This window comes from Candidatus Thiodiazotropha sp. LNASS1 (assembly GCF_964212655.1).
Lineage (GTDB): Bacteria > Pseudomonadota > Gammaproteobacteria > Chromatiales > Chromatiaceae > Thiodiazotropha.
Map to the genome: position 1 here is coordinate 691,693 of NZ_OZ156465.1, position 230,686 is coordinate 922,378.

206 protein-coding genes and 1 pseudogene (2 of these 207 running past the window's edge) are annotated in these 230,686 nt (G+C 51.2%); 108 read left to right on the plus strand and 99 right to left on the minus strand.

The window, feature by feature from the left end:
- From AB8516_RS02975 to AB8516_RS02985, 3 genes are all read left to right on the plus strand, one after another.
- Window positions 1-291, plus strand: the 3' end of a protein-coding gene (locus AB8516_RS02975) for a DUF2189 domain-containing protein (protein WP_369157928.1). The gene continues 465 nt to the left of window position 1, outside the view; the window shows 291 of its 756 coding nt (coding positions 466-756); the start codon falls outside the window, past its left edge; the stop codon is at window positions 289-291.
- A gap of 131 nt (window positions 292-422) precedes the next feature.
- The gene (locus AB8516_RS02980) at window positions 423-875 is read left to right on the plus strand and encodes a cytochrome c (RefSeq protein WP_369157874.1); all 453 of its coding nucleotides are present in this window, start codon (window positions 423-425) and stop codon (window positions 873-875) included.
- A gap of 38 nt (window positions 876-913) precedes the next feature.
- Complete coding sequence (locus AB8516_RS02985; protein WP_069128267.1) at window positions 914-2,353, plus strand: cbb3-type cytochrome c oxidase subunit I; 1,440 nt, start codon at window positions 914-916, stop codon at window positions 2,351-2,353.
- A gap of 370 nt (window positions 2,354-2,723) precedes the next feature.
- On the opposite strand, the gene AB8516_RS02990 is transcribed toward AB8516_RS02985, so the two are convergent.
- Window positions 2,724-2,858 carry a hypothetical protein gene (locus tag AB8516_RS02990; RefSeq protein WP_268805724.1) on the minus strand — a complete coding sequence of 45 codons (135 nt, stop codon included), beginning with the start codon at window positions 2,856-2,858 and terminating at the stop codon, window positions 2,724-2,726.
- 320 nt (window positions 2,859-3,178) lie between these two features.
- Between AB8516_RS02990 and AB8516_RS02995 the strand changes: the two genes are divergently transcribed.
- The 6 genes from AB8516_RS02995 (at window position 3,179) to AB8516_RS03020 (ending at window position 9,543) form a co-directional block, all read left to right on the plus strand.
- Window positions 3,179-5,161 carry a cytochrome C gene (locus tag AB8516_RS02995; protein ID WP_369157931.1) on the plus strand — a complete coding sequence of 661 codons (1,983 nt, stop codon included), beginning with the start codon at window positions 3,179-3,181 and terminating at the stop codon, window positions 5,159-5,161.
- A 32-nt stretch (window positions 5,162-5,193) separates the two neighbouring features.
- Window positions 5,194-5,772, plus strand: a complete 579-nt coding sequence (locus tag AB8516_RS03000) for a cytochrome c (protein ID WP_369157933.1) — start codon at window positions 5,194-5,196, stop codon at window positions 5,770-5,772.
- 22 nt (window positions 5,773-5,794) lie between these two features.
- On the plus strand, window positions 5,795-7,090 hold the full coding sequence (locus tag AB8516_RS03005; RefSeq protein ID WP_369157935.1) for an FCSD flavin-binding domain-containing protein: 1,296 nt from the start codon (window positions 5,795-5,797) through the stop codon (window positions 7,088-7,090).
- Between the two features lie 571 nt (window positions 7,091-7,661).
- The gene (locus tag AB8516_RS03010) at window positions 7,662-7,994 is read left to right on the plus strand and encodes a hypothetical protein (protein WP_369157937.1); all 333 of its coding nucleotides are present in this window, start codon (window positions 7,662-7,664) and stop codon (window positions 7,992-7,994) included.
- Between the two features lie 121 nt (window positions 7,995-8,115).
- Window positions 8,116-8,769 (plus strand): tetratricopeptide repeat protein, encoded by a 654-nt coding sequence (locus AB8516_RS03015; RefSeq protein ID WP_369157939.1) that lies wholly within the window; start codon window positions 8,116-8,118, stop codon window positions 8,767-8,769.
- 405 nt (window positions 8,770-9,174) lie between these two features.
- Entirely contained in the window at window positions 9,175-9,543 is a 369-nt protein-coding gene (locus AB8516_RS03020; protein ID WP_369157941.1) for a hypothetical protein, read from the plus strand.
- Between the two features lie 115 nt (window positions 9,544-9,658).
- On the opposite strand, the gene AB8516_RS03025 is transcribed toward AB8516_RS03020, so the two are convergent.
- The gene (locus tag AB8516_RS03025; RefSeq protein WP_369157944.1) at window positions 9,659-9,946 is read right to left on the minus strand and encodes a cytochrome C oxidase subunit IV family protein; all 288 of its coding nucleotides are present in this window, start codon (window positions 9,944-9,946) and stop codon (window positions 9,659-9,661) included.
- Between the two features lie 12 nt (window positions 9,947-9,958).
- Window positions 9,959-10,558 (minus strand): cytochrome c oxidase subunit 3 family protein, encoded by a 600-nt coding sequence (locus tag AB8516_RS03030; protein ID WP_369157946.1) that lies wholly within the window; start codon window positions 10,556-10,558, stop codon window positions 9,959-9,961.
- Between the two features lie 230 nt (window positions 10,559-10,788).
- Between AB8516_RS03030 and AB8516_RS03035 the strand changes: the two genes are divergently transcribed.
- The 21 genes from AB8516_RS03035 to AB8516_RS03135 all read left to right on the plus strand — a co-directional run bounded on the left by AB8516_RS03035 (window position 10,789) and on the right by AB8516_RS03135 (window position 30,739).
- Window positions 10,789-11,370 (plus strand): cytochrome c oxidase subunit 3, encoded by a 582-nt coding sequence (locus AB8516_RS03035; protein WP_369157948.1) that lies wholly within the window; start codon window positions 10,789-10,791, stop codon window positions 11,368-11,370.
- Between the two features lie 6 nt (window positions 11,371-11,376).
- A complete protein-coding gene (locus tag AB8516_RS03040; protein ID WP_369157950.1) occupies window positions 11,377-11,652 on the plus strand; it encodes a cytochrome C oxidase subunit IV family protein in 276 nt (91 codons plus the stop codon).
- Between the two features lie 10 nt (window positions 11,653-11,662).
- Entirely contained in the window at window positions 11,663-12,481 is an 819-nt protein-coding gene (locus AB8516_RS03045; RefSeq protein WP_369157952.1) for a CbbQ/NirQ/NorQ/GpvN family protein, read from the plus strand.
- Window positions 12,462-12,890, plus strand: a complete 429-nt coding sequence (locus AB8516_RS03050) for a hypothetical protein (RefSeq protein ID WP_369157954.1) — start codon at window positions 12,462-12,464, stop codon at window positions 12,888-12,890. The genes AB8516_RS03045 and AB8516_RS03050 overlap by 20 nt, the downstream gene beginning before the upstream one ends.
- Window positions 12,891-12,924: 34 nt before the next feature.
- Window positions 12,925-14,754 (plus strand): nitric oxide reductase activation protein NorD, encoded by a 1,830-nt coding sequence (locus tag AB8516_RS03055; protein WP_369157956.1) that lies wholly within the window; start codon window positions 12,925-12,927, stop codon window positions 14,752-14,754.
- A 121-nt stretch (window positions 14,755-14,875) separates the two neighbouring features.
- Entirely contained in the window at window positions 14,876-15,313 is a 438-nt protein-coding gene (locus tag AB8516_RS03060) for a hemerythrin domain-containing protein (protein ID WP_369157958.1), read from the plus strand.
- The gene (locus AB8516_RS03065; RefSeq protein ID WP_369157960.1) at window positions 15,313-15,561 is read left to right on the plus strand and encodes a DUF2249 domain-containing protein; all 249 of its coding nucleotides are present in this window, start codon (window positions 15,313-15,315) and stop codon (window positions 15,559-15,561) included. Before AB8516_RS03060 ends, AB8516_RS03065 begins: the two co-directional genes overlap by 1 nt.
- Window positions 15,558-16,829, plus strand: coding sequence for a hypothetical protein (locus tag AB8516_RS03070; RefSeq protein WP_369157962.1), 1,272 nt, complete (start codon window positions 15,558-15,560; stop codon window positions 16,827-16,829). Before AB8516_RS03065 ends, AB8516_RS03070 begins: the two co-directional genes overlap by 4 nt.
- A gap of 34 nt (window positions 16,830-16,863) precedes the next feature.
- Entirely contained in the window at window positions 16,864-17,604 is a 741-nt protein-coding gene (locus tag AB8516_RS03075; RefSeq protein WP_369157964.1) for a pentapeptide repeat-containing protein, read from the plus strand.
- Window positions 17,605-17,808: 204 nt separating this feature from the next.
- The gene (locus tag AB8516_RS03080) at window positions 17,809-18,168 is read left to right on the plus strand and encodes a hypothetical protein (RefSeq protein WP_369157966.1); all 360 of its coding nucleotides are present in this window, start codon (window positions 17,809-17,811) and stop codon (window positions 18,166-18,168) included.
- Window positions 18,169-18,263: 95 nt separating this feature from the next.
- Window positions 18,264-19,610, plus strand: a complete 1,347-nt coding sequence (locus tag AB8516_RS03085) for a metal ABC transporter solute-binding protein, Zn/Mn family (RefSeq protein ID WP_369157968.1) — start codon at window positions 18,264-18,266, stop codon at window positions 19,608-19,610.
- Between the two features lie 255 nt (window positions 19,611-19,865).
- Window positions 19,866-22,163, plus strand: coding sequence for a Sec-dependent nitrous-oxide reductase (nosZ, locus tag AB8516_RS03090; protein WP_369157970.1), 2,298 nt, complete (start codon window positions 19,866-19,868; stop codon window positions 22,161-22,163).
- A gap of 191 nt (window positions 22,164-22,354) precedes the next feature.
- Window positions 22,355-22,678, plus strand: coding sequence for a cytochrome c (locus tag AB8516_RS03095; protein WP_108294942.1), 324 nt, complete (start codon window positions 22,355-22,357; stop codon window positions 22,676-22,678).
- A gap of 210 nt (window positions 22,679-22,888) precedes the next feature.
- Window positions 22,889-23,641 carry a cytochrome c gene (locus AB8516_RS03100; protein WP_369157973.1) on the plus strand — a complete coding sequence of 251 codons (753 nt, stop codon included), beginning with the start codon at window positions 22,889-22,891 and terminating at the stop codon, window positions 23,639-23,641.
- Window positions 23,642-23,868: 227 nt separating this feature from the next.
- Window positions 23,869-25,047: a hypothetical protein gene (locus tag AB8516_RS03105; RefSeq protein WP_369157975.1), complete on the plus strand. Its 1,179-nt coding sequence runs from the start codon at window positions 23,869-23,871 to the stop codon at window positions 25,045-25,047.
- Between the two features lie 125 nt (window positions 25,048-25,172).
- Window positions 25,173-26,519: a nitrous oxide reductase family maturation protein NosD gene (locus tag AB8516_RS03110; protein ID WP_369157977.1), complete on the plus strand. Its 1,347-nt coding sequence runs from the start codon at window positions 25,173-25,175 to the stop codon at window positions 26,517-26,519.
- Between the two features lie 15 nt (window positions 26,520-26,534).
- Window positions 26,535-27,425: a 4Fe-4S binding protein gene (locus AB8516_RS03115; RefSeq protein ID WP_369157979.1), complete on the plus strand. Its 891-nt coding sequence runs from the start codon at window positions 26,535-26,537 to the stop codon at window positions 27,423-27,425.
- A gap of 1 nt (window position 27,426) precedes the next feature.
- Window positions 27,427-28,404: a NapH/MauN family ferredoxin-type protein gene (locus AB8516_RS03120; protein WP_369157981.1), complete on the plus strand. Its 978-nt coding sequence runs from the start codon at window positions 27,427-27,429 to the stop codon at window positions 28,402-28,404.
- A gap of 25 nt (window positions 28,405-28,429) precedes the next feature.
- A complete protein-coding gene (locus AB8516_RS03125; RefSeq protein ID WP_369157983.1) occupies window positions 28,430-29,329 on the plus strand; it encodes an ABC transporter ATP-binding protein in 900 nt (299 codons plus the stop codon).
- Window positions 29,319-29,864: a nitrous oxide reductase accessory protein NosL gene (locus AB8516_RS03130; RefSeq protein WP_369157985.1), complete on the plus strand. Its 546-nt coding sequence runs from the start codon at window positions 29,319-29,321 to the stop codon at window positions 29,862-29,864. The genes AB8516_RS03125 and AB8516_RS03130 overlap by 11 nt, the downstream gene beginning before the upstream one ends.
- A gap of 47 nt (window positions 29,865-29,911) precedes the next feature.
- The gene (locus AB8516_RS03135) at window positions 29,912-30,739 is read left to right on the plus strand and encodes an ABC transporter permease (protein ID WP_108294972.1); all 828 of its coding nucleotides are present in this window, start codon (window positions 29,912-29,914) and stop codon (window positions 30,737-30,739) included.
- A gap of 93 nt (window positions 30,740-30,832) precedes the next feature.
- Here the strand turns inward: AB8516_RS03135 and AB8516_RS03140 are convergent, their stop codons facing one another.
- Together AB8516_RS03140 and AB8516_RS03145 are read right to left on the minus strand one after the other, a co-directional pair.
- Entirely contained in the window at window positions 30,833-31,495 is a 663-nt protein-coding gene (locus AB8516_RS03140; protein ID WP_108294928.1) for a c-type cytochrome, read from the minus strand.
- Between the two features lie 228 nt (window positions 31,496-31,723).
- Window positions 31,724-32,206, minus strand: coding sequence for a Cd(II)/Pb(II)-responsive transcriptional regulator (locus AB8516_RS03145; RefSeq protein WP_369157988.1), 483 nt, complete (start codon window positions 32,204-32,206; stop codon window positions 31,724-31,726).
- A 113-nt stretch (window positions 32,207-32,319) separates the two neighbouring features.
- Here AB8516_RS03145 and AB8516_RS03150 point away from each other — a divergent pair, with 113 nt between their 5' ends.
- The gene (locus AB8516_RS03150) at window positions 32,320-33,003 is read left to right on the plus strand and encodes a cation transporter (protein ID WP_369157990.1); all 684 of its coding nucleotides are present in this window, start codon (window positions 32,320-32,322) and stop codon (window positions 33,001-33,003) included.
- A gap of 196 nt (window positions 33,004-33,199) precedes the next feature.
- On the opposite strand, the gene AB8516_RS03155 is transcribed toward AB8516_RS03150, so the two are convergent.
- The 5 genes from AB8516_RS03155 to AB8516_RS03175 form a co-directional block, all read right to left on the minus strand.
- On the minus strand, window positions 33,200-33,994 hold the full coding sequence (locus AB8516_RS03155; protein ID WP_369157992.1) for a hypothetical protein: 795 nt from the start codon (window positions 33,992-33,994) through the stop codon (window positions 33,200-33,202).
- A gap of 341 nt (window positions 33,995-34,335) precedes the next feature.
- A complete protein-coding gene (locus tag AB8516_RS03160; RefSeq protein ID WP_369157994.1) occupies window positions 34,336-35,439 on the minus strand; it encodes a hypothetical protein in 1,104 nt (367 codons plus the stop codon).
- 41 nt (window positions 35,440-35,480) lie between these two features.
- Window positions 35,481-37,715 (minus strand): S8 family serine peptidase, encoded by a 2,235-nt coding sequence (locus AB8516_RS03165; RefSeq protein WP_369157996.1) that lies wholly within the window; start codon window positions 37,713-37,715, stop codon window positions 35,481-35,483.
- A gap of 409 nt (window positions 37,716-38,124) precedes the next feature.
- The gene (locus AB8516_RS03170) at window positions 38,125-39,060 is read right to left on the minus strand and encodes a hypothetical protein (RefSeq protein ID WP_369157998.1); all 936 of its coding nucleotides are present in this window, start codon (window positions 39,058-39,060) and stop codon (window positions 38,125-38,127) included.
- A gap of 271 nt (window positions 39,061-39,331) precedes the next feature.
- Complete coding sequence (locus AB8516_RS03175; protein ID WP_369158000.1) at window positions 39,332-39,592, minus strand: hypothetical protein; 261 nt, start codon at window positions 39,590-39,592, stop codon at window positions 39,332-39,334.
- 327 nt (window positions 39,593-39,919) lie between these two features.
- Between AB8516_RS03175 and AB8516_RS03180 the strand changes: the two genes are divergently transcribed.
- The 7 genes from AB8516_RS03180 (at window position 39,920) to AB8516_RS03210 (ending at window position 45,510) form a co-directional block, all read left to right on the plus strand.
- On the plus strand, window positions 39,920-40,282 hold the full coding sequence (locus AB8516_RS03180) for an RT0821/Lpp0805 family surface protein (RefSeq protein WP_369158002.1): 363 nt from the start codon (window positions 39,920-39,922) through the stop codon (window positions 40,280-40,282).
- 145 nt (window positions 40,283-40,427) lie between these two features.
- The gene (locus AB8516_RS03185) at window positions 40,428-40,772 is read left to right on the plus strand and encodes an antibiotic biosynthesis monooxygenase (protein ID WP_369158004.1); all 345 of its coding nucleotides are present in this window, start codon (window positions 40,428-40,430) and stop codon (window positions 40,770-40,772) included.
- A gap of 61 nt (window positions 40,773-40,833) precedes the next feature.
- Window positions 40,834-41,520, plus strand: a complete 687-nt coding sequence (locus tag AB8516_RS03190) for a haloacid dehalogenase type II (protein ID WP_369158007.1) — start codon at window positions 40,834-40,836, stop codon at window positions 41,518-41,520.
- 273 nt (window positions 41,521-41,793) lie between these two features.
- Complete coding sequence (locus AB8516_RS03195; protein WP_369158009.1) at window positions 41,794-42,309, plus strand: hypothetical protein; 516 nt, start codon at window positions 41,794-41,796, stop codon at window positions 42,307-42,309.
- 13 nt (window positions 42,310-42,322) lie between these two features.
- Window positions 42,323-43,006, plus strand: coding sequence for a PspA/IM30 family protein (locus AB8516_RS03200; RefSeq protein WP_369158011.1), 684 nt, complete (start codon window positions 42,323-42,325; stop codon window positions 43,004-43,006).
- A gap of 11 nt (window positions 43,007-43,017) precedes the next feature.
- Window positions 43,018-43,719 carry a YqiJ family protein gene (locus AB8516_RS03205; protein ID WP_369158013.1) on the plus strand — a complete coding sequence of 234 codons (702 nt, stop codon included), beginning with the start codon at window positions 43,018-43,020 and terminating at the stop codon, window positions 43,717-43,719.
- Between the two features lie 3 nt (window positions 43,720-43,722).
- Window positions 43,723-45,510, plus strand: a complete 1,788-nt coding sequence (locus AB8516_RS03210; protein WP_369158015.1) for a flotillin family protein — start codon at window positions 43,723-43,725, stop codon at window positions 45,508-45,510.
- A 304-nt stretch (window positions 45,511-45,814) separates the two neighbouring features.
- Here the strand turns inward: AB8516_RS03210 and AB8516_RS03215 are convergent, their stop codons facing one another.
- The 5 genes from AB8516_RS03215 to AB8516_RS03235 form a co-directional block, all read right to left on the minus strand.
- A complete protein-coding gene (locus AB8516_RS03215) occupies window positions 45,815-46,717 on the minus strand; it encodes an amidohydrolase family protein (protein WP_369158017.1) in 903 nt (300 codons plus the stop codon).
- Between the two features lie 739 nt (window positions 46,718-47,456).
- Window positions 47,457-47,981 carry a DUF3299 domain-containing protein gene (locus tag AB8516_RS03220; RefSeq protein WP_369158019.1) on the minus strand — a complete coding sequence of 175 codons (525 nt, stop codon included), beginning with the start codon at window positions 47,979-47,981 and terminating at the stop codon, window positions 47,457-47,459.
- A 10-nt stretch (window positions 47,982-47,991) separates the two neighbouring features.
- Window positions 47,992-49,251, minus strand: a complete 1,260-nt coding sequence (locus AB8516_RS03225; protein ID WP_369158021.1) for an ABC transporter permease — start codon at window positions 49,249-49,251, stop codon at window positions 47,992-47,994.
- Window positions 49,251-49,964: an ABC transporter ATP-binding protein gene (locus tag AB8516_RS03230; RefSeq protein ID WP_369158023.1), complete on the minus strand. Its 714-nt coding sequence runs from the start codon at window positions 49,962-49,964 to the stop codon at window positions 49,251-49,253. The genes AB8516_RS03225 and AB8516_RS03230 overlap by 1 nt, the downstream gene beginning before the upstream one ends.
- A gap of 39 nt (window positions 49,965-50,003) precedes the next feature.
- Window positions 50,004-50,576, minus strand: coding sequence for a DUF2796 domain-containing protein (locus AB8516_RS03235; RefSeq protein WP_369158025.1), 573 nt, complete (start codon window positions 50,574-50,576; stop codon window positions 50,004-50,006).
- Window positions 50,577-50,844: 268 nt separating this feature from the next.
- Between AB8516_RS03235 and AB8516_RS03240 the strand changes: the two are divergent.
- A pseudogene (locus AB8516_RS03240) lies at window positions 50,845-51,240 on the plus strand (transposase); the annotation flags it as partial.
- A 538-nt stretch (window positions 51,241-51,778) separates the two neighbouring features.
- On the opposite strand, the gene AB8516_RS03245 reads toward AB8516_RS03240, so the two are convergent.
- Complete coding sequence (locus AB8516_RS03245; protein ID WP_369158028.1) at window positions 51,779-52,153, minus strand: hypothetical protein; 375 nt, start codon at window positions 52,151-52,153, stop codon at window positions 51,779-51,781.
- A 169-nt stretch (window positions 52,154-52,322) separates the two neighbouring features.
- On the opposite strand from AB8516_RS03245, the gene AB8516_RS03250 reads away from it, so the two are divergent.
- The 5 genes from AB8516_RS03250 (at window position 52,323) to AB8516_RS03270 (ending at window position 55,612) form a co-directional block, all read left to right on the plus strand.
- A complete protein-coding gene (locus AB8516_RS03250) occupies window positions 52,323-52,559 on the plus strand; it encodes a CorA family divalent cation transporter (protein ID WP_369163221.1) in 237 nt (78 codons plus the stop codon).
- 163 nt (window positions 52,560-52,722) lie between these two features.
- Window positions 52,723-53,541, plus strand: coding sequence for an NYN domain-containing protein (locus tag AB8516_RS03255; RefSeq protein WP_369158030.1), 819 nt, complete (start codon window positions 52,723-52,725; stop codon window positions 53,539-53,541).
- A 338-nt stretch (window positions 53,542-53,879) separates the two neighbouring features.
- A complete protein-coding gene (locus tag AB8516_RS03260) occupies window positions 53,880-54,425 on the plus strand; it encodes a hypothetical protein (RefSeq protein ID WP_369158032.1) in 546 nt (181 codons plus the stop codon).
- A complete protein-coding gene (locus AB8516_RS03265) occupies window positions 54,346-55,506 on the plus strand; it encodes a hypothetical protein (protein WP_369158034.1) in 1,161 nt (386 codons plus the stop codon). Before AB8516_RS03260 ends, AB8516_RS03265 begins: the two co-directional genes overlap by 80 nt.
- Window positions 55,490-55,612 carry a hypothetical protein gene (locus AB8516_RS03270; RefSeq protein WP_369158036.1) on the plus strand — a complete coding sequence of 41 codons (123 nt, stop codon included), beginning with the start codon at window positions 55,490-55,492 and terminating at the stop codon, window positions 55,610-55,612. The genes AB8516_RS03265 and AB8516_RS03270 overlap by 17 nt, the downstream gene beginning before the upstream one ends.
- Window positions 55,613-55,678: 66 nt before the next feature.
- Here the strand turns inward: AB8516_RS03270 and AB8516_RS03275 are convergent, their stop codons facing one another.
- Window positions 55,679-55,987: a hypothetical protein gene (locus AB8516_RS03275; protein ID WP_369158038.1), complete on the minus strand. Its 309-nt coding sequence runs from the start codon at window positions 55,985-55,987 to the stop codon at window positions 55,679-55,681.
- A gap of 1,364 nt (window positions 55,988-57,351) precedes the next feature.
- On the opposite strand from AB8516_RS03275, the gene AB8516_RS03280 reads away from it, so the two are divergent.
- From AB8516_RS03280 to AB8516_RS03290, 3 genes are all read left to right on the plus strand, one after another.
- Complete coding sequence (locus tag AB8516_RS03280) at window positions 57,352-57,687, plus strand: TusE/DsrC/DsvC family sulfur relay protein (RefSeq protein ID WP_369158040.1); 336 nt, start codon at window positions 57,352-57,354, stop codon at window positions 57,685-57,687.
- A 540-nt stretch (window positions 57,688-58,227) separates the two neighbouring features.
- Entirely contained in the window at window positions 58,228-58,356 is a 129-nt protein-coding gene (locus AB8516_RS03285; protein WP_369158042.1) for a hypothetical protein, read from the plus strand.
- A gap of 65 nt (window positions 58,357-58,421) precedes the next feature.
- A complete protein-coding gene (locus AB8516_RS03290) occupies window positions 58,422-58,727 on the plus strand; it encodes a DUF1488 domain-containing protein (RefSeq protein WP_369158044.1) in 306 nt (101 codons plus the stop codon).
- A 204-nt stretch (window positions 58,728-58,931) separates the two neighbouring features.
- Here AB8516_RS03290 and AB8516_RS03295 read toward each other — a convergent pair.
- A protein-coding gene (locus AB8516_RS03295; protein WP_369157530.1) for an IS3 family transposase occupies window positions 58,932-60,019 on the minus strand; the annotation gives its coding sequence in 2 pieces (ribosomal slippage) (window positions 58,932-59,758 and window positions 59,758-60,019; 1,089 coding nt in all).
- Window positions 60,020-60,126: 107 nt separating this feature from the next.
- Between AB8516_RS03295 and AB8516_RS03300 the strand changes: the two genes are divergently transcribed.
- The 4 genes from AB8516_RS03300 (at window position 60,127) to AB8516_RS03315 (ending at window position 67,756) form a co-directional block, all read left to right on the plus strand.
- The gene (locus AB8516_RS03300; protein WP_369163223.1) at window positions 60,127-60,321 is read left to right on the plus strand and encodes a DUF4399 domain-containing protein; all 195 of its coding nucleotides are present in this window, start codon (window positions 60,127-60,129) and stop codon (window positions 60,319-60,321) included.
- A 1,476-nt stretch (window positions 60,322-61,797) separates the two neighbouring features.
- Window positions 61,798-62,658, plus strand: a complete 861-nt coding sequence (locus AB8516_RS03305) for an HDOD domain-containing protein (RefSeq protein ID WP_369158046.1) — start codon at window positions 61,798-61,800, stop codon at window positions 62,656-62,658.
- A gap of 510 nt (window positions 62,659-63,168) precedes the next feature.
- Entirely contained in the window at window positions 63,169-64,749 is a 1,581-nt protein-coding gene (locus AB8516_RS03310; protein ID WP_369158048.1) for a diguanylate cyclase, read from the plus strand.
- 475 nt (window positions 64,750-65,224) lie between these two features.
- On the plus strand, window positions 65,225-67,756 hold the full coding sequence (locus tag AB8516_RS03315) for an EAL domain-containing protein (protein ID WP_369158050.1): 2,532 nt from the start codon (window positions 65,225-65,227) through the stop codon (window positions 67,754-67,756).
- Window positions 67,757-67,791: 35 nt separating this feature from the next.
- Here AB8516_RS03315 and AB8516_RS03320 read toward each other — a convergent pair whose 3' ends face one another.
- Both AB8516_RS03320 and AB8516_RS03325 read right to left on the minus strand, forming a co-directional pair.
- Entirely contained in the window at window positions 67,792-68,877 is a 1,086-nt protein-coding gene (locus AB8516_RS03320; RefSeq protein WP_369158052.1) for a DUF2235 domain-containing protein, read from the minus strand.
- A 261-nt stretch (window positions 68,878-69,138) separates the two neighbouring features.
- A complete protein-coding gene (locus AB8516_RS03325) occupies window positions 69,139-69,474 on the minus strand; it encodes a sulfur globule family protein (protein ID WP_369158054.1) in 336 nt (111 codons plus the stop codon).
- Window positions 69,475-69,916: 442 nt separating this feature from the next.
- Here AB8516_RS03325 and AB8516_RS03330 point away from each other — a divergent pair, with 442 nt between their 5' ends.
- From AB8516_RS03330 to AB8516_RS03350, 5 genes are read left to right on the plus strand one after another with little or no spacing between them, the layout of a single operon-like run.
- Window positions 69,917-70,693, plus strand: coding sequence for a tetratricopeptide repeat protein (locus AB8516_RS03330; RefSeq protein WP_369158056.1), 777 nt, complete (start codon window positions 69,917-69,919; stop codon window positions 70,691-70,693).
- On the plus strand, window positions 70,656-71,357 hold the full coding sequence (locus AB8516_RS03335; protein WP_369158058.1) for a hypothetical protein: 702 nt from the start codon (window positions 70,656-70,658) through the stop codon (window positions 71,355-71,357). Before AB8516_RS03330 ends, AB8516_RS03335 begins: the two co-directional genes overlap by 38 nt.
- A gap of 47 nt (window positions 71,358-71,404) precedes the next feature.
- Window positions 71,405-72,865: a pentapeptide repeat-containing protein gene (locus AB8516_RS03340; protein ID WP_108340398.1), complete on the plus strand. Its 1,461-nt coding sequence runs from the start codon at window positions 71,405-71,407 to the stop codon at window positions 72,863-72,865.
- Window positions 72,862-73,902 carry an Ldh family oxidoreductase gene (locus AB8516_RS03345; RefSeq protein ID WP_369158061.1) on the plus strand — a complete coding sequence of 347 codons (1,041 nt, stop codon included), beginning with the start codon at window positions 72,862-72,864 and terminating at the stop codon, window positions 73,900-73,902. Before AB8516_RS03340 ends, AB8516_RS03345 begins: the two co-directional genes overlap by 4 nt.
- Before the next feature lie 3 nt (window positions 73,903-73,905).
- Window positions 73,906-75,024 (plus strand): class I SAM-dependent methyltransferase, encoded by a 1,119-nt coding sequence (locus tag AB8516_RS03350; RefSeq protein ID WP_369158063.1) that lies wholly within the window; start codon window positions 73,906-73,908, stop codon window positions 75,022-75,024.
- 263 nt (window positions 75,025-75,287) lie between these two features.
- On the opposite strand, the gene AB8516_RS03355 is transcribed toward AB8516_RS03350, so the two are convergent.
- Together AB8516_RS03355 and AB8516_RS03360 are read right to left on the minus strand one after the other, a co-directional pair.
- A complete protein-coding gene (locus AB8516_RS03355; protein ID WP_369158065.1) occupies window positions 75,288-75,968 on the minus strand; it encodes a NeuD/PglB/VioB family sugar acetyltransferase in 681 nt (226 codons plus the stop codon).
- Window positions 75,965-77,299, minus strand: a complete 1,335-nt coding sequence (locus tag AB8516_RS03360) for a phenylacetate--CoA ligase family protein (protein WP_369158067.1) — start codon at window positions 77,297-77,299, stop codon at window positions 75,965-75,967. Before AB8516_RS03360 ends, AB8516_RS03355 begins: the two co-directional genes overlap by 4 nt.
- Before the next feature lie 43 nt (window positions 77,300-77,342).
- On the opposite strand from AB8516_RS03360, the gene AB8516_RS03365 reads away from it, so the two are divergent.
- Both AB8516_RS03365 and AB8516_RS03370 read left to right on the plus strand, forming a co-directional pair.
- Window positions 77,343-78,128 carry a class I SAM-dependent methyltransferase gene (locus AB8516_RS03365; protein ID WP_369158069.1) on the plus strand — a complete coding sequence of 262 codons (786 nt, stop codon included), beginning with the start codon at window positions 77,343-77,345 and terminating at the stop codon, window positions 78,126-78,128.
- Window positions 78,129-78,157: 29 nt separating this feature from the next.
- Complete coding sequence (locus tag AB8516_RS03370; protein ID WP_369158071.1) at window positions 78,158-79,168, plus strand: sulfotransferase; 1,011 nt, start codon at window positions 78,158-78,160, stop codon at window positions 79,166-79,168.
- Between the two features lie 324 nt (window positions 79,169-79,492).
- Here AB8516_RS03370 and AB8516_RS03375 read toward each other — a convergent pair whose 3' ends face one another.
- The 12 genes from AB8516_RS03375 to AB8516_RS03430 all read right to left on the minus strand — a co-directional run bounded on the left by AB8516_RS03375 (window position 79,493) and on the right by AB8516_RS03430 (window position 90,943).
- On the minus strand, window positions 79,493-80,662 hold the full coding sequence (locus tag AB8516_RS03375; RefSeq protein WP_369158073.1) for an aminotransferase class I/II-fold pyridoxal phosphate-dependent enzyme: 1,170 nt from the start codon (window positions 80,660-80,662) through the stop codon (window positions 79,493-79,495).
- Window positions 80,663-80,742: 80 nt separating this feature from the next.
- Window positions 80,743-81,297 carry a DUF3280 domain-containing protein gene (locus AB8516_RS03380; protein WP_369158075.1) on the minus strand — a complete coding sequence of 185 codons (555 nt, stop codon included), beginning with the start codon at window positions 81,295-81,297 and terminating at the stop codon, window positions 80,743-80,745.
- The gene (locus AB8516_RS03385; RefSeq protein ID WP_369158077.1) at window positions 81,263-82,234 is read right to left on the minus strand and encodes a hypothetical protein; all 972 of its coding nucleotides are present in this window, start codon (window positions 82,232-82,234) and stop codon (window positions 81,263-81,265) included. The genes AB8516_RS03380 and AB8516_RS03385 overlap by 35 nt, the downstream gene beginning before the upstream one ends.
- The gene (locus AB8516_RS03390; protein ID WP_369158079.1) at window positions 82,210-82,947 is read right to left on the minus strand and encodes a (5-formylfuran-3-yl)methyl phosphate synthase; all 738 of its coding nucleotides are present in this window, start codon (window positions 82,945-82,947) and stop codon (window positions 82,210-82,212) included. The genes AB8516_RS03385 and AB8516_RS03390 overlap by 25 nt, the downstream gene beginning before the upstream one ends.
- On the minus strand, window positions 82,944-83,513 hold the full coding sequence (locus tag AB8516_RS03395; RefSeq protein WP_369158081.1) for a DUF447 domain-containing protein: 570 nt from the start codon (window positions 83,511-83,513) through the stop codon (window positions 82,944-82,946). The genes AB8516_RS03390 and AB8516_RS03395 overlap by 4 nt, the downstream gene beginning before the upstream one ends.
- Window positions 83,510-84,916: a DUF6513 domain-containing protein gene (locus AB8516_RS03400; protein WP_369158083.1), complete on the minus strand. Its 1,407-nt coding sequence runs from the start codon at window positions 84,914-84,916 to the stop codon at window positions 83,510-83,512. The genes AB8516_RS03395 and AB8516_RS03400 overlap by 4 nt, the downstream gene beginning before the upstream one ends.
- Before the next feature lie 26 nt (window positions 84,917-84,942).
- A complete protein-coding gene (locus AB8516_RS03405; RefSeq protein ID WP_369158085.1) occupies window positions 84,943-85,455 on the minus strand; it encodes a 6-pyruvoyl tetrahydropterin synthase family protein in 513 nt (170 codons plus the stop codon).
- Between the two features lie 583 nt (window positions 85,456-86,038).
- Complete coding sequence (locus tag AB8516_RS03410; RefSeq protein ID WP_369158087.1) at window positions 86,039-86,461, minus strand: hypothetical protein; 423 nt, start codon at window positions 86,459-86,461, stop codon at window positions 86,039-86,041.
- Window positions 86,462-86,903: 442 nt separating this feature from the next.
- Window positions 86,904-87,518: an amino acid kinase gene (locus tag AB8516_RS03415; RefSeq protein ID WP_369158089.1), complete on the minus strand. Its 615-nt coding sequence runs from the start codon at window positions 87,516-87,518 to the stop codon at window positions 86,904-86,906.
- Entirely contained in the window at window positions 87,509-88,903 is a 1,395-nt protein-coding gene (gene pabB, locus AB8516_RS03420) for an aminodeoxychorismate synthase component I (RefSeq protein ID WP_369158091.1), read from the minus strand. The genes AB8516_RS03415 and pabB overlap by 10 nt, the downstream gene beginning before the upstream one ends.
- Entirely contained in the window at window positions 88,900-89,949 is a 1,050-nt protein-coding gene (locus AB8516_RS03425; protein ID WP_369158093.1) for a hydantoinase/oxoprolinase family protein, read from the minus strand. Before AB8516_RS03425 ends, pabB begins: the two co-directional genes overlap by 4 nt.
- A complete protein-coding gene (locus AB8516_RS03430; protein ID WP_369158095.1) occupies window positions 89,939-90,943 on the minus strand; it encodes an ATP-grasp domain-containing protein in 1,005 nt (334 codons plus the stop codon). Before AB8516_RS03430 ends, AB8516_RS03425 begins: the two co-directional genes overlap by 11 nt.
- An 18-nt stretch (window positions 90,944-90,961) precedes the next feature.
- On the opposite strand from AB8516_RS03430, the gene AB8516_RS03435 reads away from it, so the two are divergent.
- The gene (locus tag AB8516_RS03435; protein WP_369158097.1) at window positions 90,962-91,651 is read left to right on the plus strand and encodes a HisA/HisF-related TIM barrel protein; all 690 of its coding nucleotides are present in this window, start codon (window positions 90,962-90,964) and stop codon (window positions 91,649-91,651) included.
- Between the two features lie 22 nt (window positions 91,652-91,673).
- Here AB8516_RS03435 and AB8516_RS03440 read toward each other — a convergent pair whose 3' ends face one another.
- The 8 genes from AB8516_RS03440 to AB8516_RS03475 all read right to left on the minus strand — a co-directional run bounded on the left by AB8516_RS03440 (window position 91,674) and on the right by AB8516_RS03475 (window position 99,562).
- On the minus strand, window positions 91,674-92,909 hold the full coding sequence (locus AB8516_RS03440; protein ID WP_369158099.1) for a 6-pyruvoyl tetrahydropterin synthase family protein: 1,236 nt from the start codon (window positions 92,907-92,909) through the stop codon (window positions 91,674-91,676).
- A gap of 197 nt (window positions 92,910-93,106) precedes the next feature.
- Window positions 93,107-93,619 (minus strand): formaldehyde-activating enzyme, encoded by a 513-nt coding sequence (gene fae, locus AB8516_RS03445; protein WP_108289476.1) that lies wholly within the window; start codon window positions 93,617-93,619, stop codon window positions 93,107-93,109.
- A 29-nt stretch (window positions 93,620-93,648) separates the two neighbouring features.
- Entirely contained in the window at window positions 93,649-94,590 is a 942-nt protein-coding gene (locus AB8516_RS03450) for a triphosphoribosyl-dephospho-CoA synthase (RefSeq protein WP_369158101.1), read from the minus strand.
- Complete coding sequence (locus tag AB8516_RS03455) at window positions 94,590-95,498, minus strand: RimK family alpha-L-glutamate ligase (RefSeq protein ID WP_369158103.1); 909 nt, start codon at window positions 95,496-95,498, stop codon at window positions 94,590-94,592. Before AB8516_RS03455 ends, AB8516_RS03450 begins: the two co-directional genes overlap by 1 nt.
- Window positions 95,495-96,469 (minus strand): methenyltetrahydromethanopterin cyclohydrolase, encoded by a 975-nt coding sequence (gene mch, locus AB8516_RS03460; protein WP_369158105.1) that lies wholly within the window; start codon window positions 96,467-96,469, stop codon window positions 95,495-95,497. The genes AB8516_RS03455 and mch overlap by 4 nt, the downstream gene beginning before the upstream one ends.
- Entirely contained in the window at window positions 96,466-97,626 is a 1,161-nt protein-coding gene (locus tag AB8516_RS03465; RefSeq protein WP_369158108.1) for an ATP-grasp domain-containing protein, read from the minus strand. Before AB8516_RS03465 ends, mch begins: the two co-directional genes overlap by 4 nt.
- Complete coding sequence (locus AB8516_RS03470) at window positions 97,616-98,518, minus strand: NAD(P)-dependent methylenetetrahydromethanopterin dehydrogenase (RefSeq protein WP_369158110.1); 903 nt, start codon at window positions 98,516-98,518, stop codon at window positions 97,616-97,618. The genes AB8516_RS03465 and AB8516_RS03470 overlap by 11 nt, the downstream gene beginning before the upstream one ends.
- A 3-nt stretch (window positions 98,519-98,521) precedes the next feature.
- Window positions 98,522-99,562: a beta-ribofuranosylaminobenzene 5'-phosphate synthase family protein gene (locus AB8516_RS03475; RefSeq protein ID WP_369158112.1), complete on the minus strand. Its 1,041-nt coding sequence runs from the start codon at window positions 99,560-99,562 to the stop codon at window positions 98,522-98,524.
- Window positions 99,563-100,119: 557 nt separating this feature from the next.
- Between AB8516_RS03475 and AB8516_RS03480 the strand changes: the two genes are divergently transcribed.
- From AB8516_RS03480 to pqqE, 9 genes are all read left to right on the plus strand, one after another.
- On the plus strand, window positions 100,120-101,436 hold the full coding sequence (locus AB8516_RS03480; RefSeq protein WP_369158114.1) for a formylmethanofuran dehydrogenase subunit B: 1,317 nt from the start codon (window positions 100,120-100,122) through the stop codon (window positions 101,434-101,436).
- A complete protein-coding gene (locus tag AB8516_RS03485; protein WP_369158116.1) occupies window positions 101,430-103,097 on the plus strand; it encodes a formylmethanofuran dehydrogenase subunit A in 1,668 nt (555 codons plus the stop codon). The genes AB8516_RS03480 and AB8516_RS03485 overlap by 7 nt, the downstream gene beginning before the upstream one ends.
- Complete coding sequence (fhcD, locus tag AB8516_RS03490) at window positions 103,094-103,990, plus strand: formylmethanofuran--tetrahydromethanopterin N-formyltransferase (protein ID WP_369158118.1); 897 nt, start codon at window positions 103,094-103,096, stop codon at window positions 103,988-103,990. Before AB8516_RS03485 ends, fhcD begins: the two co-directional genes overlap by 4 nt.
- Window positions 103,987-104,799 carry a formylmethanofuran dehydrogenase subunit C gene (locus tag AB8516_RS03495; RefSeq protein WP_369158120.1) on the plus strand — a complete coding sequence of 271 codons (813 nt, stop codon included), beginning with the start codon at window positions 103,987-103,989 and terminating at the stop codon, window positions 104,797-104,799. The genes fhcD and AB8516_RS03495 overlap by 4 nt, the downstream gene beginning before the upstream one ends.
- Before the next feature lie 845 nt (window positions 104,800-105,644).
- Window positions 105,645-105,719 carry a pyrroloquinoline quinone precursor peptide PqqA gene (gene pqqA, locus AB8516_RS03500; RefSeq protein ID WP_108293397.1) on the plus strand — a complete coding sequence of 25 codons (75 nt, stop codon included), beginning with the start codon at window positions 105,645-105,647 and terminating at the stop codon, window positions 105,717-105,719.
- Window positions 105,720-105,779: 60 nt separating this feature from the next.
- The gene (gene pqqB, locus AB8516_RS03505) at window positions 105,780-106,694 is read left to right on the plus strand and encodes a pyrroloquinoline quinone biosynthesis protein PqqB (protein WP_369158122.1); all 915 of its coding nucleotides are present in this window, start codon (window positions 105,780-105,782) and stop codon (window positions 106,692-106,694) included.
- Window positions 106,695-106,706: 12 nt separating this feature from the next.
- Window positions 106,707-107,438, plus strand: a complete 732-nt coding sequence (gene pqqC, locus AB8516_RS03510; RefSeq protein ID WP_369158124.1) for a pyrroloquinoline-quinone synthase PqqC — start codon at window positions 106,707-106,709, stop codon at window positions 107,436-107,438.
- A gap of 3 nt (window positions 107,439-107,441) precedes the next feature.
- Entirely contained in the window at window positions 107,442-107,726 is a 285-nt protein-coding gene (pqqD, locus tag AB8516_RS03515; protein WP_108293237.1) for a pyrroloquinoline quinone biosynthesis peptide chaperone PqqD, read from the plus strand.
- Entirely contained in the window at window positions 107,692-108,849 is a 1,158-nt protein-coding gene (gene pqqE, locus AB8516_RS03520; RefSeq protein WP_369158126.1) for a pyrroloquinoline quinone biosynthesis protein PqqE, read from the plus strand. Before pqqD ends, pqqE begins: the two co-directional genes overlap by 35 nt.
- Window positions 108,850-109,182: 333 nt before the next feature.
- Here pqqE and pip read toward each other — a convergent pair whose 3' ends face one another.
- Window positions 109,183-110,148 carry a prolyl aminopeptidase gene (pip, locus tag AB8516_RS03525; RefSeq protein WP_369158129.1) on the minus strand — a complete coding sequence of 322 codons (966 nt, stop codon included), beginning with the start codon at window positions 110,146-110,148 and terminating at the stop codon, window positions 109,183-109,185.
- A 953-nt stretch (window positions 110,149-111,101) separates the two neighbouring features.
- Here pip and xoxF5 point away from each other — a divergent pair.
- From xoxF5 to AB8516_RS03545, 4 genes are all read left to right on the plus strand, one after another.
- A complete protein-coding gene (xoxF5, locus tag AB8516_RS03530) occupies window positions 111,102-112,853 on the plus strand; it encodes a lanthanide-dependent methanol dehydrogenase XoxF5 (RefSeq protein WP_369163225.1) in 1,752 nt (583 codons plus the stop codon).
- A gap of 106 nt (window positions 112,854-112,959) precedes the next feature.
- Entirely contained in the window at window positions 112,960-113,430 is a 471-nt protein-coding gene (locus AB8516_RS03535) for a c-type cytochrome (RefSeq protein ID WP_369158131.1), read from the plus strand.
- Window positions 113,431-113,564: 134 nt separating this feature from the next.
- Complete coding sequence (locus tag AB8516_RS03540; protein ID WP_369158133.1) at window positions 113,565-114,419, plus strand: substrate-binding domain-containing protein; 855 nt, start codon at window positions 113,565-113,567, stop codon at window positions 114,417-114,419.
- Entirely contained in the window at window positions 114,416-115,021 is a 606-nt protein-coding gene (locus AB8516_RS03545; RefSeq protein ID WP_369158135.1) for a PQQ-dependent catabolism-associated CXXCW motif protein, read from the plus strand. Before AB8516_RS03540 ends, AB8516_RS03545 begins: the two co-directional genes overlap by 4 nt.
- 4 nt (window positions 115,022-115,025) lie before the next feature.
- Here AB8516_RS03545 and AB8516_RS03550 read toward each other — a convergent pair whose 3' ends face one another.
- The 5 genes from AB8516_RS03550 to AB8516_RS03570 form a co-directional block, all read right to left on the minus strand.
- Window positions 115,026-115,640 carry a hypothetical protein gene (locus AB8516_RS03550; RefSeq protein ID WP_369158137.1) on the minus strand — a complete coding sequence of 205 codons (615 nt, stop codon included), beginning with the start codon at window positions 115,638-115,640 and terminating at the stop codon, window positions 115,026-115,028.
- A 46-nt stretch (window positions 115,641-115,686) separates the two neighbouring features.
- Window positions 115,687-116,493, minus strand: a complete 807-nt coding sequence (locus AB8516_RS03555) for an ABC transporter permease (RefSeq protein WP_369158139.1) — start codon at window positions 116,491-116,493, stop codon at window positions 115,687-115,689.
- Complete coding sequence (locus tag AB8516_RS03560) at window positions 116,490-117,227, minus strand: ABC transporter ATP-binding protein (RefSeq protein ID WP_369158141.1); 738 nt, start codon at window positions 117,225-117,227, stop codon at window positions 116,490-116,492. The genes AB8516_RS03555 and AB8516_RS03560 overlap by 4 nt, the downstream gene beginning before the upstream one ends.
- Window positions 117,224-118,225 (minus strand): YVTN family beta-propeller repeat protein, encoded by a 1,002-nt coding sequence (locus AB8516_RS03565; RefSeq protein WP_369158143.1) that lies wholly within the window; start codon window positions 118,223-118,225, stop codon window positions 117,224-117,226. The genes AB8516_RS03560 and AB8516_RS03565 overlap by 4 nt, the downstream gene beginning before the upstream one ends.
- 63 nt (window positions 118,226-118,288) lie before the next feature.
- Window positions 118,289-119,515: an ABC transporter substrate-binding protein gene (locus AB8516_RS03570; RefSeq protein ID WP_369158146.1), complete on the minus strand. Its 1,227-nt coding sequence runs from the start codon at window positions 119,513-119,515 to the stop codon at window positions 118,289-118,291.
- Window positions 119,516-120,017: 502 nt separating this feature from the next.
- On the opposite strand from AB8516_RS03570, the gene AB8516_RS03575 reads away from it, so the two are divergent.
- The 3 genes from AB8516_RS03575 (at window position 120,018) to AB8516_RS03585 (ending at window position 121,546) form a co-directional block, all read left to right on the plus strand.
- On the plus strand, window positions 120,018-120,302 hold the full coding sequence (locus AB8516_RS03575) for a hypothetical protein (protein ID WP_369158148.1): 285 nt from the start codon (window positions 120,018-120,020) through the stop codon (window positions 120,300-120,302).
- Between the two features lie 106 nt (window positions 120,303-120,408).
- Window positions 120,409-121,098: a hypothetical protein gene (locus tag AB8516_RS03580; RefSeq protein ID WP_369158150.1), complete on the plus strand. Its 690-nt coding sequence runs from the start codon at window positions 120,409-120,411 to the stop codon at window positions 121,096-121,098.
- 133 nt (window positions 121,099-121,231) lie between these two features.
- A complete protein-coding gene (locus tag AB8516_RS03585) occupies window positions 121,232-121,546 on the plus strand; it encodes a hypothetical protein (RefSeq protein WP_369158152.1) in 315 nt (104 codons plus the stop codon).
- Between the two features lie 3 nt (window positions 121,547-121,549).
- On the opposite strand, the gene AB8516_RS03590 is transcribed toward AB8516_RS03585, so the two are convergent.
- Window positions 121,550-122,398 carry a quinoprotein dehydrogenase-associated SoxYZ-like carrier gene (locus tag AB8516_RS03590; RefSeq protein ID WP_369158155.1) on the minus strand — a complete coding sequence of 283 codons (849 nt, stop codon included), beginning with the start codon at window positions 122,396-122,398 and terminating at the stop codon, window positions 121,550-121,552.
- Between the two features lie 276 nt (window positions 122,399-122,674).
- A complete protein-coding gene (locus AB8516_RS03595; protein ID WP_369158157.1) occupies window positions 122,675-123,742 on the minus strand; it encodes an MBL fold metallo-hydrolase in 1,068 nt (355 codons plus the stop codon).
- A 262-nt stretch (window positions 123,743-124,004) separates the two neighbouring features.
- Here AB8516_RS03595 and AB8516_RS03600 point away from each other — a divergent pair, with 262 nt between their 5' ends.
- Both AB8516_RS03600 and fdhF read left to right on the plus strand, forming a co-directional pair.
- Window positions 124,005-125,714, plus strand: coding sequence for an NAD(P)H-dependent oxidoreductase subunit E (locus AB8516_RS03600; protein WP_369158159.1), 1,710 nt, complete (start codon window positions 124,005-124,007; stop codon window positions 125,712-125,714).
- Window positions 125,704-128,457 (plus strand): formate dehydrogenase subunit alpha, encoded by a 2,754-nt coding sequence (gene fdhF, locus AB8516_RS03605; protein ID WP_369158161.1) that lies wholly within the window; start codon window positions 125,704-125,706, stop codon window positions 128,455-128,457. Before AB8516_RS03600 ends, fdhF begins: the two co-directional genes overlap by 11 nt.
- 820 nt (window positions 128,458-129,277) lie before the next feature.
- Here the strand turns inward: fdhF and folP are convergent.
- Window positions 129,278-130,108, minus strand: a complete 831-nt coding sequence (folP, locus tag AB8516_RS03610) for a dihydropteroate synthase (RefSeq protein ID WP_369158163.1) — start codon at window positions 130,106-130,108, stop codon at window positions 129,278-129,280.
- A 188-nt stretch (window positions 130,109-130,296) separates the two neighbouring features.
- On the opposite strand from folP, the gene AB8516_RS03615 reads away from it, so the two are divergent.
- Window positions 130,297-132,249 carry a sigma-54-dependent Fis family transcriptional regulator gene (locus tag AB8516_RS03615; RefSeq protein WP_369158165.1) on the plus strand — a complete coding sequence of 651 codons (1,953 nt, stop codon included), beginning with the start codon at window positions 130,297-130,299 and terminating at the stop codon, window positions 132,247-132,249.
- Between the two features lie 301 nt (window positions 132,250-132,550).
- Window positions 132,551-133,084 carry a flavoprotein gene (locus AB8516_RS03620; RefSeq protein WP_369158167.1) on the plus strand — a complete coding sequence of 178 codons (534 nt, stop codon included), beginning with the start codon at window positions 132,551-132,553 and terminating at the stop codon, window positions 133,082-133,084.
- Between the two features lie 390 nt (window positions 133,085-133,474).
- On the opposite strand, the gene AB8516_RS03625 is transcribed toward AB8516_RS03620, so the two are convergent.
- Both AB8516_RS03625 and AB8516_RS03630 read right to left on the minus strand, forming a co-directional pair.
- Window positions 133,475-134,227, minus strand: coding sequence for a slipin family protein (locus AB8516_RS03625; RefSeq protein ID WP_083220896.1), 753 nt, complete (start codon window positions 134,225-134,227; stop codon window positions 133,475-133,477).
- Between the two features lie 2 nt (window positions 134,228-134,229).
- Window positions 134,230-135,594 (minus strand): nodulation protein NfeD, encoded by a 1,365-nt coding sequence (locus tag AB8516_RS03630; protein ID WP_369158170.1) that lies wholly within the window; start codon window positions 135,592-135,594, stop codon window positions 134,230-134,232.
- A gap of 409 nt (window positions 135,595-136,003) precedes the next feature.
- On the opposite strand from AB8516_RS03630, the gene AB8516_RS03635 reads away from it, so the two are divergent.
- The 6 genes from AB8516_RS03635 (at window position 136,004) to AB8516_RS03660 (ending at window position 141,628) form a co-directional block, all read left to right on the plus strand.
- Entirely contained in the window at window positions 136,004-136,879 is an 876-nt protein-coding gene (locus AB8516_RS03635) for a phosphate ABC transporter substrate-binding protein (RefSeq protein ID WP_369158172.1), read from the plus strand.
- 212 nt (window positions 136,880-137,091) lie between these two features.
- Window positions 137,092-138,168 (plus strand): phosphate signaling complex protein PhoU, encoded by a 1,077-nt coding sequence (gene phoU / locus AB8516_RS03640; RefSeq protein ID WP_369158174.1) that lies wholly within the window; start codon window positions 137,092-137,094, stop codon window positions 138,166-138,168.
- Window position 138,169: 1 nt separating this feature from the next.
- Window positions 138,170-139,102, plus strand: coding sequence for a phosphate ABC transporter permease subunit PstC (gene pstC, locus AB8516_RS03645; RefSeq protein ID WP_083220895.1), 933 nt, complete (start codon window positions 138,170-138,172; stop codon window positions 139,100-139,102).
- Between the two features lie 6 nt (window positions 139,103-139,108).
- Window positions 139,109-139,978 carry a phosphate ABC transporter permease PstA gene (gene pstA / locus AB8516_RS03650; RefSeq protein WP_369158176.1) on the plus strand — a complete coding sequence of 290 codons (870 nt, stop codon included), beginning with the start codon at window positions 139,109-139,111 and terminating at the stop codon, window positions 139,976-139,978.
- Between the two features lie 2 nt (window positions 139,979-139,980).
- A complete protein-coding gene (locus AB8516_RS03655) occupies window positions 139,981-140,787 on the plus strand; it encodes a phosphate ABC transporter ATP-binding protein (RefSeq protein ID WP_369158178.1) in 807 nt (268 codons plus the stop codon).
- A 31-nt stretch (window positions 140,788-140,818) separates the two neighbouring features.
- The gene (locus AB8516_RS03660) at window positions 140,819-141,628 is read left to right on the plus strand and encodes a phosphate ABC transporter ATP-binding protein (protein WP_369158180.1); all 810 of its coding nucleotides are present in this window, start codon (window positions 140,819-140,821) and stop codon (window positions 141,626-141,628) included.
- A 136-nt stretch (window positions 141,629-141,764) separates the two neighbouring features.
- On the opposite strand, the gene AB8516_RS03665 is transcribed toward AB8516_RS03660, so the two are convergent.
- Entirely contained in the window at window positions 141,765-142,691 is a 927-nt protein-coding gene (locus tag AB8516_RS03665) for a M28 family peptidase (protein WP_369158182.1), read from the minus strand.
- Between the two features lie 200 nt (window positions 142,692-142,891).
- On the opposite strand from AB8516_RS03665, the gene AB8516_RS03670 reads away from it, so the two are divergent.
- Both AB8516_RS03670 and AB8516_RS03675 read left to right on the plus strand, forming a co-directional pair.
- On the plus strand, window positions 142,892-143,122 hold the full coding sequence (locus tag AB8516_RS03670; RefSeq protein ID WP_369158184.1) for a hypothetical protein: 231 nt from the start codon (window positions 142,892-142,894) through the stop codon (window positions 143,120-143,122).
- A gap of 190 nt (window positions 143,123-143,312) precedes the next feature.
- Window positions 143,313-144,065: a DUF2189 domain-containing protein gene (locus AB8516_RS03675; protein WP_369158187.1), complete on the plus strand. Its 753-nt coding sequence runs from the start codon at window positions 143,313-143,315 to the stop codon at window positions 144,063-144,065.
- A gap of 256 nt (window positions 144,066-144,321) precedes the next feature.
- Here AB8516_RS03675 and AB8516_RS03680 read toward each other — a convergent pair whose 3' ends face one another.
- From AB8516_RS03680 to AB8516_RS03715, 8 genes are all read right to left on the minus strand, one after another.
- The gene (locus AB8516_RS03680) at window positions 144,322-145,542 is read right to left on the minus strand and encodes a hypothetical protein (protein ID WP_369158189.1); all 1,221 of its coding nucleotides are present in this window, start codon (window positions 145,540-145,542) and stop codon (window positions 144,322-144,324) included.
- A gap of 186 nt (window positions 145,543-145,728) precedes the next feature.
- Window positions 145,729-146,169: a universal stress protein gene (locus AB8516_RS03685; RefSeq protein ID WP_369158191.1), complete on the minus strand. Its 441-nt coding sequence runs from the start codon at window positions 146,167-146,169 to the stop codon at window positions 145,729-145,731.
- A gap of 357 nt (window positions 146,170-146,526) precedes the next feature.
- Window positions 146,527-147,009 carry a tyrosine-type recombinase/integrase gene (locus AB8516_RS03690; protein ID WP_369158193.1) on the minus strand — a complete coding sequence of 161 codons (483 nt, stop codon included), beginning with the start codon at window positions 147,007-147,009 and terminating at the stop codon, window positions 146,527-146,529.
- A 384-nt stretch (window positions 147,010-147,393) separates the two neighbouring features.
- The gene (locus AB8516_RS03695; RefSeq protein ID WP_369158195.1) at window positions 147,394-148,743 is read right to left on the minus strand and encodes an AAA family ATPase; all 1,350 of its coding nucleotides are present in this window, start codon (window positions 148,741-148,743) and stop codon (window positions 147,394-147,396) included.
- Window positions 148,730-149,689 (minus strand): reverse transcriptase domain-containing protein, encoded by a 960-nt coding sequence (locus tag AB8516_RS03700; RefSeq protein ID WP_369158197.1) that lies wholly within the window; start codon window positions 149,687-149,689, stop codon window positions 148,730-148,732. Before AB8516_RS03700 ends, AB8516_RS03695 begins: the two co-directional genes overlap by 14 nt.
- A 921-nt stretch (window positions 149,690-150,610) precedes the next feature.
- Window positions 150,611-152,476 (minus strand): methyl-accepting chemotaxis protein, encoded by a 1,866-nt coding sequence (locus AB8516_RS03705; RefSeq protein ID WP_369158199.1) that lies wholly within the window; start codon window positions 152,474-152,476, stop codon window positions 150,611-150,613.
- A gap of 307 nt (window positions 152,477-152,783) precedes the next feature.
- A complete protein-coding gene (locus AB8516_RS03710) occupies window positions 152,784-154,847 on the minus strand; it encodes a diguanylate cyclase (RefSeq protein WP_369158201.1) in 2,064 nt (687 codons plus the stop codon).
- Window positions 154,848-155,425: 578 nt separating this feature from the next.
- Window positions 155,426-157,675 carry an EAL domain-containing protein gene (locus tag AB8516_RS03715; protein ID WP_369158203.1) on the minus strand — a complete coding sequence of 750 codons (2,250 nt, stop codon included), beginning with the start codon at window positions 157,673-157,675 and terminating at the stop codon, window positions 155,426-155,428.
- A 331-nt stretch (window positions 157,676-158,006) separates the two neighbouring features.
- Between AB8516_RS03715 and AB8516_RS03720 the strand changes: the two genes are divergently transcribed.
- Window positions 158,007-159,170 (plus strand): hypothetical protein, encoded by a 1,164-nt coding sequence (locus AB8516_RS03720; RefSeq protein WP_369158205.1) that lies wholly within the window; start codon window positions 158,007-158,009, stop codon window positions 159,168-159,170.
- A gap of 597 nt (window positions 159,171-159,767) precedes the next feature.
- Here the strand turns inward: AB8516_RS03720 and AB8516_RS03725 are convergent.
- From AB8516_RS03725 to AB8516_RS03760, 8 genes are all read right to left on the minus strand, one after another.
- On the minus strand, window positions 159,768-161,207 hold the full coding sequence (locus AB8516_RS03725) for a DegQ family serine endoprotease (RefSeq protein WP_369158207.1): 1,440 nt from the start codon (window positions 161,205-161,207) through the stop codon (window positions 159,768-159,770).
- 269 nt (window positions 161,208-161,476) lie between these two features.
- Complete coding sequence (locus AB8516_RS03730) at window positions 161,477-161,872, minus strand: Hsp20/alpha crystallin family protein (RefSeq protein ID WP_369158209.1); 396 nt, start codon at window positions 161,870-161,872, stop codon at window positions 161,477-161,479.
- Between the two features lie 19 nt (window positions 161,873-161,891).
- Window positions 161,892-162,335, minus strand: a complete 444-nt coding sequence (locus tag AB8516_RS03735; RefSeq protein WP_369158211.1) for an Hsp20/alpha crystallin family protein — start codon at window positions 162,333-162,335, stop codon at window positions 161,892-161,894.
- 109 nt (window positions 162,336-162,444) lie between these two features.
- Window positions 162,445-162,876 carry a DUF4399 domain-containing protein gene (locus tag AB8516_RS03740; RefSeq protein ID WP_369158213.1) on the minus strand — a complete coding sequence of 144 codons (432 nt, stop codon included), beginning with the start codon at window positions 162,874-162,876 and terminating at the stop codon, window positions 162,445-162,447.
- A gap of 23 nt (window positions 162,877-162,899) precedes the next feature.
- A complete protein-coding gene (locus tag AB8516_RS03745; protein WP_369158215.1) occupies window positions 162,900-163,388 on the minus strand; it encodes a DUF411 domain-containing protein in 489 nt (162 codons plus the stop codon).
- 31 nt (window positions 163,389-163,419) lie between these two features.
- The gene (locus AB8516_RS03750; protein WP_369158217.1) at window positions 163,420-163,923 is read right to left on the minus strand and encodes a cytochrome c; all 504 of its coding nucleotides are present in this window, start codon (window positions 163,921-163,923) and stop codon (window positions 163,420-163,422) included.
- 12 nt (window positions 163,924-163,935) lie between these two features.
- Window positions 163,936-164,637, minus strand: a complete 702-nt coding sequence (locus AB8516_RS03755; RefSeq protein WP_369158220.1) for a copper resistance protein B — start codon at window positions 164,635-164,637, stop codon at window positions 163,936-163,938.
- 14 nt (window positions 164,638-164,651) lie between these two features.
- Window positions 164,652-166,493, minus strand: coding sequence for a copper resistance system multicopper oxidase (locus AB8516_RS03760; RefSeq protein ID WP_369158222.1), 1,842 nt, complete (start codon window positions 166,491-166,493; stop codon window positions 164,652-164,654).
- A gap of 247 nt (window positions 166,494-166,740) precedes the next feature.
- On the opposite strand from AB8516_RS03760, the gene AB8516_RS03765 reads away from it, so the two are divergent.
- The 4 genes from AB8516_RS03765 to AB8516_RS03780 all read left to right on the plus strand — a co-directional run bounded on the left by AB8516_RS03765 (window position 166,741) and on the right by AB8516_RS03780 (window position 168,763).
- Window positions 166,741-166,938: a hypothetical protein gene (locus tag AB8516_RS03765; protein WP_369158224.1), complete on the plus strand. Its 198-nt coding sequence runs from the start codon at window positions 166,741-166,743 to the stop codon at window positions 166,936-166,938.
- A gap of 283 nt (window positions 166,939-167,221) precedes the next feature.
- Window positions 167,222-167,830 (plus strand): TetR/AcrR family transcriptional regulator, encoded by a 609-nt coding sequence (locus AB8516_RS03770; RefSeq protein ID WP_369158226.1) that lies wholly within the window; start codon window positions 167,222-167,224, stop codon window positions 167,828-167,830.
- Between the two features lie 75 nt (window positions 167,831-167,905).
- Window positions 167,906-168,136 (plus strand): sulfurtransferase TusA family protein, encoded by a 231-nt coding sequence (locus AB8516_RS03775; protein WP_369158228.1) that lies wholly within the window; start codon window positions 167,906-167,908, stop codon window positions 168,134-168,136.
- 99 nt (window positions 168,137-168,235) lie between these two features.
- Window positions 168,236-168,763 carry a sulfur carrier protein DsrE2 gene (locus AB8516_RS03780; protein ID WP_369163226.1) on the plus strand — a complete coding sequence of 176 codons (528 nt, stop codon included), beginning with the start codon at window positions 168,236-168,238 and terminating at the stop codon, window positions 168,761-168,763.
- Between the two features lie 200 nt (window positions 168,764-168,963).
- Here the strand turns inward: AB8516_RS03780 and AB8516_RS03785 are convergent, their stop codons facing one another.
- Together AB8516_RS03785 and AB8516_RS03790 are read right to left on the minus strand one after the other, a co-directional pair.
- A complete protein-coding gene (locus tag AB8516_RS03785) occupies window positions 168,964-172,863 on the minus strand; it encodes a retention module-containing protein (RefSeq protein WP_369158231.1) in 3,900 nt (1,299 codons plus the stop codon).
- A gap of 339 nt (window positions 172,864-173,202) precedes the next feature.
- On the minus strand, window positions 173,203-173,892 hold the full coding sequence (locus AB8516_RS03790; protein WP_369158233.1) for a hypothetical protein: 690 nt from the start codon (window positions 173,890-173,892) through the stop codon (window positions 173,203-173,205).
- Window positions 173,893-174,071: 179 nt separating this feature from the next.
- On the opposite strand from AB8516_RS03790, the gene AB8516_RS03795 reads away from it, so the two are divergent.
- Window positions 174,072-176,993, plus strand: a complete 2,922-nt coding sequence (locus tag AB8516_RS03795) for a M28 family peptidase (protein ID WP_369158236.1) — start codon at window positions 174,072-174,074, stop codon at window positions 176,991-176,993.
- A 69-nt stretch (window positions 176,994-177,062) separates the two neighbouring features.
- Here AB8516_RS03795 and AB8516_RS03800 read toward each other — a convergent pair whose 3' ends face one another.
- On the minus strand, window positions 177,063-178,031 hold the full coding sequence (locus AB8516_RS03800) for an IS30 family transposase (RefSeq protein ID WP_369158239.1): 969 nt from the start codon (window positions 178,029-178,031) through the stop codon (window positions 177,063-177,065).
- Between the two features lie 393 nt (window positions 178,032-178,424).
- Between AB8516_RS03800 and AB8516_RS03805 the strand changes: the two genes are divergently transcribed.
- The 8 genes from AB8516_RS03805 (at window position 178,425) to AB8516_RS03840 (ending at window position 189,522) form a co-directional block, all read left to right on the plus strand.
- Window positions 178,425-179,015 carry an ANTAR domain-containing response regulator gene (locus AB8516_RS03805; RefSeq protein WP_369158242.1) on the plus strand — a complete coding sequence of 197 codons (591 nt, stop codon included), beginning with the start codon at window positions 178,425-178,427 and terminating at the stop codon, window positions 179,013-179,015.
- 329 nt (window positions 179,016-179,344) lie between these two features.
- The gene (locus AB8516_RS03810) at window positions 179,345-180,763 is read left to right on the plus strand and encodes a CmpA/NrtA family ABC transporter substrate-binding protein (RefSeq protein WP_369158245.1); all 1,419 of its coding nucleotides are present in this window, start codon (window positions 179,345-179,347) and stop codon (window positions 180,761-180,763) included.
- Window positions 180,764-180,813: 50 nt separating this feature from the next.
- Window positions 180,814-181,845: an ABC transporter permease gene (locus AB8516_RS03815; protein ID WP_369158248.1), complete on the plus strand. Its 1,032-nt coding sequence runs from the start codon at window positions 180,814-180,816 to the stop codon at window positions 181,843-181,845.
- A gap of 27 nt (window positions 181,846-181,872) precedes the next feature.
- Complete coding sequence (locus AB8516_RS03820; RefSeq protein WP_369158251.1) at window positions 181,873-182,730, plus strand: ABC transporter ATP-binding protein; 858 nt, start codon at window positions 181,873-181,875, stop codon at window positions 182,728-182,730.
- Window positions 182,727-184,079 (plus strand): CmpA/NrtA family ABC transporter substrate-binding protein, encoded by a 1,353-nt coding sequence (locus AB8516_RS03825; protein WP_369158254.1) that lies wholly within the window; start codon window positions 182,727-182,729, stop codon window positions 184,077-184,079. The genes AB8516_RS03820 and AB8516_RS03825 overlap by 4 nt, the downstream gene beginning before the upstream one ends.
- On the plus strand, window positions 184,076-186,547 hold the full coding sequence (gene nirB / locus AB8516_RS03830; protein ID WP_369158257.1) for a nitrite reductase large subunit NirB: 2,472 nt from the start codon (window positions 184,076-184,078) through the stop codon (window positions 186,545-186,547). Before AB8516_RS03825 ends, nirB begins: the two co-directional genes overlap by 4 nt.
- Window positions 186,544-186,858 (plus strand): nitrite reductase small subunit NirD, encoded by a 315-nt coding sequence (gene nirD / locus AB8516_RS03835; protein ID WP_369158260.1) that lies wholly within the window; start codon window positions 186,544-186,546, stop codon window positions 186,856-186,858. The genes nirB and nirD overlap by 4 nt, the downstream gene beginning before the upstream one ends.
- Window positions 186,859-186,867: 9 nt before the next feature.
- Window positions 186,868-189,522, plus strand: coding sequence for a molybdopterin-dependent oxidoreductase (locus tag AB8516_RS03840; RefSeq protein ID WP_369158263.1), 2,655 nt, complete (start codon window positions 186,868-186,870; stop codon window positions 189,520-189,522).
- Between the two features lie 159 nt (window positions 189,523-189,681).
- On the opposite strand, the gene AB8516_RS03845 is transcribed toward AB8516_RS03840, so the two are convergent.
- The 4 genes from AB8516_RS03845 to AB8516_RS03860 all read right to left on the minus strand — a co-directional run bounded on the left by AB8516_RS03845 (window position 189,682) and on the right by AB8516_RS03860 (window position 193,888).
- Complete coding sequence (locus AB8516_RS03845; protein WP_369158266.1) at window positions 189,682-189,843, minus strand: hypothetical protein; 162 nt, start codon at window positions 189,841-189,843, stop codon at window positions 189,682-189,684.
- A 471-nt stretch (window positions 189,844-190,314) separates the two neighbouring features.
- Window positions 190,315-190,917, minus strand: coding sequence for a cytochrome b/b6 domain-containing protein (locus AB8516_RS03850; RefSeq protein WP_369158268.1), 603 nt, complete (start codon window positions 190,915-190,917; stop codon window positions 190,315-190,317).
- Window positions 190,918-190,921: 4 nt separating this feature from the next.
- Window positions 190,922-192,526 carry a tetrathionate reductase family octaheme c-type cytochrome gene (locus tag AB8516_RS03855; protein ID WP_369158270.1) on the minus strand — a complete coding sequence of 535 codons (1,605 nt, stop codon included), beginning with the start codon at window positions 192,524-192,526 and terminating at the stop codon, window positions 190,922-190,924.
- 66 nt (window positions 192,527-192,592) lie between these two features.
- The gene (locus tag AB8516_RS03860; RefSeq protein WP_369158272.1) at window positions 192,593-193,888 is read right to left on the minus strand and encodes a cytochrome c family protein; all 1,296 of its coding nucleotides are present in this window, start codon (window positions 193,886-193,888) and stop codon (window positions 192,593-192,595) included.
- Window positions 193,889-194,308: 420 nt separating this feature from the next.
- Between AB8516_RS03860 and AB8516_RS03865 the strand changes: the two genes are divergently transcribed.
- Both AB8516_RS03865 and AB8516_RS03870 read left to right on the plus strand, forming a co-directional pair.
- Window positions 194,309-195,757 (plus strand): multiheme c-type cytochrome, encoded by a 1,449-nt coding sequence (locus tag AB8516_RS03865; protein ID WP_369158274.1) that lies wholly within the window; start codon window positions 194,309-194,311, stop codon window positions 195,755-195,757.
- Window positions 195,750-196,388: a cytochrome c3 family protein gene (locus AB8516_RS03870; protein ID WP_369158276.1), complete on the plus strand. Its 639-nt coding sequence runs from the start codon at window positions 195,750-195,752 to the stop codon at window positions 196,386-196,388. The genes AB8516_RS03865 and AB8516_RS03870 overlap by 8 nt, the downstream gene beginning before the upstream one ends.
- 35 nt (window positions 196,389-196,423) lie before the next feature.
- Here the strand turns inward: AB8516_RS03870 and AB8516_RS03875 are convergent, their stop codons facing one another.
- A complete protein-coding gene (locus AB8516_RS03875; protein ID WP_369158278.1) occupies window positions 196,424-196,654 on the minus strand; it encodes a hypothetical protein in 231 nt (76 codons plus the stop codon).
- A 428-nt stretch (window positions 196,655-197,082) separates the two neighbouring features.
- On the minus strand, window positions 197,083-197,463 hold the full coding sequence (locus AB8516_RS03880) for a cupin domain-containing protein (RefSeq protein WP_369158280.1): 381 nt from the start codon (window positions 197,461-197,463) through the stop codon (window positions 197,083-197,085).
- Between the two features lie 51 nt (window positions 197,464-197,514).
- On the opposite strand from AB8516_RS03880, the gene AB8516_RS03885 reads away from it, so the two are divergent.
- From AB8516_RS03885 to hypE, 3 genes are all read left to right on the plus strand, one after another.
- On the plus strand, window positions 197,515-198,630 hold the full coding sequence (locus AB8516_RS03885; RefSeq protein ID WP_369158282.1) for an aminotransferase class V-fold PLP-dependent enzyme: 1,116 nt from the start codon (window positions 197,515-197,517) through the stop codon (window positions 198,628-198,630).
- A gap of 201 nt (window positions 198,631-198,831) precedes the next feature.
- The gene (locus tag AB8516_RS03890; RefSeq protein WP_369158284.1) at window positions 198,832-199,158 is read left to right on the plus strand and encodes a hypothetical protein; all 327 of its coding nucleotides are present in this window, start codon (window positions 198,832-198,834) and stop codon (window positions 199,156-199,158) included.
- 51 nt (window positions 199,159-199,209) lie between these two features.
- The gene (gene hypE, locus AB8516_RS03895) at window positions 199,210-200,223 is read left to right on the plus strand and encodes a hydrogenase expression/formation protein HypE (protein WP_369158286.1); all 1,014 of its coding nucleotides are present in this window, start codon (window positions 199,210-199,212) and stop codon (window positions 200,221-200,223) included.
- A 28-nt stretch (window positions 200,224-200,251) separates the two neighbouring features.
- Here hypE and AB8516_RS03900 read toward each other — a convergent pair whose 3' ends face one another.
- The 3 genes from AB8516_RS03900 to rluC form a co-directional block, all read right to left on the minus strand.
- On the minus strand, window positions 200,252-201,241 hold the full coding sequence (locus AB8516_RS03900) for a S49 family peptidase (RefSeq protein WP_369158288.1): 990 nt from the start codon (window positions 201,239-201,241) through the stop codon (window positions 200,252-200,254).
- 94 nt (window positions 201,242-201,335) lie between these two features.
- Complete coding sequence (locus AB8516_RS03905; RefSeq protein ID WP_369158290.1) at window positions 201,336-202,040, minus strand: HAD-IA family hydrolase; 705 nt, start codon at window positions 202,038-202,040, stop codon at window positions 201,336-201,338.
- Window positions 201,976-202,941: a 23S rRNA pseudouridine(955/2504/2580) synthase RluC gene (gene rluC / locus AB8516_RS03910; RefSeq protein ID WP_369158292.1), complete on the minus strand. Its 966-nt coding sequence runs from the start codon at window positions 202,939-202,941 to the stop codon at window positions 201,976-201,978. Before rluC ends, AB8516_RS03905 begins: the two co-directional genes overlap by 65 nt.
- 548 nt (window positions 202,942-203,489) lie before the next feature.
- Between rluC and rne the strand changes: the two genes are divergently transcribed.
- Entirely contained in the window at window positions 203,490-206,231 is a 2,742-nt protein-coding gene (gene rne / locus AB8516_RS03915) for a ribonuclease E (protein WP_369158294.1), read from the plus strand.
- A gap of 117 nt (window positions 206,232-206,348) precedes the next feature.
- On the opposite strand, the gene AB8516_RS03920 is transcribed toward rne, so the two are convergent.
- The 11 genes from AB8516_RS03920 to gspD all read right to left on the minus strand — a co-directional run bounded on the left by AB8516_RS03920 (window position 206,349) and on the right by gspD (window position 217,052).
- On the minus strand, window positions 206,349-206,840 hold the full coding sequence (locus AB8516_RS03920; RefSeq protein WP_108293373.1) for a low molecular weight protein-tyrosine-phosphatase: 492 nt from the start codon (window positions 206,838-206,840) through the stop codon (window positions 206,349-206,351).
- 173 nt (window positions 206,841-207,013) lie between these two features.
- The gene (locus AB8516_RS03925) at window positions 207,014-207,580 is read right to left on the minus strand and encodes a hypothetical protein (protein ID WP_369158297.1); all 567 of its coding nucleotides are present in this window, start codon (window positions 207,578-207,580) and stop codon (window positions 207,014-207,016) included.
- Window positions 207,577-208,173: a type II secretion system protein GspM gene (gspM, locus tag AB8516_RS03930; protein ID WP_369158299.1), complete on the minus strand. Its 597-nt coding sequence runs from the start codon at window positions 208,171-208,173 to the stop codon at window positions 207,577-207,579. The genes AB8516_RS03925 and gspM overlap by 4 nt, the downstream gene beginning before the upstream one ends.
- The gene (locus tag AB8516_RS03935) at window positions 208,174-209,250 is read right to left on the minus strand and encodes a PilN domain-containing protein (protein ID WP_369158301.1); all 1,077 of its coding nucleotides are present in this window, start codon (window positions 209,248-209,250) and stop codon (window positions 208,174-208,176) included.
- Window positions 209,251-209,276: 26 nt separating this feature from the next.
- Entirely contained in the window at window positions 209,277-210,158 is an 882-nt protein-coding gene (locus AB8516_RS03940; RefSeq protein ID WP_369158303.1) for a general secretion pathway protein GspK, read from the minus strand.
- The gene (locus AB8516_RS03945) at window positions 210,155-210,874 is read right to left on the minus strand and encodes a prepilin-type N-terminal cleavage/methylation domain-containing protein (RefSeq protein WP_369158305.1); all 720 of its coding nucleotides are present in this window, start codon (window positions 210,872-210,874) and stop codon (window positions 210,155-210,157) included. The genes AB8516_RS03940 and AB8516_RS03945 overlap by 4 nt, the downstream gene beginning before the upstream one ends.
- Window positions 210,861-211,259, minus strand: a complete 399-nt coding sequence (locus tag AB8516_RS03950; protein WP_369158308.1) for a prepilin-type N-terminal cleavage/methylation domain-containing protein — start codon at window positions 211,257-211,259, stop codon at window positions 210,861-210,863. The genes AB8516_RS03945 and AB8516_RS03950 overlap by 14 nt, the downstream gene beginning before the upstream one ends.
- Window positions 211,240-211,746, minus strand: coding sequence for a Tfp pilus assembly protein FimT/FimU (locus tag AB8516_RS03955; protein ID WP_369158310.1), 507 nt, complete (start codon window positions 211,744-211,746; stop codon window positions 211,240-211,242). The genes AB8516_RS03950 and AB8516_RS03955 overlap by 20 nt, the downstream gene beginning before the upstream one ends.
- Before the next feature lie 7 nt (window positions 211,747-211,753).
- The gene (locus AB8516_RS03960; RefSeq protein ID WP_369158312.1) at window positions 211,754-212,974 is read right to left on the minus strand and encodes a type II secretion system F family protein; all 1,221 of its coding nucleotides are present in this window, start codon (window positions 212,972-212,974) and stop codon (window positions 211,754-211,756) included.
- Between the two features lie 2 nt (window positions 212,975-212,976).
- Window positions 212,977-214,722 (minus strand): type II secretion system ATPase GspE, encoded by a 1,746-nt coding sequence (gene gspE, locus AB8516_RS03965; protein WP_369158314.1) that lies wholly within the window; start codon window positions 214,720-214,722, stop codon window positions 212,977-212,979.
- 104 nt (window positions 214,723-214,826) lie between these two features.
- Window positions 214,827-217,052 carry a type II secretion system secretin GspD gene (gene gspD / locus AB8516_RS03970; protein WP_369158316.1) on the minus strand — a complete coding sequence of 742 codons (2,226 nt, stop codon included), beginning with the start codon at window positions 217,050-217,052 and terminating at the stop codon, window positions 214,827-214,829.
- 506 nt (window positions 217,053-217,558) lie between these two features.
- Here gspD and AB8516_RS03975 point away from each other — a divergent pair.
- On the plus strand, window positions 217,559-220,474 hold the full coding sequence (locus tag AB8516_RS03975) for a Calx-beta domain-containing protein (RefSeq protein WP_369158318.1): 2,916 nt from the start codon (window positions 217,559-217,561) through the stop codon (window positions 220,472-220,474).
- A 40-nt stretch (window positions 220,475-220,514) separates the two neighbouring features.
- Here AB8516_RS03975 and AB8516_RS03980 read toward each other — a convergent pair whose 3' ends face one another.
- The 6 genes from AB8516_RS03980 to AB8516_RS04005 form a co-directional block, all read right to left on the minus strand.
- Complete coding sequence (locus tag AB8516_RS03980) at window positions 220,515-221,912, minus strand: histidine kinase (RefSeq protein ID WP_369158320.1); 1,398 nt, start codon at window positions 221,910-221,912, stop codon at window positions 220,515-220,517.
- Between the two features lie 42 nt (window positions 221,913-221,954).
- Window positions 221,955-223,589 carry an ABC transporter substrate-binding protein gene (locus AB8516_RS03985; protein ID WP_369158322.1) on the minus strand — a complete coding sequence of 545 codons (1,635 nt, stop codon included), beginning with the start codon at window positions 223,587-223,589 and terminating at the stop codon, window positions 221,955-221,957.
- Window positions 223,589-224,380: an SCO family protein gene (locus AB8516_RS03990; protein ID WP_369158324.1), complete on the minus strand. Its 792-nt coding sequence runs from the start codon at window positions 224,378-224,380 to the stop codon at window positions 223,589-223,591. Before AB8516_RS03990 ends, AB8516_RS03985 begins: the two co-directional genes overlap by 1 nt.
- A 37-nt stretch (window positions 224,381-224,417) precedes the next feature.
- Window positions 224,418-227,600 carry a Calx-beta domain-containing protein gene (locus tag AB8516_RS03995; protein ID WP_369158326.1) on the minus strand — a complete coding sequence of 1,061 codons (3,183 nt, stop codon included), beginning with the start codon at window positions 227,598-227,600 and terminating at the stop codon, window positions 224,418-224,420.
- Between the two features lie 20 nt (window positions 227,601-227,620).
- Window positions 227,621-228,217: a hypothetical protein gene (locus AB8516_RS04000; protein ID WP_369158329.1), complete on the minus strand. Its 597-nt coding sequence runs from the start codon at window positions 228,215-228,217 to the stop codon at window positions 227,621-227,623.
- Window positions 228,218-228,291: 74 nt separating this feature from the next.
- Window positions 228,292-230,686: the 3' portion of an Ig-like domain-containing protein gene (locus AB8516_RS04005; RefSeq protein WP_369158331.1), read on the minus strand. 926 nt of this gene lie beyond the right edge of the window; 2,395 of the gene's 3,321 nt are visible here — the last part of the coding sequence; its start codon lies beyond the right edge, outside the window — the gene reads right to left on this strand; it ends in the stop codon at window positions 228,292-228,294.

The window sequence follows — 230,686 nt, forward strand, 5'->3', positions numbered from 1 at the left end:
TTCTGGTTCTGGGGTGCATTGATGGGGTCTGTACTCGCATTCATCATCTTCTGTATCTCTGCATTCTCCGTTCCCTTGCTTTTCGAAGGCAGGGTGGGGTTGGTGCAGGCGGTTCACGCCAGTGTGCGCGCCGTCTTCAGAAACTTCGTCACCACTATGCTGTGGGCGGTATTACTCAGTCTCTCGATCCTGATTGCCATCATGCTGCTGCCCTTGTTGCTGTTGGTTCTGCCGGTTATGGCGTACGCCAGCTTCGCCCTCTATCGTCTTGTTTTTCCTCAAACAAGTTGAGTTAACGATCAACCCATTATTTACTGCATGCGGCTTTGTTCAGGCGCCCCATTTGACACATGTCAAGGTAGGGAAGGGTGTCTGTTTTCTAATAGCGGGGACTCAATCAAGACAGGCCTGGGAGGAGAGTGATGGCACAAGCGTTCACGAAGGAGATGTCACGGAACATCTTTTACGGGGGTACGGCGTTTTTCTTTCTGTTGTTTTTGGCGTTGACCTTTGACACCCATCTGGCGCTGCCGGACCGGGACAATCGCGAGGCATTGGACCCGACCACGGAGCGGGGGCAGATGATTGCCCTGGGGAAGAAGGTATGGGAGGAGAACGACTGCATCGGCTGTCACACGCTGCTGGGCGAGGGGGCCTATTTTGCGCCGGAGCTGGGCAATGTTTACCAGCGTTACGGTAACAGCAAGGAGGCGATCATGGCGTTCATCAAGGGACGTCCGGTGGAGGGGATACCGGGTCGTCGCAGCATGCCGCAGTTCAACCTGAGCGATGAGGAACTGAAGGCGGTGGCGGAGTTTCTGCAGTACAGCTCTGAGATCGACACGGCGGACTGGCCGCCGAACATTCAGGGTTAGTGGTGCTGACAGAGTAGAGACAAGCTGAGGAGAAGACGATGACGTTCAAATATCAATCCCAGGCGGTGGCGATGCCATATTTTATCGCGGCCATTGGCCTGTTTGTGGCGCAGATCCTGTTTGGTCTGATTATCGGGCTGCAGTATGTATGGGGTGATTTTCTGTTTCCGGAGATTCCGTTCAACGTGGCGCGGATGGTGCACACCAATGCCTTGATCGTGTGGTTGCTGATGGGCTTCATGGGGGCGGCCTATTATCTGATTCCGGAGGAGTCGGAGACGGAGCTGCACATGCCGTGGTTGGCGACGCTGACCTTCTGGGTGTTTCTGGTGGCGGCGGCGCTGACGGTGGCGGGTTATCTGCTGGTGCCCTATGCGACGCTGGCGGAGATCACCGGTAACGATCTGTTGCCGACCATGGGGCGTGAGTTTCTGGAGCAGCCGACGATCACCAAGCTGGGGATCGTGGTGGTGGCGCTGGCGTTTCTGTTCAACATCGGCATGACGGTTCTGAAGGGCCGCAAGACGGTGGTGAGTCTGGTGCTGCTGATGGGCCTGGTGGGTCTGGCGGTATTCTTTCTGTTCTCGTTTTTCAACCCGGTCAACCTGGTGCATGACAAGTTCTGGTGGTGGTGGACGGTACACCTGTGGGTGGAAGGCGTGTGGGAGCTGATTCTCGGTGCGATTCTGGCCTTTGTGCTGATCAAGGTGACCGGTGTGGACCGTGAGATCATCGAGAAGTGGCTCTACATCATCATTGCGATGACCCTGATCACCGGTATTGTGGGGACGGGGCATCACTACTACTGGATCGGCACGCCGGAGTACTGGCAGTGGTGGGGCTCGGTCTTTTCCGCGCTGGAGCCGATCCCGTTCTTCATGATGACGGTGTTTGCCTTCAACATGGTGAACCGGCGGCGGCGCAACCATCCCAACAAGGCGGCGACCCTGTGGGCGCTGGGCACGGCGGTGATGGCGTTTCTGGGCGCGGGCGTGTGGGGCTTTCTGCACACCCTGGCGCCGGTGAACTACTACACCCACGGCACCCAGATCACGGCGGCGCACGGTCACATGGCGTTCTACGGGGCGTATGTGATGATCAACCTGGCGATCATCAGCTACGCGGTGCCGATTCTGCGGGGCCGCGAGGCCAACAGCGAGCAGGCGCAGGTGGTGGAGATGTGGGCGTTCTGGCTGATGACGGTGTCGATCGTCTTCATCACGCTGTTTCTGACCGGTGCGGGGATCCTGCAGGTCTATCTGCAGCGTTTCAGCGACACGCCGCTGTCGTTCCTGGTGGTGCAGGACAAGATCGCGCTGTTCTACTGGCTGCGTTTCTTTGCCGGTGTGGTGTTCCTGGGCGGTCTGGTGGTCTACATCTGGAGCTTCTTCATTCCAGGTGAGAAGACGGCGGCGGAGATGCCGGCGATGGAGCCCCAGGGTGAGGCGCGCGGCGCCGCGGAGGCTGCGGCCGGCTAGATAAACACGACTAACCGATAGCAACCCCCTGGCCGGACGGTGAGATGGCATCAACCCGTTCGGCTTTTTTTATGGGCAGGCTTTGAAGAAAAGAGAAGAAAAGGAAAGGCCGCTAATGGACGCCAGTCACCGCGAATGCACGCAAATAGTTTCATTGCGATCACTTGCTCATGGAAATAATGTTTGCGTTTATTAGCGGTGATTCGATTCCATTGGCGGCCCTATCTTCTAGCGGCAATAGGAACAGCTAATCATCCCACGATCCGAGATCGTGGCGCGAGAAGGAACCAGACTGAGGGCAGACCAGAGTTTATGCAAGACAACCGTGGTTTGTCCCTCTTTATTTCCCGGATGGGAAAATTTGCGGGTTTCAGGCTTGGGTTTTCTTTTGAAAGAAAAGTCGTGCCTGACCTATGGCCACACCGAGGATGGTGGCGATGCTCAAAGCCGTGACAGCAAAAATAAATACCGCTGATGCCATGATCAAGATGGGTGCTACATTCATGATGATCTCCAACTAGCAATCTGAAATTGAAAACATCTACAATCTCAAGGTGAATATTAGCATCTTATGGAATAATTGAAAACCGTATTAGTAATTAATTGTTAATTGATCAAGATCAACACAAGCCTGCCTTAATTCTCTTGACTTGGTGAATGTCGCAGAATCGATGTTGACCTGTATGAATACTGGACGAGATACTCCAAGGTGCTCGGATAGTAGGTCCGTTTGGCACTGTAGTCCCGCTTTTTGGCTCCGTTTGATCTTTTCAACCTATAAGCCTCGTTCTAGCGGTTGTGCTCTTGACGCACGAGGAAATAATAATGTTGAACATGGCATTCCGATCGCCAGTCTGGATTTTCGTTTTTCTTTTAACCCTCTGTTTCTTCACTCCCGTTCAGAGTGCCGAGGGTAATCTGACCATCTTGGGTGAAACGCCACCACCGGGTTTCGACCCAGTCTCGGGGAAGCGCATCATCCCCAACGAACGCTGCCTGAAGTGTCATGGCGACGCGCATGAGAAGACCGATATCCGGGAAGACGGCACCATCGTCGATATCTACGCGGACCCGCAAAAGATCGAGAATAGCGTGCACGGTGAACAGTCCTGTACCAACTGTCACGCCACCATCGAGCGAGTACCGCATCGCGAGTCACCGGAGGTGGTCGTCGGCTGTGTGGAGTGCCACCGGGAGACCTGGAACAAGCATAGGAACGATCCCGACGAGAAGTACGAGCGCCTCGGCGTAGTGGTAGAAACCATCGATGCCTTCTACGACTCGGTACATGCCCTGCCCAACAAGCACGACCAGTCGGAGACCAACGCCACCTGCTACGACTGCCACGATGCCCATAACATCGGAACCCTGGGCAGCCACCAGCGCGCCGAGCACCGCCTGAAGAACCCGGAGGTGTGTGGTGAGTGTCACAAAAAGGAACTCAACGACTACCGGGAGTCCGACCACGGCAAGGCGGTGCTGGAAGAGGGCGACAGCGAATCCGCCGTCTGCTCAGACTGCCACACTACCCATACCATCAGCTCACCCGACACCGATCAGGCCAAGCTGGCGATCACCAAGAATTGCGGAGACTGCCACAAGGAGGCGCAGCGTACCTACTTCGACTCTTATCACGGCCAGGTGCATCGACTTGGTTATACCAATACCGCCAAGTGTCACGACTGTCACGGCAGCCACAAGATCAAGGGCGAAAATGATCCGACATCGGAGATCCACGCCAACAATCGTCTGGAAAACTGCAGGGTCTGCCACGAAGATGCCAATGAAAACTTCCTGACCTTCTGGCCGCACGGTGATGCGGACGACAGAGAGAGATATCCGGGTCTGTGGTTCTTCAAGATCTTCATGCAGACGCTGATCTTCTCGGTCATGGCCTTTTTCTGGGTCCATGTGGTGCTGTGGCTCTACCGCGAGGTGATGGACCGTATCCAGGGTAAGGGTTTCAACGAGGATCTGGATAATCCCGATGTGATCTATTTCCGCCGTTTCCCGACCGTTTGGCTCTGGATCCACGCGCTGTTCGCCATCTCCACCATGACCCTGATTCTGACCGGAACCACCCTGCTGTTTTCACATACCGGTTGGGCCAAGGCGGTGGTGGTTTTCCTCGGCGGAACGGAGATGGAGGGCATTATCCATCGTACCGCGGCCGTAATCTGGCTGGGTATTTTCCTGGCCCACCTGACCATAGCCGTCAGCAACATCTGGAGCAAGCGCGATAGCTTCAAGTGGTTCGGCAGCACCTCTATGCTGCCCAACTGGAAGGATTGGGATGACCTGAAAGGCATGTTCAAGTGGTTCATCGGCCAGGGTCCGCGTCCCGAGTTCACTCACTGGACCTATTGGCAGAAGTTCGACTACTGGGCACCTTTCTGGGGTGCGGCGATAATCGGTTCATCCGGTATCATGCTGTTCGCGCCGGAGACGACCGCCATCATCCTGCCGGGCTGGATGTTCAATATCGCCACCCTGGTACATGCCGAGGAAGCGCTGCTGGCGGCCATCTTCCTCAACTCCGTGCACTTCTTCAACGTGCACTTCAGGCCTGAGCGTTTCCCGATGAGCACGACCATCTTCACCGGTAAGATCCCCATCGAGGAGTTCAAGCACGATCACCGTCTCGAATACGAGCGGTTGCTTGAGAGCGGGGAACTGGACAGGCATCTGGTCAGACGTCCCTCGCGCCGTTCAGATCTGGCGGCCTCCTTCATCACCACTGTGCTGATCATGACCGGTCTGGCCCTGCTGACCCTGGTGCTGATCGGCCTGATGACCAAACCAAGCTGATGGGGGCGGATAACATGTTGAGAAACGATACGATGAGCAAGAAAGTTCGCAATCTACTCCTGGTTTTACTGGTGTTGCTTCCGACGGTTGCCCTGTCGGGGCCATCGGGCCAGGCGCTGGCCTTCACCTGCGCCGGCTGCCATGGTACCGATGGATCCAGCGTCGGCCCCTCCAGTCCCTCCATCGCAGCGATGGATCCGGATGTTTTCATCGATGCCATGCAGGCCTACAAGCGTGACCAGCGCAATTCCACCATCATGAACCGGATTGCCAAGGGCTACAGCGACGAGCAGATCAAGGCCATGGCCTGGTTCTTCGCCAAGCAGGAACTGCGTCTTTACACCCAGAAGACAGATCAGCAACTGGTAAGTCTCGGTGAAAAGCTGCACACCAGCCATTGCGAGAAGTGCCATGAAGAGGGTGGTCGTCCGGGCGACTCCGGTACCCTTGCCGGTCAGTGGATGCCCTATCTCGACTACAGCATGCAGGATTTCATCGACGGCAGGCGCCCCTACCCGAGAAAGATGAAACGAAAGGTGGATGCCGCTATTGAGGAGCAGGGCGAACAGGCCATGCCCGCACTGATCCACTACTACGGCAGTCAGCACTGATCGCGGAGAAGGAACAATAACCATGAATAAAATCAATCGCAGAGATTTCATCCGCTTGGGTGGAGGCCTGACCCTGGCGGGTACCTCGCTTATGCTTCCAACCCTTGCCCTGGGAGCCGCTCCCAGGGTGGTGGTAGTGGGTGGTGGCGTAGGGGGCTGCACTGCCGCCAAGTACCTGCGCAAGCTGAATCCAAACCTGAAGGTCACCCTGATCGAAGCCAAAAAGCAGTACACATCCTGTTTCATGAGCAACGAGGTATTGAGCGGCGACCGCACCCTGGATTCCATCACCTTCGACTACGAAGGACTCAAACGGCATGGTGTGGAGATCGTCATCGACAGGGTCACGGCCATCGAACCGGCAAATAAGCAGGTCGCCACCGTCGACAGCGGTACATTCGAATATGATGCATGCGTGGTCTCCCCCGGCGTGGATTTCAAGTGGGACGCCATCGAGGGCTACGATGCAGCGGTCTCCGAGACCATTCCCCACGCCTGGTATGCCGGTCCTCAGACACTCACCCTGAGGCGGCAGATCGAGTCTATGCCGGAAGGGGGCAGGGTGATCATCGTTGCGCCGCCGAATCCCTACAAGTGCCCGCCCGGGCCCTATGAGCGGGCCGCGCAGATAGCCATGTACTGCAAGCACCATAAACCGAGGGCGAAGATTCTCATCCTCGATCCCAAAGACGCCTTCTCCAAGCAGGGGCTGTTCAGGCAGGGCTGGTCGAAGCTCTATGGCTTCGGTACCGATAACGCCATGATCGAATGGGTCGGCGCAGCGGGCGGCGGCACAGTGGAGGAGCTCGATCCTTCAACCCGCACCCTGCAGGCTGAGGTCGAGGAGTTCACCGCCGACGTGATCAACATCATTCCACCCCAGAAGGCAGGTAAGGTGGCCTACGCCTCAGACCTGGTGGAAGGTGACTGGTGCCCGGTCAACAAGCGGACCTTCGAATCGAAGCGTCACCCCGATGTCTATGTGCTGGGCGACGCGTCGAGTGCCGCCAAGATGCCGAAATCGGCCTATGCCGCCAACTCCCAGGCCAAAGTCGCCGCCGCCGCCATCGTCACCAAGTTCAATGGCGCGGATCCCGGCGATCCGACCTTCGTCAACACCTGCTACAGCATTCTGGGTGAGGAGCACGGAATATCGGTGGCCGCGGTCTACACCCTCGACGAAGCATCCAACACCATTCTGCCTATCAAAGGCTCGGGCGGTCTTTCACCCATGGATGCATCGACCGAGCAACGAAAACGAGAGGTCAAGTACGCTCACAGCTGGTTCAAGAACGTCATCAACGACATGATGGAATAGGTCACGGCACACGTGCTGCCAGGGATGGCATCGGGTCACTGGAATCAGAGATATTAACTGTTTCTGCAGGTGATGAATCTTGAAGCAATCCTGATCGGGCCTGTCACCGTCATCGTCTATATCGATACAGAAAGGCCTCTTGATATTGCACATTGAATTCCACTACGTGATTGACAAGGTCTTCTGCAGCCGAATCGTGATACATATGATCTCCTCATAAAGACAGGGAAGTCTGCTTTTTCCAGTTAGACATCTAAATGGGGTCGTGGCAGCTACCGAAGTTTGACCCCTGAATAAGCGCTGATGTATTCTTTGACGTGTTTACGATTCTATCGCCTTGCATTGACAGGGACGGAGTTTTCTCAAGGATAGACAAATGGTTACGCTAAAACCGCTCAACCTCTCGCTGATATCCATCAGCACTATTTCCAGTCATGGTCAGTCCTCTGTGGGCTATCTCAATGCTACGAACATCCGTACCCATAACATTATAAATATCCACCGAGATAGGACAGACTCTTCCTATCTTCATTAACAAAGTGTCTGTCTACTTAGCTATTAACTGTAAAAAATGAAGAAGTACGTTTTTAGAGTAGGTGTTCAAGTCGAGCCAATGGAGGGAACCCAGTTGCCGGAAGACTGTGCTGGTGCCTATGTGAATGTTTATTTGGGTGCGGATGAAATAAGGGAAGCGATCGAACGAGTCGAGATAGAACTGCTCAATGATTGTTATATGCCTGTACTTACTTACGAAGCATATCAGCTGGATCTAGAAGAAAGAGATTATGATACAGATGAAGAAGGATATCCTGGAAATGCAGATCTAATTCACCTTCAGGAGAATGGTGGTATTTGGTATGGCCCTTTTAATCTATATCCGCCAGAAGATATTCAGCTCCAGTGAGTATTTCTGTTAAAAGTTTATAAGGAGACGTGGGGGTCTCGTTATAAAACTGTTAGAAGCAATAATGAAGATTGCAGGATTTCAATGGAAGAAAAATTCAGTCAATAGGAGTGACTAAAATATGAGGATTTTATTTACGTTTTTATTGTTTATTTCTTATCAGGTAAATGCAGGGAAAGACCAAGCTATTGCTCTTATGAATGCAGGCAAATACAAAGAAGCAGTCATAGAGTTAGAATCACTCGCCTCGGGTGGAGATGATGTCGCAATGGTAACGATAGGCAATTTGTACTATGAAGGCAAGACTGGAAGAGTAAAATACAAAGAAGCTTACGAATGGTGGTTTAAAGCATATCAAGCCGGCAATGTTGATGCGTTATCAAATATTGGAGTTCTCTATCGTGACGGTAAAGGTGTAAAAGAAAATCTGGAGATTGCATACGACATATTTGTTATTATTCATATGAAAGGTCTGGGCAATCAGAGTACGCAAATTCGCAATGGTGGCAACCTGGATAAAACCATTGCTAAATTGAGTCAAGATAGAATTAAAGACGCACTATGCTATTCAGAAGAATATGTTTCACGTTATATTGAAACAAAAGGTAGTCAAACTAAGCCAACAAAACAAGAAGAAGTAAAATTGAAAGATAAGAACTGGTGGCTTCCTGGAGAACTCCCCATATATGAGTGCACATCAGGAAGTTCCTATAATAAAATCAAGCCGAAAACCAACCTGCACCAGCTGTCGACTATGCGTGCTGTTTACCGCTGATAGATCACTAGATGGCAAAAGGAGTCAAAAGGAGAAATGAAAGGGATTGGAATGGGTGCATTCGGTGCGTTTAGGCGCCGGCAGAAACCCACAAAAAAATGTAACCGATGTGGATTGCGATACACCATAGACAATGAAGAGTGTCCACACTGCAGTGGCTTATCGGATGGTGAAGTTAAAAATCTGAAACAGCGTTTTATATTAGAGCAAATAGCTAACAGTCGTCTTGGTACAAAAATGCTTTTGGCTGCGATTGTGTTACTCATGTTCCTTATCTTATTTATGGCAATATAAAAAACGGGTTCACGAACATAGTTGGACATAACAGCCAAAGGTTCATAACCATTTTTAAGGACAATAAAACAATAATCGGGTACCCTGAAATCATACTAGCAGTGTTTAATAATGAAAAAGGCGATTGTAAAAAGGAAACAAGCTTACCAAATCGAGATGAAGTGGCTCGAATTGTTCGCGTCGACAGTTAAGAAAAGCACGGGAAAGTATACCGTTGGCCACTTCAAGTGGGAAAACTTTTTGACCGGTTTACAAACAGCCGTGATCGGAAATAAGGCCTACGAGTATTATCATGCGCAAGATAGAGAAGATTATTACTTATTCAATGAATCAGTTTCAGAGATATGGGATTGTACTGACGAAACATTCCCGGATACTGCACCTGATTCAGGGGATTGGTATATATTTCCAAAAAGCGGCCGCTGGACTATGGTTTTCTCGCACGAAGATGTGGTGTTGTTTGCAAGGAATGAAGCATAACCTAATCACAAATTCGTCAGTCTCGATTTCGTTTTTTATTGAGTAATCTAATGTCCTTTTGCGTACATTAGCGGTGATTCGCGTCAATTTGCGGCCTTTCTTCACAAAAAACCCTCTATTGCAACATAGTAAGCCGAGCAATGAGATCCGGAAAGAGATAGACAAGCACGATCATGGCGGGGATGACGTAGAAATAGATACGCATGCTGTTGCGCAGCAGCCGGTTGGCGTCTTTGAGCTCCATGAAGTGATCGACGATCATACGGCCCTTGTAGGCAACGGTTAGGGTGATCACCAGGATCATGATCAAACCCTGATCGGGCGATTCGGCAATGGCTGCGCTGAGCAGGGTCAAACCCATCAGGATCAGCCAAATCATATCAACGGATTTTGTCTTGAACACCTGTTACTCCTATCAACGCAAAACATATAACAAGGGAAATATGACGATCCACGCCAGATCGATCATATGCCAGTAGACGGCGACCGCCTCCAGACCGCTGTGGTTATGCTGGGTTATTCCGCCCATCCTGATTCCCATAATAGCCCATAATATGGCACCGCTTCCCCAACCGACGTGCAGCAGGTGGTTGAAAGTGGTGTAGTAATAGACGGTAAAGAAGATATCCGTGTCGGTTGCCAGCCCGTGTTCACTGTTCCAGTGATACTCATAGAATTTGATGATCAGGTAGAGCGCACCCATTGCGACCGCCGACCAAAGCCAGCGTTGACACTGGTCGATCCGGCCGATCCTGATCGATTTAATCGCTTTGATGACGAAATAGCTGCTGGAGAGCAGGACCAGGGTATTCAATACGCCGGCGGTGGTATTCAGACGCAGCGGTCCGTCGGCGAAAAACTCCGGATTATGTACCTTGGCGATGAAATAGACGATGAACATCAGGGCGAACTCGGTCATTTCCGAGAGAATCCCGACCCAGATGGCCATGTTGCCGGGCACATGGTTCTTGACGGGTACTACTGCCTGTACTGGTGGGGCTATGGAATTAGACATGTAATGATTAAGGTCGGAGGCGGAATGCGCGCAGGCCTATCGATGTTGGGAGATGCCATTGTCTGTACACCTGCTGATAGTGCTTTGACAAGGATCAATTTATCGCAATTGCGCTGTAGGTAAATCCATGATTTTATTCAGGGTATTCAGCTTGATATTCATCAAGGTGAAGAATGGGGTCTGCTTTAGCATTGGGTTTGTGAATTTTCCTACAGGAGCAGTAATCCCCCGTGCAGGCCGAAGCAACGATTGAATCCAACCGCTTTCCCCCGGGTGATTTGGCGATATGGGTCTTCATACTGGCGGAGCTTGCTGCATTTGCCGCGTTTTTCGGCGCCTATGCCTTTACCCGCATGAAAAATGTGGATCTGTTCAACCACTATCAGAGCACCCTTGACAGCGATGCGGCGCTGATCAACACGTTTGCCCTGATCACCAGCAGCTATTTCGTGGTCAGGGCTGTGGCATCGATTCGCGAAGATGACAGTCGTGGCTGCGTGCATTGGTTGTTGGCGGCGCTGGCGATGGGGCTACTCTTCCTGATTGTGAAGGGACATGAGTATGTCCACCATATCGAAGCTGGCATCAGGCTGAGCACGAACACATTCTATATGTTCTATCTGTCGCTGACCTTTTTTCATTTCATGCATGTCATCATGGGTATGGTGATTCTTGCGGCAGTCGCGGTGAAGGCCAAAAGGGGTGGCTACAGTAACCGGGAGCATACGGGGGTTGAAACGGGTGCATCCTACTGGCATATGGTCGATCTGGTCTGGCTGATTCTGTTTCCCCTTGTCTATATCATGAGATGATCCACAATGACTAGACGAACCGCTTTTGGCATCCGTGCCTGTACCTGGGTCTGGCTGTTCATGATGGGATTGACGCTGACAACCTATCTGATCGGTCAATTCAGCCTGGGCGGCCTGGGAGTTTCGCTGACAGTTTTGGCTTTTGCCCTGATCAAAGGGCAGATGGTGGGTGACTACTTTATGGGTTTGAAACGGATCCAGGGTTTCTGGCGCTGGCCGGTCAGCCTCTGGCTGTTTCTTCCCGGTGGCTTGATCGGTGTTGCCTTTACCCTGGTCGGATGAGGAGATAGCGATGGAAAAACCTGTAATATTAAATACGCGTGAAAGCGACGAATCGCTTCCCTTCTATAAATCCCAGGCACGGGAAATCGAACTCTTCGAATATGGCTACAGACATCAGCTCCCCTTGCTGATCAAGGGTCCCACCGGATGCGGCAAAACCCGCTTTATCAACTACATGGCGGCCAAGCTCGACAGGCCTGTCTACACGGTTGCCTGTCATGACGACCTGAGCGCCGCCGACCTGGTGGGGCGGCACCTGATCGGCGAGAGTGGCACCTATTGGTCGGACGGGCCATTGACCCGTGCGGTCAGGGAGGGCGCCATCTGCTATCTGGATGAAGTGGTGGAGGCGAGAAAGGATACCACCGTGGTGCTCCATCCCCTGACCGATGACAGGCGCATTCTTCCCCTCGAACGCACCGGAGAGATTCTCAAGGCACCCCCGGAGTTCATGTTGGTTGTGTCATACAATCCCGGCTATCAAAATCTTCTAAAAGGCATGAAACCGAGTACCCGGCAGCGTTTCGTCGCACTCCGATTCGAGTTTCCCGCCCCGGAGCTGGAGCATGAGATTCTGATTGGAGAGACCGGCATCGATGGCGATATGGCCCGCCAACTGGTGCGTCTGGCCAATGCCATGCGGGCACTCAAGGATCACGATCTGGAGGAGGCGGCCTCTACACGACTGCTGGTCTATGCGGCCACCTTGATTCTGGGCGGCTATGAGCCGGTCGAGGCCTGCCGTTCCGCACTGGTCGAGCCACTCACAGACGATATGGAAACAGCGGCAGCCTTGATGGAGGTCGTCTATGCCACAATCGGGCGGTGACAATTATCCACAGGGAGACCCGCCGGGGTCGGCCATGGCTGTCACCGCAGAGTCTCTCTATTTGGCGAATCTGCTGTTGATACCCGGTATTGCATTTGCCATTCTGTTGGTGATCTATTTTAAGCAGGGCAAATCCTTACCGCCGCTTGCGCGATCCCATCTTGAACAGACCTTCTCGGCCTCTCTCTGGGCAGGCGTACTGCTGGTGATTGTCAACATCGTTATCCTTTTGCTTGGAGGTTATGACGGCGCCTATACCTGGATGGTGGTCATCATCTACTTTACGGTGTGCCACTCCACCTTGATTCTCATCGGTATGCTGGGTCTCGCCAAGGCGATGGCGGGAAAATGTTACCGCTATCCCCTTATCGGCAGGGCATTGCCCGAAGCGTGCCTGAGGATGTCCTGATGGGCGCCAAACCGCTTGGGCCAAGGGGAGACTGATGGAAGAGAAGATCGGTGAACTCTGGCACCGGCTGATCACCCGCCTGGCACAGGACCGCTATCCCGAGGCCGCGGTGCACCTGACCGATCTGAACCACACCCTGGGCATTCTGTTTCGCGCCTTCGGCGGCGATGGCGGACTGCGGGTCGAAACCGCCGGTGCAACTGAACACAATGCCAGGCGAGGCATGCTGCAGCGCATAGCCGGCAGTGCCACCAAGATTGAACTGGCCTGGCGCGATGAACATGCATTGCGCCTGCCCGAAGTCATCGATCTGTTTCCCCAGGGATCGCTTAACCGCGATCTCTATTTCTGGCTCGCGGCGCTGGCCGCATGTGATCGGGGCGAAAGCGAGCCATGGCTGGTAAAGAATCAGCAGCTGAGCAAACTGGCGCTGGAGAGATATCCGGGCATGCAAGCCCGTTACCGGCGTTTGCGGAATGCGCACCTGGCACAACGACCCGATCCGGAAACCCTGAAACAGGATGAGGCGCAACAGGAGCAGGCCATCAGACGTGCCCTTATCGATCCGGGTACTGTTGCACGATTACCGGTTGCCGGCCATGCGCCTTGGCCGGTACCGCTCTGGCTCCACCCGTCTCCTCCAGGGCTGGTTCATGGGAGTAATACCCAAGATCAGGAGAATGAATCCGGGGGTGAGTCGAAGGCTGTAAATGATGGCCGCAGCCGCCGGGGAGAGCGTACTGAGATGGCCGATGGCGATGGGGGATTGATCACCATCCGCATGGAGAACATTCTGAGCTGGGGTGAGTTCGCCAAGGTCGACCGGGGTGCCGAGGAGAATGAGGATCTGGATCAGGCCATGGAGGCGGCGGAACAGATGGAGCAGTTCAGCGTGACCCGTGACGGCAAATCCGTCGCATCGAAATTGAAGTTCGATCTTGACCTGCCGTCCGAGGCGTGTGACGACGAGATCGTGCAGGAGGGCATGTTGTTGCCGGAGTGGGACTGGAAGTACCAGGTTATGCAGGAGGCCCATTGCCGCATCATGACGCTGCAGACGGGGGATGCCCCGGCAATCGAACTGCCCGTTCATCTTACAAAGACTGCCAAGCAGCTGCGCGCCCAGTTTCAACAATTGATGCCGGCGCGCGTTTGGCTGCATGGCCAGGCGGACGGCAGTGAGATCGACATGGAGGCCTACCTGCGTTTCTCGGCAGAACGGAAAAGCGGTCATCTCGCCACTGCCGATAACCTCTACCGGGATCTGCGAACAGGCGCCAGGGATCTGAGCTGTCTGCTGATGGCCGACCTGTCACTCTCCACCGACAGCTGGATAGACAACCACCACCGTGTAATCGATGTGATTCGCGACAGCCTCTACCTGTTTGCCGAATCGCTTTCGGCAACAGGCGACAGGTTTGGATTGTACGGGTTTTCATCGAGAAAAAGGGATCCTGTCCGTGTGCATCAAATCAAGGCCTTTGACGAATCCTACTCAGCCAAATCACGTGGAAAAATTCAAGCGATCAAACCCGGTTATTACACCCGCATGGGTGCGGCAATCCGTTATGCACACCAATTGCTTAACAAGCAGCCGGCACAACGGCGATTGCTGCTGCTGTTGAGCGACGGAAAACCCAACGATCTGGATAAGTATGAAGGGCGTTATGGTGTGGAGGATACCCGGCAGGCCGTCAGAGAAGCCCGCAACTCGGGTATCCAGCCCTTTTGCGTCACCATCGATGAAAAAGGTAACGACTATCTGCCCTATCTCTTTGGCAGCGGTGGTTATGTAGTGATTCACAAGCCGCAGGAGTTGCCCCGCAAGCTGCCATTACTCTACGCCCGTCTGACACGGGAGTGATCCGTTGCGGTCATAATCAGTGTTAACAGCCCCTAATATTCTTATTTTGCTGTATTGATGAATGTCAAGGAGGGTGGCTGTTACACGCAGAGAATAGTGACGGTAGCGAGGTAACGACACTATGAAAACGATCAACGATTCGATGACACAGGATCACCGTCGCTGTGATGAAATCTTCGTGGAGATGGAACAGGCCATTATGCAACGCAAGTGGCCGGAGGCGGATCGTCTCTGTCAGGCGTTTATCAATTCGATGGAGCACCATTTCAAAATAGAAGAGGAACTGCTTTTCCCGGCACTCATAAAAGCAACAACCCAGGCAAATGGTCCCGTCAACGTGATGTTGATGGAGCATGAGCAAATGCGACATCTGATGTCGCAGTTGGTGTCGTCGTTGGACAATATGACCAGATCACTCTCTGCAGGTTATGTAGAGACATTACTCGTCACCATGCAGCAACATAATATGAAAGAGGAGAGTATTCTCTATCCGATGGCGGACAATGCGGTTCCAGACGTCAGCGACGTAATTGATAAGGCGTATTCGGAGTCTGCCTAGTGGAGCTGCGGCTTGATGTACGGGAGTTGGAGCCGCCTGTTCCGCTGGAGCGCATACTGGAAACCCTGGAGGAGTTGCCATCGGATGACTGGCTTAAGGTGCGACACAGCCGTGAACCCTACCCACTCTACAGTCTTTTGCGCGAAATGGGTTTTGACTGGAGTACCAAGTGGCAGAATAGTGAGTGCATTATCCTGATCTGGCATACGGGGAGTCCACCGCCCGATGATAGTGGAAGGAGGTTGTGAAAACCACCGGGCTCTCTCTCGATCAGGCCCCACCGATTATCATACCTTTCAAGTTCTTTCTCACAGCTTCACTGTTCAGCGTCATCGTGGGAATCGTCTTGATGATAGATGCCGAGGCGGTCTTCCTGTCCCGTTGGAGTCCTCTGGCGTTGGGCATCACCCATTTAATGACCGTTGGATTTCTCGCTCAGGTGATGACGGGCGCCATGATCCAACTATTACCTGTGTTGGCTGGTTCTCCCATTCCGGCAGTCACCACAGTAAGCAGAATCATCCATCTGTCACTTTTCGCCGGCGCCTTGCTGATGGGGTTGGGTTTTATCCGCTCCCATCAATCTGTTCTCGTTACAGGCGCCGGTCTCGTATTGTTTGCGATTACCCTGTTTCTACTTGCCATGGCAGTTTCCCTGATCAGCTCCAAAAGTCGGCATGACAACGCAATTCCAATCGGCCTCGGTTGGATGGCTGTCATTCCCACGGTGGCTATCGGCGTCTACATGGTCCTGGGACTATCCGGTATGTTGACGATAAACGATATGCCTGAGCTCATCGCTGTTCATCTCTCATGGGGGCTTTTAGGATGGGTCGGTATTGTACTATTTGCGACAATTTTCCAAATATTACCGATCTTCTATGTAACCAGGGAGATGCCGGTCAATTTCAGGGATATCTCCTTCATTATCGTTTTCGCATTGCTGGCGTTGTTCAGCTTGTCGCAATATATCAACAGCGAACTGCTTGCCAATAGTCTGCCGATGGTTGTTGCGCTGTTTCTTCTGTTGAGTCTCGCACTGTTTCAAATGATATGGGAACGCAGGCGAAAGATAGTCGACATGACATTGGTTTTCCTCTGGACCGGCCTGATCTGTTTGGCGCTTGCAGCTATTGTCTGGATGCTTGGTGACAATGAGCTTCTGGTCGGGGTGCTTTTGCTTGGCGGTGTCTGTATAACCATCCCGATCGGGATTATCTACAAAGTCATCCCGTTTCTATGCTGGTTTCACCTGCAGAGTCTATTAGTGAAGCAGGGGAAGCTGTCGTCCAGGCTGCCATCGATGAAACACTACATCAATGAAGTGGATGCAAAGCGCCACTATCTGCTGCATCTGGCGGCAATTGCACTGATCGCTGCCGCTACCCTGATGCCGGCAACGCTTGCGAGAACTTCTGGCATTGCTTTAAGCCTGTCCTCACTCTATTTTTTAAAGAACCTGCTGTCTGCGTTGTTGAGATTCAACAAGCAACAACGGGCACTCTTGGATAGATGATGATATATCGCTTACGAAGCAACCGGATGGTGGAATGTACACTCAACTGTTGATGCTCATCGCTCTCTTTCCTGTCCTGGTCTATGGCCAGGACAGGAAACCATTATCGAAGGGCGACTGCTTGCAACCGGAACCCTTCCGTGATTATCGCCATTGTGATTTCAATGGCAGGGATCTTTCCACAGTCAATCTTGAAGGCAGTCTGTTGAGCGGCGTCAATTTACAGAATGCCAGGATGCCGGATTGTAATCTGGAGGGAGCGACGCTTAACGATGCCGACCTTAAATGGGCTATGCTGTCCGGCTGCAGGGCATCCTCGGCGGATTTCACCAATGCCGACCTGTTTCACACCAATCTGGACGACAGCAGCATCGACAATGCCAATTTCACCAAGGCCAATCTGTTCGGCGCCAGTCTGAATGGGGTAGCTGCCGACAGGGCCGATTTCTCCCATGCAAACCTTAAGGACATATCCATGGAGGAGAGCCGGCTGACGAACTGCAATTTTGATCAGGCGTTCATGATGCGGGCTGTGCTTATCGAAAGCGACTTGAGCGGCTCAAGTTTCCATCAAGTGGTATTGACAGGCGCCGCTTTGGAGTTTGCGGACTTTACCCGAGCCGATCTAACCGGCGCGCTGCTGAACGGGACAACATTGACAGAGACACGGTTCCGGGGCGCCAGACTCACAGGGAGCCGATTTGTCAATGCGCGTATGCAGTCGCCCGATTTCACCGATGTCATCGATCCGCCTAAGGATCTTGTAAAAGACTGAATGCATGTAAGATTGACGATCGCCGACATCCACCGGGCATGGCTTGATCTTCATCAATCTGCGATAGCTCGAGATAGGCTTTAATACTCACACATTAGCAGTCATCCAAAAGATGTCGGTCTATGGCTGACAATCTCTGTTTGCCGGGCTATGATCCATCTCTATTCATTCATATAGATAGAGTTAGGAAAGTTGCCTAATTATATGTTATTTAGATTAAATAAATTAACTTTAATATTTGCTGCAAGCCTTGCCCTGACGACTGTTCAGCCAAGAGAGGCGTCAGCGCAGAGCAGCGAGCAGCTTGCGGCCATCACTGCGCTCGGTTCACTCAACGGCATCGCACTGCACTGTAAGGCTCTAAGTGAAACACAACGAATCAAAAGGACATTGGTGGCGACACTCCCGAAGCGGCGTCAGCTGGGTGAACTGTTCGATTATGAAACCAATCGGTCATTCATGGCGTTTATCGAGAAAAATAACACCTGCCCAACTCCTCAATCATTGGAACAACGGATCGATGAGGCCCTCGATAGGCTGAAATCACTCTATCCCGCAAAATGAGTTGTCATAAATCAAGGCTACCGCTAGTTTTCCCCCTTTTGATACTTGGGCTGTTCATTGCCCCTGTATCCGAGGGCGCAGACTCCCTGCGCGTCATGGCCAGCATAAAACCGATTCACTCGATCATTGCCGGACTGATGGAGGACGCGGAAACACCTGAATTGCTGATCGATGATCAGATTCCTTATGCCTATAGCCCCACCGAGGAGCAGCTGGCGTCGATGCGCAGTGCGGACATACTGTTTTGGGTAGGCGCCGAACTTGAGCCGCGACTCGCTGAGATCATCGAAACCCTGCCCCCGCAGGTGAAAGTGATTGAACTGCTATCACACCAGGGCATGAAGATACTTCCCGCGAGGACGGATCCTGATCAACGCGATCCCTTTTTCTGGCTGGACAATCGAAACCTGCTCATCATCATCGACGACATTGCCCGGCTTCTACGGGATGCCGATCCTCTGCGCACCCATCTCTATGAACGAAACAGACGCAATATTCTTTCACGCCTGTCGCGAATAGACAGAGAGTATGAATATGGCTACCGTGGCATGAAGGCCGGCTTAGGCATTCAGTACTTCGATACACTGCAATATTTCGAACAGGCATATGCGTTAAAGATCATCGACCATGTGGCCAGTACACCAGGCAAGGGAATAGATACAGCTGAATTGCTCAAGGTCCGGGAGAAAATTGTTAACGGAGAAGTGACTTGCCTGTTGTCGGAAAGCGGCTTTCCAGCCAGGCACAGCGAACTTCTGATGAATAAGGGCAGCAGTGTCAATCATGGAGAATTGAACAGCCTGGGTTTCGGTATTACGGCTGGGCCCCATCTCTATTTCGAGATCATGGAGCACAACACCAATGTGATCAAACGCTGTCTGAAAGCCGAGTCACAGACCGCCGAAACTGCAACAAAAACGATCATACCGGAGCACGCCGTGTCGATTGAAGGCATCGGCGGTGGTCAGTATATCCTGACAGATCATATGGGGAGGCTGGTCACCAAGGAGAGCATGAAGGGAAAATATCAGATAGTCTATTTCGGCTATACTTTCTGCCCCGACATCTGTCCCACCTCACTGCAGATTCTATTCCAGGCACTGGATATTCTCGGCGAGGGGTCTGAGCTGTTTCAGCCCTATTTCATTACGATCGACCCAGGCCGGGATACCATCGCAGTGATGAGAAACTATGTGCAGTATTACGATGAGCGCCTGATTGGTGTCACCGGTTCCGTTGAGATGATTGAAAGAGTGGCCAGTCAGTTCAAGGCGAGATACGAAAAGGTCGTAGAAGAGGATACAACTGATCCATCGATGTATCTGATGGACCATACCGCCAGTCTCTATCTCCTCGACCCGGAGGGAAGATTCCTCACGAAATTTGCCCATGGCATTGCACCTGAAGACCTTGCACAGCAGCTTCGTATGCTGCTGCCATGAGAATACTTATGTGGTGCAAAAATATAGACAAACAAAATCCTCTAATTTCAATGTAATTGATCTGACTTTTATCCTTGTTTCTCTAATAGGCTAGCTATAAAACGGTAGAATTTTGCAGTCTGTTTAAACTCGTTTCCACTACCTAACTATGGCATTTGACCTACATCAATGTGTCATATGACGCACTTTTGCGACCATTCCTGAATGATGCCATCTGGTATCTCGCATCTCTTCCAACCATGGGGACGGGAAATAATGAACAAGAGCTTGAAAAGCATATCTGCACTGGTAATGGGTTTGGGGATCGGTATGGGCGCCGCTTCCAATGCCTCAGCCCAGTCATCCTTAGAAGAGGTCATGAAGGAGCGTGGCCTGACGCAAAAGGACCTCTTGGCAGCCGCCAAAACCTATACACCGACCGGCGGGCGGGATGAGTATCTGGCCTTCAGTTCGGGGGGGCAGAGCGGCCAGGTTATCGTATACGGCGTGCCATCCATGAGGATCCTGAAGTACATTGCGGTGTTTACTCCGGAGCCTTGGCAGGGTTATGGCTTCGATGATGAATCCAAGGCCGTATTGGCACAGGGCAGAATCAACGGTGAAGATATCACCTATGGTGATACCCATCACCCCGCATTTTCTGAAACCGAGGGTGAATACAACGGCCGCTATCTGTTCATCAACGATAAGGCCAACCCGCGCATGGCAGTCATCGATCTGCACGATTTCGAGACCAAGCAGATCGTCGTCAACCCTTTCATGAAATCGGAGCATGGTGGCGCCTTCGTCACGCCTAACACCGAATACGTCATGGAAGCGTCTCAATATGCAGCGCCTTTCAGCGACGACTTCGTACCGCTCGAAGAGTTCAATGAGAAGTACCGGGGTGCGGTGACCTACTGGAAGTTCGATGACAAGAAGGGTCGGCTCGATCCCGAGCAGTCATTCACCTTCGAACTGCCTCCCTACAGCCAGGACCTCTCCGACGCCGGTAAAGGACCTTCCATGGGTTGGGGTTTCACCAACTCCTTCTGTTCCGAGCGTTATGTGGGCGGTATCGAACGTGGACGTCCTCCCTTCGAGGCCGGCTGTTCTCAGAAAGATACCGACTTCCTGCATGTCACCAACTGGAAGAAGGCCGCCGAGCTGGTTGCCGCCGGCAAGGTCAAGAAGTCCAAGGGCGCCTACATGATCCCCATGGATCAGGCGGTCAAAGAGGGTCTGCTCTATCTGATCCCCGAACCCAAGAGCCCGCATGGCGTCGATGTAAGCCCGGACGGCACCCACATCATCGTTTCCGGTAAGCTGGACAGCCACGCCTGGGTATACAGCTGGGAGAAGATCCAAAAAGCCATCAAGGACAAGAATTTCGAAGGCAAAGACCCCTATGGTATCCCGATCATCGCCATGAAGGATGCCCTGCATACACAAGTACAGGTGGGCCTGGGTCCATTGCATACTCAGTATGATGCCAAGAAGTGCGTGGTCTATACCTCGATCTACGTCGACTCGATGGTTACCAAGTGGGACTACTGCGAAGGCAAGGTGCTGGATCAACTGCATATCCACTACAATATCGGCCATCTGGTAGCGATGGAGGGCGACTCCGTTTCACCTGACGGCAAATATCTGGTCTCCCTGAACAAGCTGGCCATCGACCGCTTCAATCCTGTCGGTCCTCTGCATCCGCAGAACCATCAGCTGATCGATATCAGCGGCGATAAGATGCAGCTGCTCTACGATATGCCGCTGCCGCTGGGCGAACCCCACTATGTGGTGGCGATCAAGGCCGACAAGCTGAAACCGGCAGTACGCTACAAATCGGGCTGGAACAGCCGTACCGATTCCAAGTCTCCCTACAAGACCCGTGCGGGACGTGAGAAGGTCGTGAAGGATGAGAATGGTGTGGTTCATGTCTACGGTACGGTTATCCGTTCCCACATCACGCCTGAGATCATCGAGGTGGAAGAGGGCGACACTGTCTCCATCCATCTGACCAACCTGGAGCGAGCTGAGGATGAGACCCACGGTTTCGCGCTCTATAACGAGAACGTGAATCTCTCCATCGAACCGGGCAAAACCGTATCGGCCACCTTCAAAGCCGACAAGGCTGGCGTCTTTCCCTACTATTGCACCGAGTTCTGTTCGGCGCTCCATCTCGAGATGCAGGGCTATCTGCTGGTCAAACCGAAAGGTTATGTGGCCAAGACCACTCAGATGGTAGAGGGAACGAAGTACACCGAGGCTGACTACAAGAAACAGGTCAAGACCAATCTGGACACCCAGGCGGTCATCGACTCTGTGGTCGGCTTCATTACCAGCCACAACTACAAAGACTTCCCGGAAGTTGTAGCACTTGTGGAAGATGCCACCGATCAGCTCGGTTTCGCGGAAGAGGCGAAGAAGAAGTCCGAGACGTTCGCGGCCAAGGGTGACTTTCAGAACGCCACTCTATGGGCGGGCCAATGGTGGCAGTATCAGGTCAAGACGGCTGATCTGGGACTGCGCGCCAAGACCTTTCTCGAGGAGCATGGCGCTAAGAAAGTCAAATAGTCCTTTAGGTCTTTGACTGAGAGTGGAAAGGGGCCGTTTGGCCCCTTTCTACGTTGAGGACAAAATTCACATAAAACTTCAGAGGTTTTTAGGAATCTGATTTAACATAGCTCAATTCGTCTTACTACAGATTGCAATAGAGTTATGCCATCGGTAAAGACTATTGCCCTATTTTGCTAGAGGAAATCGATATGATGAAAATTGTTAAAATCGCATTGTCATCTGCTGCACTGCTGTTTGCTGTTGGGATTACCGCTCAGGCGCAGGCTGCCGACGGAGCCGAACTCTACATGACCAAGACCTGCTGGTCCTGTCACGGTAAAGATGCCAATACACCGATAATGCCTATCTATCCAAAGCTTGCCGGGCAGAATGCCGACTATGCCTTCAATCAGATGAAGGACATCAAATCCGGTGCCCGCAGTAATGGCCAGACCGCAGCCATGAAGGGTGTCATGGGGCTTGTTTCCGAAGAGGAGATGCGTGCGATAGCTGACTGGTTAAGCACGCTATAAGCTCAGTGTGAATCTGCTGCTGATAGCATCAGAAGATGCCGAATTAGGGCAGTTGATGTATATCAAAGTGCTCTAATATAGCTTATGACACACTGCAGCATCTCTTTTCAGGGGCAGAATTGGCTTCACATGAGAACCTGATTTATAGCACCTGAAAAGGTGGCAAATCCGAACTATCCCCAGTGACAGATCATGGGGCTGGAGAATCGAATGATGAATGTAAAACCGATGTTGAAGAGCCTGACCGCCGCTTTGGGTACGATCTTATGCAGCAGTGCCCTGGCCGGTTGGAACGAAGCCGGCGGCGAGAAGGATGAAGCGATGCTGCTGACCCCCGACCGTGAGCGTGGTATTGCAGTTTATGAAGTCTGCTCGGCCTGCCATCTTTTGGAGGGTTGGGGTCTGTCGGACGGTACGTTCCCACAATTGGCGGGACAGCATCGTAACGTACTGATCAAGCAGTTGGCTGATATTCGTGCCCAGAACCGCGACAATCCGACAATGTATCCGTTTGCCTTGGACGAGCAGATCATGGCCGCTTCCGGCTATCATAAGGGTGACATCAAACCCGCGCAGCTGGTTGCCGATGTCACCGCCTATATCGCTAAGCTGCCGATGAACCCGGAAAACGGTAAAGGCCCCTGGAATAAACTGTTCCCGGAATTCGAACAAGGCAAAAAGCTGTACGATGACAACTGCATACAGTGTCACGGTGAGATCGGTGAGGGGGATGACGAAAAGTTCTATCCCAAGATTCACGGACAGCATTATGCCTACATGCTGCGTCAGTTCGAGTGGATTCGTGACGGTAAACGCCGCAATGCCAACCCCGATATGGTGGAGCAGATCAAAAACTTCTCCGACAAGGATATGCAGATGGTCATCAACTACGTATCCAGACTGCCGGTGCCAAAGGATATGGTTGCTCCCTCCAAGGATTGGCAAAATCCGGACTACGATTGATCCAGCCTGACAGACATGGCCTGTTGAACCGGCAACCCGTCATCATGACGGGTGCCTCTCTCTGCAGGGCTTGTCTGACTCAGGTTCAGGTCAGGCTGAGGTGTGATGCCCAACAGGCGGTTCAAACACCTGACGTACATTGGACTTTACTTCTCAGCCCAATCTGAAAGTCACTATCTCAATCATTCCAACCACTGGAAATTGAATCCCTTTCATAGAGATACGCCATGCAGTCTAAGCAAACCCTTCAAGTTGCAGTACTCACCCTGATCGGATTGGGACTGCTTGCTGTGATTTTTTATACGCCTATCTGGTGGGTGTCGTTGACGGCGCCCAATTACCCCGAGGAATCCTTCCCGGACGGAGTACGCATCCATTTCCATATGAATGGGGTATTCAACGGCTGTGAAAAACAGGAAAAGGCAGAGATAGTCGAAGACGAGGCACTGGATTGTGTACATGAGATGGATACCATCAACCACTATGTGGGCATGTATCCCATCGCGGCCGGCGGCCCTGTGGAGCGTGGATTCGGTCAGTTTTTGATGACCTTCCTTGGCGTAATGCTGATCGGCTTTATCTTCACCAGGCCGAAGCAGCGCATGATCGTGTTGACTGTCGGATTTACCGGCATTGCCGCCTGGATGACAATGACGCTCTATGGCGAGAACGGTTTCAACCTGCAGAACAAGGGTTATGTCAGCGCTATGGTGACATCGCTGGACCAGGAGGCCTCGGGGGAAACCGGTGAACCTGAAATTGTGATTGGTGGTGTCACCGGTGTTCTGAAGGATTCCCTGGAAGCATCCGGAGTCGAGGTCATCCTGCCTTCAGAGTTGGAAGCGGCCAGCAAGGCCGGTACGAAATCGGCAGGTGCGGAAAAGGCACACCTGATTGAGCAGCTAAAGCTGACCTATGATATCGATCAGGTGAAATCAGACAGTTTATCGCCCTGGGACGGCAGCTCCTTTCAGGTGATGACGTGGCACTATGCCAAGAGTCTGGGACGCTATTTCAACAATCCGCAAGAGATCTTGCCGATGGTGAAGAATCTGGAGCTGGCGATTCACCTGGTCTTTTACGCTCTTCTGGGCGCCATGGCCCTGGTGGTTTTCGGTTCCCGCAGGAACGGTGGCATTCTCTACTGGTTGTTGATACTGGTGCCCATCGCCCTGCCGGTCTTTTTCATTATCGATTACTCCGCATGGTTATGGTGGTACGGACATACCTTGAACGATATGGGCGCCTTTTCCGTCAAGCCCTTCATGCCGACGGTCTTCGGTGATGGCAAGGTGGCACAGTTTACCACCCACTCCTATCCCTATATCGGGTTTGGCCTGATGCTGCTCACATCGTTGATTTTGGCTGTTGCCGCGCTGCTCAGGTTCAAGCAACTGAAACAGTAAATTTTGAATATTGAATTATGAATGTTGAATTGTTGTGTTCACTGCGTTCACATCTTTTTAATGGATTGTGCGCGCATGCACACCCGTCAATTCATAATTCAAAATTCATCATCCATAATTTTATTGTGTTGTTGCTATCACTGCAGAGTTTTCAGGCATTTGCGGAATCGACAGCCTATCCATCCTTCCAGACCTTAGTCGATCAGACGGAGGCCGGCGGCACCCTTGTCCCATCACCGGGGACCTATGCGGGACCGGTCACGATCAGCAAGCCTTTGACGATAGACGGACAGGGGAAAGTCACCATCGATGCGGGGGGTAAGGGATCGGTTATCGTCCTGGAAACGGATGGCGCGACCCTGAAGAATCTCCATTTGACAAACTCCGGTGAGTCTCACAACACTATCGATTCCGGGGTACAGGTGCGTGGCGATTTCAATGTCATCAAAGACAATGTCATCGATAACACCCTCTTTGGTATCGACCTGCAACAGTCAAAAAACAATATCGTGCGCGGCAATCGCATCTCCTCAAAGCCGCTTGAACTCGGAGTGCGCGGGGATGCCATCCGACTCTGGTACAGCTTTGACAATAAGATTACGGACAATATTATCCGCAACTCGAGGGATACCGTGGTCTGGTACTCCCGGGACAACCTGATCGCACGCAACGACGCGCGTGGCGGTCGTTACTCACTCCACTTTATGTATTCCCAGTACAACGAGGTTGCAGACAACCATTACGAAAACAATTCTGTCGGTATATTTGTCATGTACAGCGACGGCGTGCATTTGAAAAACAACTACATCGCCCATGCCACCGGCGCCACAGGGATGGGTATAGGTTTCAAGGAGACCTCCGATGTGGTGGTCACCGGCAACCAGGTGCTCTATTGCGCCACCGGTCTCTATCTCGATGTTTCGCCGTTTCAGCCGGACTCCATCAACCGTATTGAAAACAACTTGATTGCCTACAGCGGTATCGGGGTGCTGTTTCTCAACGACTGGACCGGCAATCATCTGATCGGCAACAGTTTCAAAGGCAATATCACTCAAGTAGCGGTGTCGGGCGGCGGTAAGACGGCCAATCGCAATCTGTGGCAGGCCAACTACTGGGATGACTACGAGGGTTTCGATATCGACCGTGACCAGGTGGGTGACAAACCTTACGAGCTGTTCAGCTATGCCGACCGGATTTGGATGGATGTGCCCTCGGCACGTTTCTTCAAGGGATCCCCTGTGCTCGAAGTGATGGATTTTCTGGAACGCCTCGCGCCCTTCACGCAACCCAACATGCTGGTGCGGGACAAGCAACCCCGGATGAGCACAGCGGCTGCCACACTGACAACGGAGTCGTTCATCCCCGGGTCGGCGGGCGATGCCGATACGACTGGGCAATCCGAATCACCGTCGGAACAGACTGAGCAAGCCTTCGACGCCTACAAGGCATTGCGCGAGTCACTGGGACGTTGAGAGGTCATCATTGAGATGAGCGAGAGAAAAACGGCGAAAAAGAGAAACAAACGGCCTCTGACGCCCAAGCGTAGGGAACAGAGCCGTCGTGAGTTTTTGCGCGCCACCGTCTTGACCGCCGGCGTGGTCGGTATCTCGTTGTTGGGATTCGTGCCGGTCATCCAGGGAAAGGCGATGCGGCTGCGTCCGCCCGGCGCCTTGAAGACCCCGCAAGACGAGCAGGAGTTCTTCGCCTCATGTATCAAATGTGGCCAATGTGTTCAGGTCTGTCCGGTGGAGGCGATCAAACTGGCGGACCTGCCCGACGGATTCGGAATCGGACTCCCCTATATCGATGCCAGGGCACAGGCCTGCGACTTCTCCTGTGACGGCCTGCAGTGCGTTCTGGCCTGTCCCACCGGCGCCTTGACCCATGACCTGGACTATCCGGCTGATACCCGCATGGGCTTTGCCAGGCTCTCTCGTCCCAAGGCCTGTCTCGCCATGCAGGGAAAAGGCTTTAAAGGGCTGGCGAGGGGACCGGACTATCCGGGACTGCTGCGCTATGAGGAGGTCGATCGCTGGAATCCCATACCGGTTGCCGACTATCCCTATGATCTGGAGATCTGCGACCTCTGTGTGCGCCAGTGTCCCATCGAGATCCGTATTACCCAGTGCGAAGAGAATGCATCAGACAGTGATCAACAGCAGCTCGCCCGGGTGGCGCAGCAGGTGGGAAATGAATGCCCCCCTAAACACGCCATCACACTTGAGCCTGTCGACTTGGGGGATGGTGTTAAAAGAATGAAACCGGTGGTTCAGGAAGGCTGTGTGGGTTGTGGTGTTTGTGAGATGATCTGCCCGGTCGAGAGCGCCGCCATCGTTATCGATCTGGACAAAAACGCCGATACGGTGATAGAGGGCTGAGATGCGGTATATCAAAGACTCTCTATTACAGGTTTTCGGCTACAAGATCCCCAGGCCCAGCAAGGACCAGCAGAGCCCTGAGGTCAGGGCGATCTATGAAGGGAAGATGGGCAAGCTCTCCAAAGCGGATCTGGAAGCGCTTCACATCGAGCACAAAGGCAGCACCTTCCTCAAAACGTGGCAGAAACGCCGTTGGGCGACCCTGATTATCGTGAACCTGCTTTTTGTGGCTTCATTCTATTTCGATGTTCAACTGGTGGAGGGTTCGCTCACCGGTGCGCGTGTCGTTGGTTTTCATTTCGCCGATCTCAATGCGGCCTTGCAGGTCGCACTGGCCTACAAGCATATTGTGCTCAATCTGGTGATCGGCATGGTGACGGTCTTTATTATGTGGATGCTGCTGGGAGGACGGACCTTCTGCTCCTGGGTCTGCCCCTACCATCTGTTGTCGGAATGGGCTGAGTATCTGCATCTATGGCTGGTCAAAAAGAAGATCATCAAGAACCAAACCTTCAGCCGCAAGGTGCGCAGTGTCTTCTATGTCATTTTTGCACTGTTAGCGCTGGTCACCGGCTATACCGTTTTCGAAACCATCTCGCCCACCGGTATACTCAGCCGGGCGCTGATATACGGACCGGGCATCGCGCTGGTCTGGGTCGTGTTTCTGCTGTTGTTCGAGGTTTTCTACTCGCGACGGGCCTGGTGCCGATATGTCTGTCCTATCGGTGTGACCTATGGCATGGTAGGCGTGTTCTCACCGGTGCGGGTCAAGTACAATGCCGAAGCCTGTCACCACGAAGGTGATTGTCGAAAGGTCTGTCTTGTACCGCATGTGCTGGACCTGACCATCCGAAACGGCGCGGCGGAAGTGAACCAGGATGTGACATCCGATTGCACCCGCTGCGGCATGTGCGTGGATATCTGTCCCACCAGCTCTCTGACCTTCGAGGTCAAAGGGCTGAGTAAGATGCTCAAATAGTGCTGACAGGAACCGGATACACGCTATGATCCAATTTGAAAACATCGTCAAGCGATTCCGCCGGCATCGGGTACTCAAGGGCATCGATCTCACCATCGAACGGGGTCACCGGGTTGCCCTGGTCGGTTCCAACGGGGCGGGGAAAACCACCCTGATCCGCTGCCTGCTCGGTGAATACATCTGCGAGGGCAGGGTGTTGGTGGATGGAATGGATCCACGCCAGAATCGCCGTGAGGTGTTGTCAAAGGTGGGTTTTGTGCCCCAACTTCCGCCACCCCTGCACATGCCGGTGGGACAACTGATCCGTTTCTCCGCCACCCTGTGCGACAGCGATCCGGCACGCATGATTGGCGTGGCGGAGCAACTCGGCTTCGATGCCGGGCGTTTTCACAATCACGCCTTTGTAAAACTCTCCGGCGGCCAGAAGCAGAAACTGTTGATCGCCATCGCACTGGGCAGAGAGAGTGAGTTGCTGGTGATGGATGAGCCAGCCGCCAATCTGGATCCGGAAGCAAGGCATATCTTCTTCAAACTCCTGGCGGAGAAGAAGGAGCGGGCGGCAATGCTGATATCAAGCCATCGACTGGATGAGGTGGCCACCCTGGTGAATCGGGTGATCGAGATGGACCAGGGAGAGATCGTCCTGGATGACCGTGTGGCCGATCTGGTGGAACTCTCATCACAACTCAACTGCACTATCCGGCTGCTGCAACCCGAGGCCGCGTTTGCCAAGGCCATCGCCGAGTGGGGATTCAGAGATGTGGAAGCGGGGCTGGTGTGGCGAGGCACCATTGCCGGACCGGATCGCCTGCGTTTTCTCAGTCTGCTCTCCCGCTATGCCGCACTGCTTTCGAACTTAGAGATCTCCGAGACCGAAGGGCAGGGGATGTTGCTGAACCAGGGGAGCAGCATCAATGTGGTTTAGATCTCTGCTTCTCGCGGTGATGTTGGCAGTGGTGTTCCTGCTGATCGGCTGTTCGGGGGACAGTGGTAGTGGTCCCCTGGCGATTAAATGGGACAGGGATGCTTGCGAACGCTGTCGCATGGTATTGAGTGATCGCCATCACTCGGCCCAGATCCGCTATTTTCCACCGCACAAACAGAGATCGGCAGTAGCCCGCTTCGATGATATCGGCTGCGCTGTCTTGTGGTTATCTGAAAAACCCTGGCAACAGGACCCCAGAACCGAGATTTGGGTCACCGATCATCGAAGTGGGGAATGGATCGATGCCACCCGGGCAATCTATGTGAAAGGCCATCACACACCCATGGAGTATGGCTTGGGCGCACAAACGGAGGCGGCACCCGACGGACTCAGCTTCGCCCAGGCGAAGGAGCATATCCGCAGTGTGGAGCAGCAGAACCAGATACATACGGCCCATCTGCTGGAACGCCTCAAGGAACAGGAAGCGCGCAGAGCGCGTGACAAAGCAGAGGATACGGATAGAGGCGGGGAGTGAATGATGGCGATAATAACTTTCTCTCATCGAACGGGAGTCGAAAATCCATGAAATATCTCTGGCTCGCGGCCTACACCGATATCATTGAGTCCCTGCGGGCGCGCTGGTTCATGGTCTACGCCACGGTATTCGGTGGATTGGTGGTCATCCTGTTCGCCTTCGGTCTGGCCGAGTCGCGCATCATGGGTTTTACCGGCCTTTCACGGCTGTTGATCACCTACATCCAACTCTCCATGGCGATGCTGCCGATCTTTGTCCTGATCACTACCGTGAGGTCGGTGGCCGGTGACCGGGAGGCGGGTGTCTTCGAATATCTGCTGTCACTGCCGATCACACTCAGCGCCTGGTTCTGGGGACGTGTTTTCGGCCGTTTCTTCGTCGTTTTCCTGCCGGTCTTTCTCGCCATGCTCGGCGCCACAGCCTGGGGAACGGTCAAAGGAGTCGAGGTGCCCTGGCATCTGCTGCTCTATTACAGCGGTCTGCTGATGGCCCTGGCCTGGTGCTTTCTGGGGATCGGCATGTTGATCTCCACCCTGACACGCAGTACCGATGTGGCCCAGGGCGCCGCCTTTGTGGTCTGGTTGACCCTGTTACTGTTTCTCGACCTGATCCTGTTGGGGATTTTGATCCAGGAACATCTGCCGCCGGAGACGGCGGTGGCGATCGCACTCACCAATCCGATGCAGGTATTCCGCACCGCTACCATGATGCTGTTCGATCCCCAACTGGTGCTGTTGGGACCCACCGCCTATGTGATATTGGATAACTTCGGCCAGAGTGGCTACATCACCTACGCAATGCTCTATCCCATCGCATTGGGTACGGCCTGTGCCGGTCTGGGGTTTGTTATGTTCAAGCGAAGTGATTTGCCCTAGGGCCACAGTTCATGCAGTCTGCGCAAAATCCAACGGTACGGCAGGGCGCACCGCTGCTGGGTGCAGGCGCTTAACCGAATACACGATTCCCGCTCAGTCGTCGAGGATGGAGAGATAGGCGAATATATCGGTCAGTTCGTCATCACTGAAATCCGACAACAGCTCGTCGTCCGGTGCATCCTCGTCGTGAATACGGATCTTCTCCCGGTACTTTTTCACCTGCCGCCAAAGATAGTTTGTATATTGGCCGGCGAGCATTGGCACTGCCTCTTCCTTGTCTCCCATCCCATCGCGGCCATGACATGAGGCGCACTCCTTCCGGTAGATTTTCTGGCCCTTATCCAGATCACCGGGGGCGCGTGGAATCTGCATCAGGCGTTTGGATTCCAACAGACGCTGATAGGCGTTGAAACCCGGCGCGGTCTCATCCACCGGCGGCAGTTTTGTCTTCAATTTTATCTGCTCGAGAAATTTCGAAATGTCTTCAATATCCTGATCGGGCATCTGTCGATCATCCACATACTCCACCATCGCCAGATTGGGACGAATACGCTCACGAAAGAGGTGGAGCTGCTTGGCCAGGAAGGCGCTCGGCATCCCCGCCAGCCGGGGATACTCTCCCTCCTTGCCGCCCTGACCGTATTCACCATGACAACCGGCGCATACTTCGTTGATCTCTTCACCGTTTTCAAAATCGAAAGCGGGACTCAACGTCGGCAGAATGGAGAGGCAGATTAAGATAATAGGCCTTGGCATCGGATTGGAATCAGGTCGTCATACAGGTGAGTCTGCTGAAATCTATGTGTAATCACGGCGATTTGACCACAGTTAGAAATGAACCGTTTGACGTTAATCAAAATAGTTGATTCAGTAAATGTACTAAAAATGGGGATATTAAAGGGCAGGGATGTTGTAAGGAATGATCGCTTATCTTGTTTGTAATAGATATTCAGCAGAGGCGGGTTGATCGCCGGGACAGACAATTTAATCATGGCCATCTTTGGGGATTGAAGCGTAATCATCGGTCTCGGTCTCGCCGATCGATGCGGGGTGGCAAACACAGCCCTCGTCATGTGCAGCGGCAACCAGTTCCTGCAATATACCGCACTCACCGGCGGTTTTCTGATCATGGCATTGATCACGCAGTACCAGTAACTGACTCTCCAGGGTGCGCAGGCTTGCGATACGTGCCTGTACCTGAATGAGCTGGCCATCGATAAGCCGATCTATAGCATCGCATTTCACATCGGGGTGGGTGACGAACTCCAACAGGCGGGAAATATCCGCCAGCGACATATCCAAGGCCCTGCAATGACGGATGAAGGCGAGACGCTCGAGATGGAGTGTGCCGTAGTCCCGGTATCCGTTATTACGTCGCGGTGGTGGCGGTAACAAGCCGGCCTTTTCGTAGTAACGCACCGTATCGGTCTTCATTTCGGCACGCTTCGCCAGCTCTCCAATACGCATAGCCGATCCCCTTGGTTCTCACTTACAGGAAATTTCAGACAGATTACACTATTGACCTTGGAGTGGCTCCATGGTTTCAAATAATCTTATAGAATCAGTCGGAGGGAAATGCCATGCCTGCGTGCTGTTCTTCAGATCATTGCTCATCTGACCACGCATCTGTCGATCCTCGATTCCGCAAGGCGTTGTGGGTGGCCCTGATCGTCAACACCATCATGTTCGCGGTGGAGATCGCGGGTGGTTTGCATGCCGGATCGGTGTCCCTGCTGGCGGATGCGGTCGACTTCGCCGGTGATGCTGCGAACTATGCATTGTCTTTGACCGTGCTGTCATTGGGATTGATGTGGCGGGCCCGGGCGGCTCTGGTAAAGGGTTTAACGATGGGGGGGTACGGCCTGTTCGTGCTGGGCAAAAGCGCTTGGGCGGCCCTGTATGGTGTCGCACCCGAACCCTATACCATGGGCATCATCGGTTTGCTGGCGTTGAGCGCCAACCTGAGTGTTGCATTGATGCTTTACACCTTCCGTGATGGGGATGCAAACATGCGCTCTGTATGGCTGTGCAGCCGTAATGACGCGATCGTCAATTTGACCATCATCATTGCCGCTTTGGGGGTCTTGGGCTCCGGGACGCGCTGGCCGGATCTGATTGTCGCTGTAATGATATCCAGTCTTGCGTTGACCTCCGCGTTTACAGTGGTTCGCCAAGCACGCAAGGAGATCGCCATGGCGATGACGTTACCAGTCGCAATGAGTGCGCCGGAGTACGGCAACAAGCAATCACAGGCGGACATCTGAAACTGGAGCGTGTCGATTCAATGTATGCGCACATAGGCGGTGACTCTGTACACGCAATCAATGAAGCGTTGACCATCAGAACTCGCATTCCAAGAGGAAATGCTGAGATTTATTGGATCTTAGGGCCGGGATCTCTGCTGTCCAGTCACAACTGAGATGCGTGAAAACATGGTTAATAACGAGTGAAAGACCGACGTTATTCTTTGAAATCTACTGTTTTCAAATGTGTTGTCAGAGACTCGAGTAAGCCATAGAGGAAGCCGATATATTTTTTGTCATCAGTGACGTCAAAGAGATCAGCACTTAGTTGTTTGATTTTTTGATTGGCGATCATCGGACTGCTGGTACAGATCTCATCGATCAATTTAGCTGCATTCGTCAACACCTGTTTGTGTCCTTTTTGATGCTCAACAAAATCAGGATAAAAGTGTTGTGACATGTACTGCTCTTCAAATGCAAAGTGGTCCTCAATTTCTGCAAGGATAGTTCCGAGTCTATTTTTGAAGTTAATGGTATCCCCTTGATTCAGCATATTAGTGATATTCTTTATCTGCGTACCGAGCTGAATGTGCTGCCGGTTAATCTCTTTGATATGGGCATCCAATCGTTTCCTGATGCAATTAAAAACCTCTTGAATAAATCTGCGAGGATCATAAGGCTTCAATATGGCGGCACAGACATTTTTCTTTGTGGTTTGCTGGAAAATGCTGGAGCTACTATCTGAGGTGAGTACAAGTTTGGGTATTTTTCGCCAGCCGGACCGTCTCGACATGAGCTCCATCAGCTGACTTGCGCCGATGCGGACATTTCCATTCAGGGGAAGATCCGTATCGACAATCACCAGGTCCGGAGGATCGCTCTCGATGATCAGATTCCAGGCCTTCGGACCGCATTCAGCTTTATTGACCAGAAATTTTTCTGGTGCAAGCATCAGATTGATCAGTTGGGAATCAATGCCAGGTGGCTCAATCAGCAGAGTAGTGAAATGCATGGTCGAAGTCAGTCGTTTTACTTAATAATTTCATTATGATAGCGACATCATAAAATCGAATGTCCACATTATCTAAAAAAATGTGGACATTTGTTATGAGTACTTCTCAATATAACGGCAGTATTTTTTGAACATTAAATCATTCTGACAGCTACCAACTGAAACAGAGACATCACTGTAATGGCGTTAAACAGGGACAACTCCCTGATTGATTAAACCATAATTTTGGTATGGATATTCTGAGTTGAAAAAACCTATCAAGGATCAGATTGGATTCGAAGCAGTGCCAGGGAAGTAACTGCAGTTTTTCATAGAGAGTCAAATTGCTGCGAAACGGATCCTCACGCAAGCACCAGTCTCTTGTAGCTGTGATGGGAGGGCATTACCTCCAGCTGATAACCATAATCACCTGGTGGATATTCCTCTTCCAATTTATCCAGCGAACCCGTTCGATTGGTCGCTACAATCTTGATTTGGCGCGACTGTTCCCGCGCCGCTTCCACAATCCAGATCAGCGTCGAAAGATCCGGATTATCCGGATGACCGTTGGCAGAGATCACATAGGTATCCGCTGTCACCTTGCGATGAAATGTTCGCGTTGCATTTCGGTTGCTTCCATGGTGGGCCACCTTCAACACGTCAACGTGCAGTCTTTCGTTCGAGTCCAGAAGATTTGCTGCGTGAAGGCCGTCCATCAGATGGTCACTTCGCCCATCGCCGGTAAACAGAATAGTCTTGCCTTCCGCCTCCGCCAGAAACACTACGCTGCTCAGGTTCGGAATGCTCCGGTCCGCATTGGCCATGATTTGCGGATCACCACCGGCGACCCCTGTTTCATTGGCGTCAAGCCATTCCACCCACTCATCCTTCAATGCATCCAGGTTCGCTCTCGTAGGCCCGACTATAGTCAGTGTCAAGTTTTCAAATACGATGTTGTCCGGTGCGTCGTCAGTGCATATCAAGCGGTTTGGGAAAACATCGTTGATGCTGATGCCCAGCTGCGTCGCAAATATACGCAGGCGCCGTCCTTCAGCTACTCCATTGATAGCCATACCGGCCTGTTGCATGATATTCGCACCTGCTGCGGAAAGTGAGGCGGCGAGCCGGGTTTGAATCGTCCCATCCGGGTCGATGGAGTCAGAAAAAGCGTTGTGCCAAAGACCGCCTACCGTGACCAACTCGGGATCACCGTTGGTCCGCTGGTTGAGTAGATTGGCGAACAGGTCCAAAATCCCCACAATGTGATCCTTGTCAACATGGCTTACCACCACCAGATCGAGTATACCGCCGTTGGCGGATACATATTCAATCTCGGACCTGAGGTCATCGGTGTAAACATTCACCGGACCGCCGTCAATCAGCATATGGCGTTTGTCGGCGTCACTACCGTATTCAAGGATAAAACAGTCACCGTAGTTTGCCTGCACAATACGCAGATTCAGCATAGTATTTCTCCTTGCAGCGGACCGGTCAAAAGCTGTCGTGTTCAATAAGGATTGATCGAGCTGGTGAGTTCTCCCGTTACCACCAAGGCGAAATCCTGACCTGATGTACTCAACAGATTTGACGCGGAAATCTGGATCAGAAAATCTCCGGCTGTAGGCGTATCTATACGAACAATCTCAACATTATTGTCAGGGTCCGGCATGTTGAAACCCATCGGCAGATCGGTGTTGCCGACCCATTTCTGATTGGTTGTCAGCGATTGGACCTGGAGATTCAGATTATTCTGTAATGCCCGGGCAGGCAGATCCGTCCAGCTGAGGCAGATACGCAGCGCCAAACCGGAATTCGCGGATACGATAAATCGGTACCGCTGGCCTGTGTAGGTAAACAGGTTATTCCCGGTTGCCCAATCATCCAGAAATTCGAGGTGCAGGTCAGGTTGGCCGGCGTTGGGAATAGTGTGCGCCATATCAATGGCGCCGAATCCTTGATTAAAATTCGGCAGACTCGCGAAATCCGCCTGCGCGTCCTGGCCAGTGAGCCAGCGGCACCCGTTGATCAGTGTCGCCTTGAGAAGCGCGGCTGACGGCTGATGCCCGCTGTCAACGAAATACTGCCGTATTAAGGCCGCACAACCAGTAACGACCGGTGCCGACATACTGGTCCCGCCGTTGTAGGCATATTTCCCCTGGTGCCCGGGAACAGGCCCCCAAAAATTGCGCAACGGTGCGATGGATGATTTTGATGAGGCGATATTCGTACCCGGCGCCACGAGGTCAGGTTTAATGCGGCGGTCATCACATGGACCGCGGCTGCTGAAAGCGGCAAGTGACTCCTCATCACCCGAAATCAGCTCGTCCGCGATCGGCGGGTCGGGAAACTCGTTCGGCCACGCTTGTGACCAGGTCATCGCGGCGTATCCGCCGGTGGTGCGGTCACTGCGACTAGCCCCAATCGTGAGCGCATTTTTCGCTGAGGCCGGTGAGCCAATGGACAGCCAGTCGACAAATCCCTGCTGCGCATGGCCAGGACTGCTCGGTGTGCCGGACCCCACTCCTTCGTTACCCGCCGAAATTACGATCAGCATATCACGATGATTGGCTACGAATTCATCGACCTCGATCGAGTTGAAGGTATAACGGGAGTTAGTGTCTGCTCCCCAACTGTTGTTGTGTATCCGCGCACCCTGCTGATATGCCTCTTCGAACAGGTCGTTCAGATCGAGTGGGAGCCCGCCCAGTTTACCCCAGGCATCCATAATTGACTGAAAGTAGAGCTGCGCTTCCGGTGCCAGGCCTTTATATTGGCCACCTGATGCTGCACCGTCGCCTAAGACAGTACCGGCAACGTGGGTGCCGTGACCGTTGGGGTCACTTGAATCACCTGGACGTCCGAGCGCGGAGAGACCGACTATGCGACCCTGAAAATCGGGATGTAAATCGTCCAGTCCCGTATCTGCGACAGCAACAATCTGGCTCAGGCCGGTCTGGGTTAGACCCGCACCGGGATTGGCCGTTTCGACACCGGTCAACACGCGGGCTCGGTCATTCGTCAGCGAGGGTGGTACGAACTCGTCAACACTCTGCACCTCGGGCAGTGCCCCCAGTGCAGTGATGTTCGCCGAATCCTCAAGCATATACAGACGAATCTTGCGCCGACTGTATCCGGCGATGTCGACTCCGTTACTGTTCAACCAGCTTAGAACAGTGTCCATGTCAGCCTCGCGGTGTAGCCGGACATCGAGCGTAAGCATGCGCCGCTGACCGGTGCCGGAAGGCGGAGCTGCTCGAGCCCGCTCATCAACTACCGGTCGTGCATCTTGTGCCTCCGGGATTCTTACGCTACGGACGAATGGTTGATCTCGAAGGGTTGCTGCCTGTTGGGCGTCAAGGTGTACCAAATAGGTGTTCGGCGCTGTTGCTTCGTGGACCTCCACACCTAAAGCAAGCAATCTGTTACGCCAACTCTCCAGAAGCGGTCCTCGTAGCTGTACAATGTAATAGTTTGGCACCAAACTGTCGAAGCCCGGCTCAGGAGCTGGCGCCGCAGATAAAAATCTGCCTGTCTTGGCTTCGATCAACTGTCCGATGCGGGGTGATTCCGGTAAATCCAGCTCCTGTACGACCAAGCCCTGCTGACGGAGTTCATCAATTTGACTCTCCTCGATGGACCCTACCAGGAACGAGTCGGTCGTTTCCGCATCCTGCAGCATATCAATCGCGGCCGCCAGCTCAGACTCATGCATAAAATATGCAATTACTTGTTTAGTAGCCATAATGATCTCCTATGATCATCCTTTACATCCAATGATTTACATAAATTTTATCCAGGTTTCGTGCGCTGACTCTTTGTGTTGCGGATATGTGGATTTCCCATACAATCGTAATGTTTCGACAACACCTGAATCGGCGTCGTCAATAGATATCGAACTCAATAATTAAATACTTAATTTCATGCTGCAAAGACACTTGTGCAGCAGGCTGGCTGAAGCGGCAAACAGGGTAGTATAATTGAAAGGAGACATAGGCATCCCTTCCTCTGTTGTCTTTTGGTCAAAGAATAGAAAACAATATTCAATTCTTCAAATAGCATTTATATGTAATGTCAGTTCTGGCTACGAATTTATTGTAATGTTACGAAGCGTGGACACCATGAGCTATCGTGAATGGTTTATCGCGAGTTAACTATTGTTTAAGCTCCCAAGGTGAATTTACGTTCTTTCGACATGCATCGAAGACTCTCTCTATAATCATTTCCTCACCTGACCAGACTTGATGCTGCATCGTAACGCACTCAAGGTTATTTTCCCGGTAATTCGAAAGTAAGGTGAATTTTCCGCGTTTACCGCTGTTCGGATTTTTCCATGATTTAGTTGAGCCTTTTATTGATTTGGTTAAAACAACAGCTGTGTCAGTAGCAATTTTCAAATCCTCGCCTTCAAGATATATTCCATCTCCTCCGGCAGCACCTTTAGCAGCTTCCCCGAGACTGATCAGTGCACGGAAAGGCGCTGTGATTACGCCGGTAAATACACCGGTAATTGCACCTTCAGAGGCCTTCTGACCGGTAGTCGACGCTTGTGCCAGTAGGTTATCCACGCGGTCCAACGTCGTGGGAATCGACTTGCGGGTGGCTCCGATTTCCTTACGAACCGCCTTGACCTCCTTGAGTACTTCTGGAAAAAGCAGTCGTGTCTTGGCTATCTCTTTATTAGTTTGTTTGACTGTTGACGAAACTGAGTTCAGGGTCTTTAAAATGTCCGGAACTGTCTCTATGGTGTTTGAAACCTCTGCAAGTATGGGCGGGACGAGTTTCCGTGTTTCTTCCACCTCATTGAGAATGAGGGGAATATTCTGACGAATCGCCTCGATTTCAGTGAGTATGGGAGGAATTTGTGACCGGGTCGCGTCGACTTCATGCAGAATTGGCGGTATGAGTTTTCTTATTTCCTTTATTTCACTGAGTATCGGATCAACTTTCTCGCTCGTATTCTCGACCTGAGCGAGAATGGCGGGAAGGTCCTGGCGTATATTCGACAACTCAATGGTGAAATAAACTATCGCCCCCGCAATCGCGAATAATCCTGCAGATAATGTGTAGGTGGCAATAGTGCTTTTCATAATAATTTTTCCCCTGAATTGCCTGGGTTGATAGCTGCATCGCTCTGAAAGAAATCACCATTAAGCAGGAGTTTCCCAGTGCATCTCCACTGTACCATGCACTGATATGGCCACTTAATGCAGACCGTATGGAGGGCCGATCACAAACAAATCATGCCCGATTTTGACGTTGCCCCTTTGCCTATCGTTATCCTGCAAGTTATTTTGCTCATTCCGCAGAGCCTTGTCCGTTATTTCATGGTGAAGATGGATGGCGTGAACGACTAGTTGCTTAACCAGGTATATTCAGGCTCGCGTGCCTAATAATCCCATCGGGTAGCTTGTCGGGTAACGGAGAAAACTCGAAGCGTTTTACAGCATTCAGGGGAATGACATGCAAGCTGCTGTCTGCTTCGATAACCAGGCGATCAGTCGTCATTGCATCATGCAACTTACTCATCTGATCGTATTGATCCTTGGCCTGCTTGGGAAAGGTGAACGTCTCACTGGAACCGTCCAGATAATGGACAGTCAAAAACCTACTGGCCTCCATGATGATACCTCTTGTGTGGTGTAAACCTGGATAATCAACAGCCGGGAGCATCCTTGTTGATCTATTTATGTAATTATTCAGGATGTGATTAAGTTATTTATAATATTTTTATAATTTCAAAAGATTTCTGTTGTATGATTGATGATTATAGGCATACAACTATCGAAAAAAACGCCTCTAATAATATGAGTATATTCATAATAGGTTAGTTTGTATGATCTGCATTAAGAATACCTGAGGGACATATTCAACCATAGTCAATTCATGGAATAATTTACTCACTTGTCCATATAGATTCAGAATTCATACTAGAAAGCGGAGTAAAATGTGAAAATAATTATCCTCCTCGGTTGTGCAGTCGCACTGATTACTGCAGTGTTATCAGCACATGGATTCGACCTGCATTTTCTGAAAAATTCACCGGCAAGATATTTTACGAAACAGGATTGGGACATTGCCAAAACGGCCGCCAGAGACATACTGAAAAACCGTGAATTGGGAGATAGTGTTATGTGGGACAATCCTGACTCCGGGAATTCAGGCAAATTAACGATTCTGAAAGCAGGCAAAAGCAGCGGGAAGCTTTGCAAAAAGCTAAAAATCACCAATCGCGCGAAAGGGCAGGAGCACACATCAAACTCTATATTTTGCAAGCAACCTGATGGAAAATGGAAAGCTGTAATAAAATAATAGAATGTCTGCAAATCTATGTGGAAGTCGCTGGATTCTTTCTTTATTAAAAAAACACAAACGCATTTAGACACAAATAATCTATTGTTGTAGATCATCTTTAATCCGCCTGATAGTAATCGACTACCGCTATGTGAGGTTAATAATGTTGGCTGTAATTTTTGAGGTTTACCCCACTGATACAGGTAAGGATGAATATCTGAGCATTGCCGCTGATCTCCGGAAATTTCTCGAGGACAGAGACGGATTCATCTCAATCGAGCGATTTAAAAGCCTGGTGGATGAGAAAAAGATTCTGAGTCTTTCCTTTTGGCGTGATGAGACCGCGGTTGAAACATGGCGCAATCTCATGGAACACAGAGCGGCTCAGCGCAAAGGCAAAGAGCGCCTTTTCAATTCCTATCGGATACGTGTCGCGGAAGTAGTCCGGGACTACAGTGATACGGATCGAGAACAAGCCCCGTCTGACTCAATAAACAAGTTAGATTAACTTTATATTATAATCTGAGCTGAAAACTACCGCTGACCATAAATATGGAGGCAGGGAATCCATGGCAATCACTCTGGCTTTCGATGTTTACGGTACTTTGATCGATACCCATGGAGTCGTGTCAGAGCTGGACAGCCTGGTTCAGGACAAAGCTGAAGCCTTCTCACATAAATGGCGGGAAAAACAGTTGGAATACTCGTTTCGCCGCGGGCTCATGCAAAACTACGTAACCTTCGATGTGTGTACCAAGCATGCGCTCGATTACGTGTGTGAGTTCTTTAATACACCGCTGACCGCCGGTCAAAAGCAACACATGCTTGATTCCTACAAAACCTTGCCGGCATTCATGGACGCTAAGGAGAGTCTCTCTGCATTCAGCCAAAGAGGTTACAGGTTATTTGCATTCTCAAACGGTACATCACGTGCAGTTGAAGGTTTGCTGGAATCAGCCGGCATCAAAGCGTATTTCACCGATATCATCAGTGTAGACGACATAAAATCATTCAAACCCAATCCTGCTGTATACAGTCACTTTTTGAGAAAATCCAAAGCTCATGGCGGTCAGACCTGGCTTGTTTCCAGTAATCCGTTCGATGTCATCGGCGCCATTTCATCAGGAATGAATGCAGCATGGGTAAAGCGTTCAGGTAGGATCATATTTGATCCTTGGGGGGTCGAGCCAAATCTTACTGTCAAGGATCTGAGAGATTTAACAGAGCAGTTACCTAAACACGTCATCACAAGATAGCTCAACAACAATAATATGGATTCACATGATTCAACCTGACTGCCAGTAATATGGGTTGATAGTCGCCCCAAGATTCCTGTCCGTTTGTATCCAAAGAAGGTCTAAAATCCTCTGATAAATATTGCTCTGTAAATACGATAATCCGCTGATGAAAAACACAGAATCAACACTGAAAGCACGCCACTTCAGTCCAACACTTGATTTACGGGAGATGCGTGTTAATATATGATAACGTTTGTTAACAATACCTTTAGTACTTTGTGGATTTGCCAAATGGCGATTAAAATGGTTCAAATTGGAGTCCGCATTCCGCAAGAGGATGCAACCTTTATCTCGCAACTAAAAGTCGAGGGAGCAAATACACCTAGCGACAAGCTTCGTACCATAATCGCTCAGGCTCGTAAGCGGGAACAGGGTTCGCGTGATTACAAGGAGTGTCTTTCCACGATTGATGAATTACTTATGCCTATTCGAAACCAGGTGCGTGAATTAGAATTGCACCAAGAAATACATTCTGAATTTGTGATGCGAACGCTGGACTGGCTGAGCGAGGTGTTAGCGTTTTGCATGGCAAGTCGTGATGACCTGGAATCATCACAAAACAAAGAATCACTCGAATATTTTGAAAAACAGCTATCTTCACGGATTTTTAGGATCATGGAATCGGTTCTGCAAATGGGGGTTACGCCTCGTGGCCCCTGTTATCAACCCAATCTGATTTCCGCGAACGTGCAACATGTCCTAGATATTGCGAATGTTATAACCCAAAACCGATCCACGAATGTTTAGAGAGGAAGATGTTATGAAGGAATCGATAACCAATCGAGTAGGGCGCATTATCAGCGGAAGCGTGAATGCACTCCTTGATGCTGTTGAAAACGCAGCGCCAGACCTTGTAATGGAAGAAGCTATCCGTGAAGTCGATGAGGCTATCGATGAGGTACGCGCTGAATTGGGTCGTGTAATAGCTGGTAAACATCTGGCAAATCAGCGCCTCATGGATGAAAGCCGCAAGCATGAGGAGCTCGCTGAAAAAATAGAATTGGCGGTGAAAGAGGGACGAGATGATCTTGCTGAAGCCGCTATTGCCAGGCAACTCGACATTGAAGCTCAGGTTCCAGTGCTGGAAAGCACCATCGCCGAGGCGAGTAACCAGGAAAATGAGCTGGAGGGTTATGTGATTGCTCTTCAGGCAAAAAGACGTGAGATGAGGGAAGAGCTTGCTCAGTTTCGTAAAGCTCAAGAAGAGAGCAAAGTGGTAGCTGTTGCAGCAGGTTCAGGACAGACTAATGCCGATAGTAGCGTTGAGGCTTCCGTTCGAAAAGCCGAGACCGCATTTGATCGCGTAATGGAACGGGCGACAGGTGTAGGCAGTCATTCAATGCCAGATCGCGGAGATGCCAGCAAACTTGCGGAGTTGGATGAGCTGTCCCGTAATAACCGTATACAAGAGCGCTTGGCCGCCATAAAAAACCGTTCTAACTAAACGGGACTGCCATGTTTTCCTTTATGCTGGCACCCGAAAACCTGCCATTCGCGGTGGCGTTGGCAGTTATGTTGGGCATCGCGCTCCTGGAGGGAATAAGCACTTTATTAGGTGTGGCATTGTCCGGCTTAATCGATGCGTTGCTTCCTGAAATGCCTGACTTGCAAGGTCCTGAAATTGACTTGGATATGGATCTTCCGGATGCCGATGCTCCATATGCTCTTTCACGCTTTTTCAGCTGGCTGCGCATCGGACAGGTACCTGTGTTGATGCTGATCGTGATCTTTCTTACAGTGTTTGGTCTTATTGGGCTTGGCATACAATCATTAGCGTCCAGTACCTTCAATCAACTTATTCCTGCTTCATTGGCTAGTATTCCGGCCGTCCTGCTGAGTCTTCCAATGGTCAGATTGTTTGGAGGCGTGCTCATGCGCATTATGCCAAGTGACGAAACGGAAGCAGTCACCGAGTCCAGTCTTGTAGGACGCATTGCCACAATAACGATAGGGACGGCATCATCCGACAGGCCAGCAGAAGCGCGTGTACGAGATAAATATGGCACGACACACCTTTTGATGGTTGAACCAGACCGGCAACGGGATATTTTTAATGCTGGAGACGAGGTCTTGCTGGTAAAAAAAGAGAGCACTGTCTTCAAAGCTATCTCAAATCCGAACTCCATACTCACCGACAAAGAATCCAAGGAGCAATAAGGCATGGATATGAACAATCTTATCGATATTCTGGTAATCGCTGGCGTTATCCTGATCGCCTTTATCGTTCTTGGAATGATATTTGCCCGACTCTATAAACGAGCTTCTAAAGAGGTTTCTTTTGTGCGAACCGGTTTTGGTGGCCAAAAGGTGGTAATGAACGGAGGTGCATTGGTATTTCCGATACTCCACGAGGTCATTCCGGTCAATATGAATACTCTTCGTTTGTCTGTACGTCGCGCCAATGAGCAAGCACTGATCACACGGGATCGAATGCGGGTTGACGCTGAGGCAGAATTCTTCGTTCGTGCAAAACCGTCCGAAGATTCTATTGCCGCAGCAGCCCAAACTCTCGGCATGCGCACCATGAATCCCGAGCAGCTGAAGGAGCTGATCGAAGGTAAGTTCGTAGACTCACTTCGTGCTGTAGCGGCAGAAATGAAGATGGAAGATATGCACGAGCAGCGTTCACAATTCGTGCAAAGTGTCCAGACAACCGTTGCTGAGGATCTGCTGAAAAACGGCCTGGAATTGGAGAGTGTGTCCCTTACTGGTCTGGATCAGACCAGCAGGGAGTACTTTAATCCTAATAATGCCTTTGATGCGGAAGGTCTGACCAGGCTGACCGAAGAGATCGAAGCACGTAGAAAACTGCGCAACGACATCGAGCAGGACACTGAAATAGAGATCAAGAACAAGAACCTGGAAGCTGAGAGAAAGAGACTCGAAATTGAGCGTGACGAAGAGTATGCAAGGCTTCAGCAACAACGTGAGGTTGAGATCAGGCGTGCATCACAGGTAGCAGAAATCGCTCAAGAGCAAGCATTGAAGGAACGCGAAGCCGAGGAAGCCAAAATTATTGAGAAGCAGAAAACCGACACCGCACGTATCATTGCAGAGCGTGCGGTGGAGGAAGAACAAATCCGCAAGGAACAGACAATAACAGAGGCAGATATTTCTCGGACGAAAGCAATCGAAATCGCAGAAATTGAACAACGCAAAGCGTCAGAATTGACAGGTCAGGATAAGCAGATCGCAATAGCAGAAAAGAGCAGGGAGCAGTCAGAAGCACAGGCAGCTGCAGATATTGCGCGCCAGAAGGCTGTTAAGGAATCGGAACTGGTCCAAACCGTTCGAGAAACAGCGATTGCTGAACGAAGCAAGGAAGTTGAAATCGTCAAGGCAAAAGAGTCTGCCGAAAAGCAGGCAATCAGTGTCACCGTCGCTGCTGAGGCGGAAAAACAAGCTGCAGAAGACAAGGCCGAATCGGTACGGATCATGGCAACTGCCGAAGCGCAAAAGCTGGAGATAGCAGCTAAAGGTGATGCGGAAGCCATAAAGCTCCGTGCTGATGCGGATGAGCGCCGCTATGTGGTTGAATCAGAGGGTAAAAAGTCCATCAATGAGGCAGCAAATGTGCTCAGTGCTGAACAGATTGCGATGCAGGTAAAAATGGAACTGATGCGCAAGTTACCGGATATTATTCGGGAATCCGTAAAACCGATGGAGCAGATAGACGGCATCAAGATATTCCAATTAGAAGGGCTCAACGGTGGCGTTTCAAACGGTGCTGCACATGGAGACGGTGCATCGGGTAACGGAAATGGTAATTTGGCTGACCAGGTAATCAACAGCGCTTTGCGCTACCGTAGCCAAGCACCACTCATCGACTCGCTACTCGATGAAGTTGGCCTTAATGGTGGAGATATCAACAAACTGACAGCAGGATTGCATGCAGTCAGTGATATCAAAACCGAACAGAACAAATCTGATGATGAAAGTACTGCCTAGCTATTGTAGATAATGCTGCGGGCAAAATGGGGCTTACAGAGAATTCTGTAAGCCTTTTTTTGACTATATCTCTGATGGTCATCCTTTCCTGCTAAGACCAGTTTATTGGTGGAGCTTGAGCTACTGATTTTGACTGAGGCGACTCGTGAAATCGATTCCATGGACGATTATGGCACTGAATAGGCTATGAAGCTTCGTGAGCCGTATCCATTGTTTTGACTATCTTCGATATCAAGCAATTGATAATAGAATAAGCCTGAGTTAGGAATTGCATAAGAAAACAATCCGAGCGAGATTAATGTTGCTACTTGAAATATTCAACTGCATTTTTGTAAAGCACCTTTTGCGCAACTTCGGTTGGTAGCTGCTTTAACCACTCACGATGAAAGCCGAGAAAACGTGACAACTGCTGCCAGCCTGTATCAGGCTCGTCCCAGGGATTGAGCTGCTCTACCGGCCAAACCGGATCGGAGCCGATCATGAACCGGTTCGCGTAAGTGATCACGAGATCTCTCCATTCGGCTTTTAAAACTCCCATCCCATCGATAATAGGCCTGCCCACATGCCGCCAAGGATCACGGGCTGACAGCTCTACACTGAGATTTGCGCAGTCTCTCAATGCACGCGCAACCTCATCTGGCGGTAGAACCGAACCGGCATGCGCCCACAGAAAGCGGGTTTTCGGATGCGCGCTGCAGAAGCCAATCAGGTAATCTGACCTGGAAAATTCGGTATGAACAAGTACGGGCACATCAAACACCGCTGCAAGTTCAAAAAGACCGGAGATATTCGGGTTCTTCCAGTCACTGATAAAGCCGCTGATCATGTGAAGCTCACCAATGCCCCTGTAGTTACCCGATTCCAATGCCCGTCGCACACGCCCAACTAATTCTTTATCGTGATACCAGTTAGACCAGTCGATACGATCCTGATAGATTCCATAAATAGGAATCACGATATCGGGTGCCAACTGTTGTAGCTCAAGCGCCAGTTCAGGGGGAGTACCGGTCACAACCGCTAGCCTGACATTGTTTTCACGCAAGATGTTGACGGCCTGTTGCGGTTTCGTAACCTCTTTCTGATTCCACTTCCAGTGCAGATGAACATCCGCCAGCTTTGCCGGCAGTTCGTCACTGACGCAGGGTAAAGACGCTGTGAACAGTGGCAGCAGGGCAGTAAACGTTGCAGTTACGATGAATCTGTTCATGAATACACTGACGCCCTATATCGATGGCGCCTCATCTGAATGTAGCGAACGAGGGCCCAATGCTATACCTGAATGTACATAATACTTAAGTGGACATCCAAGTATTTATGTAAATGTAAGCATACCAAAGCTAGAACTTCCAATGCGGATGTCGTAGGGATGGCGCAAAGATTGAAGCCAAGGTTCACGGCAGTCGAACGATCTTTGATAGCAGGCCAGCAATCTTTGGCATGCTGCTGGATGTGACTGAGAACAGGCGAATGCAGGAGGAAATACTTGAGCACAAGCGGGAACCGGAGACACAGGTAACAGAGCGTTCTAAGGAGCTCGACTGCACATCGAAGGAGCTAAAGGTCTCGGAAGAGCGCTATCGTATCTTGTTGAGTGATTCGAAAGTGCCCATACTATTTACCAGTTTAAATGAGGTATATAGTCGTAACCTTTCATGGCAATAATTCTGGTCGACTCCTGGATGAGGAGAAGTCAGTTGAGTCGCTGCGGTATGAGTCACTGATTTGATCTTGAGTACAATGGCATCGACCTCTGTCGTTAAAACGTCGCTGATTGAGCTGCAAGCATTCCGAGCGGTTTCCGACAGCGGGGATTACTAGGGGCTGTTTGGTGAACTTCATGTAGTCATCCGGTGCATGGAGGTGGCATGAGAGCTCCTTCGCCTGAGTCAGGCTGCAAACAAACAGACTGAAGAAGATTGCACCTGAAAACAGGTGACGGTTGGGCCTCATTCGTAGGGGGTTACCGCTTCAGCCTCTATCTGATATCCGGCATTGGCGAGATCGCTGTTGAAAGGCTTGGCACTCAGGGTGCCGGTTACCCAGACGGTATCGAAGGCCTCACGTATCTTTGCATCCGCCTCGGGAACCTTTACATAGACAGTCTGGTTGGCCGGAGGGGGAGGAACATGGATGCAGGCACCATAGTAGGGTACCAGGAGAAACTCGCTCAGCTTCTCTCCGTCGCCTTCAATGGGCACTACAAAACCGGGTAGCTTGACCCTTTTGCCATCCAGACTCTCTACGACTGGCGCCACCCTCCAGGCCGCCTCGAGTTGTTCCAAAATTATCTGCGCCTTGGGATCATTGTCGTCAAGCGCATTGATATCGCCAAACTGGTTTAAAATTTTATCTGGACGATAGTCTTCTGGAACCATGGCGTCCCACTCCAGCTCTTTTACCGGTTCAGCATGTACGCCACCCAGGAAGAGCAGAGATGTCAATAAAAGAACTACAGCGAAGCTAATTTTCATGTGTGGATTCCTAGATACGTATACTCATCCCATCAGAAAGAGAGTAGCGATAGGCGCGGTAACCGGGTATTAGGCCGATGATCAGGCTGGAAGTTCCGACCAGACCCAGGATTAACCACTCCCGAAGAGAGGGAAGGCCGATCGGCAGATGGAGCCCATAGCGGCTCTCGATATAGGGTTGGCCGAGAATCAGGCTTGTGTAGAGCAGCAACAGGCCGAGTGCGATTCCCAGCAGGCTAAGCAGTAGACTCTCTCCGGTGACCAGCAGCAGTATGTGTCCTGGGCGGGCGCCCACCGAACGCAGTATCGCCATTTCCCGCCGACGTTCATTGAGACCGGCAAGCATAACAGTGAGCATACCGATCAGGCCCACGGCTACCACCAGGGCGGTGACAACCAACAGGGCATTCTCGGCGATACCCATCATGTCCCAGAGCTGTTGCAGCGCCACCCCGGGGAGGATGGCGAGCAGGGGTTCCTTGCGGTAGTCATTGATCTCCCGTTGAACCCGGAAGGTGGCGATTTTACTCTTCAGGCCTAGCATAAAGGCGGTGATCGCTTTCGGTGACAGGTTCTTTTCGAGGGCCTCTTCGGCGCTGATCTTTAATCCCGCCACCTGTCTGCCGCCTATCCAATCTTTGTGGATCGCCTCAATGCCTTCCAGGGGGACGTGGACAGTACGATCGACTGGTGTGCCAGTGGACTTAAGTATGCCCACCACCTCGAACGGTTTATCATCGTGCAGCGTAAAGCTTGTCTTGCCGGCCCCATGGGCGATGATGATTTTCTCGCCGATCTGATAGCCGAGTTTGCGTGCTACCTCATCGCCCAATACCGCTTGATAGACCTGTTCGAAAGACTGGCCCTGATTAAACGAGAGTGCTCGTTTGTTGGCATACTTGTAGTGACGGAAGTAGTCCTGGTTGGTTCCCAATACACGATAACCCTTGTGCGAGTCTCCTAGCGAGAGAGGGATAGTCCATTCTACCAGGGAGTGTTCGGCAAACTTTGTGTAGCTCTTCCAGGAGATATTGTTGGTCGCATCACCGATCCGGAATACTGAATAGAGCAGCAGGTTGATGGCGCCGCTGCGGGCGCCCACCACGAGGTCTGTGCCAGAGATGGTGTTGGCAAAACTGTTGCGTGATTCCACACGCAAGCGCTCGACGCCGAGCAGGAGCGAAACACTCAGTGCGATACTGATGAGAATCAGGCTTGCCGTAAAACGGCGGTTGAAGAGGCTCTTAAAGGCGAGAGAGAGGATGGCCATTACTGCTCACCCTGCCGTGCATGGTTTATATCATCCAGGGTGATGTGTCGTTCGAATAGCGATTCAAGTTGACGGTCGTGGCTGACAAAGAGCAGTGTCGTACCGGTCTCTTCACACTCTTGAAACAACAGCCTGAGAAAGGCCTGTCGCATGTCGCTGTCGAGAGCAGAGGTGGGCTCATCTGCGATGATGATCTCGGGGGCGCCGATCAATGCCCTGGCGGTTGCCACCCGCTGCTGCTGTCCGACGCTCAACTCTGTGACCGGACGATGGATGAGATGCTCATGGGCCATATCCAGATGCCCAAGCAGTCGCATGGCTTCGTCATCAAGATGTTTGCCCGACCCGGTCGCTTTCTGTTTCCGCAAATGCGAAAAGCGGCAGGGTAGGGCGACATTCTCCAGCACAGAGAGATAGGGGATCAAATTAAACAGCTGAAAGACAAAACCGATGTGATCGGATCGGAAATGGTCCCGCCTGGCACCGCTTAGACGGTTGATCGACTCACCAAGTATCGACACCTCACCGCTTGTCGGCAGGTTTACACCGGCGAGCAGTGACAATAGCGTGCTCTTACCGCTGCCACTGGCACCACGAATAAAAATGCGTTCACCGCTGAATATCTCGAGCTCAGGAATGTGCAAAACCTCCGGAAGGTCTTTACGCCATCCAAATCGAAGATCTGTTATCTGTATTGCAGCGGTTTGTGGCATGAACCAGTGGGGCCTGTAGCCTGGCTTCTGGACCGTGTCCTAGAGCTCAAGGGTGGTGTGTCCTGGGGTCAAGTCTATCTTCTGCTGGCCCTTAGGTGAAATGCTCTGGACTTCGAGGTGCTCGGTACCGGGAAATCGTTTCATGAGTTCGATTTCGATGCTCTCCAGCTGTGTGATCTCGTCACATCGATAATGGTAGTGTGCGGTGAAGTCACTATGGGTCTCATCTGCATCTGAGCGCTCATGGTCGCGCTCGTGTTCATGTTCATCGTCATGAGCGTGATCGTAGAGGGGGGATTCCACCTCAGTTGTCATGGAATGGCACTTGGCAGCCGAAGGAAGACGGAAGAGCAGGTCAGGTTGTTTCAAAGCGTCAATTGCTGCCTCGATGGCTTCACGTTGACTCGTGGTTTTCGGTTGATGTTCAAAACCGACGATGTTCATCGCGGGAGAGTGAAATTCAATCTCAAGGATGTCGCCCTCCTGAACAATCAACAACTGGGCTTCTCCATGGACATGGGCCTCATGCTGTTCGTGCTCATGCTCAGCAGCAAAGAGTTGTGCGTGAACAGCGAGCAGCGAAAAAATGATTCCTTGCTTGATTAAATACATCGTTTGCTCTCCTGATTGAAGTAATCATAATGATATAACATAACATTTAGAGGTCGGTTGAGTCTTGTGATGTATTCAAGTCACTTTATGTAACTGACATCGATAGGCTTCAGAAAAGTTTCAGTGTGAATATTAAAGAATACTTTTTTTACTAATAATAACAATACGTTAGAAACTTGTGCCGCAGGATTATCAATATAATATAGTTGGACGTCCACAAACTGAATCTCGAAAGGGTGTTTTTTGTCCACAACTCGTGGTTAGTGTCATTCTTCGTATTGTTGTCCAAATTGCACCATTAGCGTGTATTCCGGTCGCTGAGCTGTGCCGCAAGCACGGTATGAGTGATGCCACTTTTTACAATTGGCGCGCCAAGTATGGTGGCATGGACGTATCGATGATGAATCGGATGAAGGAACTGGAGGCGGAGAACCAGCGCCTGAAGAAGATGTATGCAGAAGAACGGCTCAAGGCCGAGATCCGCAAGGAGGCCCTTGAGGGCAAGCACGCCTTGTCGAAGCACGGGCTGAGTATCCGCCTGACCTGCGAGATTTTTAGTATCAGCGAGACCTGCTACCGTTACCAGCCGAAGCTATCGGGTGACAATGCCCATATCGCGGACTGGCTACTTCGCCTCACAACAGCCAATCGCACCTGGGGCTTTTTACAACTTTATTTACAAAGATATTTGGACGTCCAAGTAAGAATGTAAATGAAGCAAGTCATAACTTATTGATTTAAAGATATATGCTCCAAGTATCTTTGTAAAAAAAAGCACATTCTAAACTAACGAAAGCGTGGTCGTGGTTTTCCAATCATTTTTGTCAACAATATAACCAGTGATTGGATGAGCATTTCTCACAGAATTTAATGTGAATCGATATGGGATATACAGCATGGTTACGGACAAAAGCAGACTTTATCGATTCAGTTTGAGAAGAGGGCTGGGATAAGTGGCGGCTCAAATTCGCAAACTGTTGTTGATGAACTCTGTAGCTCTCCTCTGATTCGTAGTCCGTTAAAGCGGAGTCGTGAAACACCTCTAAAATATCATCAGGATACACAAGCATATCCGCGATAAAGAAATCTATATTCAATGAAAGAAGTTCTAGCTAAATAAGAATTTGGTGTCGTAATACTTGATTTATTCGAGAAAGCAATCGCAGTTTTTTATGAACCAATATTTTGGTTGCAGTTTGCTATTATTGTATTGGTTTTTGTTGTTGCTCGCTGGGCGATTTATCCCCTCCTAAAAATAATTCTCGAAAAATTAAACTTATTCGCCTAGCTTCTATGTCGGTTTCGAACTCTGTGTTTTCGAGGCTAATTGCAATTAATGCATGGACAATTACTGCACTCAATATTATTGGACTACTGGGGCCGGCAATAAAGGTGTTAGACAGCTGGGTAGTTTCTATTGGCCAAGTGCGTGTATCACTGCTGACTTTAATAAAGGTGGGACTTTCGCTATGGCTAGCCCTTTGGCTTGCTAATGGTCTTGCCACGTTAGTTGAAAAGAAGCTTGAAAAAATAGATTTTTCAGGTCCGGCGACACGTGTTCTTGGTGCAAAACTCATAAGATTACTTCTCATTACATTCGCTAAAAAATAATGAGGCGTATCATCAACTATCATATGAAAGCATATTATTCACTCAAGCAACACATGGAAAGTGATCCTCAATGACAGGATGAATTTGACGATATATATAGTCTGATAGAGAGGTTCCAGAGATCTTTCAGACCTCATCCAGAATATGATGAGCGACTTGATAGATGGATACATTAGCCTGAACGGCCATCATCTGAATAGGATAATGAAGGTACTGACAATTGTTACTGTGATATTTGTGCCTCTTGGCTTGTTGGTCGGGATATATGGAATGAATTTCGAAAACATTCCGGAACTGGAATCTTCCTATGGCTACTACATCTTATTGATGTGTAATGGAGATGATTGCTGGAATTTCACTGTGTTTATTTAAACGTATGCAATGGCTATAATAGTTTTATCTGCATGATCAAAATGAATACTTCTTCTCCATTTTACAAGAAACACCTTACAAATCCCTATATACTAGAGGCTTCTACTATCGTAGTATCTCAGCGTTTCTACGTACGAATCACCAAATATTAGGAAAATCATCAATGCCCGAATTGACCCCGACTCAAAATATGGCAATATTTTGCGATTTCGAAAATGTTGCATTGGGTGTTCGTGATGCTAATTATGCAGCCTTTAATATTCAGAAGGTGCTGGAGCGTCTGCTGCTCAAGGGCAATATCGTGGTGAAGAAGGCCTACTGTAATTGGGATCGGTATAAAGAGTTCAAGGGCACCATGCATGAAGCAGCATTCGAATTGATAGAGATTCCCCATGTGCGTCAATCAGGCAAAAACTCGGCAGATATCCGCATGGTGGTTGATGCCCTGGATCTTTGTTACACCAAGCTTCATCTGGATACTTTCGTCATTATCAGCGGAGATTCTGACTTCTCTCCACTCGTCAGCAAATTGCGTGAGAACAATAAGCTCGTCATTGGTGTCGGCGTTAAGAACTCCACATCAGACCTCCTAACCGCCAATTGTGATGAGTTCATCTTCTATGATGACCTGGTGAGAGAAAGTAATAAGTCCACCCAAAAAAGACGTAAAAGCTCGGGCAAAAAGGTCCCCAAAAAGAAGGCCTCAAAGAAACTGCAAAGTGAAGACGAGAAGAGAAAACAGGAGGCGTTGGATCTTGTCGCAGCCACGGCAGAAGACCTGATACAGGAGCGGGGCGTTACGGAAAAAATATGGGGCTCTATGGTCAAGCAGACCCTGAAACGTCGGAAACCGGGGTTCAGTGAGCGCTATCACGGATTCAGAACTTTCAACATGCTACTTGAAGAGGCACAGGAACGAAACTTACTGATCCTGGAAGCGGATGAGAAGTCGGGTGGCTACATGATCAAGAGCGTCACCTGATCAATACATTGAGCAATCAGAATCTGGCCCGCTGAAGTAGAGCGTTGCTACGGATATATAGCTGAAATGTCTGCTTTGGCCGCAAAAAACTGAGCGCAACCGGCCGCTGGTGGAAATCAGTTATGCGAAATAATGACAAACTACAGTAGCTTACAATCTACTGATACCAAATAATGATCCTTCATCTCTGAAAATTGGCTGGGCATAGTTGGTCAATCCGAACGCTTCCTTCTCTTTTTTGACGATAGTCTCTGAAACACATAGGATGAATCTAATGGGTTTCACCAAAATAATATGAGGGTATAGCCAATACCCACAGACAAAATGAAGGGGACTGAATGTTAGGACGATCCTTGCCCAATGGGGTTATGTTCAATGCCTACCCCGACAGCATTGGTACCAAGTTAAGCGATAGCATCGCGCTGATGCAGCGGCCTGAATTGCACGATGTCTTCTCTCTGTTCTATATTCTGCCCACCTTCTTCCAAAGCGATCTGGATCGTGGTTTTTCCATAAACCGCTATGAGCTCAATGAGGATTTGGTATCAGAGGCGGATCTGCAAGCCCTAAAGGAGCTGAATATCGTTCTCAAGTTCGATCTGGTACTGAATCACCTCTCGGTACGCTCCCCTCAATTTCTGGATATGCTGACAAAAGGCGATCACTCCCGCTATCGAGACTTTTTTATCGATTGGAACAAGTTTTGGGAAGGTGAAGGTGAGTTGAATGATGAGGGCTATATCATTCCAAATGAGGCCCATCTCAAGCAACTCTTCATGCGCAAGCCGGGACTTCCCATTCTGCTTGTCCGCTTCCCCCGATGGTTCAGAGCGGCCCTACTGGAATACATTCTATCAACAGATTCACTACCGTGGGCTGGATAGCGATGACCTCAAACACCTTCGCATCCTACCATCCGAGGCTGCGCAGGATATCCTCTATCTAGTCAATGCCAAGATCGACGCCGGCGAGGATTTTCACGACATCGACCTAGGCCTTTATCAGGATTACTTGGAGCAAGTGGTCGATATTGTCGAATCCAAGCGACGCTACCTTGGCCAGATGGACCTCAATGCCGAATCAGAAGTGGTGTGGGAGTTCTATGCAGAGACCCTCAAAAGGTTAGCCGGTTTTGGCGCCAAGTTGATTCGCCTTGATGCTTTCGCCTACCTGCACAAAAAGCCGGGGCTGAGCAACTTCTTCAATACCCCCGGTACCTGGGACTATCTCGATCGTCTGAAGACCATTGCCGAAGAAAACCAGCTGACCCTGTTACCCGAGATTCATACCCAATACGGCAAACACCTGCATTCCGACGTCGCGAAAGCCGGTTATCCCATTTACGATTTTTTCCTTCCCGGCCTAGTGCTGGATGCGCTGGATATAGGTCGCAACACCTACCTGCTACGCTGGATCGAGGAGATCCAGACCCAGGGCATTCAGACGGTCAATATGCTGGGCTGCCATGACGGCATCCCCGTGCTTGATCTGGACGGTTTTGCCAGCGAGGATGGTTATCAACATGGGCTCATGGCGACGGCTGAGATAGAGGCCATTATCAAACGCGTTCTCAAGCGCGGTGGCCGGGTGAAAAATCTATTTGGCGCGAACGGTAAAAAGATCGCATATTATCAGGTCAATGCGACCTACTTCAGTGCATTGGGCGAGGATGAACAGAAGCTGCGTCTGGCCCGAGCCATCCAGCTCTTCATGCTCGGAATTCCCCAGGTCTGGTATCTGGATCTTTTCGCCGGCAGTAACGACTATACTGCGGCCGACCAGGGCGGTACAGCCAGCCACAAAGAGATCAATCGCACCACGTTAACGAATGAAATGGTAGATGCGGGACTGCAAAGCGCTGTGGTGCTAGATCAATTGGAGATGATGCGACTTCGAAATAGTGCAGCAGCCATCAATGGTACCCTTCAGATCGCCGAAACCCCTGGACATGACTTGGTCAGATGAAGAGAGCACCATTACCTTAAAAGCCAATCTCGAAAGCATGGATTTCTCCATTAGCCACAGCCCCGCAGAGGGAGAGACACAGGTCTACACCTACCCTAAACCCTGATGTGCGGAGCGCCTGATATGAGGTTGAATAGCTGACTATGCTGGATAATCAAGGAATAAAAACAAGTCAGGTTAGATAGGGATCAGATTCTTTTGGGATGCCGTAGTATTGTTTTACACCAACGCGCTTCCCTTTGAGGTACGCACCGTTTAATTTCCGAATGATCCTCAACGCTGCGTCATCAGGTAATACATTAATCAAACCATGACGTTGAATCACACCCACATTATTGGTGATAGATATAATTTTGCAGCTGACAATTCTTGGTTGTGAAGAGAAAGGGAGGCGAATCCACTTTTCGAGAACTCTGTTGGCAAAATCCCTCATATCCTTTCGTTTTGTCTTGTCAGTGATTCTTGGTATAAGTAATTTCATCTGCTTATGTTCTGGGAAAAGTTATATTTCATTTTATAGATAACCACCACGCTGTATAGAATCTGTTATTGCTGATATTAGATCGAATCAGGGCAGCACACATTTATCCTGTTTCACTTGGTAAGGACGATTACATACCCAATTCGTGCCGGTATAATCAAGATGAGCTTCTGTAGGCATTTCTACAGCAAAACACTGATCTTTCTTCTCTATGTACCCTCGATCGCACTTCCAACCAGGCCCATACAAAGAGTCTGTCAAGTATCCGTTGGCTGGCACTTTGATCGCTACACAATCCTTACCGACCGCTCTATACCCACGTTCGCACTTCCAACTAGGCCCATACGAAGAGTCTGTCAAGTATCCGTTGGCTGGCACTTTGATCGCTACACAATCCTTACCGACCGCTCTATACCCACGTTCGCACTTCCAACTGGGTCCACTTGAGGAGTCAGTCAAATATCCGTGCTGGGGTACATTGATCGTAACACAGGCCTGTTTAGCTTGTTTGTATCCACGGTTGCATAACCAGCCAGGTCCGTGTGTTGAGTCAGTCAGATATCCGTTTACGGGTACCTTGATGGCAACACAGGATTTATCTAGTTCTCGATATCCCCATTTACATTCCCAGCCTTGTCCGTAGGACTTGTGTGTCAGGTATGCGTTAGCGGGTATCTTGATGGCAATACAGCGCTTATTCACTTCTCGATAGCCTTGATCACATTTCCATCCATTACCATATTTTAATGCACTTGCATTTGCTGGTAACTCGAGAGAACTTTCCAAGGCAAGTGCTCGGTAGGGAACTAATGCGACAAACAAGATGACCATCAGATAATGAATTCTAATGGAATTTGGGCATCTATTAATATTCATGAGCCATTCTCAGTTCAGTCAGTGTGTATTGATGCCAAATCCCATTGATATGGAATCAATAAAAGCCGGGATTAGAAGTGATTACCAACGACTGGTGGAGAGGGATCTCAGGAAGGAGGTCGCGGTCGGGGTAAGATTATCTAACTAATGAAGAGTATATATGAAAACAAAGTAAAGATCCCTTTCTATTTAGTGATAAAGATCCATCTGGAAACAATGGTTTGTATTCAGCAAAGATGAGTAAAATCCTTATATATCGTTTGATCGAGCGAGTAGGGGAGAGCCCGCTTCATTAACTCAGTTAATTTGCTTGATAGCCACAATGAGAGGATAGTAGAGCGAATACCATTGTCTGTAACCACTCTGACTATTTCTCATCATACTGATTTCTCGCAGACTCTGATCGATCAACCAATGTGTTGCAATAGCCTGCTTTTAGTAAGAAAAGTACGTCATGCTGCTTGCTGAGTTAAACTCAGGAGAACCCAGTGAATCAATTCACAAAAAATACTCAAAACAACGAAACATCCCATCGTGAAACTGCGATACGTTTCGTAGAACTGGCCGACCAGAGCTGGGACCGGAATAAATCTGTTGACTTGGCGCAAACTGAAGGGATTCAACTAACCGACGAACACTGGGCTGTGATCGTATATCTACGCAGATACTATCTTAACCATGGCAGTCCAATAAAATCCCTAACTTTGGAAAATGCCCTCAATGAGCAATTCTCCGCCCTTGGCGGCAGCGAATATCTGTACCGGCTTTTCCCAGGTGGTCCAGTTTCACAGGGCAACCGTATTGCAAACCTGGTTAATAAGTAGACACTACCAAGATTACATCTGAATAATAGAAAAGTTAACCGGCATAACTTCAACTATACTGAGAAATACTCCTCTCCCTGTAATTGCAAAGGATCTTGCCCTAGCACAACATAAGGAAACAGTAATGTATCGTCTAATGAAGTCAGAAAAGTTGATCCTAAACCACATACTTTCCGGATCCTTATCTTTATATCGCCAAATCCAAATCAAACAGTTCCCTCAATTCAGTAAAGCAGTGGATGCTTGCAAAAATGCCAACAGGAGCGGCGAATCCCGCTTCTACATTCTCAATGATTCAGGCAAGGAGCTATACGGGGATTCGTGGATAGACTGACCAGGTTGTGAAAATACTGAGCGGGCGTTCTGACTCAAATAGCATAACTGCTTATCACCACTCACAAACAAAACAGCACCACATACAAATCTTCTAAGAGCAGGAAATTGATTGCAGCATGCGCCAAAGGTCGCTTACCTTGAAACGTGGTTTACCGTCTCGGTACAGAGAGAGCTGGACCACATTGAGTATAATGAGGTGTATCCATGAGCAAGAATCGTCTAAGCAATAAAGAGGCGAAAAAGAAACCAAGCATGACGCTGCGTGAGAAGCGAGCTGCGAAAAAGACTAAAAAAGAGACCAAATCACTCTTTGATGATATACGCGCACGTTGACTCTTATTAATCTATCAAACTATAGTCACAGAGACTTCGAATTACACCAATGAAAAGGGTTTGATATGAAATTCAGCAATCACCGCCGAACAATCAGCTCAGGAGACACCGGAATTTCCTTTCCTCAGCTTGAGTGTTGGAATAGTGTGACAAAAGTAGCCACCGTTGCCGCGCAATATAACAAACAGCGTGTGCTTTGCCGAATCTCGCAGAAGACCTTACAAGACACGTTCGGCGTTTTAGAAGATGACCCAATGAAATCTGTGGCAAAGCACCGATTTTCTATACAACAAGCAGCCAAATCGCTCATAGAAAGCGAGATCTATGAAGAGGATGGTTCTATTCTAATCCTTGAATGTCATCTTGTGTAGGAAATGTATATTCAATCTCGTGAGTTGACCCAGATTGAAGATAACTCATTTCCATTCACAATCTGTGAATACCACTACTTGAGTATCAAGTTAATCAGCAACCTCTGATCTATTCATCATTCTGGAGAATAGCTTGTGCCGGACTTCTGCCCAGGCAGCATGGGTAATCCCCCCATTAATAATGGGACTCAAAAGTAGTCACTGTTAAGCGGTCTGAGCCAGCTTCTGTACCGGGGTGATTCCACCTAGTGCCATGTTTGGTCGATCATTATTGTAGCGCCATAACCACCGGGTGGCAGTATCCTGTGCATGGGTAATCGATTCAAATAAATGTTGATCCAGCCACTCATGTCGAACTGTCCGATTGAATCGTTCCACATAAGCGTTCTGCTGTGGCTTACCCGGCTGAATATACTGCAACTGAATCCGATGCCTGTTGGCCCATTCAACGAGCTGGCTACTCAAGTATTCCGGTCCATTATCACAGCGAATAACCTTGGGTTTGCCGCGCCACTCAATGATGCGACCCAGGGTACGGATGACTCTGAGTGCCGGCAATGAAAGATCAACTTCAATCCCCAAGCCTTCCCGGTTGTAATCATCGATCACGTTAAAGGTCCGAAAGCTTCGACCATCTATCAGCCGATCATGCATAAAATCCATCGACCAGACTTCGTTGATCTGCCGGGGCACTGATAACTCATCAGGCTTGTCTCGCTTCAATCGTCGCTTCGGCTTGATCCTCAGATTCAACTCCAGCTCACGGTAGATGCGATAAACGCGCTTGTGATTGTAGCCGTAGCCCTTCACATTGCGCAGATACAGAAAACACAGGCCAAAGCCCCAGGTGCGATTGGCTGTTGTGAGGCGAAGTAGCCAGTCCGTGATATGGGCATTGTCACCCGATAGCTTCGGCTGGTAACGGTAGCAGGTCTCGCTGATACCAAAAATCTCGCAGGTCAGGCGGATACTCAGCCTGTGCTTCGACAAAGCGTGCTTGGCCATCTCTCGTCGTTGAGATGGCCTTAGTACTTTCCCTCAAGGGCCTCCTTGCGGATCTCGGCCTTGAGCCGTTCTTCTGCATACATCTTCTTCAGGCGCCGGTTCTCCGCCTCCAGTTCCTTCATCCGCTTCATCATCGATACGTCCATGCCGCCATACTTGGCGCGCCAATTGTAAAAAGTGGCATCACTCATACCGTGCTTGCGGCACAGCTCAGCGACCGGAATACCGGCCTCGGCCTCTTTCAGGATCGATATGATCTGGGATTCGCTGTAGCGAGACTTCTTCATTGTAGATTCTCCTTTTCGTAATCATAATTGGAAAATTCTACTTTTGAACCCCGTTATTTTTCGGGGGGATTACCCATGCACCTGCCTGCCATTGGAAAGCGGGATGTATCGATCACGCAAATCATGACAGTCCTATTCCTCGGGATGAACACCATATCCATTTCGACAATGGAGAGACGGAAGCGGTAGTGGATCTACTGCCGGGTACCCACACGTTACAACTACTTCTAGGAGACAAAGATCATGAACCGAAAGATCCGGTGCTAATGTCGGAGAAGATTAGTGTGAGGGTGAAAGAGTAGTGCGCTGGCTGGTTACAACTTTATTTACAAAGATACTTGGACGTCCACATCCATAATAATGTTAATCTAACGGATTTATATAATTTAACATAATATACATTATGCATCTTTTCTCATAAGGCCGCCAAGTAAGAGGCGCTTCCACTATATTATTAATGTTATATCTCTATTATTATTCTATCTCCTTGTTATTTTGAATTATTTTATTGATACATGTAGCGGACTATATGACTCAGATACTCTCCCCAGAATATGCACTAATATACCTATTCCTGTTCCGTATTTGATTTATCTTTATTTGCCAGATTTACATCTATTGTCTCTTAGATTTTTTATGTCACTTATTTTCCTGCTGATTACGCAGTCCTCTTCCTGTACATAAAATTCGGCTACTTTATAATTCAACTAATTCATTCAGTTCACACTCACACCGCTCAATGTGCTGGTAGACGAATTTCTCTACACCCTCTAATACCTCTTGATTGTCAATAACAAAAAACCTTTTGATTTTCGACTCAGCTTCATTCCAGGAGAACACCAGGAATATGACAGCTGCACTACTGTTTAGAGTTATTCTAATTATTAATCTAAAACACTTAGTAGTTATTGCTAAGTTAAACATCAGTATGATGCTCTTGCAGAGATTATTATTTAACTCAAATTTTCATAAAGTGGATTATCTCAATCAATCGTATCCGTCGATGTTTGTTAATTCGTCATAATTATTTACGCATTGAGAATTAGAAAAATTCTAAATTATGTATAAAACCTTTGTCGTGAAAGTACGACGCTTGACATAGGAGATAAAATCGCAGACCCTCCACTCCTCTGTTGCATATAGTGGCCAAACAAAACTCACCTTGTACATGTCAGTTTCAAAAGATACGATCAGATCATATTGCAAGGAAAACTATATAAATCCTGCCCGCTCTCGCGGTGATTCTCACATCACAATCAGAATAGCAGAGGTCGCGAGAGCGTTTGGTCTTGAGCCGGATAGCCATGTCATTTGCGATGCCGTGTGGTCGACCGAGTTCGAAATGGAGAATAACCTTTTTAGAGTATCCAACAGCTGCCTGAGAAACAGTAAAGTATCTAATATGGTTTTCAGAGTGTTACCTGAATAGATAAGGGATGTACCGTAAGGTGAGTACTAATAATTCTTAATTTATCGATGATTATGCAAGTAACACCTGAAAGTGTGACGAGCATCATAGTATTCCTGAATTAAGAGAATAAAAGTTGTCGTAAAGAGATAATAGTGTGAACCAGTTCTAATTTATTTCACAAGACATCAAATTGGCGATGATTTCTTAGTGTGAATAATTGTTAAATTGCATCCCTAAATAGGAGTACAAAATAACTCATCCTAAGGATAAGGAATCACAACTGAAGTGATTATTAATAAACGACCTGGATTATTTTAATACCGTTGGCTATCTAAGCCCCGGTCAATGATTAGGATGTGTTGTTGCTGTGACCCCAAATGAACTTGTTGAAGATATCGATCAACTGGTATCGCTTCCTGATGTATTTATTCAGGTGAACCAGTTAATGGAGCAGCCTCACTGCTCTTCTACCAAACTTGCTGAAATCATCTCTACCGACGTTGATATATCCGCCAGGCTGCTAAGGCTGGTCAACAGCCCGTTTTATGGTCTGAGATCCAAAGTCGACACCATCTCCAGAGCAGTCACCATCGCCGGCACCAATGAACTGCGTAACCTTGTATTGGCCACAACCGCAATCAGAGCTTTTACCGGTATCCCGGAGAAGCTGGTCAACATGGATGATTTTTGGCGCCATGCAGTCACAACCGGTGTCCTCTCGCAGATCTTGGCCCAGCTGAGCAATGCGCTACACAGTGAGCGGCTTTTTGTTGCCGGTATGCTTCATGATGTGGGACGGCTGGTGATCTATCTGACCCTCCCCGATAAAGCGATGGATATTCTGGAGATTACAGGTGGCGATGATTGGATTCTTGCCGAGATCGAAGACCAGGTTCTTGGATTCAATCATATGGATGTGGGCGCCGCACTGATGCAATCCTGGCATCTGCCTGAAAACCTGATCTCCGTCGCTAAAAACCACCATCGCCCTTCACATGCAACTGAGCCGGAAATGGATGTGGCCATAGTCCATATTGCCCTGGCTATCGCTCGTGGCGAAATGTCAGGGCATTCAGTGGAGGAGATGTTCTGGGCCATCGAACCAAACGTTTGGGACGCCACCGGACTAACCCCAGAACAAATATCACCGCTTATCGATGACATGCTGAGCAAGTCACTCGAAGTCATGGGGGTAATCTTGGCGCCAACAAAACAAAAGCGAGCTTAGGTCATTCAAAGCAGCTTGATTGTCAATCCGGCAGATTGAGAGTTTCATATAGCGTTATTCGAATTCGCCGGTTCCCATCAACCTTTCAGACAACACTATTAAGGTGTTATTTACCAATCGTGATTGAAACTTAACCTGAAACATGCGGATGTATAAAAACACGGAGGTGTTAACCATCGATATATAAATTGACCGTTATTGAGAGAAGAAATATGCGCCACTCATCGCGCTTCATTCAAATACTGATGAAAATGACCGCCGCCACCGGCAAAGGCGAAAGCACCGCCCTCCCCTATGGTGAAAACCTTTACACAGAAAACAGCACCGTCAGAAATGAGAGGGTGATGCGGTCAGGATCTACCCGCTCATCCAGGGTCTGCACTGCAACCTATATCTCCAGAATAGAATCAATACGATCCTCATTGGCCTGGAAAGACCGCAGATAAAACATAGGAACCAGGTATGGATCAAGATAGTGATTCCAAGTCAGAGTGGAGTAATGAGGTTTCTATGAAAAGAGCCCTCCTCGTCTACTTTTTGCAGGTTTTCATACCAGCCTCTGTGTTGTTTTGCGGTATTTTCTATATTTTCTCCAACCAGACGCAAAAATATGAGCTGCAGACGATCAAGATCCGCGAAGAATCTGCCTTGAAGAGTGCAAGTGCGCTGACATCCACGTTGTTTAAACAAAAGTTATCAGACCTGTTGGTATTGGCCGAAGGCGAGATAATGAGAAAATATCTTCATAACGACAATATACAGACCTGGACACAGGTGACCCGGGAGTTTTCACTCTTAGCCAGGCGCAAACCAAAGTATGTACAAATACGCCTGATGGATATCGATGGCAAGGAAGTCGTTAGGGTAAACAACAAAAATGAAGAACCGAATATCGTGCCAAAGTCCCAACTTCAGGACAAGAGTGACCGCTACTATTTCAAAGAGGCGATTACATTCAGTCAGGGTGAAATATATATTTCGCCATTGGACCTGAATATGGAACAGGGTGTCATCGAAGAACCGATTGTACCAACCATCCGTTTCGCCACGCCAGTCTACGATGGCTACGGAACAAACCGCGGGATTCTGATTATCAATTACACGCCTGCTGAACTGCTGGAAAAGATTGAAGATATATTCAATACCCTTGCAGGTGAAACGATCATGCTCAACAATGATGGATATTGGCTGATGGGTGTAGATGATGAAAACCTTTGGGGTTTCATGTACGGCAGTGAAGAGACCTTCTCCTCTGAGCAACCAGAAGTCTGGAAAGCCATAGAAAACAACAAAAGCGGCTCAGTCACCACAGATAGCGGATTATACATCTTCCAGAGAGCCTACCCATTGAATCGTGCCGGTCTTGGATCAGTTGAGAATATTCAGTTACGTCCTGATGCAGATCAACCAAAAAGGCAGGATCTTTACTGGATCTATGTCTCCTATATTTCAAAGGATCGCCTGAACGACCTCTCATCAATACCGATACACATCTCGACGATCATCTACCTACTGCAATTCATTACTATCGGACTTATCAGTGGTGTATTCGCAAAAAAGGCCGTAAAGAAGAAATTTGCTTCCATCAAATTGCAGCAACACGCCACTACGGACGAGTTGACAGGACTCTCCAACCGCCGCGAGTTGCAAAAGACCGCAGAAATGGAGTTTAAACGCGCATACAGATTCAACCGCGATTACTCGATCCTCATGATCGATCTGGACAATTTCAAGGAAATCAATGACTCGTACGGTCACAGCATTGGTGACGAAGTGCTGAAGCATAACGCAAGTATCTGTCTCAATTCGACCAGAACCGAAGACCTGCTGGCTCGATATGGTGGTGAAGAGTTTGTCATGCTGCTGCCGGAGACCAATATAGAGGGGGCCCGTCAGTTGGCTGAACGGATTTGCCAGGATGTCAGGGAACAACCGTTCGATTCCGGTCGTGGTCCAATCGCCATAACCGTAAGTATAGGCGTCAGCGAAATAGATCCTGACGACATTAGCTATTCCAATATCCTGGAACGAGCCGACAGTGCACTCTATCAGGCTAAGCGAGAAGGCAGAAACAGGGTCGTCACCGTGTAGGCCAATATGACGCATAATGTCAGCATTCCGCTTACAGCATTTACCCTATTCTCAATAAAAATAAATATCTCCTCTAAAAAAACAATTGGTCATATGTTTCTTTGGTAGTTCAATCCTTAAATATACGGTTATTCCATACTTATTAATAAACATTAATTTTGATGTATATCATGTTGTTATTAAACAATAATTATATAGTATTTGGTTTTTTAAATTCCTGCAAATTGATAAGACTTTAAAGCTTTCGTTTTCCTGCTCAACACCACCACACCAGAACAGCCTTTGGACCAACTCATGTTTGGTGTAACGACTTACATTCCAGGAAAGAATCATCTTGGATTCGGCGATGAGTCAAACACTATCTTTCCACACTAAAAACCAAACAAAAAACTAAACTTTTTCTAACCAGTGCCGTTATTTTGAGCATCAAAAATGTCAGAAGGAGTGACATTCGTATATCCCCGGAGGATCCACGGTGACCCCAGCCACAACAGAGTCCAAAGCCGACCTTCAGAGCGGGTTTACCTCAGCGCTAGAGTCCTTACGCAAATACACCCTGATCGCCATCGTTGCCTGGACACTGATGATTGCCGGCATTTTCACATGGACAATATACGATCAGAGAAACCGGGAGTTTGCCACTGCGCTCGGGGTCGCCAGGGCCTACTTCCAAAAGGATCAGTCAGTACGCCAGTGGGGCGCCACTCAGGGTGGTGTCTACGTGAAGATTTCCGAACACACACAACCCAATCCCTACCTGAAAAACCTGCCGCATCGGGATGTAACCACTGATGCCGGCCAGAAACTCACACTGATGAACCCGGCCTATATGATCCGGCAGATCAATGAGCGCTTCAGCCGGATGCACAACGACTATATCCACATTACCAGTCTGGACCCGTTACATGATGAGAATGAGCCAGACGATTGGGAACGATCAATCCTCAAAACCTTTACCAAGGAATCGGATGAGGTTGCGCAAATTGTCGGTTTCCGCGGACAACCCACCCTACGCATGATGCGCCCCATGGTTACCAAACAGCGATGTCTGAAGTGTCATGAACAGCACGGTTACAAGGTGGGCGATATCCGTGGTGGCGTCTCCATCGCCATACCTATGGCGCCCTATCGCAGGGATAGCAGCGAACAACTGCTGCTGATCGGCACAACGCATGGCGGTATATGGGTATGCGGTCTGCTGGGTATCGGTTTCTATACCCGGCGGGCGCACCGTCACTTGGAAGACCGCCAGCAGTCAATACAATCCCTCGCCAAGGCAAACAGCTACAACCGCTCCGTTATCGGAGCGCTGGGTGAGGGTCTGTTGGGCTTCGACGCAATGGGTCGCCTGACCTTCCTCAACCCTGCGGCTGAGCATTTATTGGGCTGGAAGGAGAATGAGCTACTGGGCAAGTCTGTTCATGGATTTATTCACTATCTGAAGGACAACGGTGAGCCTTGTCGAGAGGATGAGTGTCCCATGCTGGGGGTACTGCATAGCGGAGAGTCTCATTCGAGCCGGGACGATCAGTTCATGAACCGTGACCGTATCGCCCTGCCAATCTCCTATATCGCCACTCCCCTCTTTGAGCAGACCCGCGTGGTGGGTGGTGTGGTGGCCTTTCAGGACATTAGCGAACAAAAGCAGAGCCTGCAGCGTATCGAATACCTGGCCCATCACGACAGCCTCACCGACCTGCCCAACCGTGTTGCTTTCCTGGAGGCAGTGGACAACGCCCTGGCCAATGCGCGGCGTTACGGCCACGGCCTCGCCCTGCTCTTCCTCGACCTGGATAACTTCGGTGTGATCAATGATAGTGCCGGACACACCACCGGAGACGAGCTGCTGAGACAGGTGGCAAGACGTCTGCGTCATGAGATACGTCAGCCGGACTTAGTGGCGCGTCAAGGCGGTGATGAGTTTCTGATTCTTATGGTACCGGTAATCAAGGAAAAGGAGGTAGAGGATATCACCAGACAACTGGCCCTGAATGCCACAGCACTGGCCCAGCGGGTACTTGACGTCATGCATGACCCTTTCCTTATGGAAGGCAGCACTTACTATATCAAGGCCAGTATCGGCATCAGCCTGTTTCCGGAGGATGCCAATGATAGAGTGGAATTATTGAAAAACGCTGATGCGGCCATGTATACCGCCAAGGGAGACGGCCGGGACACTTATGCATTGTATGCCGGCGATCTAGCCCAGCGTATTCAACACCGTCATATGTTGGAGACAGGGCTCAACCAAGCCTTGATCAAACAGGAGTTCCGCCTGGTATACCAGCCTATTGTGGACCTTAACGATGGAAAGATACTGGCAGTTGAAGCCTTGTTGAGGCTGAGATCGGCCACTCTGGGGGATGTATCGCCGGTAGAGTTCATCCCTGTGGCGGAAGAGTGCGGCCTGATTCTTCCCATCGGCCGTTGGGTTTTGCAAACCGCCTGTCGACAGATGGCTCAGTGGTTCGGCATGGGGATGGAACTTAGGGTTGCAGTCAATCTGTCGACCCTGCAACTGCAGCGTGAGGATCTGGAAAGCAGCGTACTGCAGGCCCTGGAGGATGCACAAATCCCCGCTTCGATGCTAGTCCTCGAAATCACCGAGGGGGCCACACTGCACGCCTCCCCTGTTGTTATCGAACGACTGCAACGACTCCATGACCTGGGTATCGGGTTAAGTCTGGATGACTTCGGCACCGGCTACTCCTCCCTCAGCCGCCTGAAGAACCTGCCGGTGGATACCCTGAAGATCGATAAGTCCTTCGTCGACGGCGTTGTAACCGAACAGGATGATGAACAGATCGTACTGACCACCATTGAGCTCGCCAAGAACCTCAACAAACGAGCCCTGGCCGAGGGAATCGAGAGCCGTGAACAGTGGCAATGTCTGTTACGCAACGGCTGTCAACGAGGACAGGGTTACTTCTTTAGCCGTCCGGTGGAAGCGGCAGTCATCGAAGAGCTGGTGCGTAACGGTGGTCATTGGAATCAAATCCCGTCGTAGAAAGAAACCTGTTCATTGCAGGTATGGTGCAGTCTTTACAGGTCCGGACAGGGTTCACCACGATCGATACGCGTCGTATTCACTACCGGAATATCCAACCGATTCCCGCTATAAGCCTTCAGATTGGATGGCGCATAATTGCATTTTGCCAGATGCATGCGATCCAGCACCGATTGATGTAGCACCTCGCCATCGTTAACATGATTGCCGATCTGACGCTCGAATGGTCCCATCACACGATAGGGAATGGTCATTGAGTCGTTAAGCACGGAGTTGAAACAAGGCAGGAAATGGGCAAGATAGTCGTGATCGCATTCAAGACCCAACGCCTCCGACTTTTCAACCACCCAGTGGAGAGCCTCATTGGCCAGACCATCGGGAGAGTAGCTACCGCCCACATTGCTGTGCACACCGGCAAACCAGGCCTGCTGCACCTCACCCTGCCAAGATAAGGGACGTTTCCATATCGAAGGCTTGAATGGTTTACGACGTTCATCGATCGACATGGCATGTATGGCATTTTCTATGTTCGGATTGAGCTCAATATCGTGATATTGATATTTTTTCCTGTTGAAAATCTGTCCAATCACTCCAGGAGCGCCAAGTGCACCGACGGTATCCCACACTCCGACTAGTTTTATCGGCGGGCATGGGCGTACGTTTTCTACATTACGAAACGCCTTTTCCCACTCCGCCGAGTCGGGACCTTTGCTTTTTTCATAACAGAGGTACATTTCCGGTACATAATAGTCGTCGTCTTTTTCGATCAGGCCGATCAGGTTCATAAAACCGGCAAGACTTCTTACCGTAAATGCGCCACGACTGAAGCCAAAGAGATAGAGCTCATCGCCGGGTTCGTAATTGTAGACGATGAATCGGTACATGTTGCGGATATTCTCTTCCATGCCCTTGCCGAATGCCCCGCCGGTAACCTTATCCAGAGGTCCGTTGGTTCCCACCCCTTCATGGTAATAGACTATCTGTGATGTGCCGTCACCGGCCTTTGGTTTTATGGCACGTGCAATTTTGGTTACATTGGTTGGATGACGCCGTCCTGTCTTTTTGTCCAGCTGATCTCTGATGTTCCAGGTGCCATCTGCGCAGATTATGATCCTTTTCATTTGTTTCCGACTCTTTATTGTCTATGTGATTGAATACCGATTCCTGACAATTGATCGCTCTCAAACGGGTCCAGAAATTTATACCGCTGTCTGTTACAGCATGTTGAAATCGTGAGGTAAGTGTAGTGATCATACGACGATTCTTGCAATATCCTTCCATCCGTATTGGCGTTCCTGTGCCGGATCGACGCTGAAAAACGGCAGCCGAATGGCTGCCGTCTCAACCGGAATGAGGGTTTTACGCCGGCTTAAGTCAGAGCCCTATTTTTCTGTGCTCCCGGACGGTGTAGCGGGTGCAACCGGGGCGGCATAAGGATAGCCGTACCCATAGTATGGGTAGCCATACGGGCCGCCCCACCAGGGACCATAGTAGTCGCGATATCTGTTCCACCCCCGACCATAACCGGAACCGCGGGCACTGCCACTGAAACCGAAATTGAAATAGCCGTCTCCCCATCCATCACCGAACCAGTTATCATCCCAGCCACGATGGCCCCAGCCCGGGCCTCCCCAGCCAGGTCCGCCCCACCAGGCGAAAGCAGTGGTGGACGTCGCGATTAATGTGGCCGTGATTGCAGCTTGTGCTAGCTTTTTCATTTTCACTCTCCTTGATCTGTATCTGTGCGTACCTGAAAAGTGATGCATCTGGCAGAAAAATCTAACCATCGTATTTTATATATAAGCTAATTATTAATAACTCAAATAGATATTTGCAACTTTACAGTACCCGATTTATAGATCCTGTCTATGGATGATCTGAAGTGCCCGAGTGTTCATCGCACATCACTCGATACGGCATCCGGCTCTGTTTACCCGGAAGTTGATTTTCGATCGTTAATTTAACATGCCACTATCGAATTCAATCTTATAAATAAGATTAATTTTCGTTGATATATTATTAATTAATATAGATAATAATATATACTTAAATAACATTTTTCTGGTTGCGCCCATTTAAGATGAGAGAGCGGTATGCAGCCTGTTACACTACTATCGATTAACAATGCGCCCCCAATATTACCGAGCCAGTTTGCGAACCATGTCAAACACTCTCCAAAATGCTGAAAAGAAACTTCGTCAAGGCAAGCTTGGTGATGCCCATAAACTCCTTACCCGGGTGTTGAGAAAAGAGCCGAAAAATCCGCACGCACTCTATCTGCTCGGTGAAACACTACTGCTTCAGGACAGGCTGGATGAGGCCCTGATCAATCTCAGACAAGCGGTGTCAAGCGGTCATGCTCAACCTTGCTGGTATGTCATGTGTGGTGTGGCGCTGGAACGAAAAGGCCTATACACCGATGCGGAGAAGTCTTACAAACTCGCAGAGATGTCAGGTTGTGCTGATGAGCGCATGTACTACATGCTCGGTAAATTCTACACCAACGTCTCTCATGACTACACAAAGGCGGAAATCTACTATGCAAACCTGATCAATATTAACCCACAAGCATTTGTTGCCTATGTGGGATTGAGCAGACTCTACATACTTCAGGCCAGATATGAAGAGGCAATTCAGGCATTGGATCATTGCCTGACACAGGGCTACGAAACCGTCGAGGTCTACATCAACCTGGGGCACGCCCTCTCTCACCAGGGCAGACAGGACGATGCACTGACCTGTATGAAAAAGGCGATGGAGATCGATCCCGGCAATTTAATCGCAAAGCAGAATTACATCGTACAGCTGTTATACACCTACGACGATCAATCCGCGATTTACAGCGAAGTCAAAACGATAACCCAACCACTCAACAAACGGACCAAAAAGCAGTATCGGGGTGCAGCTGTTACCGATCGAAAATCTAACACTCTATAAACCGCTTTTTGAGTTCCCGGCGCTGGTGGAGCCACCGTGCGTAAAAAACGGACATGTCACCTTCGGCTCGTTCAATGGCTTGAGAAAAATAGATATTTCGATTATGGAAATCTGGGCAAGGCTGTTGCATAACCTACCCGGTTCCAAAATCAGGCTGGTTATAGACGACTATCAAAACGAACTGATGAGGGATCATGTCCATGATATTTTCGCCAAGTTCAATGTAGATAAGTCATCCGTTATACTCCACCCAAGACTGCCGCTCGACGACTACCTACTTTCCCATAATGAAGTCGATATTGCATTGGATCCCTATCCTTATCATGGACAAACCACCTCCTTCAATTCACTGCTTATGGGGCTGCCTCTGGTCTCGCGTGCCGGTAAGTCCGTGGCCAGCAACCTCTCGACACGGATTCTATCGGCGATAGACAGACAGCAATGGATAGCCAAGGATTTCGACAGCTACATTGAGATTGCACTCTCTTTGGCAAGGGACAAGGAGAGTCTTGTTTCAATTCGCAGAACATTGCGTAAGGAAGTGGAAAACTCGTCTATCATGGACTATGAGCGGCATGCGGAAAATATAGAAGCGGCCCTTATGAAAGGCTGGCAGTTGCTGTATGGAGCCAACAGCAAAGAGGCTAATAATCAAGGCTCATAAACGATCACCTCGACTAATAGTTGTTCAATTAGGAGAATCCAGAAGCTATGAATATGTCAGACAATGTTGATTCAATCGAGGCGACGATCCCTGAAATCGATACCGTATCGCGATTGCGGCGTTGGGCCAATGCCGATGATCGCGGCAAGGCAATAAACGAGGTTCAAGCCTATACGGATAAACTGATAGCGCGTACAGGTCGCGGTATGGTACTGCGCGAAGCCGATCTGCGTGGACTCGACCTCTCCGGTTTCGACCTGCGCCTCGCGGTTCTCAACCGGGCGGTCCTGCACGGCACTGATCTGAGCGGTGCGAATCTGTCCGGTGCAACCATCGTTTGCGCGGGCATGGAGAGAACCCTGCTCAAACGCGCCAACATGCGAGGCGTCTATATGCACGCATTTGCCGCTCAGGTCTGCGATTTCACCGATGCGGACATGCGTGACCTCACGGATGCCACAGGGAGTCTTTTCCATGGCTGTTTCATGACCGGCGTGGATCTCTCCGGTTCCGCCATTGCCGGTACCACCTTCTACCAGTGCATCATGGACAATACGCGGTTTGTGCGCAGTAACCTGCAGGGTTCAACCATAAACGAGTGCCACCTGGGCGGCGCCGATCTGACTGCGGCCCAGGTCTCGCAACTCACGATCACCAAATGCGACATGCGGGGCGCCACGCTTAATGAGGCCAGCGGCGAAGCCTTTACCTTACAGCGTCTCCTCGATACCGAGGGCTTGTCACTCTCTCAAGCCAACCTGCCCGGGTTGAGGATCCGCAGTTGTACGCTCTCCGGACTGAATGCGAAGAGCCTGGCCGCTCGTGAGGCCGATATCTCTGCGGTCTCCATGCCCTCCTCCGACTTTACAACGGCAGACCTTGAACATGCCCGGTTGATGAATGTCAGTTTTGAAAATGCCCGTTTCAGCGGCAGCAAGCTTGACGGTGCGCTCCTCACCAACTGTATGGCGGACCGTACTGACTTCAGCGGGGCAACCGGGGAGAATCTGGCAGCGCGGGAATCCTCTTTTCAACACGCGAATATGACCCGCTTTACCGCACGATGCGCCCATTTCCGGGATTGCAACCTCTCTTTTGCGAATTTACGCAATGCCTATCTCTACCGCGCCATGATTACCGGAGATCCGCCTAAATCGATGTCGATGATGCAGGCTGATCTCTCCGAGACAACTCTGGTCCAGTCCTATATTGCCGGAAATTTAAGTGGCGCCAATCTACGCGGCGCTTTGATGGTTTATGCTCGATTGAACCAGGCTGTGCTTACGGATGCGGATCTTACCGGCTCCTCACTTTTCGGTGCCAGTCTGGTGAAGACCATATTCGATGACGCCAAGCTCGATAGTGTGACCGGCCCTGTATACAGCGACCGTTGCAGTGGACTGCAACAGGCCTTGTCAGCCGCAAGCGGTGAAAGCAGCAGAAACCTGGCGGCCTTCGTCGAAAATCTCGAAGGGTTGTTGACGGATCAACAGCGAGGATCGACTTGATTGCTGAGACTCAACCCCAGCAGGTAGCGAATGTGCCTGTGTCCGAGGTTGAACGAATCTGTCATCTGGCGCTTAGGCAATTTATCACACCCGCCACGGCGGTTGACGAAGCGGCTGCACAACTGCTGGATGCCGAACTCAGGGGGAAACACTCTCACGGTGTAGTGCGTATACCCTGGTTAAGAGAGAAGCTTGGCCGGTTTCAGCACCAACCCCCGGAAGCGGTACAGCTGCTACCCTGGCTGCTGCATCTCAGGTGTCAGCAGAGCTTAGGTTATTTGGCGGCGCGTGAAGGACAACGGCAATTGATGCGTATGCTGGACGAGCAGCCCTTTGCGGCCGTGGCCTGCATCGATGCCTTCCCCACCGGAGTAGTGGGTGACTATCTGAGGCCATTGGCTGAGGCAGGGTTTGTTGCCGTTGGTTTCGCCACCAGTCCGCCGCTGGTGTCGCTGCACAAAGATGGTCAGCCACTGCTTGGCACCAACCCCCTGGCCATTGCCTTGCCTACCTTTGAAGATAAACCGGCCTTTATCGCCGATGTCTCGCCGGCTCCGATAACATTTGGCCAGATACTGGCAATATTGTCCGGCTTTGAGGGTGATCTGAAGGATGTCATGCTGACGACTTCCAAGGGTGAGCCTGCCGCGGATCTCAAGCAGCTGTTCGATGAACATGGCAGATTCAACGGCAAAATCATCCAGACTCTCGACAGCGGCCTGCAACGACGACAATATGCCCTGACCCTGGCGATTGAGATGTTGACCACGCTGTTCACCGGTGAAACCGCCAAGGGCGGTCTGGTGCTACTGGCATGTGATCCCCAAAGGATACCGGGCATGCATGCCGACGCTGTCGGGGCGGTCATTGAACGCATCGCCAACCATCAGGAGTGGCAAAATATCCCCGGTGGTCATGGCGAGGCGAGAAAAAAGGCGCTGCTGAGTGAGGGTAGCGTGCCACTCCCTGAAACCCTTTGGCAACAGCTGCAATTCCTGGCGGACAAGGAAGTCGCGTCCCTCAAGCCAAGCGATTGACCCTTGAACACTACAGCGGCGATCACTCTGCTAGTTTTTCCGGTCGATATGGATGCAACGACACCGTTTCTTTCTGTCGGACATGCCTTGGGGGTCAGGCTCGTCGGCGCCACATCAGTTGAACATCAGATTGCCGATCCAAGACTGGATGAGCTGATCCATCTGCCCTATATTTCAGATCCGGATTTTTTCCAAGCCTTCGAGGCCTGCCTGGAGACACATGGCATTACCCATGTTCATACGTCCCATCCCGGGGTGTGGACAATACTTAAAGAGCTGCAGGAAAAACAGGCAGCCCAATCCCGCTTCCACCTCTGCCAACCCGCGCCCTACCAGGTGATCTGGCAGGATGCGGCTGCCGGTTACGCATGGGCCGATTCAGCCGTTGCCGATCCCTTTCCTCAACAGCTCAGCGACTCAAAAGGAAGTGTAAAGCCTGCGCTGAAACCTGGAGAGTATGCGGCTCTTCACAAGCAGTTCCTACATATACCTGGTCAATGCGACCTGGATAAACTCACCGCATTTGCGCAGCTCGCAAGGGTCCTGCCACAAGGGGACCTGGTCGAGATCGGTTCACTCGCCGGTCGCTCCGCGTTTGCCCTTGCCTGGCTGGCTGAGCGTTATGAGCTTGGAAACCTGATCAGTATCGATCCCTGGTCGAACCAGGCAATTGAGGCACAAGGCCGGCAGGCGGAGATTTTGAACAGGGATTTGGAAGCTATCGATTTCGAGCAGATATTTAGGGTCTATATCAGCAATATCTCACTGCTGACTAACGCAGGTTATATTCGCGACAGTTCGGCCAAGGCGATCGATCACTACAGACAGGCAGCCATGGAAGGTACGCTGATGAGTCCCCAACTCGGCACCATCGCTGTAACAGGAAAGATCTCACTGCTCCATATCGACGGCAACCACGATTACGACCATGTCCGTCAGGATATCGATGCCTGGACGCCTTATGTTATGCCCGGAGGCTGGCTGCTGCTGGATGACTATGTCTGGGTTTTCGGCGACGGTCCGAAGAAGGCTGGTGACGAACTCTTGCATAGCGATATGTTCGACCTGTCGTTCACCATGGGCGACACCCTCTATCTACGTAAACAGCAGGCCGGATTCTAGGGCCTGTTAACACTAATCCAATGCACCCTGTTGTGCCTGAAAAAGCGCCAATCAAGGCGCGAGGAGAGAAGTTTGGTTATTCCAAATGAATGACGAGCAACGCCGAGTGGCGCTTTTTCAGGCACAACCCGAAGGGCTGGGGCTGTTTTCGCCCCCAGCGGCGTTATCATTCGCTCATGTAGAATAACTACACCACACTCATTCTGCCTTGCTGGGCACGAAAACAGCCCCAGCAGGGCGTATTGGATTAGTGTTAACAGGCCCTAGAACTGCGGCCCCAAGTCGACTTCCTCTTCACTATGCTGACGAATCGCCTTGGCGGGGGAGCCCACTGCAACCATACGCTCGGGAATATCGCGTGTAACGGTTGAACCCGCACCGATGAGACTGCCGCGACCGATCCTTACCCGTTCAATAATCTGGCATCCAAGGCCCAAATAGGTTTCCTCGCCGCAGATCACATCGCCGGCGACCCGGCTTCCCGGACCCGCGAACACCGCACTGCCCAGGTGGGCGCCATGTCCGATCGTGACTTGCCAATCCAGGGCGACAAAATCATCAAGCCTTGCACCATGATTGACTGCATTCATACCCATCAGCAACACCCCGTTACCCAATATTGCATGAGGCGAGACATATGAGGACGGATTGACGATTGCCGGGCAGTCGGCCTGTTTCTTCATCAACAGTTCGCCATATCGCCGGCGCGCGACCGGACTACCGATACCGACCGCGAAAAGGTGCCCACTGATAAAGCTGATGTCATGCAGCAATTCGTCTCCACCCAATATCGGAAGCTGATTGATGTTCTCCCCTTTGCTGCGGGTACGGTCAATAAATCCGATGGCGCTGAAGCCGGCAAGTTGGGCCACCTCCTTGACACAGCAGGCATGCCCACCGCTACCGATGATCACCAGTGGCTTGTTGTTTATGATTTCGCTCATTGCTCATGCCTCGGCCTGCGATCTATCACCCGGCGCGCCTTGAATTGTGTAAGAGGAAAATAGCCCTGTTCCTTTGGCATGACAGTCACCCGCATGCCCAATCCACTCTGTAGCTTGTGTTCGGCTTTAGCCCTGAAAAGATCACTATTTACCGTCGTATCACACTCAGCCTCGATTCGGACCTGATCCAGTTCACCCTGGCGTTCAAGAATAATCCTGAACTCGGTTCCCATACCATCCAACCCTCGCAGCAGCTCTTCAACGTCGCCCGGATAGAACTTGACGCCACGCACGATGATCATATCGTCAAGACGCCCGATAATGCCGTGAGGCATGCGGGGATAGGTACGACCACAGGCGCAGGGCTCATCGGTCATGAGGGTTTCATCACCGGGAAAATAGCGGATCATGGGTTGTGATTTGCGCCACAGATGGGTGTAGACAACGGCCCCTCTACGGTTATAGCCATAGGATTGATTCGGGTCTTGCGGGTTGACCACTTCGGTGTAATCCACATCCTGATAGACATGCATGCCGCTTCCGTGAGAGCACTCCATGTTGGAACAGGGATGAAGTTCCGCGACATTACCGAAATCGATGGCGCGTATGCCAAATCCCGACTCGAGTCGTTGCTTGACACTGGGAATGCTGGCTCCCGGTTCACCGCCGAAAAATCCCAGGCGCAACCGGCTCGATGCCAACTCTATTCCCATTCCGCGGGCAGTCTCCAGGATATGCAGACAAAACGAAGGCGTCCCACAAATCACGCTGGCGCCCACCTGTTGCAACATGGCTATCTGGCGTTCGGTGTTACCCCCCGCCATCGGCAGAACCTTGGCACCGATGCGTTCAGCCGCTCCAAGCAACCCCCAGCCACCGACATAGAGGCTGAGAGGAAATACGATCTGTACGATATCCGATGGCCTCAATCCGGCAGCCCAGCACTGCATCGCCTGGGCCTCGGATACATGTTCCCAATCCTCCCCGCTTATGGCAAACAGCGTAGGTTGACCGGTGGTTCCCGAGGTAGCCTGAATCCGTTTGACCTGGGAAAAGTCAACGCCCAGATAGTTACCGAAGGGGGGGTGGTCGCGCTGCGACTGTCGCAGCATGGCCTTGGTGACAATGGGCACCTTGGTTGTGAAGTCGTTGAGATCTTTTATCGCTTCAGGGTGCACACCGTGGGCATCATAGAGTTGGCGGTAAAACGGAATCCGCTCGTAGACATAGTTCAGCTGATATTTGATGCGATCAAAGATCAAGGCCTGGCGTTGATCGGCGGGTTGTGTCTCCCGCTGCCTGTCCCAGAAAGTTTCGCTATCTTGTTGCATCGTAATTCGTCAATGCCTGAATCATGGTGCTAGTATACCAACAATGAATTGTTATATATGCACGGCCACGGCAGAGTACTACTTCAGTAAACAATTCGACCGCTTCGGTCTCGACACAGTGGACTATGAACGTTGTATGGCATGCGGTACCGTGTACGCTCAAACCCTGCTGGAACTTCCGGAGCATCAGTGGCAGTCTGTTTGTGAAAACTATCACAGCAGCTATCGTGGCAGTGGTGAGAATCCCGATGACCCCAACTGGCATGTCAGGCTTGAACAACAAGCCAAGGTCCTGTCGAAACTTGCCGACATCGGACTGCTGGCTACCGACAAGCCCTGGCTGGATTATGGTTGTGGTGAGGGTGAACTCGCCGGGATGTTGGATACGAGGATTGGGCAGATAGCCCGCTATGACCGTTACTGGAAAAAGGAAGGCTATCTGCAGGAGCCTGACCTGATCCCCGGCCATTTTGATATGGTGATTTCCACATCCACCCTGGAACATCTGCGCAGCCGATCCAATATGGATGCCTTGGCAAGACTCGTGACCGATGATGGTTGCCTGGGCTTGCATACCCTGGTCCGTGGTGAAATTCCACGCGATCCCGATTGGTTCTATCTACTGCCGGTACACACTATTTTTTACACCAACCGCGGAATGGCGCAGCTGTTCGATCAATGGGGATTCCGCTCCTCATTGTATGTTGTGGAAGCACGGTTATGGGTGTGGTTTCGCAAGCCGCTCAAACAGCTGCTGAAGGAAAAGCCTGAACTGGTTTCAATACCGGGTTGGCATGTAGCAGAGGGTTTTATGGCCTATTGGCCGTAGTGGTCATAATCAAACTATGAGAAACAGCCATGTCGCAAGAAATGGGCAATGAATCCAGAACTGATGCATTTCGCCGCAATCACGAGTTAGAGAGCCTGATAGAACGTCTCAATAACATATTACTGAGATCTGCCGAGCAAGAACTTGCTCAATTCAAAGCCCCCGAACTGCCACTGGTATTGGTCGTGGGTGGTCCCCGTTCCGGCACGACACTGATGATGCAGTGGCTGGCGGCCAGCGGCTGTTTCGGATATCCATCCAACCTGATCGCACGTTTCTATAAAGCACCCTATATCGGTGCGCTTATCCATGAAATGCTGGTAAACCCGAAATATCAATATAAGCATGATTTCGAGGACATTCGAGCCTACACCATGCACAGCAGCTTCGCCTCTGATCTTGGCAAAACCGACGGTCTGGCCGCACCCAATGTATTCTGGTATTTCTGGCGACGTTTCTTCGATTTTGATGACTGCCCCTATCTCGATGAAACAAAACAGGAAGCGGCTGACACCCGTAATTTCGTCAGGGAACTGGCCGCTCTCGAGTCGGCCTTCGCGAAGCCATTTGCCATGAAGGGCATCATCGTCAATTGGAATCTTGAATTTATCAACCGGCTGTTCGACAAAATCCTGTTTATACATGTTTGCCGTGAACCCGCCTATCAGATGCTCTCCATTCTGAAAGCACGTGAACGATTCAGGGGGGATCGTCGTTTATGGTGGGGATTCAAGCCGCCGGAATATGATGCCTTGACCCTGAACACACCAGAGCACGAGGTCGCTGCGCAGATCCATTTCACACGTCAGGCCATTGCGAACAGTTTTGAAAAAATGCCGAGTGAGCGATGGCTGTCGATAGACTATGAGCGGTTTTGTGAAAACCCGGCAATGGTCTATGGTCTGATCCGTGATAGGTTGGCCCAACAGGATTACGCCCTACCTGAGCGCTATACGGGACAGGCTAATTTCAGTAACAGCAACAATGCCTGCACTACCGACGTAAAATCACTTGAGACGATATATTCCGAGATCGGCTAACCAACCAGCGGATTTCAAACTGATTACCCACAATACTCAGCCACCGATTAGTGATCGTGGACTTTATAAGCAAGCCGCAAATGCTTGCAAAATAGTTTTAAGTCCGCAAATGAACGCGAATAAACACAAATCCATCCTACAGCTCGTGCGACACGAGATTCGTGGGGACTATCTCACAATAATTATTGGTTTATCCCCCCAAAAAGGCGCATATTCGCGTCTATTTGCGACTTGCATTCACAGCATCCTCTGTAAGGGTGAATTAGGCTAAACACATAGCTGAGAATTGTGGGTAATCAAGAATATTTGGGCCTGTTAACATGATTATACACTGGTCAGGACTCTGATAATTGAGGCAACTGCATCCACCTTTTCATCATCCATTTCCGGTCCCGCCGGTAGCACGATTACCCGTTCTGAAACTCGTTCACTATTGACAAGAAAGCTGCCGGCGTTCGGATAGAGATCCGAATAGGGTTTTTTTCGATGACAACAGGGCCAAAAGTAGCGTCTTGCCAATACGTTTTCGGCCTGAAGCGCATCGACAATCTGATCACGTGTTACTGGCGAGTTATCCGTCACTTCAACAACCACATATTGATAATTGTTGGATTCCTGTTCGTCATAGGCAAGCAGGTCTACTGTTGTAACATCAGCAAGTGCTCTGCTATAGGCCTGATATACACTGCGATTATGATCGATGACCTTGTCTATGGATTGGATATTGGTCAACCCCATAGCTGCGGCTATTTCCGTCATTTTACCGTTGGTGCCAGGATGAATGACATTGTCGACACCGGAAAAACCGAAATTACGCATCAGCCTCATGGTCTCGGCCAGTTCATCGTCATTGGTAAGAACGGCTCCACCTTCAAAGGTATGGAAAAATTTCGTGGCGTGAAAACTCAATACTTCACAACTGCCGAAGTTGCCGACTTTTGTCCCGGCATGGGTACACCCGAATGCATGTGCGGCATCGAACATCAACTTCAATTGATACTCATCTGCGATTGACTGCAGTGCCTCCACAGCGGCAATCCTTCCCCAGAGATGCACACCGATAATGCCGGTGGTGCGCGGGGTGATCATGCGCCGGACCGCTGCAGGATCGAGATTGTGTGTATGTGGATCGATATCGGCAAATATCGGTGTGATCGCCTGCCAATGGAGCGCATGGGCCGTGGCGATGAAGGTGTATGAGGGAACAATCACCTCTCCCTTCAACTGCAATGCACGGATTGCAATCTCCAGGGCGACCGTGCCGCTGCACATTGCCACACAGTGGGACACATCGTGATAATCGGCGATACGCCCTTCAAGCTCTCGAACCATGGGGCCGTTATTCGTCAGCCATTGACGGTCGAGTATCTCATTCGTGAAGCGTAAAAACAGTTCCCGATCGCCGATGGATGGACGGCCGACGTGGAGGGGTTCAGTAAATGCCGGCTCGGCGCCATTGATGGCCAAATCGTGGGTGGTGTTTAACTGTTTCATTCACTGTAGATTAACAAACAACCCTGAAGGAAAATATAATGCAACAGGGTTCCTACAATGTATAGTTAAAACCGACAGGATCACTTGCCGAACATTTTACCCAGATCGCGCACCATGTACCTGGCGGCGCGAAGCCAGGCCTTCTCATTGTCCCCCCTGAAATCGTAGGCCTTGCTGATCACCGTCTTTTTGCTCTCCACATCCTTGACCTCGATATGCATGGTCAGAATAAGCATGCTCATTTTATAAATCCAGCCGATCATCACCTTATCACCCTCAACCATTTCAGCCAGATCGTATTCGCAAAGATTACAGGTGTGTATATAGGTGCCCAAGCGGGCGGCATTGACCGCATCGTTGACTTGCTGCTGCGAGACCACATCGAATATACCCTCATTTTCGATTGTCTCGCCGATAAAACCGGTAATTTTTTCCAGCATCTTCTGGTGGCGGGTATTACCCCCGGGAACCGGGGTATTGTCGACGATCTCGAAAGGCAGCACGACGAGTCTTTCACGCTGCGCCGCTTTGCTTGCAGCAGGCGAAAGGATACAAGCGATCAAAGCCACGAAAGCCGCCAGTTGAACAATTTTCGGGCCCTCAATGCTGCCGGGATAACACTTTAATATATTCATCGGTTGCCTCCCTGTTGGTGCCAATCACGATGCGAAGATGGCCGGCGCTTGAAACTTCCAACTGGCCCCGAATCGCCACCTGTTCCCCCTGCACGGCCTGGCCCACATAGGTGGCGGTATAGCTGACAGCCTCCTTTATGGCGGGATGATCCAATATGTAACGAGCGGGGTATTCGAAGCTGTGACTGTCATCGACAACGTATACTTTCAGGTTGTGCATGCCTTGCTTTCTGTAGCAGAGCAGGTCCTGCCATGGGTTGGGATTCAGGTATGTAATATCGAATTTTGTTCCTTCAATTGCTGCCTTATTGTATTTTCTCTGTTCATGCCAGAGATATTCATCAAATGTGAGCGAACAGCCGCGCCGGTCATAGGCCTCTCGCCACAGGGTGCTATCCAGCGGCTGTAACTGTCGTTTTGTCAGCAGAGATTTTATGATCTCCCGGGCCTTACGGAACACCGTTTGCCGGTAGAAGAGCAGATCGATATCGGAAGTTCTTTTTTGTGCCCCAATCAGCAGAGAGCCGGTAACACCTACCTCCTCCGGATCCAGCCCGTTTACCTCAAACAGGGCCATCAGACGATGCAGCTTCTGCTCGATTTCATCGTGTGGGGTCTGCAGGCGCATTGTCCGTAATCTCTGTCGCGGTTGATGATGCACACAGACCAGGTCACGGTGAACCCCATGCAGGGTGACGTCTCTTGCCTTGGAATAGTGAATATAGTGTGGATAGTGATTCTTCAGCAACTCATCGCCTTCCCGGGTCGACAGCTTTTGATATCCACCCGGGATTCGTCGATATCTCAGGATTGCGAGCACCCTCTCTTCATCAAGATCCCCAGCCACCACGGCAAAGACCAGCCCCTCCGCCGTCTCGATAAAGTCCTTCGGCTGATAGCTGTTCAAGGCGTCTATCCCGCACCGCTCTTCAACCATCGACTCAACGCCGGCACCGTCCGCTCTCTCCGTGTGGCTGCTTGCGCGAGGGCATCATGTATCGCACGCAGCCGGTGTGGTGCAATACCGGCTGTGCGCTCGCGCCCTTCACATAGCGCGCCGCGAAAACCGAGATAGTCGGGCAATAGGCAATGCAGTTGGGGGATATCCTCCAATCGCAGGGATCCGGCGAGACCGCTTATCATGTCGAGTGCCCTGACCTCGCTCACGAACCGTTCGAGCCGGTTCAGATCCATGTGGTCCAGCAATCCTCCCCCACCCTTCTCAGCCGTGTCGAGCATGACACCGCGAAAACCGGAGCCGGCAAACTCAGCCAGCCGCTCCAGCGGAGGTTCACGATCCGCGAAAAGGACAGCAACCACCTTATGCCTGTGGGTAAGTCTACTGATGGCCTGCAGGCATCGGGTCAGGTTTTCAGCGGAGAAAAAACCGACCTTTACGTAGTCCACACCGCATTCGGCGGTCCGGCCGATTGCCTGAGCGAGTTGTTGCGGCTCGGCGGGCAGATCGCCGACAGTGGCACTGACCGGGCAACGGCCACCACAGCTGGCCGCCAGGCTGCGAATCGACTCGATCGGAAGGGCACCCAATGCGCCGGTGTGGGGATTCTTCAGATCGATGATGTCCACCCCAGCTTGAATGGCTGATTCAAGTTCCCGCCAGTCGATTACACTGGCCAACATGCGCGTCATAACGCATCCTCCATTTGCCGCCGGAACTCGTCCACGCGTGCCATCAACCACGCCCAGGCTGCCTGCTCCCGTTCGCCAGCGGTCTTTTCAATGGCGATGCTGAGATAGGCGAGTTCGGCCTCGATCTTCTCCCACGGCAACCGTCTGAGGCGGCTGACCAGAATCGCCAGTTCCAGTACGGCCGCCTGGGCCCGATTGAATCCCTGAAACGGCCGGTGGTTGGTTTCGTGGAGCGGTTTGCAGATCAGGCGCGGGCGGATCTTATCCTCCTCCACCCTCAACAGAGCAACCTCGCAGTGAGCCAGGGCATCGACCAGTCGAGGCGCAGCCACCTTGTCCGCCTCGACCAGAGGCCAATCGTAGCGTCCCGTGAGACAGCCGGCGAAGACCCTGACATCATCGCAATAATTGATGACGGCGCACTCCCCGGTGAGGATATTGTCGAGTGTTCGCGAGGGACGGAAGGGAGCGATCACGACCTCCCCTTCCCGCCAGACAACACCCATGGGCGCAATCTGATTTTCACCTTCCCGGCTGCGACTGGTAACGATAACTTCGTTGATCATGAGGTCTTCCCGACCCGGCTGGTTTTTTTCATGGTAGTACCCGGTTCCTGCTGGCGATTCATATCCTGCTCGACCTCTGCCAGTGCCGAACCCCAGCCTAACGGTTGATCCTGCACATAACGTTTGCCGAGTTGATGGGCGATCTGCGCCCGAGCCAGCTCGACACCCAGATAGAATGCATGCCCGCCATCTTCTTCGACCCCCAGCTGAGGATAGAAATCGAAAGGATCATCGTGGGTTATCAGGCCATCCCTGTTGTAGAGATGGATGCCTTTGTCGCTGACCTGGATGCGGAAATTAGGGTCGCGGATGTCAGCGGCCAGCTCACTGATCTGGGTGAAGGTATAGGGATAAGGTTTTGTTTCGTGCAGACCTGTCAGGCGGTTGCCGACCTGTTTCGGCAGGCTGTTCTGTTGGCGTGCCCAGTACATGATACGTCGCGCCGCATCCGCTTCCCGCACCGCGCTGCGGCAGTGAGGGCTGACCTGCGTGGTAAGGATGTTGGTGATATGAAGCTCCGAGATGATACCCATCATCACTGCATTGATGCCGGTGGTATCGGCTTCGGTCAACTCTGTGATATTACCCACTCCCATCATGATCTCCGTGTCCGGATGGTCGCTTCGTAGACGTTGATAGCGGACGATGGATTCGGTGAAACCGAAGTGAATGGGATCGAGAATGGGATCGGCGATGTAACCACGCCCTTCTGCATCGAGCCGCCGCATGGCACGCTGCAGGGAGTCGAGGTCACCCGGCTTGGCCGGTATCAGTACAGGCCTGGACACCACCTTGTCGGCAATCCATAGATTGGTTTCATGCAGACTCAGCAGGAAGTCGGCGCCCGCTTCCCCGCCAATCAGCAGTTCTTCGCTCTGCATCGAATCGACACTGACCTGGTAGCCGGCAGCCTTGAGTGCCCGGACGCTGTCGGCAAGATGGGGAAAGGGTGTATCCGGCAGACAGCCGAGATCGATGACATCGGCCCCATCGGCGGCATACGCCGCAGCCTGCTGCAGGATTTCCTCGATGATGAGATTGGGGGCGTCGACAATTTCCGCGAAGATTCGTACATCGTAGTTATCGAGATCGGGTGCCTTGCCTTCGTAACCGAAAAAACGGGGCAGATCCATCAACTCCTCCGGACCCCGTTCTACAGGAATGCCGAAGTGATGGCTCAGTTCCTCCAGATCACCCCGACAACGACCCGGCACCAGAATCCGCTGCGCATCATCGACCTCATTAAGACGGCGTTTAATCATATCGGCAGTCATCAGTGCCGCCACCTTGAGACCGAGGTTGTGCACCCGCCACTCGAATGCCTCAGAGGCCATCTCCCGCAGTACCCGGTGGAGCTGTTTTTCAGCCAGGGAGCCGGTCAGAAAAAGGATCTTTTCAACCACCGCGTTGCTCCCTCGACACGACCATCTCAAACTCCTCCCGAGTGGATCACACGTCGGCAGATACCCCACTGATGATCCGCCTCTTCCACAGCCACCTCGAGGGTCTTCACATGGGTCAAGGCAGCGCATGCTTCGAGTTTTGGCAGCAACGACTCCATGATGTACCAGGCAATCATTTCAGCTGTCGTGTTCGCTACTGGCAGTATCAGGCAGTTGCCGGCCGGCAGGGAAAACACCTTGTCATAACTCGAAACCTCTAGTTGACCGCCGCTCTTTTTGATTACGACTTCATCGCTTTTGCCCGGTAAAAGAACCTTGTCATGAAGCCCTGAACAGATTTCAGCGGCAAGTCGGTTGAGTTGGACGAAATCGATCACGAATGCGTCTTCGTTATTGTCGCCATAGGCCTGGATGCGGAGATGAAAATTGTGTCCGTGAAGGTTTTCACAGCTATTGTCGAAAGTGATGAAATGGGCGGAGTTGAAATGTAACTCCCCCGGGTGAACGTTGACTGCGAATGTCTGAGCGTGATTGAGCAAAGGTAGGCTCCAAATATATTGTTAACCCGACACTTTTATAGTTACGGCGATAAGCCTTTTTACCAGTTCGAGAAGTAACATGGGTCAAGGTAAGCGTCAACCTGGCCATCAATAGCAATGCAAGATTGGATCCAACTAAATATAGCGGATCTGCATATAAGCATTCGAATTATCCGTTAATTCAGCAACAAAGCAGCGATACTTCATACTTCAATAGAAAAATCGGGGAAACGGCCGATTTTGGCGGTTATGGTGAATTATAGCCACACTCAGTCGCGGCACGATCAGACTGGATTCGTATCTACGATAAGGGATGTTATGGCAAGGGGGCGCGGAAATCCGGGATATGGTTTAAGCGATGTATGACGGGAATGACACAGGCTGTGTCTCAAATATGCAAAGCCTGTGACCACTGAGCCCGATGGCAATCTGAGATCTGCATGGTTGTCTTTATTGATGGAGGCATGACAGCTCCCCTCCCTGCTCCTTGAGATGGGAATCCAAAGTGGCGCTTTGCCATACCCTACGAAACCGATTTGAGAGATTCTGTCATGCTGAGCGAAATACAGACGCCAGCAGAGCTCTAGCCCTTCTGTTGCGCGTCAGGTTCCTCGCAGCGTAGCATCGGCACTACGGATCCTACAGGATAGTAGGTGCCGTATTCGACCAGAAACTGACTCTGAATATTGTAGGCTTCACGTTCTGCGGCGATGCTTTGTTCACAATTTTCAAGTACTGCGCCCTGCCTGCCCTGAAGCCAGTGAACGAGTTCATGCAGAGCGACAGATGTATGGAAGATATTGTTTTCCAGATCCATGCGATCATCGAGATAGACCACATCCCCGTCACCGGGATACCAGCCCAGCACCTTGCAGGAACGTCCGTTACAGGCACGTTCCTCCAACCAGCTATGGGTCACCATCCGCATTTCGGGACACTCATTGTCAACGCGATGGTAATCAGAAAGGGTAAACACCCAGGACAGCAGTACAGCACATAATTCCATAACAACCCCCAGTCAATAAACTATGGGACGACCCTATTGAGAGGAGGATTCCGTGCCACATCTGCCAGGCCATCAGTAGTCTGATGTAATCTATAGCGGTAGATTGGTAGAGTACTTTAGAAAAAGCTTATGTACATATCTCATGAGTGATAGAAACATCAGATCTTACTAATATTCTGCATAACACATGCCAGCACTGCTTTGACAAATGTTAATATCCCTTATATTCAATTGGTTATAATAGTTTCCAAGAAATAACCGAACATCAACGTGTATTTGATTGCTTGTTTTAGTCAATAAATTGTCAGATTTTGCCCATACGGGATGTGTACATGCATCCAAATGGTGCACGAACTGCAACCCTGTTAGAACGATCTGGTTTTGCTCAGGACAGAGACCTAAGCGTGGAAATAGGGATGCAAGGCAAAAGGTGGCATTACTCTTATGCAGTCGCTATTTTTATGGCGACATCTCCGTTACCGTGACACAACTCCCCGAAACGGGCGTAATCCGGCCCGGACAATACCCAGGCATGGAGAGCCCCCTCCCCCTGCCGTAGAAATGTATCGAATTGAGCATCGACGATGCCGGCTTCCGTTAGCTTCTCAAGCGGCAGGCTGGCCTCTTCGCGGGTTACCGACTTGACCAGCAGCAGGTTGTCGATATCAAGTACTCGACAAAGCCATGCGGAGAGCGAATCGGACGTCACTTCCCAACCGTGTTTGATTTCGGGATCGGCCATCACCATGGCGGTCGGCAACCAGACCGGTGTCTCACCTCGCCGGAGCGCCTCTTCTATCTGGGATTGGTCTGCTGCGGCAGCCAGTCCCGTCTGCAGACCGCAGAGCATTCGACCGAACTGCTCCATGGCAAGCAGTGCCATCAAGTGTGCGGTTGAGTCATCGATTTGCCAATGGTGCTGTGCCAGCCTGACCTGATCCGCGAAAGGTCCACCCCCGGGGACGATGACCAGCGATCCGGCTTTCGCCAAGACAGCCAGCCAATCTCTCAGATCGGCTGAATTGAACAGGCTGCCCCCCAGCTTGACTACCCACATCGTTCGCTATTCATCTTTTCCATGCGTTGCAGCAGATCCAGCAGCGCGGAGGCCTTGTGGTAAGTCTCCCGATACTCAGCCTCGGGATCGGAATCGGCGACGATGCCGCCCCCAGCCCATAGACGGGTGATTCCCTCAGAGTGGGCCATGGTCCGAATCGCAATATTGCAATCCATGTCGCCATTGAAACCGATGTAGCCAATCGAACCACAGTAGATGCCCCGCCGATGGGGCTCCAATTCCTCGATGATCTCCATCGCACGCAGTTTCGGTGCACCCGTAATCGAACCGCCGGGGAAGCAGGCGCGTAACAGGGAGAGCGCATCCTCACCCTCTGCCAGCCTGCCGACAACCTTACTGACGAGATGATGCACCCGGGCGAAGCTCTCCAGCTTGAACAGCTCCGGCACCTCAACACTGCCGATTGCACATACCTTGCCCAAATCATTGCGCAACAGATCGACGATCATGAGGTTCTCCGCCTGATCCTTGCTGCTGTTTTTCAGCATTTCCGCAAGCATCATATCCTCTATCGGATCCTCTCCCCTGGGCGCCGTTCCCTTAATGGGTTTGGTCACTACACGACCGTCACGAACCTCGAGGAAGCGCTCGGGCGATGTACTCAGTACCTGGCAGTGAGGCATATTCAAATAGGCGGCGAAGGGGGCGGCGTTCAGCTGTCGCAATCCCTTGTAAGCCTGCCAGGGATCACCCTCGGCAGCGACTGAAAAACGTTGTGCGAAATTGACCTGGTAACAGTCGCCGTCCAGGATGTAGCGTTTGATTCTGGCGATGGATCCAAGGTATTCGTCCCGGGTCATGTTAGAGCAGACTTCACCGAGCACACGATAAGGTAGAGTCGTCCGGGTCTGAGTCGACCGCTCAAGAATCCGCTGCAACAATCTGCGATATCTTTCGAGACGGGCCGGATTCCGACCAACCAGGCGACTGCGTTGTTCCTGGTGATCGACCACCAGAGACCAGTCGTAAATACCGGCCGCCATCTCCGGCAGATTTTCTATATCCTCGGCAAGCGTCGGCAGCCGTTCGAGGCGGCGGCCCAGATCATACCCAAAATAACCTATCGCCCCACCGCTGAAAGGCATGCCCTCAACACCCTCGACCGCAGGTCCAAGCGCTTCCCGCAGCAGATGAAATGGATCTTCCCGAGAGCGCTCCATTGTGCCATCGATATGCTGAATCCGGGTCTCCTCTCCATGGGTGATCAGTACGCGAACGGGGTCTGCCGAAAGGATATCGTATCGACCTTGCATGCTATGGGGACTGCCACTGTCAAGAAAGACTGCCCAAGGTGAATGCGCCAGGGCCTCGAACAGCCGACTGCTATCCTCATGGTAGGGGAAATCCAGGGTAATGGGGTTCATGGGAGATGATCCTTGGCCAGACTGGCAACAGCCACCGCCGGGGCACACTCGGCCACCTTGGACTCCATCCGCTCGGCACAGGTGAACAACTCCTCGAAACCCACATAGGGTCTGTTCAATCGATGACAGATACGCTCGACCAGGAATCGTCCGACACCCGCACCCACAAGCGGGGCGGAGGCCGGGAGGCCGGGCCTGGAGAGTATCCTTTCACAGGCATCCACAAGCTGCCGCAGCTGCTGTTCAGCGATAAACCGGGATACCCCGCGCCAGCCCTCGAGGTCAGTGGCATCAATATCCAGTCCCAGCATGCGCGCCAATCTCCGAGCGCTGCCGGTGATGCTTTTCTCCCCGTTGTCCGCACTGGGCAGCAGATCGGCGGTTTCAGGTAGATCACCGTTCAAACGATAGATATCCGCAGTGGTCGCAAAATGCTCTGCCATTAAATAAACCCACTCTCCTGCAAACGGGACTTTGCCTGTAATCGCCATCAAAGGTGTGCGCACCACACCCGTGTAGATCAGGGCCTGACTGACCAGCCGTTGATGGTCACTATAATCGCATGCCAGCACCTGCTTGTCAGCGAATGCTATCAGGTCGGTGGTGGTGCTTCCTACATCGACCAACAAACCCGCCTGCAGACGGCCGGCAACCCAGGATGCGCTGGCGAGCCAGTTGGCCGATGCCACTTGCGGTGAATGCCTGAGCGCATTTTCAGGATTCAAGAATCCGGCGGGTCCGGCATAGATTGCCAGGCTGGCATTTGAAAAATGGCGGCCCATCGTATCGATCAGTGTCTTTACACCGGTATCCCGGTCGGGAAAAAGATCGACCAGCTCACCCGTCATGGTGACCGCGTGTTTAAGGTCACTGTTATCGCCGATCCTCTCTACAACCGAATCAATACCTGAGTCCAGATACTGCACTCCCTGCCACAGCGGGCAGGGTATCTGTTCAACTCTCTCCACACATCCGCGGCTGTCGATGAGTGCCGCCTTTGTATGGGCGCCACCGAGGTCCCATCCCAGTATTGCATCATGCCGCACCGGCATACTCCAGGTTCACATCCACCACCGATGCCTGCAGCATCTGATCAGGCAATGGAAGCCTGTCATTCAGCAGATCCAGCACCATTGAAGCTGGATTCATCCCGGTCGACTCTTTCAGTCCAACATATGATGTGGTGATTCTCGGGTTGACTTCCAACACCTGTAATTCCTTCTCTGTATCGATAATATCGACCCCTATGATACCCCACAGATCTGGCAGAGCGGCCACCACCTCTCGCCCAAGTCTGTGAAAGCTGGCCCGCTTATTCAAATGGCCATTCACAACACATCCGAGAAGTACGAATCTGTTGTCGGTTACGGCTATCCGCTGGTGATTGACACTCAGTACGAAGGCCTCACCTTTGCGCGCCAATATATTGAGACTGGTTGGCGTACCGTGAACGAACGGCTGTATTACATACTCGCTGCCTGCCGGGAGAGACTCAAATTGCTGATAAAGATCATCTCTGTCCCGGCAGATTCTGGTACCGTGACAGCCGACTCCGTCATCCGGCTTTATGACCCAGCTGCCCGGATGATCGGGTATCCTGTCCTCGTACCTGTAGGTTGGTACTACACAGATACCGCTTTCCATCAGGCAACTGGAAGTCATCAGCTTACTGGATGCGGTGTGTACGGCCTGCGGCGGACTGTTCAACAGCAGTTTCCCGTGGCTTATGACGGTTTCGCTGATATGTTCCAGTACATTTGAGAACTCTGGCGCGATGGGCCAAACCGCATCGGCGTTTTCCATGCATTCCTGCCAGGCCATGGCGAAATCTTCCAGATCGTGCAGCATATGGAACTCGATCGGCAGATCGGGCCTGCTCAGGCGGGCATCACGGGTGGTATGGATTTCGATACCGGTGATTTCCGCAAGGTCGGAAATCAATGCCCTGAGCATAATGTCCCCCTCCTCGGCAAGAGAAGGCGGCAAGGGGCTGTTCAGCATCCCTCCACCCGTAATATACTCGAATACAAACACTCGCATGGTTATTTATCCGCGTTGATGAAGCTCATACCAGTCATAGATATGATGCATAACCGTGTCGTTGTTGCGAACAGCGGCAAGCGTCACGCTTACGCAGCAGCCGATACTCCCTTGTGTCGTTCCAGTCGACCGCAGGAGGTATTGTCGGCACTGTTGGATCTCTATCCATTCGATACCCTCTATATTGCTGACCTCGATGCCATCTGTGGCAGCGGCTCGAATCTCGAGTTGATCTACGCTCTCCACCTCAAGTATCCCGAGATAAACCTGTGGGTAGACAACGGGCTCACCGACCTGGGGCGGTTATGCGGCTTTGCCCGCCCGGTAATCGGTACGGAATCCATTGTCAGTTGCGAACAACTTGCTCATCTGGTTGCATCGCTTCCCTCTCCCGTACTCTCACTGGACTATCATGACGACCACTTCAAGGGGCCGGCCGGTCTCGACCGGCATGTGGATTACTGGCCCGAAGATGTGATCGTCATGTCACTGACTCGGGTAGGTACTTCGACCGGTCCCGACACCACCCGGCTACAACAATTCCTGAACCTGCAACCCCGGCTTCGCCTCTACGCAGCTGGAGGCATTCGGGATCAGCAGGATTTACAGCAGCTTCGTTCTATCGGTGCTGCCGGTGTCCTTTTATCAACCGCCCTCCACCAGGGGGCGATTGATCACGGGGTAATCGATCGCTTCATCAATGCCTAGATCCTGTTGACAGTCATCAGGACTAAGACTGCGATTTGGCAATAATCTCCAGGGTAGGCGTCTTTTCCCTGATCAGGTCACGTAACTGCGATGCCCCCAACTTCCCGTCGACGAAATGGGTCAACAGGCTGTCGCTGCCGGATTGCTGGAATGCCTCCAGAGTGGGACCGCTGTATTTACACCAGGACTGAGTGGTTTCATATAACTGCAATTCAACCAACCCGGGAAGATATTCGATCAACTGCTCCCAGATAAAAACACACAGCATCTCGGTACTCGACCGCCATGCCAATTCCGATGTGGCGTAGTTCAGGTTATGATGGTCGAACCTGTCGATCACACGCCTGTTCGCCACCCATTTCAGATATCCGTAATCCACCACGCAACCGGTCACCGGGTCGATACGGTCCCTGACTTTAACATGCAGCAGATAACGGCCACCATGCAGGTTGGAACACTTCGCCGGATGATCCGTAATGAAATGCGCGGCGTCGAATATCAGCTCTTTAGACACTGTCACCTCAGGGGTTTTCCGATCAAACCGTTCCATGGCGCACGGGATCTCCATCAGATCGTCTTTGATCAGTGCCAGCAGGTGTTGCGTATCGGACCGGGTCAAGGTACGTAGCAGCAATCCGTCGGATTGATCTGCGGCATCAAGCTCCCTGAATTCGATACCGTGGCGGCAAGCCTCCGCCATTATCGTCTCCCCGGCCGCCCGCCCCGGGAGTTGCAGAAACAGGTATCCAGCCTGCAGTTCGCCGATATGGGCGACAAGCACAGCCAGACTCAATAAAAAATCGGGGGGTGGAACCGGAGAGAGATGCGCTTCCGCACTCAGTGCCAGATACGCCGCAGGGACCTTCAGGCGATTGACCGCTACCACCCGATGGGTCTCTTCCGCATATCTGTATTCCTGACGAAAGAGAAAACCATATTCGCTCAGCCATTGAAGATTCCATAGCAGCATATCAAGCCGCCTGATCTCTCCAGGTACAATGGAGAATGCCTCCTCTCTCTGGAGTAACCCGCCCCACTTGAGTCCTCTGTAGATGGCTCGTGCCTGTTCTGACGGATAGGCCTTGGGCCGCGGATAGTCCTCCGGATTATCTGTCCTGTTTAACAATTCTTGATCGATCAGAAGATCCAGAGGCAGGTGATGCCGGATGGCGTACTCCTGGAGCGTCAATGAACAGCAGCGAAGCAAATGGCTGTTGTCCAGATTGGCAACTGCACTGCCACATTCAAGACATTGCATATTCAGCCTCCACGATCGATTGATAACAAACCCACTGGAATTGTCAGCAGACGTTTGTTGTTCTTATCTGTCTGCTGTGTCGGCGGATAACCACCTAAACGCTTCCAGCCACCACCTGTTGCCCTTTCAGATGCCAGGGATGTCTTTCGAGTCAGCCGTCGACACTTCCCTGTGATGACGACATCATCAAGTAAGCGTCAGTCGTGTGCCGCAAAGGGATGAGATACCGATCCCTTCTGCGCGACAACATCACTGGCCTTGGGCTCGCCCGCAACGGCGCGTTTGATCGACTCCTTGGTCGCCTGGTAGTTGTAGTCCTGGATCTTGGCGTCGTCCTCAGCCTCCCAGTGGATGAATACGCCGACACAGACAAAGACATCGTCAGCCTCATCGGCGGGGATGGTGCCGTCTTCGACGCAATCGGCCACAGCCATGGCAACGCCGCGTTGCGCGGGACCGAACATCTGTACCGCTTGTTTGGCCCCTTTGATGGTTACCTTGTTAAACATCATGGTGCTGGGTTTACAGGCCAGGTTGGGCGCCACAACCGCCAGCAACGCAGTAAACCCATCCTTGTTGTTGACCAGACCGTTGCAGAAAGCTGTTTCTGCGGCGGAACCTCTTGGACCGATCAGGAGATCAATATGCGCAACTTCGTTGCCGTCTCCGACCAGCGATTCTCCGACCATCGTTCTATTGATAACTGGCATTTCAGTTTCTCCTTACTTGTTATTGAGAGTTAACTTCGTATCCCCACCTCTTCCGGGCGGGAATCGCGGACACGGGTAAATCCCGCATTCTGCTCAAACGCTGAGTGCATCGATTCCAGATATGAGATAAATAGTGTGGCGACCGTTAAGTCTGCCGAAGTGCCTGGATTGACACCTTCACGCTTGAATTCACTGTCTGCCTGAAGCAGACGTAATTGGTAGTGTTCCGGCATCTCAGCCTGGAACAATCCTTCGACCAGATCGGCCGCGTGCAGACTTGTCGCGACCGCCTTGTAGAGCCCTTGCTTGCGTTGAATATGGGTATCGGGAAAGTGCGCCAACAGACTGAGGAACAGACCCGTGACCGCCCACTCCTTGCTTTGCCAACGCGTCTCGTAACTGCGCAGCCGAGGCAGCGCAAAGTCGAATAGGTCTGCAAAGCCGGTGGCGTATTGGCGGGCAATCTGATCGCGATCCGCCGCATGGGACATCACTTCGATCAAACCTGCACTGGGCTTCCTGATAACATCATGCTTATCGGATTGGCCCAGTCCAGCCGGCGCTGCCAGTCGAATGGCACGGAACAGCCACTCCATCTGCTTTGCATCGACGTCAAGCAGGACCTTGCCAAGTTTGTCACGCAATGCCCCAGGATGTTGGCTCCGGTCATATGCGGCCTGAATCAACGGTGCACACAGCATCAGAATACCGAGATTGGTATTGCAACCGACTGCCTCGCGGGTGGCCTCGACTGCTTTGTAGATCCTTTCTCCCAGTCCCAGCTCCAGTGTTGTCAGAGGTTCGGCACTGACATTGGCACTGGTGATGAAATCCTCCAGGGTCATACCGTGACCATCAGAAAAACGATGCACATTACCCGGTTTCAGCGCATCCAGCTCACTCAGGCAGGCATGACGATATACAGTGGAGATCTGCCCCCTGACATTGTGCTGTGACGGCAATCCGGTCATCAGATCACCTCCGTCAGGGAGCCGCCGTGGCAACAGGAAAGAAAATCATCCACCAGCAGTTGCGTGACATCCATCTGACAGACCTGTTGCAGGCCTTTCCATGCCGGGATGCTGTTGACTTCGATGACATAGGCCCGACCCTTGTCGTCGCGTAGGATATCGACACCCGCATAACTCATCGATAATGCACGGGAGGCGGCTTCCGCCAGCTCTTTCAACTCCTGGTCGAGCACTGCCGGATGGCAGCGGGCACCCTGTGCCACGTTGCTGATCCAACCCTCACCATGACGCAGCATGGCGGCGACCGCCTGGCCATTGATGACGAACACCCGCCAATCATGGGCATCCTCATTACCGGTGTGAATGAACCTTTGCAGATAGAATACACCGCTATAATGTGCCGGTTCAGGGAGAGTGTCGCCTTGACGGATACGTACCAAACCGTCACCTTGAGAGCCGAACAGGGGTTTCAGGACCAGTTCGTGGCCAGCCTTGAACTCATGCTTCACGATCCTCGCCAGGTCGCGCTCCTCACCAACCACCCAGGTGGGAGGTGTTGGGATACCGGCGGTGTGCAGCAGGAAACTGGTCATCCCCTTGTCAACGCTACGCTCAATGGCACGACCGTCGTTGTAGACGCAGACACCGAGATGCGTGAGTGCGTGCAGAATATCGAGATAGAGTACGACCTGTTCGAGCGTACCACCAGGCACGCCTCGCACGAACACCCCGTCCGGCCTTGTTTCAAAGCCTGGAATCACCAGGTGCTCTCCTGCTCCGCCTAGATCGAATCCACACTGCTGCAGAGAGACGAACTCGCTGCTGCAACCCTGCGTTTCAAACGCCTCACGCAGACGTGCACCGTGCCAGCCTGGATCGTCGGTAATGATGGCGATACGCCTGTTCATGGTTCAATACCGAAGGAAGCCGCCATCAGCGCGGTGTCCAGAGCACCTGCCGCATAGCTGTTACCGCTATCGAGTGCGCTGACCATCACCCGTGCCGGACTGAACAGCATGGGATCGATCTTGAAAAAGTCGTACCCGTAGGCCTTGAAAACCTCGCCGAAGGGACGCCCATAGTCCCGGGAAGCACTGCTCGGCAGATCAATGGCAAGTTTCTGTGCCTGCGCATCCTCTCCACGGACGAAGAGCTGCACCAAACCGGCAAACAGAATGGCGTCGTTGGTGCGACCCATGGCAGTGAGGAAATCGGGTGCCGGCGGCGGCAATGGCGCACTGCCCATGCCATCCTGTATCGCATGCAGATCAAAGCCCAGCTCGTGGGATTTGTGCATCGCCACCTCCAGTACCCGTGCGACGATTTGCACCGTACCGGCAAGGCTGCTGGTGGGCGTCAGGATAAGGGTCAATGCATCCGCATCGATACCGCAATCCCGGGCGATCTTCTCACACAGGGGTAGTGGGGGTAACCGGTCCACCTCGAGCACCAGGCAGGTCCGGTCTGCCTGATCCCGATAGTCCAGCTCATTGAACAGGGGCTCTTTAAGGGAGAGTGCCCTGCCGGGTCCCGAACCCAGGGCATTGAAACCTTTTTTATCCGTTTCCTTGTGCGACAGACTCCAACCTGCATATTGGCTGCCCAGGCAGGCAAGCACAGGATCGGCGGCATGCACGTGTACCGAAAGCGGCCAACCCGCCACCGGACCGCTACCACTGAGGCTGACACTGCCAAGTCCGCCAAGACAGATTTCAGCGATGCGCCGTCCGGCCTCCAGAGAACCCTTGACATGGATCCCCGCATCCACCAGCAGACAACCGTTCTCAAGCCGCTCGATTCCGAGGCACAGAATTTCCGCATCAGCCACCAATGATTCCACCAGCGGCGCAGTCAATGCATTGATGCTTGGGCGACTCATACAGCCACCCGGCATGGTTGCGATGGGTATATGGATGGACCAAGCAGCCGTAACACCTCATCACGGTGTATATGTAACTCCGCTTCAACCTCTGTGGCGTTGGCGCCCTTGGCGTGCAGACTGCACAATGGCTGCCCTTCGACTATCCTGCTACCTGCCAGCGGTCGATCGCTGATCCATTGCGGCCAGGACATCTTATTGGGAATCTCAACATTTCGTGGCGCATAGATAATCTGATGCCCATGCATCACAGCCGGGGCGTTGTTCGGAACCTCCGGCAGTTCTCCGCAACAGGCCGCTATATGGTGCTTGATCCAACCGTCTGGCAGCAGATGTTCATAGAGGTCCAGGGTGGCCGTAGGCCTTGGATTGAGATCGATTACAAAGATACCGGCATCATCGTGCACGAAGTCCAGGCTGTTTATTCCCCGCAGGCCAAGTTCGGATACCAGCTTAATGACAGCCAGTTCGACCTGGGAACGCACCACATCGCACAGGTAGGCCTGGCCGATGGCGCCACTATAGAGAAAGGGTGCCGGTGCACCGGATCCCGCTATCCCAAGCATGTTGTATCCAACGGTGTGATGTCTTTTACCATCTGCGATAAACAACATGGACATTACCTGGCCCGGGATGAATCTCTGGTAGTAGCAGGCGGAGTCTGTCGCGGTATATTCCGGAGAGTAATAGGCCACACCCTGACCGCCGCAACTGGCGGCCCTTTTGATCAACCAGCTGCTCTCTGTGGCGGAGTAAGGTGCAGTGAGGCTTACCTCCGGATAGGCTATCTGTAGGCGGTCAAGCAATGAAAAAAAACGCTGGGGTCTGCGCAATAAATCGAGTACCGAAGGATCATTGCCGAATAAATGGAATAATTCAGACAGGTTTCTCAGCAAAGATGTTGATTCCTCCAAGCCTGCCCCATAAACCACTCCGCAGGGATTGTCGGGAAACAGGGATGCGATCTCTTTGACAAATATTTCCGCATCGAGGTTTGAGAATCCCTGGGTGACTGGCCAACAATCGGCGACGGCCAGGGTGTCTTGATCGCAAAATCCATCGATAAGTGTTACCCGGTAACCACCGCGATGAGCCGACTCGGCTATCGCCCTGCCGCTGTTCGCCAAAACCAACAGAGAGGTGGATTTAGCCGACATACTCGCGTGCCACCTCAAATGCGTTGTTGAAATCGAGAAATTCCGCTTCACCGGTTTCATACATACGCTTTAACAGCAGATGCTGGGTCTGGTACTTTACGTTACCTACCGCCAACGCACCGATACCGACTGCATTTGTGGGTGATTCGTTGATGGTCACCCCGTCATCCATGACACCAACGCCTTCTATCCCCTCCGGCGGCACCGCATTGACATCACAGGCCACTTTCAGCCGTTCAGCTTTCATGAGTTGGCTGCTGTTCAGCACTTGAACCCCCTCCGTGGCAGCGTTGAATACCACATCGGCCTCGCTTACCAGTTCAACGATCGATGCATCGTTACTGCCGTCGGCACCCGATAGGGCCGATCCATAACGCTGGTTACAGAGATCCGCCACGGTCTCAGCCTTGGCCAATGAATGGTGGCTGACGATGATGGCTTCGGCACCTGCGTTGGAGGTCAACATCGCCGCTGTTGAACCGACCGGCCCGGTGCCGCCGAACACTACGATCCGTTTATCTTGCAGTCCCCCTGCCCGGCTCTTTTTCAGTTCGCGTTCAACACAGGCAACCATACCTGCAGCGGTAGTGAAGGCGCCGCTGGGATCGGCGAACAGTGAGACCTCGAACGGCGGCACCATCGACTTTTTTGCCGCCTGCATCATCTCCATGGCAAGATGAGTATCCCGTCCTCCCACGAAGATACCGGTCCTTTTGACTCCCTTTGGACCACGCGAGAAGATCGCATCCTGCACCAGCTCACGCACCTCATCCAGGGTAACATCGGTATAGGGCGTGCATGCGGACCAGCCCGCATCGTATGCCATATTCACATCGAATGGGCTGTGGTTCTTGGTTGCAGTCAGCATGTGCAGCAAAAAGGGTTTTTCCATCAACTAAACTCGCTTTTCTTGTCTTAATCTTGTTGGTTGTTGTAACAGATTCACCTCCGCACCCTGGTTGCGCGCAGCCACCAATTGACAACGGAATGATGAGAATTTTCCAAAGTGACGCTTTAATTCGCGCTCAAGCCTTTCGGCCCGGGACGCATCTTCCAGAAGGATGAAACCAGTTGGTCCCCACGAACTCTGACCAACACCGATATAGCCTTTCTCGATAGCCCACTCCAGGGCGGCGGAAATGATCGGACTGGTGAATCGTCCGCCCTGGGCGGGAGCAAAATGGTCACCTACCACCTGTTGAATCTTACCGATGGCTTTCGTGACCGGTGTCAGATGCCCTTCGAGAACACCCGGCAGTACCTGCATCAGGACCAGCCGACAGAGATATGCAGCAGCCTGTTCCGGGAACTCGGGAAGTTCAGAGAATGCCATCACCTCTTGCGTGCCATGCAAACCCTGACCACGTGTATCCAAAAGCAGCAGTACCCGCCACTTCTCGGGAAATGCCAGTCTGACTGCGACCGGGGGTACCTCCTTCTCCTCACTGCGACCGCAATCGAGAATGAAACCACCTTGCTCGAAGGCGCCGATGCCGATGCCGGAACGGGCACCTCGGTTTAGTGTTCTCGCAATTGAAACGCAGTCACCCTCGCCTCTATAGAGTCGTTCAATCGCCGTACCCACTGCGAGTGCCATTTGAGTGCCCGAACCCAATCCCACATGATCGGGTATCGTTTGCAGCAGATTGAGTTCGACCCCCCCTTCTATGCCTTTAGCCTCAATGTATGACTTGGCATATTTAAGTGCCCGTTCGGCACCCGGGCCTCTGGCTGTGATCTCATTGCATCTCTCGGCACGTAGCCGCGTCGCCAGGGTGTCGATGGTCAGACCTATGCTGCCGAAGCGTCTACCCAGACCACCGTGCAAATCGAGGAAACCCAAATGCAGCCGTGCAGGTGCATTGACTTCAACACTGAATCCCGCAGTGACAGGCTTTGAAGGGTTTGTCATCAGTTTGTCTATATGGTTTTGCATTATCACTATCCCACTGCAATTTGCATGCCTGCCATCCAAGTCCTGAGTGTTGTGGTCCAACCACAAATCAGCCTACTCGACAACACTCAGCGCGTTACGCTGTAAGTCAATAGACAATCATGCGTTCTTAGAAGTAAACCTTGTCAAAGGCAAGGCTTTTTAAGGGAAATCTATGCCGGCTTTTTTTACATCCGACTCACTGCATTGTTCAGTTCTATCTTAGACGTTAAATGCGCCTGAGTTGGACCAATGTGTCACCTGCCCTGCCCCAGCAGTTAACAGTTGATCCGAGTCACCGATCGAATGGTTGAATTCGATTTCGCCAAGGAAGCAACCTGATGTTATATGGTTATGCTTCCAACTATTCCAGAGATTGAGTTATTTATAGATCCATATTTTTGCCCGGATCTGGTGTAACCTAATACCAACCATGATCAAAGATAATGACGATTGACATAGGTAAATAAAATCAGACATTGTTCAGTGGCACGTTTTCTGCACCAACTCGTGAATCGATACATCCGACCATCACTCACAAGCAGGGTTATCAACGCAGCATGTGGAATAATGAAATCGAACAGATGATGGACGCGGTAACCTGTCCCTGTTGTGGATTGAGTTGCGATGACCTGAAAATTGAGCTGCGCAGTGGACGCCTGCAATCAATGCAGAACGGATGTGATCTGGCGCGTGCCTTCTACGACACCGCCTTCAATCATGCCGGCCAGGATCCCATGATCGACGGCAGGGCGACCACCTTGGAAGAGGCCCTGGACTACGGCACTGAGTTATTGCGGCAGGCCCGATCTCCGCTCTTCGCCGGACTGGCGACAGACGTCAATGGCATGCGTGGCATCCTTGCATTGGCTGACCGGTGCGGCGCCACCCTGGATCACCTCAACGGCGACGCCATGTTTCGCAATCTACGTGTCGTACAGGATAACGGTTGGTTCACCACCACATTCACCGAGGTGCGCAATCGGGCCGACCTGATCGTGTTGGTAGGCAACCAATGCATCAGCCGCTTTCCACGACTTGTAGAACGGGTGCTGCATCCCGAAGAGAGTCTCTTCGTTGAAACCAATGAACGAAGGGTTGTATTGCTCGGCCCCTGGCAACAGGACGACATACCGAAAGAGTTGGCGCAGTTGAAGCCGAAGGTGATAACAACGGATATCGAGTCATTATCAGATATTGTGGGACTGGTACGCGGCCTCATCGCCGACAGACCGGTCGATCCAGGTCGGCTTGGAAATGATCTGGGAAATTCTCTGACCGCACTTGCGGAACAACTCAAAGCTGCAAAATACAGTGTTATCTCATGGAGCGCTGCGGAACTCGCCATGGCCCATGCTGAATTGGTTGTACAGAGCCTGGTGGACCTGGTTAAAGCACTCAATGCCAAGACACGCAGTGCCGCCCTCCCGCTAGCCGGAACACAGGCGGATATCACCGCAAACCAGGTCTGTACCTGGCAGCTTGGATACCCGTTACGCACCAGGCTGCAACGCGGTTATCCGGAGCATGATCCATCGCTCTGCCGCTGGCAGGATCTGCTCACGCGCGGCGAGAGCGATCTGTTGTTGTGGGTCTCATCGTTCTCACCACTAGCCTTGCCTCCACCAACCAAGACTCCGACCATCGTGCTTGGCCATGCCGGCATGGTGTTTGAACAACAACCATCGCTCTACATCCCCGCGGGTGTGCCGGGTATCGACCACCGGGGACATTGGTACCGCAGTGATGGTGTCTGCTCACTACCCCTCGGCAAGCTGAGAGATATCGGCCTGCCTCCGGTCAGTCTTATCGTGAACAAGTTGAACGAACGGCTGCTGCCCTTGGCAGGCGAGCCTGAAAGTGCTCCCGCATGCTGATTAAACTCACGGGCGGCAAACTCTACGACCCAGCCAATGGCATCAACGGTGATACCAGAGACATCTATATCCGGGACGGTAAGATAGTCGATCCGCCGGCCGACAGCGAAACCATCCATCGAACTTATTCATTGGATGGCAAAATCGTCATGGCCGGTGCCATTGACATGCATACCCATATAGGCGGCGGCAAGGTCAATATCGCGCGCACCATGCTGCCGGAGGATCAACGTGGAAGCGCCAGGCCTAAGACCGACCTGACCCGCTCGGGCGGCGGACATGCCATCCCCTCCACGTTGGCAGCGGGATACCGCTACGCGGAGATGGGTTACACAAGTTGTTTCGAACCAGCCGTACTACCGGCCAATGCCCGTCAGGCCCATATGGAGATGGCGGATACCCCGATGATCGATACCGGCGGCTATGCCATGCTGGGCAATGATGATCTGTTACTGCAACTGATATCCGAAGGGGCCGAGCAGCAAACCCTCAATGACTACGTTGCCTGGACCCTGCACGCAGCTCAGTGTATCGGCATCAAGGTGGTCAATCCCGGCGGCATCAATGCCTTTAAGTTCAACCAACGGGTACTGGATGTGGACGATTCCCATCCCCACTACCGGATTACTCCACGCGATATTGTGCGCACACTGAGCCGTGCCCTGAGCGAACTGGGGGTGCCCCATCCGCTACATGTCCACGCTAGTAATCTGGGTGTGCCGGGTAACTATCTCTCAACCCTGGCCACCATGGAGGCAGCTGAAGGATTCCCTATCCACCTCACCCATATCCAGTTCCATAGTTATGGTACCGAGGGTGACAATAAATTCTCCTCCTGCGCGGCGGAAATTGCCGAGGCCGTCAACAACCAATCCAATATCTCTATCGATGTTGGCCAGGTGATGTTCGGTCAGACGGTCACCATATCGGGTGACACCATGGCCCAGCATGCCAACCGCAGCCATGCCCATCCCAATAAGTGGACCTGTATGGATATCGAATGCGATGCGGGATGTGGTGTGGTGCCCTTTCGCTATCGAGACAAGAACTTCGTCAACGCCCTGCAGTGGGCGATAGGCCTCGAACTGTTTCTGATGGTGGATGATCCCTGGCGCATCTTTCTCACCACCGACCACCCCAACGGCGCCCCCTTCACCAGCTACCCCCACCTGATCCGGCTGTTGATGGACAGAGGCTTTCGCAATGATCTGATGGGACAGATTCATCCTGGGGCAGCGGCGGCCACTCACCTGGGCAGTCTGGAACGGGAGTATTCACTCTACGAAATCGCCATCATGACCCGGGCCGCGCCGGCAAGGATTCTGGGGTTGTCAGACCGTGGACACCTGGCACCGGGTGCCTTGGCGGATATCGCAGTCTATCATCAGCACGAGGATCCGGAGCGGATGTTCGAGCGACCGATGCTGGTTTTCAAACAGGGTCAGGTGGTTGTTGAGGAGGGGCGAATCACCCGGCCTGTCAAAGGTGCTACCCAAGTCGTAAAGCCAGAGTACGACAAGAGTATCGAGAAACTGATAGAACGCAGGTTCGAACGTTATCACAGCATCGGTCTGCACAACTTCGTCATCTCCGACGACGAGATGGCCGAGGGAATTGGCAGTCAGGTCAATATCCATTCCTGTATGGGAAGCCGCGCATGATCATCAACGGCACAGTGATCGAGGACACTTTTGCCGAGGCCTTCGGCATGAGCGCTACCCGCGTCATCATCACAGCCATCAACCACCACTGGGCGCGTATCGCCGGCGAAACCATGACCGGATTCGCCACATCGGTGATCGGTTGCGGTGTAGAGGCGGGTATCGAAGTGGAGATCGCCCCTGATAAGACCCCCGATGGACGTCCCGGTGTGAGTGTGCTGCTTTTCGGCATGTCCGGCAAGGCACTGGCGAAGCAGCTGGAGACCCGTGTGGGACAGTGTGTGTTGACCTGTCCCACCACCGCACTCTTTGCCGGCATCGACGGTGAGAAGCGGATGCCACTGGGTAAGAATCTGCGCTTTTTCGGTGACGGCCACCAGATCTCCAAACAGATCGATGGCACACGCTATTGGCGCATACCGGTGATGGACGGCGAGTTCCTGTGTGAGGAGACCGTTGCCCGTATACCCGCTGTCGGCGGCGGCAACTTCCTGGTGCTCGCCGAGACACAACAGCAGGCACTCAGCGCCTGTGAAATAGCGATCGAGGCAATGCGCAAGCTGCCGAACGTGATCATGCCCTTTCCCGGAGGCATCGTTCGTTCCGGCTCCAAGGTGGGATCTAAATACAAGGCCCTGATGGCCTCCACCAACGACGCCTACTGTCCCACACTCAGGGGATTGGTCGACACCAGGCTCGGTCCGGAGATCGGATCGGTAATGGAGATCGTCATCAACGGTCTGAGTGATGCCGATGTTAATCTCGCTACCCGGACCGGTATCTCGGCTGTATGCGAACTGGGCGCCGCGGCCGGAATCCGCCGTATCTCAGCCGGCAACTATGGCGGCAAGTTGGGTCAGTACCATTTCCGCTTGCGTGAGGTGATGGCATGAATGCCCTGACCCTTAAGCTGAAGCACAGCCTCCCGCAGCGCCTGGACATGAGTCCCTTCATCCCCGCACATCTGGCCGGCAAACAAGTGGGTGAGATAGCAAGAATTCCCCTATGGCTGGGAAACCGGCGGGTCGATACCGGAGAGCTGTTCGCCATCGACGGCATGGTAACTGATCAGATCGTTATCCAGTCGGAGAGCGACCGACTCGATGGGATCGGCGCAGGCATGACCGGTGGGAAGATCATGATCGAGGGCAAGGCCGGCGCCTATCTCGGATGCGGTATGCAAAACGGCACCATTCTGGTGAGTGGCAATGTGGGCGTGGCTGCAGGCTGTGCCATGCAGGGTGGTCACCTGGAAATCGCCGGCAACGCGGGAGATTTCCTGGGTGGCGCCATCACAGGCGAGCGCCAGGGCATGCGTGGCGGCACCATCATTCTAAAAGGAGATGCGGGAGACAGGGCCGGCGATCTGATGCGTCGTGGGACCATCCTGATAGGCGGTGACTGTGGCGATTACTGTGTATCGCGCATGGTTGCGGGAACCATGGTGGTCATGGGTCAGTGCGGCAAGCAGGCCGGGATGGCTATGCGCCGCGGGACTTTGATTTTGACAAAACCACCCGCTTCGATACCGGCCACCTTCAACGATAACGGTCGACACCATCTCAATTTCCTGAAACTGCTCATCCAAAGCTTCAAAGATCAACCACCCTTTTCAAGTCTGGCGGAACGGGGTAACCAGACCCATCGTTGGCTTGGCGATCTAAGCTGCGGTGGTCAGGGAGAGATACTGATCTGTTATTAAGGATCTTTAGAAAAATTTGTCGGTGGCTTTGAATGATAAATGCCACTGACCTATTCAAAGACAGGCACAATATTGGAATCATCAGTAATATCTTTTTTGGGGGTCAGTTCTGACTATCTGACGCTGCCTTATTAACGGACGAGCTAATAGCCTATGATCACGTCATTCCGGCGCAGGCCGGAATCCAGGGAGAGTGCTGGGGAGGTGGTATGGAGCGGTAAACGTGCGCGGAAGTTAAAGACGATTGAAGAGCTAAACCCATGCTGGCGGGATTTGTATCCGGAGTTGATTTGACCAGAAGTATTCTTTACTGAAAGACAGACGTTCGACAATCGTCTGGAGCATCTGGATTCCGGCCTGCGCCGGAATGACGGGATCAGTGAAGTCTAGCCACAAATTCTTCGGAGGATCCGTTATTAAACCGGCACCATTACAGGCCATGTTCAGGACCCCGAGAGCGGTAGAGAACAGGTCTCGCAATTGGAATTTACTATTGTCTCAATAGGTAATCCAAATCTGACACACATCCTGAACCTGATCATCTTTTTTTCTGCTTAATCTTTTTTTTAAGCTGCTCATGAAGTTATACGGAAAGGATGTATCACTTCCTTAACGACAATCATCCAGTGTCACCGATCCGGTACAGGTCGCGCGTAACATATTGCCCTATCCCGAGCTGTGTCGGGAAAAATTCCCAATGTTTTTTTGCCATTATTCCTAGCGAGCCCCTATGCGTGGTGAACCCCATAAATAGAGACTACTTGCAGTTGAACGTATGCATGTTGTTTGCTGACAAGGCTCATGCATTTTCTGAGACTAGCGAAAATCAACAGGAGCGATACTTCATGAATTGGTCTACACCTTCCTATCAAGATCTACGTTTCGGTTTTGAGATCAATCTTTACATCAACAACCGATAAGCTGTAATCGCCGGAACCACCTGTCATGCCGGTGGTTCCGGATACAAACACACATCTTTCATGCTGATACATATTTTGGGTTCCGGTGCGGGTGGCGGATTTCCACAATGGAACTGTAATTGCCATAACTGCCAGGGAGTGCGAACCGGAACCATCAAAGCGGCCGCCCGCACACAATCCTCCATTGCAATCAGCGCCAACGGTGAGGATTGGGTACTCTTCAATGCGTCGCCGGATATTCGAGCCCAACTGGAATCCTTTCCGGCATTACAACCGGGCAGAACCATTCGCGATACGGCAATACGAGCCATTCTGTTGGTGGATGCGCAGATTGATCATACCACTGGGCTGTTGCTGCTACGTGAGCACACGGCACCCTGGGATGTCTATTGCACCCGGGCCGTACATGACGATTTGACCAGTGGTTATCCGATATTCAACATTCTTGGCCACTTCAGAGGGGTCAACTGGCATGAGATTCTGACCGACGAGTCGAGTTTTTTCATTCCGGGCATCGAAGGTTTGGTGTTCACTGCGGTACCACTGAAGAGTGAGGCACCCCCCTACTCTCCTCACCGCCATAACACGGTTCCGGGAGACAACATCGGCGTAAGAATTGAAAACACCGCAAGCGGAAAAAACCTGTTTTACGCACCCGGGCTGGGTTCCATGGAGCCTCACATCCTGCCCTATATGCAAGAAGCCGACTGCTTACTGGTTGATGGGACTTTATGGCAGAACAACGAGATGGTCGAGGCGGGCATCAGCAACAAGCTCGGCAGTGAAATGGGGCATCTCGATCAATCGGGCAAGGGCGGCATCATCGATATTATGAGCGACCTTGGCAAACCGAGAAAGATACTTATCCATATCAACAACACCAATCCCATCCTCGTGGATGATTCACCCGAACGGCAAGCGTTGAACGAGGCCGGCATCGAGGTATCTCACGATGGCATGCAGATCGAACTATAAACGGGATCAGCTATGACCACCTATCCAACCAATCCATGGACCAAACAGGAGTTTGAACAGAAGCTCAGGGAAAAGGAGAAGTACTACCACATTCATCATGAGTTCCATATTTTAATGAACAGCGGCAAGCTGGATAAACCCGCCATACAGGGTTGGGTCGCCAACCGTTTTTATTACCAGGTCATCATCCCGGTAAAGGATGCCGCTATCATAGCCAACTGCCCCGACCGTGATGTGCGCCGCCACTGGATACAGCGGATCATCGACCACGACGGCACCCAGGGTGATGAAGGGGGTATAGAGGCCTGGCTGCTGTTGGGTGAGGCCGTGGGCCTGTCGCGAGAGGATCTGCTCTCCCACAAGCACCTGCTGCCGGGCGTCAAATTCGCCATAGACGCCTATGTCAATTTTGCCCGCCAGCAACCCTGGGAGGTGGCGGCCAGTTCCTCGCTGACGGAACTCTTTGCCCCGACCATTCATCAAAAACGGCTCGACAATTGGCCGCAATACTATCCGTGGATAGACGAGCGCGGATACCGTTACTTCCGCAAGCGTCTGACCGAAGCCCGCCGAGACGTATTGCATGGATTGGATATCACACTGAACTACTACAAGACCCGTGAGCAACAGGAGAAGATGCTGGAGGTACTGCAGTTCAAGCTCGATATCCTGTGGACCATGCTCGATTGCATGTGGATGGCCTATGTGGAAAACAAACCGCCCTATCACAACATTACGGCCTAATCTATGAGAAACCATTTCACTGCCGAAGACATCCCACAGATGGCGCCCACTTTCCGTTTTCAATGGGAAGAGGCCCAGGACTGTCATGTAATCCTCTATCCCGAGGGTATGGTCAAACTCAATCATGCCGCCGGAGAGATCCTAAAGCGATGTGACGGTGAAGCGAGTGTCGCCACTATCATTGACGACCTGAAGTCAGCCTTTCCTGAAGCAGAGCTCGAAGCCGACGTCTATCAATTTCTGGATACCGCTTATGACAACCAATGGATCCGACACAAGCCCGCCTAAGCCACTCTGGCTGCTGGCGGAGTTGACCTACAAATGTCCGTTGCAGTGTCCCTACTGCTCCAATCCACTCGACATCGCCCGTTATAAGGACGAACTCTCCACCGAGGATTGGATCCGGGTGTTTCGTGAGGCGCGCTCCCTGGGGGCGGTGCAGCTCGGTTTTTCCGGCGGTGAAGCACTGGTGCGCAAGGATCTGGAAGTACTCATCGCGGAAGCGCACAAACTTGGATACTACACCAACCTGCTCACCTCCGGTGTCGGCATGGATGAGGCCCGCATAAAGGCCTTCAAAGAGGCCGGGCTGGATCATATCCAGGTCAGCTTTCAAGCCAGCAGTGAAGAGCTCAACAACTTCATCGCCGGCAACAACTCCTTCCGGCACAAGCTCGAGATGGCACGGCTGGTGAAGAAGTACGACTACCCGATGGTGCTCTGTTTCGTCCTTCACCGGCACAATGAAGACCAGGTGGAGCAGATCCTTGAGATGTCTCACGCCCTTGAGGCCGACTACGTGGAACTGGCCACCACCCAGTACTACGGCTGGGCCCTGCATAATCGTGAACAGTTACTGCCTTCGCGCGACCAGGTTGAAGCGGCGGAGGCGGTGGCCCACCGCTATCAGGAGAAATTCAAGGGCAAGATGCGAATCTTCTATGTGGTGCCTGATTACCATGAAGAACGTCCCAAGGCTTGTATGAACGGTTGGGGTGCTGTCTTCCTCACCGTAGCCCCGGACGGTACCGCCCTTCCCTGTCATGCAGCCGGCGAGCTGCCCGGGCTCACCTTTCCCAACGTGCGTGACCACAGCATCGAGTGGATCTGGAACGACTCCTCCGACTTCAACAGGTTCCGCGGCTACGGCTGGATGAAAGAACCCTGCCGCAATTGTGACGAGAAGGAGAAAGACTTCGGCGGCTGCCGCTGCCAGGCCTACCTGCTGACCGGTGATGCCGCCAATGCCGATCCGGTCTGCAGCAAATCGCCCCATCATGAACAAATCGTCAAAATGGTCAATGAAACGAACATCCCACGCGAGCCCGACACCGCACCCCTGGTGTTCCGCAACATGCGCAACTCGAAAAAACTCACAGCCGCTAAATGGCCCAAGGCAAGCGGACAGTAACAGAAATGAAGAATGCCGCAAATGGACGCGAATCACCGCCAATACACGCTAAATGTATTAGTCCGCAAATGAACGCTAATAAACGCAAATGTATTCATTGCAAATTGTTGAGTTGTAATAAACTATGGCAATGTTGAACTCTGAAGCGGTATCTTACTAAACTGGCCGTAGTAGATTTGTAGCCACAAGACCGCCAACCTCCCTTATGCACCATACGCCTGCGTTCTATGGGAAGGACTAAACAACATATTATTAGCGTTCATTTGCGGACTAATAGATTTTGCGGAAATTTGCGGTGAATTGCATCCATTCGCGGCTTGCGTTGATCTGAATCTATAGCAGCTCACGCATTCGGTCGGTTTCTTCCACCAGTGCTGCCGCCATTGAAGGCTCGTCGATGATATGGCCTGCGTCAGGTACTTGTAGGAATCGTGAATCGGGGATGGCCCGATGCAGCAGCCAGGCCGATTCCATGGTACAGATGAGATCGAAACGGCCATGCACGACTGAGACAGGCATAACGGAAAGTGATCCGATACGATTGAGTATTTCGTTATTCTCAATGAAATAGCGGTGGCGGGCATAGTGTGTCTCGACTTTGACCTTTGCCAGCAATCGCTCTTGCTGCACTTCCGATTCCGGCGCTTTGTCAGCGTCTGCCGCACTTGGTGGCTTATGCCAGTTGACTATGCGACTGCCCCACTCTGACCATCTATGTGCAGCCTGCAGCGCGAGGATTTTGTTACTGCCATGAACTGCGGCGTGATACCAACTGATCAGGTTTTTCAGTTCCGTGTTATCCGGTAGCCCGTGCGACAGCCTGTCCCAGGCCTGCGGGAAGAGGCGCTTGAGACCTATGAAAAACCAATCCAGATCGGATTCACGCGCGAGAAAGGTCCCTCTTAAGATCATTCCAAGCACCCTGTCGGGATGGGAAAGGGCATAGATAAGCGATAAGGTTGCACCCCATGAACCGCCAAACAGCATCCATCGCTCGATTTCCAGATGGCGGCGGATCGTTTCCATATCCGACACAAGTTCCAAGGTACGGTTTTGCTTTGTCTCTCCCAAGGGCAGGGATTTTCCTGAGCCACGCTGATCGAAGAGAATGATTCTGTAGAAATCGGGATCGAAAAAGCGGCGGTGGTCGTCTGAACAGCCCGAACCCGGACCGCCATGGAGAAACACCACTGGAACTCCCTCTGAATTACCACACTCCTCCACATAGAGCTCGTGAAGCTGATCGACGCATATTGTATATACGCCATTGGGTTCGCTGGGAGGATAGAGTGATCTCATCAGTCACCTGCCTGGATCTGATTACTCGTCCGGCAACCAAATTTGTCTTGACCAAAGATATGATACAAGCCCTGATCATGACGTATTTGATTGCTCGGCTGATTAAATTTGAATGGAGATTGAGTCATTAATCGATTCTACATTGAATCTTAAGGCCTCCGGAAAAGTGTCACAGCAGTGACACACAACATACTTCCACACTAAAAAAAATGAATCACATCTTTATCCCTTGCCGGGAAACGGGCAACTCAATGTAATCGGAACGTAAACAACTGTTTCGACCATTACGATCCGAATCGCACTTTACAGCCCTTGCATGCTTTTGGCTGAGTAGCTAAGGCTCTAGCTAACTCATTGAAGATATTAGCGATAGACATGATGAACTCAGAGATGAATGCAGATTCCGCAGCTCTGACATAGATAGCTTCAGACTTACCTTATTAAGATTCTATTATAATAAAAACAAAAGGTTATCCAGACTTTAGAGAAATATTCAGACATTCATTGGCTAACACCAGCAAAAACAAGAGTGTCGTAAGGATTGTTGAATTCCTGCGCCGGCGAGTGATCTAACTGTTCAAGTGCCTGATTAGCTGCTCACCACAGGGGCAGCCGCGGATTGTTCCTGTCCGCGCCCATATTTCACACATCAAAGCAGCAGTTGCAACTCGATATATTTCGTTTGGCACACAAGTTGCTCTTTTGTGTTTGTCGCTCTGAAAGACTGCCTGTAATCGTGCGACAGGATCGTTCTAAATGTACCAAATGTGAGGAGTCTATCGATAGCGAGGGAGAAGCTGAACCGACAAATTTCGATTTTATCCGGTCTCTATCCGGTCTCTAAATCGATTAATTTTACCTTGTAGAGGCAGTCCCACAAATAAAACCCGAGGATACATACTATGGTAAAAGCAAAACGCAAAGTTCTGGCGATATGCTTCACTGCCTCTGCAATGCTCAGCGCTGCAGGTGGAGTGACGGCAAATTCAGAACTGCTGAAAATGCAAAACAACCCAAACGACTGGGTAATGCCTAACGGCGATTATGCAGGTACCCGCTACAGCAAACTGGACCAAATCAACACGAGTAACGTTAAGGACCTGAGGGTTGCCTGGACCTTCTCCACCGGCGTTCTTCGTGGTCATGAGGGCGGCCCCCTGGTACTCGGGGATGTTCTGTATATCCACAGTCCGTTTCCCAACAAGGTGTTTGCCCTTGACCTGAATGATGACGGCAGAATCCTCTGGAAGTATGAGCCGAGGCAGGACACCAGCGTTATTCCGGTTATGTGTTGCGATACCGTCAACCGCGGTCTGGCCTATGGCGACGGAAAGATCATTCTTTCACAAGCTGACACCACACTGGTGGCCCTGGATGCAAAGACCGGCAAGAAAATCTGGTCCGTGAAAAATGGCGACCCGTCCAAGGGCGAGACCTCCACTGCGGCTCCCATGGTGGTAAAAGACAAAGTCTTTATCGGTATCTCCGGTGGTGAGTTCGGTGTGCGTGGCTCCATGACCGCCTACAATCTCAAAGACGGCAAACTGGCATGGCGCGCCTACTCCATGGGACCGGATAGCGATACCCTTCTGGATCCTCAGAAGACTACCCATCTCGGTAAGCCGGTAGGAAAAGACTCCGGTATCAATACCTGGAAGGGTGACCAGTGGAAGATCGGTGGCGGTGCCACCTGGGGCTGGTATTCCTATGATCCGGACCTGAACCTGATGTATTACGGTTCCGGTAACCCCAGCACATGGAATCCGGTTCAGCGTCCCGGTGATAACCGTTGGTCGATGACCATCTTCGCCCGTGACGTGGATACCGGCATTGCCAAGTGGGTCTACCAGATGACTCCGCATGACGAGTGGGACTATGATGGCATCAATGAAATGATCCTGGTCGACCAAAAGATCAAGGGCAAGATGCGCAAGGCCCTGGTCCACTTCGATCGTAACGGTTTCGGCTATACCATGGATCGCGCTAGCGGCGAACTGTTGGTTGCAGAGAAATTCGATCCTGCGGTCAACTGGGCGACCCATATCGACATGGACACCGGTCGTCCACAGGTCGTAGCCAAGTACTCCACTCATCAGAACGGTGAAGACGTCAACTCCACCGGTATCTGCCCGGCGGCTCTGGGAACGAAGGATCAGCAGCCCGCCAGCTACTCCCCGCGTACAGGACTCTTCTATGTACCGACCAACCATGTCTGCATGGACTACGAGCCGTTCCAGGTTTCGTATACCGCGGGTCAACCCTATGTGGGTGCAACCCTCTCCATGTACCCGGCGCCAGGCGGCACCCATCTGGGTAACTTCATCGCCTGGGATGCCGACAAGGGCAAGATCGTATGGTCCAACCCCGAGCCCTTCTCCGTATGGAGCGGCGCACTCTCCACGGCTGGTGACGTAGTCTTTTACGGCACTCTGGAGGGTTATCTGAAAGCGGTCGATGCCAAGACGGGTAAAGAGCTGTACAAGTTCAAGACCCCCTCCGGCATCATCGGCAATGTCAATACCTACATGCACAACGGCAAGCAGTATGTCGCGGTCCTCTCCGGACTCGGTGGCTGGGCCGGTATCGGTATGGCTGCAGGTTTGACCGACCCGACAGCCGGTCTGGGTGCTGTGGGTGCCTATGCATCGCTCAGCGACTATACCCAGCTGGGCGGCACACTGACTGTATTTGAACTGCCGAACTGAGGGATTGATATCCCATAGCTGGCGCCGCCACCCACCCCCTATGCGGTGGGTGGCGGCTAAGTCCCAACATAGATACAACACCTAACTGGTTTCCATGAGGCTAAACATGCAGCGTAACAAGTTAAGTAAATCCCTAATAGTGGCGACCATCGCCCTTACCTACTCCTTCTCGGGCTACTCAGCTGCATCCAAGGCCGATTACAAAAATTTTGTACCTTCACCTGAGCAACCCTACTACTTCGAAGACGGCAAGGTCGACTTCGGCACCTATAACGGTTTTCGTCGTTATCATGCCGACTGCCATGTCTGTCACGGACCGGCCGGCATGGGCAGCTCCTACGCACCGGCACTGCTCGAGTCACTGAAAGTGATGTCCTATGGCGATTTCGTTAATGCAGTCGTCACAGGAAGGGAAGGAATGAACAATAGCGTGATGCCCTCTTTCGCAAAGAACATAGATGTCATCAAGTATATTGCCGATATCTATGCCTATCTAAAGGCTCGCTCAGACGGTGTCATCGGGATGAACAGACCCGCGAAGTTTCCAAAAGTCAAAAAACTGATCGCGGACAAATAAACAGGGATTCGGATATATCCCATCACTGCGGAGTCAAGCGTCAAATCTTGGGAACAGCAGCGGTGGGACCAATGTCCTACTATCTATCTAACTATCTATCTGTCATATCATATGAGCGATCGAGGACTAGCATAATGCCAACAACAGGTTCGTCGTTTTGCAGCAAAACGTTGAACCTGATTTTCTTCCTCTTGCCACTCATTCTGCTGCTGGCTCCACTCTCCGCCTGGTCTAAAACCACCTATGAAGCCAGAAACAAGGAGTATCTGACTGTCTGTGGCGATCCTAACCACATGCCCTTCTCGAATAAAAAGCTGGAGGGATTCGAAAACAGGATCGCCAAGCTCATCGCCGATGACCTGAACCGAACACTGCGTTATCACTGGTGGCCACAGACCATAGGCTTTGTGCGCAACACACTTAGTATTCGTCTTTGCGATCTGGTAATGGGTGTCACTTCGGTCAACGAACTGCTACAGAATACCAATCCCTATTATCGATCGGTCTATACCCTGGTATATCGAAAGGACTCAGGACTGGCTCTCCGCACCCTCAATGCCGCAAAGCTCAATGATCTCAAAATAGGTGTCGTCGCAGGTACGCCCCCGGCTACCCTGTTGAGCAAATACGGTTTGCTGGATCAGGTCCGTCCCTATCAGCGTACTGTAGACACACGTCTTTACTCACCTGCCACCCGGGCAGTGGAAGACGTGGCGGATGGAACTATCGACGTCGCAGTGATCTGGGGTCCTATAGCCGGCTATGTGGCCTCCAGGCAGGAGACGCCACTCTCGGTGATTCCCCTGCCGGCAAAAGTGGACTCTGTTCCATTGGCTTTCAATGTCTCCATGGGCATCCGTCGTCGTGAATCGAATTGGAAACACCAGCTTAATCTTGAATTGGAAAAACTCTCTCCGAACATTGAGAAGATATTGCTTGAATACAACATACCTCTGCTGGATAGAGATGACAAACTGATACAACATTGAAATCCGAATTCACACAAAGAGCGCTTGCAAAGCCACTCCATGGTGTGGTGTCCGTTCTGCTGCTGCTCGTCACGTCAATGACAGCTTACTCTTCCGGAGCCCTACAAGAGAACCCCGAACACTTCTCAGCCGACGGCTATCGCATCGCCGAATTTCGCGCCCCCGTACCGGACTCAGTCCCAGCTGGAACCACCATCACAACGCAGCAACTGCATACTCTGATCAAGCAGCAGCATGTGGTGCTGATCGATGTGATGCCGACACCGGTCAAACCCAAGGACCGGCCTGACAACCTGTTATGGTTGCCACCTGCAAGGCAGAACATCCCAGATTCTCACTGGCTGCCCAATGTAGGCTATGGCGCCCTCTCCGATGAGTTGGATAGCTATTTCAAAAACCATCTGAAGCGGTTTTCCAACGACGACAAAGGCACCCGGATAGTGCTCTATTGTCTTGCCGATTGCTGGATGTCTTGGAATGCCGCAAAGCGGGCGGCAACAGAGTACGGCTACACCAACATCTACTGGTACCCGGACGGGACTACCGGATGGGAAGCGGCCGATCTACCGCTTGAGAAAAGCGAAGCGATACCGATGCAGTGAGTTATTAGTCAAGATAGTATGCAATGCTGCGGGCCAGTGAGCCCAGTCTCTCTTCAATCACCCTCGGACGGGTACAGAGGTGTTGAATGAAATCTTCGCGTTCATCGAACATGCGCTGCTTGATCTCCATCTCCTTCTGCATCAGTGCCAGGCGCTCCTGTGCGGCTTGTGATGGATCCTCCTGCAACTGGACCATCTCATCGAGCTCATGACTCAACCTGTTGGCGCGTGCCGCTTGACCACGGGCATAGCGGATAATGCCATCGAGTTTTTTCTTGCGTTCCTCATTCAGTGTCTGAATAACGCCGGCAAACAGCAAAGTTAGCCTGGAATCCTTTTCTGAAGAATCCTGTTCAGCGGAAAATTCGGCAATTTCCGCATCGGCCGCATCCAGATCATAGTTCGACACAACGAACCGCTTTACCAGCCCTGATACCTCTTCGTCCTGTTCCCAAGCATGCTCCAGTCCCGCTATCGATGGCCCGGCCCACACTACGGCCGCGGGTATCTCGTGTACTAACGCCTGCTCACAAGGCCAGTCGGGCGGTCTCTCTTCCGCACCCAAGGGTAGTGTAACCGTGAAAACAAACAGCCACAGACAGTATCCAAACTTCTTCATCTTTGAAAACTCCTCTTACGGCCGGTTGGCTTAGTGTTAACAGGCCCTAACCTCCGCCCTGTTTACGCGTCATCAGACCGCGTGCAGGATCGTATCCGTAGAGCGCCCCGGCAAGGAATAGCAGCAGAGAACCGACAACTGCAAAAAAGGCAATCCAGCTGATCTGACCGTAAAGCGCAAATCTGGTCAATTCCACCGCATGGGTAAAGGGGTTAAAACGACAGATTTCATAAAGGAAAACGCTGGAATCCTTAATCCGCCACAAGGGATAGAGCGCTGACGATGCAAAAAACATGGGGAATATGACAAAATTCATGACCCCGGCAAAATTCTCCAACTGCTTGATTGCGGAAGAGAGCAGCAGGCCCAATGCGCCGAGCATCAATCCCGACAGAAACAGGGCTGGAAACGCCAGAAGGTAACCCGTCAGCGGTGGCTGTACATCCCAAAACCAGGCGATAGCCAGAAAGAGGTAGACCTGGGCGATTGCGACCAGGGTGCCGGCGACCAGTTTGCAAAGCAGAAGATACCAGCGTGGAAAGGGACTGACCATCAACATCCGCATACTGCCCATCTCCCGGTCGTACACCATGGAGAGCGAACTCTGCATACCGCTGAAAAGCAGGATCATCGCCGCCAACCCGGGGACGATGTACTCCTCATAGAGGATATAGGTTTCATAGGGTGGAATGATGGAGACACCCAATATGGAACGGAAGCCGGCAGCGAAGATGAACAGCCATACCAGGGGACGAACCAGGGCGCCGAAAAATCGCTCACGCTGGTGAAGAAACCGTAGCGATTCGCGTAGTGTGATTCCCAACAGACAACGAAGATACTGCACAAAGGTCATGATGCATCACTTCGTGTCAGGCTGTTGAATGCCTGTTTTACGCTATCCGTTCCGGTCTCCTGCATGATCTGGCGGGCGCTGCCATGGGCAAGCACCTTGCCGTCGTGCAGCACTACCAGGCGATCTTCAGTCTCGACTTCATCCACCAGATGCGTGGCCCACAGCACACCGATACCGTCCTCGCGGCAACGTTTACGCACCTGCTGCAGGATCGCCTGGCGGCTGTGGATATCGAGCCCTACGGTCGGTTCATCGGCCAGTAGTAGACGGGGTTGATGCAGAAGCGCCCTGACCAGCTCAACACGGCGACGCTGACCGCCGCTCAGCGCCCTCACCTTATCATCGGCACGGTCTCCCAACTCGATTTCATCCAATACTGTCTGCATGCGTGTTTTTAATTCACCAATATCCAATCCCTGTAAGGCGCAGTGATAGCGAAGGTTCTGCATCAATGACAGATCCAGATCCAATGTCGGTTGCTGAAACACAACCCCCAATTGCGCCAATGCCTTACGGGTCTGGTTATGAAGGTCGTAACCGTAGATGTCGATCGCGCCGCCGCGACTGACAAACAGCCGGGTGATAAGAGAAAAGAGGGTTGTCTTGCCGGCACCGTTGATCCCCAGCAGAACACAGAACTCGCCCGGTTCCAGTGTAAAGCTGACATCATCCAACACCTGGCGCTTGGTATAGGAAAAGCTGACACCTTTCAATGCGAGAGCGGCTGCACTCATGGACGAACCACAACCCCCCAGGGCAGACGCCCCACCCTGATCGACTTTCTCACCTTCAAGCGGTCGACATCTATGACCGAGATATCGTTACTCACCCCGTTGGTGGTGAAGATGCGCTTTTCATCCGGTGAGAAATCTAGGTTCCAAACCCGCTGTCCAACCAGAAGATACTTCTCCACCTCGAAAGAGGAGGTATCGATCACAGCCACCCTTGCGGCCGGCCCCAGGGCGACAAATGCCTGCTTGCCGTCCTTGCTGATTTTTATACCCACGGGCTGGATGGATTCTTTATGAATACCGGGTATCTTGAAACCGATCTTCTTGACGATCTTGCGACTCGCCGTATCGATCACACTCACCGTGCCACCGATCTCCGATGAGACCCATACCTGCTTGCCATCATGGGTGAACTGGGCCACGCGTGGCCGCTGATCGACCAGTACGTTATCTTCCACCTTCAACGTCTCAAGGTTGATGAAGTGGGCCATGTTGGTGGTTTCGGATGTGTTGACCAGCCACTTTCCGTCGGGGCTGATTCCCATCCCCTCCGGTTCCACACCTACCTGGATCTCCGTCACCTTCTCCCGCTTCTGTACGTCAACCATGGTCACCATGTTGTCGTCCTCGTTGGCGGCATACAGATATTTACCCTGTGGCCCAAGTACCAGCAGTTCCGGGTCGGGACCGGACGGCAATATATGGGTGACCTTGAGACTTTCCAGATCCAGCACTTCAATGTGATCGGCATCGCTGGTGCAAACGTAGAGGGTTTTGCCATCGTTGCTGAGGGCAATACCCCGTGGACGCTCGCCTACTTTTACCGTCTCCAGGACCTTGAGACTCTCTCCATCGATTATCGTGATTGTGTTGTCCTTCTCGCTGCTAACGTAAATAGTGTAGGCTTGCGCCCCGCTGCTGACTATCATGGAGATGGTAAACACCAATCCATACAATGAGTGGCGGACGCCTGGATTGCAGCAGGAAAATGAAAAAAACATTTACTACTCCTCCGTTTTTATCGCTTACGAATTACAGCCGAACCGGAATTTATCTATCAGGGGCTACTTGCCGCATTTACTCTCCGGACGATCGTAGCCAAGGGTATCCAGAGTGGAATACTGATGTAGAAAACCCTTCTGCGGCGAGACGGATATCATCAACCGTGGAGAGGTGATCAACAGTGGTTGGCGCAACTGACCGTTCCAATCCCGATAGGTCACCGGTCTGCCCTTAAAAGCGGCCAGATTGAATTCATCACTGAGGATGAAGGCCTTCAGCTTGTCCGTCTGTTTGCCGGCAGTGCGTGTCGCTGCCTCACCGATACTGCGTACGGCCACCCAGGCTGAAAAATCGCGATCGGTCATCCAGCGGCCATTCTTCTCCTGGTAGCGCCGTTGAAACTGGGTTGCTCCCCACTGTTCGTGTACGCCGCTCCAGGCAGCCGGGGAGAGCCCGTGAGAACCGCCAACCGGCCGCGGAAGATAGGTACGGTAGTTTAAAAACTCACCGAACTCATCCCGTTCATCAGCCACGATCAGGATGTCGTAATCCCCTACCTGGGTGAATGCATTCACCTCTTCCTGTTCTCGGGTGTGTCCCGAATCGGTACGCCTTGCGCCGGGTTCGAAGGTCCATACTTTCTCTTCGACAATCTTGTGGCCGTATCGTTTGGCCGCCCGCTTGAGTGCGTCCGCATAGGCCTTGTCCTGCGGATGGCGGCCCACTACGAGAAACCACTCGTTCCAACGTTTCCAGGTCAGATACTGGGCCAAGGCATCCGCCAGCATGGCTCGGCTGGGGATGGTATGAAGCAGGTTGGCTCGGCATTCATGGGTTCTCAGTGCATCATCCCTGGCGCCGATATTAAACAGCAGGCTATCCTTCGCTTCGGGCATATCCGCGATTTCAATCAGCTTGTCCGCGGGCAGATTGAGGAGGAACAGCCTGGTGCCCTGCCGATGCAATTCCAGGAAGGCCTGATTCGGACTCTGTTCAGGCTTGACCTTCATCGACGTGAGTTGAAATGACTGTCCGGTAAACTGCCCGGTGGTGTTGTTGTCGCTTATGCCCTGCTCGGCCCCCGACTGGCCGGTGTCGTCAATAACCGGTCTCAACAATGACAACGGTATGTGTTTCTCCTGTTCCATTCCCAGCAGAGCGATGGATACATCGAGTTTGTCTGCAGCACAGGCGATGCCGAAGCAATACAACCCGCTGAATATGATCATGAGGCCAACAGAAAATCGATAGGGAGGCTTTTTCTTATTGTATGGATCCAATCTACTCAAAACAGCTCCAGAAACAGAGTCGGAATTAATAAAGTCATGGAGTACTTTTGCAAGTTCCATACCATTAGACGGAGTTCCAGTTGTCGATGGTCCGTAATCAGAATCGGGCCACACCCACCTGCCAGGCTGAACCAATCAGTGTCAACGCTGACACACTTTATGTTAACGGATCTCTTGCACAGAACAGAACATGCCCTTCGATGCACTATCCAGATCTATTCATCTTAGCCCAATTCAAGATTGCCGGATAATACGTTTTATCCACATACTTCGTACGGTTCACAGGCCTCAGGCAAACTGTATATCACTTGGTACAAACATCCTGCTCATTTTTTAAACAGTTGATCAGGCATGATATTTGCTCGATAGGTTACAGCAATTCGACAGGGGCAATCGGTTCTTTCGCAATAACAGAAGAGATCTTAAAAACAGCTTGAAATCAGCACCAGCGGCAAATGTCTCTTTGGCCTGGTGAATAATCAAAATACAGGAGGAACAGACTATGAATATTACAACACATCCCGAGGATTCCGTCCTCAAACGCCATTTCGATGCAACTGTCGAGATGAAGCGCCAAATCTGGCTTCAAACACCGCCGACGGATTCGATCCTGCACCGCCACGCCATAAGCATGAGTATTCATCCAGCTGACCGGCCAACTACCAGGGTAATAGATACCTCATCACCTGCATATAACAGATCATCTTCGACTGCAACGGCACGACAGGCTAGTGATGGGAAAAATGGGATCTTATCCTGGTTATTCGGCCTGTTCCGCAGTGCATAAAAAAATAGACAGGGCTATCCGGATTCAGGTCAAAGGTTGTCGATTTGCGTATCTCCGACAAGCGGATATACACGACGTCGGCAAACATCTTTTAGGAGTTTGATTTATGCTCAAACGCAGTATCATTATTGCCAGCCTTTCTGCGTTGCTGTTCACATCCACAACAGCGGTTGCAACCAAGGTTTTACCACCACCGAAACTCAATGAAGCACAAAAGCTGGTTTTTTTTAAAGACCACCTGAAGGGCGTTCCGAAAGGCAGTCGAATCGATTACGGTTTTAAAAGCATGACCAAGGATGCCGACAGTTTTTCGGATAGTATCGAGATCAAGGTAACCGACGTGGTCGCCGAAGGTAAACGGGATCTGGAGTTCAACTTCCTGACCGGTTCACATCATATCGACTTCAGTCCCGCCAAGGCATACACTGGCAACCCGGTTATCATTCACTTTCTGGAGCGGGATATTTCCAAAATGGCTAAAAATACCGGTGGCAATATCGGTTTTTTTCGTAATCGGATTCGTAATTCGTTTGCAAAGCCGATGGTAGTGCGTGAGATAGATTTCAAACTCAATGGTAAGGCGATAAGCGGCACAGAAATCGTAATCACGCCCTTTGTTGCCGATCCTTATGCAGAGAATTTCAAACTCTATGTCAATAAACGCTATGAGTTCATATTTTCTGACCAGGTTCCAGGGGGTGTATATCGCATCCACACCAAGGTACCCAGCGACAGTGGAGATAGTGTGCTCATCGATGAAGACATGATATTCCGGCAAATCACTCCGGCTATTTAGGGCCCTAGGGCCTGTTAACACTAATCCAATCGGCCCTAGATAACGATGTGCACGAAATCAGAGGTGGCGTTCAACCATGAATAGATCAAAGTTTTCCTTATTCCTAATCTGTTTTGGCTTGGCATGTTGCCCAATGGCAAGCGCAGAAGAGTGCAACGATACAGCCGGCAGTAACGACTATCCGACCTCCGCCAGGGTCGACTACGTGATTGGTTGCATGGCGTCGAACGGCCAGACACACGAGATGATGCAGAAATGCTCATGCAGTATCGATCTCATCGCCAAGGCCATCCCCTATGAAGAATACGTGCACATCTCGACGCTATTGAGCCTGCAGCAGATGACTGCGGCTGGAAGAAACGCCATGTATAAAAGCTCCACCTGGTCGCAAAAAGCGGTAGCCAAACTGAGAGAGGTGCAGGCCGACTCCACCTTGCACTGTTTCTGAAAATCAGCCTTTACTGTTTTCCGTCAGATCTATGCTATGGGAGAAAGATCTCCCCTTGGAATCCTTTACATGAACCTCCAGAACCCCTGTCTCTTCCGGTGTGAAACCAAATCGAATACTGGGGTCCTCGCTGATGGAAATATCGGTGTCAGCGGTAAACACCTCTTCGCCATTGTAGGTAACCTCGATTGTCCTGATAAAATCCGCTGGTATGTAAAAGCGAGAAACCTGATCGAACTGCAGGCCTGAATTGTTCGGGTGTTTTATCAACAATTGGGTCGCGACAAGATCTCCATGACTGTACTCCTCAGGCAAACGAAACTTGATTTTCCCCAACTGCGCCGCGGCTGCAGCCGGATCCTTGAGTGAAGGCGCAGAACACCCCCCTGACGCCTTGACATAATTGTTCACCATGTACAACTTGCCATCACTGAGCTCGGCGATTGCGCGTAGATCGGTATAGGCATTTATACGCACCCTTGTCGACAGGGTTTCCCAACTGTGCTTTCCGGGAAAATGGAAAACCGCCGCCACCGGCGAAGGATTATTATCGATCACCAAATAGAGGCTCTTTATGTAATGATCGGGTGTCTGCTCGATCTTGGAATCGATGGCTATGGGAACGATCGCCGCATCCATTGCCCTGGCTGGGGACTCCAATCCCAGAACCTCCTCACCGCTAAGGATGCTTTTATCGCCAAACAGAGAGGTCTTTATCTGAAACCAGCGATTTCCATCATCATTTGCCCATGCATTACCGGTTGCAAGACACATGCACAGCGTGATCGTTGCGAATGTGAGCCAGATATTCCGTATCCCGCCGTTTTGTTTCATCGTTGTGACAGCTGACATAGCATTTGTCCTCGTATGAGAAAAGGAAATTGCCGGCACCCGCAAATCTTTGCCATACCTTCCAGGGCCTGTTGACACTCATGCAATCGGTCCTAAATTAGATCAATTATTCAAACAAGCGTTCCAGTCATTGAAAATGGCTTGTCTTTCAACACAGTCCGCTATCCTGCAAAAAGGTTCAATCTGTATAGACAAGTTCACCCGTCGCATCTACCACAATTAATCCATAACATTAATCGAACACTTAACCACTGGAAAATTTGTGGTATATCCCGCCTACTCCCACTCCAATTCAGCAAACACAGCAGTCACATTCCTGCCGTGGAACTCATTGAACAACAGCCAGTTGTCCTTTTCCTCCCGGCCCACGCTTTCCACCGCCTGGGTGATGGTTCCACCCTTTTTAATGATCGCTCGGATGTCTGCCGCGATAATCTCCAGATAACGTTGCTGAGCAGCCAAAGCACTCTGCCATTGGGCTGTAACAGACCCATGCCCCGGGACGATACGTTTCACCTTTCCACATTGCCCATTAGCCTCAGTCTCAATGGCCTTTGAACGATTCTTCGCATCATCTGAGGAAACGGCAACGCAGGCCTGCTTGCTGAGTTTTTGGATAACCTTCAACCATCCCAACAGGCTGCCATCCACTACCGGCACACGCTCTACAAAAAGCAGATCCGAGAGCCACAATGTCCCGGTTTTGTCATCATAGACACTTAAATCATTATTCGTATGCGCCGTCGGATAGGCCTGCAAATGGAGAGATCTGCCACCAAGGTCCAGTCGCTTCACCTGATCGACGCTGACACCCTGGGACGGAAACACCATTTGTGTGCCTTCCGCAATGTCTCCGAGAATCTGTTTCATTCGATTCAGATAGGTTGACTGCCGCCTCGCCAGGGCATCTCCCAGGTGTTCATGACCGATAAAGACAGGATCATCCTGTTTGAAGGCAGCGGCACCGAGGGTATGATCGGGATGCATATGGGTAAGGATCACATACCCGATAGGCAGTTGGGTGATTTCACGGATCATCTTGCGTAACGCCAATCCTTCCCGGTAACTGCTGCCGGTATCGATCACCGCCACACGCTGACTGCCCACAATAAATCCTGTATTGGCGATATGCCCATGATTGTGTGTGGAAAACTCTTCTTGAATTCCCGGCCAGACATAGATGCCAGGGGCGATTTCCCTGGCATCGGCAGTCCGGGCCTGAAGTCCGTCCATGCTCAGAAACAGCACGATGCCGACAGTTAAGACACGAAGACACTGGATAACCTGTAAACTGAGTATCTCCTGTGTCATACAGGCCTGTCTTAAACTGGAGATCACTCGCATCTAAACCTCTTTGTCAATCGCACATCGTTAAGCCTATGCATATTTGCGGCCAACACCGAATAATTCGACATAACAAAGCCGGTAGGGAAATGATTGTGTTGCTGAAGACACAGATACTGCTCAATGTGCGAGAAAACTGGTGCACTGATCAATCGACAACAGGCTCATACACCGCACTGGACAGTGGCACATGATTTGCAATACTCATTTATTGATAAAAAAATCAAAACCCAATCCACTTTTTTCTTGAAGGGAAAAACACTTGTCATCAGTAGAAGTAAAGACAGACAAACGACGACGTGGCCGCGGCAAAGGCCGTCGCGTGAAAGCGAGCATATTGGCTGAAGTGCGTGAACTGCTGGGAGAGGAAGCCCCACGCCGCCCTGATCTGTTGATCGAAATGTTGCACCGTATTCAAGACCACCTGGGATACATTTCAGTGGATCATCTGGCGGCACTTGCACAGGAGATGAGCCTATCCAGTGCCCAGGTGTACGAAGTGGCCAGTTTCTATCACCATTTCGATCTGGTTAAGGAGAACCAAACGCCACCGCCATTGACGATTCGGGTCTGTGACTCCATCTCTTGCAGTCTGGCCGGGGCTGAAGATTTGATTAACAACCTGCAGGCAAACCTGGGTAGTGGTGTTCGGGTGCAACGAGTGCCGTGTGTCGGTCGTTGTCAGGAAGCACCCGTTGCCGTGGTGGGAAAACAACCAGTACCCGAAGCCGATACAGTCAAGGTGAAACGACTGCTGAATATGGCCAACAGCGAACCCGAGTTACCCGACTACTTGGACTACAAAGGGTATCTGGGTGGCGGCGGTTACGCTCTGCTGCAAAGCATGGAAACAGATGAACGCGATGATCGACACCCCCATCGGCTGTCACCCGAGCAGGTAATTCAGTGCTTGGAAGACTCGAATCTCAGAGGTCTGGGCGGAGCGGGATTCCCTGCCGGTCGCAAATGGCGCATTCTGCGTGAACAACCGGCACCCCGCCTGCTGGCGGTGAACATCGACGAAGGTGAACCGGGCACATTTAAGGATCGGTACTATCTGGAACGGGATCCACACCGTTTTCTGGAAGGGGCGCTTATCGCTGCCCGGGTGGTCGGTATCAGTGAAATCTATATCTATCTGCGCGATGAGTACACCGCCATTCGCGGCATGCTTGAGCGTGAGTTGTCGGCCTTGCGGTCTAACCCTCCCTGCCCGCTGCCGCCCATCCATCTGCGCCGGGGGGCCGGTGCCTATATCTGTGGCGAGGAGTCGGCGATGATCGAGTCGATCGAGGGCAAACGCGGTATGCCCCGTCAACGTCCCCCCTACGTAGCCCAGGTCGGACTCTTCGGTCGTCCTACCCTGGAGCACAATATGGAAACCCTCTACTGGGTACGCGAACTGCTTGAACGGGGCGCTGACTGGTTCACCAAACAGGGCCGCAATGGCCGCCATGGCCTGCGCAGTTTTTCGGTCAGCGGCCGGATCAACAAACCCGGTGTGCATCTGGCCCCCGCGGGTATAACAATGCACGAACTCATCGATGAGTATTGCGGCGGTATGCAGCAAGGGCATGAGCTCTACGCATACTTCCCCGGTGGTGCATCCGGCGGTATCCTGCCCGCTTCAATGGCCGACATTCCACTCGATTTCGATACCTTGCAGCCCTATGGCTGTTTCATCGGCTCAGCCGCCATCATCGTCCTCTCACAACACGATAGCGCCCGGGAGGCGGCGCTCAACGCGATGCGTTTCTTCGCTCACGAATCCTGCGGCCAATGTACCCCCTGCCGGGTCGGCACCGAAAAGGCTGTAACCCTGATGGAGCGGCAGCATTGGGATCGGGATCTGCTCGAAGAACTCGCCGGCGTGATGATCGATGCATCCATCTGCGGATTGGGACAGGCTGCGCCCAACCCCATGCTGAGTGTACTGAAATATTTTCCACAGGAGCTGGAACATGACGCGTGAGCCTCAGCCATTCCCACAACGCATCAGTTTCACACTGGACGGCAGGCCACTCAGCGCCGAGCCGGGAGAGACCCTGCTCCAGGCAGCTAAACGGGCCGGCATCGATATCCCCCATCTCTGCTACAAGGATGGCCTGCGCCCCGACGGCAACTGCCGTGCCTGCGTGGTGGAGATCGAGGGTGAACGCGCCCTGGCTGCCTCCTGTTGCCGTACACCGAGTGAGGGAATGGTGGTCAAAAGCCAGGATGAGCGACCGCGCAATGCGCAACGGTTGGTGTTGGAACTGCTCCAGTCCGATATGGCAGAAACCCGACACACCCACAGCAATGAACTCGATCACTGGTGGCAGAAAATGGAGCTGGGCAGGCCCCGTTTCCCTGTCCGCCAACAACCGGCAGCGGATCTCTCACATCCCGCCATTGCGGTGAACCTGGATGCCTGCATCCAATGCACCCGCTGTCTGCGCGCCTGTCGCGAGGAGCAGGTCAACAATGTGATCGGTTATGCCCGTCGAGGCGCCGCCTCGACTATCGTATTCGACGCCGGAGACAACCTGGGCGAGAGCAGCTGTGTGGCCTGCGGTGAATGCGTGCAAGCCTGCCCCACGGGCGCCCTGATGCCTGCCAACGGCAACGGTTCGGCGCTTACCGATATTGAGAAGCAGGTCGATTCGGTCTGTCCCTATTGCGGAGTGGGCTGCCAGCTCACCTATCACGTAAGTGACAACCGCATACGCTATGTCACCGGACGTGACGGGCCGGCCAACAACAGCCGCCTGTGTGTCAAAGGACGCTATGGTTTGGACTATACCCACCACAAGCACCGTCTTACAGTGCCGCTGATTCGTCGTGATGACGTCCCTAAACAGGCCGAGCTGGGACTCGATCATGACAACCCCTTTGTCGGTTTTCGTGAAGCGAGTTGGGATGAGGCACTGGCATTCGCCGCCGGCGGCCTGCGCAATTTGCGGGATGAACAGGGGCCCGCAGCGTTGGCCGGCTTCGGCTCCGCCAAGGGTTCAAACGAGGAAGCCTATCTGTTTCAAAAGCTGGTCCGCACCGGTTTCGGCAGTAACAATGTGGATCACTGCACACGTCTTTGTCATGCATCTTCCGTGGTCGCGTTGCTGGAGATGATCGGTTCAGGCGCGGTCTCCAATCCGGTGGCCGATGTGGACAAGGCTGAAGTGATCATGATCATCGGTTCCAACACCACCGAGAACCATCCGGTGGCGGCCACATTCATCAAGAACCAGGTGAACGCAGGCAAGACCCTGATCGTGATGGATCCCCGACGCACCACCATCGCGGGACACGCCACACACTTCCTCCAGTTCAAGCCCGATACCGACGTCGCACTGCTCAATGCCATCATGCATGCGGTCATCGAGCAGGGATTGGTTGATAAGGAATTCGTCCACAATCGCACCAGCGGTTATGAGATATTGGAGGAGCACCTGAGTTCCTTCACCCCGCAGGCCATGGAGCATGTCTGCGGCATCGATGCCGACACCATCCGTGAGGTGGCGCGTCTATATGCTTCTTCCAAGGCATCCATCATCTTCTGGGGCATGGGAGTCTCCCAGCACGTACACGGAACCGACAATGCCCGCGCCCTCATATCCCTGGCCCTGATGACGGGCCAGATCGGCCGTCCGGGTACCGGACTGCATCCGCTACGCGGACAGAACAATGTACAAGGCGCCTCCGACGTTGGGCTCATTCCCATGGTCTTTCCCGACTACCAGCGGGTGGACAACCCGGCGAATCGGGCAAAGTTCGAAGCCCTGTGGGAAACCACCCTGGACCCGAAACCGGGCCTCACTGTGGTTGAGATCATGCATGCAATCACCGATGGCACGATCAGGGGCATGTATATCATGGGTGAAAATCCCGCCATGTCGGACCCCAATCTAAACCATGCACGCAAGGCACTGGCCAGTCTGCAACACCTGGTAGTGCAAGACATATTCATGACCGAGACCGCCTGGTACGCAGACGTCATTCTTCCCGCTACAGCCTTCGCCGAGAAGACAGGCAGCTTCACCAATACCGACCGGCGGGTACAGCTGGGGCGTCAAGCGATAGATCCACCAGGCAAGGCCCGAAAGGACCTGGAAATCATCCAGGAGATGGCCCGTAGGTTAGATCTTGACTGGCACTATAGCCATCCCAGGGAGGTTTTTGCCGAGATGCGTCAAGCGATGCCCAGTATCGCCGGCATCTCTTGGGAGCGCCTGGAGCAGGAGGGCGCCGTGACCTACCCCTGTGAAGATGACGACGATCCTGGACAACCGGTGATATTCACTGAGACATTTCCCACTCCCTCAGGCAAGGCAAGCTTCACACCCGCACCCTTCACCAACGCCGATGAACTGCCGGACCGGGAGTATCCCTGGGTATTGATCACCGGCCGTCAGCTGGAACACTGGCATACCGGAGCCATGACCCGGCGCGCAGCGGTGCTCGACACGATTGAACCGATCCCGGTCGCCAGTCTGCATCCGGAGGAACTCGCACGTATGGATATCGAACCCGGCGGCCCCATCAGGTTGCAATCGAGGCGTGGCGGGGTGACCGCATTCGCCCGTGCCGATGAGGGCATATCTCCCGGCCAGGTATTCCTCCCCTTTTGCTACCATGAAGCAGCGGCCAACCTGTTGACCAATGAAGCGCTGGATCCGGCTGCCAAGATACCTGAATTCAAGTTCTGCGCGATTAAGGTAATGCCCGCTTCGGATTAAATCCCATATCAGGCTTATGCATGTCAAATTTGAGCAAATTGACAGGTGGTGTGACACATATGTAACAGTTTTTTTATTTTTATAACAATGAAATGTGAACAACTGAAACCGCTTCACAAAATGATCGGTTTTTTTCAACATATAACAGGATGTTACGAACTCCAATCAGATGTTGGCCCGCATTCTGCGTATAAAAACTAAACGTGTAAGTCACATTTTTTATTCAAGGTTGTTTGAACACCTGCATAGGAAACAATTTCAAGCGGTAGAGAAACACCAAGGCATTTTTTTTAACTTTGCGCTATAGAACGGCTATCAAACAGGCTGACAACGAACCGGCACCGCACAAGCAATCTTGTACTGATTTCCTCCACCCTTCATGCCCTTCTTGTGGTTATCCCCTAGCCACATGGGGCATTTTTTTCCCAATCTCCCATTGTGCAAAACACCTTCAAAAGTTAGGAGTATTAGGATGAGGGAAACTAAAAAAAGCTTTCCTGATTACCGACAATACTCAGCCACCGATTAGGTGAAAACCAAGCCGCACATGCTCGCAAATAATTATAAGTCCGCAAGTGAACTCGAATAAACGCTAATCGATATATTCACACTCCAATGGGGTAGATCGAATGGATCCTATCCTACAGCTTCGTGTTCATTTGCTGACTATTCATAATATGCGTCTATTTGCGGCTTGCATTCACAGCGCCCTCAGTGACGGTGAAGCAGGCTAAAGCCCATACCTGAGAATGGCGGGTAATCAGGTAAACTTTTGTGAAATCTCTAATGCATTTTTTTTATATTTATATCGCACCTTGGATCATAAACACTTCTTCTCATTGCGAATTGCCCAAGCCACATCAGCCGCCTGCCGATTCTGCCAGACATCATGTACCCGGAATACCTTTACCCCCGCCATCACACCCAGTGCAGTAGTTGCACAGGTTGCCGGCATCAGTGCCTTGGGTTGTGCCTGATTACAGATCGATCCCATGAAGCGCTTGCGGCTGGCACCCAGTAACAGCGGATATCCCAGTTCGCTGATCTGTTGCAAATCGGCCAGCAGTTGCAGGTTATGCCGCTTTAACTTTCCGAATCCGATACCGGGATCGAGCAATAGCGCTTCAGGTTTAACACCTGCCATCAATGCCGCCTCGACCCGCGTATGCAAGAATGATTTCACTTCTGCAACCACATCCCGGTACGCCGGCGCATGCTGCATCGTCTCGGGTGTGCCCTGCATGTGCATCAAGACCAGTGGGATACCTGCGGATGCCGCCAATGCAAGAATCTCGGGATCCTCACGACCTGCGGAAATATCGTTGATCATATTGGCCCCGCAGTCGAGCGCATGGCGTGCAACATCGCTCGAGGTTGTATCGATGCTGACAGGAAAGCCATCGGGCAGGCTATCCCTCAATGATCGCAGGGTATCCAGGACCCGGCTTTTTTGCTCGGCGGCACTGACTCTCATTGCCTCCGGACGGGTTGATTCCCCACCGATATCAATGATATCCGCCCCCTCTTCCACCATTTCCATGGCGCGCGTTACCGCCGATGCAGGATCGTAACTGCCACCATCGGAAAAACTATCCGGGGTCAGGTTTAATATCCCCATGATTAATGGATGTGAAAAATCTAGAATTGACATAGAGTTATCTTGAAATTCCCTACGGATTGCGATTTGTCAATCTAACGATATTGACATAAACTCTAGTTGATTAAGTAATTAACATTGATCGGATTTATTCCGTCACTCACCCCCTGACATAATAACTACAGCGAGAGGTCACGGAAGCTTTCTCCATCGGGGCCTTTTGCGACCAGAGGTAGATGAAGGTGGACAGAATTATCCTGCACAACGAATTTTCAAATCATGAAGAGTTCGTGCGTGCTGCGCTCGACAACAGCCACATCATTCACTCCTCCGAAATAGACGACCTGACACTCAGATCCTGGAGGCGTTGCCGGGACGAATACGGACTCGATCCCGGCATGTCGCCCGAACCGGTCATTATCGATCGTCAGGATTTGCACGATCGTCTGCAAAGATATGAACGCCTGCTGGACATTGCTCGGGTGGAGATGACCGATCTCTACCAGCAGTTGGCCGGATCCGGGCATGCCATCATGCTCACTGACAGAGACGGCATCCTGCTCAATTTCATCGGTGATCCCCAATTTACCGATGCAGCCGCACACGCCGGCATGCAACTGGGTGCAGTCTGGAGCGAATCGGTTCAGGGCACCAATGGCATGGGTACCTGTCTCGTGGAACAGAAACCCCTTGTCATTCACAAGCAATCCCATTTCTTCTCACGTAACGCCAGCCTGACCTGCGCGGCAGCACCCATCTTCGATCCCCACGGAGAGATCCTGGCGGTACTCGATGCCTCCAGTGAATCCAAGATGGCCCAGCAACACACCATGGTATTGCTGAACATGTCGGCCCAGATGATCGAGAACCGGGTCTTCTTCTGTGCCATGAAAGAGGCCTTCGTGCTTCGTTTTCATTCCCGTTCGGAATTCATCAGCACACTTGGCGAGGGAGCCATCGCCTTCGACAGGGACGGCAAGATAGAGGCCATCAATCGCAGTGCCATGTTTCAACTCAATCTGGAGTCGCCCCAACAGATAGTCGGACACCCTATTCAGCAACTCTTCACGACTTCCCTGGGCACCCTTCTCAGAAATGTGCATTCCCATGCCTTCCCTATACGGGAATCGCAACATGGCAAACGTTTCTTCGCCACTCTGCAGGCACCTGAGAAAAGCTGCAGAAGCAACACAACTCCATCCGACGCAGTCAACGTGCTTGGCGAGAATGACTACCTGGGAAGCACCGACTCCCTCGACGCCCTGCACTTTGATGAACCGCGCATGAAGCGCAATGTGAAAACGGCCTTAAAGCTGGTCGAAAGGGATGTCCCCTGCATGCTCTTCGGTGAGACCGGTACCGGTAAGGAGATGTTCGCGCGCGCATTGCATAAAGCGAGTTCTCGCCATGAAAAACCGTTTGTCGCTGTGAATTGCGCATCGCTGCCGGAATCGCTGATCGAGAGTGAGCTTTTCGGTTACCGACCTGGCGCATTTACCGGGGCAAATCGTGACGGTAGCCGGGGCAAGATTGTTCAGGCAGACGGAGGCACACTGTTTTTGGATGAGATTGGCGATATGCCGCTTCATCTTCAGGCACGCCTGCTTAGGGTGCTCGAAGAGCGAGAGGTTACCCCCCTTGGCGGGGAAAAGCCTATCAAGGTCTCCATCAAACTGATCAGTGCCACTCACCATGACATCAAAGGCATGGTTGAGGATGGCGATTTCCGCGAAGATCTGTTCTATCGGCTGCATGGCGTTTCTTTGACCATGCCCCCACTGCGGGAACGCACGGACAGGCTGCAGTTGATCAAGAACATAGCCCAGCTGGAAGCTGGCGTTTCAGAGGAGTTAACCTGGGATCCTGAAGCACTCAAACTGCTTGAGAACTTCCCATGGCCCGGCAATATCCGACAGCTGCGCAATGTGCTTCGGACCTCCACGGCGCTGTGCGAAAACAATATAGTAACGATTAACGATCTGCCTGAGGAAATTCGCAATATTGTCTATGATGACGAGTTTTCCGATGGACCTGATGCCAATCTCAATGCATTGGCGATTGCTGAACGTGACGCACTGTTGAGTGAACTCGAAGAGATGCATTGGAATATCAGCCGGGTTGCCAAAAAGCTCGCACTCAGCCGCAATACGCTCTACAGGCGTATGAAGCGTTTTGGGATTTCACCACCTCGTTGATATCGTACCAATCCGATCTGATCAAGAAACCAGTCACTCATATCCATTACGATAGCGCTCAGTCTTCTATCAATGTTTCATTATGAATGAAATAATTCAGTTAGTGCTGAACTATTTCGAAACCACCAGGTATAATTGGCTCACTTCTTGCGGTTAAAACTTTCAATCAAAATAGTCAAAGCAGATCAGAGCCAACCGTTTAAAGTCGATGATTGTATTTGGGCCTGTTAACACTCATTCGACTGATCAGCAATACAATATCGTTAGGGCCTGTTAACACTCAACAGTTATGCGGGACATCATGGGCAGGTATGAAAGGCCACGCGAGGCATGGGCGATAACCGGATCCGGTCACTATCTCAAAGAGTGTCTGGATCTGATACAACATCGATCTGATGTGGACCTTTTTTTGAGCAAGGCCGCGGCGGAAGTGCTCTCAATGTACGATTTTGATGTGAAATCGATACGCGAGCGCTTCACCTGCTTTCGCGATACCACTGCCAGTGCCTCTCCAGTGGGTCTCTTTTATCAAGGACGTTACAAGCGTCTGATTATCGCCCCCGCCACATCCAATACCATTGCAAAAATGGTGTGGGGTATAGCCGACACCTTGGTAACCAATATCTATGCCCAGGCCGGCAAGTGCCGGATTCCGAGCATTGTCTTCGCCTGCGACACCGAACCGGAAATGGAAACCGAGGCGCCGGGCGGTACGGTCATGGTCTACCCAAGACAAATTGATCTGGAGAATGTCGAACGCTTGCGTGAATTTGAGTACACATCGGTGGTGACCAGCTTTTCTCAACTGGTCTCCACCCTTGAAAAAACAGAGTAAGTATCTCCGGCGAAGCCAGGTGCTTAGCTAGGGCCTGTTAACACTAATCCAATGCACCCTGTTGTGCCTGAAAAAGCGCCAATCAAGGCGCACCCCAAGGGCACTTCCTTCGGGGCGCAACCCGAAGGGCTGGGGCTGTTTTCGCCCCCAGCGGCGTTATCATTCGCTCATGTAGAATAACTACACCACGCTCATTCTGCCTTGCTGGGCACGAAAACAGCCCCAGCAGGGCGTATTGGATTAGTGTTAACAGGCCCTAGTTCCCACCCATTAACTAGTTCCCATGCTCCAGCCTGGGAACTCATACATCGCTTTGCCAATCCACATGTCGTATGCATTCCCACCCATGAGCGTTGGAATGTTTATACGCTTGAAGAAACAGACCAGGCATCAACCCTCTCGCTTTTTAAGTAGCGGTTCCAGCAGATCCATCGGCAGTGGAAATACCAGGGTGTGGCTCTTGTCCCCGGCTATCTCTGTCAGGGTCTCCAGGTATCTGAGCTGAATCGCCTGCGGCTGTACGGAGAGGGTCTTCGCCGCTTCGACCAGCTTTTCAGCGGCCTGCTGTTCACCTTCGGCATGGATGACCTTTGCGCGCCTCGCCCGCTCCGCTTCGGCCTGACGTGCTATTGCCCGGATCATGCTGTCATCAAGATCGACATGTTTAATCTCTACATTGGATACTTTTATTCCCCATGTATCGGTCTGTTGATCCAATATATTCCTCACATCATCGTTGAGCCGCTCTCGTTCGGCCAGCATCTCATCCAACTCATGCTGGCCCAGGACAGACCGCAATGTGGTTTGCGCCAGCTGGCTGGTGGCGACCATATAGTCCTCTACCTGGATAATGGCCCGCTCCGGATCCAGTACACGGAAATAGACGACCGCATTGACCTTTACCGATACATTATCGCGCGAGATCACGTCCTGGGAGGGAACGTCCAGCACGATCGTGCGCAGATCGACTCTTACGAACTGCTGGATCACCGGTATGATGATGATCAAGCCCGGTCCCTTGACACGCCAGAAGCGTCCCAACATAAATACCACGCCACGTTCATATTCACGCAGTATCTTGAGCGCCGAAGCAAGAAACGCAACGATCAGAAATAGAATAACCGCATATAGATAGAGCGTCATGATCACTTCTCCTTATCAGCGGGGATAACCTTTAAAACCAGCCCGTCTCTGCCGGTAATCTGTACCAGCTGATCTTTTTGCAACGGTTGTTCGGAGTGAGCCCGCCATACTTCCCCATGTATCCTGATGTCACCCTCACCGGTAAAATCCTCCATCACGATACCCTCACTGGTCAGCATCTCTTCACGTCCGCTCACTACAGGACGGTGACGTGACTTGATAGCCATGCCAATAACAAAAACCATGAGAAAGGCGCTGCTTACCGCAACACCCAGAATCAGTGGCAGCGATATGCCGAATCCCGCCTGATCGGTATCCACCAGGATCAGGGATCCGATGATGAATGCAATCACCCCCCCTATTCCCAGGGTGCCGAAACTGGGTATGAATGCCTCTGCCACCATTAACGATATACCGAGCAGAATCAATGCCACACCGGCATAATTGATCGGCAGAAGATGAAACGCATAGAGGGCAAGCAACAGAGAGATGGCGCCAACGGTGCCGGGGACGATTGAACCGGGGTTGGCAAATTCGTAGATCAACCCGTAGATTCCCACCAACATGAGAATGTAGGCCAGATTGGGATTACTGATGATGCTCAGCAATTGACTCTGCCAATCAGGTAAGTGTTTCTCTATCTGCAGATCCTTGGTACTCAGTGTCTTGCTGCCCAGGGGCAGTTCAACCTGACGGCCGTCCAGCTGAGACAGCAGACTCTCCAGGTCTGCCGCAACAAGATCGATCACACCCAGCTTTAATGCCTCATCCGCGGAAAGGCTGGCGGCATCACGTACCGCCGATTCAGCCCAATCGGCATTTCGATTACGTAAAGCCGCCAGGCTGCGGATATAGGCGGATGCATCATTGACGACTTTACTCATCTTCGCATCTGTAGCGGCCGGGGCTTGCTCGCCCTCCGCCTCATCCCCCGAGTTGCCTCTTTCCGGTGTGGATTTCGGTAATCCACCCAGGGACACAGGGGTTGCGGCGCCCAGATTGGTGGCAGGCGCCATGGCGGCGACATGGCTGGCATAAAGGATATAAGTACCGGCACTGGCTGCCCGTGCGCCACTTGGCGCAACGTAACTGACCACCGCAACCCGGGAGGCGATGATGCGTTTGATGATGGCCCGCATCGAAGTATCCAGACCACCGGGGGTGTCCATCTGCAGGACAACCAACTCCACGGCTTCGTTTTCAGCCTTCTCCAGTGTCCGATCAAGATAGTCGGCAGTCGCAGGCCCTATGGCCCCCGAGATCTCCAGAAGAAATCCTCGACGGCTTTGACTATCGGCAAATATCTGGCTGACACCAGCGCACACCAAGCAGATAAAACAGAGAAGCGATATCGCATATCGAGACACTATCCACCCCGCAATGTTGTTACCTATAGTCTAGACGCTAGTCAAACCATTGGCTCGGAGCGAACCAGCAACTGCCTGTTTGCGTGTAAATTATTATCATCAATATCAAATACCTATCGATATAAACAAGAGACATGCGAGACAGGACCATGAGCATGCTATTTCGATATCGGGTAGACCCTACAGGTGCGAGATTCTTTCAATTTCCACGCTTAAAAATTAATTCCCGAATAGTCTCGCGTTGTCATCAAACTGTAATATTTTAGGAATATAGTCGTCATTAACCTGCAATATTCAACGCAGATCAAAAAACAATATGAAGGCTGCCCACTCAAGATGGGGTAGCGGGGTCGACTATCGTTTTTTACGCTTTTACGGTTAATCTAATTTATTACTAAGGGTGTTCACAATGAGGAAAATCTCTTATGCCATCTCAGTGGCGGCCAGCAGTCTGTTTATTGCTTTTTCGGCACAGGCCGCGGATCGTACCGTCATACAGAACAAGGGTTCTGACACGCTGGTGAATGTTGCCCAGGCCTGGGCTGAAGCCTATGGTGATGTGGATGCCAATGTGGCGGTTGCAGTATCGGGTGGGGGATCCGGCACAGGCATCGCCGCCATGATCAACGGTACGGTGGATATTGCCAATGCCAGCCGCCAGATGAAAAAGAAAGAGTTGAAGCTGGCAAAATCAAAGGGGCAGGACCCAATCGAGCATGTGGTCGGATATGATGCCCTTGCTGTCTTCATCCATCAGGACAACCCGGCGGATACTCTCAATTACGATCAGTTGAAATCAGTTTTTGGGCGCGGTGGAAAGGCTACAAAATGGTCCGATCTGGGACTGAAAGTACCAGGCTGCAAGGGTGACGAGATTGTCGTTGTCAGCCGCCAGAACAACTCCGGCACCTACGCCTATTTCAAAAAAGAGGTACTTGGCAAGAAAGGCAAATACCGCCAGGGGACTTTGGACATGCACGGTTCGAAAGATGTGGTTGATCTTGTCGAGAAGACACCCTGCGCCATCGGATACAGCGGATTGGCCTACGCCACGGATCATATCAAAATGGCCTGTATTATGAAGGATGGTGGTGATTGCGTCACACCCAGTGTGGAGACAGCCAGTGACCGCAGTTATCCCATCGCACGGCCGCTGTTCATGTACACCAACGGTGAACCACAAGGCGCCATCAAAACCTATCTTGATTGGGTTAAGAGTGATGAAGGCCAGTGCATTCTCCTGAAAAAGGGGTATGCACCGGTACGCGGCGTAAGCTGTAATTGATAAGAATCGATCCCAATCCAGGTTGTTTCATCCATACCTGGATTGGGAATTCCATACACTGCCTAGTTGTTCACTTTAATGGGCGATATATGGATCGTCTTGCATGATCACACAGTATAAATCGTACTGTTTCGATACTCGAAGAATAACTGCATCAATTACAAAAAACACGTTGTCATTTTGTGACAGTATACATTGCGGAGCACCAGACAATGGCCCACCTCGAAGAACGACTGGAGCGCGACCTTAACAATATCCACGATCGTGTGGCGAAAATGGGCGCACAGGTACAGGAAGCTGTCAGAAATGCAGTGAAGGCTCTGCAGACAGGGGATAAAAAACTCGCCTACAACACGGTGTTGAACGACAACCCGATCAATCGCTGCATGCGTGATATCGACAGGATCTGCCACCGTTTTTTTGCCATCCACATACCCAGCGGTGGACACTTGCGACTGCTCTCCTCTGTAATACGCGCAAACATCGAACTGGAGCGTGTCGGTGATTACGCCGTCACCATTGCCCGTGAAGCGGCACAACTGTCTCAACCTCCCAGCGGCGGCCTGGGCAGGGAGCTTGATCGCATCGCCGGCGAAACCATGAACATGTTGCAGTTGGCCATCAGTGCCTTTACCGAGCTGAATGCCGATGCCGCCACAAGCACCATGACGCTGGCAAAGGAGATGGAACACAATCTGGATGTTGTCTATACGGAGATGATGGAGAACGATGAACGCACCAAAGTGGAAGAGGTACTTGCGATCTTTGTCGTCTTCACACAACTCAAACGGACTGCGGACCAAGCCAAGAATCTATGCGAAGAAACCGTGTTCGCTGTTACCGGAGAGCAGAAATCACCAAAGACCTTCAACATACTTTTTGTCGATGAGGACAACAGCAGCCTGAGCCAGTTGGCGGAAGCGATCGCCAGAATCAATCATCCCACTGTCGGCAACTATACTAGCGCCGGCCGGATCAAGGCTGAGACCCTCAATCCAAACCTGACCAGGTTTTTCGATGAAAAGGGCATCGACTACAGCGATGCCAAGCCGACCTCCATCGAACAGCTGACGAGCAAAGAGATATCCGAGCAGCACGTGGTGGTTTCTCTGCAGGGAGAGATCTCCTCCTACCTGTCCCGCATACCCTTTCACACATCCGCTTTGGAATGGGGACTGGGCGAAGCGCCCGAGGATGAGGATATTCATGAATACGATTCGATCTATCGCGAATTGGCAATACTGATTAAGGACCTGATGGAATTGCTTCGTGGTGAAGGAGCAAGCTGAAATGTCAGAGATCCAACACCTGCAACCGTCGATGTCTGCCGATTTCGATAGCCGGAATTTAGACTGGTATATCGACAGGATTGTCCAGTCCCTGGTCTTCATTGCCGGCATCTCGGCAATCATCTTCATCATAGGCATATTCGTATTTATCACCATGGAGGGCTTTGGCTTTCTGCTGGAAGACTTCACCTTCAGGGAATTTTTTCTTTCGCCGTTTTGGGAACCCTCCGACGAGGATGCCCCCGAGTATGGCATACTCGCCCTGGTGGCAGGCACCGCCAGTGTTACCGGTCTGGCGATGGTGGTGGCAATCCCCTTCTCGCTCGGGGCGGCCATCTTTATCGGTGAATTCGCCACCGGCAAACTGAGAGAGTCCCTCAAGGTGCTGGTGGAACTGTTGGCCGCCATCCCCTCAGTGGTGTGGGGCTTCATCGGCCTCTCCATCATGAATCCGCTGATTATCGACCTGTTTGATGTGCCGGTGGGGCTGAACGTACTCAACGCCGGCATCATCCTGGGATTGATGGCGGCGCCGATCATGACCTCTATCGCAGAGGATGCGCTGAAAGCGGTACCCGACCGCTATCGCGAGGCGGCGGAAGCACTGGGAGCCACACGCTGGCAGGTCATCTTCAAGACCGTCCTGCCCGCGGCGAAGAACGGCCTGCTCGGCGCGGTCCTGCTGGGTGTCGGGCGCGGCTTTGGAGAGACAATGGCGGTGCTGATGGCCACCGGACATGCCGTGAATATTCCCAGCAGTCTATTCGATCCGGTGCGCGCACTGACCGCCACCATCGCCGCGGAGTTGGGTGAAACCGCTGTCGGGTCACCACACTATCAGGCACTGTTCACGATCGGAATCTTCCTCTTCATCATCACCTTTTTGATCAACCTGTCCGCGGATCTCATCGTCCGTGGCATCCGTAAGGGTTAAATCGTCATGTTCGCCGAATCTGCACTGAATGTACGGAACAAACGGGTTCAGAACCTGTACCGAATCCTATTCCTCTTGATGACTATTCTATTGGTTGTCCCGGTAATCATCATCTTGAGCACTCTGATAGCCAAAGGTGGCAGCATCATCTCGATCGATTTTCTGTTTACCGATCCAACCAACGGTATGACCGCCGGCGGTATCTTTCCCGCGCTGCTGGGTACGGTATGGATCGTCGCCGTCGCCTTGCTGGCATCCGTGCCCCTTGGCGTGGCGGCGGCTATCTATCTCAACGAGTATGCCGGCGATAACTGGTTTACCCGGATAATCCAGTTGGCGATCATCAACCTCGCGGGGGTGCCGTCGATCGTACACGCCCTGTTCGGGGTCGGCGCCTTCGTTATCTTTTTCGGTTTCGGCACCAGCATCCTGGCGGCCAGCCTGACCCTGGCCATCATGACGCTGCCGGTGGTTATCGTCGCCACCCGGGAATCTTTGCGTGCCGTTCCCCAGGCATTCAGGGAGGCGTGCTGGAATATGGGCGCCACACGCTGGCAGACCATAAAACGTGTGGTGCTTCCCAATGCGGTAAGCGGTATCCTCACCGGTGTCATTCTGGAGGTTTCACGCACCACTGGTGAAACGGCGCCCATCATGTTCACCGGGGCAGCCTTTTTTCTACCCTTTCTGCCGCAAAGCGTCTTTGATCAGACCATGGCCCTTTCGCTGCACCTTTTCGTCGTCGCCACCCAGGTGCCGGGTGTGCCGGAGAACCTGCCGTACGGCGTCGCGCTGGTACTGATTGCCATGGTACTGCTGATGAATAGTATCTCTATCGCATTCCGCATGTATCTGCGAGGTAAAAAGAAATGGTAGACATGAGCCTCACTGCAGCAGTACCCGAAACAGTAGTGGAGAGTACCGTTGAATCGCCTATCAAGCTCCAGGTCAACGACGTAACCATCAAGTATGGCGCTACGCCGGCCCTGAGCGGTGTCAATCTGTCGGTACACGAACATGAGATCTTCGGCATCATCGGACCCGCCAACGCCGGCAAGACATCGTTTCTCAAGGCCCTGAACCGTATGGATACCTTCAACTCCAACATGACGGTTGAGGGCCAGATTCACTTCAATGGCCTCGATATCCACAATCTCAGGAATATCTATGCCCTGCGCAGCCGCATCGGCGTTGTATTTCCCCTACCGGTCGGACTGCCCCTGACGATATATGAGAATGTCGCATTATCACCACGCCTGCGCGGCATCAACAATAAGGGTGATCTGGATATTATCGTCGAACGCTGCCTCACCCGTGCCGCACTCTGGGACGAGGTCAAAGACAGGCTCAACTCCCTGGGCAGTCTTCTCTCTGGCGGTCAGCAACAGCGGCTGACCATCGCCCGCGCCCTTTCCCAGGAGCCGGATCTGCTGATGCTGGATGAATTCTCCATCGCAGTCGACCCGGTTACCACCATGCGCATAGAGGACGTGCTGAAAGAGCTGAAAAAGGATATGACCATCATCCTGGTCACCAACCTGGTGCAGCAGGCCAGACGGCTTGCCGATCGAACAGCCTTTTTTCTCGAAGGCCAGTGTGTGGAGATCGGAATAACCGAGGATCTGTTCACCGGTGAAGTCGAGGATCAGAGAACGCGGGACTATGTCGAAGGTAAGTTCGGCTAAACACTATCCACTCTATGAAAAGAAAGCGTAAATGCCAGTTATGAATGCCACTGCAAATGCTATCAACGAATCTGTGCCTGAGTTAGCCATCAAGACCAGCAAACTCAACCTCTGGTACGGAACCTTCCAGGCGCTCTTCGATGTGGACCTCAATATCCGCAACGGCATGATCACCTCCCTGATCGGCCCTTCCGGTTGTGGCAAATCGACTTTCTTGCGCAGCGTGAACCGTATCAACGAACGACTTGGTTACGTGCGTATCGAAGGCAACATCGATGTCATGGACAAGAACATCTACGACCCTGAGGTGGAGCTCGTCCAGGTACGTAAACAGATAGGCATGGTGTTCCAGCGACCCAATCCACTCCCTATTTCGATTCGCGACAACATCCTGTTCGGTCACCGGATACATGCATCCAAGGGTCAATCCTCCAAAGCCGAGGAGGATGAGATCGTCGAGTCTGCACTGCAGCAGGTGCTTTTGTGGGGCAAGGTAAAAGACCGTCTCAACCAGAAGGCAACCGAACTATCCCTCGAAGAACAACAGAAACTCTGCATCGCGCGTCTGCTGCCGGTAAAACCGAGTGTATTGTTGATGGACGAGCCCTGCTCCGCCCTCGACCCGAAAGGTACCGCAGCCGTTGAGGAACTGATCTGGGAACTACGCGGGAAATACACCATTCTCATCGTCACCCACAACATGGCCCAGGCCAGGCGCGCCAGCGAAGAGTGTATTTTCATGTTGATGGGCAAGGTCGTCGAACACCAGCTGACTGAAGACCTGTTCGTCACACCGAACCAAAAAGAGACTGCGGACTACATCGAGGGCCGTTACGGGTAATAGAAACAAACTATCGGCAGATTTCAGCATGATTCCACGCGGGGGCATTGGAGTCGCCAAGCAGAAGCGTGGCTGTACTGCGCCTCTCACCCAATCTATGTTCTTTACATCGGTCAGGAATAAACAGCAACAGGATCTATCGTTCGTTAGCCAGTGCCGTAACAACGTGACTGAGCCCTTTTACGACCCTGGCGGTACGCGTGTAGTCGATTTTGTCCGGCGTATCCGTTGACGAATGGTAATGGGCATAGCGGAAAAGCGCTGTGTCCGTAACCATGATGGCATCATAACCGGCCTGCCAAAACGATAGATGATCCGACCAGCCTATGCCGGTAATCCAGCCGGGGGCTGCAACGCCTTCGGAAGGAAATGCGGTGGTTCGGCGGAATGTGTCAATTGAACGGCGCACCAGCTTGCGCGAGGATAAGTTGCCAACGAACCCGATGAAGTTGGCGCTATCCGGGTAGAACAGATTGAAGGGCGCCGGGTAGCGCTGGCTGCCCGGCATATCGGAATAATAACCGATGGTCTCAAGTGAGAACATGGCGACAATGCGTTCTTCACGCTCACGGGAGCGAGCGGCATAGACCTGGCTGCCCATCTCTTTGCTGTAGAAAAACGGTGGTTCTTCGTTGGCGAAAGCAACGAATCGTACTGTCCTGTTCAGCTGTTCATCCTTGAGAAGGCGGGATAACTCAAGAACCGCAGCCACACCTGTTCCATTATCATTCGCTCCAGGGCTTCCGTGGACCGAATCATAGTGGGCGCCGACCACGATAATCTCCTCGGGTATGGTTTCTCCGGGAAGTTCAACGGCGATGTTTCTGACCATTTTTCCGCCGGAGTTGAAGACTTGAACCTCCGGACTGTAACCATACTCCACAAAAAGATCTCGGATGTAATCTGCCGCTGTTTCCAGTTCACTGTAATGCCAGACATTACGTTCGCCGATGCTGCCGCCCAGGACCTCTACCTGCTCTTTCAGTCGATCACGTAACTCGACCTCCTCTTTATCCAATGGGTGAAAAGGTCCGGAATAGGATTTGCCCGGCATTTGGATCATATAGAGTATTCCCACCAACGTTAGACTGATTATGAGCGACCAACGCAGAATGTATGGGCCCCAGGTTTTTACGTTCAAAGGTTTTGATTCCAGTCCGTTAAAGATGTTTAGGACACTCAGCACATCGGATCGACTACTCGTCTAACAGAAAGTTCTTGACGGCTTGCATTCGGCAATTATGCAACAAGGCTTCCATATCCATGAAAGGAGTAGTGGGTGTAGCTAAAAGTCATTCTAAGCTGATTTGGCCAACTTCTACTGTCGGCCAAAATTGGACATTCAGCTATAAATCAAATATGGCTCCCGAAGGAGCCGCTAATGGGATTATTTATGCTATTTTCTTGCGTCTGGCTATACCTATCAAACCAACTAAACTGGAACCTAAGCGCCATACGTCGGATCACACATCTTTTTATAATAAAAGAATTTAATAAAAGTCAAGATTTGCCTGTACTACCCAGTCAGTATTAGATAACAGAAAGCATGCGCCAGGAGTTATTAGCGAAAGCTAACATAGTTTGGATATATTTCAATGAATCTCACAGATTGGCCTTGAAACCTCATTTTCACTATATTAAGTGCGAAGAGTGTTCGGAATAATTATCTGAGAGGAGGTGCGGAGTGCAAACACAAACAGGAGGTTCCAACGGGGATAATGTTCCTCTCTACGCACCTTGCCGTAAGCTCTCTATCGGCGACCCTTTCAGATGGTTGAAGATGGGGTGGCAGGATTTCAAACGCACACCTTGGCACAGCTTGGCATACGGTTTGGCATTCGTCTTTTTCGGTTGGCTGCTTCTTTATTTTGCATGGGCCAATGAAAATAATGCCTTGATCGTCAGCCTCCTTTTCGGTTTCCTGATCATGGGGCCCGTGCTCTGCTTCGGTCTTTACGACATCAGCCATCAACTCGAACAGAACCGCAAGCCAACCTTCCGTCACGAGCGCCAGAAGGCTTTCAATGAAATGGGGCTCGAGCGTTTATTTGCGACGATGATGAGTATGTTGTTAGTGCTCCTGTTCATCGTGCTATCGATAATAGCCGGGATAGAGCCGGAATTCGGGCAGACTACAGGCTCTTATGTGGTGGCGTCTTTGTTGATCGCCACGATTTTTGCATGCCTGGCCTTTTGTGCAAATGTGTTCACATTACCGATGATTCTGCATCTGGATACCGATGGAGCGACAGCGATATTGACCAGCATCAATGCAGTGTTGCGAAATACGCGGGTATTGGCGCTCTGGGCGTTAATGATCTTCGTATTTACGGCTGTAGGATTCGCGACCGCACTGATCGGTCTCGCGTTCATAGCACCAGTGCTTGGTTATGCCACTTGGCACGGGTACCGTGAGACGATCATCACGAAGGGATAAGAAGCAAGCCAGTAGGCATGCGGCTTAACAGTTCAAGATAATCGGCTCCTTGGGAGCCGTTTTATTAGTGACTGAATGTCCGAGTTGTATCGATTAGAGCCTGTGCAGCGCATAATCAAAATCGAAAGACCGCTTGATCGATTTGATTGGACTCCTCGGGGGACGGACCTAACGTATTTTAAGCCTAATTGCTGAGAAGTGCCATTATTTGCCATCTTCAGGCACAAAAATACCTGCTTATCGGAGTTTCTGGTATCTATTCAGCGGGAATCGCGAATAACACAACAAATACCAGAATGGTTGCCAAGGTGGCAAAGTTACCGAAGCGAAACCAGTAGGCTTTGTGTTCGCGATGATGGTGGTTCACGAAAAGGGCAACCACACACTGCAGCAAGTAATACAATGCGAAAGCACGGGAAGCGAGGGCGATGATCTCCAGCAGGTCTGCGGTCCATATCAATGCGATGGCGAAGACCGATACCACCAGGTAACCTTTGTTGGACGATAATCTCCCCCTGCTGGTTTCACTCGCCAGACCTCCGGCACCGACGGTATCGGCAACACCTGCGCTGAACTGGCTCATGATCGCGGCCACAATCAGCATCAAGGGCAGTGCGGTTGCCGCCAGTCCTGTTGCGCTCACTATGTCTGCGATCCGGATATGCGCGAGGTCGAGATGTTGCACGATCGGCATCAATACGATGACGGATACCACATACAGGACACCTGAAATCAGTTGCGCCCGACGCATGGTCCGTACACGCATATCGGCATGATATTTTTCACCCAGAAATCGCGATGTTTCGAATCCCTGCACGACCAGCAAAATACCGGCCAGCATAAACGCCTTGGTCATCCAGCTTCTTTCCTGGATATCAAAGACGAGCTGTTGTTCGGACTGAACGAAGTTGTAGTCGTATACAGCTACCCCGATCAACAGTGCGGCAACAATGGACAGTTGGACGGACATTGCATACGCTTCAAGTTTCTCAAGCCCCCCCAGTCCGCGCAGGAAACCGGTCACGGCGATAAAAACTATGATGATTGTCGTCAGGGTTCTTTCCCAGCCGAATGCATCCACAAATCCCAGGTAGTTCAGCAAAAAAGACGACAGCAATGACAGATAGAACGCAACTGCAGTTACGTAAGCGAGGGAAAGCGCGGCATTGGCAACAAAATCGATTTTGTATATCCAAGGGTGAGCATTCTTATCGTGCAGGAGGGGTTCGGCATGAATAATATTGAAACGAATCACACCGCCAATGGCATAGGCGAGCACTACGATGACTATGACTGCGAGAGGAGAATAGACGCCGATCACGCTCGCAAGCATTGGAGCTATGATCAGAAACCCGCTACCGATTATGGAGGAGAGTGGCGTGAGTGTCGCCTGCCAGGATACATTTTTGAGCAGGCGAGGATGGAACATGAACAGCAATACAACGGCTGCAATAACCACAAGTATGATGTTCAGCATATGTCCATCCGTTTTTAGAATTCCCTGCAAAACCTACCGCAACAGGGGGATAATTCTTGTTATCGTAGTTAGTATTATGGCCAGTATGACATTATGACGGTCAGGAGTGTGCTGGGGAAAACCCTATAAACGCTCTTGGCTGGAAGTTGCCGTATTTGAATGTTAGATCTGACACTATTTTCTACTTCAGGTACGTTGATGTGTTGGGACAACGAGTATCGGGCATCGGGATTTATGAAGAATCCCTTCGCTGACGCTACCCACAAGAAGTTGATACATCGCACTTCGTCCATGAGTACCTACAACAATCATATCCACATTCAGATCCGATGCCTCCTTAAGAATTGTTTCTATTGTTGGCCCATGCACAAGAAGCGCGGTCGTTTGCAGGCCTTCTTTGCGCAATCGCTTTGCTATTTCTTGGATCTGGCGGTGCTCAAGATGGAATTTTTCCGCAAGGGACTCTCGGGCTGCTTGCGGATCTGCTCTGAATTCCAGGACGTCCGGCTCAGGCTCTGCGTTATGCAGGATCCACACCTTTGCTGAAAATGCCTTGGCGATTTCTTCCGCCTTTTCCACAATTATCTGTGTGGAATCAGAAAGGTCTACTGCCACCAGAAGTTTCATATATTCCCTCCATCAGTTACGCACCATAGTACCAAACTGTATTCGACCGACCCATCGGTCAGACTAAGTGGTATTCATAAACCAGTTCCTTCCAACCCTTATGGGTCCATGGTTATTCTTCAGGGGACCACGGGAGCATAACCGGAACTGGCCGCGCAAACACAAGATTTCGCTCTTCTAATCCCATATTCTCGATGCTTCTTTAGCGGATTGTATGGGTAAGTATGGTCATCATGACACAGATGAGCACGAATGACCGCTCAGGGTCGATAACGGCCATCTTACACTGTCCAGGTAGATATCTGCTACTGGCGGGAGAGCGACCGTACCCCGGATGCTAAGCCGGCCATAGTTTGGTCAGATCTCGGTATGCTCAGCCATTTCAAGTGCGTCATCCACCTCTACCATAAGATATCTCACTGTGCTTTCGAGCTTGGTATGACCAAGTAGTAGTTGAACGGCGCGCAGATTCTTTGTCCGTTTGTATATAATGCTGGCTTTCGTACGGCGAATCGAGTGCGTGCCATACACAGTCGGGTCGAGGCCGATCATCGCGACCCAAGCTTTGACAATCCGTGCGTATTGGCGCGTCGTGATATGAGCCTCTGGTCGTACCCGGCTTGCGAACAGCCAGGTATCACCCCGCAAATTTGCAGCCGCCATACACTGCTGCACCGCAGCACGGGTTTGATCCGTGATCCCAAACCGGACCGGCTGTCCCGTTTTCTGCTGTAAGATTGAGGCTCGTGCCAGGACGCTCTCACCATGGACAACATCACTTGTCTTCAGCTTTACCAAATCACATGCTCTGAGCTTACTGTCAATTGCGAGGTTGAACAATGCAAGATCGCGATATTTCTTTTACATCTTTAAGAGTACACGAATTGACCAGATATCCTGTGGCTTGAGGGGTGGTTTTTGACCAATGATTCTCCCTTTGTTCCAGGGGATGCAATTATTATTGGCAAATTCGATGTCAGTGAGTTGTTTCATGATTCATTTCCTCCATTTATGGGAAAGGAATCATAAGTATTGTCGATTTACGGTACGGTCACTGTCGCGACCTAAGCGGTCGTTCCGAATGCTATGTCGTTCAAAAACTTTATTAAAGGAAGCGGACATGATCAGACAGTGAATGCGATGCTTATAACTGTCCATAGGCATACCATTACATCATAATTTTGGCTCTTTTCTTTCAATTACCAAGTGCTTGATTAATCTTTTCTATTGACTTAGAAAGGCTTCAATTTCGTTCTTGAGCTGGAATACATCTACTCCTTCTGATTCTACAATAGTTCTGTATAGCCGCTCCGCACTAATACCCTTGCTGTTTAGCAGCCATTTCCAGTATTGTTTTGACGCTCTCTTCACATTGCTCGATTCATTGTGAGTTGGCAACTCAACATCGCTCAATAAAGCTTCTCGGTTGAGATATAAATATGACTGAAGATCATCTACAGGAGTGCAAACTACTCTTGTTGGTCCGTTATAGCTATCCTGCAATTCAGGGAAGACATCACCATCGACTACACACAGCACCTTATTAGAATCTGCAAATATTTTTCGGTCATCATTTTTTTCGACAATCATTCGAACCTGATTTACTCCAGCAACACCGATGGTGATATGCTGATAGTGGCAAGCGATTGAATAATACCTTATCAAGAACTCAATGAATTCCTCAAGGACCTCATCTTCAGTTAGAAAATATCGGTCATATCCTTGAAATCCGAACAAATCAGATTTTATGTAACTAAATGACCTCACCTCTAAAGAGATTATGCCATCCTCCTTCTCCAGGTAATATAGGCATCCCTCATCAACTGTCTCCATAAAAGCTAATGAATGAGAAACTACGATTAATCTAGAATTATTTTCTTGTAGTATCGGCTTTATCGATGAGTACAAATTTACTTGCGCGACAGCATCAAGCGCAACATCCAATTCATCAACAAGAATCAGCTTTGCTCCGGAGCCAATAAGCCTATATAGCTGAATGAGGAAGAATTCTCCAGAACTGAAGTGGTCTTCTCGTAAATAGTAATCATCTTCTTTTAGAATAAAGTAGTATTCGTTGTTCTTTATTTTTGTGGACTTCAGATTATCGAATTTGTTTGAGGAGTAAACATCTGATAAGAAAGCAATTAGATTGCTTGCTCGCTTATAGTCAGCAGATGCAATATTGAATTTTAACTCCGCATCAACTTTTGAAACACTAGAATAGTGTTGAAATCTAGCCCCATAAGGTATCGGTAATTCAGAAACGATATATCCCTCACCAGGCAAGGCATCTTTAGTATCAAAAGCTCCTAGTCTTGCATTGTAATAAAAGCCAAATGGCTCAATACCATTAAGTGAAAAAGAAACTCTACTTGCGTAGTTTACCGCATTTTCTCCTGACGATTTCGAAAAGATGTCAGGGTCAGAGAGTAGGTAAAAAGACTTTATTATTGTGGTCTTGCCAATGCCATTCCTTCCTGTGATTACGATGATATTAGTAGCTGAAAAATCAAAATCAATCTCGAGGTTGTCTATGTTATTTACGGACTGTAATGAAACGCTATCCTTTGTCACTCCACTTATCCTCCATGAGTATACGCAGAGACAACAGCCCGTACTTTCGTTGCAGCTTCTCTAGATACGTTGGATCTGTTGCCTTTACGTAGTGGAGCAGACCGAACAAAGAATGTTCTTTCTCATCAAACTTCTTCTCCAGAAAGTCGTTGTATCGTGCTTTATCGGTTGTGTAAAAGTGCAGAAGAGTCTCAAGAGTCCTTTTATACTTTGAGTCTATTGTTACATTCCCCTCTTGGGTGATAATCAAACCAAGTATTTTAACTTTATTGCCTATATGGGTAATACGTGTTTTTTCTGTATTAATGAAAAGTTTATCAGAAGCATATATGTGAAGCAGTTCTTGAACAGAATCTCTAAGCGACAACAGTTTCTCTTTGTTGTCACCAGAAATGATGATGTCATCTGAATAACGTGTGTATATTAAACCGTGCTTTTCACAGAAGTCATGTAAAGCATTATCGAATTCATAAAGAAAACCATTGCTAAGTTGAGGTGAAGTAGGAAAGCCAACTGGAATTGAGTCATCCCAGGTCATAATGCGAGAGCAATAAGAAATATATGACTCAAAATCTGCTATTGGTATTTGAGCCTTATCTCTTGTCAACACGCGAGTGACGTCTCGTTCCGTTATGTTAGGAAAAAATGATTTGATATCAGTCAAAAAAAACGCGCTGCTTCCTGCATGAGCACCCACGGCTGTTAAAGTACTTTTCCCCTTTATATAGGAATGAACGACATCAGCGTTTCTCGCCACATGTCGCAAAATCACCTTATCCAAGAATCTCAAATAGCTTTTGTATTTCTTCGATGTCCTGTAAACCTTACGATCTTTGTATAGAAACTCCTCTACATTCTCTTTAGGATCAAAAGAACAAAAGTCATCAAAACTTTCCCTGTTGTGGAAAACTGCAATAAATGACTGTTCTAATGTTCGATTACCCACATTAATTCCTTAGTAAATCATTGGGCATTTTCCTAGGAAAACAACTTTAAATTAGATATTAAAAGGGAATCATTGTGGCATCGAAATGTACAGCTAGCAAATACAGGCCATACTGGAGATGAAGAGGTAGAAATAGTAGTTAGAAAGGATAAAGCCTTAGCGCAGACTTTAAGGGGAGCTAGCTTGGGAACGAGCACTTTCTTCAAAGGAAAGAAGGCTTATTTTTCAACTACCTGCCCCCAGAGGGGGCAGCCAGAAGAAACTACCTTGTAGGCACCTAGGGACCAGCTGAACGACTGGAGATGCTCCTAGTCACTGGTAATAGAATTATAGTCCTACAACACTGAAGCGGTCAAAATGAATATTTCAGATAAATAGTCATACTTATCAGTGAGATAGGACGGTTACCTGAGACACTTTAATATATTGAGGCCTGTAAATAGCTAAGCAAGAGAATCTTTTCCCATTTATTAATTTTTTAAGGGTTGCTCTTTGAGATCTCGAGATTCTATGTTCCCTCGCTGGCCCGTGAATTATTAGTCGATGCCTGTTTTCCTAATCTAATCTGTGTGTTCTATTCAACCTTCCTTAGGAATAAGAGAGACGCGTGTACTTTCCACAAAGCAGTTTGATCTATTTGTCAAAAGCCAAATCTGGTTAACAGGCCAGATTTAGTCTTTACTAATTACAACTTGGTAAGTCTGCTTGTGGGCGAAAAAAACATCATATACTGCCAAACTCGATGTCTGCTACTGGCCGAAACCAGTCATTCTACAAATCAAAATAATCCGACTTGATTCTCCCATCCTAGTGCTCGAACCTTTTTTACCTGGTCAAAGACCCTTCCCACTGTTCCGGCTATTGATTGAATGCATCAATCCCTACAGAAAAGGGTATCGCTATCATCACCACACTGAAATATCAGGTTACTTTAAAATGTGAAATATTCTCTTGTAGCTGATTGGCCAGTCCGGACAATTCAATGCTTGTACGATCCAGTTGTTCCGTGCCGGTAGCACTTTCATCCGATACCTGGGCAATACGTACTATGCTCTGGTTTATTTCATCGGCTACCGCCGATTGCTGTTCGGATGCAGTTGCAATCTGTGTGTTCATATCCCGGATGGTTGCAATTGATTCGGATATGGCCTGCAATGATGCGCCTCCCTGTTGAGCCTGTTTGACGGTAATGAGAACCTGATTGCTTCCCGCTTCCATTGCCGCAACGGCGTCCTGCGACTTGTTTTGAAGCTTTTCAATAATGTTTTTGATCTCTTCGGTAGCATCCTGGCTTCGCTGCGCCAGGGTACGCACCTCATCCGCCACAACAGCAAATCCTCGACCCTGCTCTCCTGCACGTGCGGCCTCAATAGCCGCATTTAAAGCCAATAGATTTGTCTGCTCCGCAATACCCGTTATGACGTTCAAAACAGTATCGATATTCCCGCTTTGCTGTTCAAGTTCCTTGATGGTGGTTGCCACATCCTCGATCTGTTTTGCCAGTTCCTGTATACCATTAATTGATTTTTTCACCTCAGCAGAGCCCGCACTGGCCTCCTGATCGGCTGCACTGGAAGTATCCGCAGCCCGTGCGGCGCTTTGTGCAACTTCCTGTACGGTAGCTGCCATTTCATTCATTGCCGTTGCTACCTGGTCGCTTTCTGTCCGTTGTTGCTGCATGCCGGAAGAGGTGTTGGACGTTACTTGCGTAATCTGGTGGGAGGCTTCCGTTACAGCATGGGCAGACTCGGTTACCTTGTTCAGCAATTTCTGGAATTCATCCATCATGCCATTAAAGGAGTATGCCATTTCACTTATCTCGCCTTTGTTCTTAATATTTGCCCGCAAGGTAAGATCACGGTTTTCCGCTGCTTGTTTAAGCGTATCGGTAAACAGCTGAATAGGATGTCGAATAAAGCCGGATAGCCAAAGCAATAGACCGACCAAAACCAGTACCAGTAACAGGCTACTTCCGATCTTGAGAATATTGGCTTGCTTTTTGTGGTCTGCAATTGCTGCATTTACCTGCTCAACGAGTGTCTTTATCAACGTTTCCGTACGATGCACTGTTGCACGCAATTGACCGCGAATCCCCTCCTTGGGACTTAAGCCCTTGCGCTTATATCCATCAACAAGGGATAAAAAATCGCTCTTATATTTTTTCAATGCCTGGGAAATCCTGTTTTTTACCTCGACGGGTATCGTACTTGCCGCCAGTGTCTGTTTAAATTTGACAATATTATTGTTGTACTTGGTTTCATATTTAAGATCATCCCTTAGCATGAAATCCTTTTCGTTTCTGCGAAGCATCAGCATGTCGCTGAGCAATTGGTACTCGTGTTGCTCTTTCACAAGCTTTTCTATGCCATGAACAGCGTTTCGCAGACTGCCATAGAGCCCATCTTTATGGTGCAGTCCGATCTCCTGCTGTACAGACACCAGCGCACGAAACTTGACAGTATATTGCTCAAGGATCGTTCCTACCTCTATGGCATCATCATTTTCAATACCGGAGCTTTTGAGTTTTTCAGATAATCCCTGAACCTTTTGCTGAAGGAGCTTGTGGTTAGCCTCAAATTTCTCAAGATACTTGAGGTCTTTGCGCATCAGGAAATCCTTTTCATTGCGGCGCAACATCAGCATCCCGGCTTCTATCTGGGCCAGGAGTGTTTTTTCCTGCTCAAGCTCTAAAAGTGTATTGGTTATGTAGCGGTCAAGGCCTATCTGAACAATCATACTGATGACAACTATGCTGATCAGCAGAAAAAATTGTTGTTTAATAGACATTTGCGAATCCTCCATGACATATTTGCGGATATTCTTTTACCTTGAATTGTCTAGCGACCACTATCCAACATCCTTTAATGACACTTATCACACATAGGAAAATATATAAATTTCAAAGATCTTTATAAGGCTCAATATACATACGAAAAGACAATACCCGAAAACTGAACTTTCATGAAATGCCTGCTGATATTCTGGAGAGCCCAGAAGCGTTACTGGAATGGGCTAAAAAGGTAACAGGTGCAGCTCGACGGTCTAAGGCATGGCTTGCTAATTAAGTCTTCTTGGAATGTACGAGCGATAAAGCTTATGCGTCAACCGGCGACTCTCCTGGGGAAACATTCTGGGAACTGTCCTGGGCTACCCGGACTTGGTTCCTGCCCCGGGCCTTGGCTTGGTAGAGCGCACGATCGGCCTCGTTGATCAGACCCTCTGCCGTCAGACGCGACTCGATTTGGGCTGAAACCCCAATACTGATGGTGAATGACAGAGGCACTTCCAGACCGGGTGCGTTGATTTTCAGATTCGATGCCGCCTTACGCACGCGCTCGGCCAAGGTGTAGGCCTCCTGTAGGGGTGTTTCCGGCAGGACCAGGATGAACTCCTCGCCGCCAAAGCGACCCGCGCAGTCCACATCCCGAGTCTGATCCTGAAGCAATTTGCCAAGCGTCTTTAGCACCAGATCGCCCATCTGGTGACCATGGGTATCATTCACCAGTTTGAAGTGGTCGATATCAATCATACAGATGGCTACCGCACGTCTATATCGCTTGTTGTGGTGCATTATCTGCTCGAGGAATCGCTCGGTCTCCCGTCGATTGCATAGGCCAGTAAGCGGATCGTGGCTGGCCATGCGCTTCAGTTCATCGCGTAGCTGCTTGCGCTCAGTGATATCCTCGAAGGTGACGATGACCCCGTTGACGCTGTCTTCGTATTCCATAGGAGCCGCAGTGTAGGCCACAGGCAATTGACTGCCGTCACTGCGGTTGAAGGTATCCTCCTCCACCCGCTGCACCTGCTCGTGCTCCAGAACAGCCGAGATGGGCGAGCCCCCCTGCGCTTTCCCCCGTTCCCCGCCCCAAACCAAATCAACGAAGCGGCGTCCGAGCGCCAACGCCTCGGACCAGTGCAGCAGATGCTCCGCTTCCGGGTTCATTAGAGTAACCGTGCCTTTTTTGTCCAGCACAACCAGGCCTTCCGCCAGTTCCGAGGTGATGGTGCGAAGTCGTCGTTCATTGCGCTTCAGTGAATCCACCGCGGTCCGCTCACGTTGGAGCGCGACGGCCAGAACGGCACTACCTACCATCAAAAGGATGGAGAGCGCCAATAACAGAATAAAGCCATACTTGAAGCGCTTCTCCAACTCCTTGGCCAGATGACTCTGCGGAACCAGTTTCACCACCTTCCAGAAATACTCTCGACCGGAAAGACTGGCAAGACTTTCACCAGTCACATCCACACTGCCATCGGCGGAGATAATCCCAGCACGCAGCGGGTATACCGTGCGCCAGGTGAATATACCGGCATCAACAAAACGCTGCCCCTGTCCCATGGTCTTAATGGACTCCCAGACGTCCGGATAGGCGTTCGAGAAACGCCGCTCGTTCTTGAACATGAAGCCCCATTCGTCTTCCGGATCGGGCGCCAGCAGCCAATATCCATCACGGTTGAGCATCATGATCTCCCCCACCGTGCCTCGCGCCGATGACTGAAGGGAACCGATCAGTTCCTGTCCGAAATAGTTTACCAGCACGATGCCCCGTTTATTTCCCTGTGCATCGAACACAGGGGTACCGATGCGAATCATAGGTTTGAAGGGGCGCTCGATCTCGCCACGTTCAACATTCAGATCCAGGGGCGACACAAACAGGGTTCCACGCGAAAGCTCGAATGTATCGCTGAAGTAATAACGACCGGCCTTGTTCTGCAGACGATCCGGTTTGACCAGGGTCGGCGCTCCGCTGTTATAGTTGACGCGAACACGCTCCTGCCCGTTTTCGTCCAAGTATCTCACCTGGTCAAAACTCTGCTTGCTACGCGAGAAGTTCAGAAACTCACGGCCAAGTTTTTGCAGGGAAGAGGTTGATCCGTTCTCGAAAAATTCCTGAAGACTCACCGAGTTAGCCAGTATAGCAACATCCTTGGCGATTCCCTGGATGCTCTGATCGATGTCGCGGGACCCAATCTCCGCGTTGTGTTTCTCCCGCTCCGCGATCAGTTCTCGATCGATAGAGTAGTCGAGGTAGTAGAATCCGGTGATCACGGCCACCAGCATGATCGTCCCAGGCAGGAAGAAGCGCAGGACATCACGCAGCTGTATGCGTATACCGTTTTCATGACGATTCGACGACTTCAATTCAATCGACACCATTTTCGATCACTCAATAATCAAGGACTATACTAAAGAATAACATTGAAAATCTCGCACTCTTATTATTGGTATTTATAAATATCAATGAATTGCTTCCATGCCTGATTTAGTAATTACTTGCCAATCTATGCAACAGATATCAATCTTTATGGATGTCTGCTGAGCACTGATAGCGATAGTTATTCGAAAATCACTCAAGTGATCGCTATTGTCCGAAATCAGTTATTGTGTATATCAAAATAATCCAACTGCCCCCCAGCCCAAACACTCGATCCTTGTATCTACTGATCAATCTTCCTTCCACTGTACTACCACTGGGTAAATACATCTATCCCCACAGAAAGGGTGTCGCTATAATCTTGGTTGGAAAATGTCATCTGCAAACTGTTTACGGGACTTGAAGCGGAGACTTCAAGTAATCCAATTGCCCGATCGGACACTCAATGGACTTTATTATCAGGAAGTCTAGTGTCCGCTTTCAGCTGTTCGACATTGAGTAGTCCTGCCAAAGACGTGCTGTAGTAGCACCACTTCAGACTATTTGGGAGTTATGGCACTAAATCGCTCTGATTGATGAGTTACGACCACATGCTTCTTCCGTTATCAATATTACTGTTTAAAATTTGCGTAATCTCATCAGCGCCAACTGGTTTACTGAATAAGTAACCTTGTGCGGTGTCACATCCCAGATCGTTCAGCACATCAAACTGATCGGCGGTCTCGACCCCCTCGGCAATGATTCTGTGCTGCAGCTTATGGCCTAAATCGATCATAGATGCAATCAGAAGCTGTGTTTCATCATCGGATAGCATGTCATTGACAAAGTGCCTGTCTATTTTCAGGTAATCAGCTGTTAGATGTTTTAGCGATGCAAACGACGAATAACCCACTCCAAAATCATCGATCGCTATCAACACGCCAAGGTCTTTCAATTCTCGAAATACAGTAAGGTTTTCTGGATTTGTCTGGACAACATTTTCTGTTACTTCCAGTTCCAGTTCAGTCGGATTCATCCCTGTCTCTTCAATGACGCGATTGATAAGAGAAACAAAGTCCTTATCGAGAAAATGGCTTGGTGATATGTTCACTGCCATCCTGACTGCCGGTATGCCAGCCTTTCTGCACGCAACGGCATGATTGCATGCTGTTCGCAATACCCACTCAGTGAGCGGTTTGATCATACCGATTCTTTCAGCTGTGGCTATGAACTCTGTTGGGGGAACCTGGCCCAGCTGTGGGTGATTCCAACGTGACAATGCCTCGACACCGATTATTTCACCGGTATGCATCAGGATCTGTGGCTGATAGACAAGTGACAGTTGCTGCTTTTCCACCGCCTCTCTCAGGGCTTGTTCTACCCGGAAACGGTGTTCAGCTTTGTGGGTGAGTTCTGGCTTATAGAAAGCATACTGATTTTTCCCATGCTCCTTGGCAGAGTAGAGTGAGGTATCAGCAGCTTTCAGCATGGTAGAAAGATTCTCACCATCATCAGGGTAGTGGGCGATACCAATACTGCAGCTTGGGGTAAATTTTCTGGCGGACAGTTCAATCGGCTCCGAAATCATATCCAGACAACGTTGAGCCACATGTGCAGCTGCATAATCATCATCCACGTCTTTCACAATGATGCAGAATTCATCACCGCTGAGACGTGCCACAAAATCAATCTCCCGGCTGACACTCTTCAGACACTTGGCGATATCTTTGAGCAGCAGATCACCCGCATCATGTCCAAGACTGTCATTCACACCTTTGAAATCATCCAGGTCGACATACAGAAGCGCGAAACGTCGCCCACTGCGGTCGGATGATTTTATCGATTCCTCAAGCTGCTGATAAAAGCGCACACGACTGGCAAGCCCGGTCAATTCATCTTTATAGGCTAATTCACGGATGCGTTTTTGGGCTTGATCGCGCTCCATGACGATCCCTGCGAGTCGGGCCGCGGATTTCAGATCCTCCAATTCCTCATCATTGGGCAGCGCGGGATGATTGTAATACATACCAAAAGCGCCCAGCACCTTTCCCGAGGAATTTTTGATGGGCTCAGACCAGCAACATCGCAAGCCGTGTGGCAGTGCTACATGCTTGATTATTACCCACTTGGGGTCCGTTTCAATATTCTCCACAAGTACCCGATGACCGGTATAGGTGGAAGTGCCGCATGACCCGACGTTGGGTCCGTATTCCAAGCCATGCACTGCTTCGCAATACTCCTTAGGCAGGCTCGGTGCTCCGCCATGCAGGAGTTTTCCATCCTCCAGTTCAAGCATGGAACAGCGCATGCCGGGATGGCGTCCCTCATACATCAACGCTATCTGGTCATAAATCACCGGTGCTGGTTCCCCTGTTGCAATCAACTCCAGGATTTCAGCATTTTTTGCTAAGTATGATTCGGTCTTTTTGCGCTCCGTGATATCGACATGGGTCCCCACCAATCGTATCGCTTTACCGTCGGATGCACGATTGACGAGAAATGCGCGGGACAATACCACGACCTCATGACCATCCTTGTGTCGCATACGCATTTCAACCTCAAATGAATCTGCGTTTCCGGACAGATGATCTTCAACCGTTTTTAAGACCCTCTCCTTATCATCCGGGTGAACCAGACTTGCCCATGTATCCAGATGATGTTCAAGCTCGTCTTCTTCATAACCGAGCATGCTTTTCCATTGGCGAGAGTAATAGACATCATCTGTCTCCAGATTCCAGTCCCACAAACCGTCATTTGCCCCTTTCAAGGCCAGAGTAAGGCGCTCTTCACTGAGAAATAGTTCATGTTCAGCAGTTAGTTGACGCTTTAACTGACTGTTAATACTAGACATTATTTAATTTTACCCATCATGACAGACAAATTACCAATCCTATTATTTCTACATTCATATGCGACACTAGTACAAATCAATTTATTCTGTAATAGGAGCTGCAGGCCAATAGGCATCCAAAATCTAAGGAAGATCACTGTCATCTACAATGCCTTCTTGAGTCAGACAATTCAGAATGTCTGTACACTTCAATGAATCAGCAGCTATATTAGCGAAACTTCTTGTGATTCAATATTTTACCGTAAATCTTTTAATCACTATTATTACTCTATGACCAATCAGATAGGGATCCTTTCTCACATCACATAAGCCCGGCTGATCATACTCTGCAATGACTGAAACCCTGATGAAAACACTTGCCCTGTTAGCCTGCATATTGCTTGGAGCCTGCGGTTCCATTCCAAGGATACCCGTACATGGGGAGTTTTTCGGGGAGCCTGTTAAAACCACTGTGGATTCTGAGATAGCGCGTTACTACCTTGAAAATTATCTTGCTGAAAATCATGACAACACGGAGATGGCTAAAAAGATTTCTGCGCTTTATAGCCAGAATGGAGAATCCATTCCGTCGCGAGAAGAGCTGAAGATAATCTCTCATAAATATTCGGTCGATTTTGCAGCACTATTCCTAGCGGATCGTCTTTTGAGCAATAAATGCAATATAGAGATCAATCGGGCCTTCTCCCGCCACCTCAACACAGAGACGACAGTCAACGCAGACATCGCTTCATATAGAGTGCTGTTCGTACCAGGATGGGACTACGTGGAAACCGGGTATTTCACCGGATCGGATTTTGCCAGACCTCGCCAACTAGCCGATGAGTTCGGTCTTGAAAACTATTTTGTCAATATACCGCCTACCGGAGGCGTGGAAGAAAATGCAGCGGTACTGGCAGCGGATATCTCGAGGCATGTCCTCTCCAACAAAAAAATAATTCTGGTTGGTGCAAGTTCTGCCGGACCGGCGATTCATCTGGCGCTCAGTAATCGATTTTCCAAAAGAAAACAAGGCGACATCGTAGCCTGGCTCAATCTGGGAGGCATTCTTCAGGGCAGCCCGATTGTTGATCACTATCAAACGTGGTACCGGCACTGGTTATTGACTTTGGCCACTTGGCACAAAGGCTGGGACAAAGAGGCAATATTGAGCATGGGTACCAAACAAAGCAGAAAACGATATGCTCGCCTACAAATAGACCCTGATATCTTAGTCATCAACTACATAGGCATTCCCCTCTCCGGACAAATCAGTCGATACTCCGGCGAAAATTATCCGATACTGAGATCTGAAGGGCCAAACGATGGTTTAACGCTTTTAACTGATGCAATTGCACCGAACAGCCAGACAATTGTTGCAATGGGCAGTGATCACTTTTTTGCGGAGGATCCAAGGATAAATCAAAAGACCGTGGCACTGATGAAGTTACTCATTACATATCTGGAGAAAGGCCTGGAACGAAAGTGCGGCGGTTTCGCATCGCACGAAGCACGATGAAAACCCTTAGTGCCCTTGTATTTAACAAGGGTGATTACAACCCTAACTATTCAGGGTGTTCTGAGTTTCATCGAGTAACGCTCTGAATTCGTCTAGATTCAGCGAGGTTGAAGATTCAGACAGATTGGATGATATGCCAACTATATCTATTCCTACTATAGAGTCCTTACGTAGAGCGTCTATCATCTTGAGCAGATCCAGGTTGTACAGTAGGGAACGATCCCTGATGAGTATACGCTGATAGATTCGAATCATGCGCTCATCACTCTCAGTTACAGGCGGAGTATGTTCTGCAATCTTCTGAATATAGTATTCGCAGTTTTTCTTTCTGGAAAGAGAAAAGGATTCTAAACCGTTCACGATTTACTGCCTACTGTCTATTGAACCGCACATACAAGATTTAAGCAGTAATTATGCCATGCTATAAAAATCAGAAGGTTGGCTATGGTTGAATAAACGACTTGTAAACCATTTCGACGCTTTCAGAATTTCATTCCGAAATAGGATGCCTGTTTGAAAATTTAGTGTAGGAAAAATATTCCCAGTGACGATACCAAAACCAGGCCTTAAAAAAGGCCTGGCCGATATCAAACTGGATCACCAGCGAAGCACAACAAAGCGTGACATGCCTCCTTTCATTACCAGGAGCAAGACCTGACGCTGACTACGCCCTTCGTTGATCCGTTCCTCAAACTCCCCGGCATTTGTTACCGGATTACGATTGACCTGGGTAATTACCGTTCCTGCGTCAATCCCGGCCATTGCCGCAATTGAACCCGGTGAGACATTGGTAACAACCACACCTTGTGTGGTATTGGTGCCAAAGGATTCTGCAAGTTCTTTGTCCAGGGTCTGTACCGTAAGTCCCAGTTCCTCTGTGGTCTTTGTGTTTGAACCGGCTGCTGATTGCTCGCTCAGCTCGCCCACTGTCACCTCAATGGCTTTGGGTTTACCGTTTCGTATGATCTCCAAACCCACCTTACTGCCAGGTGAGGTCAATGATATCCGGTTGCGAAAATCACCTACATTGCCAACATTCTTTCCATCAAGTTTGAAGATCAAATCACCCTGTTTGAGCCCGGCTCGATCCGCAGGCGAATTTTCAGAAACCTCTGCCACAAGAATTCCCTTTTGATACTTCGTACCAAAGGATTCGGCCAATTCAGGTGTCAGAGGCTGGATCATGATGCCCAGAAAACCACGCGTAACCTCCCCTTTGTCGAGAAGCTGATTGGCAATGCCCTTGGCCATGTTGATGGGTATGGCGAATCCCACACCCATATAGCCCCCGCTACGGCTGAAAATCGCCGTGTTGATACCGACGACCTCTCCATCCAGGTTCACCAGGGGTCCACCCGAGTTGCCGGGATTGATGGCAGCATCGGTCTGGATGAAATCCTCGTAATCGCTGATACCAAGACTTGTACGCCCTTTTGCACTGACGATCCCGGCAGTCATGGTGTGGCTGAGGCCGAATGGATTGCCGAATGCCAACACCCATTCTCCAACATCAAGTTTGTTGGAATCGCCTAGCGAGAGTGCCGGCAAGTCATCGGCGACTATCTCCAGGACTGCGATATCAGATTTCGGATCACTACCCTTGATCTCTGCGGAAAACTCATGACCGTTCTTGAATTTGACGGTTATCCTGTCCGCTCCCTCAACGACATGATTGTTGGTCATGACATAGGCCTTGTTCGAAAACAGCCCTTTGTCGTGGGAAAATACAAACCCCGATCCCTGCCCCACCGAACGATGTCTGCGCGGTTTCTGTTGCTGCCTCGGCGCACCGGGAAATCGCGGGCCGAAGAAACGCCGGAACAGATCATCGCCAAACGGGGAATATTCATTGTTTGGCGCACGCTCCCTGACTGTCTCGACCTGAATGTAAACGACGGATGGAGAGACTTTTTGCGCCACGGAGGCAAAGGCCTTACCGGTTTGGCGCAGGCTCTCTATGCCTCCCTGCTGAGCACTCAGGTTCATTGACAGCAAACAGAAGAGAATAAGTATTATTGTGGATAGATACCGCTTCATGACGATCTCCTACCGGTTCAGTGTTTACCCTATATTCAATGCAACCAGACTGATTCTCAATTATTATAATAACCGGATAAATCAGCCTTTCCAGACTGAGTCAGTCTTTATAACACCTCATACCCGCTACTGATCACTAAAACGATCTAATTGACCCTGTGATTCTTGATAAGTTCACAGCTGTAAGCGACATTCACAGAGGCCATTTAAAAAGCCCCGGACTGAAACAGTCCGGGGCAGGCTTCCGCAATGAAAAGTAGAGGGGTTACTTATCCGTTGCGAATCTCAATTTTACGGGGCTGGTACTGTTCACGTTTCGGAATCCGTAACGACAATACGCCATCTTTAAGGTTTGCTTCAGTCTTGTCCCCATCCAACTCACTGCTCAAAGAGAAGCTGCGCTGGTAGCGGGTTGCGCGCACGTCCGCATACAGGGCCTGCATCGCCTCAGGCATATCGATCTCCGCCTTGCCGTCTATGGACAGGGTCTCGTTGTCTACCTGAATATCCAACCCCTCTTTCGTTACGCCGGGCAGATCCGCCCTGAGGGTGATGCCTGTCTCATCTTCAAGGATATCCACATTGGGTCGAATACTGCGTTGCGGTAATTCACGCCGCTGTTGCGGTTGAAGATCGTGTTTGGTTATCTCTTTACTGGTACTCATTACCTCTACCTCCCGCCAATTACTGAACGGTAATCTGTCGTGGTTTGGAAGACTCTCGACGTTGGATGACAATATGCAGAACACCATTGTCGTAGTGGGCTTCTACCTTGTCCGCGTCCACATCATCGGGCAGTGTGACTACCTTATGAAAGGCACCGTCATATCGCTCTTTTCGAAAATAGTTCCGTTCGTCATCCCGCTCAACGTGTCGCTCGCCTTTGATGGACAAACGGTTATCATTGATTGAGATATCCAACTCCTCAGGATTCACGCCGGCCGCAAACAGATAGAGATCAACCTGTTCCGGCGTTACGCCGACGTTGATTGGCGGATAGTTATCTTTGGCAATGGATCGCATCGTATTCGGCCAGAACCCTGCACCGAAAAGCTGATCCATCTCCTGTTCCAGACGCCTGAATTCATTGAACAGGCCTGAATCGAAGCCGTGTATTCTTGGCAACATTAGACTCATCTCCTTGCACTGAAATGCAATAAATCGTTACGTTGCCTATTAGATAGGGATGGCCGATTCTTTTTTCAAGCCTGCCGTTGACTGGAACAAACCAATTGGGTCACTCTACGGTAATCGTGATCTTCTCCGATATCAGGGGCGGATCATGGGGTTCATGGGTTTCGTCACCCAATAAGAGTTGCAGGGTGTGCTTACCGGGCGACAGATCCAATACGGCCTCCGTCTCTCCCCGATCAAAGTGGATATGATGGTCATCCCTTGGGATCGGCTGGTCCAGATCGGGCAGCTGTTTCAGGTCAAGCAACAGATGGTGATGACCTGCCGTGTGACGGCGTTTATCCTTTGTACCGGCGGGAATGATACCGAATTTTTCTATACCGAACTTCACCTTCAAGGGAGTGCTCACCACAGCCCCATCTGTTAAACCGATAAAAAACACCCGTGCATCCTCGGGTGGTGTATGGGCAGTGACTGAAACAGCGAAGACACTTAGACAAAGTATGAAGGTGATCCTTACAAGCGTTTTGTGCATAGCCTGCTCCATTAACCGTTTACTCAGTAGCGGGAATAGACTTCAGTCTTACCCTTTTCATCAAAGATAAGCACATCATAATTATCCTTCCTTGGGCCTTCCATGCCGGGCGAGCCCATCGGCATACCGGGGACACTGATCCCCTTGACCGCTGGCTTCTCTCTCAATAGACGCACGATCTCCTTGGCCGGCACATGACCCTCGACGACATAGTCACCCACCACGGCGGTATGACAGGATTGAAGCCCTTGCGGGACATTAAGTGTACGCTTCACCAACTGCATATCACTTCTGTCATGCGCTTGCACGGAAAAGCCATTCTGTTGCAGATGTTTTACCCAATCGTTGCAACATCCGCAGGTCGGGCTTTTGTAGACGATGACATCGGCTGCGAATGAGTGAGTTGATAGCGTCAGAGCCGCCAACAGAAGAAGGAGTGATTTGAAGGAATGGCATATTTTACCTGCACGATATCCATTCCGATACGATTTACTGGTCTCTAGTCTAATCATAATTGACCTCGTTAAACAATTCTCAGTGGCGTCACCCTTTTTTCTGTAGCGGTAACATTGTCCCGGCCTGCTGATCCCGCTCATACCAGATCGCATAGATCTCATCGGACCAGTGGGACTGCACCCAGGCCAGTATGTCATCGATCTGCTGCGGCTTCAGCTTCTCACCAAATCCCGGCATGGTACCGCCCAGGGGTATGCCGCCGAAGTTCACAGTCCTTCTTAAGACTGAAAGCGGATGGTGCCAGGTATGTGCCGTACCGTTGAGCGGAGGCGGTGGATAATTACCTTTTTCATCCAGCTGTTGCCAATTGGTTGTGCCGGAGGCATCGGGTTTATGACACTCCGCGCAAAACTGTTGGTAGAGCTTGCCTCCTTTGACAACCTGTTGACTATTGTACCAACGCTCGGCAGGCATCGCTCGGGGTTGAGATTGTACAACAGCCTGGCCGGATGATTCGCTCTGCGGTTTATCGCAGGCGGAAACAATAAGGCTGATGGGTATGAGCCATAGTAATATCTGTACACTTTTCATGCTAAAGACCTCTCAGTACCAGGCACGCACACCGATCAGCCACTGCAGATCGCTGACGTCCTCGCCCTCCTCCCTGGCGAAATCTGCCGTGTCGCCGAAGCGCTTCGACCAGTTGACGCCTATATAGGGCGCGAATTCTCTTTTTACTTCATAGCGTAGCCGAAGGCCCAAAGAGAGATCGGAAAGCCCCGAACCGATACCCACCTCTTCATCATCCTTTGTATGGAGATTGATCTCGATTTCCGGTGTCAGCACCAGCCTTTGGGTAAACAGGTATTCGTACTCGGCATCCAAACGTACGCCAATCTGTCCCGACTCGCCGGCAAACAGCGACGCATCCACTTCAAACAGGTAGGGAGCCAATCCCTTCAAGCCAATGGCCAGCCAATCTCTTTCGGGATCGGGTATTAAATCTCTTCGCCAACCTACCTGAACATCCCAGAAGGGAAAGATGGCCCGGCTGTAGAGAAGCTGTATTTCAGCCTCCTCGGTCTCTCCACCGGGTCTTTCCAGCTCTGTCTTAAACCAGAACTTATTCAAGTCATAGCCGACCCAGGCCTCAGCGTCCAGTACCAGGGGATTCGCTTCATCACTCTCACGTATCTCCAACTTTTCGATCATCACTTTATAGATCAAAGGATCATCGTTCATACCTCCCGCCAACAGTGAAGCGGGTAGCAATATACCTGAAAAGAACGTCACTCTTTTATTCATTGCATAGCCCCCACTCAACTCACGGTAACAGTGCGAAACATGCCAAGCATGTGATAAAGCAGATGGCAGTGGTAAGCCCATCCACCTTCGGCATCCACGCTGACCCGATAACTGATGCGAGATCCCGGCTGGACGATTACTGTGTGTTTACGAGGCAGGTAATTGTTGTCTCCACTCTCCAGATCACTCCACATGCCATGCAGATGCATTGGATGATTCATCATCGTGTCGTTGACAAAGTTGATACGAAGTCGCTCCCCCAGTTTCCATCGCAACGGCTCAGCGTCAGCATGTTTGACACCGTTGATCGACCACATATAGCGGCCCATATTTCCGGTCAGATGGAGTTCTATCTCCCGGTCCGGATCAGGATGTTCCCTGGTCGTGTGTAGACTGCGCAAATCGGCATAAGTCAATACCCGGCGGCCGTTGTTCCGCAGGCCGACACCGGGATCATCCAGCCGATATTGGGGATCCTCCGATAACATATCCACATGGGGCCCATATTCCGTCGCCGCATGATTGACGGGGCCAGCGCTGAAGTCGGACGAATTGGGCTCCATCTTCTTGATGCGGTCTGTCATTGTATGTCGGCTATGATCCATGGCGCCTGACATATTGTGTTGACTGTGATCCATAGTGGCTGGCATGTTGGGTTGACTATGCCCCGCCTCAGGCATGCCATGATCCATATGATGATGCATACTCATACCCATATCGCCGTGCTCCAGGTTGGCCACCTTATCCAGCGAAGGGATGTGTGCGGTCATTGACAAGTGGGGTGTAAGCGTCCCCCGGGCATAACCGCTGCGTGCGATATCCTGGGCAAAGATTGTATAGGCGGCGTTATCGGCCGGTTCCACCAATACATCGTAGGTTTCTGCTACACCGAGGCGGATTTCGTCAACCGTAACCGGTTCAACATTCTGACCGTCTGCTGCGATCACGGTCATTTTCAATCCCGGTATGCGCAGATCAAAAAAGGTCATTGCCGATGCATTGATGAACCTGAGACGGATCTTCTCCTTGGGTTTGAACAATCCGATCCACCCATCCGCCGGATTTTTCCCGTTCATCAGGTAGGTATAGGTAAAGCCTGTGACATCGGAGAGATCCCGCTGGCTCATGCGCATCTCACCCCACATCCTGCGCTCGTTCCAGGTAGCGCTCAAACCCTTTTGCTCCAGGTCACGCATCAGATCCCCGTGGGTGCGCTCGTTGTTATTGTAGTAGTGGCTCAACTTTTTCAGCTTCGCATAAACATCGTTGGGATCTTCGTCCGTCCAGTCCGACAGTACCACCACATAATCCCGGTCATAGGCGTAAGGCCCGGGTTCTTTCGGATCGACAACGATTGCGCCATAAAGACCGGTCTGTTCCTGAAAACCGGAGTGACTGTGATACCAATAGGTACCGCTCTGTTTGACGTCAAACCGATAGCTGAATGTCTCACCGGGAGGGATGCCATTGAAACCGGTTGAGATACCGGGCACCCCATCCATGGCGCTCGGCAGGATAATCCCGTGCCAATGGATGGAACTGGTTTCCGGCAGCAGATTGGTGACATTCAAGGTGACCTGATCGCCTTCCCGCCAACGCAACACCGGTGCCGGCACGCTACCGTTCACTGTCGTGGCGACACGTGCACTGCCGGTAAAGTTCACCGCAGTTTGAGAAATGGTCAGGTTAAACACCCTTCCCTGCAGTGTCGTGCCACCCGGTTCACTCCCTCTACCCGCCAACAAACCGAATGGCTGCAATCCCAGGGCTGCGCCACCTAAAGAGAGACCGGTGACAAACCTGCGACGATGTAAATTGACACCCTCATTCAATAACCTGTCAAAAACTCTTTTCATTGTGACTAATTCCTTTGCAATTCAACAACACGCAGGCGTTGTTTTGCATTAACAATCTTCGATGCTTATCGTTAAGACACTGCGAAACCAGTGTCAGAATGCAGCGGAATCAGAGACGCGGCGGTCTGAAGGGCGGAGAATCAGTTTGCTGAAGTAATGACTGATCGATGAATATCGCTTGAGCAGCACTTGCAGTAACAGAGAGGTCGATCAATTGCGAAGGGACAAGATAGGCTGTCGATATGCAATGGCTGACGGAACAGGCATCACTGCTGCAACAGCCTCCATCGCTCAATTGCCCGGGATGGCAAGTGTCATCGGACATGTTTTCGACAACAGCTCCGGCAGCGTGTGTGTCGTGAGCCATTCCTTCATGAGACGATCCGTCATCGCTTACCTGGAGTGGCCCCGCCATAACGCCCCGGAAGGGGATCAGGTTCAGTGACAGAACCAGTAACACCAATACTGTTTTTCGAGTGAACGCGCGCATACCAGGCAGGGACGCTGATGTCTCTTGTCAGTTGAAGTTATCAGTTCGAAATAGAGTTGACTGAAAAGTTCCGATTAACCAGAGACCAGATGAAAATTGTTAGATATAACCTCAAATAAATTCCGGTTTTTTTAACGCTAGCGAGTTAGTTGGTATGGGCATGGATGAGCAGCTTGACGACCAATTGGCCAATACTAAAAACTTGACTTGACCGACCGGTCTAATATACTGTTTGATCATGAGTATCGCCCCCGACACCAAAGAGCGTATCCTGGCCACAGCCCGTGACCTGTTTCACGGCCGCAGCTATGCGGATGTGGGCATCAAGGAGATCTGCACCCTGGCCAAGGTACAGAAAGGGAGCTTCTACCACTTCTTCCCCTCCAAGCGAGACCTGGCGATGGCGGTCATCGACAGCATGGCTGACGACTGGGCACACGGCTTCGTCGCCGAGGCTTTTGACGAGGCACTTCCACCTCTCGAACGACTCGATTGCATGGTGGATGCAGTCTACTTCTGGCAGAAAGCGGCAAAGAACTTGGAAGGCCGCATGCCCGGCTGCCTGTTCGGCAACCTGGCTCTTGAGATCAGCACCCGCGACGAGGTGATCAGAGCCAGGCTTAATGCCGTCTTCAACAAAGCCAGCGCCCGTTTTCACCAGGCCCTTGAGGAAGCGGTTGAGAATGGCGAGATCCCACCCCTGGACACGGAGGCCACGGCAACCGCCATGTTGGCCTACCTGGAAGGTGTGATTCTTCTCGCCAAGACACGCAACGATCCGGATGTGGTGAGATCACTGGGCCCGGCTATCAAAAGCATACGGATCGAGCACAGGCAAACTAACTGATATTTTTTTTATGTACGACTTGACCGACCGGTCATCTTGTACTTTAACGTCCACTTGTTGTAAAGGAGCAATGCCATGAGTGAGAACATACACACCCTCGATGCAAGAGGCCTTAACTGTCCCCTGCCGATCCTGAAGACCAAAAAAGCGATCGCCGCACTCACATCGGGAGATATCCTTGAAGTCACTGCAACCGACCCTGGCTCAGTAAAGGATCTGGACTCATTTTGCAGCCAGACCGGTCACCAGATGGTCTCCAGTGAACAGTTCGAGAATGGTTTCTTTTTCAGAATCCGCAAGGTCTGAAATTCCTGACGGGAGGCTAGCATGAGTAATACAGCATCACTGATCCATATCCCCACCAAAGACCTGAACAGCTGGTTTGATCAGCGTTTCGAGGAGAAGATGGCGGAACGGGATGCGGCGCATATCCCCTCGATGACGATCATCGCCACCAAGGGAACCCTCGATATGGCCTACCCACCCTTCATCCTCGCCTCAACGGCGGCTGCGCTGGGTTGGGATGTCTCCATTTTTTTCACCTTTTACGGTTTGAACCTGCTGAAGCAGGATCTGGATCTCAAGGTGACACCACTCGGCAATCCGGCCATGCCCATGAAACTGCCCGAGGGACCCAACTGGATCAAGGGCAAGCCACTGTCCATGCCGACCTCGGTCATGACGCTTATGCCGGGTTTTGAGTCGATGGCGACCAGTCTGATGAAAAAGACCATGAACAATAAAGGCATCGCCAGCATTGAACAATTACGTGAAATGTGTGTCGAGGCCGAGGTTAAATTGATTGCCTGCCAGATGACCGTTGATCTCTTTGATTACGGTAAGGATGATTTCATCACCGAGATCGAAGAGTGGGTCGGTGCAGCCAGCTTTCTGCCTCGGGCAATGAAGGCTGACGTCAATCTTTTCATATAAGAAGCATGGAATGCCCCCTGTCCGGGGGGCACGTGCTGCACACAAGTCATCGTAGGCAACCTATAGGTCGGTGCGGACTTGTCCAAGTCTCACTGTACAAGGGGTATGCCCCAACCGTCATATGGAAGCCAGACGGACATCACCCCTTAAATCGTTAGGTCCTGTTTCCTGGTAATTCTGTGTGTATAAAACCACCTGCTCTAAATGATCGTCACGTTCACTTGATCTTCGATCAATAATACCGCACTGCCTTCCGTATTGAAGTATTCTGCATATACATGACCATTCTGAGTATGGGAGTTCCCTGTTTCATGCCATTCGCTGGATAGTTCGACACTGTCAGAAGAATCACCCAAGATTTTAAGCAGATTGTCTTCATCCGTCATATCCACCACATCAGCCGCACTCAGGTTTGTAATGGCATGATCACCTGTTGTGAGATCTATCTGTTCCATATTTCTGATTGTATTGACATTGCTGAAGTCCAGATCATTGTTACCGGGCACCAGCAGGGTATCGTTTCCATCGCCACCATCGATCAGCGCGCTTGTGGCGTCAAACAGAATTCGATCATCCGGATCCACCACAGGACCGCCATTCGCCGGCAGAATGGTGAGTTGAACATCTTCAGCCCGTGTAGCCTGGCTGCCATTCGATGTTTCCGTTGCAGTTGTCCGGTATTCCAGCGTCAGCTCCCCATTGAATCCCGTGGGCGGGATAAGCTGCAGATTGTCCAGATTCCAGCCGGTGACATCAACGGTCGACACCCCAGGTGTTGCAGGAAAGGAATGTACACCATCGGTCAGTGTGGAATCGGCTGGAATACCGCTGATCGAAAAGGAGAGCGTTTCCGAACCGTCCATATCTATGAGAGACCCCGTCAGATCGGGTAAATTAATCGGCTGGTTTTCGTAGCCCGTATTCTGCTGGAGATTGAGCGAAATGTTATCCAGTAACCCACCGATACTGTTTGTATCGACTGCACGAAACTCAAGACGCGCATTGCCTGTTGCGGAAGCCAACAGATTGAAGTTGAATGATTGCAGTGCAGCGACCCGGGTATCGAGCGTTGCAATAAGACTCCCTTCCCAAAACAGCTCGATAGCCGAGTGCGTGAATGCACCCGCGCGCGCGGCATAGTCAAAGTTGAGCGTGTAGACCTGCCCTTCATTTACGGCCAAGTCAGTGAAGAAGTTGCTTGTATCACCCCGTCTATGCTCCAGTTCGATAACCTGGTTATCTCGCACACCATTGCGTAAGTAAACAAATTCCCTGCCCACTTCTACCAGACCACCGCTATTCGCGGTATCCCATATACCGCCAGCAACAGAAGCGTGATCCACAGCTCCCCAATTCCTGGAACCGAGATTTACCGACTCAAAGTCAGCCATATTCGAAAACGAATCCGAGGTGACAATCAAATTGGGTGTATCGGCTACGGCAATAGTCTCCAAAGTCAACGTCGCACTGGCTGTACCCCCGGAACCATCGGCGATTGTATAGTTCACCGGCGGCGCTATACCGCTGTAATGGATTGTCGGACTGAAACTGTAACTGCCATCAGTGTTGATCTGTAATGAGCCAACACCTGCAATTATTGCGGTATCTCCGGCGGTATAAGTCACGCCACCCACCTCAAACTGGGTGAGATTAAAACTCTCACCGTCCGGATCCGTGTCATTGCTCAACAAACCGCTTAGTGCATCTACTGTAATAGGGGTATCTTCATATGTAGTGATGCTGTCATCCGCAGCCACAGGAGGAATGGCATAGTCAACTGTGATGGTAGCGGTGTTCGATGTATTGCCGTCGTTATCGTCAACCGTGTAGCTGATCGGGCTCGGATCATCGCTAAAGCCCGATTCCGGCGTGAAGGTAATCGCGCCGGTGATCGCACTCACTGTCCAGGTGCCTTCGCCTGGGACCGGGAGTGGATCACCCGGATTGGCTGTGCCCACGATCTGTACGCTGGAAGGATCTATGCTGCCGTCCGGATCGCTGTCATTGATCAGCACATCGACGGTGACCGGTGTATTGATCGTGTTACCGTTGCTGGCATCGTTTCCAGCTACGGGTTCATCACCATAGGAAACCGTGACTGTTGCCTGATTAGAGGGATTGCCCTCATTATCTGACACGATGTAAGCAATCGGTGTCGGATCGTTGTTAAAGCCAGATTCCGGCGTAAACATGATTGCACCGGTAGTCGGATTCACAGTCCAGGTACCTTCGCCCGGGACCGCTAGTGGATCGCCCGGATTGGCGCTGCCCACGATCTGTACGCTGGAGGGATCTAAATTGCCGTCTGGGTCGCTGTCGTTGGATAGGACATCCACAATGATCGGTGCACCTAGTACTGGGCTCGCTCCAGAATCATCTGCCGCTGTCGGTGACTCTGCAACGCCTCCCACATTGATGGTAACCCTAGCCGTATCCGAGCCCGCCACACCATCGGTGATTGTGTATGTAAATGCATCTACCCCGAAAAAGTTCGGGTCTGGGGTGTATTCGAATGTACCGTTCGACAGCTGCGTTACCGTGCCATTGGCCGGCTGGGTGAAGCCTGTCACGGTTAGCAGATCAGCATCCGGATCGCTGTCGTTGCCCAGGACATAAACCGTGACCGGTATATCCTCACTGGTGCTGACACTGTCATTCAATGCAGTCGGTGGACTGTTCTCATTCACACCGTTGATAATCACCGTTACAGTCGAAGATGTACCATCGACACCCGTGACCGTGAATACCTCAGTGATGCGCTCGCCAGCATCCAATGCCTGTACCGCCGGGTCACTGTTGTTCAGGTTGTATTGCCAGTTGCCGTTGGCATCGATCGAAAAAGTGCCATACGCTCCTGCAACACTACTCTGTGGATTAAAGGCTTCATCTTGCGGACCATCCACATCGCTTATCGTCAGCTGGCCGGATGTGGACAGTATGGTGTCTTCTGTTACGCTACCCAATCCCGCCGTGATCTGCGACGGATCCTGCACCGGAGTGATGATGATGTAGACCCTGGATATGGCAGTACCACCGTTGCCATCGTCCACCAGCACTTCGAATGAGTCGTTACCGTTATAGTCCTGGTCGGGTGTGTAGGTATAGCTGCCGTCAGGATTGACCACGGCGGTCCCGTGCGATGGATTGCTGTTCTGGGTATAAACCAGTGCGTCACCGTCCACATCGGTGGCCATGACCAACCCGGAAACGGATGTATCTTCCGGGATGATATGTTCGTAAATCCCGGCATCCACAGAGTTGGGATCAGGCATGGTTGTGCCGTCTGGCTCGACACTGATGGTACTGGTAACTGGCACATCGTTGACTGGATCGATCGCCACTGTGACCGTAGCGTTGTCCACACCGCCGGCTCCGTCACTGATAGTGTAGGTGAAGCTGTCGCTGCCATTGTAATTGGGATTTGGCGTATACACCGGGTTTCCGGTCTCGGTATCGATGCTGACACTGCCGTGTTCACCCTGGGTCACTTCCACCACGCTGATCGGATCACCACTCGGGTCCCTGTCGTTTCCGAGCACCGGGATGGTGATCGGTGTATCTTCATCAGTGACCGCTTCATCGTCTTCGGCGATTGGCGGTGCGTTTAAGTAAGCGTGATCCTCGCTTTCGCCGATGCCTAATGTCAGTCCCTCAGTCTCGAATCCACTCTCAGGTGTCGTTTGGGCGCCTGTCCGTTCCACAGTGACGAAGCTTGTTCCTTCGTTACCTGCAGCAGCTTCGCCAGTCCCTGCTGCCGGTGCTTCCTGTATTGCGGTCGGATCTTCACCCAACAGAATTGCCTGTTGAATGGCATCGATTGATGCAGCATATTCCGATCCGTCCTCTGGAGTGACGGTCTCATAGACATCGGCATCGAGCCGGCCCTGCGAATTACGTCCTAATGTCAGGTTGCCCCCATCATTGAAGACAATCTCGATACTGCTCAAGCCTCCTGTTTCGATAAGGTCATCGGCAAATACCAGATCACCCATCTGAAGGGTGCGCACGACGCCATCACTTCCGGTCGCCTTAACTTCGCCGATCACCTGGCGTACAAAACCAATTTCCTTTCCACTTGCCGATGCAGCATTAGTAGCCATACATCCCTCTACAGATAAACTGAATTCAATTTTTCAGGCAACTACGAGAAATCGCCTATTGGGTTAGAGGAATTATTAAAGGGATGCCGTAAAACTGCTATTGTACCTTGGTACAATATTCGTATCTATTTGTTTTTATTAAATATTTATTTACCATAAGCAGAATTTAAATATGCGGCACCAAAAAATAGGCGCTACACCCAGTTCATCGTAATGAAGTGTTCGCGGAGTGGATACGTTAATATCTCCCCGTACAAGGCACCCGTCTGCCCTGTATGGGCAGTTGGCTGACACCAATCTTTGCACATAATGGCATGGAGTGCCTTCTATCGAGGGGCATCATCGCAAGGCCGGGACCAGCTGAGTGAGATCGAGGGTCATACCAAGGTCCCAGTCCACATTTCCCGTTGCCGCAGAATGGGATGCACCACCACGGACACTCAACCCGCTTCCTCCAATATTGCGCATCCGAACGCCCGCACCTCGACCACGCCCCCTCATCTGTATTGTCAAACCCCGTACACCTGGTACAGGGATATCCCGTCCGTTGACAAAATCGAGCACAATATCCCTCGTTTGTGGATTGACAAGCAGTGCGGTAAGGGATGTGCCCGCCACGGTGGCCGCTGCGGTCACCATCATGATCTGGTCACCGACACTACCTTGGTTCCACTCTCTTCTCAGTCTTCTCTGGCTATCGTGCAGGATTCGATTGGCAGCCTGCTGCACTGCCGGGAGTAACCATACCGCACGCATGACATCACCCACCTGCCCAGGTCTGGGCGCTGCCGGTCCCGGTGCCGGTTGTCTTGGGGCGGGTGTTGTGGCGGGTGGCTGCAACAGCATGAAGTTAAGCAGGTTACGGTCGAAGCTGCGCCAATTGGGTTGAAGAAACAGGCGCTGGATACGTGGCGGGAGGCTGCCTGCCCTCATCTGCGCCATCTGCGCTTCGATTTCGGGATCGAGCCGCAATTGATAATTACCCAGATTGAATCGCGATCCTCGTGCACCCAGTGTGTAATCACCCATTTCATCGCCTCCGTATGGTTTTATATACAGCAATTTTGGGTGTTGGTACGGGATAGCGATAGATAAGCGTTGCATACACGGGGTGTGAAAAAATACCGCACTCCCGGTATGCTCCTTGATATGCCGGTATCTGTTAAATTGCAATATTAAGCACTGGGAAAAGCGTAAGGAGTCCAGCGATGTCGAAGGGTCTGATCACAGCAGCCTATCTGTTATCAGTCTATGCCGTATTTCCCCTATATGCCGCTACGCCCGTGGCATCTGAAATGCGTCTGCTATCCAATATACGTCAGCTGACCTTTGAAGGCCGGCGAGCCGGTGAGGGATATTTCAGCGCCGATGGCAGTCGTATGATTTTTCAATCGGAGCGTGACGATGCCAATCCGTTTTACCAGATCTACCTGATGGACCTGGAGAGCGGCGATGTGGAACGCATATCCCCAGGTTACGGCAAAACCACTTGCGCCTGGATACACCCTTCCAATGATAAGGTGCTATATGCATCCACTCATGACGATCCCGATGCCCACAGCAAGATGCAGCAGGAACTGGATTTCAGAGCCTCCGGCCAACAGCGCCGCTACAGTTGGGACTATGATCGGAATTTCGATATCTACGAACAGGAAGTCACCACGGGTAAACGCAAAAATCTGACGCGCACCGTTGGCTATGATGCGGAGGCCGCCTATTCTCCCGACGGCCGGCAGATTGTCTTTGCCTCCAACAGGCAAGCATATGCGGGTGAGATGAGTGAGACGGAAAAGAAGCTCTTCGAACACGACAAATCGTTCATGATGGATCTCTATCTGATGAACGCCGACGGTTCTGATGTACGCCAATTGACCGATTCACCGGGTTATGACGGCGGTCCCTTTTTCAGCTTCGACGGCAACAAAATCACCTGGCGCCGTTTCTCCAAGGATGGCAGCCAGGCTGAAATATTCACCATGGATCTTGCCAGTGGTGAAGAACGACAGCTCACCCACACAGGCGTCATGTCCTGGGCGCCCTTCTTTCATCCCAGCGGCGACTATCTGATCTTTGCCTCCAACCAGGAGGGATTTACCAATTTCGAACTCTACTTAGTGGATGCACAAGGTAATCACAAACCGGTCCGCGTCACTCATAGCATGGGTTTTGACGGACTACCTGTATTCTCACCGGGTGGTGATCGACTCTCATGGACATCGAAACGCGGAACCGATAAAACCAGTCAGATCTTTCTTGCCGATTGGAACGATCAAGAAGCCCGCCGCCTGTTAGGCCTTGATGATCAGGATGGTTATGAGAAACATGGGGCATCCTCCGCCAACCTGACGACGACTTCCGATTCCATCAGCAGCCATGATCTGCGCCAACATGTCATGCAACTCAGCAGTGACGAGATGCAAGGCAGACTCACCGGGAGTGAAGGTGAGTTACGCGCAACAGATTATGTCGCTTCAGCATTCCGCCAACTGGGGCTTGAACCGGCAGGCGATGATGGGTTCTTTCAATCCTTCTCATTTACCGCGGGCGCTGCCTTGGGTGATGGCAACAGCCTTGAATTTTCCGGCCTCAACGACACGCAATCGATCCGGCTGCATCAGGATTGGCTCCCTTTGGCAATAAGCCGTAGTGGGCAAATCGTAAAATCGGACATCGTCTTTGCGGGTTATGGCATTGACGCACCAGGGCTGGACGAAGTACCTGACTACGACTCATATGGTGATCTGGAGGTAGAAGGCAAGTGGGTTATGGTATTTCGATATCAACCGGAGTCGGTACCCGCGGATTGGAGGCGTCATCTGCTTCACTATTCCGACTTGGCCTACAAAGCCTCTGTCGCCAAACGACGAGGCGCGCTGGGACTGATTGTGGTAACCGGCCCTGAGGCCGAAGCAAAACAACAATTGGTGGACCTCGAGATGGATGCAAAGAGCGCAAGCAGCTCCCTTGCAGCCATCTCGATCAGCGATGAGCTGGCATCACTTATCCTGGCTGTTGCCGATAGAGACCTGGCAGAACTGCAGCGAGAACTCGACAAAGGGGAATCGGTTGAAGGTTTCAACATACCCGGTATCGCCCTTTCCGCCAATCTTGCGATCATCCGGGAAAAAAGTCGGGGGCGTAATGTGATTGCCAGACTGACTGCTGATACACCCTCACAGAAAGCACCGGTAATTCTGGGGGCCCACCTGGACCATCTTGGGCATGGTGAGGTATCGGGTTCCCTCGCAAGGGAGGATGAGCGAGGTAAGATCCACTATGGTGCGGATGACAATGCATCCGGCGTGGCCGCCCTGCTGGAGAGTGCCCAATATCTCGCAGGCTTGAAAAAGTCAGGCAAACTGGGAAATCAACGCGACATTCTGTTTTCGGCCTGGTCGGGTGAAGAGCTTGGTACCCTCGGATCGGCCCACTTCGTCGACCAACTGTCTGATGGCGATATGTTGAGCGGCAAGGTCAGCGCCTATCTCAATATGGATATGATTGGTCACCTGCGGGAGAAACTCTATCTGCAAGGAACCGGCTCGAGCAATACCTGGTCCCGCGAGATAGAACGGAGGAATGTGCCGGTGGGCCTTGCCATTGCGACCAAAGCAGACCCCTACCTACCGACGGATTCGACTCCGTTCTATATGAAAGGCGTCCCAATACTGAATGCCTTTACAGGCGCTCATGAGGATTACTCGACCCCGAGGGATAAACCCGACCAGCTCAACTACGAAGGCATGCAAAGGGTTGCACAATTGATGACGGGTATCACCCGATCCCTGGCGCGATCAGAAACAGAACCCGACTATCTGGAAGTCACGCGAAAGGATAGCGGCCTATCACGAAAACACCTACGCGCCTATCTGGGCACCATACCCGCGTATGGCCAGGACGAAGCAATCAAAGGGGTCAAGCTGCAGGGTGCGGTGAAAAATGCACCGGCCGAAAAGGCAGGCATCCAAAACGGCGATATCCTGGTGGGACTTGCCGGTGTAAGGATTGAGACGATTCACGATTTCATGAATGCACTAGCCGGATTGAAGGCAGGCAAAGAGACAGAGATGACCGTGATAAGAGATGGGGAATCTGTAACGCTTCGTGTTGTACCCACCTCTAGAGAGTGACTCTGCAGACAATAAAGAATAGTACCTCAATCTTATAAATCGCGGTTTCAAGTAATAACTGCAATTCAATTACGCAACGAGCAAATCTTCTCGCTGCCCCATAAATAGTTCATTCGGTGACCTGTTGCCTCTTGTAGCTCTTGGTCTATTGTTGAGGCGGCTCATTACATGCTCAATTTGAGCATCAGTCACCTGGTTAAAGTCAGTACCCTTAGGAAAATACTGTCTGATCAATCCATTCGTATTTTCATTGATCCCACGCTCCCACGATGCATATGGGTGGGCAAAATAGATATCGGCTCCCAATCCTTCAGCGATAGTTTCATGCCTGGCAAATTCAAGGCCATTATCCAAAGTGATCGTTTTCAATCTATCCTTCAGGTGCTGCAAACCCTGAACGGCTGCTTCAGCCAGAAGATCTGCCCGCTTGCCAGTTAATCTCACAATCACGGTATACAGCGTTTTACGCTCAACCATAGTCAATAGCGCACTTCTGCGCCCCTTGCCAATGATGGTATCTCCCTCCCAATCACCAATACGAATCCCTCTGTCGACAACCATTGGGCGATCATCAATGCTGACCCGGCCCTTGATCTTTCCACGCCGATCATAGCTACCATAGCGCTTACGATATGGTTTTGAGGCAACTCTCAGGTGCGTGTACAAATTACCACCGCTTTCCTTATCAGCATAAATCAGCTGATACACTGTTTCATGATGCAATGAGATGCCTTTGTGTCTGGCCAGATAGCTCACGACTTGCTGTGGGCTTAATTCCTGACGAATCAATGACTCAATGGCACTTATGACATCACGGGTCACTTTGCGGGCCTTATAGGCCCCTTTGCGCCGTGCATCTGACAACCTTTGCGCTTGTTTTGGCCTGTATCCACGCAATCCTTGGTTGCGCCTCAGCTCACGACTGATGGTGGAGGGACTTCGCCCCACCAGACCTGCAATCTCTTTCTGCGAATGTCCGGCTTTCTTTAGCATGAAAATTTGATATCGTTCATTCTCGGTCAGCTGGTTGTAGCTCATAAGTGCTTCATCTCTTGGTCGGGAGAAGCGCTGACTCTACCAGCTGGCCTCTCTTCTACCAATTGCACTTATTATCCGAAACCGCCAATCATGAATATCCGATGTCTGAAAATAACATGAAAAAATAGTGAGATGAGAACATTTATTTCAGTGCGGGTGAGCTCACTACGCACCGCTCCGATCTAATAAAGTTAACATTGATCAAAACAGACCAAAGGTCTCTAGATGGCCGATAGCGGCAGTATTATAAATTACTGTGCTTAGGTTTTATGCAAGTTTAAAGTAGACACTTCTACTGAACATATCAAAGCCATCATTCTTCTCGCCAGGTATTTATCAACTTGGACCGATCTTTGCTTAGAATTCGGGTATTTTGTCATTTCCAAGCTACTCATGTCTGAAACCGAAAACCTGAAAATCCTGTTGGTTGATGAAAACCGGGGGCGTTCCGCCATCCTGGAAAGAGCCCTTGTAGACAATGGACAGCAGGTAATCGCCATCCTCGATAGTGGTGAAAATCTGAGTGCACAAGTGGCCGCATTGCAGCCAGATGTGATCATTATCGATCTTGAATCGCCCGACCGGGATATCCTGGAGCAGATGCACACTATTTCGCGTGACAATCCCAGACCCGTGGTGATGTTCTCCGACGATAACGACAATAACAGTATCACACAGGCCATAGTGGCCGGCGTAAGCGCCTACGTTGTGGATGGCCTGAATGACAAGCGCATCAAACCTTTGATGGATGTGGCCATTGCCCGTTTCCGTGAATACCAAGCCCTCAAAGATGAACTGACACTGGTTAAGAATACTCTGGAGGAACGCAAAATCATCGAACGGGCCAAAGGCATCATCATGAAACGCAAGGACTGTGACGAAGAAAGCGCCTATCAACTGCTGCGCAAAACAGCCATGGGCAGCAACCAACGAGTAGTGGACGTGGCACGCAACCTGATCTCATCCCTGGAACTGCTGGGCTGAATATTCGCCCTATTTTCACGCATAAGAGAATGCTAATGCTACAAAATGGGGCATGATCTACTTCCCACCCTCCGAGTAAATACGTACGACTTATCCGAACAACTCTATTCCGATCAACAATTTACTCTTTTCCTCTGTTTTCTGGCACGGTCACTGCAATAGTCAGGACAAGATCAATCAACCCGTCAACGACGACGGGATGGTTTCAAAGATTTAGTTTCATGCCAATGCCGGTATTGAAACAGAGGACAACGGCGTCCATCCGTACACCACGCGTAGGTGTATGGGTGTGACGCCTTTTTTATTTTTTACGCAGAGGAAAATAGACCATGAAGCAGATGAGCGAACACAAACACAGCCGCGGTCGCCGTTGTTTTCTGAAGAAGGGTTTACGGGCACTGGTCACGATCAGTGCAGTAGGCAGCATGATACTGAACTCCGGTTCCGCAATGGCATCGGTCGGCGAACCGGAAAAAGAGGATCTGAAGTTCGGCTTTATCAAATTGACAGACATGGCGCCACTAGCCATCGCCTATGAGAAAGGTTTCTTTGAAGATGAAGGCCTTTATATCACTCTGGAGGCACAGGCCAACTGGAAGGTGTTGCTGGATGGCGTGATCGATGGACAACTGGATGGTGCGCACATGCTTGCAGGCCAACCACTGGCCGCAACCATCGGCTTTGGCACTAAAGCCCACATTGTGACCCCCTACTCCATGGATTTGAACGGCAACGGCATCACCGTCTCCAACAAGATCTGGGAACAGATGAAACAGAATATTCCCAAGCAGTCGGACGGCAAGCCGGTTCATCCCATCACGGCTGATGCGCTCAAACCCATCGTGGACAAATTCAAGAACGAGGGTAAACCTTTTAAGATGGGCATGGTCTTTCCGGTCTCCACTCATAACTACGAGTTGCGTTACTGGTTGGCAGCCGGAGGCATAAACCCCGGTTACTATGCACCCCACAAGGGTGATATCAGCGGCACCCTGAAGGCCGACGCGCTGCTCAGCGTAACACCGCCTCCACAGATGCCCGCTACGCTCGAAGCCGGAACCATCTACGGTTACTGCGTGGGCGAACCATGGAATCAGCAGGCCGTATTCAAAGGTATCGGTGTACCGGTTATCACCGACTACGAAATCTGGAAGGATAACCCTGAAAAGGTATTCGGCCTGACCAGGGAATTCACGGAGAAATATCCGAATACCACTGTACGCATAGTGAAGGCTTTAATCCGTGCCGGTAAGTGGCTGGATGAAAACAACAATGCCAACCGTCCGGAGGCTGTGAAGATCCTTTCCCAGTCCAATTATGTGGGCGCAGATTACGATGTTATCGCCAACTCCATGACCGGAACTTTTGAATACGAGAAGGGAGACAAACGTGAAGTACCGGATTTCAATGTCTTCTTCCGGTACAACGCAACCTATCCCTACTATTCGGACGCAGTTTGGTATCTCACTCAAATGCGCCGCTGGGGCCAGATCTCCGATCACAAACCTGACAGCTGGTACGACGAGACTGCTAAGAGCGTCTACCGCCCCGATATCTATCGCCTGGCAGCCGAAGAGCTGATCAATGAAGGCAAACTGAGCGTGGGCGATTTTCCAGTCTTTGCCAAGGAAACCGGCTACCGTTCACCCCAGACCGAGTTCATCGATGGCATCACCTTCGATGGCACCAAACCCAACGATTATCTGAAACAATTCAAGATCGGCCTGAAAGGTATGGACAAGATCTAACCAACTTGCAGGGGAGCTACTCAACGCTTCCCTGCAAAAAGGACCAAAAGATGAGTACACCAGCCATTTCCGCCAAGACATTTAACATGCCCCGCAAGGATAAGCTGTTTGCCTACCTTGCGGGAGATCACATCGACAAGGCATTTTTACGTTTTACAAAAGGAATATTGATACCGGCAATCGCGCTACTGATTTTCCTTGGCCTTTGGAGCACGGGCGCCAAGAACGTTCAGACATCTCTCGGTGTGCTGCCTGGGCCTGCAAAGGTCTTGGAACAGACTATTTCACTATACAACGAACATACTGCCGAGCGAAAAAAGGAGGTCGCCTTTTATGATCGCATGCAGAAGCGTATCGACAAGGCTGTTGCCGCCGGAAAGCCAGAAGAGAAGATCGAAAAGCTAATGAGCCGCCAATACACCGGCCGCGCAACCTTTTTCGACCAGATTCTGACAAGTCTCTGGACGGTCATGTTCGGTTTCATAATCGCATCGCTGATTGCTGTACCCATCGGCATCATCTGCGGTATGAGCAGTACCCTTTACCAGGCAGTAAATCCACTGATACAGGTTTTCAAACCCGTATCGCCACTGGCCTGGTTGCCCTTGGTGACCATGGTGGTCTCAGCACTTTACGTATCGGAGAGCCCGATGTTTGAAAAATCATTTCTGAACTCGGCCATTACCGTAACGCTCTGTTGTCTCTGGCCCACCATTATCAATACCACCGTAGGCGTATCAGGAGTGGACAAAGACCTGATCAACGTCAGCCGCGTATTGCGTCTGAACTGGTTCACCAAAACGATGAAGATAGTGTTGCCATCATCCATGCCGATGATATTTACCGGACTGCGTCTCTCATTGGGTATCGGCTGGATGGTGCTGATAGCGGCCGAGATGTTGGCCCAGAACCCGGGCCTCGGAAAATTCGTCTGGGACGAGTTCCAGAACGGCAGCTCCAACTCCCTGGCCCGCATTATGGTTGCGGTACTGGTGATCGGGTTCATCGGTTTCCTGCTCGATCGCTGCATGCTCTCTCTACAGCGCATGTTCAGCTGGGACAAGAACGCCGTGCTCCGCTAATGCGGCAAATAACCAAGGGTTATAGCAATGAACAATTATCTCAACATCGACCACATCAGCATCACCTTCCCGACCGACAAGGGTCCGCTGAATGTTTTAAATAGTGTCAACCTCAAAGTGCAGAAGGGGGAGTTCATCTCTCTCATCGGCCACTCCGGCTGTGGCAAGTCCACGGTACTCAATATTGTCGCCGGCCTGCTCAATGCTACGGAAGGCGGTGTCATTCTGGAGGAGAAGGAGGTGCGGGAGCCGGGTCCGGACCGGGCTGTGGTTTTTCAGCATCACACACTGATGCCATGGCTCAGCGTCTACGATAACGTGCGCCTTGCTGTCGACCAGGTCTTTAAAAAAACCTGGTCCAGACAGAAACGTGACGAATGGACACGCCATAACCTGGAACTGGTACACATGTCTCACGCCCTCGATCGTCGACCGGATGAAATATCAGGAGGCATGAAACAACGGGTTGGGATTGCACGCGCCCTGGCGATGGAGCCCAAGGTACTGCTCATGGATGAACCGTTCGGCGCACTGGATTCATTGACCCGAACCCACATGCAGGACTCGCTGATGGAGATCCAGGCCCGGCTCAAGAATACGGTCATCATGATCACCCATGACGTGGATGAGGCCGTGTTATTGTCCGATCGCATCATCATGATGACCAATGGCCCTGCTGCAACAATCGGTGAAATTCTCGACATAGATCTGCCTAGGCCGCGCGACCGCCTGGCTCTGGCCGAAGACCTCAAGTACAACCACTACCGCGCCGAGGTGGTGAAATTCCTGCACGAGCGTCATGCGCAACCGGATGTCCCGGCGCCTTCATCCGGCAAGGTTGGCGATGGGGAGGAGCCAGCATTGAGCCTGGTGGCAAACATATGAGCGACAATCCTCCGTTAAATCTGGACACCCTTGAGAAAAAGGAACTGATCCTGGGTTTTATACCGCTCACCGACTGCGCACCTCTGGTGATTGCGAAGGAGATGGGTTTCTTCGAGAAGTACGGCCTCGAGGTCTCACTTTCCAAGGAGACCTCCTGGGCTAATATCCGAGATAAAGTGGCCATAGGCATCCTTGATGGAGCACAGATGCTTGCACCCATGCCGTTGGCCATGTCACTTGGCCTCGGACCCATACAAAAGCCCATGGTGACTGCCTTCACAATGGATCTCAACGGCAACGCAATTACGGTTTCCGGTGACCTATACAGGGAGATGCTCGCTGTTGATAGTAATAACATGGAGCAACATCCCACCGCTGTTCTGGCTCTGAAAGCGGTCATCGACAATCGCAGCAAGAAAGGACTGAAACCGCTCTCTTTTGCCGTCGTGTTTCCCTTCTCCACTCACAACTACGAATTGCGTTACTGGATGGCTTCCGCAGGCATCGATCCCGACAGGGACATACGCCTGATCGTTGTTCCACCGTCCCAGATGGTTGAACAGCTGCAGAAGGGTTTGATCGATGGTTACTGTGTCGGTGAACCGTGGAACAGCATAGCCGTGCAGAAAGGAATCGGTCACACACTGATCACCAAATTTGAAATATGGAAGAACAGCCCGGAGAAGGTCTTCGGCGTCACCGAGGAGTGGGCCGTCCAACACCCCAACACGCATCTTGCACTCCTGAGCGCGTTACTTGAAGCGAGTCGTTGGGTGGATAGCCAGGAGAACCGCGCCGAAGTGACGGAGATCATATCCCGAAGCATCTATATCAATGCACCGGAAAACATTGTACGCATGTCGATGGCAGGCACCTATCAGTTCGCACCGAACACCATGCCCCAGGCACTGCCTGACTTCAACGTGTTCCATCGCTATGCGGCCAATTATCCCTGGCGTTCCCACGCAATATGGTTCATGACCCAGATGATTCGCTGGGGACAGATTGAAGAGCCGATTGATATCCATGCTACAGCCGCTGAGGTATATCGCCCAGACATCTATCGCACAGCTGCGGAACTACTGGGCATTACCGCACCGACCGTGGATTACAAGCTTGAAGGCGCCCACCACCAAAACTGGAAGCTGGTGGAGTCTTCTGTCACCACTCTCCTGGGTGCTGACAGTTTTTTCGACGAGGCCATATTCGATCCTATGTCGCCCCTGGACTATCTCAAAAGCTTCCCTATTCACAACATGTCGCTGGCCCTGCAGCAGCTACAGGACTCAGTCAGATACCAATCGGTCCAACCGGCAGCCGCCCCGGTGGATCAGGAGATACCCCGATGAAACAGAAACTTGTACTTATTGGGAACGGCATGGCCGGCATCCGGACCATCGAAGAATTGTTGAAGCTCGACGAGTCCGCCAATTATGAGATTACCGTATTTGGTGAAGAGCCCCGTACGAACTACAACCGAATTCTTCTCTCACCTGTTTTGGCGGGTGAACAGAAATTCGATGACATCATCCTCAATCCGCCGGAGTGGTACAACAACAACGGCATCACACTCCACAGTGGTGACCCCGTTACCGAAATCGACCGCATACACAATAGGGTGGTTACCAGCTCCGGCATCAGCATGGAGTATGACCGGCTGATCATAGCCACCGGTTCCAGGCCATTCATGTTACCCATTCCCGGAGCCGACCTCGATGGCGTGCTTGGCTTTCGCGATATCGAGGATGTGGAAAAAATGCTGGAAGTGGCGAAATCCCACAACAAGGCAGTTGTAATCGGCGGCGGCCTGCTGGGACTTGAAGCTGCAAACGCCCTAATGAAGCAGGGCATGCAAGTCTCGGTGGTCCATCTCATGAACAGCCTTATGGAGAATCAGTTGGACAAGCCGGCCGCTGATCTGCTCAAAGCCTCATTAGAAGAGAAGGGACTTAACTTTCTGCTCGAGAAGAATACCAAGGAGATCACAGGCCGTAATCGGGTGACCGGGATCACCTTTACAGATGGCGAACACCGAGAGGCGGACTTGATCATAATGGCGGTGGGTATCCGTCCCAATATCGATTTGGCCAAGAACTCAGGCATTCACTGTGAACGGGGTATCTTGGTAAGCGACACCATGCAGACCTTCGATCCCAGTATCTACGCCGTGGGCGAATGTGTACAGCATCGCGATGTCTGTTACGGTCTGGTCGCACCACTCTTCGAACAGGCAAAGGTTTGCGCCAACCATCTTGCCAATCTCGGATATGGACGTTATGAGGGCTCGGTCACGTCCACTAAACTGAAAGTGACGGGCATCGAGCTCTTCTCCGCCGGCAATTTCCTGGGTGATGATGACAGCGAAGACATCATCTACAGGGATCCAGGTGCGGGTGTATACAAGAAACTTGTCATCAAGAACGGCAGGATCGACGGTGCCGTGCTTTACGGCGACACTATTGACGGCGCCTGGTACTTCCAATTGATGCGCGAAGGTACGGACATCTCCAGCCTGAGGGATAACCTACTGTTCGGACAGGCCCATCTGGGTGACTCGGGGCATGGTGGCGAGAAACAAGCCATGGCCATGAGTGATGATGCACAGGTATGTGATTGCAACGGTGTCTGCAAAGGCGACATTGTCAAGGCAATCACGACCAAGGGATTGTTCAGCCTGGATGAAGTTAAGGCCCATACCAAGGCGGCCGCCTCCTGCGGCTCCTGCACCGGGCTAGTGGAACAGATTCTGGAAAATACAGTGGGCGGAGACTACTCCATACCGGAACATAAGCCTATCTGCCAATGCTCGGATTTCAGCCACGATCAGGTGCGGGAAGCAATTCACCAGCAAAAACTGACGGATATGGTCTCCGTATTCCAGGCATTGGAGTGGCGCAACACTGATGGTTGTCATATCTGCCGCCCCGCCATTAATTACTACCTGATATCCACTTGGCCGGAACAGGCACAAGATGACGGTCAATCCCGTTTTGTCAACGAACGCGTACACGGGAACATCCAGAAGGACGGTACCTTCTCGGTAATTCCTCGCATCTGGGGTGGTAAAACCACGCCGGATGTATTACGTACCATCGCCGATGCGGCGGAGAAGTTCAATGTGGGCGAAGTAAACATCACCGGCGGTCAGCGTATCAACATGTTGGGTGTTCAAAAAGGAGATCTCCCTGCCATGTGGGCTTTCCTCAATGAACGTGGACTGGTTTCGGGTCATGCCTATGGTAAGGCACTACGCACGGTCAAAACCTGCGTCGGCTCCACTTGGTGCAGATTCGGAACCCAGGACTCCACCACCCTGGGCATAGCGCTCGAAAAGATGACCTGGGGATCCTGGATGCCACACAAGTTCAAGATGGCTGTATCAGGCTGTCCCCGTAACTGCGCCGAAGCCACTATCAAAGACTTCGGGGTGGTGGCCATCGACTCCGGATGGGAACTGCACATCGGCGGAAACGGAGGTGTCAAGGTACGTGCCACCGATATGCTATGCCGAGTCACATCCGAGGAAGAGGTGATGGAGTATTGCGCTGCATTCATCCAGATCTACCGGGAAAAGGCGCGCTATCTGGAACGCACGGCGCCATGGGTTGAGCGAGTCGGGCTCAACTACGTAAAGGAACGGATTCTAGAAGATGCAGAAGGCCGAAAAGCATTGGCGGAACGATTCTACTTGTCCCAACGCATCGCACAGATCGACCCCTGGGCGAAACTAGTGCAGGACGCTGAATCCCATGAATTCGCACCCATAAAGATTATCGAGGCTCCCATCGAGGACCAGTGTGAGGTAACAGCATCATGAGCAACTGGATCGAAATCGGCTATATGCACGAAATACCGCGTCTGGGTTCCCGTGTCATCAAGGCAGCACAGGGAAATATTGCCATTTTCCGTAACAGCAACGATGAGATCTTTGCCCTGGGAGACAAGTGCCCGCACAAGGGAGGGCCCATTTCAGAAGGAATAGTATCGGGTCGCACGGTCACCTGTCCCTTGCATAACTGGAGGACTCAGCTGGATAACGGCATCGCCGTTGCACCGGATGAAGGCTGCACCAATACTTATCCGGTAAAGATCGAAGGTAATTTAATCTATCTCGAACTGAATAGCTGACGGAAGAAAATGGCCAATGAAGTAAAAACCACATGTCCATATTGCGGCGTGGGATGTGGCGTTATAGCCACTACTGAAAAAAACGGTAAGGTCATTGTACAAGGTGATCCAAAGCACCCCAGCAATTTCGGCAGACTCTGCTCCAAGGGTGCAGCACTGGCAGACACCATTGAACTGGAGCACCGTCTTTTGCATCCCATGAGCGGAGGCTATCAAACGAGATGGGACCAAGCCATCGAAAACGTGGCTTCGGGTTTCAAGCGCATAATTGAACATCATGGCCCTGATGCGGTGGCCTTCTATGTCTCCGGGCAGCTGCTTACAGAGGACTACTATGCGGCCAACAAGCTGATGAAAGGCTTCATCGGCAGCGCCAATATCGATACAAACTCCCGTCTCTGCATGTCCTCTTCCGTTGCCGGCCATAAAAGGGCTTTTGGTTCCGATACCGTTCCTTGCAGCTTTGAAGACCTGGAACAGGCCAATCTCATTACACTTGTAGGCTCCAATACCGCATGGTGCCACCCGGTTCTCTATCAACGCATACGGGACGCCAAGGTCAGGCGCCCCCATATGAAGGTAGTGGTGATTGATCCCAGGCGGACAGCCACCTGTGAGATTGCCGACATCCATCTTCCTCTAACCCCAGGCAGTGACATCGATATCTTTCTCGCCTTGTTGGACTATCTCGATCGCCATGATGCGCTTGATCGGGAGTACATAGAACAATATACGGAGGGATTCGAAATGGCGCTTGAAAGAGCGCGCATACATGATGATCCGATTAAAGAGACTGCCCGAAATAGTGGGGTTTCGCCTATGGCTCTGGAGCAGTTCTTCCGCCTTTTTTTGGAAAGGGAAAAGAGCGTCACGGTTTACTCCCAGGGTGTAAACCAGTGGAGTTTTGGTACCGACAAGGTAAACGCAATTATCAACTGCCACCTAGCGACTGGCCGAATCGGAAAAACCGGCATGGGCCCCTTCTCTTTTACCGGACAGCCTAATGCCATGGGTGGGCGGGAAGTTGGCGGACTGGCCAATCAACTGGCTGCACATATGGATTTTAAGCCGGAGGATATAAAACGGGTCAAACGATTCTGGAAGGCACCCAATATGGCCAAACAACCCGGCCTTAATGCAGTGGACATGTTCGACGCTATGATCGAGGGTAGGATAAAGGCGGTCTGGATCATGGCCACCAATCCCGTTGTCAGTATGCCCGATAGCGACCGGATCAAGACCGCGCTCGAACAGTGTGAATTCGTAGTCATGTCCGATTGTGTAAGCAACACGGATACCGCCAAGTATGCCGATGTTCTTTTGCCGGCTACGACTTGGGGTGAAAAGAATGGCACGGTAACCAATTCAGAACGTCGTATATCCAGGCAACGGGCCTTTTTGGACACACCGGGTGATGCTCGGGATGACTGGAAAATCATTTCCGATGTTGCCAGGGCAATGGGGTATTCGGAGGCATTTTCTTATCAGAGGGTTGAGGAAATCCTCCGTGAGCACGCTGCACTATCCGGCCTGGACAATCATGGCACCCGGGATTTTGACATCAGTGCCTACGCCGGCGTCACCTCAGCCCAGTATGAGAAGCTGCGGCCGACCCTGTGGCCCTGTACCCGGGCTGACAGTAGCGGTAATGTCCGTCTGCTCAGCAACGGCCGGTTTTTCACGGATTCAGGCAAAGCGCGTTTCGTTGCGGTAACTAGGGGAAAACCGGCAAACTCCACACAACCCAAGCTGCCCTTGATTCTCAACACAGGACGTATCAGAGACCAGTGGCACACAATGACACGAACCGGTTCAGCGCCACGTCTGAACCAGCACATACATGAGCCCTTCGTAGAGATCAACCCGGATGATGCAGAGATATTCGATATCAGGAATGGCGCACTTGCCAACATCTCCACGGGCAGCCATGCAATCACAGTTCGTGCCGTGGTAAGCAGTGAACAACGTCCCGGATCACTCTTCATACCTATGCACTGGAGCGAGGCCACTGCACAGAACAGCAATGTAAACAAACTGGTAGCTTCAAACGTCGATCCCATATCGGGACAGCCCGAATTCAAGCATTCACCGGTTCAAATAGCGGCTTATACACCACTATGGCAAGGATTCATCCTTATCAATAAAGAGATAGATATCGAGTACACCGGCTATTGCGCCAAGAGCCGGGGAAAGGGTTTTTGGCGTTACGAGATTGCAGGAGAGAAGGAACAGGTGAACTGGCTCGAATTGCTGAAGCACCAGTTTCCACCTGACGTGGAATTGCTGGAGTTCAGTGATATCGCACAACACCGCTTCCGTTTTGCCGTCATCAAAGACAGTAGGCTCCTCGGTTGTCTCTATATTTCCCGTGACCGTGTACTCGCAGATCATGCATGGCTTGGGAATATGTTCTGTAAAAAAGAGCTTTCGCCCCATGACCGGAGAAGTCTATTGGCAGGTCATCCCATGAATCCCGCAGACGATTGTGGAAAAACTATATGTGCCTGCTTCAGTGTAGGAAACAAAACACTACTGCATGAGATCAACCACTGTGGACTGGATTCAATCGAGGCAATAGGAAATAAATTAAAAGCAGGTACCAGCTGTGGCTCCTGCATTCCAGAGATTAAAAGCCTCTTATCTGACACTCGTGAGTCTTATTAATATAGAAACAAATTTCCCTACTACCTTTGATAGGAATTGATACCTTTACCATGCTTTTACACCAACATCAGCATTGATATTTTAAGTGATTCTTTATAGCCATTATCATCGGCCACATACGACCGTGGCCTATTCTACCTAGAATGAACCACTCAAGTTTTACTTACTGCTTTTTTGCTTTTTCCTATCCTTGCTCTTATCACTATCTTTTTTCTTTGCTTTCTTATCTTTTTTCCCCTTTTTAGCTTTCTCTGACTTACTTTTCTTTGACTTCTTTTCTTTTACGGCCTTGGTTTTTTTCTTTTGCTTTTCAGTGGCCATCGTCTTTTTCCCGGACTTAGTCCTGCAATACGCACCCACCTTGGTTCCGGTCTTGGTTTTATAGCTGTTGACCCATGTACAATTACCACTTGCATTGCAACTCGACTTGCTCAATCCCTTACACTGTTTTGCGGCATGTGTAGCGGGGTGGAATATCAACAGTGAAATGACCACGATATTCAGGATGGTCTTCTTGATGAAATAGGACATGCTATTCCTCACAGGATAATAAGTACTGGTGTATTTTAATTACAGTCTTAGTATATCCGTGAACAATGGATATTCGCATCCGCCCAACTCGAATTGACAATTGTTTTAAATCATCAAGTAATTGACAACCCGTTAGAAACAATCAATAAACACAGACCGAAATCAACACCCTTTTATAATTATTTAATCTTAATTGCAGCGTCCATGCCGCAGTTGTTCTGCCAACCAACAGAACTCATACTCACATTATTATACGCAGAATTAACTATCCCTGGCTTCATGCCCGACTATCATCTCCACTAAATTACCAAAAGGCTTTTCCCCGGTTGTCAATGCCAGGTAGAGGTGGATCGGTATAAAGCAAAGTACCGCAAATGCGCCAATGGTATGCACTACGGCAACCAGGCCAAGGGGCACCCCCTGTAATCCGATAGAAGGCCAGTATTGATAAAAAAGATAGAGTACCCCACTGATCCAGACTATCGGTGAGATGATCATGGTTAACATCAAATAAGCCATTCTCTGCAGTGGATTGTGCTTTTCCGCGCGCTTCCGGTGGAATGGATGCGGTGAACCAAGAAAAATACCGACCGCATAGTATTTGACCATGGCCAACATACTGTCCGGGTCGCTCGGTACATACTGGCGCCACTCCCCAGTGGTCGTGTGCCAAAACAACGCCAACAGCCACAATCCGATCAATACCCATGCCATGATTGTATGCAGGTCGATAGCCTGTTCAAAACCGAATAGATGATAGGTTCCGTGGATCTCAAATCCGGTTATCAGCATGCCGAAGATCAACAAAGCTTGGGACCAATGCCACAGGCGTTCAAAGAGTGAAAAGTAGTAGATTTGACTCATCGACTTATCTCCGCTTGGCTTTTGAGAAGAGGCGCCCCAGGCCATGGATGGAAATACCTCCCAAAGTGCCTAAGACAGCCAGCCAACCGATCAGATCGACCCAGTAATAACTGTCCCGAGCAGGCATGTAAAATCCTGTCAGCTTGCTTAGTCGGCCATTTTTTGTGTGGCAGGCTTCACAGCCAAGCGCTTCCTCTTTAGGAGCAACCATATGTGCCAGCGGCCAGTGGTAGGTGGTTTCGATGAATCCGAATTCACCGCTGTAACCGGCATTGCTGGCTTCCATGGCAACTTTAATCGCCCTATTCCAATCAAAGGACTTCCAATACGCATCACTGTCCTTGCCAAACAGATGGGTCGTTACCAGCGTACTATTACCTTTGTCGTAGGGCTGTTTGCCCCGCATGACTTTAAACGGCCAGATCCTGGCATTCGGATCATCGTAACTCCCTTCAAAGGTGTTGATGGCAACGATATTGCCGGGGTCGATCTTTTCATCGAGCTGCTTGTACCGAATATTGCCCGAGTACCAGGCATATTCAGGAATCAGGTTTTCGCCCCACTCGAAAGAGCCTTTTTTGGTAACGTAGTCGACATAGCCCTGCGCATCTTTTGTCTTGATGTGCTTGCCGTCATTGCTCATACGCCCCGCCGTTGACCAGTCCCACCAGGTCTTTGTCGGTTTGCCGCCTCTGGCATAGGTGGGGATATGACAGGTTGTACAGGCAACCTTGTTGGTGTGGTCGTTGAGTTTGTTGTTTACCGTGACAGGATGAGGCTTGAGGTCATGACAGGACTCGCAGGTAGAACGGATATTGTCTCCGCGACCCGGCACATCGATACCCTGCGTATCCTTGGCCTGGGTTGTATAGCGGCTGCCTGATACGTCATGCCCATCTTTCTGATGACAGGTGCTGCAAACAAAATCCAGTCCATTCGTGCCCATATGCACATCGAGCGACCGGTTCGGGTTGGTCATACTCGAATCGAGATCGCCATGCTTGACGCCATCGCCACCGCCACCATAGAAATGGCAGGCGCCACAGGTTTTACGGCTGGTCTTGCCGACCTGCTGGGCCACATGTGTAAGATCGGGCGCTTTCCAGATCTTTTTGCTCTTTGGCGGGAAGGGTTTGTCCACATAGGGTGGATGACCCGCTCCGGTTGGGAACTTCTTATAGGTCCCCGTCGTATCGTGACAGACCAGGCAGTCTACACTTGTTTCAGAACTGAAATCGAAGCTGTTGTCCTTCCAGCCATAACCGACATGACAGCTTGTACAACGGGCATAGTTGGTCTCAATGGCGCCGCAGAAATTATTTACAATCGTCTGCTTACCCAACGCCTCCCCGGTATCCGGGTGGGTGAACTTCCAATTCCAATGTTTGGTTTTGTGGATCTGCCTGGCGGCCTCAGTATGGCACTCAAGACAGGCTTTAGTCACTTCCGGCCCTGTACTGAAGACCTGTTGAAGTGCTTCGAACTTCGTGTGATCGGCCGTTGAACTGATTATCTCCTCTGATGCCGTGAGGTTAATCGTAAACATCAGAAACAGGATGAACTGCAACAGTGAGGCCAGACGTAGAGTAGTACACTTTAACCTGCACATAACGCCTCCCAAACCAGTTTTTGAATGCCCCACACCGGCTGTCACCGGTGTGAGGACCTTGCTTTTCTAGAGATTCACCTCTGCTACAGCTATCGACGCTGGTGCCACCAAGTCTTCCGGTAGATGCTTAAATTTTTCTACCAGTACCGGCCAGAGCAGGTTATAGAACAGCTCACCTCTTACAAGTACCGCATCCTTAGCGGGTATCTGGTAAGAGAGGATACGCTCTTCATAAGGTTTTAAACGCGAATCGACGCCAAGCTGTGTCGCAGTCGGCGGCATTGCCGGGTCACCCTTGTCATTGGCCAACAGGTAGGCGAAATAGGCCTTGGAATCGCTTTTCGCGGGATGGCCTTCAGCATTTTGCCAGATGGCATTGCCCGATGCGTCGTAAGCCGTGAGTTTCAGATAGATATTTCTGAACGGCGCCCCCGTGGGAAGACTGTGCGGCTGCATGTTCTTCAGCTTGACAGTGGCATTCAGGCTATCCCCTTGCTTTACCGCATCGAGGGTGAACACCACACTGCGTTTCAACATGGCATGATTGTGGCCACCGCCCATACCGTGATCGACCATACCACCGGCGACAGGCATGTGGCAGGATTGGCAATTGACGTTGCTGCCCGCGTACTCATTGCCTGTCTGGCAAAGCGGAACACCATGGGGATTGTTGCGTTTGTCATGACAACCCATGCAGGCCGCGTTTGTTTTCATCAATCCCGGATTCGCAGCCATCGGAAGGGCCTGGATCTTCTTGCCGTCCAGTTCCACCTCGCCTTGTGTATGGGGATTGGGTTTCGAGTCATCATCACTGCCTGCACCTCCGAACATATCCTCAGCCGCGACCAGTTTCATCAGTCCCTGGTTGAAACCTTGAGGTCCCTGCAACTCATTTTTGCGTTCATAGGCCTTGAGTCCCAACAACAGCTTCCCATTCTTGCCACTGGTTCCCTTGAATTTTGCCAGGGTATGACAGGCAACACAGTTGACCCCTTCTGCATAGGCGGGCTTGGCATCGAGCTTGGTTGTCTTGTCAACAGCCGCGTTCGGTGCATGGCACTGCAAGCAGATCGGGTATTTCCCAGATGCCTTATGCTTAACCCCCTCTTCCACCGGACTGCCGACGACCTTCTTGTAGAAGGTGGCATGAATAGGATCTTTTAATGCCGTACTCTGGGCATGCATCGAACCTTTCCATTGGTTGTAGATCTCTTTATGACAATTTTTACAGACCTCAGAGGAGACATGGTGAATCGGCTCGTCCGCACCGGCCGTGACACTTGTCGGATGTATGAGGAATACAAATGTTGAAAAGACTAGGCTTAAGACGTGAAGCGCCCTCGAAGCAAAAACTGCTTCCATGGTTTCCCTCCTTATTGTTTGTTGACGAATGAGAGAATTTATCTACTTCTTATTCTTCTCGCTTAGGAATGATACACACAATGCTGATGATGCCAAACAAAAAAACGATATGTTATTGACTGAGCGCAGAGGATTAATTTTGTTGATCAGTAATTACCCTGTATTTTATTGGTGGTTTTATCCTTTCTGTGATGACTTAGAATTTTTTTGAAAACGATAATTTAACTGATCATGAATGATAATTATCATTGGAAAGATGGAACATCGTGATAGGATTATATGACACGCCACACCTTCGGCGTGTAGAAAGAAGAACAAAACAGCTGGACTGTCGTCAAGAATTCTCAATCACGAATAAAGGCCTCAGGCAGTATCTGGCTCGGATGTAGAAATTGACACTCCAGCTCAAGGAGACCGTTAATGAGTCCATCCCAAGTGAGGCGTTTTCTACTCGGCATTCTAATCTGCTGCACCCCAGAACTCTTTGCCGCCAAGGTCAGTGTGGATCCCAGCGAATGGGGAGACCCCTTGGGCAAGGAGTGCATCAGCTGCCATGAGAAGAGTTCATCCGGTTTGACAAAACAGTGGCGTAAGAGTGCTCATGCTGAGGCGGGTGTCAACTGCCTCGATTGTCACAAGGCCTCAATCGACGATAATGATGCGATCACCCATGAGGGACAGGTCATCGCCACCATCGTCTCCCCCCTGGATTGTTCCCGTTGCCATACTGTGGAGTATGAGCAACAGAGGGGATCGGTCCATTCCGAGGCGGTAGGCATCATCGAAAACAGGCTGCCTGCCCTGGCGGGACATGTGGGCGGCGATGCCATCGTGGCAGCCGGTTGCGATCAGTGCCACGGATCCAAGGTGGAAGTGCGGGTCGATGGTTCCCTGGATCCGCGAACCTGGCCCAATTCCGGTATCGGCAGGATCAATCCAGACGGCTCCAAGGGTTCCTGCTCATCCTGTCATGGCAAGCACCGTTTCTCCAAGGCTCAGGCCAGGGAACCAAGCGCCTGCATCCGATGCCACTCCGGACCCGACTCACCCGACAAAGCGATCTATGAAGCATCGAAGCACGGTATGCAATTTGAAGCACACCGGGATGAAATGGCCCTGGAGAGTGACAACTGGGTTGCGGGTAAAGACTATGTTGCCGCACCCACCTGTGTAACCTGTCATATGGGTGCTGCCGGTAAACTGAAGGCAAACCACGATGTCGGTATGCGCAATGCGTGGAGCCTGAACACACCGGTCTCGATGAGGCAGCAGCTGGTGGTTTTCGAAGATGGTGAAAAAATCGAACTTCCCGAATCTCAATCCCCCCCTCGACGCGGCAGCGAAATCAGCAAGGCGGACGGAAGCATGGGAAAGGTCAAGGCTGTCGCATCTCCTAAACGCAGACGCCAGGCGATGAAATTGGTCTGCCTGGAGTGCCACAGCAAAGCCTTGACTGAGAGCTTCATGAATCAGTTTGACGACGTGGTAATACTGTTCAATGAAAAATTCGGTATTCCGGCAAAACGGATCATGCAGACCCTCTATTCCGATGGCCTGTTGACACCTGCCCCGTTTGACGAACCGATCGAATTCATCTACTGGGAGTTGTGGCACGATGAAGGAGCCCGCGCACGCCATGGCGCTTCGATGGCCAGTGCCAATCACACCTGGTGGGAAGGTATGTATCTGGTCGGAAGAAACTTCTATTCCCGGTTTCTACCTCAACTGGAAAGGATTGCCGGCGAGGAGAAGGCCAAAGAGCTGATCCAGGCATATGTGACATCAAACGATCATCACCAATGGCTGGAGCAACCGCAAAAATCCAACCCTATCCTCGGTTACGATATAAAAAGGCAAGCCGATGAGTAAGTGGAAATTGCCCTTATTTATTACCCGGCATGTACTCATAGCACTTGTTATCGGCGGTATTGCCGGGATCGGATTCATGTTGTTTCTGATTGAATTTGACGAGCTCACGAGTTCCGAAGCATTTTGCACCACCTGTCATTCCATGGAGATCGCGGCAGAAACCTACCGCTCATCGACACACTATAATCCTGTATCCGGTGTGCGCGCATCCTGTGGCGACTGTCATGTCTCCGAAGGTGTTTTTACCGCCACATGGGATCATTTCCTTGGTGGCAAGGATCTCCTGACCCAGATCTCGGGAAAGCTGTTTGGACCGGATTACGATGATCCGGTGATCAATACCCTGCATCTGCCTGAGGCGGCTTTCGCTGCCAGAGAATGGTTCAAGGCCAGGGACTCGGCCACCTGTAAGCGCTGCCATGTATTGGAAGCGATTCAAGGTAAGCGGGCTGATACCAATACCATCCATCGGGAGGAGACCAAAGGCAAAAGCTGCATCGACTGTCATATCAATCTGGTACACAGAAAGGTACCGGACGAGCAGACCTTCAAGAGAGAACGCTGGCTACAGATGGTTGAAGAGGAGTTCGGATTGGAACCTGGCAGTGCACAGCGGTTGCTGGCTGAATAAGCAACAAGCTTATCCAACCACCATCCAGCTGCTAGCTATTGGATACAATCCTTGAAACTCTTGCCGGGGATCAGACTCAGTACCGTCGCAACCAACATCACAAGCGGACTGATCAATACCATTCCCAATGCAATTGGCTGGAGAATCAGGAGTACAAAGTTTGAAGCGGTCCAATGCGCGATGACTTCAATCAGCATACCGCCGATCAGAAGCACACCGGCCAGTGTGACAACACCTCGAAGATGTTTACAGTTCAGAAATGACATGATACACCTCACTACTCGCGTATTAGTCATTGATAATATAATGACGAACAATCCATGAATGGTCACTGACAATTCTCAACGACTATCGATCATCAGCCTTTGACCACAAATCGCTATACATATTATCGGCATATATTAATATTTCATGATTTAATTATATACCTTTTTCACGATTTTTGATTGTTATTGTGATATCCGTCAACAAATCATGCGCATCACTATATGATACGTCCCTATTTTTTTATTTATTTCTGTAAGTTACGACAATTAAGGATGAGCATTTGACAGTTACAGCGTCTAATGTCGGGTTATTAATGATTGGTTTAAACCGGTGATTCCGCCATAAAATGTTCGTTCGGCAGATTTATGCATCTATCTTATTGTTTTGTATATACTTAATACCTCATAAGTCAGCCTTGCTATCGACTTTAAGCGATTTCAGTTTCATCCAGCTCGATGTAGTCCCCCCGTTGAAATCGCGGTGTACAAAGCGCAAGAAATATCAAATCCTCGTCGCCCGTATTGCATATCCGTTGATAACAGCCTGAGGGAATCAACACCACATCCCCGGCACTAACGATCTGTATCGGCAGCCCCTCGACCTCCACCCTTCCCATTCCACTGAGGATGCAGTAGCGCTCAACGCTATGATTCAATCGATGCAGCCGGGTGGTTACGCCGGGTTCAACTCTGGCGCGTGCGATCGACAGGTCACCATCCTCCTCATGATTCGACAGTTCGTTGATATAACAGCCTTCTTGGAAAAAGTACTCCTTTGACGCATCATGCCGTAAGATTTTTGCCTGCATACTGCCTCCCGGGTAAGCCATATCGTCGGCAACATAACATAGAGGTCATTTGTGTCACTATTTTCACTCGATCCGGCCATCATCTACCTGAACCATGCCGCTGTTGCGCCCTGGCCGGAACGCACTGTCGCCGAAGTGGTTCGATTTGCACAGGAAAACGGATTCAAGGGCTCCTCCCACTATGCGCGCTGGCTAGGGGTCGAGGGCGAACTGCGCAGCTTACTGGCGCAGTTGATCAATGCGCCGTCAGATAATGACATTGCCTTACTGAAAAGCACATCCGAAGGCCTGTCGATGATTGCATATGGCCTCGATTGGCAGTCGGGTGACAATATCGTGTCGATCGCCCAGGAGTTTCCTTCCAATCGCATCGTCTGGGAATCACTCCGGAACCAGGGCGTCGAACTCCGGTTACTGGATCTGAATCAGAGTCAAGATCCGGAAAAAGACCTGATCGCACTGTGTGACGATAAAACACGACTATTGTCAGTGAGTTCTGTTCAATATGCGGCAGGAGAGCGACTGCAGCTGAAGGGCTTGGGCGAATATTGCAGGACCCATGATGTGATCTTCGTGGTCGATGCCATTCAGAGTCTGGGCGCATTCCCCTTCGATCTGTCGGAGTGTCATGCCGATATTGTGGTGGCTGACGGTCATAAATGGATGCTGGGACCGGAAGGTGTCGCTCTCTTCTATTGCGACTCGGCACTGCGGCCACGACTCAAGCTGCACCAGTTTGGCTGGCATATGGTGGAAGCCATGGGGGATTTCGATCGTATCGATTGGCAACCGGCAGATAGCGCGAGACGATTTGAGTGCGGCAGTTCGAACATGCTGGGTATCCACGCACTGCGTGCGAGTCTCAGTCTCATCCACGAGCTCGGACTGGATAGAATCTCTACTGACATCACCAGAAATGCCGAATTCGTTATCGATCAAGTGGACACAGCAGGATTTGAACTGCTGACCCCGAGAGAACCACTGAAACGGGCAGGAATCGTAACATTCCGCGTACCCGATAGAGATAACCATGCCCTTTATCAAGGCCTTATGCAGCAGCAGGTTGTGTGTGCATTTCGCGGCGGCGGAATTCGCTTCTCACCCCATTTTTACAACCATGAAGAGGGAATAGAAACGGCATTCAAACGCCTGTCGGAACTGCTTTAGAACCAGAATATTAAAGATCGATTATTTAATGATTTAAATCAAGCAAAAAAACTATCACTGGCATATAGTATTTAACAGGTTCAAGGAACAGCACCATAACAGGCCATGAACCGACACAATAATAAATAGGGGTGTTGAGGCTGGGTGGTAACTCACCACCTGACGAGATATTAGAAAGTGATATGAAGGAGACATTGTGCCATGAAAAAAACCTTAAAAACTGCTGCTGTAGCTGCAATCGCCGGATCCGCTCTGTTGACTACTCTACCCGCTCAGGCATTCTGGGGTCCTTTTGATTGGTTTGATGACGACGACTGGTATGGGCCTGGATATGGACCTTGGGGCTATCCCGGCTACTATGGCTATCCCGGCTACGGCTATGGCTATCCCGGCTACGGTTATGGCTATCCCGGCTACGGTTATGGCTATCCTGGCTACGGTTATGGCTATCCGGCCTACGGTTATGGCTATCCCTATGCCGCTCCAGCCGCTCCAGCTGCCCCGGCGGCTCCGGCAGAAAGCCAATAACTACAATCCAACCGATAAAAAACTTGCCCCGCCCCTGTGGCGGGGCTTTTTATGACACTTCAAGACACACACATCTCGCTTGCCCACGGTAATGGCGGGCGCTACATGCGGGAGCTGATCGAATCCCTGTTTGCGCGCTACCTGAAAAACGCCAATCTGGACATCCAGGCAGATGCAGCCGTACTGCCTGGCTTGAATAACGGTGACCTGCTCTTCACAACCGATGGATTTACCGTCCAACCTCTGGAGTTTCCGGGGGGCGACATCGGCTCCCTGGCCGTCCATGGCACAGTCAATGACTTGGCGGTGAGCGGTGCGATACCGAAATATCTCAGTCTCAACGCCTTTATTGAGGAGGGTTTCGAGCTGGCACGGCTGGAAGGCATCATAAAGAGCATCGCCTATGCCGCAAATGCTGTTGGAGTTCAGGTGGTAGCCGGTGACACAAAAGTGGTCAGGCGCGGCGAGGGTGGCGGAATCTATCTGGCGACAACCGGCATCGGCCTACGCGATGATCGGCTAAACCTTGGCGTGGGTATGATCGAACCAGGCGACAAACTGCTGGTCAGCGGTCCTGTCGGCGATCACGGAATTGCCGTAATGCTGGCGCGTGAACAGTTCGGATTGCGGGGGGACGTGAAATCCGATGCAGGCTCAGTTCTGCCATTTACGCAAGCCCTGCTCGATTTGCCGGGTCTGCGTTTCATGCGCGATCCGACACGGGGAGGCGTTGCAACCGTGGCCCATGAAATCTGCCGGGCCACAGGCTTGCAGGTCCGACTTGATCAGGCAGCCATTCCGGTGCGCGACCCGGTCAATTCCGTATGCGAGATGCTCGGCTATGATCCGCTCTTTCTGGCCTGTGAAGGACGTGTCGTAGCCGTGGTTGCCGCCGATCAGGCAGACGCGGCCCTGGGGTGTTGGAAAAATCTGCCTGGTGGCGACATGGTGTCATTGATTGGTGAGACACGACAGGAAGATCCCTATGTCATCCTGGAAACTGACCTGGGAGGGGCGCGCATCCTCGAAGAGTTGGAGGATGACCCGCTACCCAGGATCTGCTAGATCCTGGCGCAGCGTTCTATACCTGCCGTTATTGGATTGAAAAACCGCCACCCAATCCGCCAATTGTGGTCAGCACTTCCGCGGCACCGGCACCGATATTACGCGCAAGGCGCTCCCAAACATCCTCTTTCGGCGTAAAATCGACTATCTCTTCCGCACCGATGACCTCTCGGGCCACATAACTGCTGCTGCCGAACTCATCGATAAGCCCCATCTCCCTAGCCTCCTCTCCGTTCCAGAAAAGTCCGCTGAAGAGTTCCGGGTATTCTGCAGCCTTGAGACGATCCCCCCTGCCCTCCTTGACGGTAGCGATAAACTGCTCATGGAGTTGATCCAGCATCTGCTGGATATAACCTTTATCGGTCTCGTTCAATGGTGAGAAAGGATCGAGAATGCCCTTGTTCTCGCCGGCGGTGAGCAGTCGTCGTTCGATACCCAGCTCCCGCATGCCGTCTACAAAGCCGAATCCGTTGATCAATACCCCGATTGAACCGACGAGACTGCCCTCGTCGGCATAGATTCTATCGGCGGCAACTGCGATGTAGTAGCCCCCGGAGGCACAGACATCCGCGACCACGGCATACACCGGAATCTTGGGGTATTTTTCTTTCAATCGAGTTATCTCGCGATTGATGTAACGGGATTGGACCGGACTGCCACCCGGTGTGTTCATCCTTAAAATGACCCCTTTGGTCTTTTCGTCCTCAAATGCAGTACGCAGGCCGGTGACAATGTTGTCCGCACTCGCCTTGGTCTCAGAGGAGATCAAGCCTTTCACTTCGACCAGTGCGGTATGCTCCTCCGCGTCGGTTTTCGCCACCTGCAGCTTATCGCCCCAGAGAAATACCCCCAGTATCAAAAACAGATAGCCGAATGTGAGCAATTTGAAAAAGATTCCCCATCGGCGACTGCGACGATTTTCTGTCACCGTCGCCATCACCATCTGGTTCAGCAGATCCCGTTCCCAACTACTGGGCTCGGACTGATTCCTATGCGCTCCCTTGTTGCTTTCAGACATGAGAAATACCCTTAAGTAATTTATATAAATATGGATTTTTAAATATAGCTTTCATGCTATGAATCAATCATCTTAAAGCAGCTGATGACTCAGGTCAGCCACTGTTCAACCATCTAGGAATCTCCGTAATACGGTCCACGCAGGCGAGTGGTTTATGTTTTAACAATCGCTCCAGACTGTGGGTGCCATAGGTCACGCCCAAAGCGGGCATGCCGGCATTGACGGCCATCTCAAGATCATACTCCGTATCCCCTATCATCAGTGCCTGCCGGGGTTCAATCCCGGTCTGCTCGAGAATCTGGTTCAACATTTCCGGATGGGGTTTGGAAAAGGTTTCATCGGCACACCGGGTCAGATGAAAAAAGTCGGCCAGGCCGGTCGTCTCAAGGGCATAGTCCAATCCTTTACGGCCCTTTCCGGTAGCGACTGCCAGAAGATAACCCTGTTGCGACAGCTCATCGAGCACCTCCCGGGCACCTTCAAAAAGCTGCGATGGAGAGCCGTTGTTCTCGAAAAAGTGGACCCTATAGCGGGCGGCGATTTCGAGATGCAGGCCCTCTCTACCGCCAGGGAACAAGGTATTGACTGCTTCGAGCAATCCAAGACCAATGATGTCCCGAATCGCATCCTGGCTGGGCGCCGGCAGATTCAGGTCTCTCACCGCAGCTTCGACACACTCGATTATGTGCGCCTCTGAATCCATTAAAGTTCCATCCCAATCAAAGACTAATAATTCATATTTCATCTTTTGCCTTAAGCTTTTCCAAGAGTTCTGCCAGGTCTTGAGGCAGGGGAGCATTAACGATCAAATCATGTTTCTCTCCAGGCCAGCGGAAACTGACCTGATGAGCATGCAGAAAGAGTCGCCTCAAACCCATCTGCCGCATACGCTTGTTGGCATCATCCTCACCATACTTGGTATCTCCCAGAATCGGTGATCCCAACCAGGCGCTATGTACACGGATTTGGTGCGTCCGCCCGGTAATCAATTCCACATCAACCAATGTTGCATCCTTAAAACGCCGCAGGCGTTTGTAGCGGGTTTCAGCTTGCTTGCCCTCGGCATCCACTCTGACCACCCTCTCCCCACCTTTTAAGGTATTTTTTTTCAAGGGCATATCCACAACCCGCGCCCCTTTGCGCCAGCTACCGGCCAGGAGAGCCAGATATCGCTTATCGACCCGGTTTTCACGCATGAGTTCATGCAGGATTCGTAAGCTGCTGCGACGTTTACTGATCAGCAAACAGCCTGAAGTCTCACGATCCAATCGGTGCACAAGCTCCAAGTGCCGCTCATCCGGCCGTACCAAGCGCAGGGCCTCTATCATGCCGCTACTCACACCACTGCCCCCATGTACCGCCATCCCGGAGGGTTTGTTCAGCACCAGCAGGCGCTCATCTTCGAACACCACGGCTTGTTCAAGGGTGGTGCGCAGCTGTTCCGATGGGTGAGGTGGAGGCTCTGTTCTGTCAGTACGTACCGGAGGTATCCTGACCAGATCTCCGGTGCGGATCTTATAAGGCGCTTTGACCCTGCCCTTGTTAACCCTGACCTCGCCTTTTCGCAAGATTCGATAGATATGACTCTTCGGTACACCCTTGAGTTGACCCATCAAAAAATTATCGATTCGCTGTCCGGCATATTCCGAGTCCACCTCGACAATCCGAACCGATGGAGAATTCTTTTTTGATTCTGACATTTAGCGTCGTTTATTTATGCGTATCGATTGATGTTCGGGTTGAAGGTTGCTATATTCATCATCAGTTTTTCAGGTACTGGCCCGTGGATAGCCATATAAGCCGGTACCCGCGCGGTATGTAACCGCCTGCTGCCGAATAAATTGCTTTAGGCGCAAGCGGTTATCCAGCCAAGCGCACAGGTGCCCTTTGGATATCTGGCTCTTAATCTGAACCCTCCGCGCCATTGCAGCTTTCGAGTTTGTGTCCCTTGCAGGACCATACTCCGGGAATAGATGCCGGGCCGATAGATCTTGGCCGTGTTGCTCTCCCTTTGCATTGGGCGCCATATTTTCAGTTCGATCAGCAGCCGATCCCAAGCGGCGAACTTTAACAGTTTTTCAGCCATCTGAGCTAGTTTTCTAGCCTGGAATAGAAACCCGTTCCACGGGTTTGCGTGGTAATGCTCTACAGATGACGAGCAGGAAAGGCTATTGCCTGGTTCCGTCGTTGAGGAGTTCACTGCGTAACGCCAGGCGATAACCCTCGATGGCTGCATGGATACATAACAATGAAGCGTATGTTGATCAACGCAACTCAACCTGAAGAGTTGCGTGTTGCCATCGTTGATGGCCAGAAACTATTCAATCTGGATATAGAGGTCCCCGGTCGGGAGCAAAAAAAGGCCAATATCTACAAGGGACGCATTACCCGCGTCGAACCCAGTCTGGAAGCTGCATTTGTCGATTACGGCTCTGAACGCCACGGTTTCCTTCCCCTCAAAGAGATCGCCAGGACCTACTTCACCGAAAAAGCCAGAAGCACCTCAGGCAGAGTCAATATACAAGAGGCGATCAAAGAGGGCCAAGAGGTCATTATCCAGGTCGAGAAAGAGGAACGCGGTAACAAAGGGGCCGCCCTGACTACATTCATTTCTCTGGCCGGACGCTATCTCGTGCTGATGCCGAACAATCCCCGCGCCGGAGGTGTATCCCGCAGAATAGAGGGTCAGGATCGTACCGAACTGCGTGAAGCCATGAGCGAGTTGCAGATCCCTGATGACATGGGATTGATCGTACGCACTGCGGGTGTCGGCAAGAACAGCGAGGAACTGCAGTGGGACCTGGACTACCTGATCCAGCTTTGGCAGGCAATTGAACACTCTGCAGAGAAGCCGGCCCCTTTCCTGATCTACCAGGAGAGCAACGTCATCATTCGCTCCATCCGAGACTATTTGCGCGCCGACATCGGTGAGATCGTCATCGATGACAAGGATGTCTTCAGCCAGGCCGATCGCTTCATCAATCAGGTGATGCCGCAATACAGCAAGAAGCTGCGCCACTATGATGACGAGGTCCCGCTCTTCAGCCGCTACCAGATCGAGAGCCAGATCGAATCGGCATTCCAGCGGGAAGTCAGCCTGCCATCCGGCGGTGCTATTGTGATCGATCACACCGAGGCCTTGACCTCTATCGATATCAACTCCGCCCGAGCCACCAAGGGTGCTGATATCGAGGAGACCGCCCTGAACACTAACCTTGAAGCGGCTGACGAGATCGCCCGGCAGCTGCGTTTGCGGGATCTGGGCGGGCTTTTCGTTATCGACTTCATCGATATGACTCCATCGCGAAACCAACGCGAGGTGGAGAATCGACTCAAAGAGGCCCTGAAACAGGATCGGGCACGGGTGCAAATCGGCAGAATTTCCCGTTTCGGACTGCTGGAGATGTCGCGCCAGCGACTGCGCCCCTCTCTGGGTGAAGCCAGTGAGCAGGTCTGCCCCCGCTGCAAGGGACATGGCACGATCCGTGGCGTGGAATCACTCTCCCTCTCTGTATTGCGCATCATCGAAGAAGAGGCGATGAAGGAGAATACCGGTCGCATTGTTGCTCAGCTCCCTGTCGATATCGCCACTTTTCTGCTGAATGAGAAACGGCAGGCGATTCACGACATTGAAAGGCGTCAGTCCATCGATGTCGTGCTGGTGCCCAACATCCATCTTGATACCCCCAATTACACCATTGAGCGGGTGCGGATGGGTGACCTGCCTGCGGATGACGATACCGTATCGAGTTACAAGATGGTCACCGACGAAAGCGAACAGAAGGTACAGGATTTCGGCAAGACCAAACAACCGCAAGCGGAAAAACCCGCGGTAAAATCCATCGCGCCCGCGAGCCCTGCCCCACAAAGGAGTGAAGCAGCCCGGGCGGTGGCGGAAACGGGTGAAGGCGGTTTTTTGAAGAAGATTTTCAGTATCTTCACCTCAAAGTCGGATGAACCCGCCAAAGAGGAGCCGGTAAAAAAGAGCGCCAAACCGCGCCAGAGCAGTGACCGCGGCCAGTCAACAACGGCAGGGAAAGGACGTAAAAGACAGGCGGCCAATCGTGGCAAAGGCGGCGCCGGTGAGAATAGGCGCGGTGAACGATCCGAGCGGCGCACACAGGAAGCATCTACAACAGGTAAACGAAAACCGCAAAAGTCTTCGGCCAAGACAGCTGAAAAACAGACCAAGGAGAAAAAGCCCCAGGACAAGAGTAATACTCAGGCGGATAAGGCAAACGACGAGACTCCGAAGCCCAAGGCATCGCGTCGGGGGCGTCGAGGCGGTCGTAGACGCCGTACCAATGCTGAGAAAAGCAACGAGCAATCAATAGCCAACGGCGTATCTGAGGACAAGGACTCAACGACAAAAGGAGCAAAGGTCGATGAACCCAAGCGTGAGGCGAAGGAAGCGCCACGCAAACGTGAAACCAGGCAAGATGCCAAGAGCATTCCTGATGCAAACAAACCAGCTGCCGGCAAGAAACAGAAACCAGCGGCAAGAACCAAACCCGGGAAGGATCAGGCAACACAATCTACTGCCACACCGACCGTCTCGGAAACGGCCAGGCAGGAAAATCAAGCGCCCGAACCAGGTCCAAAACTGGTTCAGATCGAAACCAAACCGCAACAGGGTGAAAAAGCGCCTGCAAAAAAGAAACCGGAGGTTTCTTCCGACAATCCACCGGCGCCTGTTGAAAAAAAGCCGGAACCACAAATAACGGCCGAAAAGAAACCGAGACCACAGACAACGGACGAAAAGAAACCGGAAATGCCGAAATTACAGCAGGTGGAGACCGCGAAAAGGATTGAAAAACCGGCCGCAAAGCCGATAGCGAAACAACCTGATACTGAAATCGGCAAACCGGTTATGACTGAGCGGGCCCAACAGAGCAGTCAAACCGCCGTTACGGGGCAGACAGATAAGACAGCAACCGCACCAAAGCCAAAGTCGAGCGAGAAGAGCGTAGACAGCAGTAATGGAGACTGATCGGCCAAATCTTGCTCCATAGTGATGGAGCAAGTTTCCGTTCAGTGAGCGAATAGCCTGCCCACTACTTCTCTCGCTCGATCACCATTTCGCTTATCAGTGAAAGATGATAGCGCCTCAGGCGAAGTGGTGACTCATGATCTTATCCAACAGACCTCGGGAGGCCTCTTCCACCAGATCGAATACCCGGTCAAAACCTGCAGCACCACCATAATAGGGATCGGGTACTTCACGTACAGGTTGATGTGGCGCAAAATCCAGAAACAGATGCAGCCGATCTTCCCTGCCCGGCGGACAGAGCGCCTCCAGGTCCGCATAGTTGGACCGGTCCATTGCAATGACATAGTCAAAGCGTTCGAAATCCTCTGACGTGACAATCCTGGCACGTAAGTCGCCTAGATCGAGCCCCCGTTTGATTGCTGTCTCACGTGCCCGGCGGTCCGGTTTGGAACCTGTATGGTAATCGATGGTGCCTGCAGAGTCGGTGGCGATATAGTCACTCAATCCCTGCTTCTCGACGATGTCACGAAACACACCCTGAGCTGTGGGTGAGCGACAGATATTGCCCATGCAAACAAACAGAATGTTAATCTTTATATTTTCATTCATAGAGTAAATTCATTACCTGTTTTTTCGATCCGATGCGACGAGCCGGCCGACTCGATAGATCCCCTATTTTAACCTATACATTATTTTTAGTACCCATGAAAAGCCCACCGATCAGAAGACAAGTGTATTCCATCAGTACAAAGTCGGGAATACTGTCATGTCATCGTTATAAATTAGCGATTAGACGGTCTGAAGGGTAGCTTTCTAATCGGCAATTTTCGCTTATTTACCGATGTGTCATCTATTTCCAGTTTCAGAACCAGCCGTTCTCCCTTTCTTGTGATGATCGCACTTTTGCTGTCGACGGACTCGACCTTCCAATCATTCTTGTTCATTCCCTGGGACACGCGTAGCAGCTCATTGGTATCCAGGTCGCGAATGATTGCTACCTTATTTTCAGGCATCATGGCAACACCTTCCAACTTCAGCCTTAGTGGCTTGCGTGGAATTCGGGGCACGTTTGTTTTCTGCTCAGGTTTGACGGGAGGCAACCTGCCTTCGACAAACAACGGTCTCTCAGTTATTTCATCATATGCCTTTATTGAAACAGGTACGAATCTGACTGTCCCTTTCATATCAGCATCTGCCTGTGAATTGTCCTGGTCACCCGCCTGTTCAGTTATTGTGCCCATATAGTTTGCGGGTGATCTCCATTGATGATAGAGATAACCGCACGTGGCGCCTATTGCCAGCAAGAGCAGGAGTGTCATGGTATTGAAGCTATGTTTCCAGCTGTTCATGACTCACCGTTCTTGATATAGCCAACGACAAGAAATTCCAAATCCAGCATTCTTAACTGTTTTTCGATCTCCTTTGTTTTCGGCAGTCTCCTTCGCGGAATATGCCTGCTGCGCAGACTGATGTTTTCGATAAACAAGTAAGGCTTTTGCGACTCGAGTTGATACATTATCTGCTTGAGGTTTTCCAGGGTGCTCTTCATCCTGACACGGATAGCTATCTTGTTGAGTATCTCCTCCTGGGATATCGGTGCAGTCTGTGTGCTTATGATTTCTCCCTGCCCAGCCGCGACCACCTGTTTGATCCTGCGCTGAAGCTCTGCATTTGCCAGTGAGTCTGTTTTGCTTTGCAGATAGCGCGAATCAGACTGCTGAACCCGCTTGAGCTTATTAAATTCAAGCTGGTATCGCTCATCCTGATTGGCAATTCGCTGATAGCGTTGTATTTGAAATTGCGTATCTTCTATCCGCGCACTATATGTTGTATTCATTGACCAGGCAGGATAGAGCGCTAAAACCGATACAGTCACCAATATAACGATCAGAATGGCTACAGCCAAAATGCGCGATTGTCTGACAGTCAGATTATCGAACATTTAACCCTTTCCCTCCTCGTCAGCAGCAATTTCCGCGGAGATATGAAATCGTTCTGTATTGTTCTTTTTACTTCTTGTAACCGGTGACCTAAAGGTAACGTCCTGGAATAATTTTGAAGTCTCGAGGATTGGAATCAGTGAAGCTGATGCTGTCGATTGGCCGTGTAGATGAATGGTATTACCCCTGACTTCGAAATTACTTACCCAAGTATCATCGGGAAGCAACAGCGTCAATTCCAGAATTATGTCGAGAACCGACTTGGTTGCCTGTTTTCTCTCTTCTAAAAAGCGGTTTTCACTTCTCGCCGACGTCACCTGTTCCCGCAGCGCGGCAACCTGTGTGGCTTTCGATTTATACTCTTCCAGCTCACTTTCGAGCTGTTTCAGTAATGTGGATTTCTGCCATAGGGGGAGTATCAGATTACCGATAAACAACAGCAGCAGGATCAAGAAAAGGGTCAGGTTAAGCAGACGATAGCGTTTGTATGGTTTCTCCCGTTTCTCGGGAGGCAGAAGATTGACCTCATTTAAATTATGCTCTATCTCCTCACACGGGGAAATGGCATTGATTCGTACCTGATTCTCCTCCAACTGCTTCAACGCCAGCGAAATCTTATCGATCGGCGCAAGAATCAAGGTGATGTCGAGCGTACGATTCTGCTTGTCACGGGTATTGATAATATAGTCATAGTAGACCTGCTCAACACTGAATGGAGTCTGCCGATCCATTTCGAACGCAAGCACCTCACGCAGATTCTCTTCCGTCTCAATGGGCAGTGTAACTTTCTTGAAGAGATATTTTTTAGGTTCCAGGCAGAGCCGAATTTCACTGGCGTTATTGAGTATCCTTCTGTGTTCAGTGTCGTTGAAGTCAACGATCCTGAGATAGTTCTCGACCACCTCTTCGCCACTCAACCCCTGGTTGACGATGCGCAGTGTTTCATCCTTAAAGAGCAGTTGAGCTGGTTTTCCACCCCGAAGAAGGGTACGAACTCTCTCCGGCAGGAGCATACTGATCTCACCACGCCACCAGAACCAGAAATTACTGAGTTGATATTTCAGGGATTGCGTTGCCATGGGATAATTTTAACGGGTTTTGCTGCTCATAACGAATCGTGCCAGGAACGAATCGAATAAGGTGTCTTGTCTTGACTTCTCAGGTCGATATCAACCAACAATTGAGTTCTTGCACCCTGTGATGAAGACGCTTCAACCTGTATACGGTAGGCAGAACCAACTGCTTGGCCATCATCTTCTTCCATCTCCAGATCAGCCAGGTCACTGTCGATGTAATCAATGACACCCGCCAGTACTTCACCTGTCGCCTCCTTACCTTTCAGCAGGGATACCAACCTCTCAGGTGCATATCGTAAATCCACAATTTGTGTATTGGAATAGAGGGTGATATAGGGACGTAAGCGCTCTACCTTGTCTGCATCAAATCCCAATACATAAGCGAGCTCATCGATACTCACAAAGTCACGACCCGCTGTGGTATACGGATGGCCGGCACTCCGGTAATCGGCATCCTCAGCGCCATTGAGATGACGTAAATCATCGCCGTCACGCCAGTCAACCAGGCGATCGGCAAGCATCTCACGATCTTGAATGTCTTCAGTTATCAATGCAAACAAATTGACCAAATGTTCTCTCGACGCCCTGTTCAGATCGAGTAGACCGGATGAGTTGCGGATGGATATGTTGACTTTGCCCAGATCGGATTCAAGCTGGTGGATTTGACCATTGCTACTCCATCGTTGCGACGCATCTTTGACCATCAGTTCAAGAATTGCCCGATTAACGCCACTCTCCGCCAACAGCCTTGAATGTAGCGCATCAATTGCATTGCCTGTCAATCTGGTCTCGACCTTGGAATGGGTGGAAAAACTGGCGGCGACGATGGTCAACAGGGCGACCAGCCATAGCACCAGCACGAGTGCAAAGCCACTCTGACCGGTATATTGCCTCCTCCCCTTCATCATCATGGTCGCTGTACAATCATGGGATAATTTTGGTGGACTCTAAAATAGTGTTCCTGCGTTCCATCCTCATCGCCTGGATAACGCAGGCTCAAACGGATCAATTCTGGATAGCGTGTCGAGCCGGCTTCCCAATTGCCAAACCATCCAGCAGTTTCCCGCTCCTGTTTACTGCCGAAGTATGAAAACTCAACCTCTTCCAACCCGGTCATCAGAACGCGACGTGATCCATTCCCAGGCAGCGTCAGTTGCGAGGCATTCGGATCGAGCGGAGTATAATAGAGCACCAGGCTGATTCCCTGCTCATAAGCGTTTTCCTGCACCAGAAGATATTCGAACAATCCACCGGCCCTGTGCTGTTGCGGGGCCTTTGAAAGGAATTGAAGTTGTCGCGCCTCCCCGGTCAAGGCCAATACACGCTGTTTCTGATCCCGCCAGACCAGTGGCACAAGGTGCTGAATCATGGAAGTGATTCTCTTTTGTATCAAGTGCTCCTCAAGCACAGCATCACTATGCTCAGTCAAACTCTCCCAGCCTTTGAGATTGATAAACAGCATTGTCACCGAGGTTGTCATGATGACTGCCAACAATAGCATCGCTACCATAACTTCCAGCAACGTGAAGCCTCCACTGCGATGACCTGCCACATTCACGACCCCATCCACAACGGTCAAAACGATGCGTGGCCGTTTTGCAGCAACAGTTCGCTTAGGGTTTATCATATACAAGACCTATGCGTGTGAATGTCAGCCTTCTTTCACCACCAGGGGCTTCCCATGCGATAGCGAAGGTCTCTTCCACGGGCTGCAGAGGCACCGCCAATTTTTTCTCGACTGACCAGCCACTATAGGGCTGTCGCAGATAGTGCCATCTGAACCCACCCTGTTCGCTCCCCTGTTCATTCAGGTCGCTGTTGCTTCGATCGACAGCCATTTGATCCAACCTTGATTCGGCTATCTGGACAGCCTTGAGATAGTCAGTCGCAACCTGGTGGTTGCGCAGGGTTGTGGCGTTGATCCTGAGAATCACACTCATGGTCATGCTTAGAATGACAAACGCCACCAGCACCTCGATCAACGACATGCCTTCAGACTTGGTATGGGGCATTCGCTTTAAGCTCTTCGGGATCCAAGACCCGGACCCGGCTTGTCAGCCAGTCCACAGCAATGGCGAAGCGCTGTCCGCCGTTATCGAGAATCAATATACCTCCAGTCGAGCTGCCATCCGGAAAGAATTCGAATACCAGAATCGGGGCTCCATCTATCCCTATGGCAGGTTTATTCCGGGCAAATTTCAACCCATCGGGCAGGTGTCGTACTTCACCACTGTTGACATGATCACTTTGGTAGGCATTGTTGTGGAGGTCGAACTGCACCTTCGAGGGCACACCGGTAATGATTGCAGTCTGCTGGATATAACGAATCTCCTGGGCCAGATCCCGCGTAGCCGCCTTGAGTTTGAGCGAAGGGAATGCCCTCTCGAACAGTGGTGGTGTCAGACTGACCAGCATTGCCAATATCACCAGTGCCAACATTACTTCGATCAGGGTGAAACCCTTGCTGGATGTCAACTTGTCACTGAATATCGCGTTCATCCCTGCCTCACAATGCAACCAGTGAATTCACGCCCAGGATGGCAACCAGAATCGACATCACCACACCTGCGATGATCAAGCCCAACACCAGGATCATCACCGGTTCCACCAGACTCAATGCACGCTTGATCAGGGTCTGTGTCTCCTGGTCGAGGATCTCGGCGGTCTGCATCAACATCGGTTCCAGCTGTCCTGACTCCTCGCCTACCCGGATCATCTGCAAGGCGAACAGGGGGAACTGGGCATGCTCTGTGAGCGGATCGGCCAATCTTCGGCCTGATTTCAGCTGGTTTACGACCTGATCCATGCCATCGGCAATGACATGATTACTGATGGTATCTTTCACGATTGCCACTGATCTCAGCAATGGCACGCCATTCTCAAGCAAGGTGCCAAGGGTCCGGCAGAAACGGGCTGCTTCGACCTGCTTGATGATGGGACCGACGACAGGTAGCACAAGCAATCTGGCATGCCACCGCTTGGCGCTTACCCTGCGGCTCATCTGCCACCTGAAAAAGAAGATCAGGAGTATTATCGCCAAGGCCAATACCCAGCCGTAGTCCTGAAGAAATCCAGCGATACCCATGGTGATGCGTGTCGACATGGGAAGGGCCTGCCCCATGTCACTGAACAGCTCGCTGAATTGGGGTATCACATAGGTCAGCAGAATCAGAATCGAAGTAATCGCGACAAACAGCAGGATCGCGGGATAGATCAACGCGGATATCAGTGAACTACGCACCTCTTTGGCACGCTCCAAATGCATCGCCAATCGGGCCAGGACACTCTCCAGCGCACCACCGGATTCCCCCGCCCTTACCATCTGCACATAGAAATTATTGAACAGCCCACCCTCTTTCGCCAATGCATCGGCAAACGAATTACCGCTTTTCAGACTGTCCCGAATGCTGGTCAGATGCTGGCTGAACAGTGATTCCTCACCTGCGATGGAGGTAAGTATCGCCAGTGCGCCATCCAGGGGTTGCCCCGATTTCAGCAGTGTCGCCAATTCCCGGGTAAATGATGCGATCTGCTCAGCAGAGACCGATTTGCGCTGAAAGCTTCTGCGTGGTGCCCCTCGGTTCTTTTGCCGACTCTCCTCGACACGTATCGGCACCTGTCCATTGAGGTGGATCTGGTTAACGGCATGATCGCGGCTGACCGCCTGCAGCTCTCCCTCCACGACCTTGCCGTCTGCATCGACAGCCTTATATAGGAACGCGGCCATGCTCAGCTCTCCTGAGTGACTCGTAGCACCTCTTCAAGGGTGGTGATGCCCCGCATCACTTTTTGTACGCCATCCTCATACATGGTACGGGCACCCTCGCGTCTCGCGCACTCAGCCAACACGTTCTTATCCCCGCCCTGGAGGATCAGTGAGCGCAATCCTTCCGACAGCTCGATCATTTCAATGATTGCGCTACGACCTCGATAGCCGCTACCGCTGCAGTGTTCACAACCGACAGCCCGGTAAAGGGTGGCGCGGCCGGGGAATGATTCGAAACGCGCCGTCACTTCCGGCGGCGGATCGTAGGGCACCTTGCAATCGGGACAGAGATTTCGCACCAGACGCTGAGCTACAACGGCATTTACCGTTGAGGTCAACAGGAATGGCTCGATCCCCATGTCAATGAACCGGGTGATACTGCCCGCGGCATCATTGGTATGCAGCGAGGAGAGAACCAGGTGGCCGGTGAGGGCCGATTGCACGGCAATCTGGGCGGTCTCCTGATCACGAATCTCGCCAATCATAATGATATCCGGGTCCTGCCGCACGATCGAACGTAGCGCCGAACTGAAATCCAGGCCAATATTCGGTTTGACCTGGATCTGATTGACCCCTTCGATGTTGTATTCCACCGGATCCTCGACAGTCAGGATTTTTCTTTCCGGCCGATTGAGATAGTTGAGCGCGGCATAGAGGGAGGTGGTCTTACCGCTGCCGGTGGGTCCGGTCACCACCACGATGCCATGGGGACGATCCAGTATCTCCAAGAGCTGCTTCTCAATCGTGCTATCGAAACCGAGGCTGGCAAAGTCAAGATTGACATGATCCCGCTGCAGCAACCTGAGTACCATACTCTCACCATGCAGCGTCGGTACCGTGGAGACACGCATATCGAGAGTGGAACCGTGGACCCTGACCTTGAAGCGCCCATCCTGCGGGAGACGGCGTTCCGCGATATTGAGATTGGCCATGATTTTTATGCGCGAGATCAATGCCGGAGCCAGGCTGACGGAAGGTGTTTCGGTTTCCCGTAACAGTCCATCGACCCGGTAACGTACCTTCAGACTGCTTTCGAAAGGTTCGATATGGATATCGGATGCCTTCGTAGTGACCGCCCGCTGGATGATCTGATTGACCATCTTGATGACAGGCGCTTCACTGGCAAGCTCCTTGAGTTGCTCGACATCATCGAGCAGCAGTTGGTGCTCCATGCCCGCATCGTTTTCCCCAGCCTCTTCCCTCAGCTTTTCACTGAACAGGGTCTGGATCACCTCGTCGATTTCGGAGGCGATACCGATGGCCAACCTGATCTGTTTGCCGCTGATCAGTTCCAGCGCATCGATGACATACCGGTCAGTGGGATCGACCATGATCGCCACCAGATGGTCCTCCTGCTCCTCATAGACAATCAGGCGATGTTCCTTGAGGAAATTGGAAGAGATATTGTCGCTGATATGGGAAAGATCGGGATAGGCCTTTGCCACGATGAGGGGTACTTCACACAGAGTCGACAGAGTGATGGCAAGATCCCGGTCCGAGATCAGCCCCAGCTGTAACAGGATGGTGCCGATCGACTGGTCACTCTGCTGGTTGTCTCTCAGACGAACTGCGCGCTCGGCATCGGCGGTACTGAGTCGTCCACCCTCCACCAGGGCGACGCATAGCGGGTACTCCATATAGCTGAGTGTACCGGTATCATCCTCAGGGGAGAGATTCTCCTTGGCTATCGGGCTAATCTCCTGTCTCACAACGCATGACCTCTCAGGTGGCTGGTTGGACTACATATGCCTGTCGGTCAGTGCCGTTCAGCACTGCCACGTAGAAAAAGCATGAGTCACCAGTTCTTTGTCGATTACTTGCTGGATGCCCGACGCCGTTGAAAGTCATCATGAAACAGGGTGGCGTCGCGTATCTTTTCTCGTAGTTCCTGAGATATATCGTAGGCCTCTTGCGGGTTCCGTACCACCTTTGGTGTCAATGTCACGATCAACTCGGTGCGGCTTATGTCCTTGGTGGTGCTGCCGAAGAGGTTGCCGACGATGGGGAGATGCATCAAACCGGGGATCCCCGTTTTGCCGCCTGAGCTGCTTTCACGAATCAAACCACCCAGCACAACAGTCTGCCCATCGTGAACGATGACGGTGCTCTCGATGGTACGCTGGGAAATTGAGACATTGCCACCGCCGCCAATGGCCGGGGCGGTACCGGGGGTACTGACCTCCTGGCTGACCTCCAAAGTCACCATGCCCCCTTCGTTGATGCGCGGCGTGACCTGCAACAGGGTACCCGTATCGCGGAACTGCACCTCTGAAACAATGGGGGCATCCGGATCGGTAGTACTCTGTGACGAACGAGTCACAATGGGTATCTGGTCACCCACCCGGAAGCTCGCTGTCTGGTTGTCTATCACCATGATCTGGGGTGCGGAGAGAAACTTCACTGAGGATTCGTTCTCCAGAATATCGAAGAAGACCTTCAGATCGTTGGCGCTATTGAACAGTCCAAGTGAAAAACCGTCGCCACCCGAGACATCCCCGGGCAGACTCCCCAATGCGCCTTTATAAGGACGCCCGCTCCCTGTGGAACCATTGAAGAACCAACGTACGCCATAGCTCAGGTTATCGCTCAATTGCACCTCGGCAATGGTCGCTTCGATGAGCACCTGCTTGGGCGAAACATCCAGACGGCTGATCGTCGCCTTGATTTTCTGATAGTCCTTCGGGCTCGCCATCACCAGGATGGCATTGTTATCCGGATCGGCAATGATGGTCGCCGTGGCATCCGATCCTTCTTGCGGCATCTGTCTAGACATACTGGCGCTTGCTACCGCTGCCGTAGCTGCTGCAGGCTGATCCCTGGTGAGAACAGCCTCACTGTCGGCATTACTGTTCTTCAGATCGATCCCGGTCGTTGTGGGAGCGCGCACATTCGAGCGTAATAGCGGGTCACTGCTGCTCAATCCCACACTTGAGGAAGGTGCTGAAACCTCATTACCGAATATATTCTGCAGAATGGCGGCTATATTCTCCGCTTTTCCGTTTTTCAGATGATAGACGTATAGCCGGCGGTCAGGAGATTTATCACTGCCCTGGTCAAACTGGCTGATCAACCTGCGCACATCCTTGATATATCTGGGTTGCTGACTGATCACCATGACCGCATTCAGGCGATCGATGGGAATCAGCTTGATCATTCCAGCCAATGGCGACCCATCGCCATCTCCAACCAGATGCTTGAGTTCTTCGGTAATGGTTTTGGCGTCAGTGGCCTTCAGCGGTATCAGCGCAAATGACATACCACTGAGCCAATCCACATCAAACATTTCGATGGTCTGCAACAGATTGTTGATCTGTTGATAGGAGCCTGTAAGGATTAACAGATTCCTGCCTTTGTCCACCCGAATCTGCTCTGCCGGAGAGGCAAAGCTTTCCAAAACCTTCTTCATTTCAACGGCTGTGATGTACCTCAATGGTACGATCTGTACACCCTGACCCGCTTTCATCTTCGCCTTACCCTGACCAACCGAGGGTTTCAGGGCCATACTCTTCAGATCAGCCGCAGGCAGAATCTTATAGAGTGCGCCGTTACGCACCATCACGGCACCGTTCATCTGCAGAATGGTCTCAAGAATCGGCAATACCGCATCGGTGCTGACCGGGTAGGTCGTATGGATGGTTACCTGACCCTGTACCTTGTCATCGATCAGATAGTTTTCCCGCAGTATCTCCTCGAAGACCACCTTGACCACTTCGCGCAGATCCACTGCCTCAAAGTTGAGTGTTATGTCGCCACGCGCCGGTTGAGTCTTTTTCTTACCCGACTCTCCAGGTTTAATGAATCTACCGCTACCCTCACGAACAAAGAACTCCGGTTCCTTCACTGCCTGTTGCGAGAGTACCAGCTCCTGTTCATCATCGCCGCCGGAGGTCGTGATTGACGGTCTCTCTGCTGGATAGGGAGCAATCAGTCTGCCAGCATCTGATTGGTTGATTTCGGGTTGCTGGGCGCATGATACCAACAATATGGACAATACCATTGGCATTAACCGAGCCAGCAGATTGGGTTCACTCTTGCTCATCTGATTTCCAGTAGTTCCACAAAACTTCCATATCCTGATCGAGGCACATAGGACTGAATATGGCTTCATACAATAACAGCAGATTTACAAGATTAATGAGATTGATGGGAGGATGTATTTCCGCATGGGGTGATTTCATACCTTTAATGCATAAAAACCCTACCACGGGTTCTACTGTCTCTATCACCCAGCCTCCAGATCATGCTCAAAGTGCATGAACTACCTGTTAAATGAATAGGATAATCAATCCTATAGTGGCCAAATCAGCTTTCCATGAAGCGTTTTAAGTGTGTATGTTCTATGTTTCCGACATAAAAATTATTTAGGATTTTACTGCCTCAACTGTTCAGTCATGGTAGTAACATACCTAATCAACAGGTAGTAGTAACACGCATTAAAGTATGAGGTATTAAGGAATATAGTTGATAATCAGATGATTTTATTCATATTTTACCCATCGATTCCCATACTGGGGAAATAAACGCGCCGTCAGGCGACTGGCAAAGATGCTTAAGCGATTATTCACTGCCGTAATCTTGGCGGGATTGTTCTATCAACCCGTGCTGAATGGTGCCGCAGGATTAACCGCCGATGTTGATAAACTTGTGGCACAGGTTGATCTCACATCCCGTGTCCCGGTCATTGTAAAATTCAAAAAAAACATCAATATCGATGACTTGCGTAGATTTATTAACAAAAAACATCAATATGAGCCGGCAGTCACTAAGTCACAGTCGAGGCTAAAGAAGCAATTACGCAGAAGGCTGTTGACCGGCCTGCAGGACCAGCTCATCAAGCCAAAGGCAAAACTCGCCAAAATATTGCGTGATCACGGTGTAAAAACACGCCTGAAATCACTTTGGGTCATCAACGCTGTCGCCTTGGACCTGCCAGCCAATCTGGTGGATAAGATCGCCGCCATGCCCGAGGTGGAACGGATCACAGTCGATATGCAGTTGACCATGAGTGATGACAGTGTCGAGGGTCTGACGACAGATCCGTTGTGGAATCTCATCAACATCAACACCGAACAACTCTGGCAGCAGGGGATCGATGGCGATGGTGTCACTGTCGCCATCATGGACTCCGGCGTTGAGCTTAACCACCCGGATCTTATCGAAAAATGGCGCGGCGGGGCTAACAGTTGGTTCGACCCTTATCAGCAGAATGAACTACCCGCCGATACGGTGGGCCATGGCACGCAGGCACTTGGCATCATACTGGGGGGTGATGAGAGCGGTTTTCAAATCGGCATGGCGCCTGAGGCCAAATGGATAGCGGCAAAGATCTTCGACAACGCCAATGAGTCAACGCTGAGCGCGATTCATGAGTCGTTTCAATGGCTGCTCGATCCGGACGGTGACCCACTGACCGATGACGCCCCCGACCTGGTCAACAATTCTTGGGGCTTTTCCACAACCATCAATGAGTGTTTCCAGGAATTCAGTGAAGACATCAAGCTGCTGCGGGAAGCCGGGATTGGTGTCGTGTTCTCCGCCGGCAACTTCGGTCCATCCACTGAATCCAGTATCAGTCCAGCCAACGATCCAGGTGCGCTCTCCGTTGGATCGGTGGATCAGTCCAACGAGATAGAACTGCTCAGCAGCCGTGGGCCAGGCGCCTGTGACGGCGGCGTTTTCCCCAAGCTGGCTGCACCCGGCAGCCTGATCTTTACCGCAGACCTGCTGCCCAACGCCTATAACATTGTCTCCGGCACTTCATTCGCCGCACCCCATGTAACCGGAGCCATGGCACTGCTTAAAAGTGCGTTTCCCGATGCCGCACTTTCCCAGATCGAAACCGCACTCTATGACTCTGCTGTCGATTTGGGCGAGGCAGGTACAGATGATAGCTTCGGTTACGGCCTGCTGGACGTAGCTGCGGCACATGCACTCCTCGAGAGCAACTTCGGATCCAATGAAAACAGCCGGATCGAGTTCAATGAATCACTCTTTTCCGTGGATGAGAATACACAGAAACTGATAGTCACTGTCAGGCGTTCAGGCGGGAGCAAAGGAGAGGCCAGCGTCGACTACACCACGATTGAAGACGAGGCAAGGCAGGGCCGTGACTATGCCATCAGCAAGGGCACACTGCAATTCAATGACGGAGAAACGCTACGCAGTTTCGAGATATTCATCCATGATGATGACCTGGATGAAGAGAATGAATCGTTCTACGTCGCACTATCCAATGTGGATGGCAATGCCACGCTTGGAGAGGAGTTGGAGGCAGAGGTCATTATTCTGGACAATGACGGTACAGGGGCCATTTCATTTGGCGCTGTCGCATATGCCGTCAACGAATCGAAACAGCAGGCAATCATCGATCTGATTCGCACGGGAGGCAGCACAGGTATTGTTGATGTGGAGTATCAGCTACTGGCGAAAAGCGCTGCTGCCGATATCGATTTTATTGCCGATAGCGAGACGATACGCTTCCAATCGGGAGAGACGCAGAAGGAGATACATGTCGAATTGGTCGATGACACTCTGCATGAAGACAATGAGACCTTTCAGATTCTACTTACAGCAGTCAGCGAGGACACATCGATAGCAGAACCTGCCTCCACCACGGTCACAATTCTCGATGATGATCCGGATATTGAGACTGTTTCGATCTATCTGGATGCGGTCAGTTATGAAGTCAATGAGTCGAGCAATCGAGTCATCTTGACAGTGATTCGATCGGGTGACCTTGAGGCCAGCGCATCTGTCAAATATAAGACTATCGACGGTTCAGCCATAAAGGATAGTGACTACGTTGGCACCAGCGGCACCCTGACATTTCCGGCCGGAGTGACGCGTCGAACTATTTCGATTGAGATAATTAACGATGGTCTATACGAGGAGGAGAGCAGTTTTACACTGATACTCTCCGATGCAAGCGGCAATGCCGCAATCAGCACGCCATCTGCTGCGATTGTCAGAATTATAGATGATGACGCCCTGCCCTTCGTCTCAATTCACTCATCTCCAAGCCATAGCAGCGGCGGACTCCCTTCCCGTTTTTCCAGCAATAGAGAGACGTTGGAACAGGATTCCACACAAAATCAGTCTCGCAATCGTAGGGACCGAGGTTCAACCCTCAAGATCTTCGATCTTTCACTACGTGGTTATGACAGTAGCGCCTTGTTGGACAGACTTGGCCTGCAAGCGCCAGAGGTGTCTGCGACAACTCAACCAAGGGACGGCGACGCCGAAAAGCATGTGGAAGATAACAAGAAATCAGAATGCGGTGGCTCTGCCATCTCTGCCGATCCGGGGGCCTGTGGCTCCGACAATGAGAAAGAAACTGTTACACCGACAGACTCCAAGGATGTCCAAACGGTACCAGAATTCCCAGAAGTGGATGCGGATGGTACAACCGGCGATGCTGCTCCTCAAGCAACGAGTGACGCCCCTCTTAGGGAACAGCTCTGAATCTTCTCCATCACAGTGACTTCGTATCCTTACCAGTCACTCAGAAAGCCCATATGGATTTCACCTCAATCGTATCGTCGTACTTGGGCATTCTCGAGAACTCTCCACCAGAGAGAATCGTTCGCTCCTCCATCGTGGTTAAATAGTCAGGCAACTCTTCTCTGTAAAGAATATCAATCTTTTTACTGGTAATCACAACCCTCATAGAGAGGCCGCCTAAAACCCGATCGAACCTAATCTGCACCTTGGCAGTCAGTTTTTGCTCAAAACAAATGGCATGTAATATGTCTTTAACCAGACGATACAGGATTGACTTACGTTCTAGTGAGATATCAGCTTCCTCAAGTGCGAAAACAATCTCAATCTCAAGACCTGATGTCTCGGTGTGACACTCTGAAACCACTGAATTGAGTGCAGCCTTGAGACCGAAATCGTCGAGACTCGGTGGGCGCAGATCGATAGCAACCGCCCTGATTTTATGAGCTGCATTCTGCAGCATCGGCACGATTTCCGTGGAGAGTTGATTGACTTCGCCCTCCTTTTTCTGCTGATTAAGACTCAGTATATATTTTTCCAGCTGCATCTTGACACCGGACAGGGTCTGAACCACGTCTTCATGGAGATCAAAGGCTATGCGTTTTTTCTCATCCTCCTGGGCATTGATCATCTTGGCAGTGAGAAATTCGAGCAGCACCTTCTTTTCTCTTGTGATTCGATTCTGGTCTTCAATGATGCGTTCAGATCGTTTGATGTGCATCAGCAAGAAAGTGTAGAGGAACAGCATCAACAACAACGTCGTCAACATCAGAACAATGATTGTCCTCATAGCATGACTGACATAGCCGCTGATGTCGTAATAAATCTCCATAACACCCAATACTGGCGAATTTTCATCTACCCGTATCGGCACATATGTCTGTACCAGGTTTACGTCCCTGTCATTGTTATTGAAGATAGTGAAACTATCACGATAGTTTAAGACGGTTCTCGGATAACCCGCTATCGCCGTCTTGAAACCATCGTTATCCTCATCTTCTTCAGTGTAGGCTGAAGGATTGGATGAGTAAGCGACTCGTCCCTTCACATCGTACAGCTTTATCCTGTCAACATTGGTATCCTTTATCATTTTTCGTATCGCACGCGCAAGCAATGGGTCGAATGGCATCTCACCCGGTTTCTTTTTATTTAGCTTGATAAGATTCAGATACATCACAAAATGATCATTAAGCGCATACTCAGTCGCAATAGTCAGCGACTCGTTGCTCTGTTTTGCAGAGTCTTGAATGATGCGTGATGATTCGTAGCGAAACAGGAGAAGAATAATAATGGCTATCAGGATGATGGCAATGAAACTTGTGATACCGTAGCGCCTGGCGAGCTGATAATCGTGGCCATACTCATTGGTATTTGCTGGAGTGTTTTTGTCTAGGTCCGACACCAATATTCTCCGACAAGATTATATTGCTTGCCTAACGAGCCATTACGGCGCAACCCACTCGGTAATATTCCGTATTCCTCCTCTACCGTCCAGTTTTGCGATGTAGTAACCCCGGGATACGAACCGCTGATCTGGTGCCATACTTACTCTTGGATATATCGAAGTATAGGGCAGATCGTCAATCATGTGCTCGATTTTTTCGATAAAGTAGTCTCGATAGAAATAACCACGGATATGTTTCACGGCATCTCCAACCACCTTTAATGCAAAATAGGCATTCGCTTGAATCTCTTTTTCATTAGGGTCGTAGATTCTCTTAGCCCTAAACCAGCCTGTTGAGCGCATCAGCAGCTTGTTTGTCTTATCAGGCATTTCTGATGTATGAACAAACACAAGAGAATTCACTAAATCATTCGGTATGCGGCTACTGTCATGGCCGTAATGCAAGGTCGAGAGTATTATCGGTGGGCTATTTTTCTGCTGGCTCACTCCATCAATAAGCTGGTCGGACTTTTCCTGGTCGAGCCATAAAACAACGGCACGCTCACCATCCATTTCAGGTAGCAACCGCGAAGAATCGTTCGTATCCCCGACTACAACGTCATCTACCACAAGACCGTTTTTTTTCAGTTCGTTACGAAGTGAATCAGCACTCACCACGCTTAATTGAGATGATTTATCGATAAACTGGATAACGCTTTTCACGGAAAGGATTTTAGTAATATAGGATGCAACCGCTTCAGCCTCATGGACTGCACCCTTGGTCAGATATATGGTGTAGAAATCAGTTTCATCGACTACAGGTAAAGATGTGGTGGGGAAGAGACATGGAATAGTCTCGCGTTCACAAAACTCATGAACAAGTTCCCACCCTGATGGAACAATTCCATTGATCAAAGCAAATATTGGTTGTTTTTGATAGTAATCAGCCAGCTGGGCGGGCCAACTCTCTTTTTCACCCCTCAACTCCCAAGTATGAATTTGCCATTTTCGATATGGCTTGAACAACCACTCCTTGTGCCATGGAGCATTCTTCGCCCTTTTGCTTTCATATCTTGTTTCGATATTCTTTTGTAAGACATACTGCTCCATAACATCTTGCAGCGCCTTATTCTCCTCCATGCTGTTTGACGATAATACGATTGTTGCAAAATGTATTGTATCTTCGGTAACACCTGGTGACGCTGTTTGGGACAGCGTGTCGAGATACACCATCAAGCCATCCAGCGTCTCGTCATCAATATCGTACCTTGGCATAAACGGATCCAACGGTTTACCATTGGCATCTATACCGTCCCTGATTGCCGCCATCAGAGTTTCCCTCGTATAACCTTCACGGAACACAGGAGGCTCCGGGGGCTTGCTAACCGGTATTTTTAACGGTTTGAACAGCACATTCCCGGCAACAGCCGGTACAACCTGCTGGCCTTCCGTTGATCCCATGCCGCTCTTCCTGTGGCAGGTTTCACATATCAACTGATCACCTTCTACCGCAATGTCTCCCTGGATTGTGGCTTTCACCAGCTTGCCATTTGGTTGAAGTCCTTCAGTGTAGAACTGTTTTCCTAATGTATAGGCACGCGAGTCGATATCCGCGTCATTCATGGACAGTGTAGAATAGAGGCTGGCTGTGATAAAGAGACTGAGGTAAGCAAGCCGCTTAATGTTTATTTTCATTACTTTCCTGCTGTAATTGTTTTACGGTATTCCTTTACGATATCTTCTGCGCTTGCAAGCCCGCTTATTCTGACCCAGGATTGTTCGTTTTGTTTACGTATGAGAGTAATAGGTTCGTGGTTCATTTTTGAGCCACGAAAGATATCGAACGCTTTTTCAACCTTCACGACGTCGTTATACGTACCGGTGTAGAACTGCCACTGGTTACCCGCTTTGAACTTCTGGGCATATTTCATCAGTTGCTCTGGCGTATCATAGTCTGGATCGATGGTAATCGAGATCATCGAAATGGAATCACTCTCATCACCCAAAATCTCTTGAACTTGATGAAAACTTGCGGATAACACAGGACAGATCGTGGTGCAGGTCGTGAAGATGAAATTCAACATCACCGGCTTATCCGTATCCAGCAATTCCGGGAGACGTCCTTTTTCACCACGATGGGAAATCAGCTGCACATCGGGAATCGTATAGTCAGCTGTATGCAGCTGATAATCATTGCTCATCATCATCCTTCTATGGTGGGCATGCTCATCGTGTCCTTGATCACCCGAACTGGCCAGCATTTCAAAGCGTTCACCCAGGGTTTTGCTTTTTCCCGGCCGCGTGATGCAATCCAGTTTGAAGGGAGGGATAAAGCCCTCTCCCGTTTCGGCTCGTTTTGCAATACTTGGCAGTTCATCAGCATGAGTGGTGAACGAGATCAACGATATCATCGGGAGCAGTAATACCGCCGGCATGATTCGTTTGTACCACTGTAGTGTTGCTGTATCCCGCACATCGTTAAACATTGTGACTGCTCCACAAATCGGTAATTAACCGCCGGTATTACTTATTCCTGCCTGAACATGCCGCGCAAACACGGAATCCCCGTACCCGAAGGTAGAATATTGCACACAGCATCAAAAACATCAGAAATGATCCCATGCTGCCACCACCGCCGCCACCGCCACCGCCTGAATCTGATTCATCATCAATGATTGTCAGGGTTAAAGTGCCGCTGTTACTATCAATGACAGCCGTACCAATGGCATTGGCCAGTGCAAAAGTAATCGTTCTGTTCCCATCTGTGACAGTATTGTCCAGAATTTCGACAGTGATGGTCTTCTCTGTCTCACCATTGGCAAACCGCACGGTTCCGGTGGTTACGTTGTAGTCTGTACCCGCAACTGCATCACTTGAGCTTGCTGATAAATCAACCGAAATTTCACCGCTTACCGTTACACTGCGTGTGATGGTGATATTCACACTGCCTGCAGTTTCATTGGCAGACAGGGAACCTGTCGAAAAACCCAGTATCGCAGAGGCGGTCTGTGCCTCGTCGTCCGATATAGTGATAAAGGACTCACTCAAGGCACCCAGTACTGCCCCACCCTGTACATTGGCGAGTACCAAACGGATACGCTCGTCCTGTTCCAACAGACTGTCATCGACAATTGTGACCTCGAATGTTTTGCTACCCGACTCACCATTGGCAAAGTTTACGGTACCCGTAGCAAAAACATAATCGGACGATGCCGTGGCGCTGTCATCCAGCGTTGCATAATCAACAGAGATTGCACCGCTCGTACCACCACTCCGGGTTACTGTAACGGTAATACTGGTGCCGGTTTCATCAACGCTGTAACTATTAGTCGAAAAGTCGAGTGCACCCGCTGCGGGTGGATCGTCGTCATCGGCAATCGTGATAACAGATGATGCTGGGTCACCGAGCGTTACCCCAAATGGGTCTGAGAGCTGAAGACTCAGGTTTTCGGTTCCTTCAAAAAAGGCATCATCATTGATAAAAATCTCGAAACTCTGTGAAACCTCACCGTCAGCGAATGCCAGAGTGCCACTAGCCACAGCATAGTCCGCACCTGCAATCGCTGTACCATCGCTGGTGATATAGTTGACCTGTGCAGCACCCGTACTGCCACCTTGACGCTCTACGCTCACGGTGATACTGCCATCCAACTCATCTGCAAAATATTCACTCGCGGTGAAGACCAGGGCACCCGTAGCGGGAGCCGATTCATTATCGAGGATGGTCAGTTGTGCTGTGTCTGCCGAACCGGTCACAGCGCCTCCGGTAGGATTGCTTAAAACAAGCGAAACAGTTTCATCACCTTCGTAGATCGCATCGTCCAAGATCGCAACCTGGAAACTGACACTGGTGACGCCAGCGGCGAAATTGATAGTGCCACTGGCCGATGTGTAGTCGCTACCGGCTGTGGCAGTCCCATCCACAGTGGCGTAATCAACGTTGACCGATCCGCTACTGCCGCCACTCCGGGAAACCGTAATGCTGGCTGTCGAACCACCCTCTGTCAGCTGGTAACTTGTCTGGTCGAACTGAAGGCTCCCGGCCGCGGGGACCGGATCATTGTCTTCGATTGTGACTGTCGTGGATGAAGTGGTTCCCAGTACCGCACCATTTGTGGGAGAGCTGAGAGTCACCAGTAAGGTTTCGTCATTTTCGTAGCTACTGTCGTCTACGATGGGTATGCGGCAGTTTTGAATAACCTCGCCATTGGCAAAACTTACCGTATTCTGCGTTGCCGTATAGTCATTGCCGGCGGTGGCACTGGAATCGGAGGTCGTACAGACGACACTTACAGCCCCCATGCTGCCGCTAATTCGAACGACCGGTAACGCTATCTCCGAGCCGTTCTCGGCGACACTATAGGTAGATCCGCTGAACTGGATACTCCCCATGGCCGGTGACGCTTCGTTGTCAATAATGGAGACTTCGGCAATATCGCGATCACCCAGCATCACTGAGACCGGATTGCTTAAATTGAGAACAATCGACTCCGTACCCTCTTGCAGGGCGTCGTCTGTAATGGCGATATCAAAAGTGCCGCTAACCTGGCCGTCAATGAATGCCAAAGTACCGGAAGTAGCGTTGTAGTCGCTGCCACCGGTCGCCGTGCCGTCACTGATCGCATAATCGATTGTACCGCTTCCTTCGCTGCCTCCACTACGTTGTATCGTGACTGACAGCGTACCGGCATCTTCGTTCACGCGATAACTGCTGCCACTGAACTCGACGCTTCCTGCAGGGCGCGAGTCATTCTCGACAATAGTCAGGGTGGCATTATTCAGGACACCGACATCGGTTCCGGTGAGCAACAGCCCTACTGTCTCATCGCCCTCGAAGACGGCATCATCCAGTATGTTTATGGTGATCTGTTTACTCGTCTCCCCATCGGCGAAGTCAAGTGTACCTGAAACTGCTGTAAAGTCCTGATCGGCTGTCGCAGTGCCGTCAGCCGTGGTTGCGTAATCTATGGACAGCGCACCTGTTGTTCCGCCGCTGCGGCTCACCGTGACGGCAACTGACCCCGCATTCTCATTGACCGAATAGTTAGCACTGCTGAATTGCAGGTCCTGACCGGGAAAAGCGCCGGCTTGGGCTGCAATGGTAAAGTCATCCGAAAAGAAGGTCTTGACTTCATTGCCTACTTCATCGGCTGTTTCCACCAACAGTGTGCTGAATCCTCCATCGTCGATAAAACCGAGAAACTTCCAATCGAAGACTGTGGCTTGCGCACCTGTAAAATCGACCACATCGCCATTCGTGGTGAATGCGAGTTTTGCACCATTGGAACTTCTGAACCATCCGCCGACACCATACAGAGTAATGCCATTGGCCGTCAGGGTGATCTTATCGGGAGTCAGATGGGTGCTCGTATCGTCAACGGCGAACATCAGATATTCACCCTCATGCACATCACCACCGCCCATACTGGTTTGGATGCCTGCAACACCGGTTGAACTGGCCCCCCATGTCAGGTTCTGGTTGGTCACACTGAACACTGTTGTATTACGTGAACTCGTCCAGGCATCACCTTCAAAGCTTTCACCGGTTAAATCCACCGTGACAGACTGCAGGGCAGCCAGGTCCTGAATGTACTGCGCCTCTGCGTTTGCGTCGCAGCAGTAGACAGTGACCGCCGCATTGCTCTGCAGCGACACTCCTGCCATAAGCAGGGTTAGAAGGCGAAGGAGAGATTTAATATTATGCATAAGGACATCTCATGGTGGAATTAGTGAACGATTAAATGCTCGGCCTTGAAGTCGCCGATAACCATGGTCACTTTCTCACCTGACTTCACATGGGCATCCGGATTCCCGAATACCATATAGTATGTTTTGTTAGGCTTGATGTTCTGGCCCCGATTGGTCGTTCTGAACGCGCCCACCTTGGCCGCCATGGGTATTGGTAGTTTAGCATTGGAACGCTCAACCACCAGGTGTGGTTTGACCCTCTGATCGAAAAAATTCTTTGATTTCTCCACATTCAAAACACGAAATCGAAAATCGATCATGTAGCCTGCGGCAGTCAATCTCAAGCTAATCAACCTGATACCCCACTTGTCGGCGATCTCATTCGCCAGATCAGCGGAAACCATTTCAGGCTGAATGATCTTTTGCGCCACGGGTGGTTTCCATTTTGCGACAGCTGTTTGTCCGGCTGCCTTATTCGGCAACATTTTTTCGGCACCGTTGGCTATCGCAGAAGTCAGGATAAACAGAATAATGAGGCACAGTAACAACACGAAAATCAAAATAATCGGGTTGCCCTGGGGTAACAACTCTTCATCCCGTGTTTGAGCGCTGCTTTGTCTCTCGTCAACTTTCATAGGCTATTGTTTCTAAGTGTAAAAACAAGAAAACCGCCACACCCCGGGGATGGGGTGTGGCGGTTATTACTCAGTTAGGGTTGAACATGAATCGGTACATTGTCATAGGTATAGATGATAGTACCACCATTTCCATCGTCCACATGGGCTTCGATGCGCAACCTGTCGTTGGCCTGATCGATATCACCGCGTGGTCCGGTGCTGCCGACGTTATCGATGTGGATTCTCCAGTTGTCCACATTGTAGACCGTGCCCATATCATTATTCGGGTTGATGTCAGCCGGTGTATTGATCGGAATAGGATCGGTGACACCCTGCCTGATGATGTAGGCGAAGATAGAACTGCCCGGCGGAATCACCGTGGGATCGACATTACCGGTGATACGCCAGTCGTCGTTGTCCGGATTTCCGGCGAGACCGCCATCTTCCCGCAGATTGAACTCCGACTTCTTCACGCCGAGATAGCGTACCAGGCTGACCTGGGCGACATTACTGGTGTTGCCACCATCATTGGTGAACTGATACTCCAGTGTACCGATGGTGCCCATTGCCATATCCTCGATTACCAGAGTGACTTCACCCGATGCCGCAATCTCAGGAGAGAGATTATCAGGATCATTCACTTCGGTAGCAGTCGGATTGGTTCCGGTTCCCAGATCGTTATCCAGTGCGCTGGCCGTGACATAAGTGGTACTGACCAATTCACCGTTTTCTGCGGTGAGTTCTGTCACCGAGGGCGCATTGAGGATAAAGGTATCGTTGACTGCCGTGGCCGTGGTTTGCGGATTGACCGTGATGTTGACGCTAACCGCGGCACTGTCCACCAGACCGTCATTGGCGACATAGCTGAAGGTATCCGAACCGTCCACGGTACCCGGATCACAAACACCCGTCAGTGTGCTGTTCCAGCCAATCTGAGGCTCGTAAGTAAAGGAGCCGTCCGAGTTCAGCGTCAGGGTACCGCAGCTAGGACCACTACCGGCCACCAGACTCGCTGTAAGGACCTGGCCATCCACATCCGTGTCGTTAACCAACACACCGGGAGCGGCTTCATTGAGGATGCTGCTTTCGGTCATGCTGTAACTGTCTGCAACAGCCACGGGCGCCTCATTGCCAACCGTGATGGTCACCGTGGCCGGTAGACTCTCGTTGGGGGTAGGCACACTGTCATCGCTGGCGATGTAAGTGAAGGTATCCGCACCGGAGAATCCTGCAGGTGGCGTATAAGTGAAAGAGCCGTCTGCATTCAACACCACGGTGCCGCCTTCGGTAGTTGTACCGGGCGGTGTGGGACCGTCAAAGGCTGCGGTCATCGGCTGCCCCTGCGGTTCGGTATCGTTCGACAGGACACCCTGATCGACCGCAACGACCAACTCAGTATCCACAATGGCCATATAGTTGTCGTCGATGACCTCAGGCGCCTCGGTACTCACAGGATCAACAGTGATGGTAACGGTTCCTGTAATCTTGTCGTCATACGCTGTAACACCCGTCTGGTTGCCGACTGTGTTTATATCGTCGAGGACTACATAGTCAAAAGTAACCTCGACTGAGTCAGGACCCGGTACACCGTCTGTAGGTGGTGTAAAGGTACATTCACCGTTCGATGCGCATACAAGCGTTCCCTGTGTCGCAGGATCTAAATCGGTTACAGGATCAAATGGAGGCGAATACGAGAAGTTCAGTACATCACCCGGCTCAGCATTGACTGCGCCATCCAAGGCGTTGAAAAGCAACTCAGTCGCGGCATCCGTCACTAAAGTATGGTCAGCCGCTGTGGGTGCCTCATTGCGCAGATAATCCAGGGTGACAGTTGCCAAACCGCTCGTCAGACTCCCGTCAGTCACATCGTAATCAAAATTGGTGGAAGCAATGGTTGCTGGTGTTGCATGGAAGGTCTCGGTACCGCCAGCAGGTCCTGTGTAGCCGTACTCTACCGAACAAGATGTATCGCCAGCATTACAGAACGCATCGATGGTTATCGCAACGTCGCCGTATTGCTGGTTAGGCGTTAGGGTAGACGCAAGGGTCAGCGGATCATTATTGATGTCACTGTCGTTGGCAATGACATCCAAGAGAAATGCAACAGGTGTCGCTTCAGTATCACTGCTCAGGAGTTCAGGGTATTCAACGGTAAACTGATCAGCCACGGCCACCGGCGCCTGGTTGGTGCCGGGTGCAACACCCAATTTCCTGAACATGCCGCCGACGGTATCCTCAGCGCCCGTGGTTTCGTTGGCGGTGGGGTTGGTCATATAACCGTTGCCGTCATAGATGGAATAGATCCCCTGCACAGCCGGAGTGACAATCACATCCTTCGTCTTCAGCGGCGGCAAGCCGATCGAGTACTGCTCAATGGGTGCGGCCGTTTCAGCAGCCGCGGCGCCGCTCACGCCGGCCTGCCACATATACTGCATGCCGTCCTCACCATGGATTGCGCCGTAGAGCCCCTGGAAGACCGGGACATGA

Excerpts from the sequence above, each read along its gene's own strand:
- AB8516_RS02980 (WP_369157874.1), top strand. The coding sequence starts at position 423 with ATGGCACAAGCGTTCACGAAGGAGATGTCACGGAACATCTTTTACGGG.
- AB8516_RS02985 (WP_069128267.1), top strand. The coding sequence starts at position 914 with ATGACGTTCAAATATCAATCCCAGGCGGTGGCGATGCCATATTTTATC.
- AB8516_RS02990 (WP_268805724.1), bottom strand. The coding sequence starts at position 2,858 with ATGAATGTAGCACCCATCTTGATCATGGCATCAGCGGTATTTATTTTT.
- AB8516_RS02995 (WP_369157931.1), top strand. The coding sequence starts at position 3,179 with ATGTTGAACATGGCATTCCGATCGCCAGTCTGGATTTTCGTTTTTCTT.
- AB8516_RS03000 (WP_369157933.1), top strand. The coding sequence starts at position 5,194 with ATGAGCAAGAAAGTTCGCAATCTACTCCTGGTTTTACTGGTGTTGCTT.
- AB8516_RS03005 (WP_369157935.1), top strand. The coding sequence starts at position 5,795 with ATGAATAAAATCAATCGCAGAGATTTCATCCGCTTGGGTGGAGGCCTG.
- AB8516_RS03010 (WP_369157937.1), top strand. The coding sequence starts at position 7,662 with ATGAAGAAGTACGTTTTTAGAGTAGGTGTTCAAGTCGAGCCAATGGAG.
- AB8516_RS03015 (WP_369157939.1), top strand. The coding sequence starts at position 8,116 with ATGAGGATTTTATTTACGTTTTTATTGTTTATTTCTTATCAGGTAAAT.
- AB8516_RS03020 (WP_369157941.1), top strand. The coding sequence starts at position 9,175 with ATGAAAAAGGCGATTGTAAAAAGGAAACAAGCTTACCAAATCGAGATG.
- AB8516_RS03030 (WP_369157946.1), bottom strand. The coding sequence starts at position 10,558 with ATGTCTAATTCCATAGCCCCACCAGTACAGGCAGTAGTACCCGTCAAG.
- AB8516_RS03040 (WP_369157950.1), top strand. The coding sequence starts at position 11,377 with ATGACTAGACGAACCGCTTTTGGCATCCGTGCCTGTACCTGGGTCTGG.
- AB8516_RS03045 (WP_369157952.1), top strand. The coding sequence starts at position 11,663 with ATGGAAAAACCTGTAATATTAAATACGCGTGAAAGCGACGAATCGCTT.
- AB8516_RS03050 (WP_369157954.1), top strand. The coding sequence starts at position 12,462 with ATGCCACAATCGGGCGGTGACAATTATCCACAGGGAGACCCGCCGGGG.
- AB8516_RS03055 (WP_369157956.1), top strand. The coding sequence starts at position 12,925 with ATGGAAGAGAAGATCGGTGAACTCTGGCACCGGCTGATCACCCGCCTG.
- AB8516_RS03060 (WP_369157958.1), top strand. The coding sequence starts at position 14,876 with ATGAAAACGATCAACGATTCGATGACACAGGATCACCGTCGCTGTGAT.
- AB8516_RS03075 (WP_369157964.1), top strand. The coding sequence starts at position 16,864 with ATGTACACTCAACTGTTGATGCTCATCGCTCTCTTTCCTGTCCTGGTC.
- AB8516_RS03080 (WP_369157966.1), top strand. The coding sequence starts at position 17,809 with ATGTTATTTAGATTAAATAAATTAACTTTAATATTTGCTGCAAGCCTT.
- AB8516_RS03085 (WP_369157968.1), top strand. The coding sequence starts at position 18,264 with ATGGCCAGCATAAAACCGATTCACTCGATCATTGCCGGACTGATGGAG.
- nosZ (WP_369157970.1), top strand. The coding sequence starts at position 19,866 with ATGAACAAGAGCTTGAAAAGCATATCTGCACTGGTAATGGGTTTGGGG.
- AB8516_RS03095 (WP_108294942.1), top strand. The coding sequence starts at position 22,355 with ATGATGAAAATTGTTAAAATCGCATTGTCATCTGCTGCACTGCTGTTT.
- AB8516_RS03100 (WP_369157973.1), top strand. The coding sequence starts at position 22,889 with ATGATGAATGTAAAACCGATGTTGAAGAGCCTGACCGCCGCTTTGGGT.
- AB8516_RS03105 (WP_369157975.1), top strand. The coding sequence starts at position 23,869 with ATGCAGTCTAAGCAAACCCTTCAAGTTGCAGTACTCACCCTGATCGGA.
- AB8516_RS03115 (WP_369157979.1), top strand. The coding sequence starts at position 26,535 with ATGAGCGAGAGAAAAACGGCGAAAAAGAGAAACAAACGGCCTCTGACG.
- AB8516_RS03120 (WP_369157981.1), top strand. The coding sequence starts at position 27,427 with ATGCGGTATATCAAAGACTCTCTATTACAGGTTTTCGGCTACAAGATC.
- AB8516_RS03125 (WP_369157983.1), top strand. The coding sequence starts at position 28,430 with ATGATCCAATTTGAAAACATCGTCAAGCGATTCCGCCGGCATCGGGTA.
- AB8516_RS03130 (WP_369157985.1), top strand. The coding sequence starts at position 29,319 with ATGTGGTTTAGATCTCTGCTTCTCGCGGTGATGTTGGCAGTGGTGTTC.
- AB8516_RS03135 (WP_108294972.1), top strand. The coding sequence starts at position 29,912 with ATGAAATATCTCTGGCTCGCGGCCTACACCGATATCATTGAGTCCCTG.
- AB8516_RS03140 (WP_108294928.1), bottom strand. The coding sequence starts at position 31,495 with ATGCCAAGGCCTATTATCTTAATCTGCCTCTCCATTCTGCCGACGTTG.
- AB8516_RS03145 (WP_369157988.1), bottom strand. The coding sequence starts at position 32,206 with ATGCGTATTGGAGAGCTGGCGAAGCGTGCCGAAATGAAGACCGATACG.
- AB8516_RS03150 (WP_369157990.1), top strand. The coding sequence starts at position 32,320 with ATGCCTGCGTGCTGTTCTTCAGATCATTGCTCATCTGACCACGCATCT.
- AB8516_RS03155 (WP_369157992.1), bottom strand. The coding sequence starts at position 33,994 with ATGCATTTCACTACTCTGCTGATTGAGCCACCTGGCATTGATTCCCAA.
- AB8516_RS03160 (WP_369157994.1), bottom strand. The coding sequence starts at position 35,439 with ATGCTGAATCTGCGTATTGTGCAGGCAAACTACGGTGACTGTTTTATC.
- AB8516_RS03165 (WP_369157996.1), bottom strand. The coding sequence starts at position 37,715 with ATGGCTACTAAACAAGTAATTGCATATTTTATGCATGAGTCTGAGCTG.
- AB8516_RS03170 (WP_369157998.1), bottom strand. The coding sequence starts at position 39,060 with ATGAAAAGCACTATTGCCACCTACACATTATCTGCAGGATTATTCGCG.
- AB8516_RS03175 (WP_369158000.1), bottom strand. The coding sequence starts at position 39,592 with ATGGAGGCCAGTAGGTTTTTGACTGTCCATTATCTGGACGGTTCCAGT.
- AB8516_RS03185 (WP_369158004.1), top strand. The coding sequence starts at position 40,428 with ATGTTGGCTGTAATTTTTGAGGTTTACCCCACTGATACAGGTAAGGAT.
- AB8516_RS03190 (WP_369158007.1), top strand. The coding sequence starts at position 40,834 with ATGGCAATCACTCTGGCTTTCGATGTTTACGGTACTTTGATCGATACC.
- AB8516_RS03195 (WP_369158009.1), top strand. The coding sequence starts at position 41,794 with ATGGCGATTAAAATGGTTCAAATTGGAGTCCGCATTCCGCAAGAGGAT.
- AB8516_RS03200 (WP_369158011.1), top strand. The coding sequence starts at position 42,323 with ATGAAGGAATCGATAACCAATCGAGTAGGGCGCATTATCAGCGGAAGC.
- AB8516_RS03205 (WP_369158013.1), top strand. The coding sequence starts at position 43,018 with ATGTTTTCCTTTATGCTGGCACCCGAAAACCTGCCATTCGCGGTGGCG.
- AB8516_RS03210 (WP_369158015.1), top strand. The coding sequence starts at position 43,723 with ATGGATATGAACAATCTTATCGATATTCTGGTAATCGCTGGCGTTATC.
- AB8516_RS03215 (WP_369158017.1), bottom strand. The coding sequence starts at position 46,717 with ATGAACAGATTCATCGTAACTGCAACGTTTACTGCCCTGCTGCCACTG.
- AB8516_RS03220 (WP_369158019.1), bottom strand. The coding sequence starts at position 47,981 with ATGAAAATTAGCTTCGCTGTAGTTCTTTTATTGACATCTCTGCTCTTC.
- AB8516_RS03225 (WP_369158021.1), bottom strand. The coding sequence starts at position 49,251 with ATGGCCATCCTCTCTCTCGCCTTTAAGAGCCTCTTCAACCGCCGTTTT.
- AB8516_RS03230 (WP_369158023.1), bottom strand. The coding sequence starts at position 49,964 with ATGCCACAAACCGCTGCAATACAGATAACAGATCTTCGATTTGGATGG.
- AB8516_RS03235 (WP_369158025.1), bottom strand. The coding sequence starts at position 50,576 with ATGTATTTAATCAAGCAAGGAATCATTTTTTCGCTGCTCGCTGTTCAC.
- AB8516_RS03245 (WP_369158028.1), bottom strand. The coding sequence starts at position 52,153 with ATGAGTTTTGCACCAAGAACACGTGTCGCCGGACCTGAAAAATCTATT.
- AB8516_RS03255 (WP_369158030.1), top strand. The coding sequence starts at position 52,723 with ATGCCCGAATTGACCCCGACTCAAAATATGGCAATATTTTGCGATTTC.
- AB8516_RS03260 (WP_369158032.1), top strand. The coding sequence starts at position 53,880 with ATGTTAGGACGATCCTTGCCCAATGGGGTTATGTTCAATGCCTACCCC.
- AB8516_RS03270 (WP_369158036.1), top strand. The coding sequence starts at position 55,490 with ATGACTTGGTCAGATGAAGAGAGCACCATTACCTTAAAAGCCAATCTC.
- AB8516_RS03275 (WP_369158038.1), bottom strand. The coding sequence starts at position 55,987 with ATGAAATTACTTATACCAAGAATCACTGACAAGACAAAACGAAAGGAT.
- AB8516_RS03285 (WP_369158042.1), top strand. The coding sequence starts at position 58,228 with ATGAGCAAGAATCGTCTAAGCAATAAAGAGGCGAAAAAGAAACCAAGC.
- AB8516_RS03290 (WP_369158044.1), top strand. The coding sequence starts at position 58,422 with ATGAAATTCAGCAATCACCGCCGAACAATCAGCTCAGGAGACACCGGA.
- AB8516_RS03310 (WP_369158048.1), top strand. The coding sequence starts at position 63,169 with ATGAAAAGAGCCCTCCTCGTCTACTTTTTGCAGGTTTTCATACCAGCC.
- AB8516_RS03320 (WP_369158052.1), bottom strand. The coding sequence starts at position 68,877 with ATGAAAAGGATCATAATCTGCGCAGATGGCACCTGGAACATCAGAGAT.
- AB8516_RS03325 (WP_369158054.1), bottom strand. The coding sequence starts at position 69,474 with ATGAAAAAGCTAGCACAAGCTGCAATCACGGCCACATTAATCGCGACG.
- AB8516_RS03330 (WP_369158056.1), top strand. The coding sequence starts at position 69,917 with ATGTCAAACACTCTCCAAAATGCTGAAAAGAAACTTCGTCAAGGCAAG.
- AB8516_RS03340 (WP_108340398.1), top strand. The coding sequence starts at position 71,405 with ATGAATATGTCAGACAATGTTGATTCAATCGAGGCGACGATCCCTGAA.
- AB8516_RS03355 (WP_369158065.1), bottom strand. The coding sequence starts at position 75,968 with ATGAGCGAAATCATAAACAACAAGCCACTGGTGATCATCGGTAGCGGT.
- AB8516_RS03360 (WP_369158067.1), bottom strand. The coding sequence starts at position 77,299 with ATGCAACAAGATAGCGAAACTTTCTGGGACAGGCAGCGGGAGACACAA.
- AB8516_RS03365 (WP_369158069.1), top strand. The coding sequence starts at position 77,343 with ATGAATTGTTATATATGCACGGCCACGGCAGAGTACTACTTCAGTAAA.
- AB8516_RS03370 (WP_369158071.1), top strand. The coding sequence starts at position 78,158 with ATGTCGCAAGAAATGGGCAATGAATCCAGAACTGATGCATTTCGCCGC.
- AB8516_RS03375 (WP_369158073.1), bottom strand. The coding sequence starts at position 80,662 with ATGAAACAGTTAAACACCACCCACGATTTGGCCATCAATGGCGCCGAG.
- AB8516_RS03380 (WP_369158075.1), bottom strand. The coding sequence starts at position 81,297 with ATGAATATATTAAAGTGTTATCCCGGCAGCATTGAGGGCCCGAAAATT.
- AB8516_RS03385 (WP_369158077.1), bottom strand. The coding sequence starts at position 82,234 with ATGGTTGAAGAGCGGTGCGGGATAGACGCCTTGAACAGCTATCAGCCG.
- AB8516_RS03390 (WP_369158079.1), bottom strand. The coding sequence starts at position 82,947 with ATGACGCGCATGTTGGCCAGTGTAATCGACTGGCGGGAACTTGAATCA.
- AB8516_RS03395 (WP_369158081.1), bottom strand. The coding sequence starts at position 83,513 with ATGATCAACGAAGTTATCGTTACCAGTCGCAGCCGGGAAGGTGAAAAT.
- AB8516_RS03410 (WP_369158087.1), bottom strand. The coding sequence starts at position 86,461 with ATGGAATTATGTGCTGTACTGCTGTCCTGGGTGTTTACCCTTTCTGAT.
- AB8516_RS03415 (WP_369158089.1), bottom strand. The coding sequence starts at position 87,518 with ATGTGGGTAGTCAAGCTGGGGGGCAGCCTGTTCAATTCAGCCGATCTG.
- pabB (WP_369158091.1), bottom strand. The coding sequence starts at position 88,903 with ATGAACCCCATTACCCTGGATTTCCCCTACCATGAGGATAGCAGTCGG.
- AB8516_RS03430 (WP_369158095.1), bottom strand. The coding sequence starts at position 90,943 with ATGCGAGTGTTTGTATTCGAGTATATTACGGGTGGAGGGATGCTGAAC.
- AB8516_RS03435 (WP_369158097.1), top strand. The coding sequence starts at position 90,962 with ATGAAGCTCATACCAGTCATAGATATGATGCATAACCGTGTCGTTGTT.
- AB8516_RS03440 (WP_369158099.1), bottom strand. The coding sequence starts at position 92,909 with ATGCAATGTCTTGAATGTGGCAGTGCAGTTGCCAATCTGGACAACAGC.
- fae (WP_108289476.1), bottom strand. The coding sequence starts at position 93,619 with ATGCCAGTTATCAATAGAACGATGGTCGGAGAATCGCTGGTCGGAGAC.
- AB8516_RS03450 (WP_369158101.1), bottom strand. The coding sequence starts at position 94,590 with ATGACCGGATTGCCGTCACAGCACAATGTCAGGGGGCAGATCTCCACT.
- AB8516_RS03455 (WP_369158103.1), bottom strand. The coding sequence starts at position 95,498 with ATGAACAGGCGTATCGCCATCATTACCGACGATCCAGGCTGGCACGGT.
- mch (WP_369158105.1), bottom strand. The coding sequence starts at position 96,469 with ATGAGTCGCCCAAGCATCAATGCATTGACTGCGCCGCTGGTGGAATCA.
- AB8516_RS03465 (WP_369158108.1), bottom strand. The coding sequence starts at position 97,626 with ATGTCGGCTAAATCCACCTCTCTGTTGGTTTTGGCGAACAGCGGCAGG.
- AB8516_RS03470 (WP_369158110.1), bottom strand. The coding sequence starts at position 98,518 with ATGGAAAAACCCTTTTTGCTGCACATGCTGACTGCAACCAAGAACCAC.
- AB8516_RS03475 (WP_369158112.1), bottom strand. The coding sequence starts at position 99,562 with ATGCAAAACCATATAGACAAACTGATGACAAACCCTTCAAAGCCTGTC.
- AB8516_RS03480 (WP_369158114.1), top strand. The coding sequence starts at position 100,120 with ATGTGGAATAATGAAATCGAACAGATGATGGACGCGGTAACCTGTCCC.
- AB8516_RS03485 (WP_369158116.1), top strand. The coding sequence starts at position 101,430 with ATGCTGATTAAACTCACGGGCGGCAAACTCTACGACCCAGCCAATGGC.
- fhcD (WP_369158118.1), top strand. The coding sequence starts at position 103,094 with ATGATCATCAACGGCACAGTGATCGAGGACACTTTTGCCGAGGCCTTC.
- AB8516_RS03495 (WP_369158120.1), top strand. The coding sequence starts at position 103,987 with ATGAATGCCCTGACCCTTAAGCTGAAGCACAGCCTCCCGCAGCGCCTG.
- pqqB (WP_369158122.1), top strand. The coding sequence starts at position 105,780 with ATGCTGATACATATTTTGGGTTCCGGTGCGGGTGGCGGATTTCCACAA.
- pqqC (WP_369158124.1), top strand. The coding sequence starts at position 106,707 with ATGACCACCTATCCAACCAATCCATGGACCAAACAGGAGTTTGAACAG.
- pqqD (WP_108293237.1), top strand. The coding sequence starts at position 107,442 with ATGAGAAACCATTTCACTGCCGAAGACATCCCACAGATGGCGCCCACT.
- pqqE (WP_369158126.1), top strand. The coding sequence starts at position 107,692 with ATGACAACCAATGGATCCGACACAAGCCCGCCTAAGCCACTCTGGCTG.
- pip (WP_369158129.1), bottom strand. The coding sequence starts at position 110,148 with ATGAGATCACTCTATCCTCCCAGCGAACCCAATGGCGTATATACAATA.
- xoxF5 (WP_369163225.1), top strand. The coding sequence starts at position 111,102 with ATGCTCAGCGCTGCAGGTGGAGTGACGGCAAATTCAGAACTGCTGAAA.
- AB8516_RS03535 (WP_369158131.1), top strand. The coding sequence starts at position 112,960 with ATGCAGCGTAACAAGTTAAGTAAATCCCTAATAGTGGCGACCATCGCC.
- AB8516_RS03540 (WP_369158133.1), top strand. The coding sequence starts at position 113,565 with ATGCCAACAACAGGTTCGTCGTTTTGCAGCAAAACGTTGAACCTGATT.
- AB8516_RS03550 (WP_369158137.1), bottom strand. The coding sequence starts at position 115,640 with ATGAAGAAGTTTGGATACTGTCTGTGGCTGTTTGTTTTCACGGTTACA.
- AB8516_RS03555 (WP_369158139.1), bottom strand. The coding sequence starts at position 116,493 with ATGACCTTTGTGCAGTATCTTCGTTGTCTGTTGGGAATCACACTACGC.
- AB8516_RS03560 (WP_369158141.1), bottom strand. The coding sequence starts at position 117,227 with ATGAGTGCAGCCGCTCTCGCATTGAAAGGTGTCAGCTTTTCCTATACC.
- AB8516_RS03565 (WP_369158143.1), bottom strand. The coding sequence starts at position 118,225 with ATGTTTTTTTCATTTTCCTGCTGCAATCCAGGCGTCCGCCACTCATTG.
- AB8516_RS03575 (WP_369158148.1), top strand. The coding sequence starts at position 120,018 with ATGAATATTACAACACATCCCGAGGATTCCGTCCTCAAACGCCATTTC.
- AB8516_RS03580 (WP_369158150.1), top strand. The coding sequence starts at position 120,409 with ATGCTCAAACGCAGTATCATTATTGCCAGCCTTTCTGCGTTGCTGTTC.
- AB8516_RS03585 (WP_369158152.1), top strand. The coding sequence starts at position 121,232 with ATGGCAAGCGCAGAAGAGTGCAACGATACAGCCGGCAGTAACGACTAT.
- AB8516_RS03590 (WP_369158155.1), bottom strand. The coding sequence starts at position 122,398 with ATGTCAGCTGTCACAACGATGAAACAAAACGGCGGGATACGGAATATC.
- AB8516_RS03595 (WP_369158157.1), bottom strand. The coding sequence starts at position 123,742 with ATGCGAGTGATCTCCAGTTTAAGACAGGCCTGTATGACACAGGAGATA.
- fdhF (WP_369158161.1), top strand. The coding sequence starts at position 125,704 with ATGACGCGTGAGCCTCAGCCATTCCCACAACGCATCAGTTTCACACTG.
- folP (WP_369158163.1), bottom strand. The coding sequence starts at position 130,108 with ATGTCAATTCTAGATTTTTCACATCCATTAATCATGGGGATATTAAAC.
- AB8516_RS03620 (WP_369158167.1), top strand. The coding sequence starts at position 132,551 with ATGGGCAGGTATGAAAGGCCACGCGAGGCATGGGCGATAACCGGATCC.
- AB8516_RS03625 (WP_083220896.1), bottom strand. The coding sequence starts at position 134,227 with ATGACGCTCTATCTATATGCGGTTATTCTATTTCTGATCGTTGCGTTT.
- AB8516_RS03635 (WP_369158172.1), top strand. The coding sequence starts at position 136,004 with ATGAGGAAAATCTCTTATGCCATCTCAGTGGCGGCCAGCAGTCTGTTT.
- phoU (WP_369158174.1), top strand. The coding sequence starts at position 137,092 with ATGGCCCACCTCGAAGAACGACTGGAGCGCGACCTTAACAATATCCAC.
- pstC (WP_083220895.1), top strand. The coding sequence starts at position 138,170 with ATGTCAGAGATCCAACACCTGCAACCGTCGATGTCTGCCGATTTCGAT.
- pstA (WP_369158176.1), top strand. The coding sequence starts at position 139,109 with ATGTTCGCCGAATCTGCACTGAATGTACGGAACAAACGGGTTCAGAAC.
- AB8516_RS03655 (WP_369158178.1), top strand. The coding sequence starts at position 139,981 with ATGAGCCTCACTGCAGCAGTACCCGAAACAGTAGTGGAGAGTACCGTT.
- AB8516_RS03660 (WP_369158180.1), top strand. The coding sequence starts at position 140,819 with ATGCCAGTTATGAATGCCACTGCAAATGCTATCAACGAATCTGTGCCT.
- AB8516_RS03665 (WP_369158182.1), bottom strand. The coding sequence starts at position 142,691 with ATGATCCAAATGCCGGGCAAATCCTATTCCGGACCTTTTCACCCATTG.
- AB8516_RS03670 (WP_369158184.1), top strand. The coding sequence starts at position 142,892 with ATGAAAGGAGTAGTGGGTGTAGCTAAAAGTCATTCTAAGCTGATTTGG.
- AB8516_RS03680 (WP_369158189.1), bottom strand. The coding sequence starts at position 145,542 with ATGCTGAACATCATACTTGTGGTTATTGCAGCCGTTGTATTGCTGTTC.
- AB8516_RS03685 (WP_369158191.1), bottom strand. The coding sequence starts at position 146,169 with ATGAAACTTCTGGTGGCAGTAGACCTTTCTGATTCCACACAGATAATT.
- AB8516_RS03705 (WP_369158199.1), bottom strand. The coding sequence starts at position 152,476 with ATGTCTATTAAACAACAATTTTTTCTGCTGATCAGCATAGTTGTCATC.
- AB8516_RS03710 (WP_369158201.1), bottom strand. The coding sequence starts at position 154,847 with ATGGTGTCGATTGAATTGAAGTCGTCGAATCGTCATGAAAACGGTATA.
- AB8516_RS03715 (WP_369158203.1), bottom strand. The coding sequence starts at position 157,675 with ATGTCTAGTATTAACAGTCAGTTAAAGCGTCAACTAACTGCTGAACAT.
- AB8516_RS03720 (WP_369158205.1), top strand. The coding sequence starts at position 158,007 with ATGACTGAAACCCTGATGAAAACACTTGCCCTGTTAGCCTGCATATTG.
- AB8516_RS03725 (WP_369158207.1), bottom strand. The coding sequence starts at position 161,207 with ATGAAGCGGTATCTATCCACAATAATACTTATTCTCTTCTGTTTGCTG.
- AB8516_RS03730 (WP_369158209.1), bottom strand. The coding sequence starts at position 161,872 with ATGAGTACCAGTAAAGAGATAACCAAACACGATCTTCAACCGCAACAG.
- AB8516_RS03735 (WP_369158211.1), bottom strand. The coding sequence starts at position 162,335 with ATGTTGCCAAGAATACACGGCTTCGATTCAGGCCTGTTCAATGAATTC.
- AB8516_RS03740 (WP_369158213.1), bottom strand. The coding sequence starts at position 162,876 with ATGCACAAAACGCTTGTAAGGATCACCTTCATACTTTGTCTAAGTGTC.
- AB8516_RS03745 (WP_369158215.1), bottom strand. The coding sequence starts at position 163,388 with ATGATTAGACTAGAGACCAGTAAATCGTATCGGAATGGATATCGTGCA.
- AB8516_RS03750 (WP_369158217.1), bottom strand. The coding sequence starts at position 163,923 with ATGAAAAGTGTACAGATATTACTATGGCTCATACCCATCAGCCTTATT.
- AB8516_RS03755 (WP_369158220.1), bottom strand. The coding sequence starts at position 164,637 with ATGAATAAAAGAGTGACGTTCTTTTCAGGTATATTGCTACCCGCTTCA.
- AB8516_RS03760 (WP_369158222.1), bottom strand. The coding sequence starts at position 166,493 with ATGAAAAGAGTTTTTGACAGGTTATTGAATGAGGGTGTCAATTTACAT.
- AB8516_RS03765 (WP_369158224.1), top strand. The coding sequence starts at position 166,741 with ATGGCTGACGGAACAGGCATCACTGCTGCAACAGCCTCCATCGCTCAA.
- AB8516_RS03770 (WP_369158226.1), top strand. The coding sequence starts at position 167,222 with ATGAGTATCGCCCCCGACACCAAAGAGCGTATCCTGGCCACAGCCCGT.
- AB8516_RS03775 (WP_369158228.1), top strand. The coding sequence starts at position 167,906 with ATGAGTGAGAACATACACACCCTCGATGCAAGAGGCCTTAACTGTCCC.
- AB8516_RS03780 (WP_369163226.1), top strand. The coding sequence starts at position 168,236 with ATGGCGGAACGGGATGCGGCGCATATCCCCTCGATGACGATCATCGCC.
- AB8516_RS03785 (WP_369158231.1), bottom strand. The coding sequence starts at position 172,863 with ATGGCTACTAATGCTGCATCGGCAAGTGGAAAGGAAATTGGTTTTGTA.
- AB8516_RS03790 (WP_369158233.1), bottom strand. The coding sequence starts at position 173,892 with ATGGGTGATTACACACTGGGTGCACGAGGATCGCGATTCAATCTGGGT.
- AB8516_RS03795 (WP_369158236.1), top strand. The coding sequence starts at position 174,072 with ATGTCGAAGGGTCTGATCACAGCAGCCTATCTGTTATCAGTCTATGCC.
- AB8516_RS03800 (WP_369158239.1), bottom strand. The coding sequence starts at position 178,031 with ATGAGCTACAACCAGCTGACCGAGAATGAACGATATCAAATTTTCATG.
- AB8516_RS03805 (WP_369158242.1), top strand. The coding sequence starts at position 178,425 with ATGTCTGAAACCGAAAACCTGAAAATCCTGTTGGTTGATGAAAACCGG.
- AB8516_RS03810 (WP_369158245.1), top strand. The coding sequence starts at position 179,345 with ATGAAGCAGATGAGCGAACACAAACACAGCCGCGGTCGCCGTTGTTTT.
- AB8516_RS03815 (WP_369158248.1), top strand. The coding sequence starts at position 180,814 with ATGAGTACACCAGCCATTTCCGCCAAGACATTTAACATGCCCCGCAAG.
- AB8516_RS03820 (WP_369158251.1), top strand. The coding sequence starts at position 181,873 with ATGAACAATTATCTCAACATCGACCACATCAGCATCACCTTCCCGACC.
- AB8516_RS03825 (WP_369158254.1), top strand. The coding sequence starts at position 182,727 with ATGAGCGACAATCCTCCGTTAAATCTGGACACCCTTGAGAAAAAGGAA.
- nirB (WP_369158257.1), top strand. The coding sequence starts at position 184,076 with ATGAAACAGAAACTTGTACTTATTGGGAACGGCATGGCCGGCATCCGG.
- nirD (WP_369158260.1), top strand. The coding sequence starts at position 186,544 with ATGAGCAACTGGATCGAAATCGGCTATATGCACGAAATACCGCGTCTG.
- AB8516_RS03840 (WP_369158263.1), top strand. The coding sequence starts at position 186,868 with ATGGCCAATGAAGTAAAAACCACATGTCCATATTGCGGCGTGGGATGT.
- AB8516_RS03845 (WP_369158266.1), bottom strand. The coding sequence starts at position 189,843 with ATGGCCACTGAAAAGCAAAAGAAAAAAACCAAGGCCGTAAAAGAAAAG.
- AB8516_RS03850 (WP_369158268.1), bottom strand. The coding sequence starts at position 190,917 with ATGAGTCAAATCTACTACTTTTCACTCTTTGAACGCCTGTGGCATTGG.
- AB8516_RS03855 (WP_369158270.1), bottom strand. The coding sequence starts at position 192,526 with ATGTGCAGGTTAAAGTGTACTACTCTACGTCTGGCCTCACTGTTGCAG.
- AB8516_RS03860 (WP_369158272.1), bottom strand. The coding sequence starts at position 193,888 with ATGGAAGCAGTTTTTGCTTCGAGGGCGCTTCACGTCTTAAGCCTAGTC.
- AB8516_RS03865 (WP_369158274.1), top strand. The coding sequence starts at position 194,309 with ATGAGTCCATCCCAAGTGAGGCGTTTTCTACTCGGCATTCTAATCTGC.
- AB8516_RS03870 (WP_369158276.1), top strand. The coding sequence starts at position 195,750 with ATGAGTAAGTGGAAATTGCCCTTATTTATTACCCGGCATGTACTCATA.
- AB8516_RS03875 (WP_369158278.1), bottom strand. The coding sequence starts at position 196,654 with ATGTCATTTCTGAACTGTAAACATCTTCGAGGTGTTGTCACACTGGCC.
- AB8516_RS03880 (WP_369158280.1), bottom strand. The coding sequence starts at position 197,463 with ATGCAGGCAAAAATCTTACGGCATGATGCGTCAAAGGAGTACTTTTTC.
- AB8516_RS03890 (WP_369158284.1), top strand. The coding sequence starts at position 198,832 with ATGAAAAAAACCTTAAAAACTGCTGCTGTAGCTGCAATCGCCGGATCC.
- hypE (WP_369158286.1), top strand. The coding sequence starts at position 199,210 with ATGACACTTCAAGACACACACATCTCGCTTGCCCACGGTAATGGCGGG.
- AB8516_RS03900 (WP_369158288.1), bottom strand. The coding sequence starts at position 201,241 with ATGTCTGAAAGCAACAAGGGAGCGCATAGGAATCAGTCCGAGCCCAGT.
- AB8516_RS03905 (WP_369158290.1), bottom strand. The coding sequence starts at position 202,040 with ATGCTCCCCTGCCTCAAGACCTGGCAGAACTCTTGGAAAAGCTTAAGG.
- rluC (WP_369158292.1), bottom strand. The coding sequence starts at position 202,941 with ATGTCAGAATCAAAAAAGAATTCTCCATCGGTTCGGATTGTCGAGGTG.
- rne (WP_369158294.1), top strand. The coding sequence starts at position 203,490 with ATGAAGCGTATGTTGATCAACGCAACTCAACCTGAAGAGTTGCGTGTT.
- AB8516_RS03920 (WP_108293373.1), bottom strand. The coding sequence starts at position 206,840 with ATGAATGAAAATATAAAGATTAACATTCTGTTTGTTTGCATGGGCAAT.
- AB8516_RS03925 (WP_369158297.1), bottom strand. The coding sequence starts at position 207,580 with ATGAACAGCTGGAAACATAGCTTCAATACCATGACACTCCTGCTCTTG.
- gspM (WP_369158299.1), bottom strand. The coding sequence starts at position 208,173 with ATGTTCGATAATCTGACTGTCAGACAATCGCGCATTTTGGCTGTAGCC.
- AB8516_RS03935 (WP_369158301.1), bottom strand. The coding sequence starts at position 209,250 with ATGGCAACGCAATCCCTGAAATATCAACTCAGTAATTTCTGGTTCTGG.
- AB8516_RS03940 (WP_369158303.1), bottom strand. The coding sequence starts at position 210,158 with ATGATGATGAAGGGGAGGAGGCAATATACCGGTCAGAGTGGCTTTGCA.
- AB8516_RS03945 (WP_369158305.1), bottom strand. The coding sequence starts at position 210,874 with ATGATAAACCCTAAGCGAACTGTTGCTGCAAAACGGCCACGCATCGTT.
- AB8516_RS03950 (WP_369158308.1), bottom strand. The coding sequence starts at position 211,259 with ATGCCCCATACCAAGTCTGAAGGCATGTCGTTGATCGAGGTGCTGGTG.
- AB8516_RS03955 (WP_369158310.1), bottom strand. The coding sequence starts at position 211,746 with ATGAACGCGATATTCAGTGACAAGTTGACATCCAGCAAGGGTTTCACC.
- AB8516_RS03960 (WP_369158312.1), bottom strand. The coding sequence starts at position 212,974 with ATGGCCGCGTTCCTATATAAGGCTGTCGATGCAGACGGCAAGGTCGTG.
- gspD (WP_369158316.1), bottom strand. The coding sequence starts at position 217,052 with ATGAGCAAGAGTGAACCCAATCTGCTGGCTCGGTTAATGCCAATGGTA.
- AB8516_RS03975 (WP_369158318.1), top strand. The coding sequence starts at position 217,559 with ATGCTTAAGCGATTATTCACTGCCGTAATCTTGGCGGGATTGTTCTAT.
- AB8516_RS03985 (WP_369158322.1), bottom strand. The coding sequence starts at position 223,589 with ATGAAAATAAACATTAAGCGGCTTGCTTACCTCAGTCTCTTTATCACA.
- AB8516_RS03990 (WP_369158324.1), bottom strand. The coding sequence starts at position 224,380 with ATGTTTAACGATGTGCGGGATACAGCAACACTACAGTGGTACAAACGA.
- AB8516_RS03995 (WP_369158326.1), bottom strand. The coding sequence starts at position 227,600 with ATGCATAATATTAAATCTCTCCTTCGCCTTCTAACCCTGCTTATGGCA.
- AB8516_RS04000 (WP_369158329.1), bottom strand. The coding sequence starts at position 228,217 with ATGAAAGTTGACGAGAGACAAAGCAGCGCTCAAACACGGGATGAAGAG.